Source organism: Cycloclasticus sp., from assembly GCA_040743155.1.
Classification (GTDB): Bacteria; Pseudomonadota; Gammaproteobacteria; order Methylococcales; family Cycloclasticaceae; genus Cycloclasticus.
In genome coordinates this window covers 633,133-863,818 of the sequence record JBFLJU010000001.1, presented here as the reverse complement: position 1 = coordinate 863,818, position 230,686 = coordinate 633,133, and the positions used below count along the sequence as shown (strand labels likewise).

Here is a 230,686-nt window from a genome sequence, read left to right as displayed (position 1 = left end):
CGATAAACCTGTACTTCTTGCACATTCGTTGCACCTTTAGGTGCAGGATAGGTTTTTCCTTCTTGGACAACAGAGTTCTTTGGGAGAGTAAATTCAGCCATTTATATATCCTCGTTAAGTCTAGTAGACACGCTTCTTAGGCGGAACAACGTCCACATCATCCGACAATGTATACATGTGCACAGGTCGGTACTTAATTTCTACTTTATTCTTCTCATCGAACCACATAATAGAATGCTTATGCCAATTATCATCGTCACGATCAGGGAAATCTTCGCGAGCATGACCACCACGACTTTCTTCTCTGTTTAACGCACCTTCAATAGTAACGGCTGCTTGAGACAGTAAATTATCTAGCTCGAGTGTTTCGATCAAATCCGTATTCCAAATGAGTGAACGGTCTGATACTGAGACGTCCTCAAATGAATCAATAACGTTCCTTAGCTTTTCGACGCCTTCGGTCATTGAGTCGCCGGTTCTAAATACCGCAGCGTGTGTTTGCATCGTTTTTTGCATCTCTAAACGAATTTCAGATGTCTTTTTAGAACCATCAGCATTTCTGAATTTGTCTAAACGAGTTAACGCTTTATCACAAGCTGTTTCCGCCAAGTCTGGGTGAGATGCGCCCGCCTCAACAACTTCAGCGGCCCTAATAGCAGCTGAACGCCCAAACACAACCAAATCAAGCAATGAGTTAGAACCCAATCTATTCGCACCGTGAACAGATACACAAGCAGCCTCGCCGATAGCCATTAAGCCTTCAACGATGGTGTCTGGGTCTTCACCTTTTAAGGTAACCACTTCACCTTTATAGTTAGTTGGAATACCACCCATATTGTAGTGAACTGTTGGTAAAACTGGGATTGGCTCTTTGCTAACATCAACGCCGGCAAAGATTTTTGCACTTTCCGCAATACCTGGTAAGCGCTCTTCAATCACTTCGGGGCCAAGATGTTCTAAATGAAGGTGAATGTGATCACCATCTGGACCCACACCGCGACCCTCATTGATTTCAATCGTCATTGAACGACTGACAACGTCACGCGATGCTAAATCTTTAGCATTCGGTGCATAACGTTCCATAAAGCGTTCACCTTTAGAGTTTGTTAGGTAACCACCCTCACCTCGTACGCCTTCAGTAATAAGGCAACCTGAACCGTAAATACCCGTTGGATGGAATTGAACAAACTCCATATCCTGAAGCGGCAAGCCAGCACGAAGTGCCATCGCGTTACCGTCACCTGTGCAAGTGTGTGCAGAGGTACAAGAGAAGAATGAACGACCATATCCACCTGTTGCCATCACAGCCATATGCGAACGGAACAAATGCAATGTACCGTCATCCATTTTAAGCGCAAGAACACCACGACAAACGCCGTCGTCATCCATAATTAGATCAAGCGCAAAATACTCAATAAAGAATTCCGCGTCATGCTTTAAAGATTGCTGGTAAAGCGTATGAAGAATCGCATGACCGGTTCTATCGGCAGCCGCACAAGTACGTTGCGCAGTACCTTCACCGTAATTAGTGGTCATACCACCGAATGGACGTTGGTAGATTTTACCTTCTTCAGTACGTGAAAATGGTACACCGTAGTGCTCAAGTTCAACAATCGCAGGAATCGCTTCACGACACATGTATTCAATCGCGTCTTGGTCACCCAACCAGTCTGAACCTTTGACAGTGTCATACATATGCCAACGCCAATCATCTTTACCCATATTTCCTAAGGCAGCACTAATACCACCCTGAGCAGCGACTGTATGGCTACGTGTTGGGAACACTTTAGTGATACAAGCTGTTTTCAAGCCTTTTTGCGCCATACCGAACGTTGCACGTAAGCCAGCACCACCTGCACCAACGACAACAACGTCGTATTTATGTTCTGTTATTTTATACCCTTCAATACTCATGAAACTCTAGCCTCCAACGGCAATACGCAGTACAGCGATAACACCCGCCGCACCCAATAAAAATAGCAACAGATTAGTACCCATAATTGCGCCAATGCGAACTGCTTTATGAGAAACATAATCTTCGTAAATAACTTGCATACCTAGAGCAGCATGGTAGAAAGCGGCAACGATAAGCGAAACGATTAAGGCAGCTGACCAAGGCGATCCTATGCACTCTAATACTGTTTGATAATCGCTCATGCTTAATACAGCAACTTTAAAAGCAAACCATATTGTTAATGGGATAAGCGCAACAGCTGTGACGCGTTGGGCCCACCAGTGATGCAAGCCTTCTTTTGCGGAACCAAGGCCCTTAGCCTGTCCCAGAGGTGATCTTAAACTCATTTTATGCTCCTCCACCAAATGAAAACGCAACAACCCAAATAAGAATTGTTAAAAATCCCGACGTAGCTAAAACGATAAATGAAGACTTCTCAACTTCGTCTTTTTCAAAAAAATAGCCCGCATCCCAAACTAAGTGCCTAATTCCGTTTGCCAAATGAAAAAACACGGCAAAAGACCAGCCAAACAAGATTAAGCGTCCGAAAAAGCTACCCATGAATTCTTGGGCCGCGTTAAATGCTTCCTCACCACCCGCTAAAGCCATTAACCACCATACTAGAACGAAAGTCCCAATCGTTAGGAAAGCACCTGTGCCACGGTGTACGATAGACAATAAAGCTGACAAAGGGAGCTTATAAACATCTAAATGCGGCGAAAGTGGCCTGTTACTACTACTCATAAAAAAACCTCTTGATGACGTAAAATAATATTAAAAATCAATGCATCGACCATTTTTTTCCCAATCACCATAACGTGTAGGTTCAGGGCCAGGGCGTCCATTAATTTCTTTTGTTGATTTAGGGGCTGTTTTGTTATCTTTTTTAACGTCATCTTTTTTAGAAACGTCAATTGGATCTACTTTTTTACTCATAAAAAAACCCCTAAAGATCGAAGCTCGTTAGATTAAAACATCAGCCATTGATATTCAAGGCTATCCCGATATTTTTTTGTGCCGCAACATACTACTTTTTAACGATACAATATACATCTACTCACTAGGCAAAAGCATATGAACACACCTACTTTGTTCGACCTTTCGGATAATAAAAAAATCCTCACCCTATCAGGAGCGGATGCAGGGGCCTTTCTACAAGGGCAAACAACCTGCGATGTTCTTAGCTTAAACGATACCGACAGTGCATTTGGTGCTCTTTGCAACCCTAAGGGCCGAGCCATCAGCCTCTTCCACCTTTTTAAACGTGAAGAAACTTATTACATGGTCCTACCGGCTGGCCTATTCCCATCCATTGTTAAGCGCTTAAAGATGTTTGTTTTTCGCTCTGACGTGCAGATTAATGATGTAACAGAGAATTTTATTGTTCTGGGGATAAATGAGCTTATTAGTAATTCAACACAATTATCATTAAAACCATTAACCCATATTAAACAAGGTTTTGTCGATAATTTAGCCTTACTGGTCGTTCCCGCTGATTCTTACCCTATCTTGAATAGTGACAACTCATTAGCAAGCATAAATACTCAGTTCAACGATTGGCAAGCACTTCTCATCGATGCCGGCATCCCCGAAATCACAGAAGACACTAGCGAGTTATTTATCCCGCAAATGCTAAATCTTGACTTATTAAGCGGCATTAGTTTTGAAAAAGGTTGCTATACCGGGCAGGAAGTAATTGCTCGCATGCATTACAAGGGGACGGTTAAAAGGCGCTTAGTCAGCTTTAATTCTAATAACCAATATTCTTCAGGTGAAAGCATATATTCCATTGATGACACTAATAGTATGGGTACGGTACTAAATTGCATCCCCTCAACGAATAATGAATATATTGGCTTAATTGTGCTAAAAACAGCCTCAATTAAAAACGCTGAACTATTGTTAAAAAATAACAGCAAATTAACCGTACGAACTCCAAAATACAATCTAGACTAAAGTTAATCATTATTCGAAAGGAATCAGATGAACATACCCAACAAAGAAGAGTTTTTACAATTACTTAAACATGATTTAGACAACGAAACTCTCGTCCTTCCAACTTTTCCGGATGTTGCCATTAAAGCACGTGAAGCCGCCGACAATGAAAACACTACCGCCGTAGAACTAGCAAAAATCATCAATACGGACACGGCCTTATCAGCACGCTTATTAAAAGTAGCCAACTCACCTCTATTTAGAGCTCGAAACAAAATTGAGAATATTCAAATTGCAATTACTCGAATGGGTAATCGAGTCGTGAGGAATTTGATTATGAGCATTACCGTTGAGCAAATGTTTAAAGCAAGATCACAGGTAATGGCAGAACGCTTCAAAAAAGCTTGGGAACACAGCATTCACGTTGCCGCATTTAGTAGAGTATTAGCCATATCCTCACCACACCTAGACCCTGAACAAGCCATGTTAGCAGGCTTAATTCACGACATAGGCGTACTCCCAATACTATTAGAAGCTGAAAAACATGACTATTTTATAGGCAACCCACGCGCTTTAGATAAGATCATCGATGAACTGCATACCGATGTTGGAAGATTAATTGTTGAACACTGGGACTTCCCTGAAAGTCTTACTGAAGTTGTATGGGAACATGAAAACTTGTTTAGGGACCCGCAAGCAGAAGCCGATTATTCTGACATTGTGCTCGTCGCGAATTTACAAACACCCTCTAGAGAAAACCATAAAAACAACCAAGACGACTGGTCTTTAATCCCTGCCTTTAAAAAACTCAGGCTTGATCACGATGTAGACGTTATTGAAATCGAAGGCGTGCCTGAAAAAATTGAAGAAGTTGAAGAGATTTTTATTACGGCATAGACGTGAATTTTATTGATTAACAAGCATTTCCATATCATAAAGCATGTCTTTAGCGCTGGAGGATTGCGTTGCCAATAAACGCGCCTCACCGTTAGTGTCAAAAATAAATACCGCTCCACTGTGTGAAACTTCGTAATTACCGCCATCATCAGCATCACCGTAACCGAATGTCACACGATACTTCTTGGTCATTTCTTTTATCGTAGCCTCATCACCTCGAAGCCCAATAAATGCAGGACCAAAAATAGCTGTATATTTTTTAAGCTTCTCTATCGAGTCACGCTTCGGGTCAACGGATACAAATAAAACCTTAACTAAGTCTCCTTCCGGGTCAATTTCTTTTAATATTCCTGATAACTGATGCATTGTTGTAGGACATACTGCAGGACAACTGGTAAAACCGAAGAAAAGGGCAACTGTATGGCCCAGATAGTCTTTTGCTGTTACAGAATTATTATTCTCATCGGTTAACTCAAAACTTAAATCTTGAACAAGCCCACTAACGTTGGTTAACCGTGTAGGTTCACTTTTAGTGCACGCAGTCAGTAGTAGTAATACAATAATTGAGAGGCCAAATTTAACTTTTTTCATCTTCTTTAATCTTTTGATAATTTAAACGTCGGCGGAGCACTAAAATCAACCCTAAAACGCTCATCATGCTGGCAGGTATCCAAGTAATAACACCGCCATAAATTTGATCTGCCATAGGGCTAATAGGCCATGCGCGGCCGCACACATCATACACATCGTAAATAACCGTATTGCTTAGCGTTAGGTAAGCGCCTAATAACTGCTGCGGAATAACGACAACTAGCATCATCATAATACGCGTCTTGAAACCTTTGCCCTCACCTTTCCAGTCTGGACCTAAGACCAACCACCAAAACAACAGACCATCAAGCAACATGGACCAATTCATTATGTAATACAGATTTTTACTCAACATCGCTGCAAAATGAATGTCAGGTATTAACCATAAATAAATTAAGCCAACAAATAAAACAGGTGCAACAACAGGGTGCTGAATAAAGCGATACAACCATTCGCTAGGCCACTTAATAAAAACCGGCACCTTGGACCATCGCGGCCAGCCATTAGGCACACCTTTACTAACAATTTCAACAGCACCTAACACTATTAATAATGGAGCAAGGTGGTGAAGAACAAGGTGTTGAAAACGGTGCACCCAGAACATATATTGTGAGAGGTAATCTACGTAAGTATGGGAAACAATATAAATAGAGATCAATCCAATATAAAAACTAGACGCTTGCCAATAGGTCTTACTGTCCCTATCCGCTTTTTTGATAGCCATAAGACCACGTGTATAAAACCAAGCAAGCAATAAGAATGACACCACAAAAAGTGGTGAAAACTCCCAAGGTTTAAGATAACTTTGCAAATGCATATACAGCGAGTTTATAAAAAGCAAAATTATAACAAACCAGCTAGCCGACACTGTTCAATCACAAATTAAATAATCCTAACAAATCAATTTAAAATAATGATATAGATCAAAAAAATGTTAATGTTCTAGTGAGATCCGCTCCAGTTAGTTCATAATTATTGTCGAACTACTAACCAATGATTTATTAAAACCGAAGGAATTCAGATGATACTTGAACACTTAACAGGCAATTTTATACGGTCAGATAAAGAATGGATTCAAATCCGTGATAAAAAAATTAGTGTCGCAGAATGCTTTTATAAATACATACTTACCTTAGCTGCAATTCCGGCAATATCTGCTTTCATTGGGGCTGCTGTTATCGGTTGGGACATTGGGGATAGGAGCTTCAAATTTACTATTGAAAGCACAATTCCATTGGTTATTGGTTTTTACTTAGCATGCATTATTGGTGTTGCAATTATTGGCAAAGCAATTCATTGGATGGCAGCCACGTATGGTACGAACAAAGACTTATCCACATGCATGTTGCTGGCTATCACTACTCTCTCTCCTTTATTCATTAGCGGAATTTTTGCAAGCACCCCCATTCCATGGGTTATTTTCCTAACGGGGCTTATTGCCCTTGCCTACGGCGTTTATCTTTTATACACCGGCCTACCAATTGTTATGGGTATCAACCAAGAGAAAGGGTTTCTATTCGCTAGCGCTGTACTCACTATTGGCTTAGTTACTATCGTTGGGGTTTTAGTGTCTACAGTCATTTTTTGGGCTATGGGCTTAGCCCCCATTCATGCTTAGCGAATGCTTACATATCAAAGAACCAGAAAGCAATTAGCTTTCTGGTCGCATATGCGGGAATAAAATCACGTCTTTAATAGAGGCACTATTTGTTAGAAACATCACTAAACGATCAATACCAATCCCTTCCCCAGCCGTTGGTGGCATGCCTATTTCTAAGGCGCGAATGTAGTCAGCATCGTAATGCATTGCTTCATCATCACCCGCATCTTTATCTTCGACCTGCTGCCTGAAGCGCTCTGCTTGGTCTTCTGAATCATTAAGCTCAGAAAACCCATTAGCCACTTCTCGACCACCCACGAAGAATTCAAAACGATCCGTAACAAAAGGATTATTATCGCTTCGACGAGCTAATGGCGACACTTCAGTTGGGTATTCAGTAATAAAGGTTGGCTCTTGTAATTTCTCTTCAACCGTTTTTTCAAATATTTCAATTTGGATCTTGCCCAAACCGTAACTGTCTTCTACTGGAATCCTTAAACGTTCAGTAATTTCTAAAGCGGCTTCTTTTGTTGCAAGATCCTCTTCGCTAATATCGCTGTTGTAGTGAAGAATGGATTCAATTATCGTCATACGCCTGAACGCTTTTCCTAAATCATAACGTTCACCTTGATATTCAACGATACTGCTTCCAAGCACACTCACGGCAAGTTTGCGCAACATGTCTTCGGTTAAATCCATAAGGTCTTTGTAATCAGCAAATGCTTGATAAAATTCAAGCATAGTGAATTCTGGGTTATGACGCGTTGATAAACCTTCGTTTCTGAAACTTCGGTTAATCTCAAATACCCTCTCAAAACCACCGACCACAAGCCGTTTCAAATACAATTCTGGTGCGATACGCAAAAACAATTCCATATCCAAAGCATTATGGTGTGTAGCAAATGGCTTTGCTGTTGCGCCACCAGGGATGACGTGCATCATCGGCGTTTCCACTTCCATAAAGTTATTATCGACAAGGTATTGACGAATATAACTAACCACTTTGCTACGCGTTTTAAAAACTTCGCGAGACGTCTCATTCATAATTAAATCAACGTAACGTTGGCGATAACGCTGTTCTTGATCGGTAAGACCGTGAAATTTTTCTGGTAACGGCTGTAAAGATTTCGTTAATAAGCGAATGGATGAAACACGTACTGATAACTCATCGGTCTTTGTTTTAAATAAAACCCCTTCAACCGCGATAATGTCACCAATATCCCAGCCTTTAAATGTTTGGTAGAGCCCTTCAGGTAGGCTGTCGCGTTGTACAAAAAGCTGCATACGGCCAGACATATCTTGTACGTGTGCAAAACTCGCTTTGCCCATAACGCGTTTAGCCATTAAGCGTCCAGCAATTGACACGCTGATGTCTTTTTCTGCCAGTGTCTCTTTATCGAACTGGTTAAATTCGGCGTGTAATGATTCCGCGTAGTGTTCCCGTCTAAAGTCATTTGGATAAGCGTTACCTGCTTTTTTAATTTCAGCTAATTTTTCACGGCGTACCGCAATTAATTTATTTTCATCCAACGCTTGTTGTTTTTGTTCACTCATAACTTAAATTCCACTTTTTAAACTGGCTTCTATAAATTGGTCCAATGCTCCATCAAGCACGGCCTGTGTATTACCGGTTTCAACCCCGGTGCGTAAATCTTTAATTCTTGATTGGTCTAAAACATAAGAGCGGATTTGGCTTCCCCAGCCAATATCAGATTTATTCTCTTCTTGTTTTTGTTGGTCTACCATCTTCTTTTGCATTTCTAATTCGTACAACTTAGCTTTCAACTGCTTCATCGCTGTGGCTTTGTTTTTGTGCTGCGACCGGTCATTTTGACACTGCACGACGGCATTTGTAGGCATGTGCGTAATACGAACGGCTGATTCAGTTTTATTTACGTGCTGGCCACCTGCTCCGCTGGCACGGTATACGTCAATACGCAAATCGGCTGGATTAATCTCTATGTCTATATCGTCTTCAACTTCGGGGGAAACAAAAACAGCTGCAAATGAGGTATGACGCCTATTGCCCGAATCAAACGGGGATTTGCGTACTAAACGATGCACACCAATTTCTGTTCTTAGCCAACCATAAACGTAATCACCTTGAATTGAGATAGTCGCACTTTTAATACCCGCCACATCACCCGAGGATAATTCAATAATTTCTGTTTTAAAATCGTGTTGTTCTGACCACCGAAGGTACATTCGCAAAATCATTTCCGCCCAATCTTGCGCTTCTGTTCCGCCTGAGCCAGATTGAATATCAAGGAAAGCACTATTGGCGTCCATTTGGCCTGAAAACATACGCTGAAATTCAAGCCACGCAACTTTCTGTTCAAAGCCCTCTAAATCATCCTCAATCGTACCAACAGTCTCGTCGTCATCTTCTTCAACGGCCATTTCTAACAAATCACCAGCATCATCTAAACCACTGCTTAATTCGATAATGGTGTCGACAACGAGCTCTAATTGCCCACGCTCTTTACCCAGTGCTTGCGCATGCGCAGGGTTATCCCAAGCGGCTGGATCTTCTAATTCACGTAAAACTTCTACTAAACGTTCGTGCTTTGTTTCAAAGTCAAAGATACCCCCGAAGCGATACTGTACGCTGCTTTAAATCTACAATTTTATTGGTGATCGGGTTTAACTCGCGCATGATAGACACTTGGGGCAACTGGTGGTGATTATTCGGTTGTTACAGAGTCTTCAGAGCCTTGTAACAGCGCATCTAAGGTATGCCATGGTAATGTGGCACATTTGACACGAGCGGGATATTCACACACCCCAGCTAAAACAGCTAATTTACCCAGGTCGTCCATTTCAACATCTTCACCAGTCGCCATTTTATGGAACAGGGTGAATAGTTTTTGTGCTTCTGCTTCCGTTTGACCTTTAACAATGTCCGTCATCAACGATGCAGATGCCGTTGAGATTGCACAGCCTTGTCCTTGAAAACTGGCATCCGCAATTTTGCCATCTGCAAATTTGATAAATAATGTTAAACGATCCCCACATAATGGATTAAAACCGTCTATCTGACGATCCGCATCTTCCATTTCACGGAAGTTCCTTGGGTTTCTATTGTGATCAAAAATAACCTCTTGATACAAGTCTCTTAAATCATCCAACATTAGCCAAACATCTCAATTAAGTTTTTAATTCCTGCCATTAAAGCATCCACTTCTTGGTGCGTATTATACATCGCGAAAGACGCTCTGGCAGTCGCTGGCACGCCAAAAAAGTCCATCACGGGCATTGCGCAGTGGTGCCCAGCTCGTACTGCAATTCCTTGGTGATCCATCATCGTGCCTATATCGTGCGGATGAATGCCATCTAAGACAAACGACATGATCGCGCCTTTATTTTTTGCAGTCCCAATAATTCTTAGCTTTTCAATTTGCTTAGACTGCTCTGTAGCATAATCCAACAAACTATTTTCGTGTGCCGCAATAGCATCAACGCCAATACTGTTTACATAATCGATGGCCGCTCCTAAGCCGATCGTTCCAGCAATATTAGGGGTGCCTGCTTCAAATTTATACGGCACTTTGTTGTAAACCGTTTTATCAAAGGTCACAACACTAATCATGTCACCACCACCTTGATAGGGCGCCATTTGTTGAAGCTGTTCCATTTTCCCATATAGCGCGCCGATGCCCGTTGGCGCATACAATTTATGGCCTGAAAAAACATAAAACTCGCAATCTAGCGCTTGAACATCCACGCTAATATGTGGAATCGCTTGCGCACCATCCACTAAAACAGGAACGTCATATTGATGCAGCAGATCAATCATTTGCTTAATAGGGTTAATCGTCCCCAAGGCGTTAGACATATGTGAAATAGCGGCGAACTTTGTCTTTTTGCTAATCAGCGCTTCGAATTGCTCAAGGATTAACTCGCCTTTATCATTAATGGGCGCTACTTTTAACTCAGCTCCCGTTTTTTTACACAACATTTGCCAAGGCACAATATTAGAATGGTGCTCCATAGCGGTAATGAGCACTTCGTCTCCAGCGGAAATTTTTTCTGCAAATGCATTAGCCACTAAATTAATAGCTTCTGTTGCGCCGCGTGTAAAGACGATCTCTTTTTCCGACTCCGCATTTAAAAATGCTTGCACTGTTTTACGCGCATTTTCGTACGATAAGGTCGCCCTTTCGCTAAGCGTATGCACACCACGGTGAATATTGGCGTTATCATTTTGATAATAGTCAACAATACTATTAATGACCGATGTAGGCTTTTGGCTAGTGGCGGCATTATCGAGGTAAACCAACTGCTTGCCACGAATCTGCTGATTTAGCACAGGGAAGTCTTGACGAATTTTCTCTACGTCATAAGCCGCTATATTTTCTACCATTTGGTTCATAGCCATTCTTTTTCCATACCTACTTGAGGGAAACGTTTAAGTAATTCATCCAGCACAACCATGCGTAGCGGCTCAAAACTAATTCGCTCAATCATTTCATTAGCAAAAGCAAAGGTCAGCATATTCTTCGCTGTTTGCTCATCGACACCACGTGAACGCAGGTAGAAAACGGCTGTATCATCAAGCTGGCCAACTGTTACACCGTGTGCACATTTAACGTCATCTGCATAAATTTCTAACTGTGGTTTCGTATCTGCCTCAGCCCGATCAGATAACAGTAAATTACGGTTACTCATTTTCGCATCGGTTTTTTGAGCATCCTGCGCCACGACAATTCGCCCTTGAAATACACCGCGTGAATGATCAGCTAAAACGCCTTTGTAGGACTCGTTACTGATAGCGTGCGGTTGTGCGTGGTTAACGCGCGTATGGTTATCCATATGTTGACGATTTTGCCCAACGTATAAACCATCTAGGGTGCAGTCAGACGCTTCACCCAGTGTCGCATGAATTTCAGAACGTGAAAGGCTCGCGCCAAAAGTATAGTTATACTGACTAAAAGTTGCGTTATTTTCTATTCGAGAATACACGCCGCCAATGTGATATGCATTTAAAGATTCCGCTTGTAAACGATTATGCGATAAATTCGCATTTCGCTCTACAACAACCTCAGTGATTGCATTTGTGTGATAACACGAATCGTCAGTTGCATGATAAGTTTCTATAATATTGGCCTTTGATGAGGCTTTTGCCAACACTAAATTCCGCGTATTACTTAGCTTTAGAGTCGCCTCTTTAGATGAAATAAAAGCCAGCTGAATAGGTTTTTCTACCACGGTATTTTCAGCTATTGAAATCACCGCACCATCGGTAAATAGTGCTGTATTAAAATGAACAAACCCAAGCGCCGTCGTTTCAACTGTCGAACCCAATAAAGACTTAACGAGTTCTTCGTGCTCTGGCAAACCCCCGCTTAACGCAGAAACAACCACACCTTCAGCCAAGTCACCTATTGATGATAATTCGGACTGATAAAAGCCATCGATAAATATCAGGTGATGACAACCTTCTAATAAGACACCGTTGATAAAGTCCGCATCGACCTCACCCGCTTTATCAGAGGGGGTAAATTGCTTATTTTCAATCGGGGAGATATTGGTATAACGCCACTCTTCTTCACGAAACGTTGGAAAACCGCTACCTGAGAATTCTTCTGATGCCGTCTTACGCAAGTTATTTAACCAGTCCAAATCTTGGCCGATCAAATGACTTTCTTGCGTTGATAGCAAACCCGTGTAATGTGTATTTGGTAGGTGCTTAACAGACATGTCTAACTCGCTAATTTTTCGTCAACCCAAGCATAGCCTTTCTCTTCCAGCTCAAGTGCTAATTCAGGGCCACCAGATTTAACCACTTGCCCATGCGCTAACACGTGAACATAGTCTGGCTTAATGTAGTCCAACAAACGTTGGTAATGCGTCACTAAAACAAATGAACGCTTAGGATCGCGCAGGCGATTCACCCCTTCTGCCACCACTTGAAGCGCGTCAATATCTAGGCCAGAATCTGTTTCATCCAGTAGACATAAAGAAGGTTCTAATACAGACATTTGTAAAATTTCGTTACGTTTCTTCTCGCCACCAGAGAAGCCTTCGTTGACTGCACGGTAAAGAAATTTTTCATCCATATCTAGGTCTTTCATTTTACCTTTCACCATGGAAATAAAATCCATCGCATCTAGTTCTGATAAACCATTAAATTTACGAATGCCATTAAGGGCCGCTTTGAGGAAATAAATATTGCTCACACCTGGCACTTCAACCGGGTATTGAAAAGCTAAGAAGACACCTGCCCAAGCACGTTCCTCAACGCTCATTTCAAACAAATCTTTGCCATTAAACAATACTCGCCCTTCGGTGATATCGTAACCCTCTCTACCAGCAAGAATATAAGACAAGGTGCTTTTACCTGAACCATTTGGGCCCATGATGGCGTGCACTTCACCCGCGCCAATTTCCAAGTTAATACCTTTAAGAATTTTTTTGCCGTCAACACTGACGTGTAAATTTTCAACCTTTAACATTGCTTCGTTCCTTAACTATTGATTTGTTAGCCGACACTGCCTTCAAGACTAATGCCAAGTAGCGCTTGCGCTTCAACCGCAAACTCCATGGGTAATTCTTTGAACACTTCCTTACAAAAGCCATTCACAATCATCGACACAGCATCTTCCGCGGAAATGCCACGTTGCATGCAATAAAACAATTGATCTTCGCTGATTTTAGACGTCGATGCTTCGTGTTCAATTGTCGCACTTGGGTTTTTCGCTTCTATATAGGGAAAAGTATGAGCACCACACTGATCACCCATTAACAAAGAATCACACTGTGTGTAATTACGCGCGTTTTCAGCATGACGTCCCACTTTAACGAGACCGCGGTAAGTATTTTGGCCATGCCCCGCTGAAATACCTTTAGAAATAATCGTGCTACTGGTGTTTTTACCGTAATGGATCATCTTGGTACCAGTATCTGCCTGCTGATAATTATTGGTCAGCGCCACAGAATAAAACTCACCTACTGAGTTATCGCCTTTCAACACAACACTCGGGTATTTCCACGTGATAGCTGAGCCAGTTTCCACCTGCGTCCAAGATACTTTGGCATTTTGTTCGCGACATTCTGCACGTTTAGTCACAAAGTTATAAATGCCACCAACACCGTTTTCATCACCTGGGTACCAGTTTTGTACCGTTGAGTATTTAATCTCGGCGTCTTTCAAAATAACCAATTCAACCACCGCTGCGTGCAATTGGTTTTCGTCACGCATTGGAGCAGTACAACCTTCTAAATAACTCACGTGACTGCCTTCATCGGCAATAATCAAGGTACGCTCAAACTGCCCCGTATTCGCCGCGTTAATTCTAAAATAAGTTGATAGCTCCATCGGGCAGCGTACGCCTTTAGGAATATAAACAAACGAACCATCACTAAACACAGCCGCATTAAGCGCCGCATAGAAATTATCGTATTGAGAAACGACAGTTCCTAAATACTGTTTAATTAACTCTGGGTGCTCTTTAACCGCTTCTGAAAATGAGCAGAAAATAACACCTGCTTCGTATAGTTTATCTTTAAATGTCGTCGCTACAGAAACACTGTCAAACACCGCGTCCACAGCTACACCCGCTAAACGCATTTGCTCTTCTAACGGGATACCTAATTTATTGTAGGTGCTGATCAATTCAGGATCGACCTCATCTAAACTCTTCGGGCCATCTTCCATACTTTTTGGCGCTGAGTAATAGCTTATTTCTTGAAAATCGATTTTAGGAAACTCAACAAACGCCCACTCAGGGTGCTCCATTGTCAACCAATGTCGATATGCCTCTAGTCGCCATTCGAGCAAAAACTCTGGTTCATCTTTTTTTGCAGATATCGCTCGAATAACGTCTTCATTCAAACCCGGCGGAAATGAATCACTTTCAATATCAGTGACAAAGCCGTCTTTGTACTGTTGACCGATCATGTCTTTTAAATTTTCATTAGATGCTGACATCTAGCTCTCCACTTTTAAATCGTTTAATTTTGCATTGCGAGGCAAACTAATCTTAACCGCCTGTTGTTTAACCGGCGTAATCATATCTGCTAAGCTAACCGCCTCTATCGCCGTATAGACTGCCCGATTAATCAAATGCCAATTACCCTTGATTTCACACGATGGCTCTTGCTCGCATATACCGCTACTCGTACTACACTCAGTCATACTGATAGGCCCTTCAATCGCAATAATGATCTCAGCTACGTTTGTTTCGCTAGGGTTTTTAGCTAATGCGTAGCCGCCCTTTGAACCACGATGTGAAATCAGAATATTGTTTTTTGCTAGGAGCTTTAACACCTTACTAACAGTCGGCAATGCAACACCTGTTTCACTCGTTATATCCGACGCAGTATGAAGCTCATCAGGTTGATGAGCGATGTGCGTTAAAATAACGGTCGCGTAATCTGTTAATTTACTGACTCTAAGCATAGTATCCTCGTATATAGGACTATTTTAGTACTATATAGTTTCTATGTATAGAGAAATTAAGCCCGATAGGGCTTTCTAGCTATCAGAGCAAGCGCAAATATGTATGATGTTAGAGCCGATTAATAAACGAAGCTTAGCTAATTGGTTGCGATTGATAAAAAGCGAGCACTCCTTTCGTGGCCCTTTAATACGCTATCAATCATAAGCTGTTTGCTAGCCGCTTAACGGTGTTTTGAGCTCCATTTATTGGGCCGAACACCCGTCATCACAAACTTTAAAATTATTCCGTAGGCGCTAACTTAACTCGCAACTGTTCACCTGAAAATTCAATCAAGTCCCCAGCAACAATTTTTTTACGCTTTCTTGTTTCTATTTCACCATTAACCATCACTAACCCTCGGCTAATAACTAGTTTTGCTTCTCCACCACTGGGCACCATGCCTTCAAACTTTAAAATTTTATAGAGTTCAACGGGTTCTTTAGGAATTTCAACATCAATCATATCTATTACTTACTTCTTCAAGGGCAAAATGTTTTTGCTTTTTCATCGGATAAATCATAATACTGGTACAGGCAGATCATTGCAGCCTCATTTGACGCTTCAACGTCCATGCTACGTAGCAACCCTTGCCACAAGCTCATTCGTTCTGAACTCCCTGTGTATCGGCTGTTTGCACCACGTTTAGCTAGCCATAAACCATCAACGTTAAAACTATAAACGGGTAGTAAATCTAATCTTTTTGACGCTGGCAAAATCGTTTTATTTAGATTATCGAGAACCAACGGTTCAACACCCGGCCGTGCAAAATAACTCACCACCATATGCGCTTTGTTTATTTTTAGGGCCTTAACGTAGGTGAGACGAAGTTTATTTTCCTCTAGGCCCATGGCCTTCAAAGTGAAATATTTTGCTATCGACAAATCTTCACAATCCCCTGCTTTGCTAACTAACGTTTGCAAAGGTGTGGCCCAATAATCTTGTTTTTTCCAATGGTAAATATCATCAACAAATTCAACCTCATTTACAAAGTCGTTGACCGAATTTAACTTCTGAATATCTGACCATTTTGTGCCATTCTCAATGAGCTGTTTCCATACTGCAACTCGCTGGCGTGTTTCCGTGTTGATGCCGTCTGATATCGGTTTTTCAACTTTTGGCGTACCGGCGCAAGCAACTAATAAGGTCAGCGCCATCATCATGCAGAGCCTTAACGGCCAATAACTTGACATTCTAAACAGCCAACTTATCCATTGTAGCGGCTAACTTAAAGTCTCTTGCAGAAATCCCACCTGCTTCGTGTGTAGTCAAGTGAACCTCTACGGTTTTATACACGTTAGACCATTCAGGATGATGGTTTTGCTTTTCTGCATGAATGGCCACCTTCGTCATAAACCCAAACGCTTCAACAAAATTAGAGAAGATAAATACCTTACTCAATTTTTGAGCTTTAATTTCCCAGGCAACAGCTGTTAATTCGTTTAGCGCTTTAAGCTCAGACTCAACTTCAACCTCTGAATATTTTTCTATCATACGGCCTCCGTAAACTATTTTTTAAGAATCTAATTCCACAATAACATGCAGTATTAATTGATAGTCGTCAGATTCACCACCCATGCCAAATGGCAACCCCATACCAAGCTCCCAATCATCCGCAGGCTCCCAAACCAATCCAGGCGTAACATAACGTTCTTCTTCTTCCCAATTATATTCAAGAGTAAAGGCAACATCATGAGTCAACTTGCTAATCAGGCCTACGTTAGCAAAGCGCTCTCTAGCTTCGTGTTCTGGGTATTCAACACCTAACTGCAAAAAAGTGTGCAGTTCCTTTGAAATATTTGTGCCTAAAACAACGTACGTTTCTAACGACTTCTCAGCCTCACCAAGCTCTTTCTGATCATCACCCAACGGAACGCCCAACTCAACACCTAAAGCAAGGTGAACGTTACTTCCGCCTATCTCCATCCAACTATACTGCAACCCTATTTTAACATCACCAACACCACTACTAGCACTTTCGTCATCAGGGTTGTTTTGCCCATAGCTAACCCACTCTAACTCTACTTGAAGGTTGTCGCTAATACCGTACTCTAGGGAAACAGGGAGGGCCCAACTCGTTTCTTCATCCGCTTCAGCATAATGCGGCGTAAATGAAAATTGAAATTCACCAGCTTCTTGTGAGAACACTAGATCAGACTTAAAGGCTTCTTGTATTGGCTCAACTATTTCATCGGACCAAGCGGATGTCGTTAAAAACAAAGTGACAAAGAACAGCGCATTTTTAGAAAACGACTTCAGCTTGTAGATGGTGAAGCTACGATATTTGCTCATACAGGGTTTTTCCATTGATAGTTGAACCGGCCATTATCGCTGATATGCAACGCAGTTCAACTACACGTGCCCAGGAAAAACAGTTACAACGATCAAATAACACAAAAGAAGACACGTTGTTTTACGCCTTCTTTTAAAAAAGCGCAGAGATAAGGGACTAGGCATAAAAAGCTGATGTGTTAGAGTTGGAGCGGAGAGTTTCTGTGCCCATGAAACCATATCAGCTTTGAGTTTAAATTTGCATTCAATGAATCAATAAACGCCTCAAGGGTGGCCGACAATCAGGCATAAATTATTGTTATGCGTTAAATTTTATTCTTAATTTCTATGTTAAACATTATTTGGCTCGGCTTTTTTTTCATTGCCTTTCTAACCGGACTTTATCGCTTGATTATCTTGGGCGAAAGCAGTGTATTTAATGAAATAACTCTGGCCACATTCACCCTGTCCAAAACAGCTTTTGAAATATCACTCGGACTCACAGGCATTTTGTGCTTTTGGATGGGCATCATGAAAATTGGAGAAAAAAGTGGCTTTATTGAGCACCTAACCCGATTTTTAAACCCGCTGTTAAAGCGTTTAATGCCTGACGTTCCTGATAACCACCCAGCCTTCGGCGCAATGGTGATGAACCTCTCTGCCAACATGCTCGGCCTTGATAATGCCGCCACGCCACTGGGCATCAAGACCATGCAACATTTGCAGACATTAAACCCGCTTAAAGATACCGCTAGTAACGCCCAAATTTTATTTTTAGTTATTAACACCTCAGCCGTCACCTTATTTCCGCTCACTATTTTTACCTATAGAGCTCAACTGGGTGCTGCTGACCCAACCGATGTTTTTATACCCATTCTCATTGCCACTTACGCATCCACTATTGCTGGGCTTATTGCCGTCGCCACCGTGCAACGTATAAAACTTTTTGACCCTATTGTGCTGAGCTATTTGATCGGGTTTAGCGCTTTAATCGCCTCCATCTTGTTGTACTTCTCTCAACTTGATCAAACAGCAATGCAACAACAATCCGCATTGGCCAGTAACTTCATTATTTTTAGTCTGATTATCTTATTTATGGCTGGCGCACTAAAAAAACGCATTGATGTGTACGAAACGTTTATCAACGGCGCTAAAGAAGGTTTTCAAACCGCCGTGATGATCATCCCCTACCTCGTCGCCATGCTCGTTGCCATTGGGGTTTTTAGAGCGAGCGGCGCACTAGAGTTAATGTTAGATCTTTTACGCTCTTTCTTAACCAGCATCGCCATTGATAACCGCTTTGTTGATGCGTTACCAACAGCATTCATGAAGCCACTCAGTGGCAGCGGTGCTCGCGCCATGATGATCGAGACCATGCAAATACATGGTGCCGATTCTTTTGCAGGCAGGTTAGCGTCCATCGTACAAGGCAGTACAGAAACCACCTTTTATGTTTTAGCAGTTTATTTTGGCGCTGTCGGCATTAAAAAAGCCCGTCACGCCGTGGCTTGTGGATTATTTGCAGACTTAATTGGCATCATCGTCGCTATTCTTATCGGCTACTTATTTTTTGCCTAATTTGGTCGATTGCTTTGATAGAATGTACAACTTATTTTAATTTCTAGTTAATCACGCTCAATATGGCCAAAAATAGGCAAGCTTTTATCTCAAGGTTGTACCCATTATTAGGAAAACTGCCTCTTTGCGTGCTCCACGCCCTCGCATACCCCGTTTATATTCTTGGTTATTATTTCGTTGAAAAAAAGCGCAATGTTATTTTTTCCAACTTACAAAATTCTTTCCCAAAGATGTCGAAAGAAGAGCTTCAACAACTGGCTAAATTGAATTTCAAACACCTAGCTTATGTAATAATCGAAGCAATCAAAACAGGCACACTGACGGAAAATCAAATTCGTCAGCGCGTCACGTTAAGAAACCCTGAGCTTCTTGAAAAGTTTGCTAGCAACAACCAATCCGTTCTGATGTTGGCCGCTCACCATTGCAACTGGGAATGGATGCTAGCCGGTTGCAGCTTACAACTCTCCTTTCCTATCGACGTTGTATACAAGCCCTTACACGACCGTGTTGTTGATGAACACATGAAAATCTCTCGTTCGCGTTTCAATGCTCGACCAATAGCGAATAAAAACGCCTTAATTGAAATTATGCAACGGCGAAAAGAAGTACGTGGCTTTGCTATGGTTGCCGATCAGTCACCGGTAAGGAAAGAAGAGAAGTACTGGACTCAATTTTTAAATCAAGACAGTGCTTTTGCGGTTGGCGCACAAAAAATTGCCCAACTGACTAAATACCCCGTTATTTTTGTTGGTATGAAACGTTTAAGCTTAGGTCACTATGAAGTTTATTTTGAAGAACTAGGTCAAGCCCCGTACGAAAAAGAGGGCTACGGTATCACCGAGAAATATGCCAGAGCAACTGAAAAGATGATACTTGACGCGCCTGAAGACTGGATGTGGTCTAACCGTAAATGGAAACGAAAACGCGGTATTTACGACTAACGGTTAATCAAGCGCTCAATCTTTTAGCAATAAAACCAGCTAATTCTTCAATGGTTGGATAGTCAAAAAAGTCGGTTAGCTCAACAACATCCGGATAAGCCTCGTCTATCTTTTCATGTATTTGCGCGAGCTTTAATGAGCTCGTTCCCATTTCAAAAATATTATCATTCAAATTGATTTTTTGATCAGCCACTACGGAATGACAAACTTCTAATAACGTTCTTTCTACCGAACTACCGGCAGCAACAAATTCTGTTGCGCTCGTTTCGGACAGCTCCGTTAACGCAGCAATAATTTCATTGAAATCACCTTGCATGAATTGTTCTGCCAACGCAAAACGCTGAACCTTTCCACTGGTGGTTTTAGGCACCTTTTTAATCGGTAAAACATGCGCAACGTCCAAGCCAGATTTTTCATTCAATTGCCGCCTAACGTCAATGGTTGTTTGATAAAAATCCTCTAATTCACCGCGGTATAAGACAAAAACAACTAACTCGTCAGTCCCCTCATCCTCATTGCGAAAACCGCAGACAATCACTTTACCCAGCTCAATTCCGGCCACATGTTCACAAACTGATTCGAGGTCCGGTGCGTAATAATTCTGACCATTAACGATAATCAAATCTTTGGTTCTGCCTGTGATAACCAGTTGCCCGTCATTTATTAAGCCTTGATCCCCCGTATTTAGCCAACCATCCGCAGAAATTAGCTCTTTATTCAAAGCAGTTTGATGGTAATAACCCTTCGTCACATTATCGCCTTTTATTAACACACGACCAATGACGTTCTCAGCGACAGGTTTGCCATTAGCATCCACAATCGTCATCTCCGTACCAGTGATAGCGTAGCCCAAACGAACCAATTCAACACTTTGATTAGTCGCTTGAGAAACAAGCTCACCTGGCTGCCCTTCAATCAACGAGTGCCTTAAAACATGTATCGTTGAAAGCGGTTGAGCCAGTGCTGGAAAACTAACGACAAGACAAGCTTCTGCCAAACCGTACACGGTAAACATAGCGGTCGGTGATAACCCAAACGGTTCCATAACGGCATTAAATTCTCTACATAAATCAGCTGAAATAGGCTCCGCACCATTAAACAACAAACGAACATGGCTTAGGTCAAGCGCTTGTTGACTTTCTGGTTTAAAGCGTTTTAAGACATGCTTATAACCAAAATTGGGTGACGAAAGAATCGTCGCTTTCTTTTCGCTTGCTTTCTCAAGCCAAAGACTTGGACGCCGAACAAATAATTCGGTTGGCATCATAAATTGATCGATATTGACAAACAGTGGTGTTAAGTGAAAACCAATAATACCCAAATCATGCGTCAACGGCATCCAACTAAAAAAGCTATCCTTCTCGTCAAATGCACTGCATTCAATAATGCCATACAAATTAGTTATAAGATTTTTATGGGTCAGTACAACGCCTTTTGGATCACCCGTTGAACCTGAGGAAAACTGTATAAAAGCGGTCTGTTCTGGCTCAATATTTGCGATTTCCCCCAACGTATCAAATTCTTCAATTCGATCAAGCATCACTGCTTTTTGTTGAATCTCATCGTAAATAGACTCTTTACCCTGTTCTTCAGCGAAGACTTTTAAGCGTTGTAGCGCCTTTCTTGACGTTGCAATGTAGGGCGTATCTAATTTCTCAAAAACATTGAAAACCTTCTGACGATGGCCATCACTCGTTCCAATCGCCAGTGGCACAGCAACGATACCACCGTACTGACAAGCCCAAAATGTATCGATAAATTGCTCATTTTCGGCTAAATGAATAATAAGCTCATCACCCTCAGACGCGCCCTTTTGCTGAATATGGTGCAGCAACCCTAACGCACGTTGCCTTAAATCTGGATAGCTGACCTGCCGTTCACTGTCTTTGCCATTGATATAGGTGATCTTTTTACTGGCATCTTTATTTCTATCCAGCGCGTCGACAAGGGTGTTAGGGAATTCATTCATGGTGTAGGAAAAATTTATTTAAATAATGTACAAACTTAATACTGGGGCGTAGTTTATCGCTATTAGATAATTGTGGGGAGATTTTCAGGCTCAAATGTATAGAGAGTTGGTTGACAATGTTGCGCTCTAATAACAAGGGATGCACTCACCCTCTCGCCTACATCTAACGATACACACGACCATTCAGATGGGTTACCGTATTCAACTGGGCATTCCAACAGATCGTTAGGCTTCAATAAACTAAACCCACAACGCGCCACTCCCATTCCAAGCCCCCTTCCTGTTGCTTTAATAAAGGCTTCTTTACGCGTCCAAAGATCAAAAAATGTCGCTTCTTGATCCTTATCAAGAACATCTAACCATTGTTGTTGCTCATTAGCGGAAAAATTTCGTCTTACCATGCCCGCTAAGTTAGCCATAGTCCGCCAATTTTCAATATCCACACCAAGTTCATCAGTCAAACTCACGGCCACTAACGCTTGCGAGCCTGAATCTGAGACATTGAATGACAAGCTAGCATCAGCAAGGTAAGGTTTTCCATACTCTCGATATGAAAACTTTATCTCGTTGGAGTTTAAGTCTAAATACCGCGATAGTAACTGCCTTAGCTGAACCCTCATCAATAGAGCGTGCGCTCTATGTTGTTGGTTTCTTAACCGGTTTATCTTGTCAATTTCATTACTACTTAATATAGCTTGCTGACCTTGTCCTATTGAACCGTTTAAAGCAAGCCGCCACACATGAACGTCACCCTTTTTTAAACCCGGTATTTGATGTGTAATTTTTTGAGTAAAACTCACCATAATGAACTACTATATTTTTAAACGCTTAGATTTTAATTAAAACACGAGCATGAGCAACGACTCAAAAAATAAAATCGAACCTGAGCAATATGAGATAAATCCAGACACCTACCACTGGACATATCACGCAATGAAAACCTTATTCAAGGTTTTCAGCCTTACCATACGGACACATGGAAACACATCATCTTGGTTAGAGGGCGATATCTTTCTATTCAATCACTTTGCTCGCTTTGAGGCATTCATTCCACAGTATCTCATCTACGAAAAAACCAACTTATATTCTAGATCGATAGCGTCAAAAGAATTATTTTCTGATAATATTTTCGGGCGTTATTTAATAGAACTAGGCGGCATACCTAACGATGCAGACGCCCTTATGTACCTTACGGCAAAAGGCGTTTTATCAAACCAAAAACTGGTCGCCTTTCCAGAGGGCGGCATAGTAAAAGACCGCCGAATCCTTGATGATAAAGGCCGTTATCGTATTTATTCACGATCAGGCGATGAACGCCGAAAATTACACACTGGGCCAGCCGTTATCGCGTTAGCCATTGCTATTTTCAAACAAGCGGTTCGTGATATTAGGCAACAAGAAAACAGCGATATATTATCTTTATGGGCCCAAGAGTTAGGTTTTGATAACGAGCAGAAGTTATTAGAAACCTGTGAGAAGCCCACCGTTATTATCCCATGCAACATTACCTTTTATCCCTTACGTATCGGTGATAACGCACTCAACAACAGCGTTCAATTCTTTGTTGATAACTTACATAAGCGCTTATCTGAAGAGCTATTAATAGAAGGTAATTTTTTATTTAAAGATACCGATATGGATATCCGGTTGGGCAAACCCATCATTGCAGAAAACTATTGGACGCGGCTTGAGTCCACTATTACAACCGCTTTTATCAAAAATTCAGATTTAACACTGAAGCAAATATTAAATAAAGCTGAAAATGACAATACATGGAGTAACTTATTGTTTCGGCTCAGCTATCAGCGCAATGCACATAAAATTCGCGATGATTATATGCATGCAATTTATAGCAATGTCACCATTAATATTGCTCATATTGCCGCTACATTTATTATGCATTTCATTGATAAGGGAAAAACTCACGTCAACAAAAAAAAGCTGCATGAACTGATTTACCACACCATTAAGGTATTACAAGGAGATCGCTCGTTAAGTTTCCATAAAACACTTAAAAACCCCTCTATTTATCGTAATTTGTTAATGACAAAAAGCGAAACATTTAATCAGTTTTTAAGAAGTGCCTATAAGGCGAACATACTTGAAGCATCCGGAGCCTACTATAACTTTACCGAGCAACTATCATCGGAACACGACTTTGACAGTATTCGTTATAAAAACCCAATGGTTGTTAATGCCAATGAAGTTTCGGCCATTCCTCAAATAAATCAATCCATCAAACGCAGCCTAACTTTTAATTTCAAGAAGCAATTAGATGAGTTTGCACAGATGCTCTTTGAAGACGAACTACTTGAATATCAATGGGATCTTGCACAATTTACCGACACAAAGCACCAAGAAATCAACCAACAACAGCACATTAACGAACAAGCCGCGCTCCCCTACCTATTAAAGCCAACAAAAAATAATGGCCAATGCATTGTACTCATCCACGGCCTGCTATCCACTCCGGCCGAGCTTAGAGAATTAGCTGAGAAGTTCTTCAAACTAGGCTACATCGTTGTTGGCTGCCGGCTCAAGGGACACGGTACATCGCCTTGGGATTTACACGAAAGAACGTGGCAAGACTGGCGTCAATCGGTCCGCCAAAGTATAAAAATAGCACACTGTTACAGCAAACAAGTGCACCTCATCGGTTTCTCTAGCGGTAGTTTATTAGCACTGATAACCGCAGCAAACAGTCGCCTTAATATCTCATCGGTAACGGCGTGCTCTACGCCTATTATGCTTAAAGACCCTTTGATTCAATTCGTGAAAGTGGCCGATACGGCAAATAAAATCATAAAAAAGATCAGTGGGTCTGAAGGCATTTTACCCTTTACAGAAAACTCACCCGAGCACCCGCATATTAATTATCACAGCACCCCTGTCGCAGCAATTAACCAACTATTGATATTAATTGATAAAACGACTGTCCGATTAAAGAAGCTACGTTGCCCAGTTTTTTTACTTCAGGGCGATAATGACCCTGTCGTTGATTCCATGAGCATGGCAACACTTATTAAGCGCATACCCAGCCAATTATTATCCTACCAATGGATCAGTTCCAGTCGACACGGGATCTTGCACGAGAATAGCGACGATTGCCAACAAAAAGTCCTCGACTTTATCTGTAAACAAGACAAATAGCGTAAAATACGCGCCTATTCAAATCATTCGAGCTTTTCAATGCGCGTTCACCTTAAAACATTAGGCTGTCGACTTAATGAAGCAGAAACAGAGTCATGGGCAAACGATTTTAGCGCCCACGGCCACACCCTTGTTGACGAAGATGAGACACCAGATATTTTAGTACTAAATACCTGTGCGGTCACCCAAGGTGCTGTTCGAAAATCTCGTCAACTAATACGTAAAACACATAAAAAAAACCCCAAAGCGAAACTTGTCGTGAGCGGCTGTTACGCCACATTAAATGAACAAGAAACCGTTGCGCTAGAAGGTGTTGATTTACTCATAAACAATCAACAAAAAGAGCAACTTGTTAAGTTAACCCTTGAACAGCTTAGCGAAGAAACAATGCCCAGTATTGCCACTGAGCCCAGCGAAGTCGCTTTATTTTCTAGGGGGCGTCAACGCGCTTTTATTAAAGTGCAGGATGGCTGTAGGTACCGTTGTAGCTTTTGCATAGTGACCATCGCTAGGGGCGATGAAAAAAGTAAACCTACCGAACAGATCGTCGCTGAAGTAAATAGCATTCACCAACAAGGCATTTCCGAAGTTGTCATTACCGGTGTACACCTCGGAGGGTATGGCAGCGATATTGATGGCGACTTGTACACATTAGTGAAATCATTGTTAGAACAAACAAAGATTCCAAGAATACGAATGGGCTCGTTAGAGCCTTGGGATTTACCTGACGGTTTTTTTGAACTCTTCAAAAACCCCCGGTTAATGCCCCATATGCACTTGCCAATACAAAGTGGTTCGGACACTGTGTTAAGAAGAATGGCAAGGCGCTGTAAAACAGACGAATTTCGCACACTGGTTGCTAAAGCACGTGATATTGTTCCGAATATCAATATTACTTCCGACATCATTGTTGGCTTCCCCGGCGAGACAGACGAAGAATGGCAACAAACTCTCGATTTTGTTAAAGAAATGAAGTTTGGCGACCTACATATTTTCACCTACTCAACGCGGGAAGGCACAAAAGCCGCCTCAATGCCTCAACAAGTAAACGGTGACATAAAGAAAGCTCGAAGTAAAACACTGCATGGGCTTGCTGAATTAGCAAAGCAATCACAAATGAACAGCTTAGTTGGCTCAACGGTTTCTGTGTTGTGGGAAGACAACCATCAACTCAATGTCGACGGCTCAACAACATTATTTGGTTATACGCCCAACTACCTCCGAGTAAAAATAACCAGCTTAGAACCCGAGAAACTGACTAACCACCTCGCCGCCTGCAAAATAACATCCATTGAAGGTAACGTTTTTAATGCTGAGCTAATCTAACTCACCCCGTTCATAAAGCATTTTTGTTGCACCGGCCACCGCGATAGCCGGTGCAAATAAATTAACAACTGGAATCACCGTTGCCAGTAAACTCATGCCACCAAAGCTCATTCCATTCACTTGTGATTGATTCAATATCCTTTTTTGTTCCTTAAAAAGGACTTTATGATTTTCAAATGAATACCCTGCATATTCAAACGTTAAAAACCACGCGCTAAATAACAGCCACAAAGGCAAGCTAATAACATTCACCCCAGGAATAACTGATAACACCAACAAAGGAAGCGCTCTCACTAAATAGTAACTGATCTTACGCAATTCCGAGCCCAACATCTGAAACACCTCTTTTAGGAAATGTTCACTCCTCATATCCACATAGGGCTCGCCTTTTAAATACGCCTCAACTCCTTTCGATAACTGCCCATAAAAAGGCGCTGCAATAATGTTCGCGACAAGTGTAAAGCAATAATAAACGATGGCTAAAACACTCGTCATGAAAATAGGAATAATGAGCCAAGCCAACCACGATAACCAGCTAGGCAACATTGAATCGACAGCCGTTGAGAGATAGTGCCATAACAACCAACTGGCCACACTAAACAACGCAATATTAACCAACAATGGAATGATGACAAAGCGCCTCAAACCAGGTAGGCGTATTAAATTAATTCCAGCGATAAAACTACGGATACCGTGTGTTAAAGATTGAGATTCGATATTCATTCTATTAGGTAAAATTATTCAACTTAAAAGAGGGGTATTTTGATAGAATTGATCCAACATTTTGTAGTTTTTTTAAGCTACTCTTTAGTGCTAAATCAAATGGAAGTGATGGATCAAATGGGGGATGAGTCTAATGGAATTAGCTTACAGTAACACAAGTATTAAAAAAATGAACAAACCGAAAGCAAAGGTCATTACCATTAGCAGTGGTAAAGGTGGCGTTGGTAAATCCAGCACCGCAACCAACTTGGCCCTTTCTCTTGCAGCATTAAATAAAAAAGTCTGCGTGTTTGATGCTGACGCTAGTTTAGCTAATATAAATATCCTCTTAGGTATTCAACCAAAATTTACGCTACAACACCTTTTAAAAGGTGAAAAAAGCTTAAAAGACATCATTATTGATGGCCCTCGCGGTTTAAAAATCGTGCCCGGTGCGACAGGAATCGCAGAGTATGCCCATCTATCAGACGAGCAAAAAACTATTTTGTTGGCGGCTTTAGATAAGCTGCAGCAAGAATTTGATTATCTGATTATTGATACCGCCGCCGGCATAGCTGATGACGTTTTAGATTTTATAAAAGCATCACAGTTTTCCATTATCATTATCACACCTGAACCTACGTCTCTGACTGATTCATTTTCACTACTCAAAGTTTTAAAGCGCTCAAATTACAATCGAACATCATATATCTTAGTTAACATGGCAATGGATTTCGACAATAGCCAATCCATTTATAAACGATTCGAATCTGCCGTCAAAAAATACATTGAAGTTGATATCTCATATTTAGGATATATCCAAGTAGATGAAGCCATGATTTCATCCGTTAGCCTCCAATGCCCCACTGTGCTTTTAAGTCCCGACTCCAAAGCCACTGCTTGTTTCAAAAAACTAGCTTTAGGTTTAGATGAGGAAACCAATGGCAGCCCCATCGATTCATTCAGTGACTTTTGGCGCCAACAAGGTGGCTTTGATAATGCTAGCATTGAAACCCCATCAGAAAGCCCAAGAAACACATTCATCCTTGAGCCTAAAAAAACAGACCATACTACTCAGACTCCTACGCCCCCGCTTGATTTTGCACAAGCCGCCGCCTTTTGCATTAAAGAATTATCCAGTGGTGGTTTATCAGAACAAGAAACCATCACTTTTTGTGACACTATCAAACAGTACCAGAGCCAGCAAGTAGAGGAGCAACCCGAGCCAAGCAGCCAAATTACACCCTCGTCTGTACGTGAGTTTTATAATTACTTAGAACAAAACTCTTTTCCTAAAGATGATATTCGTGAAGTCGTCGCAACTCTCGAACAGGTATATTTTGAAAAGTATGGACAAAGCTTAAGTAGCCTAGACTCAACCACGCTAAAGTTATTTTCACAGTTCAGCGGATCCGAAGAGGATTTACTTTTTGTGAATCAACGGTTATCGGATTGTTTCCAACGCCAATTCGATAAACCCCTTTATGACGTTATTGAGCACATTCAAGGGTTAGCGTCATCTGACGAGTTTGATCGGCAAGCATTCGAGAAAACACTCAACCAGTTACTTACTGCCTATCAGCAACGCTTTTCCGATTCATACAAAACCAAAGCAGACGAAGATTTAGAACTGGCAGAAAAAGAAATTACCGCATTACAAGAAAAGCTGAACGCTCTTAAAATAGAACTCAGCAATGCAAACAACACGCTAGTGGAAAAAAACGCCTTATTAAAAAAAATCCAACAGCTGTTACCAAATTCTTAAAAAGGCTAGCAAAAATTTGCCTCAACGATTGAACAGTGTATCGTAATTCTTAGAAGTGATATTAGCGACGCTAGCTAACGGTAGGCCTCTTAACTCGGCCATTCTCTCCGCCACATACTTAACATAATTAGGGTAATTCGGCTTTCCACGCTTAGGGACTGGAGCAAGATAAGGCGAATCAGTTTCTATCAAAAAACGGTCATTTGGGACTTTTTTTGCTACTTCGTGAACTTGCTTAGCATTTTTAAACGTCACAATACCTGAAAAAGAGATATAAAAATTCAGGTCTAAGGCTTTTTTCGCCATATCCCAATCTTCCGTAAAACAGTGCAAAACACCGCCTGTTTCGCCAGCACCTTCTTCCTGCATGATCCTAATCGTATCTTCTCTAGCATCACGCGTATGGATAATAATAGGCTTATTGGTTTGTTTTGCCGCTGTAATATGATTGCGAAAACGCTGTTGTTGACTTCCCACATCGGACTCATTTTCAAGTCGGTAATAATCTAAACCCGTTTCTCCAATAGCAACGGCATTATCAGCCAGCGCCACCTCAACTAACTCTTCAACACTTGGGTTATGACCATCTAGTTCATTTGGGTGAACCCCTACCGACAATGAAATTTTCGCATGATGAGCGACTAAGTCACGCATCGCTGGATAATCTTCCCAATTAATAGACACGCATAACATATGATCCAGTAAATCAGCTTTTGTCGCTTCTAAATAGTCAGCTACATTATTTGAATAGGGTTCTAGGTCAACCCGGTCTAGGTGGCAATGTGAATCTATAAACATTATTATTTTCCATTAAAATAAAAAACGGCCAATAAGGCCGCTTTACAATCAATAGCGCATTATGGCTACATAGTATGTGTGGGCCGGCCTGTTCCAGAAGTCCCTGCTAAATAGGTCTCTATCTTTGCACGAGCAGCGCCACCGTCTTGATCATTAAATTGTACGCCTACTCCATTAGAGCGTGAGCCTTCAGCGCCCATTGGCGTAATCCATATAATCTTTCCAGCAACTGGTATACGCTCTACCTCACCCATTAAACTCAACAGCATAAAAACCTCGTCACCGAGACTATATTTTTTATGCGTAGGAATAAACAAACCACCGCCGTCCACATAATCCATAAATGCGGCATATAAGGCATTTTTATCTTTAATCGTTAAAGATAAAATTCCTTGGCGCGATTCATTCCTATTAGTAGCCATTTCTATAACCTTTATTTAACCGTTAGTGAGTAACACTGTATCGCAAACTCTTCTAACATTAATTGTTGATTTACTTGGCTAGATTCTAACGCCGACAACCGAACTAATCCATCCAATAAATTATGTATGCTTTTTAAGTGTAGCTTCCCTACTAGAACTTTCAAGCCCGCCACCAGATCAGTGTTTATTAATTCTAAACCGCTAGAACTATGTGTATATTTAATCGCATCTGTTAACCATGACATCATCCATTTTAAAACAGGCATACCTTTTAAGCTAATACATTTTTCAGCGAACAATAACGGATCTAACCTTCCTGCTATTAACGCGAGAAAATCCTTAAATAAAGCAGCTCTAATATCTAGCGCTTCTTTTTTCCATAAATCATAAGCTAACAGAGGTAAACCACTGGCCAAATTAAGGTATTGTTCAGACGATGGGCAGCCTAGTTCACGGAGCCATGATTGCGCTTGTAATAAATCGATATTTTTCACCGTCACAAGCTGGCAGCGGCTACGTATCGTGACGGGTATCTTTGATGGTTTATGTGCTATTAAAATTAAGCAGGTGTTTTCACTAGGTTCTTCTAAGGTTTTCAGTAAGCTATTGGAGGCCTGATGTAGCATTGCGTCTGCTGGATCAATAATCACTACCCGTGTTTTTGTGTATTGAGCACTCAGTGCTAACGACGCGCTGAGCTGACGTATTGCATCTATTTTAATGCTCGTTTTACCTTCTTCTGGCTCTAGGTGAAAAAAGTCTGGGTAATTTCCAGCATTGAATAACACGCAAGACTCACATACACCACACGCTTGAGCAGCTTCGTTTGGCGAGATACAAAGACTACGGTTAGCAAAAGACTTAGCTAAATGCGATAAGCCTAAACCTTCACCACCAACCAACATTAGCGCACTGGGTAGTCTATCCTGCTGTAAGTAGCGAGATAACTGGTCCCAATAAAGCTGAAGCCATGGGTAAATGAGGTTTGGGCTACTATTCATTCATCAACATTTCATCTAGACAGGTGGTTATATTTTTCTGTACTTGTTCAATTGTTTGAGAGGCATCGACAACAAAAAACCTTTTGGGTTCGGCGTTTGCTCTATCTAAATACACCTCCCGCACGTTCTCAAAAAAAGACTGTTTCTCTGTCTCAAAACGATCTGGGGCACTTCTACTCGCCGCCCGCTTTAAACCAATTTCAACGGATAAATCTAACAGCACCGTTTTATCCGGTGATAAGCCCTTTTGAACGAAGTTTTCTATCCAGCTGATATCATCCATTTTAAAATGGCGACCACCGCCCTGATAGGCATACGTTGCGTCAGTAAAACGATCACAAACAACCCACTTTCCAGTATTTAAAGCCGGCTTAATTACTTTATTGATGTGTTGAGCGCGTGCCGCAAACATCAATAAAAGCTCTGACTCATTACATAATGTTTCCTCATTATGATCCAACAGTAGCCCCCTAATTTTTTCGGCTATACTCGTTCCACCCGGTTCTCTTGTGATAACGACCTCTTTACCTGCCGTTTCCAAATAATTCGCGATGAAATTAAGGTTAGTTGTTTTACCAACGCCCTCTACACCTTCAAGAGTTAAAAATTTTCCCATCACCATTGCTATTTTTTCCGCTGGTATTTATCGACTGCTGCATTATGCTGTTTGAGGTTTTCCGAAAAAGTATGTCGACCACCTCCACTCGCCACAAAATATAAACTCTTTGTTTTTTCCGAATGTAAAACAGCCTCAATAGCTGCTTTGCTAGGCATCGCAATGGGTGTTGGTGGTAAGCCAAAACGCGTATATGTATTGTAAGGCGTATCTTCGCGTAAATCCCGATACCTTATGTCACCTTTATAACGATTGCCCATGCCATAAATAACCGTTGGATCAGTTTGTAATTTCATGCCTATTTCAAGTCTGCGAATAAACAATCCGGCTATTTTCTTACGTTCAGACGCCACACCTGTTTCCTTCTCAACGATAGAGGCCAAAATAAGTGCGTCGTAAACATTGCCAATCACCTTTTTCTTATCCCTATTAGGCCACGCTGAATTAACGAAGACTTGCATCGAACGATACGCACGTGTAATCACCTCTGCATCAGTAGTATTTTTAATGAAAAAATACGTTTCAGGCAATAACATCCCCTCTAAATGGTGTTCCGGGATATTAAGTAATTCTAAATAACTAGCCATATCAGCGCCAACCGGCAGAGTCTTTTTAATCGCGCTGTGTTCTTGAATATCGCTCAATACTTCTTTAAAGGTCTGCCCTTCAATAATAGAAATTGCGTATTGATTGACCTTGCCGATAACTAAAAAGCCTAATATCTGCTTAGGTGTTAAGCCCGGAGAAAACTCGTATTCACCCGCCTGTATTTTATTTGCCGCACCTTCGAATCGAACAAGCCATTTAAACCAACGACCATCAACTACACCTTTTTTATTAAGTGTTGAAATAATTTGGTTTAGGTTTTGCCCTCTTTCGATACTAACAACGACCGAACCCATTTCGTCAGAAATATATGAGCCATTAATCGAATCTTCGTAAAGCATCCAAAACCATCCAGCTGTTAAGCTAAAAACAATAATAGCTATAGCAATTAAGCGCCTCATCATTTGTTATTCGAATGTTCCGCTATTTGGTTATGGGTTGCTACTAAAACACTGTTCAACGCCCACTGCGCATACGTTTCATCATCTTTCGAGAAATCAGTATCGTCAATGCTAAATTTTCTAACGGTACGCACCGGCATTAAGCTATTGGTCATAAATATTTCATCCGCATTTTTCATATCGTCAAGAGTTAATTCTACCACCCTACAATCTATTCCCTCTCTATCCGCTTGGTTAATCAGGTAATTACGAATAATACCCGACACACCTGCATTGTTTAACTTAGGTGTTAATAAAATACCCTTGCGAACAATGAATACATTACTCATCGTACCTTCAATCACAACGCCTTCAACGTCAAGCATCAAGCCTTCGCAAGGTGTCACCCTCTCTTTCAATTCACTACGCGCCAACACACGTTCTAATTGATTGAGGTGTTTAATACCCGCTAACAATGGCTGGCGGCTAAGTTGGGTATCACATAACACTAAGTCAAAACTAGTTAGCAATTTACTGATAGCAAGATCAGCAGCAGAAAATGAAATAAGCCGTGTTATTTCTGGGTTTTCTGGGGGCAAAAAGCCCCTGTCTCCAACCCCTCTTGAGAGTAAAATTTTTACAACACCACTCTGCCTCAAGTTTATTAGCTGTAAAATTTCTCTTTCAATAGTATCCTCATCGGCTGGAGGAAACCCAAGTACCTCACAACCTCTTTGTAGACGCTGAAGGTGCTCTTCTAAGAAACATGGACAACCCTGCTCAACCAAAATGGTTTCAAAAAGCCCATCACCATATTGAAAGCCTCTATCAAGCGGGTCGATGAATTGCCCAAATTCACCATTAATTAAAATCCTAGGCTTCATAAATATTTAACGCAGCTAATAATGCTTTTGCTTTATGTCGAGTTTCTTCTAATTCTCTTTCAGCTATTGAATCAGCCACAATTCCAGCTCCTGTGCGCAAGCTAAGCTCTTGGCCTTTAACCGTAAACGTTCGAATCAATATGTTTAGATCAAGGTCACCGTTGCGATTAATGTACCCCATCGATCCTGTATACGCACCTCGTGGAGAATCCTCCAGTTCATGAATAATCTCCATGCAACGAACTTTAGGACAACCCGTAATAGTACCACCAGGGAAAACCGCTTTAATAACGTCCGATGGCGTCGTATTATCGATCAACTTTCCCGATACGTTTGAAACAAGGTGGTGAACAGCGGCGTAAGATTCTATCGCCATTTTTTCATCAACCGTTACCGTACCTGTTTTACAAATTCGCCCTAAGTCATTACGAATAAGGTCAATCAACATAATATGTTCGGCATTTTCTTTAGAATTAAGCAATAATTCCTCAGCAGAACTTTTATCAACCGCAGCATCATCATCTCTAGGCCGCGTACCAGCAATTGGCCGCATTTCTACCGTATCTTCCGTACACTTCACTAACCGCTCAGGTGATGACGAACAGATGACACTATCGCCATAGCAAGCAAGGCCTGCAAACGGTGATGGGTTATGCATTCTTAAAGAGCGGTAAACGTCTAAATAACGGCTGTCATCTGTGATACTCCCTTTCCACTGTCTGGATAAATTTACTTGCAGAGTATCGCCTTCTAATAAGTAGGACTTAATCTTTTTTACCCCATCAAGAAACAGCTTAGGATTATCTTCCTCAAGAGTGACTAACGGCAAACTTATTTCGTGTTTAATAAGTCGTTGAATATCCGCCCAAGTTTGTTCAATTAAAGCCTCTTGCCCAGACTCGCAAACAATCCAACAGGTTTGATCTTTGTGGCTTTTTATAATTGCGGCAGGAATTCGAACCGCACTAGCAAGAGGTAAACTACCATCCTTACGAATACCTGAGAGTTTTTGCTCAATTAACCCAACCAGTTCATAACTTAAAAAGACAAACCAGCCACCCGTAAATGGCAATACATTAGTTTTGTTTTGCTGCTTATCTTGATTAAAAGCTTGATCAAACCTTGAAAAAAAACTAACATCTTTAGGATTGCTTAACTCTATTGTCTCGCCCGGAAAGGCGAATAGTATATCGAAGCTATCATTTGAACGGCTGACACCATGGCTTTCTAATAGAAAAGGATACCGCTTAGAATCAACTGCATGGCAGTCGAGAAGGTCAATACCGAACGGAACTTTTGCTTTTGCGAAATGCCCGCAATCCTCTATAACCAGTGTCACCAGAGGCTTTATTGACTAAAGTTTTTTGAATACAAGTGTGCCGTTTGTACCACCAAATCCAAATGAATTTGACACAACAACATCTATATCCATATTACGTGCTTCATTCGGCACATAATCCAAATCACATTCTGGATCAGGGGTAAATTGATTAATTGTCGGTGGGGCTACTTGATCGCATAGTGCCAACACAGAAAATACCGCTTCAGCTCCACCGGCCGCACCAAGCATATGACCTGTCATTGATTTAGTTGAACTCATAGGAACTTTATAAGCTTTATCACCTAACAATGTTTTTGCTGCATGCGTTTCAGCGAGATCACCAGCTGGCGTAGATGTCCCATGGGCATTGATATAACTCACTTGCTCAGGGTTTAAAGAGGCATCCTTTAGTGCGTTTCTCATGCAACGATAAGCACCGTCTCCATTTTTAGACGGCATCGTCATATGAAAAGCATCGGAACTCATCCCATAACCGGCTAGTTCAGCATAAATTTTTGCGCCACGTTTCTTAGCGTGTTCGTATTCTTCCAGTACCAACACACCTGCACCATCACTCAAGACAAAACCATCACGGTCTTTATCCCAAGGCCGACTCGCAGTTTCAGGAGAATCATTTCGACGAGAAAGGGCACGTGCTGAAGAAAAACCACCATATGAAGTAACCGATGTTGCCATTTCAGCACCACCAGCCACCATTACATCTGCATCACCGTATTGAATAATGCGCATTGCATCACCAATATTATGCGCGCCTGTTGTACAGGCCGTCACAATAGCAAAGTTTGGACCTTTTAACCCACGCAGTATAGACAGGTTGCCAGAGATCATATTGATGATATTTGATGGCACAAAGAAAGGAGAAATTTTTCTTGGGCCACCTTTCTGGAAACCTTCGAATCCTTGTTCTATACCTGAAATACCACCGATACCAGCGCCAATTGCGACACCAATTCGTTCAGCATTTTCATCCGTGACTTCAATTCCTGAATCATCTAATGCCTGCATCCCTGCAGCAACACCATAATGGATAAAAGGATCCATTTTTTTAGCATCTTTGCGGGACAAGTAATCATTGACGTCAAAATCTTTAACTGCTCCTGCAAATTTTGACGGGAAGTCACTCGTATCAAACCGAGTAATCGGGCCAATGCCACTTTTGCCTTTTAAGATATTTTCCCAAGAATCCGAAACATTACCACCAACGGGTGATAACAAACCTAACCCTGTTACTACTACTCTACGTTTAGACACGACATTGACTCTCTAAAATAAAACAAGCACGGCTAGCAAAAGCAGCCGTGCTTGAAAAAAGAAATTGAATTATTCTGCGTTATTAGTAACGTAGTCAATTGCTTGTTGAACAGTTGTAATACCTTCTGCTTGCTCATCTGGAATTTCGCAATCAAACTCTTCTTCAAGAGCCATGACTAATTCAACAGTGTCTAATGAATCTGCACCTAGGTCATCGATGAATGAAGCTTCGTTTGTTACTTCTTCTTCTTTAACACCAAGCTGTTCTGCAACGATCTTTTTGACGCGTTCTTCAATATTACTCATTTTTCTATGTCCTCTATATTTTTTGGAACCACAGGATCAATCTGTGGAAGTCGTATTATATTGGTAAATCGACAAAGTTTAAACATTTCTGTTTATGTAACTAATGTTCGTTTTGTAAATTCCAATAATAAATTTGATTTAATGTTTATATTTTATAGCATTAAAAATAAACTACTCATTTATTAAAGCTAGCACATGTACATGCCACCATTAACATGTAATGTCTCACCTGTTATATAAGCTGCCTTGTCTGAACATAAGAAAGACACAGCGTTTGCAATTTCTTCCGCATCACCAAGGCGCCCAAGAGGTACCCCTGATAATAAAGTGGTCCTTTGGTCTTCGCTCAAAGCTTTTGTCATATCAGTATCAATAAAGCCTGGCGCTACCGTATTGACTGTAATATTTCTTGAGCCTACTTCTTTTGCTAGGGACTTACTAAAACCAATAATACCGGCCTTAGCTGCTGCGTAGTTGGCTTGACCGGCATTACCTGTGACACCAACGACGGACGCTATGCTAACAATCCGTCCTTTTTTATTTTTCATCATGCCGCGTAAACAGCCTTTACTCACACGAAAGATTGAACTTAAATTGGTTGAAATAATATCATCCCATTCATCATCTTTCATTCTGAGCATGAGATTGTCTCGAGTAATACCCGCGTTGTTCACTAATACCGTTGGAGCGCCAACACTCACGCTAATATCCTTCAGCACCGATTGGATAGACTCTGCATTGGTTACATTTAACTCCATACCTTTACCCGAATCCGCCAAGTAGGCAGATATTGCAGCCGCGCCGCCTTCAGATGTTGCCGTCCCTATTACGTAAAAGCCATCTGCGACTAATTGCAGTGCAATCGCCTTACCAATTCCACGACTTGCGCCGGTAACCAGCGCTATTGTTTTATCATTCATAATAATCCCTCTACTATCTTATTAAAGGAGCGTTCGTCACCTGACGAATATAACTCTAATGATTTATCAATTCGTTTATTCAGCCCGCTAAGCACCTTTCCTGGACCACATTCAATCAATACATTGACACCAGCATTAGCCATTGTTTCAACAGTTTCGACCCAACGAACGGGTGTATGCAGTTGCTGTCCTAATGCCTGCTGAATATCAGCTACATTGCTGTGTTCAGCCACGTTGGTATTGTGTAACACTGGGACATTGGGAGAAACAAAGTCAACTCTAGACATCGCATCCAATAATTTTTCTGCTGCTGGAAGCATCAACGCACAATGTGATGGAACGCTAACTGGTAACGATAATGCGCGTTTTGCACCTTGTTCTTTAGCAAGGTCAATGGCTCGGTTAACGGCCGCAGTATTACCAGCAATAACAACCTGCCCTGGCGCATTAAAGTTAACCGCAGATACTATTTCACCCTCTGCCGCCTTATCACAAATAGCGATTAAATCCGCAACCTCAAGACCTAATATTGCAGCCATTGCACCTTCACCTTCTGGAACTGCCTGTTGCATAAACATTGCACGCTGCTCAACCAACTTGACCGCATCGACAAAGTTTAAACTGCCTGCACAAACGAGCGCCGTATATTCACCCAAGCTATGACCGGCCATCAAAACTGGCTTAATATCCAATTGAGACTGCAGTACACGCCACATCGCTACACTGGCTGTAAGAACCAGCGGTTGCGTATTCTGTGTTTGATTGAGTTTTTCAGCAGGACCATTTTGAGCTAGCGCCCATAAATCTCTACCTAATGACTCTGACGCCTCATCAAATGTTTCTTGAATCTGGCTATAATTAACTGCAAGATCACCCAGCATACCGACGGCTTGAGAACCTTGACCTGGAAATACTATTGCTATTTTATTTGCTGACATAATTATTATTAGTTCTAATTGTCTGTTAACACTTATATTATTACTAAGGCGGACCCCCAAACGAAGCCCCCACCAAACGCCTCCATCAATACCGTTTCACCTTTTTTAATTCTGCCATCTCTGACGGCTTTATCAAGTGCTAAAGGAACTGATGCTGCCGAGGTATTACCTTGCTCTTCGATTGTTAGGACAACCTTTTCCATCGGCATACCAAGCTTCTTAGCAACCGACGATATAATCCTGATGTTAGCTTGATGCGGTATTAGCCAATCAATATCTGATTTAAGCATATTATTGGCCGCAAGCGTTTCATCAACGATGCGACTTAAGGTTTTAACCGCCACTTTATACACGTCATTACCGTGCATTGTCATGTAGGCTTGATCACCATCTTGCTTTTGGTCTTTAATCGGATTATTTATGTATAGAAGGTCTTTATATTGACCGTCTGAATGCAGATGCGTTGATAATATGCCAAGCTCTTCAGTTGCTTCAACCACCACTGCACCAGCACCATCGCCAAAGATGACGCATGTACTGCGATCAGCATAATCTAGAATTCTTGAATTTGCTTCCGCACCAATAACTAGCGCTTTCCTAGCGCCGCCCGATTTTATAAACTGGTTTGCAATCCCCAATGCATAAATAAAGCCTGAGCAAGCTGCCTGAACATCAAAGGCGGCACAATCACCCACCCCTAACCTGTTTTGCAAAATACATGCTGTACTTGGAAAGACCCTATCGGGCGAACTTGTGCCAACTATAATCAAGTCAATTTCAGAAGCGTTAACACCTGCTGCCTCTAGCGCATTATTAGCTGCAATTTCCGCCATGCTAGAGGTAGACTCATCCTCAGCGATGACGTGTCGTTGCCTTATACCCGTTCGCGCATAAATCCATTCATCAGACGTATCTAGAATGGATTCAAAGTCTTTATTTGTAACTATTTTTTCAGGTAGGTAACTACCTGTACCCGTTATTTTCGCATTAAACATCACACAAGGTCCTGCTTATAAATACGGAATTTAATGGCCTTATAAACTAAGGCCAAAACGAGACTAGTCTTTATCAGCTACGACTTGTTCGCCACGGTAGAAACCGTCAGCACTTACGTGATGACGTAAGTGGACTTCGCCCGTTGTTGGCTCAACAGACAATGTTTCTGCTGTTAGCGCATCGTGTGAACGACGCATGCCGCGTTTTGAACGTGATTTTTTACTTTTTTGTACTGCCATCTCAAATTCTCCAGAGAATTAATATTTCCTCATGGTCTTCAACCACAAGTGTTCTTGAAGCAAAGCGCTTTACGCTTTACTGAATTTTGTTTTATACCCATAGGGAATAAGCGTCATTGAAACAGGTGTGATACCTTCTGAATCAATTCAACTTTAACTTTTCTAGCGCCTCAAACGGATTTTTCTTCTTTTCCGTTTCATGCACGAAATCTTTACTTGCACTACTTTTTGGTAGTTCTACCGGACAAACTTCGTGTCTGCCGATGCTTGGAAGTATTAAAACGACTTCAGCTTCAACAACATCACTCATCAGCAATCGATCCCCTTCATACAAATAGGGCTCATAACCATCCGGCACCAAAGTCATCAGCGCCTCATCATTAATAATCGCCAATTTAACGTCTATTTCTACTGAAAAATCCATTGATTCCAAGCAGGCGGCGCATTGTAACACGAGATTAGCTGAAATCCGACCCGTCAAAACAACAAATTTACCAGCTCTCGAAAACATTAAATCCACCTTTATGGGTAAACTAGATGACTCGATATCACCTTGAATCTGTTTCAATTCCTCGTAAGGTAGCGCACCTGTGATAACTCGCTCCTGACTTGCGCACAGTAACGGATCAACTTCTATCTGTAATGATTTGCTCATATTAGGTAAAATAGCATTAATTTAGATCGGTATATTATATGAAAAAAAATCCAAAATTAGTATTAGCTTCTAGCTCTCCTTTCCGAAAAGAGCTGCTGGAAAAAATTTACGCAACTTTTGACACCGCATCGCCGGATATAGATGAGTCAAGCAAACCAAACGAAACACCGCTAACACTGTCAAAACGACTTGCTACTGAAAAAGCGAGCGCTCTAGCCATAAATTTTCCAGACCACCTCATTATTGGTTCCGATCAAGTCGCCATGCTCGGCGACAGACAATTAACCAAACCCGGCTCATTCGAGAAATCCATTCAACAACTAACGCTTTCTTCTGGGAACACTATTACCTTCTACACCAGCCTATGTGTTCTAAATTCTAAAACTAACGAAACAATCATCGATACAGACATTTGTAGCGTTCACATGAAAAACCTATCTTTAGAAGAAATAACAAACTACGTCAAACGCGATAAACCATATGGTTGCGCTGCTGCTTTTAAGTCAGAGGGCTTAGGCATTGCCTTGTTTGAAAAAATTGAAGGTGACGACCCAAATGCCCTTGTCGGCCTACCATTAATTAAGTTGGCGAATATACTAAATACAATGGGCATCAAGGTTCTTTAAATGCTAATTCAATAGCTCTATCGAGTACCCATCAGGGTCTTTAACAAACGCTAAAATGCTGTCAGTACCCTTCATTGGACCGGCTTCTCGTGTTATTTCACCACCTTTTTGTCGTATCAATTCACAGGCTTCGTATACATCATCAACCTGTATAGCAATATGTCCAAACGCATTCCCTTGATCGTATTCTCCAACATCCCAATTATGCGTTAATTCAATAACCGCTTCTTCACTTTCTGCTTTAAACCCAACAAACGCCAGCGTGAACCGAGCCTCTTTGAAATCCCGCTTTCTCAGCAATGTCATTCCAAGCACCTCAGTATAAAACTGAATTGAACGATCTAAATCAGCTACACGTAACATCGTGTGTAATAAACGCATATTAACCTTCTATTAAATTTTCGTTACTAAAAGTCCTTATTCCCACTTAAATAATTTTGGTAATAAGCCACAACTTTTTTAACATAATTTTGCGTTTCTGGATATGGCGGCACCTTGTTCCCATACTTTGAAACAGCTGATTCACCCGCGTTGTATGCGGCCAACGCCAACCTAATATCAAATTTATACCTTTCTAACAAATGCCGCAAATAGCGAACACCACCAGTAACATTTTGCGCCGCATCGTTACGGTTACTAACCCCAAATCGCCGAGCAGTTGCTGGCATCAACTGCATCAAGCCCACTGCTCCAGCCATTGATAATGCATTTTTATCATAAGCGGACTCAGCATGAATTACTGCCATGACAAGCGCCGGATCCACTTTATGCTTTCTTGCTTTCTGTCGAATTAAGGGAGTTAATTTACGGCGGTTTTGCTGAAAATTTTTATATTTAATCGTGCCTTTTCTAGGCGTTTGCATAACCAGCCGATAGCCACCACCCACAGGCCTATCTGTAAAAAATACACGGCCATGCTCATCCGTTTTTTTATACAAATCCGCCTGTGCGCTAGGCAGCATTAAAAATGTAAATAATACAATACGATAAATAGAAAACATATAATTTATCAAGAACTATATAAAGGAAGACATTGTTATAACATAGGCAAACTTCGTGCTGACTCTGAATTGCTAGAATACAGCGTCCACATACAGCCACTAAATTATTGAACTACGTCACAACCGCGAGCAAAACTCAGGAATTCTTGCAAACCAACCCCATAAAGCGGCGCTTTATTGCAACAAACATACCGTTTTGTATTATTATTACCGACAGAAAAAGAATTTTATAATCCGCCATAACGCTAGGAAACTCAATGTTACAACAAGACGAACTCAGACAAGCCGCCGAGTACCTTAGACAAGTTATCCCTATGCTATCCCAGCATAAGCTAGCACCCACACCCATCAATTACTCTATATTTTATTGTTACCTATCAGGTTCCTCACAAGCTCTTAATGAAGTAGTCGATACCCTCATTAGCGAGAAAAAGCCCTTTAGCATTGTCATCATGCTTGAGCTGTATGAGAAATACATCAACGGTGGCGCTCCTCTAGAACAACAAGAGAAAATCCAGCAGTCTTTGGAAAAAGTCATGTTTGAGGCTTCAGAAGAGGTACAACACGTTAACAATGGGGCCGGCGAATACGACAACGTTATTAACAAACACGCAGCCACTTTATCGTCCACCAATGACCCACAAACGACTGCGCTTATCCTGCAACAAATAATGCAAGATACTCGCAAAATGGTTAAGGAAAATCAAACAACTCAAGCTCGCATGCAAGAAACGAGCGCTGAAATCAGCAAGATGAAAGCAGAGCTTGAGGCTGTAAGAGCTAGTGCAGAAAAAGACTCTTTAACAGGACTCAAAAATCGAGGCGCTTTTGACAAAGCCATGGACACTGCCGTTTACGGTCAGAAAAAAGCGAATACTACGTTAATCATGCTCGATATCGATCACTTTAAGCGCGTTAACGACAACTTTGGTCACCTTGTAGGCGATCGTATTATTCGTTATGTCTCAGCCCTTATAACCCAGATAATTGGCTCAGATCACCACATCGCTAGGTATGGCGGCGAAGAATTTGCAATCCTTTTAACCGGTTTAGCAATAGCTGACGTAAAACAATTAGCCGAAAAAATACGCACAGCTATGTGTAATAGCAAACTTCAACGCAAAGATAGGGGAGAAACCATCGGCAAAGTCACGGTTTCTGCTGGTATTGCAATTCTCATAAATGATGACAGCGTAGACTCTTTTATAGAACGTGCAGATAATGCTTTGTACGAAGCAAAAGAGACCGGACGAAATAAAATTATCGTATCGGAATAAACTATCTAGAGCTTTTTATATTGATAAAAAAGGCTCATTTTATGAGCCTTTTCCTTATCCGGAAAGAGGCTAACATCGCAGCAGTCGTTCCAAACGTCGCCAACACAAACACGTGTAAAAACACTGACGAAACCTCACCGCCAGTCATCAGCGGTCGCACCAAAGAAATCGCGTGATACAGAGGCAACACCTTGGCTAACCACTGCACCGTATCAGGTAATGTATCGATTGGAAAGAAAACGCCACTTAACAACACCATAGGTGTAATAAACAGTGTTGTGTAATACAGGAAAAAATCATAGCTTTTGGCGCTGGAGGTCACCAGTAACGCTAATGATGCAAAGCACAGCCCCGTTAAAAAAGCGACCGGCAAAATAAATATCGCCCAGCCATTTTCAACCAAGCCCAAGCCTGTCGCAACAATCAAAATAGCAACAACACTAATAAGGCTTTTAGTGGCCGCCCAAAGTATCTCGCCAAAAACCACTTCACCAACATTAATCGGCGTGGCCAACATTCCGATCCATGTTTGCTGTACATCCATTCGCGTATAAGCAGAGTACATTCCTTCAAAACTAGCTGAATTAACGGCACTCGTGCAAATAACACCGGAGGCCAAAAAGGCCATGTACGACAAGCCTTCAATTTCACCCACAAATTTACCTAGGCCATAACCTAACACCAGTAGATACAGTAGTGGCTCACCAAAATTACCCATTAGTGAAGGACCAGCAAGCTTGCCCCAAACACGAATATTTCTCGACCAGATTGATAGGCTTCTCGATAAAAAAAGCACCATATTAGCCAACTTATTCACGAAGATCTCGCCCGGTTAATTTGATAAAAACGTCCTCTAAGTTTGCCGGACGAAATAAATAATCATCATGCAAATCCTGCTCCAGCACCTCTAGTGCATAGGTCAATTTTTCACCGTAGAAAAAACAGATATCACCGGACTTTTCAAAACGCGCTATAGATTTATCTTGTTTTAGCTTGTCGACTAAATCATCTGGTGCCGCATGAACTTCAAGCACATGCGCCTCAATTTCACCTCTTATCAATTGTTTTGGTGGCGCATCAGCCATGACCTCGCCATGATCCATAACAATCACACGGTCACACAAGCGTTCTGCTTCTTCCATATAGTGGGTCGTTAAAATAAGCGTTAAACCTTGTTTCTTTAATTCGCGTAGCTTTTGCCAAATAGCCTGTCGAGCTTGTGGGTCTAAGCCTGTTGTTGGCTCATCCAAAATCAACATTTTAGGTTTATTAATTAACGCTCTCGCCAAGGTTAAACGACGCCGCATACCGCCTGATAATTCCGATATTTTACAATCCGCCTTTTCTTCTAACGAGGCAAATTCGAGTAATTCCTTAGTCCGTTCCTTTAACGTCACCGAATCAATGCCAAAAAACCGACCGTACACGTATAGGTTTTCTTTAACAGTAAAATCTGGATCCAAATTATCCATTTGAGGAACCACACCCACGGACTCCCTAATTAGGGATGCGTTTTGCGGCATGGCTAAACCAAAAATAGATAATTCACCACTATCCATAGGACAATGCCCAATCAACATTCTTAATGTCGTCGTTTTACCAGCTCCGTTCGGACCCAAAATTCCGCAAAAACAACCCGTATCAATAATGAGATCCAGCTCATTAACGACCTTTTTGCCGCCGTATAACTTAGTAAGCTTATTTGAGGTTACGATTTGCAATGGAGAATTAACAGCGTTCATTAGTGATATGATTTATGAATGGCAACCTTTTATTAGTCGCGCATTATAACTCGCCAACTATAAACATTAAGATTATTTACAACGTCATTAAGCTTAACGTTTAATGCCAAAACAGCTGAACTTTTAAACGCGTAAGTTGCCTAACGAGCCGACTACATCCATGTAGAGGACCACCAATGAATAATAAAAATGGGTTCACAATTGAATGTTTTAGATCCTTAGATGAGGATGGTGTTTTATTGCACCCTCTGCCCGATTCGCTCAATAAAAAAGAGCTACTGATCGACCTTTATCGGACTCTCGTCACCACAAGGCTTTTCGACGAAACCGCCATTAATTTACAAAGGACCGGCTCCATTGGCACCTACGCCTCAACTAGAGGACAAGAAGCCATCGGCACGGCCATTGGCAAAGCCGTGTTGGCAGACGATGTATTAATTCCTTATTACCGTGATATAGCCGCACAAATACAGCGCGGCGTGCTGCTAGAAGAAATCCTGCAATACTGGGGTGGCGATGAGCGGGGCAGCAACTTTTCACATCAAGCAAAAGACTTCCCACTGTGTGTTCCAATTGCGACCCAGCTATGTCACGCGATAGGTATCGCATTCGCCTTAAAGTATCAGAAAAAACAAAATGTTGCCGTTGTCACCTGTGGCGACGGCGCAACCTCCAAGGGCGATTTCTATGAATCATTAAACATTGCCGGCGCCATGTCGTTACCAACGCTATTCATTGTTAACAATAACCAATGGGCTATATCCGTTCCGTTACAGCATCAAACAGCTTCAGAAACTATCGCCCACAAGGCGACTTCTGCGGGCATAGATGCCATACGAGTAGACGGTAATGACGTCTTGGGCTTATTGTTAAGCATTCAAAATGCCCTCGAAAAAATTCGCCTAAACAATAAACCTTTTTTTATAGAGGCTGTTACCTATCGAATTTGTGACCATACCACAGCCGATGATTCATCTCGTTATATGAATCCAACAGAGCTAGATAATGCCCGTCAAAAGGAACCATTAATACGCTACAAACGTTTCTTAACTAATACCTTTTCTTGGAGTAAAACTGAAGATCAGGATTTATACGAACTGTGCCAACAACGGGTTGATGCTGCCGTTGAAACCTATAAAAACCTTCCTCCTCAACAACCCAGTGAATTCTTCGACTATATGTACCAGCAATTACCAGACAGCCTTGCCGAACAGAAGCAAGCGTTTCTAGAGGAACTCAAACATCATGAATGAATGGACAATGGTTGAAGCGATAAATAATGCACTCGCTAATCAAATGCGGGCAAACGAACATATCGTCGTGTTGGGTGAAGATGTCGGTACCAATGGTGGCGTTTTCCGCGCTACCGACAAATTACAACAAGAATTTGGAGAGCAACGTGTTGTTGATACACCGCTGGCTGAATCGGCTATCGTGGGTATGTCCATTGGGATGGCGAGTCAAGGCTTGATTCCTATCGTGGAAATTCAGTTTATGGGCTTTATCTACCCCGCCATTGATCAAATTTTAAACCACGCCGCTCGACTACGAAATCGGACACGCGGGCGTTTAAGTTGCCCTATGGTCATACGAGTACCGTTTGGCGGCGGCATTCACGCACCAGAGCACCATTCGGAAAGTACCGAAGCCATTTTCGCCCACATCCCCGGATTACGCGTCGTTATACCCTCATCACCCGCTCGCGCATACGGGCTTTTGATTGCAGCCATACAAGACCCAGACCCCGTTATTTTTCTTGAACCCAAGCGCATTTACCGTGATGGTAAACAAGCCATTGAAGACAATGCTCACCCCCTACCCTTAGATACTTGTTTTATACTTCGTGAAGGCATTGATTTAACACTCGTCAGTTGGGGCGCTATGCTTAAAGAAACATTGCAAGCCGCTAAACAATTGGCCCAACAGGGTATCGATGCAGAAGTGATAGATGTCGCAACGATAAAACCCCTCGACATCAACACTATTATCGACTCTGTTAATAAAACAGGACGCTGCGTCATCATTCACGAGGCCGCCAAAACGGGTGGTGTCGGTGCAGAAATAGCGGCGCAACTGGCTGAAAAAAATATTACCTCTCTACTCGCTCCCATTCTTCGCGTTACCGGATACGACACGGTCATGCCCATGTTTCAAAACGAGCACTTTTACATGCCAAGCACCGAGCGTATTATTGGCTCAGCTCTTAAAACAATGGAGTACCAATGAATATCTTTCATTTACCTGACTTAGGAGAAGGCCTGCCCGATGCTGAGATCGTCGAATGGCACGTCAACGTTGGCGACACCATATCAGCCAGCGATCCCTTAGTCTCAGTTGAGACCGCGAAAGCAATCATTGAGATCCCCTCGCCTGTTTCTGGCACCGTTACCCACTTGTACGGTGCCATCAACGACGTCATAAAAACGGGTGACCCACTAGTGGAATTTGAAGGTGACAACCAACAAGATGCGGGCACCGTCGTCGGTGAAGTGGAAACCAGTGACAGCATCATTATAGAAAATCCTTCAACAAAAACGGGCCAAACGTTTATCGCCAAAGCCACGCCCGCCGTCAGGGCACTCGCTCACCGCTTAGACGTTGACCTATCGGTCGTCACCCCTAGCGGTCATGATGGTTTAATTCAATCAGATGACGTTAGGCGTGTCGCTAAAATTTTAGCCAAGGTCGGCCCAATGGAACCGCTCAGAGGTGTACGCCGAGCAATGGCACGCAATATGAGTCAATCACACACACAGGTAGCGCCTGCTACCGTGGTCGATGATGCCGATATAAGCCTCATTCAACGCACGGCTGATATCACACCGAGGCTAATTCGAGCACTCATTGTTGCTTGTCAGGCAGAACCCGCTTTAAATGCTTGGTTTGACTCGCACGCTATAGGAAGGCGTGTTTTAAAAGCCATCCATCTCGGGCTCGCAATAGACGCACCCCAAGGCTTATTTGTTGCCGTTCTACGTGATATTGAACAGGAAGACCTCAGTAGCATTCAAGCCAAGCTAAGCGAATTAAAAACCAAAATTGAACAACGGAGCTTTTCAGCCGATGAGTTACGCGGCTACACCATTACCTTATCAAATTACGGCAGCATCGCAGGTCGTTACGCAATGCCCGTCGTATTACCGCCAACTGTTGCTATTGTTGGTGCGGGTAAGGCACGTGAAGAAGCCGTTGTGGTCGATGGGGAGATCGTTATAAAAAACATATTACCGTTATCAATCACCGTTGATCACCGAGTCGTTACCGGCGGCGAAGCCACACGTTTTTTAAAAGCGCTTATACTTGACCTCCAAAAACCAAATTAAACTGCAAATTGAATTACACTCTCGTTTTTGTTGCCGCTATTATTGTTTTAGTAATCCTTTATTTTGGACAGATTTATTTAAGCCAATTTAAACTGATCGGGAAAACAAACCCTCTCTTGGGTGATAGAGTCGGCGAATCAGACAGCTGGCAGATATATTATTTTTTCAGCCCTGAGTGTGATGCGTGTAAAAATATAACGCCTGTCGTTAGGCAGCATCAGCAAATTATCGCCTTTGATATATCGAGCGATTTAGAAACCGCACGGAAATTTAATATTAAAACCATACCGACAACTGTTTTTGTAGAAAACAATAAGGTGGTCAACGTAGAACTCGGCTCCGGCTCCCTTCAATTGATTGCTGATTTTATTAACAAACATGAGCCTTCATAAACATGAAGACAAAGCCCACATTAGTTGCCACCAGAGGCACTCCCTAACCGCAATTTTCTTTAATAGCCCACCAACGCTTTAGGTCATCGAAAGTATCAACGTCCCACAGTATGGGCAGTAAATGATGAGTTAACTTTGCCGACTCTAATGCAGCAAGTGTCTGCTCTAATACAGCTGAATCTCCCCAATTAACACCGTGAAACATATCCGCCTGTGCCTTCCGACACCCTACTAGCACGAAGCCCCCATCTTCAGCTGGGCCTAAAACAACATCTGAGCTCGTTAGCGCATCAAACGCTTTTGCCAAATAATTTACCGTAAAAACCGGGCAGTCAGACCCTATCAGTACAACCTTTTCAGCACTTTCAAGTCCCTCTTTAAGTGCACAGTGCATTCGTTCGCCCAAGCCAGAACCATATTGATCATGCAACTCAACAACATTGTTTTTTGCTTGATCTTGAAAATATTCATGTCGCTGATCTGGCGCACACCATAATTGGGTTTTATAGCTGGTTTGCGCGGCTAAACTCACGGTCCGTTCCAATAAATCAAGGTACACATCACAGGCCGCTTTCTCGCCAAGATCGGGTATTAAGCGCGTTTTAACTTGACCTTGTACCGGTGCTTTAGCAAAAATTTGTAGTCGCTTATCTGTCATCTGTTTACATATTATTGTTAGCTAGGCGATTTTATCCTAATCACTAATCGCCTATACTATCAGGTTACAAAACACACCCTTTCGCTATGAACTCTGATTTGGCACACCTCCAGCCTTACCCTTTTGAAAAGCTCGCTAAACTAAAACAGGGAATCACGCCCCCTGTCGATCTAGAGCACATCGCATTATCGGTAGGTGAACCCAAACACCCAACGCCTCAAATAATCACCGAGGCCTTGTTAGAACACCTACATACTTTGGGGCAATACCCCACAACAAGGGGACTCGATTCATTACGTCAAGGTATCGCCAACTGGCTTACTCAGCGCTTTGGCCTTAGCGATTATGCACTCGACCCTGAGACAAATATTTTACCCGTCAGTGGAACGCGTGAAGCACTGTTCTCATTTGCGCAGTGCGTTATTAAACGAAGCAATCACGCCATCGTGGCAATGCCTAACCCTTTTTATCAGATTTACGAAGGTGCCGCCCTACTGGCTGGCGCAACCCCTTACTTTATCAATTGCGATAAAGAGAATAATTACTTACCCGATTACGCTAGCGTTAGCGCCGACACTTGGGAAAACTGTCAGCTACTCTACCTTTGCAATCCAGGCAACCCCAGTGGTGCAACACACAATAAAGAGCAGCTCAAACAACTCATCGAATTGGCACATCAATATGACTTCATTATTGCCGCCGATGAATGCTATTCAGAAATTTACACCAGTGATCAGGCAAAACCCTTAGGCTTACTGGAGGTTAGTCAGGCAATGGGCAACACAGATTTTGCACGTTGCGTGGTTTTTCACAGCCTGTCTAAACGCTCGAATGCACCGGGCTTACGTTCTGGCTTTGTTGCTGGCGATGCAAGCATTCTAAAAAACTACTTCAACTATCGTACCTACCACGGTTGCACTATGCCAACGCCGACCCAACACGCCAGTATTGCCGCTTGGGCTGATGAAGAGCATGTTGTAAAAAACCGCCAGCTGTATACGCAAAAATTCCGTGATGTTTTGAACATACTTGGCAACAGCTTAGACGTTAAAGCACCCGATGCCGGCTTTTATTTATGGGCTAAAACACCTATTTCAGATATTGATTTTGCCCAGCAGCTATTCGCCCAGCAACATATTACGGTACTGCCTGGGCAATACCTCGCACGAGACACAGCAAGCGGCAACCCTGGCTTAAACCATGTACGCATGGCGCTTGTAGCACCGGTTGACGAATGCCTAGAAGCCGCACAAAGAATCAAACAGTTCATACAAACACTTTAAAAAACTTAAACATAACAGGATAAACACATGCAAAACCTAGAAAACATCATTAATGAGGCCTTCGAAAACCGCGCTGATTTCGACTCTAAAACCGTTTCAACTGAAATTCGTAACGCCGTTGAGCAATCTCTTGCCTTGCTAGACAGTGGTGAAGGACGTGTTGCTGAGAAGAAAGACGGCGATTGGGTGGTAAATCAATGGCTAAAGAAAGCTGTTCTACTGTCGTTTAAAATCAACGATAACCGCGTCATGGAAGGCGATGTAAACGGTTACTACGACAAAGTTGAAACTAAATTCGCAAACTATTCAGAAGATGACTTCAAAAAAGGTGGCATGCGCGCAGTGCCAGGTTCTGTCGTTCGCGCAGGTTCCTTCATTGCCCCTAACGTAGTTCTCATGCCTTCTTTTGTTAATATTGGCGCTTACGTCGACAGCGGCACAATGGTAGATGGTTGGGCAACCGTCGGCTCATGTGCTCAAATTGGTAAAAACGTTCACCTTTCAGGCGGTGTTGGCATCGGTGGCGTACTTGAACCGCTTCAAGCCGGCCCAACGATTATTGAAGACAACTGCTTCATCGGCGCGCGTTCAGAAATCGTAGAAGGCGTTATCGTCGAAGAAGGCTCTGTTATTTCAATGGGTGTCTACATTGGCCAAAGCACCAAGATTTACAACCGTATGACCGGTGAAACCACGTATGGCCGTGTACCCGCTTATTCTGTTGTTGTTCCCGGTAATTTACCGTCTAAAGATGGTACACACAGTTTATACGCGGCGATTATCATCAAAACAGTAGACGCAAAAACACGTAGCAAAACGGGTTTAAACGAATTACTAAGAGACTAATATGCCTGTTGTTATGTACGGTATTAAAAACTGCGACACCATTAAAAAAGCCAAAAAATGGCTTAATGATAATGGTGTCGAGTTTGTTTTCCACGACTATCGGCAAGACGGCCTAACCGAGTCACTATTAAATACACTTGAAAGTGCTCTCGGTTGGGAACAGATGGTTAACAAACGCGGCACTACTTGGCGCAAGCTTGATGACACAGTTAAAGAGTCTATTAACCAACAAAGTGCTGTTTCGCTTATGTTAGACAACCCCGCCATTATTAAGCGCCCTATCCTTGATACCGGAGAAGCCCTTAAACTTGGTTTTTCTGCTAACGACTATCAAGAGATATTTTCGGTATGACTGACACGCTAAAGCTTGCTATTGAACTGCTTAAAAAACCATCGTTAACGCCGGACGACGCATGTTGCATGGATTTAATGGCTGGTTATCTGCAGCAACGTGGGTTCAATATTGAATGGATGAACTTTGGCAAAACCCGCAACATGTGGGCAAGAAAAGGGACCGAAGCGCCATTATTTTGTTTTGCAGGTCACACCGATGTTGTTCCAACAGGGCCGTTAAGCGAGTGGAACACGCCGCCATTTGAACCAACCATTAAGGATGGCTTGTTATATGGGCGTGGTGCGGCAGATATGAAAGGCAGCCTTGCCGCAATGTTAACGGCATGCGACAGCTTCATTAATAGCCATGAAAATCATCAAGGCTCCATCTCATTTTTAATCACCAGCGATGAAGAAGGGCCGGCGCTAGATGGTACTGTAAAAGTGATCGACACGCTTAATCAGCGAAATGAAAAAATTGATTTTTGTATTGTCGGCGAGCCATCAAGTTACAAAGAACTTGGCGACATGGTACGCGTTGGCCGACGCGGTTCCATTAATGGCTACTTAACTTTATTCGGTAAACAAGGTCACGTTGCTTACCCTGAATTAGTTAACAACCCTATTCATGCCTTATCACCTATTTTGCCAAAGCTAACGGCAGAAAAGTGGGACGAAGGTAATGATTATTTCCCACCCACCAGTTTTCAAATATCCAATATCAATTCCGGTACAGGGGTAGAAAATGTCGTGCCCGGCCAGCTTGAACTCATCTTCAATTTACGTTTTTCAAGCGAACTCACTCCGGAAGAAATTAAGCGTCGTGTCACCTACATCGTCGACCAGCAATCAGACAATTATGAACTCACTTGGAAGGTATCTGGCCTGCCCTTTATTACAGAAAAAGGAACACTAACCAGCGCCGTTGAAAAAGCCATCCTCGACGTAACCGGTATCAAAACCATCTTATCTACCGCTGGCGGCACCTCTGATGGGCGCTTTATTGCACCCACTGGCGCGCAGTTGATCGAGCTTGGCCCAGTGAATGAAACCATTCATAAAATTAACGAATGCGTTAGTGTTGATGATCTAGAGTTACTTTCATCAACCTACAGCAAAATTTTAGAAAATATTTTACTTTAACTAACTAATGTAACCACTTGTATTTTATGAAATATGATTACGATTTAATTTCCATTGGCGGCGGTAGCGGTGGCATTGCTGGTGCAAACAGAGCGGCTTCTTATGGCGCCAAATGCGCCGTTATTGAACAAGCACGATTAGGCGGCACCTGCGTTAATGTAGGTTGCGTACCTAAAAAAGTTATGTGGTTTGCAGCGGAAACAGCCGACACAATTCGGGCCGCTAAAAATTATGGCTTTGATGTTTCGTTAAATGGTTTTAATTGGAGCGAACTTAAACAAAAAAGAGATGCTTACATCAAACGCCTTAATGGCATTTATGCCAAGAATTTAAACAACAATGGCGTTGATCATATTGAGGGCAGCGCTTCATTTATCGACGCGCATACTATTCAAGTTGGAAAGCAACAAATTACCGCAGAGCGGTTTCTTATCGCCACCGGCGGCAAACCCTCCATTCCAAATATTCCCGGCGCAGAGTACGGCATTAACTCCGACGATTTTTTTGAACTAGAGCAGCAACCAAAAAAAGTAGCCGTTATCGGCGCCGGTTTTATTGCTGTTGAACTGGCCGGGGTTTTTCAATCACTTGGCACACAAACCACGCTTGTTATTCGTAAACAACAAGCACTAAGGCAATTTGATAGTATGCTCGGCGAAGAACTCGCTAAAGCAATGGCGCACCAAGGCCTGCAACTGGAAACAAACAGCATACCAACCTCCATAGATAAAACCATCCATGGAAAACTGATTATCCAAACGGCCAATGGCGCATTAAAAGGTGAATTTGATGAAGTGCTTTGGGCCATAGGCCGCGACGCCAACACAAACGGTTTAAACCTACAAAACGCCGGCTTAGAAACCAATCAACGCGGCTTTATTCCAGCCGACGAATGGCAAAAAACAACGCAAGACCATATCTTTGCCGTTGGCGATGTAACCGGCGAAATAGCCCTAACACCGGTAGCAATCGCCGCTGCACGCCGTTTAAGTGACCGTTTATTCAACGCACAAACTGAGCGAAAATTAGACTACAACCTAGTACCCAGCGTTATTTTTTCACACCCTCCAATCGGTACTATTGGCATAACCGAACAGCAAGCTAAAGAGCAATACGGCGATAGTGTAAAAATATACACCTCCACTTTTAATCCGATGACTCAAGCCTTATCTACAGCAAAACAGCCCACCACCATGAAACTTGTTACTGTTGGAAGCGAAGAGAAAATAGTTGGCTGCCACCTGTTTGGTGAAAGTTCAGATGAAATCCTTCAAGGCTTTGCCGTAGCCATTAAGATGGGCGCAACCAAGAAAGACTTTGATGACACGGTGGCTATTCACCCGACCAATGCTGAAGAATTGGTGACAATGACGTAACGGTCTTCATTGCGTTCACGCTGAAAGTCTATTCACGCTTAAAAGTACAAACAATCTCACCACTTTGTTCAATCCAGCCATGTATCATTCGTTTGGTGGTAAAGCCACTGGCGCAACGGCCATCCTTGTCAATGACAATCATTCCGCCACGTCCTTCGACTTTATTTATTAGATATTCGATGGCTCTAATGACGGCTTGCTTGGCATCAAGTTGTTGCAATTCGATAGTATCGGCAATTCTTTTTGCTAATACCGTGCGCATAAAGTCTTCACCGTAACCGGTCATGGACACTGCGCAAGTTTCATTATCCGCGTAAACCCCAGCACCTATCAGAGGCGAATCACCAACACGGCCATGACGTTTGTTGACGATACCGCCGGTAGATGTTGCAGCAGCAAGGTTGCCGAACCTGTCTCTGGCAATGGCACCAACGGTACCGTATTTTTCTTCCTGCTGAGTACCTTCTTCATCATGATCTAGCATGATTTCACCTTTTTCTCGCGCTTCCTCAAACTGTTTTACGCGGTCTTTTGTTAAAAAATAACTGTCTTCCTTTTTCCCCATCCCACAATGCTCGGCAAATCTCATGGCGCCGTTACCGATGAGCATGACGTGCTCGCTACGTGCCAGCACCAGTCGTGCCAGTAGTATAGGATTAGCAATATTGTGAATTCCAGCAACTGCTCCTGCGGAAAGATCACGGCCATCCATCAGCGCCGCATCCATTTCGATTCTACCAAATTCATTGAGCACAGAGCCGCAACCGGCATTAAACAAAGGGTCATCTTCAAGGAGTGCACAGCACGATTCTGCCGCTTCAAGCGCGCTGCCACCATGGGACATTACCTCACGACCATACTCAAGTACGACTCGCATACTTTCTAAGTAGTGAACGGCCTGCTTACTGTTGGTTATATGATCGAGAGCACCAGCACCGCCGTGAATCATTAAAGAATACTTATCATGCAATGTTCTTCTCCATTAACCGCCATTTTTCATATTGATGGTATGTTTGTTCATTGGAGGATCTATCACAACCGGGTTAGCAATTCAGCTTCTAGACCCGCTTGTTGCCTTTGTGTGCCGGCAATTAGTACGCCAAGCTTACCGGCCAAAACAGTACCCCAATTAACGATAACTATACCGATTTTAGTCATCGAATCATATTCGATACCTTCGAGGTTAATGTCATCCAGTCGTTCATGCCGAGTGTGACATTCTTTTGCTAGCCATGACTTGAGCCCAAGTTTACAGGCGATACCTGATGGATAAGAGGCTCCGTTGTAGCGAGGGTTGCATTCAATTGGCATATATTCGGGCTCGTCTTGGGTCTCGATTATTGCTACATCGAAGGCGAAAATGCCTTTCATTCCTTTACTATGCAACCACTCTGCCATCGGTTCTACAACCCACCACGGTTGATGTCCAGACGGGTAACGATTTCCTTTGTGACTATAACCGTCCAGAACCTGTTCAGTCACCAACCATCGCATCAAACCCTTATCGTCTGAGTAATACTGCATGTTGAGGAAAACCTTCGCGTCTACCTCTGCCTGCACCTGAAGTGGTACACCTTCATTAAAATACGCCAATGCCTTGATGACTGATTGCGACGTTTCACAACGAAATATCCCCATACCAGCCACAGATATAGCCGCTTTGAGATAACAAGGATAAGGAAATAATTCGATACCAGCAAACCATTCTTTGCCACGAAAACAGAGGGTTTTCGGGATAGCTATTCGCAAATGAGAGGCAAGTGCGACAAAATTATTTTTTGAATTAATATAATCAACTACTTTCATCCATGCGTGATCTCGGCGCGCCTGATTCTCCTTCTCACCGAAATAAAAAAGGCTGGCATCCAAATCTTGGTATTTTTTGAGGACATCAAACGAAATATCCCAAATAATATTTTCACTATGGCTAAGGCCAATACGCCGGTAATGCTGAGAAATTGAAGACCATTCTTTTTTTAGGAAGGGATGAAGCTGAACGATATCCGCCGGACTGCTAAGCCCAAGCGCACGCCCTGAATACAGGTAATTACCCACTACATCGGGATGGGTACAGGACGCAATGTCATGATTAAAAATATGCCTAACATCAGCGCCGGGTAAATTCATCGTTTCAATCTGAATTTTCACTTGAATTTTGCTCGCTGTGATCGATTAAGATTACACCCTTATTAACGCCTGGTCACGAGAAATTACTTTCACTGTATAGAGCCATTTAACAAAACGGTCCATTTACAAACCCATTAACCTACACATGAGTCCCCCGCTGAGGCAGAATGATGAGCCCTCTCTTGAATTATTCATTTTGAGGTATAATTTGATGCATCATTCGCGAAAATAGTGAATAAGCGTGTATAAAATAATCAAGCTGCCTAGCCTAACCATTGCTCTATTGTTTTTAATGACGGGTTGCAATGGCATGCTTCTTAAAAACCCTCCATTTAATTCTCAGCGTACTAATGAATCTCTAGTTTGTCCCTCACCCAAAGTTATAGAAAAAATCATAGAAGTTCCCGTTCCTGCTAAAACGGGGGGAGAATTGAACCTCCCAATTATTGGTGAGGTGGAAAAAGTACAAATTAGCCCGACAGGAACTTGGTATGACGCACGTATTGATACTGGCGCAAATTCGTCATCCATTCATGCCGAGAACATTCAATTGGTTGAACGCGATGGGGAAAAGCGCATTACGTTCTTTTTGAGAAACCGAACAACTAACACACTAACCAAATTAGAACGAAAGCTCCATCGTAAAGTGTTAATAAAACAAAAACGGGGAAAGCCTGAGCGGCGTTATGTTGTTAAACTTTGGCTATCATTGGGAAATATTAAAGAACTTGTCGATGTTACGCTAACGGACCGAACTGACTTCAACTACCAATTGCTGGTCGGGCGTAACCTGTTAACCGACACCGCTATTGTTGATGTTAGTCGCAAGTACACTGTCAAGTAACATGCATACATGAACATCTCTCCACGATTACAAATTATTCTTGTAGCAGGAGTATTTATTACTCTTGGCCTTGGCCTAACGCTGTATAAAAGATTAGAGCTTGGCTTCCCTCTATCTCCTGGGCAACAGCAGGCCGTTTGGACTGTCGAGTCAAAAATAAGTTTCAAACCTATTGGCGGCCCGATTGAAATTTCACTGGCACTACCTACCCCACAAGCTGGCTGGAATATATTGGATGATCACTTTGCCTCATCTGGTTTTAATTTTATTATCGACCAAAACCAAGCTGAACGACAAGCAAAGTGGACCCGTGATTCATTGGATCGAAACACGACGCTTCATTACAAACTCGAAATTTATCGGACAAGTGCAGATGAGCTAGAAGATAGCCCAATACCTGTAATTATTCCTCCAGAACTCACCGCAGATCGGTTAGCCGCTATAGAATCCATAACGTCATCACTTAAACAACGTTCATCCGACTCTGTCAGCTTTACTAAAATACTGCTAGAACAGTTGTTACTCGACGATATAGGCCAAGATGCTGCCTTTTTATTGGCTAACCGAGAGGAAAATAAACTGGCTGTTATTATGGACATCTTGGCCTTTGCTAAGATCCCGCATCAGCCCGTTAAGGGTATATTTTTAGAAGATGGCCGACGGCGACAAACGTTAGATTCTCTAATAGAAATACATGATGCTGAACGCTGGCATGTATTCAACCCTTCTTCTGCGCAGCAAGGGTTACCCGAGAATTTCTTTGTTTGGCAACGCGGCGCAAAATCTGTTCTCGATATGATCGGTGGCGAACGTTCACAGCTAGAATTTGCTCTGGTTAGAAATACGCTGCCCATTAAAACCGTGTTATTTATGGAACAACACGTACAAGAGCAGCTCCTACTGGATTTTTCTATCTATTCCCTACCCGTAGAGCAACAGGGCGTTTTTAAAGGCTTATTGTTAATTCCTGTTGGCGCGCTCGTTGTCGTTTTACTTCGCGTATTGGTGGGTATTCGTACTTCAGGAACGTTTATGCCTATATTGATTGCACTGGCATTCATTCAAACGACCTTACTGACTGGGCTATTCATTTTTTTATTGGTCGTCGGCGTAGGCTTATGGATCCGCTACTACCTGAGTTACCTAAACTTACTCCTCGTCGCACGAATAACGGCAGTGGTGATTGTGGTTATTTTATTAATGGCGGCGCTCAGCATCGTCAGCTATAAATTTGGTTTTGACCAACTACTCACGGTTACTTTTTTCCCCACTATTATCCTTGCTTGGACTATTGAAAGAATGTCCATTCTGTGGGAGGAAGAAGGTGGCCATGAAGTGCTCATCCAAGGCAGTGGAAGCTTATTTGCCGCTACTCTTGCTTACTTATTAATGTCTGTCGAACTAGTTAAGCACCTTACATTTAACTTCCCTGAGCTAATGATTAGCTTGTTGGGTGTTGTGCTATTACTTGGCCGATACACAGGTTACCGCCTAGTAGAATTATACCGTTTTCGTGACTTAGGCAAACTTGACCAATGAAGTGGGCAACGCCTAGCCAATTACGCCGGCAAGGCATTCTTGGTATGAACAGTCGCAATATCGATTATATTGGCCGCGGCAATGATCGACGACTTTATCCGCTGGTTGATAATAAATTAAAAACCAAAAAGGCAGCAATACAGCTGGGCATGTCCGTTCCCAAGTTGATTGGCGTGGTAGAAATTCAACACGAAGTACAACTTCTTGAAGAGCTGCTTCATGGGAGTAAAAAGTTTGTTATTAAACCCGCTCAAGGCAGTGGCGGAAAAGGCATTTTGGTTATCATTGATCGACAAGGCGATAACTTTATAAAAACCACCGGGGCAACCTTAAGCTTTCAGGACGTTAGGCGACATACCTCTAACATCCTCAGCGGCCTATACAGCTTGGGTGGCCGCCCAGATGTGGCGATGATTGAAGATATGATCGATTTCGACCCCATACTCAGCAACTATAGTTATGAAGGCGTGCCCGATATTAGAGTTATTATTTACCACGGGTATCCAGTGATGGCGATGATGCGATGTTCGACCCATGCCTCCGATGGCAAAGCTAATTTACATCAGGGTGCTGTCGGCGTAGGTATTGATATCGCCAATGGACATAGTCTTTATGCGGTTCAAAACGACATTAAAGTTGAAACACACCCCGATACGGGCTGTCATTTTCATGAACTAAAACTACCCCGCTGGAATGAAGTACTTCAACTCGCTTCCGCTTGTTATGAAATGACAAAGCTCGGTTATTTTGGCGCCGATATTGTTTTAGATAAAAAAAACGGGCCCGTCATTCTAGAACTAAATGCCCGCCCAGGGCTCACCATTCAAATTGCTAACCAAGCCGGGCTACAAAAGCGTTTAAAACAAATTGACCGCATGAAGACCATCAAACAACCCATAAATGATCGAATCCGCTTAGCACAACAGCTGTTCGGCACGCAACAAACTTAGGTTAAGCTCCAGCAGAACCGAGAAAACACATTCCCTGGAACGCACAATAAGCAGCGCACCTATCCCAAAGGTCTACGCCGCCTTTGTTAGCACAGCAAGAAGCCGGGCCGACTATTATTGATTCCCCTTACGCCTCTTTTCTCCCTCTTCAAACTCCGCTAACTGTTCTGACGTTGCTGGTTTTTGGTATTGACTCTTCCATTCTGAAAAAGGCATGCCATAAACCACTTCTCGCGCGGCATCATAATCAATATCCACACCACGTTCTTTGGCTTCTGCCATATACCATTTTGAAAAGCAATTACGGCAAAAATCGGCTAAATTCATAAGATCGATATTTTGCACATCAGTATGAGTTTGAAAATGTTGCAGAATTCGCCTAAAGGAGGCCGCTTCTATTTCTAATTGTGTCTGTTTATCCATCGTTATTCTCCTGTTTTACGGTAAATGAGGTCTTTCTAAATAGTCATGAGACTGCATTTCTAGCAAGCGACTCACCGTACGCTCAAACTGAAATGCAAGTTTTTTGCCTTGATATAGCTTTTCTGCCGATACCTCAGCCGACATAACTAACTTAACATTATGATCATACATCTCATCCACTAGATTCACGAAACGACTCGCCAAATCATTGCTCATGTCATTCATCACCACAACGTTGGACACAAGTACTGTATGAAAGCATCGCGAAATTTCTATGTAATCGGCAGAACCTCGGGGGATATCACAAATCGCTTTGTAATCAAACCAAACCACACCTTCAGCACAATGTTTAACTTGAACGTTGCGCCCTTCTATCTCAAGGCTTGATTCGGGTTCCACATCATTTGCAGACAAATGGTCAAACAGCTCGGTTAAAACCTTATCGGCTTGCTTATCGAGCGGCCAATGGTAAATTTCAGCTTGCTCTAATTCACGTAGTCGATAATCCGTTCCACTATCCAGCTTTAACACGTCACAATGTGCTTTCAACGCGGCGATAGCGGGTAAAAACCGAGCGCGCTGCAAACCGCCTTTGTAGAGGCCATCTGGCTCAATGTTGGATGTGGCAACAAGGCATATTCCGCGTTTAAACAAGGCTTCAAATAAGCGCCCTAGAAGCATGGCATCTGTAATATCTGACACAAAAAACTCATCAAAGCAGAGCACACGGCATTCACGAGCAATTTTATCCGCAACAATCTGTAGTGGATCCTCTACATTTGTTATCTCAGCCAATTGATGATGTACCTTTTGCATGAACCGATGAAAATGAGTTCGCTGCTTTTCTTTAAAGGGCAAGGCATCGTAAAAGATGTCCATCAGATAGGTTTTGCCCTGACCAACGCCACCCCATAGATAAAGCCCTTTAGGCGCATTCATAGCTGGTTTAGGTTGGCTTTTGAATTTAGAGAAAAAACCTTTGCTTTCAACTGGCTGAGCGATCGGTTCTTGCAGTTTTATGTATAAGTCATTCAGTCGCTGAATAACCTGTTTTTGCGCATCATCCTTAATAAAACCGTTTTGCGCTTGATCCGCCAAATAGCGCTCTAATGGACTCATAGTGAAATATTAATAATTGTGTTAGATTGGTCATCCTATAGAAATAAAGACGTCACAAGTTAGGACATTCTTGTTGGTACATTGTAGCAATTATCACCCATGAACATTCAAGCAAATTTATCCAATGTTGGGTTAATAACCAATACAAAAAAAGCGGTTACTAAACAGCCTGTTTCTAATGAAGGCTTGGATCAAAAGCAGGCAACTGATAGTCAACAAAGCGCTCAGTTATCATTCAACGGGGTGGATCGTGCTGAACTATTTGAACAAATTGAATCTTTAGACAATAGTCAACAAACAAGTTTCCGCGCCAGTGACATAGAAAACAAGAACCAAAAATCAATTCAATATTATATCGATAACCAAGCCTTAGAAAACCAAGAAACCCGCGATGAACTTCGTGAGCAGCTTGGTATCGATTTTACCGTCTAAACACTTAATTTTTTGCCTCATGAAACTCCTAGCTGATTTTTTCCCTATTCTATTGTTTTTTATTGCTTACAAATTGCAAGGTATTTACGTAGCTACCGTTGTTGCTATGGCCGCGTCGGGCATACAAGTCGCTACTTATTGGCTCAAAAACAAACGCTTTGAATCGACCCATTTGATGACCTTCTTTATCATCCTTATTTTCGGCGGCGCTACACTTTACCTTCAAGATGAAATGTTCATAAAGTGGAAACCCACCGTTATAAATTGGCTTTTTGCGTTTGCATGCCTAATAACGCACTTTATTGGAAAAACCCCTCTAATTAAACGTATGATGAGTGGCGGGTTAACACTGCCTGATAATATTTGGACAAAACTAAATGGTATTTGGGCTCTTTTCTTTATTGTACAAGGGCTTTTAAACCTTTATGTTCTATACAATTTTGACACGGATACTTGGGTTGATTTCAAACTATTTGGAATGCTTGGATTGACGATTATTTTCATTGTCGCTCAAGGCTTTTATTTAATGAGGCACATCGAAGACCCCGTAAACATCACAGACGACAATAACTAGGGATATTTCCACTCAAAAAAATGACTAATCGTACAGAAATTATAAAAAACACCTTAACTGAAGCAATTCAGCCAGAGTTCATTCAAGTATTAGATGATAGCCAAGCTCATGCGGGTCATGAGGGTGCTAAATCGGGCGGCGGACATTTCTACCTGACCATTGTTTCTGATAAATTTGCTAATAAATCGAGAATCCAGCGTCACCAATTAGTCTATAGCGCCTTAGGTGACATGATGAAAAATGATATCCACGCATTAAGCATCAAAGCTTTTACACCAGAAGAACAACCTCAACCAAAGGAGATTTAAATGAAGGTTAGACTAGCAATTATTGCTTCACTTTTACTTGGAGCGATGAGCCCACAAGCATTCGCCAACGACGATTCGACCATCGCTATCGTTAACGGGCAAGAACTAAAACAATCAACACTTCAGTTTTACGCCTTAGAAAGACGTCAAATTGACCCAAAAAACGCCCCTCCTGCAGACCAACTTGTTAATGACATCATTAACATGCAGTTGCTCAAAGAAGAGGCTTTTAAAATGAAATTGGATAAATCAGCTGATTTCAAAGCGAGAATGAAATTCATCAATTTGAGCATGTTATCTCAAGTCGCAATGATTAACTTCCTAGATAACAACCCAATTTCCGAAGAACGTTTAAAAAAAGAATATGATTCTAAAATTGGTGAAATGGACGTGACCGAGCTAAAAGCGAGCCATATTTTAGTCAAAGAAGAAACCACCGCTAAAGAAGTAATTGAAAAGCTTAACAAAGGCGGCAATTTTGCAGCCTTAGCTAAGGAATACTCAACGGGACCAACTGCACCTAAAGGCGGTGATCTAGGATGGTTTTCACCTCAGCGAATGGTTCCAGAATTCTCACAAGCCGCACTTGCAATGAAAGATGGCGAATACACTAAACAGGCTGTACGCACTCAATTTGGCTGGCACATCATTTTACGTGCAGGAAAACGTGACGGCACACCGCCATCATTTGAAGACGTTAAACCAAGCATTAGTGCTGCGTTAGAGCAAGAGCATATTCAAAAACATATTAATGATTTAAGAAAAAGAGCTAAGATTGAGGTTCCTCAAAGTACCCCCCTCAAGTAACGTTTTTTCTAAAACCAAAAGAGGCCCTGTTATCAGGGCCTCTTTTTATTCAGTATTTTGTCCCGCATATTCAGCCACTTCCTTTCTTGCATTCAAAGCTGCGCCTCCCCTTCTCAACTATTTACGCCGACTTTATTGACATGGGCCATTTTGATTAAAGTAATGGAATTTACCTAGCGAAACAATACTCGCCGCTCGAGAGCATCGCCCATTCACTTAACTAAGGGGAACATGCGAGCTACTCATTATTTTCGGCTTGGGCAATAATACGCTTGCTTTGCACGATCTTGATGATCGCAGAGAGAAGCCTTTAAACGAAGCTTCGTGCAAAGAATTAAACATTAACACCCCTGTCTTTCTTGATATCGAAATGACCATTTAACAGTTCGTTCCATAACACCAGCTACCACCCTTACCCCTCTGTTACAACTAGATTAAACACTAATATTATGTTATTTTGCGCGATCTAAAATAATAACGAGCTTGAGGAAAAAAATGCGCATAATTCTATTAGGTGGCCCTGGTTCAGGTAAGGGCACACAATCTCAGTTTATTACCGCAAAGTACGGTATTCCGCAAATATCAACCGGAGACATGCTACGTGCTGCTGTTAAAGCTGGCACGCCTTTAGGTGTTGAAGCCAAAAAAATAATGGATGCTGGTGGTCTGGTATCTGATGAGATCATTCTAGGCCTAGTCCAAGAACGACTCGCTCAAGACGATTGCTCTAATGGCTTTTTGTTAGATGGCTTCCCGCGTACTGTTCCTCAAGCAACAGGTTTAGCCGATATGGGTGTCGATGTTGATCGCGTTGTCGAAATTGCCGTAGATGATGAAGAAATTGTACGCCGTATGGCGGGTAGACGGGTTCATTTAGATTCAGGCAGAACGTATCACCTTATCTATAACCCACCAAAACAAGAAGGCTTGGACGATGTAACAGGGGAAGCACTAATCCAACGTGATGATGATCATGAAAATATCGTTAGAGACCGCTTAGCGACTTATCATAGCCAGACCGCACCTCTTGTCGATTTTTATTCAAAAGCGTCTGAGTCAACACCCGTTAAATTCAGTACCATCCGAGGTGTTGGTAGCGTACAAGAAATTACGAGCAACATGTTTGCCGCTCTGGACAGTTAGATATTAACTGTCTTCGCCAAACGCTGATTTAGTAACAAACTAAACGTCACCTTATAGTCAATGAGGTGACGCTTTCACTTTAAAAATTAATCATTTTTAGTAGGAACACAGATAAATGAAAACTTATGATATTGCTGTTGTTGGTGCCACAGGTGCTGTTGGTGAAACCATGTTATCCATCCTTGAGCAACGAAATTTTCCTGTTGGGAATTTATACCCGTTAGCCAGTAGCCGCTCTGCCGGTGGTAGCATCCAATTTAATGGCAAAAATGTGAAAATTGGTGACCTTGCTGACTTCGATTTTAGTACTGTCCAAATCGGCCTGTTTTCTGCTGGTGGCTCAGTCTCAGCCGAGTACGCGCCTATAGCTGCCGCTGCTGGGTGTGTTGTCATCGATAACACATCACACTTTCGTTATGACGACGATATCCCTCTTGTTATTCCTGAAGTAAACCCAGACGCTATTGCACAACACACTAAAAGAGGCATTATCGCCAACCCTAACTGCTCAACCATCCAAATGTTGGTTGCTCTTAAGCCTATTTATGATGCCGTTGGTATTGAACGTATCAATGTGGCGACCTACCAAGCCGTTTCAGGTACAGGCAAAAGCGCCATTGAAGAGCTCGCTGGGCAAACGGCCAAATTATTAAATGGCAAGGATCCTGAAGCCAAGGTATACCCAAAACAAATTGCTTTTAACGTATTACCTCAAATTGATGTTTTTCAAGAAAATGGCTACACCAAAGAAGAAATGAAAATGGTTTGGGAAACCAACAAAATCTTTAACGATGATTCAATTAAGGTAAACCCAACGGCTGTTCGTGTTCCCGTTTTTTATGGTCATTCAGAAGCGTTACATATTGAAACTAAAGAAAAAATTAGCGTAGAAAAGGTTCGCGAATTAATGTTCAATTTTGAAGGCATTACGTTAATGGATGAACGTATTGATGGCGGATACGCAACGGCTGTTAGCGAGTCAGCTGGTCATGATGATGTATATGTTAGTCGTATCAGAGAAGACATTTCACACCCAAGAGGCCTCGATATGTGGGTCGTTGCAGATAACGTTCGTAAAGGTGCCGCGTTAAACAGTGTACAAATAGCCGAAGTGCTGGTAAAAAAATATCTTTAGTCTATAGTTGAGGTACTTAGATGTCTCACTATTATCGTTTTTAGGGAATAAGACTATCGTTAGTTTAGGAGCAATATAATGAACAAACCAACTAAAGCCGTTGCAGCATTCTGCTTACTTAACACAGCCAGCGCCTATGCGCTCGGTGTTGGGGAAATTGAAACCCATTCCGCGTTAAATCAGTTATTGAATGCCCAAATCCCTCTCGTTGGTTCTCAAAAAGAAGACCCTAGTAACATTCGCATAGGTATAGCGTCTCGGGAAACGTTCGAAAAAGCTGGAATTGATAGGCCTCATTACCTAACTCAACTTAAATTTACGCCAGTACTTGGGAAAAATGGCGAAATCACTGTTGACGTTCGCTCTAACACGACGATAAAAGAACCTTTCGTAAACTTTATACTTGAAGTTGAATGGCCTCAAGGTCGCACCCTAAAAGAATTCACTATTCTTTTAGACCCACCAATCACCATGTCCGACGTTAGAACTACGCCACTTGAATTACCCAAAAGCCCAGCGATCACCCCAACACCTCAAGCGGTTGTAACAACTACAACAAATACTCAGCTAACAAGTAATGTGCCCCCTGCTGCTCAACCAGTAGCAGTAGAATATGGCCCTACTAAAAATAGAGACACCGTTTGGGGCATTGCCAAAAAACTGATAGCTGATAATAGCACTGTGACACATCAACAAATGATGTTGGCTTTATACGACAACAACCCAAAAGCATTCTATAAAAAAAATATTAATGCGTTAAAAAAAGGCGCTATTCTTCAACTTCCTAGCAATGAGCAAGTTGACAGCAGAACGTCAGCTCAAGCTAACAATGAGTACGTCGAACAAAACGCCTTATGGTCGTCTTCAACTAAGTCCAAACAACCACCAACGGCTGTTGCAGCAGTAAATAGCATCGAACAACAATCCGCTACCGAATCAAGCGCTAAAAAAAAACTTAAAAGTAACCTAGAAGAGGCGAAGCTAACGCTTTTAACACCTAAGCAAGAGGCTGGGAAAGACATCCCCATCGAAGGTGGCACGACAGACACACCCGTTGGCGCAACAGACCCTAATGAACAGGCTAATATTGCCATTGAAATGGCGACCACCCTTGAAGAAGAAAACAAAGAAGTCAAATCACGACTTAGCGATTTAGAATCACAGTTAGAGAAGCTTCAACGCCTTCTCGTATTAAAGGATGAACAGCTGGCGCAACTGCAATCAAACAAACCTGTCGTTGATGCTTCTCCAGCCACGACACCTAAACAAGCATCGGCACCTATCATTGAGCAAAGCGATAATCTACCACTTTATGGTGGCGGACTTGCCATCGCCTTACTTGGGTTATTCTTAGCACGCCGTAAAAAACAAACCACAGACCCAAAAGGTGACGAATCATTTAGTGAAACACCCGCTTTTTCACCAACCATCACTGAAGATATGCTCGATGCTGATAGCAGCGAAACATCTTCGAGCATCGTTGAAGAGGAGCCTTTATTAAGTGAATTTACTCCAACTGAATTTGATTCAAACATACATACTCAAGAGGCGGATCCACTAACTGAGTGTGATGTTTATATTGCGTACGGTCGTTACCAACAAGCTGAAGACCTTATCAGCAAAGCTCTTGAAACCGATCCAGATAATTTGAGCTACAAACTAAAATTATTGGACATACACTTCTCATCGGATAACCCAGAGTCATTTGAAGAGCTTGCCAGTTCTTTATCCAACCTTCAAGAGTCCGACCCTGACACGTGGAACAGCATTGCTGAAATGGGAGCAGAACTTAACCCAGACTCATCACTCTTTCTTTCACCTTTGAATGAAGAAATTGAGATTAAGCAAGCAACAATAGAGTCAGAGTCAGAGTCGGAGCCCGATACGGAAGCTGACCACAGCATAGAAGAAGACAACTCAGCTGACAGTAATACAAATAGCGAATTTGAATTCGATTTCAACCTGATCAAAAATGAAACATCATTAGATAAACCAAGTATCGCGCCATCTGACGAAATGGACATCGCTTCAACCGACACTGTTGAAGATAATCTCGAAACAAAATTAGCACTCGCTCAAGCATCAATTGAAATGGAAGACATTGAGTCCGCTCGCAATACCTTGAATGAAGTATTAGCGTCTGGTAACGATGCTGAGAAACAAAAAGCTCAGGAAATGTTAGACAACCTATAAAAAAAAACTCTATATATAATATATTGCTATATAGATATGCTAATTTCTGTTATACAATTGTGTCACACTAAGTACCTGATAGAGAGATGGCGAACTCAAAAAAACCAGAGAGCTCTAAAGCATACCTTGCTGAATTAGCTAGCCAAGTCCCTTCCTCTTCACGAAGGGATTTCCTAAAAAAAGGTGTTAAATTTAGCACTGGCCTTGTCGCAGCATCTGTCACAGGCGGAGCCATCTCGGACAACCTACCGCCTAACACCCCAATCTGGAGTAAGACACTAGGCACGGGGGTTGTCTCAGCCCCATACGGGGCCCCATCAAAATTTGAAAAAAATGTTATTCGACGCACAGTACCTTGGCTAACCGCTGATAAAATTTCATCCATCAGCATGTCGCCCATTCATGAATTAAAAGGCATTATTACCCCAAATGGTCTTGTTTTTGAGCGCTATCATGCCGGCGCACCGATAATTAACCCTGAGGAACATCGCTTAATAATCCATGGCTTAGTTGACAACCCACTGATATTCACGATGGATGATCTAATGAGGTTTCCATCTGAATCCGTTATCAACTTTCTTGAATGCCCTGCTAACGGCGGCATGGAATGGCGTGGACCTCAAATGGAAGCCCTGCAGTTCACACACGGCATGATCAGCTGTTGCGAGTGGACAGGGGTACGTTTATCTACATTACTTGAGGAAGTGGGCGTTCAAAACACAGGCAAATGGGTTTTAGCAGAAGGCGCAGATGGAGCTAGCATGAGCCGTAGTATTCCTATAGGTAAAGCCTTAGATGATGCGCTTATCGTTTACGCTCAAAACGGTGAAAAGCTCCGTCCAGAACAAGGCTACCCCGTCCGCCTGTTTAACCCTGGCTGGGAAGGGAACACATCGGTTAAGTGGTTACGCCGTTTAGAAATTGGCGATAAACCATGGCACCACCGAGAAGAAACATCGAAATACACCGACCTCATGCCAGATGGCCGTGCTCGTCGTTTCTCGTACGAACAAGAAGCTAATTCCGTTATTACATCACCCTGCCCTGAAAACCCATGGAGTACAAAAGGCTCATACGAAATTGAAGGCTTAGCGTGGAGTGGACGAGGAAAAATCAAACAGGTCGATATTTCAATTAATGGTGGTGTTTCATGGCAGCCGGCTAGACTAAAAGGACTGGTCTTATCAAAGGCCCTTACGCGTTTTTCCTTGCCATTTAAGTGGGATGGCGCACCCGGTCTACTACAAAGCCGTGCGATCGATGAGACGGGTTATGTTCAACCAACACTAACTCAGCTCCGCAATGTCCGCGGCACAAACTCCATTTACCATAAGAACTCAATTCATACTTGGCAATTACAAAGCAATGGAAGTATCAAAAATGTGCAGCTTAAGTAAACTATTTATCGCCGTTGCTGTCGTCATCATTGCTATCATCTCAACAACATCTTTTGCTGCAGGAAGTTTTGGTATCGGTAAAAAAGCAACTTTAGAAGAAATTGCTGGATGGGATATTGACGTCCGGCCAGACGGTAAAGGACTGCCAAAAGGGCAAGGATCCGTCACCCTCGGCGAGGGCTTATATGAAGAAAAATGCGCCTCTTGTCATGGCATATTTGGTGAAGGTGAAGGTCGTTGGCCTCCCCTAGCTGGTGGTGAAGGTTCGCTCACAGAAGACCGTCCTGAAAAAACAGTTGGAAGCTATTGGCCTTATGCTTCAACCTTATGGGATTATATCAATAGGGCCATGCCGTTCGCTGCGCCTAAGACATTAAAACCTGATGAAGTATATGCCCTTACCGCCTACGTTCTTTTTTTAAACGATCTAGTAGAGGATGACTTTATATTAACCGTAAACAATTTCGCGGCCATCAAGATGCCAAATGAAGACAACTTCTATATAGATAACCGGCCTGATACAAAAAATATACGTTGCATGGAAAGCTGCAAAGACCCCGACAAAATCATTGTAGTGCAATCACTACGTGGCATCACGCCTGATCAAAAAAGAAGTTCAGGTGAAGAAAAAAAATCATCTCTAAGCAAATCCGCTAGTGCAGGTCAGGCTATTTACTCAACAAGTTGTTTAATTTGCCATGGAAGCGGCGTTGCTGGCGCACCTACATTAAACGATAAAGAAGCATGGACTAAACGACTCGAGCAAGGCATGGACACCCTTGTAAAACACGCAATTGATGGTTTTCTTGGAGATAAAGGCATAATGCCGGCAAAAGGCGGTAACCTATCATTAACAGACGAACAAATTGAAAATGCCGTTCATTATATGATTGAGGCTAAGTAGGTAATGACATTTAAAGTAATAAACATTAAAAATATTTTACGGCTTATCTTATTTAGCGTGCTATCCAATGTGGCATTTGCTGAAAGTATGGAGGGCAAAAAATTAGCCTTTGACCGATCAAAGGGCAACTGCCTAGCTTGTCACGCAATTGACGACGGGGAGATGCCAGGAAACATTGGGCCACCCCTTATCGCCATGAAAGCGAGGTTCCCAGAACGCGCCATTTTAAGAGCACAAATATGGGATGCTACCAGCAAAAACCCGATTACAATCATGCCACCTTTCGGCAGGCACCATATTCTAAGCAATGCCGAGGTTGACAAAATAATCGATTATTTATACACACTTTAACCCTATAGCAACCGGAGAAAAAATGGATATTTCACGTAGAAAGTTTCTAAACCTGTTAACAATCGGGTCAACTGCTTGCTTCGCACTGATGACCCCTCTTACCGCATGGGCCGCTTGGGCTAGCGATGCCTTTAACGCAACCAAACCAGAAGATGCATACAAAAATTTATTCGGTTCAACTGAGCTGGTTGAAAGCGATCAAGTTAAGCTAAAAGTGCCTAAAATCGCAGAAAATGGCGGCGCTGTTCCTGTATCGGTTAAAACCAGCATGAAAAATGTCGACTCCATCAATATTTTTGTGAAAGACAACCCTCAGCCCTTAACCGCTTCTTTTAAGATCCCTAGTGGCACAATCCCTGATATTTCAACGCGTATTCGTTTAGCACAAACCAGTACCGTAACGGCTGTTATCAAAGCAGATGGCAAGCTTTTCAGTAAAAGCCAAGAAGTAAAAGTAACTATTGGTGGTTGCGGCGGCTAAAGCATAGAACTCGGAGATTAATATGAAAGTTAAAGCAAAATTTAAGAACGACATTACCTCAGTACGTGTATTAGCGAAACACCCAATGGAAACTGGCCGTCGCGTTAACAAAGAAACCGGTGAAAAAATCCCTGCAAAATATATACAAGAACTAACCTGTGAATACGATGGAAAAGTAGTTTTTGTTGCTCAATTTGGCACCTCTGTCTCGCAAAACCCATACCTTGCCTTTGCGTTTGAAGGTGGTAAAAAAGGTGAGAGCATACAGCTTCGTTGGAATGACAATACGGGTGATATAGAAAAGACAGACGCTACGATCAAATAATAATGACCATGAGAACACGTCTAAGTCTAATAATCATTGCCTGTCTATTTGCATGCGCAGGCATAGTTAGTGCCACACCCGAAGAAGATAAAAAAGCTTTTCAAAAATTTTACATGCAAAAATTTCCAGGTATTGCATTAGAAGACTTTGCCAATGGTGTTTATTCGATTGACCAGGACGCCCGTGAGCAATGGGAAGCCATGAACGACTTCCCGCCCTACGAAGACGACCTTGAGATAGGCGAAGAACTTTTTAATACGCCCTTTAGCAATGGTAAAAACTACGCCAGCTGCTTTGAAAACGGTGGCATTAATATTCGTCAGAATTACCCACGATTTGATACCGAACGTAATACTGTCATTACATTGGAACTGGCTATTAATGAATGTCGGACAAGCAACGGAGAAGACCCGCTGCCGTATAAAAAAGGTGATTTAGCAAGGATATCCGCTTATATGGCATCAACCTCAGAGGGTTCATTAATTAATATTATCATTCCAAACAAAGGAGACGGACTAACAGCCTACCAAGCAGGCAAACAGTATTATTATTCTAAACGAGGGCAGTTAAATTTTTCATGTTCAAACTGCCATATACAAAATGTTGGTCGTAAAGCTCGTTCAGAAACATTAAGCCCTTCATTAGGCCACCCCACTCACTTCCCTGTTTATAGAATGAAATGGGCAAGCCTAGGCACTATGCACAGACGATTTGATATATGCAATAAGCAGGTGGGCGCGCAACCACTTGCCGCTCAAAGTGATGCCTATAAAAACTTGGAGTATTTTTTAACTTATATGAGCAATGGTCTACCTGTTAACGGTCCAGCATCTAGAAAGTAAGCGAGCAAATCAATGAACACTAAAACTCTGTTATTTGTCCTATTATTAAGCTTTGCCAGCTTTGCAACTATTTCACAATCCGCAACACAGTCTCATGCAAAAATAGCCATACAGCAAGCCAACGAATTATGGCAACAAAGCATCGCCGCTGGCCATGCATGGAACACGATACAGCCACTTGTTGCACAGGCAAAACAGGCACTTGCTAACAAGGATTTTGAAACCGCAATCGCCTTAGCAAATGAAGCATCTGCTCAATCAAAGCAGGCATTAATTCAGGCAGAATTCGAAAAAAACAATTGGATAAATAATCTGCCGAAATAATTTACCTTGGGGGGGAATAAATGAATCGTAGAGAATTCAATCGCCTGCTCTGCGCTGGCGCTATCGCGGGCATCTTACCTAAAACAAGCTTAGCCCTTTCAAGCAGTCTCCCCAACTACAACCTTCCCCAAAGCGGTGATGTTCGGCTACTCCATATAACCGACTGTCACGCACAACTTAAGCCTATTTATTTTAGAGAGCCTAATGTCAACATTGGGTTAAATGATGCATTAGGCCGCACACCACATATTGTTGGCGACGCCTTTTTAAGCAAAAACAAGCTAAATAAAAATTCTATTGAAGCACATGCATTTACTTATTTAAACTTCAATTCTGCAGCCAGAGAATACGGCAAAGTCGGTGGTTTCGCGCATTTAAGCACACTCATAAAGTCACTCAGAGCGTCTGCTGGTGGAAAAAACAACAGCCTATTATTGGACGGCGGTGACACATGGCAAGGCTCAGCAACGGCCTACTGGTCACGCGGCAAAGATATGGTTCAAGCAGCCAATTTATTAGGCATAGACGTGATGACCGGACACTGGGAATTCACCTATCAAGAAGAAGAAGTTTTGTCGAATGTCGATGACTTTAACGGCGAATTTTTAGCACAAAACATCACACTAACAGAAGAAGCTTTATTTGAAGGCAAGCAAGCTCATGACGAAGACACTGGGCACGTATTCAAACCTTACAGTATTAAAGAATTAAACGGCCATAGAATCGCCATTATCGGGCAGGCTTTCCCATACACACCCGTGGCCAACCCAAAACGTTTCATTCCTGATTGGAGCTTTGGCATCCAAAATCAGGCGTTACAAGAGCTTGTAGACGATATTAAAGAAAAAGAAAAACCAGCCGCCGTTATTCTTCTTTCTCATAATGGTATGGATGTTGACCTTAAACTCGCGTCCGTTGTTAGCGGTATAGATTTTATTTTGGGCGGACATACACATGATGGCGTCCCCATTCCTGTTACCGTAAAAAATAGTAGCGGCGTGACAGTTGTTACTAATGCCGGTTCAAACGGTAAATTCATTGCTGTACTTGATTTGAATTTAGATAACGGAACGCTAAAGGGTTATGAATATCGCCTACTCCCAGTGTTCTCAAACTTCATTAAAGCTGACAGCGAAATGAGCGCTTTAATTGACGAAATTCGAAAACCCTATCTGGCAACACTAACCGAAGAACTCGCCGTGAGCGAGTCCCTACTTTACCGCCGTGGTAACTTTAATGGTACGTTTGACCAATTGATCTGTGATGCACTTCGCCATGAATTAAATGCAGAAATATCCCTTTCACCCGGTTTTAGATGGGGCACCACCGTACTTCCTGGCCAAGCTATTACCTTTGAACATGTCATGGACCAAACCTGTATTACTTATCCTGAAACCTATGCACGCAACATGCTCGGCACTGAAATTAAGGCCATTTTAGAAGATGTAGCAGATAACCTCTTCCACCCCGACCCGTTCTATCAACAAGGTGGTGATATGGTCCGTGTTGGGGGTATGAATTACACCTGTGACCCCACTACAAACGCCGGCAAACGAATTAGCAATATGACCCTCGATAGTGGCAAGAAAATTGAGCCTAATAAATATTACAAAGTAGCTGGTTGGGCAACAGTTGGATCAAAGGCACCGGGTAAACCAATATGGGAGGTTGTTGCAAACTACTTACGCAACAAAAAAACGATCCGCATTAATAGCATCAATTCACCTAACTTAAAGAATGTCTTTAATAACCCGGGAATGACTCTATAAACCGCCGAGCTAAGTCATTACTTCTTTATCTATTAATTTAGCTTCCGCCATCACTTACAATCTCGAATTAACTGCTTATTTTTTGTCAGCACGGTTAAATCAAAAAAAGCTAAGCGCTTTGTTGTTTTTCTTTATTCTTTATTAAACGTAGCTAATGTTTTGCGGTACAATTTTGCTACAAAGAAACCTTGCATTTAATAGACGGAATAACAACGTTTAACGCTTATTTCTGATGCTGGAAAGACCCTCTTTAAATAAATCAATTAACGAGTCCTAAGGAAGACATTGATGAGTTCAAAAATTATCTATACGCAAACAGATGAAGCGCCCTTGCTAGCAACGAGTTCGCTCCTTCCAATAATTAAAACATTTGCCGCTGCTGCAGATATTGACGTGCAGTTGGCCGACATATCGTTATCAAGTCGAATCTTGGCAATATTTTCTGATATTTTACCCACTGAGCAGCAGAAAACAGACGCACTAGCGGAACTTGGAAAATTAACCCAAGATCCAAAAACTAATATTATCAAGTTACCCAATATTAGTGCCTCCATTCCTCAGCTTAAAGATGCTATTGCTGAGTTGCAGTCGAAGGGTTTTAATATTCCAAGTTACCCCGATGATCCTAAAACCGATGAAGAAAAAGCGCTTCAGTTAAGATATGGTAAAACGTTAGGCAGTGCTGTTAACCCTGTGTTACGCGAAGGCAATTCAGACCGTCGTGCGCCGAAAGCGGTAAAAGAATACGCAAAGAAAAACCCTCATTCAATGGGTAAGTGGAGCCAAGCTTCAAGAACTCATGTATCTCATATGCAGTCAGGAGATTTTTACTCCAGCGAGAAAAGTTTAACGTTAGATAAAGACTGCAATGTAAAGATTGAATTTATTGCCAAAAATGGTGATGTCACTGTATTGAAGGAAAACATAGCGCTTTTAAAGGGTGAAATCATAGACAGTATGTTTATGAGTAAGAAGCAACTGTGTGAGTACCTTGAAGCAGAGTTGAATGACGCTAAAGAAACTGGGGTTATTTTCTCATTCCATGTGAAAGCAACCATGATGAAAGTATCGCACCCTATTGTTTTTGGCCACGCGGTTAAAATATATTACAAAGATTTATTTGCAAAACACGGTAAGCTTTTTGATGAGTTAGGCGTTAACCCTAATGATGGCTTAAGCAGCGTATATGACCATATCGAGAAATTACCTGCATCCGTTAAAGATGAAATTCTAGCTGACATGCATGCGTGTTATGAAACGCGCCCTGAATTAGCCATGGTTGACTCTGCAAAAGGTATCTCAAATCTACATACACCTAACGAGGTGATTGTTGACGCTTCGATGCCGGCGATGATTCGTGCAGGCGGTAAGATGTGGGGTCCAGACGGCAAAATGAATGATACAAAAGCAGTCATGCCGGAAAGTACGTTCGCTAGGATATATCAAGAAATCATCAGTTTCTGTAAAACTCATGGCGCCTTTGACCCAACAACAATGGGTACAGTCCCTAATGTTGGCCTAATGGCACAAAAAGCAGAAGAGTACGGCTCTCATGACAAAACATTTGAAATGACGGCGGATGGTAGTACACGCATTGTCGATGACAAAGGAAACATCTTGCTTGAAATGGATGTTGAAGAAGGCGATATCTGGAGAATGTGTCAGGTAAAAGACGCACCTATTCAAGACTGGGTGAAATTAGCAGTAACGCGTGCACGCCTATCAAAAACACCGGCTGTTTTTTGGTTAGATGAATACCGCCCTCATGAAAATGAACTCATCAAAAAAGTTAATACATATCTTCAAGACCACGATTTAACCGGTGTTGATATTAGGATTATGTCGCAAACAAGAGCGATGCGTTACACCTTGGAGCGTATCTTACGTGGCAGTGATACGATTTCTGTTACCGGTAATATCCTGCGTGATTACCTCACTGATTTGTTTCCAATTTTAGAATTAGGCACCAGTGCCAAAATGTTATCCATTGTTCCGTTAATGGCAGGTGGCGGTTTATTTGAAACCGGCGCAGGTGGTTCCGCGCCAAAGCACGTTAAGCAGTTATTAGAAGAAAATCACCTGCGCTGGGATTCACTGGGTGAGTTTTTAGCACTTTGTGCATCGTTAGAACACACAGCAATAACAGATGGCAACGAAAAGGCCGGCATATTGGCAAAAACACTTGATGAAGCCACTGCTAAGTTATTAGACACAGGGAAATCCCCTTCACGTAAAACAGGTGAGCTTGACAACAGAGGCAGTCATTTTTATGTTGCACTATATTGGGCTCAAGCACTGGCTGAGCAGACTGACAATGAAGAGTTGCAAGCTTATTTCAAGCCATTAGCAAAAGCGTTATCAGATAACGAAGAAAAAATTGTTAGTGATTTAACTACCGCCCAATGGCATGCGGTTGATATTGGTGGTTATTACAAACCAAATCTTGAACAGACAGCAGCCATAATGAGACCTTCAGCGTTATTTAATGAGGCTCTTACCACATTAGCCTAGCTCATTAAGAAAATAGCTACGAAACTAAACCTGGTGCTTAGTTAAATAAGCACCAGCTTTTTTTATTATTAATTTCTTTGGTATGTTTTTTACTGTTTATAACGGCATAAAAAACGTTACTTTAGGGCATCCTTTTTTGCTATATCGAGGAGTTCCTTATAGGAATCCCCTTGTTGCGGAAACTCTGCAATACCGATCGCAGCATTTAGTTTAATTGAGGAACCGCCTTCTAACACAATCGGTTCAGCCAACTCATTTTTCAGTTTTTCGACCAGTATAGAAACGTGGTCTTCGCTGGTTTCAATCGTAAGATTCGCGAAATTCATATCATATAAATGCGCATAAACGTCTGAATCACGGGCCTTAGATAATAGACGATCGGCAATCGCTTTTAAGGCAAGATCACTTTGTTGCGTATTGATATCGCTAATGAGTAAATCAAACGTAATAAACAGCATAACTGCCTTTGCATTAGTACGTTTGCTAAATTCAAGTAAGTGTTTAGTTTGTTCTTCAAAAGTCGCTGCATCGGCTAAACCTGTTACAGACTGCTTACTCTCTTGTTGCTTGGAATTCATAGGTTTTATTTTATAAATATGAGTGTTTACAAATCATGGCAGGTTATTAATAATTTACTAGTCGTGATGCGCAAAATAATTAAAAAATCAAGCCTAGCTTGCGACAAATTGACGCAGGGGCTCGTTGTCATGATTGTATGCTGTTAAAGTAGCTTTAGCCTTATTAATAATGCATCGATGATAAACCTACTTCCTAAGACCACCTCTTCCGCACCCAGTGAAAATTTAAAGCATTTATTGTCGCTAAGGGCGCTCAACATCAGTGGGCAATTGATCGCTATTATTGTCAGTATTTATTATCTGGAAATGGCTTTACCCATTAAGCCGTTGGCGATCATATTAATCACTCTAATCACTTGGAGTTTGTTTACACTTTTTTTACTAAAAAAACCCTCAAATATCACCGACAATAGTTTCTTTATCCAGTTGATTGTTGACGTTGTCGCATTGACCGCTATTTTATATTTCACTGGCGGTGCAACCAACCCATTTGTTTGGTTTTTATTAGTGCCACACACTATTGTCTCCACCCTACTACCGCGCGTGCATGTTTGGTTAATGGCCTTACTCACCTCTTCATCATATACTTTGCTTGTGTTTTTTTATCGACCCTTAGTGCACCTTGATCACACAATGGAAATAAGCGCGGGAGGGCACTTTGCAGACCATATTATTGGCATGTGGATTGGTTTTGTATTGTCTACTTTTTTATTAGCCTATTTTGTAGCAGGTATGGCTGAATCGCTGCGCAAAAGAAATAAATTATTATCTGACATGAAGGAACGCATATTTATAGATGAGCGCCTTGTCGCTTTAGGCACATTAGCGACCGGAGCAGCACATGAATTAGGAACACCATTAGGAACGATGGATGTTCTAGCCCATGAGCTAAAAATCGAGCTTGAGCAAACGGATAATCAATCAGCCATTAGTAAATTATCTATCATTGGCGAGCAAATAAAACGCTGTAAAAATGTACTTTTTAGCATCACTGAAACAGCGACTTCTGAGAAGTATGATGCAGGGCAATTATTAGCCATTGATCAATACATTACCAACGTCCTTAATCAATGGCGAATTTCAAATTTAGATGTGAATCTAATTGAGCTGATCAATGGAAAAGGAGCTACCCCAAAGCTCATTTCCAACCTAACGCTGACACGTGCTCTTATTAACATTTTAGATAATGCGGCTCAAGCATCACCTTCATATGTAAAACTAACGATTAACTGGAATGAAGAATGCGTTAGCCTTGTCATTGAAGATGAAGGAAAAGGTATGGATGACGCACAGTTAGCTAGGTTGGGCACACATATGATGAGTTCTAAAGAAGAAGGATTAGGAATAGGGATCTACATCACTAAAGCTACCTTGGAGCAATTAGGTGGCGATATTAAATGGGCAAACCGCAAACCGAAGGGTATGCGCGTCAGCATTTCACTTCCCTTGAGAGCTTAAATTACTTTGGATTTCATGACTAATAACAACAAAAGAATGTTAATTATTGATGATGATGAAGTGTATTGTTCCGTATTGAGCGATGCATTTAAACGTCGTGGCTTTGATGTTCAGTCAGCGCATACAGAAGATCAAGCCATCCAAAAAATTGACGAATTTAAGCCCGAAATGGCCGTAGTGGATTTGCGGTTAGAGCAAGGATCAGGCCTGCATTTAATCAAACATCTCAAGAAAAAAAACCAGGATACTAAGGTCATCATGCTGACAGGCTATGCCAGCATTGCAACCGCAGTAGAGGCCGTTAAATTAGGCGCTATTCAATACATTACTAAACCAGCAAATGCTGATGAAATCTTGGCTGCGTTTGAGCAAACAGACGCCGATTCTGAAGTCCTCCCGTCGGATAAGCCTTTATCCGTTAAACGTTTGGAATGGGAGCATATGCAAAAAGTTTTATTGGAGTGCAATGGAAATATTTCAGAAGCTGCAAGACAGCTTAATATGCACCGCCGTACCTTACAAAGAAAATTAGCTAAAAGGCCTGTTAGACAATAACGACGGTTTTCTAAAAATCATTTCAGCTTTTTTTGTTTAATGTAATCAATTGACTCAGGATTGACCATTGATGATAAATCGCCCGGTTCTGCACCTACTAAAAGCGCCTTAACAACACGGCGCATAATTTTCATGGTCCGAGTTTTTGGTAAATCTTCAACAAAAACTACTTGTTTAGGCTTATAGGATTTCCCCATTTCATTGACCACTGCATCTATTAGTTCTTGTTGTAGCTCGTCTTCAACAAAACCTTCTTTAGGTACACAAACACAGACCACCGCAGAGCCACCAATTTCATCGGGCACCCCAATAACGGCTGCTTCTACAATTTTCCCCGTTGCTAATAATGGCCCTTCAATTTCTGCTGGGCCGGTGCGCTTTCCTGAAATCTTCAACGTGTCATCAGAACGTCCCAACACGTACCACATGCCATGAGCATCTTTTACCGCCCAGTCACCATGCACCCATAGCCCTGGAATAGTTCGCCAATAACTATCTAAGTAGCGTTCAGGGTTGTTCCACAAGCCACGTGTTAAACCTATAGACGCATGGCGAAGCACTAGCTCACCGACTTTTCCATCTTCTATAGAAAGACCTTGCTCATCAATAATATCTGCGCCCATAGCAGGCATTTGTGTATTAAAACAACACGGTTTTAATGGCCTAGCAATAGTGCAACCTAAAATCCCACAACCAATTTCTGTCCCTCCAGTTAAGTTCATTATCGGCACACGCTTGTTGCAGATTTTATCAAAAAACCATAACCAAGCATCTGGATTCCAAGGCTCACCCGTCGTTAGTACAACTTTTAGCGAAGAAAAATCATATTGGCTAATGCTTTCCTCCGGTTGACTCATAAATATACGCGCAATAGTCGGTGCAAAGCCTAGCCAGCTAACCTTATATTCTTCAAGTAGCCGCCAAATTCGGCCAGGTTCTGGGTAATTAGGCGCACCCTCCCCCATTATTAATGTCGCACCAACAAAACTTACCCCCATAATTTCAAGCGGGCCAACGACCCACCCCATATCGCTCATCCACAGTAAACGATCAGCTTCCGTCAACTCTGACATCACCTGCAAATCAAACATCGCTTTAACCATAAAGCCGCAATGGGTTTGCACCGTTCCTTTAGGCATTCCGGTCGTACCCGATGTATAAACAAGCATCATTGGATCTTCAGCGTCCATGACTTCTGTATCACTAATGGTTGGCATATTTTTTGTTAATGCCAACCAATCAACGTCGCCCTCTTCTGTACAGCTCTCCATGCCCACGTGTTGATAAACAACAACGTGTTTTAAACTTGGAATACTTTTGCGTGCTGTATCAATGGTCGATTTTAAATTGACCACATTGGACCGCCTTGTGGTGCCATCAACGGTTATAACCGCTTTAGCTTCACCATCATTTAAACGCACAATAATGGGTTCTGGACCGAAACCGGAAAAGAGAGGAATCACAACTCCACCCATTTTAATAATGGCCAAAAATGCAATAGCAACTTCTGGAATCATCGGCATATAAAGGCCGACAGCATCACCTTTTTTGAGCCCTAAAGAACGCAACCCTTCAGTTAATTGAGAAACTTTCGCATCAAGTTCGGCATACGTTAAAGAGTTTTTATACCCCGCTTCAGTCTCGTGATGAATAAAGGTTTTATCCCAAACATCTGTCCCTTTGTGCTTATCTAAACAATTTAATGCTACATTTGTTTTGCCGCCTACACACCATCGACTCCACTCAATACCACCCGATAGGTCTACCACTTTGTCGTAATCTTGATAAAACTTGATATCAAGAAACTTTATTGCTGCATTCCAAAACCACTCCGGGTCATTGTCAGATTTACTCAGTAATTCATCATAGTCCTTAACGCCCGCGGCATTAATGAACTTTTGTATTTGCGAATTAGCAAGTAACTCTTCTGTCGGCTGCCATACGATGTCTGGATAAGGCTCGAATTGCATTTTATAACTCCATAAACATATCTTGATTTGCTTTAAAACGTACTCATTTATAAAAAGATGCTTGTTTATCTAAAGCATACAAAAAAGCCGCTACCGTACAAAGTGTAAGATAGCGGCTTTTAAATTTTACCGATAATGCAAGATAAGGTATTCGTCTAACTCAACTCGCTTTTCTGGTGGAATGATAACTGTTGTCATCGGGTCACGGATAATTGAAGGACCATGAATAACATTTCCAGCCTTAAGTTCTGACATTTGCCAAACCTTAAAATCATAGAACTGGCCTTCATGGCTCACTTCTCTGCTTTCAACATACGCCGCTTTTGGTGGTATTACTCCCTCAAGTTCATGTTTAGTAATCTCAGGCATCGCCTTAGGAGCAACGGCTTGTACAAACACCTCCGTCACTGCGTAACCAGCATCTGGGAACCTTGCGCCATCCGGGTAAATATTGGTATACATTTCTTCGAACGCCGCAATGATTCTATCAATATCAGCCGCACTTTTCGCTTCACCTGACTCTAGTAATGTCTCAAAACTTTCCAACTGCCCCATGTAACGCCCATAAAAACCGTAGCGATATACTAGATCTTCTGAATCTATCCCTTCAGACTCCATTTCATCAACTGCTTTCTTCTCAAGTGTGCGCCATGCCGTATCAATCTCGTTAGCGACACCGACTTTCCCATCATCACCTAATCCATTTGGAATTGTAATGACCACACCCATATGATATCGATGTAGGTATTCAGCGCACGCTCCACCAAAAGCTGAAAAAGCAGCCGCGTAGGGGAAGGTAATAACATCAGCCAGATCAAAGTCTTGCGTGTAACCCCACATATGAACAGGGCCCGCTCCACCGTAACACATCATAGTAAAGTCACGCGTGTTGTAACCTTTTGAGACAAGAATAGCCTTTGCTGCATCACGCATTTGCGCATTAACAACCGCCAAAATACCTTTACCTGCTTCATAAATATCAAGCCCTAAAGGGTCAGCAATTGTTTCTTTCAATGCTTTCTTAGCTTTTTCAGCATCTAAGATTATTTTGCCACCCAAGAAATAATTAGGATCTACGTAGCCCATCGCCACATTCACATCGGTGACGGTTAACTTGTCATATTTATAGCAAAGACCGACCTCCGAGCCAGCACTTTCTGGCCCCACATGAAGACGCTTGTACTCATCTATCCATACCGCAGAGCCCGCGCCTGAACCCACAGAATCAATGGCAACCATTGGTAACGCCAAACGATGCCCAGCAAAATCAGGATCTTTACGAATCGTTAACATATTATTAACGATAAGACCTACATCAAAACTTGTCCCTCCCATGTCAGCAGTACAAACATTTTTTAAACCAAGTTTATGGCTCATTACCTGCGCACCCATCATGCCACCAATGGGGCCGGAAATAACTGTCTCATACAATCTAGGGTATTCAACATTAACCGCACCACCATACGATAATAGCGTTAACAATCGTGCATCATAGCCATCTGCTACAGCTGATTTTTCAACATCAACAATAGTTTCACGCGTATGTTCAGCAGCAAAACATTGTAATAATAAGCTCTTCAAGCGGTTATTTTCCTTGCTAACAGGCGCTATATCAGATGAGCAGACAACAGGGATACTAACACCCGCCGCTTCAACCATTTCCAATGCTATCTCTTTTGCACGGTGTTCATGGCTTTGTTCAATATAAGAGTTTATAAACAAAATCCCAATAACTTCAACATTGGATGCAATGAGTTTTTTGACGCCTTCCCTAACATGCTTCTCACTTAATGGTGCCAATACAGTGCCCGGCGCTATATGCTTTTCCATAAAATAACTGCCGCCACTTATTCGTTCACTAACGCCATGAATATTCTGGCGATCAACCATAGGTCTTGTATGTTTATGTAATTGATTATGTAAAATCTCAGATTGTGTTTGACCTAAATATGTCAAACCACCTTCCATAATAGACATATCTTCAAAGCCACGAGTGACGATCAAACCTACTTTTTTACCAGTACCGGTTAACAAGGTATTAAGCATACCCGTACCGGCATAGATACTGACAGAGGCACTTTCATGTGCTTCTTTCGAAGTAATACCAATACTTTGCGCCGCATCTTCAACAGACTCTAAATAACTTGAGGCTTCGTCTTTTTTATTTGTTAACGCCTTTCCTACAGTAAATGTGCCATCATCTTGGACCAAAATGGTGTCTGTCATTGTGCCGCCGGCATCGAGAGCTAATATATATTTTTTATTCTCACGTAATAAACCTTTCGTAACTGACATAAAGTTCTCCTAAAATTACTTTTAAAGTGCTGCTAAATATTCGACTGTTTTATCTTGGAACCAATCAGGCGACTCATCACTTAATGGTTTATTCAAAAACTCCCTATAAAACCGGTCTAAATCGGGTAATGCCTCAAAAATAAGCGGGTACCCTGGTGGAACAACTTCTATCGCCAATTGAGCTGTACAGCCAGGGCAGTAAAACTCGCGTATTTCCATCCATTCAGAATCGGGCGATGCAGCAGCTGGATAATAAACTTCTTCCATTTGCTCTTGGGTATCTCTTGTTCGTATATCTGTTTTTAATTTCCAGTTCACTCGATAATCGCCGTATTCATGGCCACAATCACATTTAACAATTCGCTCACTTTCACCTTTTTTTACAATATATAAATGATCATTCAACCTCATTAGAATTTGGTTATCCCATGAAACATTTTCTTTCAACACATCAAGATAAGTCCAAAATCTTTCTGGGTCCTTTTTTGCCATACGCCTCATTTCATCTACATCGTTATCCGATATATGGCCTTCGACCAGTTTTTTCATTAAACCTTTATCAACTTTTTCCATTTCTTTCTCCCAAAATACCTTAAATTTTTATATCGCTGAATTTAACTCTTGCGTTATATTTCAAATTTATCGTCTAACTGCCAAAAAGATCGGTAGTGTTTATCGTAGCCATCAAAACTGGTAGAGCTCCTATACATTTCTAGTAGTTCCTCTCTAATCGTATGTGACTCTACTTTGACTTTTTGATCCTTCCACCATTGTGAAGCAGGTATTGAGTTCGACCGACGAGCAGCAACCAATACCTCTCGTGCCGTGCTAGTAGATGATTCATCAAGCGTTACTTGTCCAACATCATTCTTACTTGCCACAACGCCATACATAACTTTTGCAAAGCTTTCAGGTAGTTGACCAATTCGAATATCCTCCACCACTGACGCAATTTCTCGTTCTAATGGGTCACCCCAACCTCCAGAGGCACCCGCAGAATTTGCCCAAATATCATCATCTCCCATTGCTTGCTCTGGTGGATCATATTTCCAGACCGTTACATCACCAGTTAATTTACCTTCATTAACGTAACTCAACACCTCGCCAGCTGTTGTTGGTGTATCACCACCTGTTTCAAATAACTCCTGCAGGTTTGTATCTAATGCAGTGACCGTAACGACACCTGGCGCAGGGTAACCCCCATTCATGCCTGAAGATACATAAGTCGTCATCGCTGTTGCAGAGCCACCTCGAGAAACACCCAAACGTTGACCTGTTTCTTGCATCCAATGAACAGAACTTTGACCAACACCTCCACGGTATTTACCGTGTCCGCAATAGCCGGGTTCTAACTTCCTACCTAAGTGATGTAAAGGTGGGATCAAATATTCAAACTCTTCAGAATTACCGACATTACACAATTGTGTATGCTGCGCCCAAGTACACGGAGTTCCATCTTTAAATGGGTACGCACCCATTGCACCACCACCAACCCATTCGAAATTGGTAAAACCATACGGTGTTCCATCCTCTAAAACACCACTACCTTGCACACCATCCCATGAGTCTTCAGGTGCGAAAGCCTCTTCTAAATAGCCGCGCATAAAGAAATTTCTGTGGATAGCACTTGCTGAAAGGCATTGCATTTGCATTGACTGAGCCCAAATATTTGCACAAGCGGCAAACTCGGTATCTGGGTTATAAATACTGCCTTCATGGTAAATACTTTTAACGTTCATATTCACACCGGCACTCGCTTTACAGCTATGTGCAAACGTCGTCGTAATGCCTAAATACAAGCTAACATCAGATCCGCCAGGGTAACCGTTAAATCCGTGATAACCCCAACGAGAAGAACCTTCTGTATCCCAAACAATGCCGCCTTTTTCATCTTGGCTAAACATAGTGTGTACGTGAATCATTTCATTCTTATCAGCGTGCTTCCAGATTTTTTGTTGATCTTTTAGCATAGAAATTCTGAAACAACTGCCTTCGTAACGACCAGGAATTAAGGTCGAACGCATATTATCGAGAATCATTTGGCGACTTTCTTCGATAACTTCTTTACATGCTTGTGTGTAATATTCAACACCGTATTCTTCGATAATTTCATGAATAGAGCTATGAATCATCGAACAACCAGCTAAACGCATTTTGTCATCTAAAATATTCATCGCACCCGCACGTGTACGGCGCATCCAAAGATTGTCCCACCATTTTGCTTGCCTGAGATTCTCCCCTGTCTTCATGGGAGGGAAAACAAAGCCATCCATAAAGGTATCAACAGTAAATACTGGCCAACTACCCGCCTGCGGCGCACCCGCTTCCATAATATGGTTAACCGAACATGCCCAGGCAACAACTTCGCCTTCAACAGCAATAGGTACTAATGTATACGTGTCGCCAGGGTGTGGAGCACCCGACGTTAATGGGTCATCAGCACCAAAAACATCGCCATCATTGATGCCAGGATTTTCTTCGAAATCATTATCAATCATGTGCTTTACAGAGACGGGAAACGCAGCACAATGTGAGATAAAGCCGAGTGACATCGCCAAGGTGTCCCCCTCAGCCGTGGTTAAAGCCCATACTGACTCACCCATCTCACGACCACCAGGGCTGGCCGCCACATACCTTGCTTTTTCTCGGGCGGCGAATACTGCTGATTGCAACCGCGAGAAGAACTGTTCAAACCTAATAGGGTCTTTATTCTTTAATGTTAATTCTTTCGTCCCCCAATAATGTCCAGACTCTTCATATAACTCATCTTTCTGTCTCAGCTTATAAGCCAGTGTTTTTTCAATCGGTAATCCTAAACCTTCTTTCATTACAGTAGCCATACATGTCCTCCTGAGGAACTCATTTTAATTATTCAAATAAAACATCTCTTTAAAACAAAAGCATTCTTCGTGCCAAACACAAAAATATAACAATATATTCTTATATATCAATATCTTAGTTAAATATATTTAACTAAGATGGAGGATAAATTAACATCAAAAATTGCATCAAAATCAAACAGATTGTCTAAAAAAAGGACACTCATAAAAGACAACCTTAATGACCCTCTGTTAGCTTATTCACATCCATTTCACGTTTTATTTTTGAACTTTTATTAAGTGGATAACCACCAATAGTTCCATTAACAATGGTGCCACGCTCTGCTTGAAGGTCAATTGCATTGGAACTTTGAAAAACGGGAATATTTAACCCATCAACATCAAAGCCTCGTTGTTTTGCATATTTTCTTGCTGGTGAGTCTTCACTCCATAGCTTTGATTGTTGCCAAACCTTCCATATCACTCCAGATCGGTCAAACGCATTACAGTAATAAGCATGATGATTATCACGGTCTGTCATAATGTATTTGATTGAATATGGATGATTTTTGCGTTTGGGAATTTGTGCAAAAACATCAACTTCCTTTAGCTGCCAATCATCGTTGGCGGTCCAGCCATCGGGACCATAATAAAATGCCGCAGCCCTTTTAGATTGAGCTACAGCAAGTATTCTCGCAACACCGTAATATTTCCACGTATGCTCATCAATCCTTCCTGAAAAACAATAGAAATCTTCAAGTGTATGATCTGTGCCCAATAAACTATCTGATTTAGAGTCAGCGGATACTCGCCGCACTCGCCGAGTAGATGGGATATAGGCCCATGCATCATCTGACTTTTCAGCATCAAGGTACCGAATAGTCAGGTAAGCTGTATCTTTAATATCAAACGGTGCATAGAAACTAATAACTTCACGGTACTCTTCATCTTGACCAAACCGACCTTTTATTTTGTAGTTGGTTTTAGAAAGATCAGCTCGTGAATTAAAGTAAACGCGTTTGTATTTGGCATTTAAAATACGCTCAAATTTTCCGCCTCCTAGGTACATCCCTTTGAATTCTTCATCCGTACTTTGAATGCTATGTTCTCCACCTTTCCTAACCCATATCCATTGCGAATTTTTGCCTTCTAAGCCTTGTCGTTGCCAACGATAATTGAAATTCCATACAGCCTTATACCCAGAAAACTTATCGTTAACATTCAGAGAGCTTGGATTAAATGGCTCCCCAGCTTGATAGTCTCTTAATAAACCCGACTCATCTAAAAAAGGTCGTCCAGAAAATAGGTTCGTCGCTTGTTGATATTCTATTGAGGGTGAAAATCTCTTTGATGGCTGGAGCATAAACTCCATTTTGTCGAAAAACAAAATATCAATATAGCCAGGTGGCACGAATGGCCGAAACTTTTCTTTGTCTGCATAATGAACAACATCTCCGGCAGAAAAGTTAGCGATAGAAGATTGGTTTAACGTTAACCAAGATAGGAAGTCCCCTTCAGAAAAAGAAACGGCAGAACAGTTTGTGTAGACAATAACAAAAAGAGCTGAAAAGAAAGCCTTTTGAATATAGTTAAGCATGTTAAATAAATTTGTACATAAACATGCTAATTTTCATTAACGTTAGGTCAAGGTGCTAAGTGCAACTTTATCGAAGGGTTTAATACTTTCTAAATCGCCTATTTTTACTTTGTTGACCCATTCTGAGTCTCCCATTACAGCACGCCCTAATGCCACCAAATCAAACTCACCATCATTTAACCTAGAGCACAGCTCATCTATGCCAGTTGTTCCTGCTTGTGGGTCCTCCGTACCTAAAAAATGCTCAAGAGTAAACTCCTTGTCTAAACCGACACTGCCGACGGTAATTGAAGGCTTGCCCGTAATTTTTTTTGCCCAGCCAGCCAAATTCAAACTTGACCCTTCGAACTCTGGTTCCCAAAAACGACGTGTACTTGCATGAAAGATATCAACACCTGCATCACTCAGAGGCATTAATATTTCTCTTAATTCTTCTGGTGAGTTAGCAATTTTTGCAGTGTAATCCAGCAACTTCCATTGCGAAAAACGAAATAAAATTGGAAAACTCTCTCCAACAGCCTCACGGACGGCTGATACTACTTCAGCACCAAAACGGACTCTTTTTTGTATATCTCCACCGTATTCATCCGTGCGTTTATTTGTTTGCTCCCAGAAAAATTGGTCAATTAAGTATTGATGTGCACCATGTATTTCAACTCCATCAAACCCAAGAGTTTTTGCGTCTCTCGCGGCCTGTGCATATGCCGCTATAATTTCAGTTATCTCGAGTTTATCAAGCCCTCTAGTAATAAGTTTACCATCCTCAAAAACATCAATTGGCCCAACGCCACATTCAGACGGCACTGGTTCTGTTCCCTCTTTTCTATGCATCCCAACATGCCATATTTGTGGAACCATTTTAGCGCCAGCTGCGTGTACGCCATCAAGTACCTTTTTCCAACCATCCAACGCGTCTTTTCCATAAAACCTAGGCACATCACTATAAGCATTTGAGGCACGATGGTTAATCGTTGTTCCTTCAGAAATAATGAGGCTAATACCTCCTTCAGCTCTTCGCTTGTAATAAGCGGCAACATCACTTCCAGGCACACCATTTGGAGAATGTGAACGTGTCAATGGTGCCATTACTGTTCTATTAGATAAATGTAGCTGACCCAGTTTGAATGGTGAAAATAACATATCAAATTTAGTATTCATTTCGACCTCATTTATTTAGAATAATAATTAGCTAACACGGATGCTTCAAATATGCCCAGCTAGCTATACTTCTAAAAGCAGCATTCTCACTCTCTAAAAAAGGTGTCAATAGCTCTCTTTCAGATAGCAAAGATCTACTTCCAATAGCAAAAAGTGTTTGCACCACAATATCTTCATTTTGGTGTGCAAGTCCCAAACGAAGAAACTCAATTGCCTTTCCTCCTTTTAAAACTGCTATTGATTCCATAACCCTTAGAAAAACTCTTGTATTTGTATTCTCAACTAATGATTTTTTTATAATATCCATCGCTAGGGGCGCTGGTAAACGTTTTAAACTCCCAGCAGCTATTTCACCACTAGAGATGTTTTTTGATTTAAGAATGGAGATCAATTCTTCTTTTTTTTCCCCATTCGTCACCTTCAAAAAACTTGCTAGTGCTGCAATGCCCACTCTTGGCTCATTGTCATTTATTAACGTTTTTAATCGGATAGCTGATTCCTTTATCATCAGCTCACCTAAAACTATTACAGCCATTTCTCTTACTAGAGGATCTGCGTCATTGGCAAAAACTAATGCCTCATCTTTTGCACCTTGAAACTCATTTCGCAACTTAACTATTGCATACAGGGCATATGCTTGAACTAACTTGTCCCTGTTATAAGTCTTATAGTTCTTTTTTAATTCATCTGCCAACGAGCTATTATTTGCTTTAGCAATCGCTTTCATGACCTTTATTTGATCAAACTTATTAGGGTGTTCTAGAAGATACCGACTAATAAAATTTTCTGCGCCAACCATGCCTTCGTGCTGCAAGGTATCTATCAGTAAATCTGATATTTCATCGTCAGCTGCTGCTTTGCTAATGAGTTGCTCCGTCATGCTGGCTTTATTCAATGCAGCAATTGTTGAAATGGCGGAACGGGTCAAAAATGGAGTTTGTGGGTCAATCGCCTGTAACAAAAAGTCCGTATCAAGCTGATGATCAGCCATATCCAACGCTTCAACTGCAAGAAACTTATCGTATTGGTTATCCGAAGCATAAGCCTTCTTCGCTGCGTTAATGGCTTTCGTACAATCAAAGCCCACCGCTAATGATATAGGTTGAAAACCTACAATCAAAAAGAGCGTCAAAAGTGTGTTATGAAATGTCTTTTTAGGTTGATATGTCATTTTATTCTAAAAAAGTGGGCTACTAGAGCCCACTAATAATTATTGATCCAACTACAACTAATCCCTTATTTACCTTCAGTCAGTTTATTAACATCCATAGTCCGCTTGATTTTGGAAAGCTTATCCATTGGGTAATAGGCATTCTGTGTTGGCACCAATGTGCCTCTACCATTCTGAAGATCAACCACATTAATAGATTGGAATATATTAACGTTTAAACCTGATGCGGTTTCTGACATCTTTTTACGACCAAGTCCTTGAGGATCCTCAGACCAAACTCGAGACTGTTGCCACACTTTCCAAAGTTCACCTGCTTGATCGAAAGCAACTGAAAAGTAGCTAGTATGGTTCTGCCTATCTGCAAAAATATATTTTATGGAATAAGGATGTGAAGCGCTGCGAGGCTTCTGAATAAACACATCTGTTGTTCGCAACTCCCAGTTATCATCAGGAGTCCAACCATTCGGACCTGCGAAGGTAGCATTGCGATTACGTGACCTTGCAACAGCAAGAATACGAGCCGTTCCAGCATACTCCCAATCATGATCAATTACTCGACCTGCAAAACCAAAGAAATCTTCAAGCGTATGATCGGTACCCAATAAGCTATCCGTTTTCGCCTCAACAGAAATTCTCCTAACTCGACGAGTACTTGGAACATAAGCCCATGAGTCATCCGCTTTGTTAGGCTTTAGATGCCTTAGAATCATAAAAGCTGTACCTGCAATATCAAACGGCTCATAGAAACTGGTTAGTTCTCTAAACTCCGTATCTCTCGCCATGCTCCCTTTTAACTTGTAATCTTGGTCTGCTAGATCGGCCCTATGATTAAAATAAACACGTTTATATGATGACCACAATGCTCTATTAAATGAGCCTCCACCACCAAAAAGTTCACCATAATCTTTGTTTTTTCTTAACTCATGCCCTTCGTGATCGCCCCCTTCACGTACCCAAACCCAATGAACAGGGTCCGAACTTAGGCCTTGTCGCTGCCATCTATAATTGAAGTTCCAAGCCGCTTTAATACCTGATGTTGCATCACCAACTTTTAAACTTGCAGGATCAAAAGGTTCGCCTGCTACGTAATCAACCAGTGAGCCATCTGCTGCTAAAGAAACTTTAGATTGAAACTTTGCCGTCGCATCATCATAAACCTGTGATGGACTAAGGTCTGTAGGGTCTTTGACGACTACTTTCATTCCTTCAAAGTTCATAATGCTTTCATAACCTGGTGGTATAAATGCTTTTATCTTGTCCTTGTCTTGATAAGTTATGACGTCCCCATCTTTAAAACTTACCGTAGCCGCATTATTTTCTTCAAGCCATTTTTTTACATCTGCTTGAGTATATGCGCCGACCATTAAAGGGCATGAAATACCTAATGCTATGACTAATAGCTTGATTTTCTTCATTTTCATTATTAATTCTCCCTAATAAAACTATTAAAATTGATACTGCAGTTGAAGGAATAGCTCGTCGTTGTCTCTTAAAGCACCAATACCTTCTTTAGCAAAACCAAACACAGCTTGCTGCTCATTCGCCGTTGGCGTCGTACCTGCTCCAGCAAATGCACTGAATGGGCCTACGTCAAACGTCTGGTTATCTTCCCCACCTGAAATAATATTGATTCCACCTTTAATTGAGAAGTGGTTATCGATTAAGTATTGAACCGAAGCACCAGCAACGTGAGTATCAGAACCATCCTCATACACATAGAAAGCATTTGGAATTAAACGATCTCTCATGTATTGAGTTTGTGCAAACAACGTCAAAATCAAATTATTTTCACTGGGTACAAAGCCTGTATGGCTATCACCCTCATAATCCAAATAATGCGTATTAAATAATTGCGCTGACAAGAAGAATGTTCTTAGCGGGTTTAGTGCCTTAATAAAGGTTGGTCTATCCACGCCCACTGAAAATCTAAATACATCACTGGTATCAACCCAATCCGCTTTATAGGTATTGTTTACCAGCTCATCAAATGTGTACGATGACTCGACCCTAAACACAATGCCTGTATTGTCGTCAAAGTAATCAAACGATAACCCTGTTGTGTGAACTTGATCAAACACAACCGATGTTAAACCACCTGCTGTCGTACCTTGGCTATAAAAGATGCTTGCCTTATCTTGATCAATTGCTGCTTGTGCCGCTATTTGAGCTGCTCCTGCCCCATTAGCCGCTACATAAGCAATACCAGCCTCTGGTGACATCACAGTAATTGGTGTTTCAATTGATGAGCCACCAGCACCGTCAGTTAAACCAAAAACTAGTGCATCGTTTGCAGAACCTAACGGAATACCATTCGCTAATGTATTTAAATTAATAGAGTTAAATTTAAATACTGGACCATCTCCCCAATGATAGTAATGCGATAAGGCAAAACGAACTTCACCCAACTTAAATTCAAAACGCCCACCTATTTCGGTATTTGAGAGCTTATAGTCTGGCACTTCAAATTCTGACAACCCCACTGGTATACCAAAGCCAGATGGTAAACGCCCATCACCTGCGACACATACTGTTGAACCTGGTGCACCTGCAGCGCCAGCTGTTGCGGCAGAAACGCAAGGATCCGGTGAAAAATACGAATTAAACACAGCAAACGTACCGATCTCTTTTGCAAATGGGTGCGCCCATGCTTGCGCATGGTTGCCTAAACCGACTGGTTTAAATTCATCAAAGTTCCATACAACAGTAATAGCCGATTCTTGTAATGGCCCAATATCCCCGGCTTTGTATTGGAGCGAGGCGGCCCATTCTGGCACTCGAATATCTTCAAACGGATCAAAAAAGAAATGCTGGCCAAAATCCATTGGGTTAACGATATCTTGCATTCTGAAGAAATCTGTTTTACCCCAAACAATTTGTTGTTTACCCAAGCGAAGCCACCAATCACCGACAATAGCATCAACGAAAAGCTCTCTTAATGGATAGAAGTCACCGGATGTATCATTACGATTCAATGCAACGTCTCTAGAGCTAGTATTAACGTTTGGGCAATGTTTACACGCTAGTTTATGGTCGCTTAAAGGTGCAACTAACGGGAAGTTTCCCGCGTGATTTGCAATCACTTCAAATTGATTTAATCTATTGGCAGACCATATACCTTCATTAACATTTTTTAACAAACCACCTGTAGATAGCGAACCACTGGGCAGCGCAAATGCAAAATCAAACCCACTATAAGCCAAAGGATCTGTCGCAAAATTTAAGCTTTCACCTAAATAAGAGACTTTGTCATCTCTAGAATTAAACAAAGTATCATATTCAGGGCGGATAACCGCATTGATACTAAACTCATCAAAAATACCAAACTCTTCGATTTTCCAAGCAGCTTCAATTTGCAATCTTACAATATTTTGTGTTGCTTCATGCTCACCTAAACCATACCTCGTTTCATTTCTAAGATAGCCAGAATACTCTAACTCCCCTCCGGCCAAATCTATCGACTGACGAGCCATACTCGAGCCAGTAAACAGCAGCAGCCCTATAAGCCCAATACAAATTAACCTTATTTTCATAGTTTTCCCCTTTACTTCATTATTTTTAATAACCTAGTTACATCTACCTCTACACCTACATCAATTAGTCTTACTTTTTTTGCCCCAGTTTTTTATCTAACCCCTTTGCTAAAAACTTAGGCTTCAATACTCTAATGAGCAAAGGCACGATAGTGATAGCACCAATCATATTACTGACCATTAACAAAATAAGGAGTATCGCCATTTCACTATTAAAGCGTAAGGCCGAGCCTGGTATCCAATACACAATGCCGCCAACGACCGTCACGGCAGTAAAAACAACTGCAGCACCAGTCGTTCTTAATGTGGTGATAATGGCTTCATTTAACTCTTTCGTTTTATCAATTATTTTGTCACCCACTTTAAGCATATTGATGTGATATTCTTCTTTGATTCTGTCGATAACATAAATGACATAATCAACCCCAATACCTATACCAACAGCTGTAACCGGCAACGTGTTGATGTTTAGACCTATTTCACGAAACCCCATATAGGCACGGTTAATCACAATGGCTAAAAACAACACAACAAACACAAATAACGCTGCAACAAATGACTGATAAGTGACAATTACCGATACCATTACAACCATTAATATCAATACTGTTTGCATCAATTCTGAATATTCCACCTCTTCATTGGAGGCGGCTGTAACACCAATGATTCCACCAGCTAAATAATATTTAACCCCTTCCAATGGGTGCGTCTCAATAAACTCCTTGGCCCGTTCTATTGCTGCATCAACAGTACTCCCAGTTGCATCCTTAAAATAAACAACAAAATTGGCGCGTCTTCCTTCAAGGTCCATATATTCTTGGATAACACCAGGTACAGCGGCACCCGCTTCATACATAAACAAGGTATTGCCTATGTTTTTTTGTGAATTAGGCAAGATATACCAGCGTGGGTCATCATAGTGATACAGTCTATTCACTGAACGAACCAGGGTTGGTAAGTCGCGTGTACCCCCGAATTTAGGCGCATCTTGCATATGTTCAATAAACGCTTCCATTGTCTTTGCTACATCTGGGCGCTTAACAACATGGGCTTCCTCGCCTTCAATGTAGATACTAAGCTGATTAGCGCCTGCAAATTTTTCTGAAATTCTTTGCGCCGCTTGGTTGTATTCTGAGTGTTCGAATAATAATGGTGAGCCAGGTTTATTTTCGCCAACCGTTACCTTCCCCCCATAAAAGAAACCGCCCATTAAAATAACTATGACTAAAACTGTAACCGGTATAGTCGACTTTCCAGATACTAAAAAACGCCCTAATGAACCCATAAAATTTGATGCGAAAGAATGTGTCACCTTCCCCGCTTTCTGTCTAATAGGCACTGGAAAAGAAAGTAATAGCAAGGGCACCAAAATTGACACTGTAACGATGTTGCTTAATGACCAAAAACTACAGTAAACGCCTAATTTAGAGATCATTGGAATTGAAGAAACTGACAACACAAGCAAGCCTGCAGCATCAGTAAAGATTGCAATAAAGGCAGGGATCATTAATTCACCCATTGAAGTTCGAACAGCCTCTTGAGGAGATGCACCATTCCTTCTTTCGTCTTGAAACCTCTCAATCAATTGAACGCAATGACTCGTTGTACGTGCAGAGATTAGAATCGGCACAACTAAAATTAACGGGTCTAGGTTATAGTCCATCCATCCGACTAGACCTAGCCCCCAAACAGCCGATAGCAACGTACAGAATACTGGAATAAACACACCAGAAATCGCACGAAAATGCATAAACAATAAAACGATAATAATAAGGAAAGTAATAAAAAATATTTGGTAAAGCTGCTCTGAATAGCTGTAAATCCACCCTTTGAGCATTGGCTCGCCAGCAATATGCAGCAAGGTTTCACCATCTTTTTCTATCTCATTTTTAAGCTCAGAGAGACGAGTATGTATCTGTTCATAATCCAGTCTCTTCTCATCAAACCCTGCTGTTATTAAGGCAGAACTTCCATCTTTTGACACGTAAGTTCCATAAACAATGGGGTTATTAAGTATTTCTTCTTTAAGTGTTTTTAGGCCAACTATATCCGAAGGAACCTCTCTAGGCAGAACCGCTCTTGAAATTACCATTCCTTCTTTATTAGTCTTAACCACTCTGATTTTAGCGTGGGCAATACTAGCAACTTGATAATGGTTAACGCCGCTGATCAAATCAACTTGTTCGGTTAAATACTTAACCTTGTCTAAGGTTTTTTTAGTGAATAAGTCACCCTTTTTGGACTCTAAGGACATCGTAATAACATTTGCCCCACCGAACACTTCTTTCATCCGATTGTAGTTCTTAACGTACTCGTGTTGCTGTGGCAATAAATCAGAAAAACGTGAAAAAATCTCTATTGACGGAATCGAATATGCCAACAGCAAACTCGGCAAAAGAACTAATATGTAGGCAGTTTTCCGGTGTTCAACTACCCAGTTCGCGATCCTAGCGGAAACTCGGCCCGCTTTACTATGTACCTCAGTCATTAGTTCACACTCCGTAAAACCAGTTTATGCCATGTATCATTTTTATATAGGACCAATGAGCCTCGGCCACCCGCCACTAAATGCGAACCATCACCCAGGCTAATGACAGCTTTGAGCCAAGCAATCAAATCCAAGCTTGATCGATCTGCTATGTCCCATTCACCACCCTTTAGTATCGCCACTGTACCAACTGCACCCGCTGCTATCGCCCCACCTTCGCCTGATAAAGCAACGTCAAAAATACCATTGTCATTCTTCATATTGTGCTGAACCCAAGTTTCACCGCCGTTATGAGTCATAGTTGCAACCCCACCAGCGCCAACCATCACAACATTTTGATCGCTAGCGCTACTTTCTATCCAGTAAGGCATAACCACTTCTTCTTGCCTAACATCTTCATATATACTCTTCCAGCTGCCATCCTCATCTAAGATAATGACCGTGCCAAACTCTCCAGCAATCAGCACTGTGCCCATGCCATAGCTAACTGTGTTAAGTGAAACATCTCCTGCTTGGAATTGAGGACCTGGCAGATAGCTAAATTCCAGTTTTAAATTACTGGATTCATCAAGCGGATTAACAATTTCAATATTCCCTGCATTAGCATCAAGGTAATAATCCTCATCTTCCTCCACCTTTTTTCCGTTTACCGTTGCACTAAAAACAAATGTTTCAGGGATGATATTTGACACACCCAAAAACCATGTCGTAGATGAGTTCGACGTTAGTGTCACAGATTTCTTAACTTCATCAATGATCAAGGTTTCCCAAGTTTTCCCTCTATCTTTAGATTTAGCAATTAGTCCCCTTGGCCCAACAGCCCAAACCTCATTACCCTTAACGGCCATATCAAGAATCGGGTCTTTATATTCAGATAGTGCTTTGACATGTTGTAACTTTCCATTAACAAGCCGATAAATATCACCTTTTGAAGTTCCAATAACTGCTTCTTCAGCTGAAAACGCCTTAATAACAAGGATATCGATAGACAAAGGTGCCATCAGCTCTTCGAATCTAGCACCTTCTTCTGAAAGCCTAACTTTTCCTAAAAACCCCCTATACCCACCAATAAAAAGCTCTTGGGTGTTGGGAATACGATCAATGGAAAGAATATCTGAGGTGATTAGCTTACTGACATAGGTTTCAGCTTTAGACGCCTGAGCCTGAGCCTCCACCAAAACCAATAAAACTAAAAACAAACTTCGTGAAAAAATACTTAACATAGCCAGAAACTCCATTAATTTATAAGAAGTTCTGCACTTTCTATTCCATGTTTATTTTTTCTTTTTAAAACAGAATGTTAAACAACATTATTTTAATAATACTGGCGTTTTAATATTTGTTTGTACTAATTTAATACACTTGTTAGGTTCATTAGTCTCATATTTATACAATCGAATAAACATCCAACGTCACTAGCGCAAATAAGACATACCAATAAGAAAAAATGGGATTCAACAACATGTTCAAACACAATGATTTGTGGATGTAATAGTTATTAACTAATGTGTAAGGTGATGACTGAGAGGAGACGACTTGAACGATTAAAACCAAGATTAGCTCACTGCCGCATGACCTAAGGTAGGCCTGTCACCCCATTTATGAGCAACTAGCATGTATCACTTGATGATATTTCAACGCTGGGGAAAATATTTTCCCCATAAATAAAAACAGCTTGCTGTACTAAAAGATAGGGTAACTCAGCTTCAGCTCTAAAAGCTGCAGCAGATAAGACGTTCTTGATAGAAGAAGGCTAAGTATGCTTTAGCCACGTTTCAAAAATAATTATGAGTAATCTGCCAACTGATATTTTTGCATTTTTTTATAAAAAGTGCTTCGCGCAATACCTAAATGACTCGCTGCCTTAGAAACATTCCCATCCTTTAGTTCAAGTGCTTGAATGATTGCTTCATGTTCAACTTTTTCGAGGGTGCTACCCGAAGAAGAGCTTATACTGGTTTGAGTTACAAGCATCCTTTTTGGAATACATTTAAACGTTAGCTCTTCATCTGCATTCATCAAGAAACAATTTTCAGCAAAGTTTCGTAACTCTCTTATATTCCCTGGCCAATGATGCTCTTGAATCGCCTTAGTAAAAGCGGCATTTGGCGTTGAGGGCTCGCCACAATTTTCCCTAGACACTTTGTCCATAAAATAACTGAATAAAATAGAAATATCTTCTTTATGCTCCCGCAAAGGCGGTAATTCAATGGTGGTAGCATTTACTCGATAATATAAGTCTTCCCTCAAACGACCCGCTGCCATTTCTTTTTCTAAGTTTTTATTGGTTGCCACTATGATTCGCGCGTTGACTTGGCGAACCTTCGATTCACCAATTCTAACCACTGCCCTCTCTTCCAACACTCTAAGCAAATAAACTTGTAGATCTAAAGGTAATTCACAAAACTCATCTAATAAAATCGTCCCATTTTGGGCAGCTTCAAACTTCCCAATCATCCCACCTCGTTTTGCTCCTGAAAAACTACCTTCTGCATACCCAAACAATTCACTTGCCAACAATTCTTTTTGAATGGCCCCACAATTCACAGCAACAAATGCACCCGTTTTACCACTCAAGGAGTGAATTTCCCTTGCCATGACATCTTTTCCTGTACCTGTCTCCCCAGTAATGGTCACGATTGCATTAAAACCTGACAGTTTTTTTGCTAATTTACGAAGCCCTACGACAGTATCACTAACACCGACTAACAAGGTTTCATTGTCGCCGTAATCATTCTTTTTCTTAAAAGCCTGTTGCTGTTTCTTTACTTTATTCGATGTAGGAATAACAACAATATGCCCCGCAATTTTTTCACCATCCATAACAGTTTCAATCCATTCACTGCTAACACCCTCTGGCAAGTTATCTATGTCGATCTGACCTACAGACATTTCATCTATTCTTGATCCAATAGAGATTTGTTGCAAGAAGCTTGGCAGTTCTTCAGGCAGAGAAGTGACTTCGTTACTCACCCAGACCAGAAAGCCTTCTTTGTCAAAAACCATGATTTTTTCTTTATGCCACCGCCGCATTATCTCCATACAATCTTCAATCAAACGGTATTTGGATCTATTTCGTTCCTCATTTAAACGGTACTCAATGCACGAAGCCATTGAATTAACCCAGCCGAAATTCATTGACAAAAACGAATGTTCAGGCCCCGTGGTATCCAAAACCCCAAGCACTCGCCCATCCCGTAAGTCCCTTATTGGTACCGCAGCGCAACCCCAAACCTGAGTCATATTACAGTAATGTTCTCGAGCAATGACTTGTACAGGGCGCTTCAATGAGATGGCTGTTCCTACTGCATTAGTTCCAACTTGCTCTTCAGACCAGTTACTTCCGATCACTAGGTGCTGTGTATCAGCCATCATAAGTGAACTTGTATTACCTTCTCGCTCAAGAATTAACCCTTCCGCTGTCGTCAGCAGCATAAAAAGCTGGTTATCGTCTAAAATATTTCTAGCATCTTTAATAATTGGCAAAGCCGCTTTCCGTAACTCCAAATAAATGTCACTCGCTACATTCAAGTCAGGAGTTTTCTCAATATCAGGGGCTTTGCTCTGTTTTTTATTTACTTGAAACTGCCGTGATCGATTCCATGACTCAAGGATATCTTTTGAAACATTAGGTTTATCAATCTTTATGTCACAATTGAAAAGTTCCCAAGCCTTTTCTACATTTCTCTGATAATCCCGACCACGACTAATATGTAAACTACCCATAACTATTCCCCCTTCTCGCCCCATCTTTAAAACGGTTCTTCTTATGTAAGAAGAATCAGCTAGACCACTTTTATTCAATGCATTTTTTTTCAATAACAGGTCAATTAAAAGAGTTTTTTGCAAAAAAAACAAACACTTTTCGTGACCCACTAGCATCTTTGTTTTCTAGATGCTACCCCAATGCCGAATAAAAGAAAAGGAAACTAATAGTTGAGCTGGCACTCTTCGCTTAATTACATTCTTCAAAATTACTGGCAAGCCCCTAGTTTTTTAGACAGCCTTTAACTTCTTAATATGTTGTTCTTCAAAGAACGACCGGAGGTAGCCCGCCATTGTGCCCATAGTTTCTTTTCTGGTTGTAGTAAAATTCTATGTAATCAAATATCTCTGAGCGTGCTTCAGCTCGCGTTTTGAATATACCCCGCTTAATTCGCTCTGCTTTTAGCAATGAGAAAAAGCTTTCGGCAACAGCACTATCGTGTCAATTTCCTCGGCTGCTCATGCTTAGTTCCAGGTTATGGTCATCTACAAATTTCTTCCAGTCGCTGCAGGTATATTGCACGCATTAATCAGAATGAATGAGGACTCGATCTTTGGCTTTCGCCGCCAAACGACCACCAACAATGCGTCGATCACTAAGTCAGTGATCTTTAGCTTTCCCTATTATGGACTAGGTCAGCGTTAATCATTGGGTTACTGGCTCGAATCCAGTCGACGGAGAAAAACGCCGAGAAATAACAGCTCTGGGAGATGGTCAAATCTGAAATCACACTCGCACATCTTCAATCAATTCTAGTGATTCTCTATTTTTATTAGTGAACGCTGTTTTAAATCAAAAAAAAACATTTAAAGACAACCTAAACATGACCGTTAACTTATACTCAAGACATTACACTTTTTTTTAAATAGCATGCATCATACTTTAGCTAGACGCCATCTCACCCGATGAATGACAATACCGTTCAAGTTGAAATAAAGCGGCGGGAATACAATCAATTTGTTGCAGAAGAAAGTATTGAGGATTACGCACTCCGCTATTCCCCATCAAGCTTTCGGAACTGGTCAGAATTTCTTGTTGCGAACACCGCCATTGGTAGCATCTCTTTTCTTGCCCTTGAAGCGATTGGCGCAAGCATAGCGATAAGTTATGGCTTTCAGAATGCTTTTTGGGGAATCCTAACGGCTTCGATAATAATCTTTCTGATGGGCTTGCCTATTTGCTATCAGGCCGCAAAAAATAATATTGATATTGACCTGTTAACCCGTGCAGCAGGGTTTGGTTATATGGGGTCAACAATCACCTCATTAATTTACGCTTCATTCTGTTTTATATTCTTTGCGTTAGAAGCAGCCATCATGGCTCAGGCACTCTTCCTATATACAGGCCTACCTCTTTCAATTGGGTATGCCCTTTGCTCGATAATTATAATTCCAATTGTTTTTTATGGCATGACAGCCATAAATCGGTTACAGCTTGTTACACAGCCGGTATGGTTAGCTTTAATGATTCTTCCATTCGGTATGGTGCTATTTAAAGAACCGGATCTACTAGACAATTTTTTTAATTTAGCAGGCACCAAAACTGGAAGTTCAGAGTTTTCTCTTTACCCTTTTGGTTTAGCAATAGGCATCTCTTTGTCACTCATTGCGCAGATTGGTGAGCAAGTTGATTACTTGCGTTTTATGCCCGATAAAACAAAAGATAATCGACTTAAATGGTGGACTGCCGTTATCTTAGCTGGGCCAGGCTGGGTCATTCTCGGTTTTCTAAAACAAATGGGGGGGATTCTTTTAGCGGCATTAGTGCTCTTAGGTGGCGCATCCATCATCGAAGCCAAAGAGCCCATTTATATGTATAACGCCGCTTATACTTATGTTTTTGAGCACCCTTCTCTGGCGTTGGGCGTTAGTTTTATTTTCGTTATGATCTCGCAAATCAAAATAAATGTAACGAATGCCTATGCGGGATCATTAGCATGGTCTAATTTTTTCTCAAGAACAACACACACTCACCCCGGACGGGTCGTTTGGGTTATTTTTAATATTTCAATTGCGCTACTTCTTATGGAGATAGGCGTGTTTGATGTATTGACTAAGATACTGGGGTTATATTCCAACATTGCCATCGCGTGGATTGCTGCCATCGTTGCCGACCTTGTTATTAATAAACCCCTAGGGTTAAGCCCTCCCGTTATTGAGTTTAAGCGAGCTCACTTGTTTAATATAAACCCCGTGGGCGTTTTTAGCACATTGATAGCCTCTATTATTTCTATTGTTGCCTTTTCAGGTTTATTAGGTGAAGGTCTCCAATCATTTTCATCCATTATCGCCCTTAGTACTGCATTTATACTCTCACCACTCATCGCCTTTGCCACCAAAGGAAAGTATTACATCGCACGTCAATCAGAAAACTTTGAAGACGGCCTACATACCTGCGGTATTTGCAATATCCAATATAATGCAAAGGACATGGCTTCCTGCTCAATGTATTCTTCTAACATTTGCTCCTTATGCTGTTCACTAGAAGCGCGTTGTCATGATTCATGTAAAGACGTAAAAGAATTTAGTTTAAAAGAAAAGCTTCTTAAGTTTGCAAATATAGCCACTGCCAATAAATTTCACCTTGAAAGCTTGTCCAGGTTAACCAGTTTTATACTGGTTCTTATAGCCTTGTTATCAATTATCGGTTTCATTCTTTGGACAACCTATACCATCAGAATATTAGATATAGATCCGGCAACCATTCAAAACATCCAAGCAACCTATATCAATATATTTTACATATTCGCCCTTATTTCGCTTATTGGAAGTTGGCTAATTGTTTTAATGCAGGAGAGTCGTACTTTTGTTGAAGATGAACTCACTAAAAAGAACGTCACCCTCGAAAATGAAATTTATGAAAGAAAAAGAATTGAAAATAAACTCGAATATATAGCAACCTACGACCAATTGACTAAACTGCCTAATCGTTTTCAATTAGATACAGAATTACGAATGAAAATTGATGAGGCCAAGCGGTTTAAAGGGAAGCTAGCGCTTTTGTTTTTTGATCTTGATCATTTCAAGTCGGTGAATGATTCGCTTGGCCATGAAAGAGGCGATGACTTATTGCAACAAGTTTCAACACGAGTCTCAACTATTTTAAGGGAGTATGATTTTATTGCCCGATTTGGTGGTGACGAGTTTGTTATTATTTTGCCCCACTCCGAAGATGAAAGAAATGCTTCTACCGTTGCAGACAAAATACTACAGGCCTTTATTGAGCCATTTTCTCTAAAAGAGCATCAAATTAATATCACACCAAGCATTGGTATCAGTCTATACCCAGACGACGCGGAAGATATGCATTCACTCCTTAAAAGCGCCGATATTGCGATGTATCGAGCAAAAGATGCGGGCCGTAATTGTTACCGCTTCTTTACCCTTGAAATGAATAATAAACTTCAAAGGGATCGATGGATTGAATCAGGGTTACGAAAGGCACTTGAAAACGAGGAGTTTCAACTTTATTACCAACCACAGGTTCAATTAGAAAATAACGAGGTGCTTGCTTGTGAAGCATTAATTCGTTGGTCAGTTGATGATGAATGGGTATCGCCAGCAGAGTTTATCCCCATCGCTGAAAAAACAGGACTCATTAATAGAATTACAGCATGGGTTATTACCACAGCCTGCCGACAACAACGGCAATGGCAAGATCAAGGCTTAATACCTGTTCGTGTTGATTTAAATATATCAGGGAGAGACTTTAGACATGGGCGAATTTTTTCATTAATTGAGCAGGCGTTAGAAGAAAACAAGCTCAGCCCTAAAGATATTGGCATTGAACTAACAGAAAATGTACTGATCGATTCAGACAATACCGTGCTTGAGAAACTGCTAGAGCTGAAGGAATCGGGGATGAATATATCAATTGATAATTTTGGAACAGGCTATTCATCATTAAGTTATTTAAAGCGATTCCCCGTCACAACGTTAAAGATTGATCAAGAATTTGTACGTGATGCCCCAGAGGACCCTGATGATAAAGCTATTATGGAAGCCATTACCGTTGTAGGTCACAGCCTTGGCTTAGAGGTTCTTGTTGAAGGTGTTGAGACAAAAGAGCAAGCCGATCTTTGCATGGAAATGAATTGTGACATTGTGCAAGGTTATTATTTCCACAGACCAATGCCCTCATTAGCAATGGAAAAATATTTAGCCAAATAACTACTTAGGAAGGCGTACAAAAAGTGAAACTCACGGCCAAAATTTCTGTATAAGTTCGAAATTCCTATATACGAATGGTTTTCATATCTGCTACTAATACTTATTAAGTAGCAAATCCCACTAATTCTCCAATGAGGTTTTAAAGATAAAATCCATCACCTTGAGATTATGTGGCACCTCAATAAAAACAAATTAACTCATTGATTTATAAGGGATAATGGCGGAGAGAGAGGGATTCGAACCCTCGATGGGCTTTAAAACCCATACTCCCTTAGCAGGGGAGCGCCTTCAGCCGCTCGGCCATCTCTCCGGAATTTACTACTGACTATCTATTGCCGCTGGAATTCTTTTCATCTTGGATTTTGTTATAAATCTCTTCACGATGAACAGAAACACTTTTAGGTGCGTCAACTCCAATTCTTACTTGATTTCCTTTAACCCCTAATACGATGATCGATACGTCATCACCAATAACGAGGGATTCACCAACTTTACGCGTTAAAATAAGCATAATATCTCCTTGTTGCTCCATATCATTGAAGCGTTGCCAACCAATTACATTTTTTCTTATTATTGAGTGTATTCTACCATAGCTATCTAAGCGCAAACAGCCATCAAACGTTGATTATTTTTCTGATAAGCCAAATGATTCGTGCAAAGTGCGTACAGCTAACTCCAAGTATTTCTCGTCGACCACAACGGAAATTTTAATTTCTGACGTTGATATCATCCGTATATTAATACCTTCATTCGCAAGCGCCTCAAACATTTGGCTAGCAATACCGGCGTGTGAACGCATTCCAACGCCCACAATAGATACTTTTACTATTTTATTGTCACCATCAACTTTTTCTGCACCCAACTCCGTACAAATACTTTGTAAAACCTGCATTGTTTTATCAAAATCATTTCTATGCACGGTAAAGGTAAAGTCTGTTGTTTTATCTTCTGCAACATTTTGCACGATCATATCAATTTCAATATTTGCTTCTGAAATTGGCTTTAAAATGGCTGATGCTACGCCAGGCATATCTGGCACACCCGCTAGGGTAACTTTTGCTTCATCACGGTTGAATGCAATACCTGAAATTAGTGCTTTTTCCATACCTTCATCCTCATATGTAATTAACGTGCCTTCACCATCGATAAACGTTGATAAAACACGCAATGGAACATTGTATTTGCCCGCAAATTCAACTGAACGAATTTGCAAAATCTTTGATCCTAAACTCGCCATTTCTAGCATTTCTTCAAAAGTGATTTTATCCAACCTTCTCGCTTTCGGTTCTACTCTAGGGTCGGTGGTATAAACGCCATCTACATCTGTATAGATTCGACATTCATCCGCATTTAGTGATGCCGCTAACGCGACCGCTGTCGTATCAGACCCCCCTCGCCCGAGTGTTGTAATAGCGCCTTCAGCAGTAACACCTTGGAAACCCGCAACAACAACAATTTTATTACTTTTTAAATCAGCTTCGATTCTATCGGTATGAATTTCTTCGATACGGGCTTTACTGTGAATGTCATCCGTGACAATTTTAACCTGACCACCCGTGTAGGATGCTGCCGGTTGCCCCAATTCTTCTAACGCCATACATAACAACGCAATAGTGACCTGCTCGCCGGTCGATAACAGCACATCCATTTGCTTCGTGGATGGCGTTTGCTGCATCTGCTTTGCTAACTCAGTCATCCGATTTGTTTCACCGCTCATTGCTGAAACGACAACAACAAGATCATGTCCTGTTGCATTTTTTTCATCGACTAATTTTTTAGCAACAGCCTGAATTTTTTCAGCAGTGCCTACGGATGTACCACCGTATTTGTGTACATGTAACGTCATAGTTCTATCGTGCTTAATTGTGTTATTTAATGCTTATACCATTGGGTATAAGAGCTATTTAAATTAGGCGGACTAACCGTTTGCTGCATTGAGTTGAGCTTCCACCCATTCAGGTACTGACCTGAGTGCTGCGTCTAAGGCTTCAGGATTATCGCCACCAGCTTGTGCCATATCCGGCCGACCACCACCTTTACCGCCGACTTGAAGTGCGACTGAATTAACCAAGTCTCCTGCTTTAATTCGGCTTGTTTGATCTTTAGACACGCCGGCTATCAGTGTTACTTTACCGCTTTGAACTGTTGATAAAACAATCGCCGCATTACCTAATTTGTCTTTTAATTGATCGACTAAGTCACGTAAGGTTTTACCATCACTGCCTTCGATATAAGCTGCTAGTACATTTAGTCCGTCAATGTTAACGGCTTGATTTACCAGATCACCACTGGCTGCTTTTGCTAACTGGCCTTTTAATTGCTCTAGTTCTTTTTCAAGCGCTTTGTTTTTATCTTGAATTTGCGTGATTTTATCAATCGAAGAGTCGCGATTGCCTTTGACCAATTTACCAATTTCTTGCAACAAGTCGTCACTTCGCTCAACCCACGATAAAGCACCTTCGCCAGCAATAGCCTCAATACGACGAACCCCCGAAGCAATACCTGTTTCAGATAGTATTTTCATTAAGCCAATATCACCGGCACGATTCACGTGTGTTCCACCACAAAGTTCTGTAGAGAAATCACCTATCTTCAACACCCGAACTTTATCGCCATACTTTTCGCCAAACAATGCCATCGCACCATTAGCAACCGCCGTTTCTTGGTCTGTTATTTGTGTTTCAACATCTGCATTGGAGCGTATTTGTAGGTTAACTAAGCGCTCAACTTCTTGAAGCTGAGTTCTTGTAATTGGTTCAAAATGACTAAAGTCAAAGCGCAATCTCGCCGCCTCTACTAATGAGCCTTTTTGCGTCACATGTTCACCCAACACTTGACGAAGAGCTGCGTGTAACAAATGAGTAGCCGAGTGGTTTGATGCCGTTGCTAAACGTTTGTCGCTATCAACCCTCGCCACCACTGCTTGTTGTAATAAAAATTCACCTTGTGTAACTCGGCCAACATGGAAATACGCATTACCTTGCTTTTGTACGTCTAACACCTCAAAAACTGCCGCTGGTGTCGTAATCTCGCCTCGGTCGCCCGCTTGCCCGCCGGATTCAGCGTAAAACGCTGTTTTATTTAACACCAAATAAGCGCTGTCTCCCTCACTGATTGACGATACTTCTTCTCCCTCTTTATAAATAGCCTGTAGTACTCCGTTGGACTCTAAGGTTTCATATCCAACAAACTCTGTCGTTAAATCTATTTGTGGCAATTCTGACTGACCAACGGCAAATGAACTTGATGACCTTGCACGCTCACGCTGTGCATCCATCGCTTCTTCGAAGCCTTTAATATCAACGGTTAAGCCATTTTCTCTTGCATAATCCGCCGTTAAATCAACAGGAAAGCCATATGTGTCGTACAGCTTGAAAGCCGTTTCACCCGTAATCAAATTATCTTTCAGCGCCTGTGTACCACCTTGCAACAGTTTCATACCTTGTTCTAGCGTTTCCGCAAAACGCTGCTCCTCTTTGAGCAAAATGTTACTCACCATCTCAGCTTTGGCTATCAATTCTGGATACGCTTCCCCCATGATTTCGGCTAACGGCTGTACTAATTTGTGAAAGAAAATACCCTTCATTTCCAGTTTGTAACCATGGCGTATTGCCCGACGAATAATTCGCCTCAGTACGTAACCTCTACCTTCATTAGACGGTTGAACACCGTCGACGATAAGAAACGCACAAGAACGGATATGGTCAACTAAAACCCGTAAAGAGGTATGACTTGTATCCTTTGTGTTTGTTAGTTTTGAGGCGCTTTTAATCAACCCCTTAAATAATTCAATATCATAGTTATTGTGAACGCCCTGCAAAACTGCCGCGACGCGTTCCAGCCCCATACCCGTATCAACAGAGGGCTTTGGTAAAGGCGTTAACTCTCCTTTATCATTACGATCGTATTGCATAAACACTAGGTTCCAGATTTCGACATACCGATCGCCGTCCTCTTCTGGTGTTCCTGGTGGGCCACCTGCAACCTCTTCGCCATGATCATAAAATATTTCCGAGCATGGGCCACAGGGACCGGTATCACCCATTGACCAAAAATTATCCTTCGCACCAATTCGCGATAGCCTATCAGGGCTAACGCCTACTTCATTCAGCCAAATATCGGCCGCTTCTGGGTCTTCATCAAACACCGTAACCCATAGTTTCTCAGCAGGAATACCAAGTTCTTTAACCAAAAACTCCCACGCATATTTAATCGCATCACGTTTAAAATATTCACCAAAACTAAAGTTCCCAAGCATTTCAAAAAAGGTGTGGTGACGGGCTGTGTAACCAACATTTTCAAGATCGTTGTGCTTGCCACCTGCCCTAACACAACGCTGTGACGATGTTGCTGTGGTATACGAACGTTTTTCTTGACCTAGGAAAACGTCTTTAAACTGAACCATACCCGCATTCGTAAACAATAAGGTCGGGTCATTCCCAGGTACTAACGAGCTAGAAGGTACAATTTTATGCCCCTGCTTTTCAAAATATGTCAAAAAGGCTGATCTAACCTCAGCACTACTTAAATTTTTCATTTCGTTAAAACCTGTATTAAGACAACTGATCAAATAACTGCTTGATCATGTCGTGTGTAAAACCCTTATGTTGAAAAAAACGTGTACGCTTTGCACGCTCTTTTATATCGACTGGCGACTGCTCGCCATATTTTTTTATGTGCAACTCGACTAGTAATGTCTGCCAATCAGGCTGCTCTTCAAACACATTATTAATACTTGTGTCCACGCCTCTTTCTTTCAATTCATACTGAATCCGAATCGGGCCAAAACCCTTATGCACCCTTGAGCGTCCATAGCTTTCAGCGAAACGTTGATCACTTTGCCAATTCAAGTCAACAAACTCTTCCAGCAAGCGGCTAATATCGTCCTCATCGTAACCTTTTGATGTTAGCTTTTGAAACAACTCACGTTGGCTATGTTCCCGTCTAGCTAACAGACCTAGGCAACTTGCTCGCAATCGTGATATTTCTCTTTTCTTTTCTTCGGTCAGACTTTCTCACCTTCTGCTTCAGGCTTTTCAGTTTTTTTAGGTAACAACGCCGCTCTAATATTAGCCTCAAGCTCAGCCGCCTTATCCGAGTTTTCTCTGAAGAAACTCTTCGCGTTATCTTTGCCTTGACCAATCTTAGTACCGCCATAGCTATACCAAGAACCCGCTTTTTCAACCAAATCTAAACTCACACCCAAGTCCACCAACTCACCCTCGCGTGAAATGCCTTCCCCATACAGTATTTCAAACAGTGCTTGCTTAAAAGGAGGAGCTACCTTGTTTTTTACGACCTTAACGCGCGTATCATTACCGAGTATTTCATCACCTTTTTTGATAGCGCCAATACGACGAATATCAAGACGTACTGAAGAGTAAAACTTCAACGCATTACCACCCGTTGTCGTTTCTGGATTACCAAACATCACGCCAATTTTCATACGAATTTGGTTAATGAAAACGACCAGTGTGTTTGAACGTTTGATGTTACCCGTCAGCTTTCGCAGCGCTTGCGACATTAATCGTGCTTGCAAGCCCACGTGATGGTCACCCATATCACCTTCTATTTCAGCTTTGGGTGTTAACGCAGCAACGGAGTCAATCACCACCATGTCGACTGCGCCTGAGCGTACTAGCATATCGACAATTTCTAAAGCTTGTTCACCGGTATCCGGCTGCGAAACTAATAGCTCCTCCATATTCACACCAATTTTGTCAGCATAAATCGGGTCTAACGCATGCTCGGCATCAACAAACGCGGCCGTACCACCTGCTTTTTGGCATTGCGCTATGGTTTCGAGTGTTAAGGTTGTTTTACCAGAAGATTCTGGACCATAAATTTCAACCACTCGCCCACGAGGTAGGCCACCAACACCTAAAGCGACATCTAGCGCAATCGACCCCGTTGAATACGTTTCAATACCTGGAATACTCGAGCCATCACCCATCCGCATGACTGAACCTTTGCCAAACTGCTTTTCAATTTGTAACAACGCAGCGCTTAGTGCTTTTTTCTTATTTTCGTCCATTTTTCATCCTCTTTAGTGCTTCTACTCCCTGTAAAAGCTAATTAGCGTAAGTAACTCGGAATTATCCCACATACTGGGATAAGCTCAAAATGAAAATCACGGTTTTATAATAGCTTATTCAGTCAACATATCGACCAATAACTGCAGCGCCATTAATACAGCCTGTTGCCTGACTTGTTCACGGTTACCAGTAAAGGTCTTACTACATGAACGCGCCTGAGTTAACGACTTCTTCACCCCAAACCAAACCAAGCCTACGGGTTTATCATTCGATCCACCAGATGGCCCTGCAATACCCGTAATGGATAATGATATAGATGATGAAAAGGCTTTATCCACTCCACCAACCATCTGCTCTGCCACCTGCTGACTCACTGCGCCAAATTCATCAAGACACTGCTCTTTCACTTTCAGAAAATCTTGCTTGGTTTGATTGCTATAACTGACTACTCCGCCCAAAAACCACTCACTGCTGCCCGATAAATCCGTCAGCACTTTTGAAAGCCAGCCCCCCGTGCAGGACTCCGCGACGGCCAGCGTTTTATTTTGATCCAGCAACAACCCAGCCAACTTTTTTGCCTGTAAACTTACTTCTTTAGCGATAGATTCAACCATCGATACCCTCTCGAAACTTCCTATTAAAATTCACCGAATATCGGCAAGATTGTTAAACTAGCCGGATGCCGAAAAACGTAAAAACAAAACCAACGATCACACCGATGATGCAGCAATATTTACGCATCAAAGAAGACCATCCTAATACTCTTATATTTTACCGCATGGGTGATTTTTACGAACTTTTTCTTGATGATGCCGTTAAGGCCTCTGCTCTACTTGGCATAACATTGACAAGTCGCGGTCAAATCAATGGTAAGCCTGTTCAAATGGCTGGGATCCCCCATCACGCTGCTGACGGTTACCTCGCTAAGTTATTAAAAGCCAGTGAATCTGTCGCCCTTTGTGAACAAATTGGCGACCCTGCGACGTCAAAAGGCCCAGTCGAACGCAAAGTTGTACGCGTTATTACACCAGGCACCTTGACCGAAGACTCGCTACTGGATTCGCACACTGACAGCTTGCTTTGCGCCGTTTTTGAACAAAAAAGCCAATACGGACTAGCCACTATTGATCTCGCAAGCGGTCGCTTCATACTGCAAGAAATAGGCAATGAACATACTTTAAAAACTGAACTTGCACGCATTAATCCAGCAGAAACATTGATCAGTGAGGACAGCCAGCTATCAAATCTACTCAGGATTCAAAAAGGACTTTGCCCATTAGCCGATTGGCACTTTGACTACCAAACGGCGACGCGATTGTTAAACAAACAGTTTGGCACAAAAGATTTACAAGGCTTTGGCTGTCAAGATATGTTGCTAGCCATCAGTGCTGCTGGTGCATTAATGCAGTACCTTAAAGACACTCATCAATCATCACTGCCTCATTTACAATCTATCAAGGTTGTCCAACAAACTGATTTTATCTCATTAGATGCGGCCACCAGACAGCACCTTGAGCTTGATTACCACCCGAGTGGTAACAACAACTTCACTTTATTCGGCTTGCTAAATCGCTGCAAAACAACCATGGGCACGCGCCTGCTGCGGCGTTGGATTCACCTACCGTTGCGCAAGCAAGAAACCATCAAACACCGCTATTTAGCAATTGAGCAGTTACTTCAAAATAATACCGTCGACGAGTTGCAAACATCACTCAAATTAACAGGGGATATCGAACGCATCAGCAGTCGCATTGCCTTACTCACGGCTCGACCTCGCGACCTTGTGGTTTTAAGAGAAACCCTAAAAATACTACCTACCATTCAAAACTGCTTAACTAATTTAGACGCACCCCGGTTAACAACTTTGCGCCTGCAAACAGGCAACCATCAAGCGTTAGCCGACCTATTAGAGAGCGCCATCATTGAAAACCCACCCGTTTTGATCCGCGATGGCGGGGTGATCGCCGAAGGCTACAACACAACACTAGATGAGCTTAAAAACATTAGCGCCAATGCAGACCAGTTTTTACTGGATATGGAACAAAAAGAGCGCGATGGCAGCCAAATAAGCACCTTAAAACTTAATTACAATCGCGTTCACGGCTATTACATTGAAGTGCCACGGTCTCAAGCAGACAAAGTGCCCGAGCACTTCATTCGAAAACAAACATTAAAAAATGTCGAACGCTATATAACACCCGAGCTAAAAGCGTTCGAAGACAAAGTATTACATGCTAAAGAGCAAGCGCTCGCCTGTGAAAAAAAATTATATAACGAATTACTTTTAAGTTTCGCACCGCAGCTCAGTCAACTACAAGCTTGTGCCGAAGCACTCGCTGAAATTGACCTATTAAGCAACTTTTCTGAACGCGCATTGGCACTTAATTTCAATCAACCCGTATTAACGGATAAAGTTGGCATTTCGATAAAGCAAGGTCGCCACCCTATTGTCGAAAGCGTGATAGATACTCAATTTATCCCTAACGACATTGAGCTTCATGCAGAGCGTAGAATGCTCATCATCACCGGCCCCAATATGGGTGGAAAATCAACTTATATGCGTCAAATAGCCTTACTAACACTAATGGCCCACATAGGTTGCTATGTCCCCGCTTCTGAAGCAATCATCGGCCCTATTGACCAAATATTTACTCGCATCGGCGCATCTGACGACCTAGCGAGTGGTCGCTCAACGTTTATGGTTGAAATGTCTGAAACCGCCAATATTTTGCACAATGCCAGCGATCAAAGCTTAGTCCTAATGGACGAAATTGGTCGCGGAACGAGCACTTTTGACGGCCTATCTTTAGCTTGGGCCAGCGCCGAATACCTCGCTAACAAAGCCCAGCCATTTACCTTATTCGCGACGCATTATTTTGAAATGACCTCATTGCCAGAACACGCCGAAACGGCTGCGAACGTTCACTTAGACGCCATTGAACATGGTGACAACATTGTCTTTTTGCATGCGGTAAGAGAAGGCGCGGCGAATCAAAGTTACGGCCTGCAAGTCGCTGCCCTAGCAGGCGTACCAAAAACCGTTATCAACAATGCCCGTAAAAAACTAGCCTCGTTGGAAGCACAAAAAAATACGGTCAGTCACAGCCCTCAAGCACATCCACAGCTCGATATCTTCAGCTCCGGCTTAAACCAAGAAGCATCTAACTTTATTGAGCAACTATCACCCGATGACTTAAGCCCAAAAGAAGCACTTGATACTTTATATCAGCTAAAGGCCTTAGTTACTTAACTACCAGCCTAAATGCTTGATGAGGTCCTTAGCTGGAACGAAACCCGGCACCATCGTGCCATCTTCAGCAATAATAGCTGGTGTACCAGTTACTCCAAATAGCTGAGCAATCCTCATATGCTCATCCACTGGGTTGTCACAGCTCTTATTAATAACTTTATCGTTAAGTTTCGCATCCGTTAATGCTTCATTCCTATCCTTTGCACACCAAACAGAAACAGCTTTATGGTAGGACTCAGTATTTGGGCCTGAACGCGGATAGAACAAGTATCTCACTGTCATGCCTGCATCGGTATACGTACTAATTTGAGAATGTAACTTTCTACAGTAACCACAATCAATGTCAGAAAAGATGGTGATTTTATGTTTCTCATTCTTAGCTGGAAAGATAACCATGGTTTTTTCGTCTATTTTTGCCAGCTCCGCTTTACGCGCCATTTTCAACGCATTGTCAGTCATGTTTTCACGATTGAGCAAATCCACCATCTCTCCTTGAATAATATATCGCCCATCCTCTGAAGCATAAATAACACGCGCACCAACCAGTACTTGGTATAAACCTTTAATGGGTGTTTTAGACACACTATCTTTTGTCACACTGGGAATAACTTTAGACAACCCTTTAGCAACAGACGACTCATCAGCAAAAGTTGCTGTAGAAAAACCTATCACCAATAACCAAGCAAGCAAGAATTTATTCATTTATTAACATTCCTTATCCATATTAATTTTATTAGACACGTTTAAAGCTAAAAAACATACATACTGTTTGAATTTTTTCACCCTCTTGGGTGAAACTTCTCGTGAATATCTTTTAAACGTTGTTTCGCAATATGTGTATAAATTTGCGTTGTTGACAAATCGCTGTGACCAAGTAGGAGCTGAACAACCCGTAAATCGGCACCATGATTCAACAAATGTGTCGCAAAGGCGTGCCGTAAACTGTGCGGCGAAATAGCTTTATTGATACCCGCTTTCGTCGCATAGCGCTTAATGATGTACCAAAAAGCCTGCCGCGTCATTCCTGTACCACGGTTTGTAGGGAAAACAAAATCCGTTTTCTTTTCAGCTAAAATTTCTAACCGCCACTGGTTAATAAAATCCTGAAGCCAAGTTAACGCTTCTTCACCAACGGGCACTAAACGGTCTTTATTGCCTTTCCCCGTCACCCTGACCAAGCCTTGGCGAAAGTTTATTTCAGCCAATGTCAGCCCGATCAATTCACTGACCCTAAGACCACTTGCATACAATAGTTCAAGCATGGCTCTATCTCTAAAACCTAACGCTGTTAATGTATCCGGCGCATTTAACAACGCTTCAACATCACTTTCAGATAAGGTAGACGGTAAACTACGCCCTAACCTAGGTGCTTCTATAATTGCAGCAGGGTCTTCTTTCACCTTCCCTTCTCGTACCGCGTAGATATAAAACCGTTTTAAGCTGGATAAAAAGCGAGCCGATGACCTTGCCGATATACCTCGCCCCAAGCGATCGGCTAGATATAAAGAAACGTCCGAAGATTCGCACGTTAATAACGTTTTATGTCGACTATTAATCCATTTTGAAAACAGTTGTATATCTGTTTTGTATGCCGCGAGGGTATTGTCGCTTAGCCCACACTCTACCCACAAACTATCAAGAAACAAAACGATGTCATCGTTATCACTCAATGATGTTACCTTTTCCCACTTTTATAATGATGCTATCTTAGCAATAAACAGGCGCCCTTTCGTCAGCAAATTCAAACATTAATAGGCACAAAAAAAGGCCGGATAAACCGACCTTTTTTGTACTCTACTTTCGAGTAACTTACACCCAGAGGCATAAGTTCCACTGAAGCAAAAAACAGCTTCAATTCAGCGTTATAGCTTCTCTTTAATACGAGCTGCTTTACCACGAAGTTCACGAAGATAGTAAAGTTTGGCACGTCTAACTGAACCACGTCTCTTTACTTCAACGCCAGCAATCAACTTACTGTATGTTTGGAAAACACGTTCAACGCCTTCGCCGTGTGAAATTTTACGAACTGTAAAAGCTGAGTTAAGGCCACGATTACGCTTCGCAATCACAACACCTTCAAAAGACTGAACACGCTCTGTTGTTCCTTCTTTAACTTTTACTTTTACGATAACCGTATCACCAGCACTAAATGCAGGCAATTCATTCGTCATCTGTTCTGCTTCTAATTGTGCAATTATATTACTCATTTTTTATTCCCTAGTTTTAACTCTGTAAATTATTCAGTTCTTGTATGAATTCATCAAGTAGCGATTGTTGATGTTTGCTTAATTCAATTTTTTCTAATAAATCAGGGCGCTTTTGCCATGTTTTACCTAATGCTTGTTTTTCTCGCCAACGCTCTATCTTTTTATGATTGCCACTCAATAGCACACCCGGCACTTCTAGCCCATCACACACATCTGGCCGTGTGTAATGCGGGTGATCCAACAAGCCATTAACAAACGAGTCTTCGACCGCTGAACATTCATGTCCTAAGACATCTGGTAACATTCTGGACACCGCATCAATTAATACTAATGCTGGCAATTCACCACCACTGAGTACAAAATCACCAATCGACCACTCTTCATCAACGTTCGCTTCTAATAGTCTCTCGTCAACACCTTCATATCGACCTGCCAATAATACTAAACGCGAAAACCCTGACAAATAGTTCACGCCCTGCTGATCTAACCTACGCCCTTGAGGGCTTAAGTAAATAACCTTAACAGGTTCATTTACAGCATCTACTGCCGATTGAATCGCTTTTTTAAGCGGCTCAACCTTCATCACCATTCCAGGACCTCCACCAAAAGGCCGATCATCCACGGTACGGTGTAGATCTTCCGTAAAATCTCTTGGATTCCACGTTTTCAACTGTATCGTATTAGACGCAATGGCTCTACCCACTACGCCCATCGAGGCGGTTTTTTCAAACAACTCTGGAAATAACGTTATAACATCAAAGCGCATAACCGTTAAAAATCCACATCCCAGTCAACGACCATTTTTTGTTCTTTCAGGTCAACAGACTTAACCACCTGACCTGTGACATAAGGAATCAATCGCTCCCTATCCCCTTTTACAACAATGACATCATTGGCTCCAGTTTCAAGCATATGGTCAATAACGCCATAGTCATCACCATCAACTGATACAACCTTTAAACCAATTAAGTCAGACCAGTAATACTCATCTTTCCTTAACGTTGGGAGCTGATCGGATGGCATATAAATATCACACCCAATCCACTTCTCAGCTTCATTTCTATCATCAATGCCCTCTATTAGCACAACGATAGTTTTACCATGAGGCTTTCCAGCTTTTAATTTAACAGCCTTACGAACTTTATTACGTTCAATATACCAAGGCTGATAAGACAGTATGTTTTCTTTTTTATCTGTGTTGGCATAGACTTTTAACCAGCCTTTAACACCAAATACCCCAGATATACTGCCCAGCTTTAACCAGGCATTTTCTTCCGCTATCTTTTCTGAGCGAGTTACTTCAGACACCGTTAAGCGGCAGCTTCAGCAGCCTCTTTTACAAGCTTTGCAACACGTTCTGTTGTTTGGGCACCTTGTGCAACCCAGTGATCAACACGAGCAGCGTCAAGTGTTAAACGAACTTCGCCACCTGTCGCTCTAGGGTTGTAATAACCAACTCTTTCGATGTAACGACCATCGCGACTTCTGCGACTATCTGCAACAACAACGTGATAGAAAGGACGCTTTTTTGCGCCTGTTCTTGAAAGACGTATCTTTACCATTTATTTTCCTTGAATTCTGTTTTTGTAAATCTTGATTGAGTTAACCAGTTAATTTTACGTGAATTATTTGATTTGGTGAAGTTTTTTTCACCTTTCACAGCATTATTACTTAAAAAACTACTCGAAACTAATTACTGAAAAGGGGACCCTTGCCCCTGACCTAACTGCCCTTTTAGGCCCCGCATCATTTTTGCCATGCCGCCTTTGGACATTTTTTTCATCATTTTTTGCGCTTGTTTATATTGCTTCATCAACTTATTGACGTCTTGAACTTGCAAGCCTGCACCAGCAGCAATACGCTTTCTTCTTGAACCGTTAATTAAATTAGGGAATATTTTTTCCTTTTTTGTCATTGAGTTAATCAATGCAATTTGCCTAGTGAAGTCTTTATCATTTACTTGGCTTTTAACGTTTTGCGGAACATTCGACATGCCAGGAATTTTATCCATCATCGCACTCATACCGCCCATATCCATCATTTGAGCTAATTGATCCCTGTAGTCATCTAAGTCAAACCCTTTTCCTTTTTGGATTTTTTTAGCTAACTTTTCGGCTTTTTCTTTGTCAACTTTACGCTCAATTTCTTCAACTAAGCTTAACGCGTCCCCCATACCCAACAATCGCGACGCAACGCGGTCTGGGTGAAACGGCTCTAACGCATCTGTTTTTTCACCAACACCTAAAAACTTAATCGGTTTACCAGTGATTTGGCGTATTGATAAAGCCGCACCACCTCGTGCATCACCGTCTGTTTTCGTTAGAACAATACCCGTCAGTTGCAACACATCGTTAAACGCTTTCGCCGTATTAGCCGCATCCTGCCCAGTCATACTATCAACAACAAATAAGGTTTCAGCTGGATTAGCAACCTTATGAACTTGACGGATTTCATCCATCATCGCATCGTCAACATGTAAACGACCCGCTGTATCAACAATTAACACATCACTAAATTGCTTGCTCGCTTCAGCTATCGCGTTTTTTACAATATCAACCGGCTTTTGTTCTACGCTACTTGGGAAGAAGTTAGCACCCACTTCAGTTGCTAATGTTTGCAGCTGATCTATCGCTGCTGGACGGTACACGTCGGCACTCACCACCATCACAGACTTTTTATGGCGCTCAATGAGTAACCGCGACAGCTTGGCTACTGTTGTTGTCTTACCAGAACCCTGTAAGCCGGCCATAAGAATAACAACTGGCGGCGCAGCAGATAGGTCTAAGGACTCATTTGCCTCACCCATCGTTTTAACGAGTTCGTCATTAACTATTTTGAGCATCGCTTGACCTGGTGAAAGGCTTTGCATCACTTCCTGGCCTAGCGCACGCTCTTTAACAACCTCGGTAAACGCTTTGACAACAGAAAGCGCAACATCTGCTTCCAACAAGGCCATTCTAACTTCACGCATGGTCTCTTTAATATTGTCTTCTGTTAATCGCCCTTGCCCTCTAATGTTTTTAAAGGTAGCGCTTAAACGGTCTGTTAAGTTGTTAAACATAGTTATATCCTAAAAAGTTATCTGTCGTATTTTCGCACGTCTTTCCAGCTGATGCAGTTGATTTTTATAGTTTAAAGGCAGCATAAGTAAACAATTTTAAAACCCAGCACTTCTACCGCACAGCGCTTTATGACACACTATGCTCATGCTTCTTTCCCTTACTATATTTAATGGCCTAACTATTGTTAGCGCGCTCATGTACATCATTGGCGCATCCCTTGTTGCGATACATATCAACAAAGGTGAGAAAATCAACAATCCTCGTCAATTCGTACTGTTAAGCGCAATGGCAGCCATCGTCACGCATGCACTACTTGTCACTCATAGCTATAACGTCAACCAGATTATTGCTAATGATTTCTTCAGCATGCTGTCTTTAGTCTTTCTCGTTATTAGCGTACTGTTTATTGCCAGCGCTTTTAAGCAACCCATTGAAACTCTTGCTATTATTGTATTTCCTTTATCCGCAATAGCTGTTTTGCTTAATATTAATAATTCTGCACCTGTTGCCACTTCAGTCGCATTTGATGGTGCCTTGCAGACTCATATTATTCTATCTATCTTGTCGTACTGCTTATTAACCGTTGCTGCGTTTCAAGCCATATTCCTGTCCTTTCAAGAAAAGCAACTACATAACCGACACCCAAGCCGCCTCATAAATTTCTTGCCACCGCTTCAGTTAATGGAAGCCTTACTGTTTCGTGTATTGTCCTTAGGTCTTTTCCTATTAACTTTTGCTCTTGCAACCGGCTTTATTTTTCTTGATGATGTTTTCGCTCAACACATTGCACATAAAACCGTCCTATCTATGATGGCTTGGATTTTATTTGCGACTCTACTGTGGGGAAGACACTTCTTAGGCTGGCGCGGACAAAAAGCGGTGAAATGGACGTATGGCGGTTACCTTGCGTTAATGCTCGCTTATTTCGGCAGTAAGTTTGTTTTACAGCTAGTACTTAATCAAAACTAACTGCTTAATTTTTTCTCTAACTCAATTAACAAGCCTTCGCAGGCATCTTCTAAAAGGTCGAATACTCGCTCAAACCCATTACCTTGCCCAAAATACGGGTCAGGTACTTCTTTGATCGTACTACGCGTTGCAAAGTCCAACATATACTTAATTTTATGTCGGTACTCTAAGGGACAGGCTTCTCTGGTTAAGTAATAGTTATCTTCATCCGCTACTAATAAATAATCAAACTCTTCAAAATCGTAATCATCAAGCTGGCGAGCCCTTAAGTCACTTAAATCAACCCCTCGTAATGTCGCCATCTGCATAGAGCGTTGATCCGGCTTTTTTCCAACGTGATAAGCATGCGTACCCGCAGAATCAACCTCTATAAGGTCTTGCAAACCTTTAGCAGCCAGCATCTGGCGGAAAATGCCGTGTGCCGTTGGTGATCTACAGATATTACCCATGCAGATAAATAACACCTTGATCATTGACTTAAAACCTTATTAACACGATCCAAGTCATCTTGAGTGTCTACTCCCGCCTCTGGAACTTGGTCGACAGATGGTACGTAGATCTTTTCACCCATAGCTAAAATGCGAAGTTGCTCCAACGATTCTATTACCTCAAGTTGGCTAGTCGGCCAAGTGATGTAGCGGCGCAAGAAACCGGCGGTATAACTGTAGATACCAATGTGCCTGAAATGGCTTGCTTGATGATTCGATGGGTTTACTGGGAAAGCCTCTCGATCCCAAGGAATCGGAGCACGACTAAAATAAAGCGCGTAATCTTGCGCATCCCGAACAACTTTAACGGCATTTGGATTAAGCACCTCGCCTAGATCATCAATCGGCGCGCACAAACTCGCGACTTGCGCAGCTTCCTGCCCCATTAATGCAGTAGCCGCTCTTTTAATCAGTTCCGGTGGGATCAATGGCTCATCGCCTTGGCAATTAACAATGACGGTATCGTCTTCCCATACTAACTTATTAGCCACTTCGGTCAGACGCTCGGTACCGCTGGTATGCGACTCCAACGTCATCACCGCATTAAAACCAGCCTGCTTTACACAGTCAAGAATTCGCTCATCATCGGTTGCCACAACGACTTCCTGTGCGCCTGCTTTCGCGGCCTTTGCGCACACATGCAAGATCATCTCTTTACCCGCAATTTTAAGCAGTGGTTTACCTGGCAACCTAGATGATGCATAGCGCGCAGGAATAACAACTTTAAATGTATTAGCCATACTTTTACCGCAGCTCTTCAGCCTCGTCAGCAGTCAACTGTCTTGCCTCATCGATTAGCATGATCGGAATATCATCTCGAACTGCATAAGCAAGCCGGCAAGGTACGCACACCAATTCTTGCTCTTCTTTTAAATATTTCAGTCCAGACTTGCAAGAAGGGCAAGCCAGTATATCTAGTAGTTTCTTATCCATTTATTTTCTCTTTCATCATTGATAATAATGTTAGTCCAAATTTTTCTGTCATTTTCGCCTTAATGGGCACGTACCAATGCTTTTCGTTCGCCATAAACGTACACTTAACGGCGTCTTTTTCGGTCATCAACACTGGATTATCGTCATTGAAATTTATATCCTTCTCGGCATACTTAAAGTGATCAGGGAAAATATGTGATTTAAAAGAAATATTAAATTTCTTTAAATGTGAAAAAAAACGAGCGGGATTCCCTAAACCTGCAACCGCATGGCAAGGCGTCGCGCTAAAACTTTCTAACCCACACCGCTGTGACTCATCCAGCAACTTAATCGCCTCGTTACCTTCAACTTTCAGTGGGTATTCATTGGCATTTGCCAAACCATTACAAATAATAAAATCAACGCCTTTCAACCTTTCAACGGGTTCACGCAATGGCCCTGCTGGCAGCAAATAACCATTACCAGAGCGGCGCTCTCCGTCCACTAGCGCAATTTCAATATCACGTTGTAACGCGTAATGTTGAAGGCCATCATCCGAAATAATAACATCACAATCGTGGTGATCAATCAATGCTTGCGCGCTGTCAGCACGAATAGGCCCAACCGCAACAGGGCAGCCTGTTCGCCGCGCTAAAATTTTGGCCTCATCACCCACAACTCTTGAATCACTGTCTTTTCGAACCTGTTGCGGCCAGCTTGAAGCAATGCCACCGTAACCACGACTAATAACCCCAGGGGTATAACCTGCCGATTTAAGAAGCTCAGCCACCCAAATAACAACGGGGGTTTTGCCTGTCCCTCCCACTGTAATATTTCCAACAATGATGACCGGGACATTTAATCGTGTAGAAGCAAGCCAACCTTTTTTAAACATAAACGAGCGTAACCAAACAATACGCCCAAACACCCAAGATAAGGGAGCAAATAGCAAGGCCACTGGGCGCTGCCCATACCACATGCTATCGAAAAATCGGCTCATTTTTTGACTCATTAAACTGTCGGCGCTGCCTTATTTTTCAGTCTTCGGCTGATTCGCCGCGAAGGTAATATTAACAAAACCTAATTGCCCAGCAGCATCCAACACTGTGATCACTGATTGGTGCGTCGCTTGGCCGTCTGCACTAATCAATAAAGGCGGGCTTTTTTGATCTCCTGCAGCTTGTTTCAACGCTTTTTTGATTGTTTCTAATCCAGAGTTAACCACTTCTTTTTGATTGATAAAAAATCGACTTTTTGAATCAATACTGACCTCTAACGACTTTTCTGCTTTTTTATGTTCACCTGACGCTTGCGGCAACTCTATTTTTAATTGCGTTTCGCGATCAAACGTTGTCGTGACCATGAAGAAAATTAGCAGCAAAAAAACCACGTCAATTAACGGTGTTAGATTCAAGTCGAATTCTTCATTGTTTTTACGTTTGAAATTCATCGAGATTACTCACGCTCTCCATGCATCATTTCAACCAATTTAAGCGCCTCACTTTCCATTCTTATCACCAGCTCGTCAACCTTGCCTCTAAAATATCGATAGAACATCAGTGATGGAATCGCGACAGACATACCTGACGCCGTTGTTATCAGCGCTTGCGAGATGCCGCCAGCCAACACGCTAGGGTCGCCTACACCATGCTCCATTATCGAAGCGAACACCGTGATCATGCCGATGACCGTACCGAGCAAACCCAACAAAGGCGTTATCGAAGCAATTGTACCCAAAGAATTCAAATACTTTTCGAGTTCATGCGCAACCTGACGCCCCACTTCTTCAATGCTCTCTTTCATAATCTCACGACCATGAGATTGATTCACAATACCGGCAGCAAGAATACGCCCAAGTGGTGAGCTAATCGATAGGCTTTGCACTTTGCCCCTACCTAATTGATCCGCTTTATGTAATTTCCATACTGAGGCAACTAAATCACTAGGGATGATTTTTTCACTATTTAACGACCAAAATCGCTCTCCTATAATCGCCAACGAAATAACTGAGCACGCGATAATAGGCACCATCAACCAACCACCTGATATTAAGATTTCCAGCACAACACCCTCTGCTTCAAATAATTAAATACAACGCCCATATTACTTTATTTTTAGGCGCTAAGCACCTCTGCACACCGTTAAAATCATATTTATGGTCGCCAATTCCAAAACTGAGAAGACTCCTCTCGAAGGCTTTTAAGGTCAGCAAATGAATCGCCAGAAAAGCGGACTGTTATTGCACCATGACGAGCCGTATCAAAACTATTAATACCTTGTTTTTTATAGCGATCGACAACCTTTTCTTTCGGAAATCCAAAACGATTTTTATAGCCCACTGGAAACAACACATAATCTGGGTTTACATCTCGAATAAACTCTTTCGTAGACGATGTTGAGCTCCCATGATGTGGGGCTATCAATACATCTGATTTAAGCTGATCCGGTTTATATTGACTCAAAGATTGTTCAGTATTTTTTTCAATATCGCCGGTCAATAAAACGCTACCATTCACTGAACTTACCTTTAACACGCACGATGCGTTATTGCCTTCAAATAAGCTATAACGGCTTGGGCTCAAAAACTCGAAGCTAACACCCTCTAAAGTCCAACTACTGCCCTCCTCGCAGCGTATCGGCTGATATTCAGAAAAAAGTGGTGGAACACTCGTCAATAGACTCTTCACCGGCATCTTACTTAACAATGTTTTTGCACCACCAGCATGATCATTATCACCGTGACTGATAACCAGCGTATCCACCTGCTGAATGCCCTCGCCTTGTAAATAAGGGATAATAACCGTCGTTGCTAGGTCACTTTTATCACTGTATTTAGCGCCCGTATCAAATACCAGCGTGTGCTCGGCCGTATGAATAACAGCAGATAAACCTTGCCCAACATCCAACAATACTAATTTAAACTCGGCATGTCCTAGCCCCTCATTTCTGACGGGGAACAACAGTGGTAAAAAAAGCAGACAAGCCACTGGCTTCGGTAGCAACCCCTTTGGTAACAGCAGTAATGCAACCCCCGCCATGGCTATTAAACAGGCCAATAATGAAACATTTGATAATGCTAAAGCAGAAAATTCTACTTCAGCTGTTGCCTCTAAAAACTGCCAAAGAAGGGCGACAAGAACATTCACTAGCTCAAGAACTTGAACACCCAAGCTTTCATCCAACACCGTTAGTAGCAGCGCGATCATTAACAAAGGAACAACAGCAAGACTGACAAACGGCACCGCTAAAATATTAGCCAAGGGGGCGACCAACGACACCTGCTGAAAGAAATACAGCACCATCGGCATAAGACCCACAGAAACCCAGCATTGGACATCGACGAGTTGCCTTAACCGTTTTTGTTTCTTTATTCGACCGACAGCGCCATACAAAATAACCGCGACCGCCCCAAACGATAGCCAAAAACCAACCGACATCGGCGCTAAAGGGTCAAACATCAATATGGCTAACAGGGCTACTAAAATAATATGGAATGGTTTATAGTGACGCTGCCAATAGACACCGCCCAATACCACTACTAACATGACCAATGCTCGCTGAGTAGGTATTGAAAAACCAGCCAACGCCGCATATAGCACGGCCGCCAACAAACTTGCTAATATCGCATACTGTGTTGCACCTCGGTTTAGAATCGTCAACCTAAGCCCTAAGTAACGAAAAACCGCAAAAACTAGCGCACTAACCAAACCAATATGTAAGCCAGAAATCGCAATAAGGTGCGACGTTCCTGTTTTACGAAACACCTCCCATTGAACTGCGCTAATATCGCTTCGATCGCCCAACACCAAAGCCTTGATCACACCAATATACTCACTACCTACAAGTGCCGACTCTAAATAGCCCTTTAGTGACTCTCGCCAGCGCCCAACATCCCATAACGATGCTTGGCTTAAACGCTGATTGTCACTACTTTTTCGTATATAGCCTGTGGCCCCAATGTTCTGTTGGAAAAGCCACTTTTCGTAATCAAACCCATGTGGGTTTAACAAGCCATGAGGGCGTTTTAATTTAACTAAAAGCTGCCACTTTTCACCGGACTTAAACTCTTTACCACGACCATACCAGCTAAGCCGAATACGACTTGGAAACGAGTGTTGAACCGCAGGCGCAACCACCGTCTCCACATCAAATAAAAACCTGATTGAATGTGACTCTTGCACAGGCAAGTCAACGACTTTGCCTCTGATAAGAATTTCCTGAGATTCTAACATCCTCGGTAATTGGTTATGCTGTATCGACACAGCATAAGAGGCCGCCCACACAAAACCCAACACACAAAGACTTAACCCCTTAGCCCACTTATAAAAGGCTAAAGCAAGTATTCCCAAAAAAATAAGATAATAAATTGGCGGTAGTGTTGGTAACAATTGAATGGATACAACGCCCACGCAGAACAACAACGCCTTTTGTTGAAAATTATTCATTTAGCCGCATCCATGCTCTGCTACACTTGTGGAGTATGTTACATAAAACAACAAATACTCAATTACTGCTGAGTGTCACGCTTTGGGTATAAATTTATGTCCAGCAACCGTACCTTATTAAAACGTTAATACGAGTTACATGCCAAGAAGAATCGTTAAAAAGTATTTCCCTGACAGTAAAACAATCAAGGAACACAAACATCTAAAAGTTTTTGGCACCCTATTACACAATCAAAACCTTTGGCATTTAAACCGCAGGTCCTTTGCTGGTGCCATTGCTGTGGGCTTATTTATCGCCTTTATCCCCCTTCCGACTCAAATGATCATCGCTGCTGCAACGGCTATTGTTTTACACGTTAACTTACCTGTTGCAGTCGCAACCGTTTGGATTACCAACCCTCTCACTATGACACCTATGTTTTATGCTGCCTACTGGGTTGGTGCAACACTGATGAATATTCCTCTGAATGCAGGAGACTTTGCATTTTCTGTCGACGCTCTTATCGACAGCCTAGGCGCAAGTTGGAAGCCCTTTTTATTAGGTTGCCTTGTTCTCGGTTCGGCCGCAGCAACCCTTGGCTATGTACTTGCTCGCGGCATTTGGAGGTGGATCGTTATTAGAAAATGGTTAGCCCGTCAAAAGACCATCATCAAGCGTTAACACCCTATCCATTTTGTTAGCTAAAGCGCTATCGTGCGTCACTAACAATAAACTAATATTTAAGCGTTGATTCAACTCCAACATTAATTCATAAATTTGTTCTGCCGTTTTTCTATCCAAGTTGCCTGTCGGCTCGTCGGCCAGCACACATTTTGGTCGGGTAACTAAGGCTCTTGCTATCGCAACTCGTTGCCTCTCGCCACCGGACAGTTCACCATAACGGTGTTCTATTCTCTTTTCCAAACCCACTTGTTGCAACATGTTAAAGGCTTGCTCTCTAGCCGACTCAACTGACTCGCCACCGATCAACAAGGGCATCGCCACGTTTTCCAATGCACTAAATTCACCCAACAAATGGTGGAATTGATAAACAAAACCTAAGCTTTTATTCCTTAATCGCGAACGCTCTGCTTCCTTCAACTCATTGATGTTTTTCCCGTTCATCATCACAGAGCCGGAAGTTGGTTGATCCAATCCGCCTAGTAAATGTAAGAGCGTACTTTTTCCTGAACCAGACGTGCCCATAATAGCCAATCGGTCACCTTGATTTAACGTTAAATCAATGCCCTTCAATACTGGCACCACCAGGTCTTTTTCGCCAAACGTTTTGGTCAGCCCCGAACAACTTAAAAAGGATGCATTATTCATAGCGTAACGCCTCCGCTGGGTTAACGCGCGATGCCTGCCAAGCAGGGTAAATCGTTGAAATAAATGATAACAAAAATGAGTAAGTCGCTATCGTGGTGACATCAGACCACACCAGTTTTGAAGGCAAATCACTGATATAGTAAATCTCCGCCGGTAAAAATTGCACTTGAAAAAACCGTTCTATGGCTGGCACAATCGTTTCAACATTAAGCGCCAACGCCACACCTGCTAAAACACCAAATACCGTTCCAATTAGGCCGATCAATGTGCCTTGCACCATAAAAACCCCCATCACGGAACGCGGCGTAAAACCCAACGTTCTCAAAATAGCAATTTCTGACCGCTTATCTGTTACCACCATCACCAATGTAGAGACGATATTAAACGCAGCAACAGCAACGATTAGCATCAAAATAATAAACATGACGCGCTTTTCCGTTTTAATCGCTTTGAAAAAATTACTGTGCTCCATTGTCCAATTGGAAATGCTGTAATTCGGCGTCAGTACTTTTGCAATCTCACGCGTCACATACGGCGCTCTGAACATATCCGCTAACTTAACCCGCACACCGGTAACGCCGTTGTTTAAACGCAATAATTTAGAGCCATCGTTAATGTGTATAAGCGCTAAATTACGGTCATATTCATACATACCCACTTCAAACAAACCTATTACAGTAAAGCGGCGAAGTCTTGGCAAAATACCTGCTGGCGTTGGCGTCACCTGAGGCGTTATAACCGTCACCCTATCGCCAACACCAACGCGTAAATAGCGCGCTAATTCTGAGCCTAAAATAATGCCAAACCCCTTAGACTCTAATAAGCCTAAATGGCCTCCAAGCATTTTATCGGCAATATCGGACACTGCCCCCTCTTGTTCGGGAAGAATGCCTCGTAACAAACTACCACTAACTTGTTGATTAGCACTCAACATCACTTCTGCCTTAACAAAAGGCGCCCAGCCGATAACATCTTCAGTCTTACTTAAGTTATCACCCAGCTCACGCCAGTCATGCAACGCATTGTGGTATTCAGTAATAGTAACGTGCGACGCCATGCCCAAAATCTTCTCGCGAAGTTGAGCTTCGAAGCCATTCATCACGGACAGCACGGTAATCAAGGCCATTACCCCCAAGGCAACGCCCAGCATTGAGGTCATGCTGATAAAGGATATGAAGCCCGAGCGCTGTTTAGTCCTCGTATAGCGCAGACCAATATAAATTTCGAGTGGTTTAAACATAGTCCGGAATTAGATCATAATTTAGTACGCTTAGCCGATTTACCGTACAGAGAATTATCAATAATTAACACAGAGGTGCTATATTGACTAGAGACAACATATATGGACATCAACATGAGAATTAATAGTATCATTTTAGCAAGCATGCTCTGCCTAGTATCGCTGACTGCCAATGCAGACATTTTACTTATAGACGTTATCAGTAAAGAACCGGCAAACAATGTCGCTGGGTTATTGAGACCAAAAAATGGTCAGTCAATGGATCAAGTCACGGCTCAGTTCGGTGACCCCAGCAAGATTTACCCTACCATCGGCGAACCACCTATTACACGTTGGAATTATGCCAAATTTTCTGTTTATTTTGAACATCAACTTGTTATTCATAGTGTCGTTAACAAGCCCAAAAAAGCTCCTTAATGTAAGATAAAATTTATAAAACACAAACGAATTAAGGCTAGCAATAAGCCTATAACGGATTACAATTTGAAGTTCTTCACCTAGCTTATGGAGAAACCAATGAAAACTATAAAGTTACTTTCTATTTTAAGTATTGCACTACTTAGCCTGATCAGTTTTAACGCAGCAGCCGAAAGAAAAGTTAAAATCACACCTGATATTGGTAGTATTGAGGTCCTTCATAACGGCAAAAAAGTAATCATTCAGCGTCATCAAGATAGCAATAACACCATCGACCCAAACTACGCTAAAACTTCACGTAATTGCCCTCCATTTTGTATTCGTCCAATGTCACTAGCACCCGGCGTGGAAACAATCGCTGAGTTAGAGCTACTGGAATACCTTAAAAAATTAGGTAGCGATGCCAACATTATGGTGATTGACTCACGTACGCCAGATTGGGTTGCTAGGGGAACCATTGCTGGCGCCGTTAATATCCCGTGGACAAATTTAGACGCGAAAAAAGGCGCAACGGAACTTGATATTGAATTAATCGTTGTTGATGAATTTGGCGCAACATACGAAGACGACAAATGGGACTTTTCTAACGCCAAAACGCTGGTTCTTTTCTGTAATGGCATGTGGTGTGGCCAATCACCCAGAAACATCTACTCGTTACTTAAATTAGGCTACCCTGCTGATAAGTTGAAATGGTATCGCGGTGGTATGCAAACTTGGCATGTTCTGGGTTTATCAACGGTTAAACCCAATTAAGTCACTTTGATATAAGCGTTAAAGGCCTGATTAGCATCCTAGTCAGGCCTTTTTTATTTCACCCAATTGAAACACACCCTGCGTTTCGTTTATGAGAAAATAAGCCTTCCATAATTTTTGATTTACAGCATGTCCCTGATCAAGCAAGAGCTTCCAAAAAACAAAAAACAATCACTCAATTGGGGGCAGTTTGATGGCTGTGCCGATGCGCTAACTATCTCGAATGCGGCGCTAAGTTCTGAGCAACTTCTTTTGGTCATTTGCACAGACACTCAATCCGCACTTCGATTAGAGCGTGAGGTCCCTTTCTTCCTAACAAAAGAAATTCCTGTTATTTACTTTCCTGATTGGGAAGTGCTTCCTTACGACAGCTTCTCTCCGTTAGGCGAAACCATTTCTGAAAGGCTCGCCACGCTATATAACCTGCAAAGCCTAAAGCACGGCATTCTCATCATAACAGCTGCTTGCTTACTCCAGCGCTTAGCGCCCCGTGAGCAACTTCTTAGTGCCTGCTTTTCATTATCTACTGGCGACACATTAAATATTGAGCAGACCCGTTTAAACCTCGATAAGTTGGGTTATCAGAACGTACATTCAGTCCAAGAATATGGTGAATATTCAGTGCGTGGCTCTATCTTAGATATGTTCCCAATGGGCAGCAAAAAACCGTACAGAATCGACCTCTTTGATGACGAGGTAGAATCTATTAGAACCTTTGATACCGAAAGCCAACGTTCTAGCGATAAGGTCGACTCCGTTCAATTATTCCCAGCGCGCGAATTCCCCATCAATGACAAAAGCATTCAATTGTTTCGTCAGCAGTTTAGAGAAACTTTTCCGTCTGTATCCGACAAAAACCCTTTATATCAGCAAGTTTCTAAAGGCAACATCCCTAATGGCATAGAGAACTATCTGCCATTATTTGTTGAACACACTGAATCATTTTTTGATTACATTCCAAATGCAACATTGATTTTACATGGTGACATCGATGACGCCGGCGAGGTATTTGCAACTCAAGTTATCGAGCGCTTTGAACATCGACAGCGCGATATAGACCGCCCTGCTTTACGGCCTGAATTATTGTTTCATGACATAGAAAGCTTTAAACAGCGCATTGCTGATTACCCATCCGTTTCATTACAAAGCAGCATTCATGAGATAGAAAAAAAAGCTTTAATCAGCCCCTCTAACGAAGATAAAGAACAGCCAATAATAGGCCTGTTAAAGCAAGACAAACACAAAACATTATTCGTTGCAGAATCTGCAGGACATCGCGAATCTATGCTTCAACAACTACAAAAATTAAATATCCGCCCAGCGGTGGTAGAAAGTTGGGCGCAATTTATTCAAAACGACGTTTCACCGTGCATCGTTGTCGCCCCGATCGATGAAGGCCTCAGTCTACCAAACGTCAGCCTTATCACCGAAAACAACCTGTTTGGCACACGCGTTCAACAACGAAGACGCCGGCGCTCCTCATCTAGCCAACGTCTCGAAAATGTATTCAACAGCCTAGCTGATCTTGAAATTGGCTCACCCGTGGTACACCAAGAACACGGGGTCGGCCGTTACATCGGTTTAAAGCACCTCGTTGTTGACAATATAGAGACAGAATTTCTAACCTTAGAATACGCCAATAACGACAAACTTTACGTTCCCGTTTCGTCGCTTAATTTAATTGGCCGCTACATGGGCACACAAGGCGATACCGCACCACTACACCGATTAGGCAGCGATCAGTGGGAAAAAGCGCGTAAAAAAGCACTCAAGCGAGCACGTGATGTAGCGGCTGAATTACTAGACATTCACGCCCGACGTGCCGCTAAACCGGGTAGGCCAATGGTCATTGATTCAACTGAATACGACACTTTTTCCCGCGCCTTTCCTTTCGAAGAAACTGAAGATCAGGCCACCACTATCGAACAGACTTTACACGACATGAGTTTGGCCAAGCCAATGGACCGTGTTGTCTGTGGTGACGTCGGTTTTGGTAAAACAGAAGTCGCCATGCGCGCCGCTTTTACCGCCGCTAGCAACCATTTCCAAACCGCTATTTTAGTGCCAACGACGCTTCTCGCTCAGCAACACTACCAAAACTTTTCGGATCGTTTTGCTGACTGGCCTATTCGAGTTGAAGTGTTATCTCGTTTCGTTAGTACAAAAAAGCAAAACCAAATTATTGCCGATACTGCCGCTGGCAAAGTCGATATTCTTATTGGGACACACAAACTTTTACAAAAATCGGTCGCCTATAAGGACCTTGGTTTAGTCATTATTGATGAAGAGCAACGTTTTGGCGTACGCCATAAAGAGCACTTTAAATCTATGCGCTCTGAGGTTGATATGCTCACCCTCACCGCCACCCCAATACCAAGAACACTCAACCAGGCTATGTCGGGGTTACGTGACATATCCATCATTGCCACACCACCACCTAACCGACACGCCATCGAAACGTTTGTATCGGAGTGGAACGGCGGCTTAATCCAAGAGGCTTGCCAACGTGAAATAAGGCGTGGTGGACAACTGTTTATTCTGCACAACGATATTGCAACAATGGACCGAGTTATTCGAGATATCGAGGAGTTGGTGCCGGACGCTCAAATACAAAAAGCACACGGACAAATGCGCGAAAGCGAACTCGAAAATATCATGTTGGACTTCTATCACGCGCGTTTCAACGTACTCGTATCGACAACCATTATTGAAAATGGCATTGATTTACCAAACGCCAACACCATTATCATTAACCGTGCGGACAAACTCGGTTTGTCACAACTACATCAGTTACGCGGTCGCGTAGGTCGCTCACACCACCGAGCATACGCCTACATGATCGTACCGCCTGACGGCATCATGACTAAAGACGCAAAAAAACGTATTGATGCGATTCAAAGTAGCGCTGACTTAGGCGCAGGTTTCAGCTTATCGACTCACGATATGGAAATACGCGGTGCTGGCGAACTACTCGGTGACAACCAAAGTGGTGAAATTCAAGAAATTGGCTTCACCCTGTACACAGAATTATTGGATAACGCTGTTGCCGCCATAAAATCGGGCAAGCAACCCGAGTTAGAACAACGTATTGATACCGGGCCAGAAATTGACCTACACGCCAGCGCGTTGATACCGGATGACTACCTACCCGACGTGCATACTCGCCTAGTCTTGTACAAGCGGATTGCCAGTGCCGATAACGCCGAGGAACTTCGCGATTTACAAATAGAAATGATTGACCGATTTGGTTTACTTCCCGATAGTACAAAATGTTTATTTGGCATCAGTGAAATAAAACAACAAGCAAGCGACGCCGGTATTGATAAAATCGATTTTGCTAAATCAAACGGTCGCGTGCAGTTCTCGAACGAACCCAATATTGATCCGGCAAAAATTATTGAGCTTATTCAAACACAGCCACAAATCTTTCAACTAGATGGCCCACAAAAATTACGCTTCACTCAAAAACTTGATAGCACCGAAGAGAAAGTAGAGTTTATACTCAGCCTAATTAACTCAATAGCATTGAACAAACACTAATCTATGATGCAAACACGATTGCTTAGTCATTTCACCGCTCTTTTTTTTCTGTTCAGTAGCACCGTTTCTTACGCTGAAAATAAAACCCAGCCCGAAGAAGCCGTTTGGTACAGCGTTGAATATATCCTCTTTGAAAACAAACCATTAAGTAATCAAGCGTTAGAGCCTTGGACTAAGCAGCCGTTTCAAATGCCTGTTGATGCGATTGCATTAGACGCTTTATCTGAGGCAAAAGCATTCAGCCCGTTAAACATCAATCAACAGCAGCTCCATGCGGTAAACGAACGCTTAGAAAGACTTTCATCGTACACCCCCATTGCGCACGGCGGATGGTTGCAACCACTAAAAGAAAAAGAAAAACGCCACGCCATTCAAATTATTCACCAGGCTGACAATATCCAAATAGAAGGCATTCTAACGTTTCATCGTGGGCGATATTTACACCTAGACGTTGACTTGCAATTAAGCGACATGATTCCTTCAGCGATTGAGGATGACTATCTTAGCAATTCGATCATCCAAACCAGCAACCTCTATCGACTAACAGAAACTCGACGAATCAGAACCAGTGAAACGAATTATTTTGACCATCCACGTTTTGGTGTATTAACGATCGTAGAGAAAATCGACTCGCCCGTCGCGACTGTTTCTAGCACAGAGCTCATCGAAGAAGACACCTTTGAAATTGACAGCCTAGAACGACAAAAACCCAATCTAGCGGTACCGCTTAACGACAATTAGGTTAAATAAGCCTTTTTTGTCGCATTGTAATCATCAACAATCTTATCAATCGCCGGCTGTTCATAAGGTCGTAAGCCGCTAACAACCATGTCTTTTGTGCCGTGCCCAATTTTTTGCCCATCGACAAGCAGATCAAATTCGAGTTTTACACTACCTTTTTTTCCATCCACCATCATCGACGCACCCGAAAACTCAAGGGCTGACAAACTGCCAGTAAACTGATCAATTTCTATCGCCATGTCTTTATAAATAATTAGCGGCCGCGCTGGGTTGATCATCACGTTATTCTTTTTCATTAAATCAATGAGAATTTCTGGAAATGTTCTACCGGAAAATTGAACATATTTTTCAATCAAACTAGAAATAAAAGTAGCATTGTCGCTTGCCTCACCTGAACTATGAATCGTCATCATTGACTTATCATTTTGATCTCGCAAACTGAATTCTGCAGTGAGCTGCTCCGGCAAGGTCACCATCGATTGCTCGGTCACCATGCTTTCAAAATCAAATCGCATCGACTGACTGACGCCTAGTTCAGTTAAAGCCACAGCAAACAATAAATCACCGGGTACGCAAAAACGCTTCGCATCAATGTCGTGTAACGGATTAAAGTCACCCGCGATAGATTTGGCAAACAAACTCGCCTGCTCACGATTAATACTGACCTGCTGATCTTTTACGCTGTAAAACTGTTTTAAATTCATCGTTTCGCTTATGTCCTTATTGAAGCTAAAATTATACGTTAGCTTGTTATTTTTTTCATATTATTGGATCATGCCTACTTAATGAGTGCTTTTAAAAGCTGATCCAGTTGTAGCATTCCTTTTTTAGCATGTACCTCAATATCCGCCATGCTGATTTCATTGCCGTTTAAACCGGCCGCCCAATTTACGACGGTAGCACAACAGGCATAATTTAATTTTAGCTCACGAGCCAGCGCCGCCTCAGGCATACCCGTCATTCCAACCAAATCACAACCATCACGACCGAGTTTGCGAATTTCGGCCGCTGTTTCAAGCCTCGGGCCTTGCGTACAACCATAAACGGCATTATCTAAAACGGGCAAACCCGCTGTCACCATCGCCATCCTCAACTCTGCCACAAGTTTGGGTGAATAAGGAAAGGTAAAATCGATATGTGTGACCTGCTCTAAATCGTCTTCAAAGTATGTCGATTCACGGCCCCACGTATAGTCTATCAACTGGTCCGGTAACACGATACTGCCCGGCTCCATCTCAATATTTAGGCTACCAACCGCCGCCACAGCAACAATATCGGTGGCACCTGCATCTTTGAGTGCCCACATATTTGCTCGATAATTAATGCGATGGGGTGGAATCGTATGTCCATAGCCGTGACGCGCCATAAAAACAAGGTCGATACCGTTTAGCTTGCCAAATGTTAACGGTGATGATGGTTCACCATACGGCGTTTTTATAACCCGTTTATAGACATCTTTTAAGTCGACTAATTTATTTAGTCCAGTGCCACCAATAACGGCTAATCTTGACATAACAGTTCCTCTAAATTCTTTGGGCAAGCGTATATGCCGTTCATATTTCGTAGGTAACCCTTGTAATCCATACCTAAGCCAAAAAGATAATGATCACCTGTCTGAAAACCGACAAAATCAGCAACGACTGGCTTTTCTTGATTCAGCATTTTATCCACCAGTACTGCGGTATAACAGCGTTTAGCGCCTTGCTCCTCACAATAATCTTTTAACTTGAGCATTGTAATCCCTTCATCAAGTACATCATCAACCAGAATCACCGTTCGATTTTTCAACGATATTGTCGGTAATTGTTTCCACACCAACTCGCTGCCAACAAGATTACCTTGGTAGCGTGTCGCATGAATATAATCAACCTCTAACGGAAATTGTAGTTTTGGTAGCAACATGCCAACCGCTACAACAGCACCCGTCATGACACAGAGGATAACAGGGTTTTGGTGCTGACATTCCTCGCTAATATCGTCGGCTAATTGATTAAACATAACTTGGACCGCTGACTCATCTAACAGACAACGACTATTATCAACTACGCAATCCAACTCAGCCTTAGAAATATCCACGTTAGAAAAGCCCATCAATCACCTTTTTGCAATCATTCCATTTAGTCTGTAGCTCGGTTTCTGGTAATACTAGCCCTTGCGTAGGACGCATATTTTTTAAACGTTGTATTGATTCTGGCTTTATTTCAACACCACTTAAGCCATCAATCACCTGCTCAGCGCCTAATCGATCATTACAAATTAAGGCCATATCACCACCTGCTTTTAGCGCCTGTTTAGCGCGTTGCACATAATCACCCACCACGCTTGCTCCTTGCATACTAAGATCATCACTAAAAATAGCCCCACCAAAACCTAGCTGTTGCCGTAATATGGTTTGTAGCCAGAACGTCGAAAAACCTGCAGGCATATCATCCATTTGTTTATAAATAACGTGCGCCGGCATAATACCTTTCATTCCAGCCTGAATCAGTTGCTTAAAGGGAAAAATATCCTGCTCCATAATCTCTTCCAATGGCCGTTCATCAACAGGTATCGCGATATGCGAATCCGGTGCCACCGCACCGTGTCCGGGAAAATGCTTACCAATACTGGCCATACCGGCATCGGCTAGGCCTCGCTGAAAAGCCTCGGCCACCTCAGCCACCGCCTGCCTATCATCTGAAAACGCTCGATCACCAATAATCTCACTGCAACCGTAGTCAAGGTCAAGCACCGGTGCGAAACTAAAATCCACACCCACTTTTCGTAACTCCATTGCCATTAACCAAGCAACGCTTTGCGCTTGCATTAAGCCTTGCTGTTGATCTTCAGCATAAACCTGCCCTAAAGATTGCATGCAAGGAATGCGCGTAAAACCGTCTCTAAACCGCTGAACTCGGCCACCTTCGTGATCAACCGCTATCAACAAGGGCTCTTCTCTTAAATGATGAACCTCGTTACATAAAACAGATACTTGTTCTGTCGACTCGTAATTTCTAGAAAAAAGAATCAACCCACCTACCAGCGGGTGTCTTAAAATATCTTGATCAACTTGTGAAAGTTCAACGCCTTCAATATCAATCATTAAAGGGCCAAGAGGCATAGGCGATTTCATTTTTTTAGTCTATCCTTATCCATAATATTTCTAATCAAACACACCGCTGCTGGAGAGTTGTTATGCGTTTAGTTGTTTTACTTTGTGGTCTATTCCTTCTTACACCCATGGCTTTCGCTGAAGAAGGCGAAGAAATAGAAGAAGCCGCTCCAGAGGTTATCTATATGCCGTTGACGCCACAATTCACCGTCAACCTACTGGGTGACAAGCATTATTTACGCACCACTATCCAGTTACAGCTGGCAGACGATGAAACGAAAGAAGCCATTGAAGCCAATGGCCCCGCTATTCGACACGCACTTATTGTATTGTTAAGTGATAATTATGTGGAAAATATTTCTACTGGAGCAGGAAAAATGGAGCTTCAAGATAAAGCTGTTGAAACACTGAACAAAACGCTAAAAAAATACGCCAAAAAAAGTGGTGTCGATGCCGTGTTCTTTACTGAGTTTGTTTCACAGTAAACTATTCGTTAATTAAAATTTTCGTACCAACGAGCACACGCGCAAAAAGGTCGATCACGTCTTCATTTAGCATTCTAATACAGCCATGCGATGAAGGTGTCTCCAGTACCAGTTGATCTGGAGCGCCATGAATGTAAATAAAGCGTCGCATGGTATCGACCTCCCCTAGCCTATTTTTACCTTTTTCCAGACCAGATAACCATAAAATACGCGTTAAGATCCAATCCCTATTCGGTTGTCGCTCTGCCTGTTCCGGTTGAAATATTTCACCCGTTAAACGGCGACCAGAAAACACGCTACCCAACTCAACGCCTTCGCCGATTTTTGCTCGAATAATGTGCTCGCCTCGTGGCGTACATTCACTACCGAATTGCTCACCTACCCCATTCTTTGCGCTGCAAATACGGTACGTTTTAGCCAATTTTTGGCCGTCGTATAAACTCAACAACTGTTTGCTAATGCTAACGGTTATGGTGAGTTTCAGCGCTTTCATTTATTTTTCAAACAAGGCAATCGATTCAACGTGAGAGGTGTGCGGAAACATATCCATCACCCCCGCTCGTTTCATTGTATAACCCAATTCATTGACTAAAATGGCTGCATCACGCGCCAAAGTCGATGGGTTGCATGAAATATATAACACCTGTTCTGCGCCCCATTTTGGCAAATGATGCAAAATTTCTTTTGCACCTAAGCGCGGCGGGTCAATCAGCACTTTATTGTATTTTTTCTTTGCCCAAGGTTCATTAATCACCTCGTCCATAAGGTTCGCGGTATAAAAGTCTACATTTTGTAATTTGTTTTTACTTGCATTCTCTTTAGCGCGCTGGATCAGCTCATCACTGCCTTCAACCCCGGTGACGTGGCCCGCTACTTTCGCCATTGGCAAGGTGAAATTTCCTAAGCCGCAAAACAGATCAAGCACATTATCATTTTCATTGAAGTCCAAGGTATCTAATGCGCGGTTAATCATTTTACGATTAATCTCCACATTCACTTGAACAAAGTCACTCGGGCCAAAATATAACGTAACATCGTTAGGTAATTGGTAACTTAACGCTGGCTTCTCACCGCTTAAAGGGGTGATGGTATCCGGGCCTTTTGATTGTGTATAAATATCCACATCAGCCGATACTTCGAAGACTTTTAAAATCTCTTCGTCTTGCGAGCTTAAGGGCTCTAACACCCTAAAAACCAAAGCAGTGCGGTTATCACAAATGGAGACTTCAATTTGTGGGATTTTATCCTTAATCGACAAGCCGCCAATCAGTGCCGATAAATCCATTAGGCGTTTACCCACCGATGGATGCAGCACTTCGCACAATTCAATTTCCGCTAGAAAAGGACTTGCCTTTTCCCTAAAACCAACTAAAACACGGCCTTTTTTAACAACATCCTTAACGCCTAAGCGCGCCCTATGTCTATAACCCCAAAAAGGGCCCGTTAACGCAGGCCATAGCTCAAAATCTTGTAATTTACCGATACTTTTAAACTGGTCAATCAAGATGCCTTGTTTGGCTAAGATTTGTTTTTCAGGGTCGAGGTGCTGAAAACTACAACCACCACAAATATCGTAATGCTGACAACCCGGCTCAACGCGATCCTCAGATGCTTTTAAAACTTCTGTGACCCGTCCCTCAGCAATATCTTTTTTCTTTTTAGTGTATTCAAACACCACCTCTTCACCGGGTAAAGCGCCAGCAATAAATACTGCTTTGCCCTCTATGTGCGCGACCCCTTTGCCGTCGTGCGCTAAGGACTCAATGCTAGCGTTTGCTGTTTCTGGTGGTAAATTTTTGCGTCTATTTCTACGTCTTGCCATGGTCTTTTATATATCGCCTATCAATCATTATTGGGCGATATTTTAAACGCTTACGCAAATTTAATCTGGAAAAATACCAGTTGAAATATATCGATCACCTCGGTCACAAATAACAACCACGATTGTTGCGTTTTTTAAACGCTTAGAAAGCTCCAAGGCAACATAGGTTGCACCGCCAGAAGACACTCCACAAAATATCCCTTCTTTTTCAGCCAGCAAACGGGTCATGTCTTCGGCTTGCTGTTGACTCACCTCTAGAATGTCATCAACCCGCGTACGGTCGTATATTTTTGGCAAGTATTCCTCAGGCCAACGTCGAATACCCGGGATTTTTGAGTCACCTTCTGGCTGAACACCAATAATCTGAATATCAGAATTTTTCTCCTTTAGGAACATCGAGGTACCCATTATGGTGCCCGTGGTACCCATCGAACTGACAAAGTGTGTAACTTCGCCTTCTGTGTCACGCCAAATTTCGGGCCCTGTTCCTTTGTAATGTGATAAAGGGTTATCGGCATTTGCGAATTGATCTAATATCTTTCCTTCGCCGTTAGCTTCCATTTTTCGCGCCATATCAATCGCCGCTTCCATACTGCCTGCTGCCGGCGTTAATATAATTTCCGCACCATAAGCTTTCATCGAGGCTCTGCGTTCGGCGCTCATATTGTCGGGCATAATTAGCAGCATTTTGTAACCTTTTATTGCCGCCGCCATCGCAAGGGCAATACCGGTATTACCGCTGGTCGCTTCTATTAAACAATCACCCGGCTTAATATCGCCACGTAATTCAGCTTGCTGAATCATGCTGATGGCAGGCCTGTCTTTAACCGAACCGGCTGGGTTATTCCCTTCAAGTTTTAATAAAATATTATTGCTTGAAGAATCTAAGCGTTGCAGTTTGACCAAGGGCGTGTTGCCAACAAAGTCTTCAATAGTAGGGTAATTCATTTTCTCTCACGCGAACTCAAATAAGTGCGCAAAGGTATCATAAATTCAACTCCTTCTTAATGGTTTTAGGTTATGTGCTTAGCCACAATCATTACATTCCTTTCTTTTTCTTATATTGTAAGTACTCAAATATGAAGCACAGCATATGCTAGTATTGAAGAAAAATATAAGGTTGCATCGTGGGGAGCAAACAAATTCTTTACTGTCAGGCTTTAGCCTTTTTCATGGGCAGCATCCTGTTTAGCATGCCTAACATCGCTCATGCCGATTACGAAGATGACAGCGTGGGTTTCTTTAACAATGAGATCCCCATCGTCTTATCAGCTACACGTTTAGCACAACCACAAACAGAGGCACCGGCGACCATTACCATTATCGATAGGCAGATGATTAAACTGTCTGGTGCCAAAGAAATCCCTGAAATTTTTAGACTCGTACCCGGCATGCACGTGAACTATTTTCGCGGCAATCGTGCGGTTGTTGGGTACCAGGGCATCAACAGCGAATACCCGCAAGGCGTACAAGTCCTTATTGATGGTCGATCCGTATACAACCCTTCATTTGGCGGTATTGATTGGGCAAACTTCCCACTCACCATTGAAGATATTGAACGTATCGAAGTTATCCGCGGTGCCAATAGTACCTCTTTCGGTTCAAATGCTTTCCAAAGTGTCATTAACATCACCACATCACACGCCAACCAATCTAATGGTTTTCAAGCCAAATCAACTCTCGGCGAGCGAGGCTACCAGCGCACATTTCTTAAAAGTGGGTATTCTTTTTCAGACTTAGATATCCGTGTTAGCGCTTCGCATACGGATAATAATGGCTATCAACATAAATTTGATGACCGTCGACAAGACCTCTTTAGTTCCCGACTTGATTATCGCATCAACACTCACAACACACTTCAGCTCAATGCTGCTGCCGTTAACACCTTACGAGAAACCGCCGACCCCAGTAATACATTAAACCCATTAGACCCCCGGCGACAGCAAGACGAAACGCACTTTTCTTTGCATGGAAAATGGGAACATAACTCTCATACTGATCAATTGTTTGTCACTCAACTTTCTTACACACGTTTTAATAGTAAAGATAATGTCACTTCTAACTTAATCCTTCCTCCACATGGCGCAGTTACTTACTCCGCGGACTATACGGCTACCTACGACCGCTGGGATTTTGAATTTGAACACCAACTAAAACTTTCAAATAGTATGCGCGGCACCTGGGGTATCGGACTACGGGCTGATCGCATCACCTTGCCCTTCTGGACTGGAACAGATAGCAAACACGACAATTCACTTCAACGTTTGTTTAGTAATCTTGAGTGGCGTCCAACGGATGCCCTTATTTTCAACATTGGCGGACTATGGGAACACAGCCAACTGGCGGGTGATGATTTTTCACCACGTGTCGCTCTCAACTACCTTCTCACCCCTCAGCAAAGTATTCGTTTTGTTGCCTCCCACGCTTTTAGGTCACCGGTCATTGTCGAAAATAACTTTGAAACAGATTTAGTATTCGAAACAGGCGGCGGTGAACTTCGCTCACCTTACTTTAGAAATATCTCAAACCTAGAGCCAGAAACTGTCGACTCGCTTGAACTGGGTTATCACGGATTATATTTTGATAACGCGCTAACGCTGGATCTCAAGCTATTTAGAAATGAATACAAACACATCATCGAAACCCTTGTCTGCACTGTCTGTGACGCCACAACGTTGAATGGTTTCCCTTCAGCTCAAATCCCTGCGCTACCTATCGTACAGACCCTTGATAATTTGTATAGCGCAGACATTAACGGTTATGAGGTAGAAATAAACTACAAGCCAACCCGTAAAAGCTTCCTCCATATCGGTTACGCTTACAATCACAGCAACAGCAATGCACTTATCAAACAATCGGTACCCCGAGAAACATTTAATCTACTGCTTGGACACAGCTTCATGAGCAATTACTGGGCTAGCTTTGCTTATTATCACACCGGCAGCATGGATAATTTGGGTTCGGGTGATGCGTTAGGCCCGATGAGGCGTTTTGATCTAAATGCTGGAAAAAGCTTCAACGTCGCTGACCAGCAGACTCTCGAGATCAACGTGAATTTACAACTCGCGCTTGATAAAAACGCAGACCTTATCAATGGCTTTAACCTAGATAACCGCTTCTTTGTCGAAGCCAATTATTCATTCAATTAGTTAATACAGTATTTCCTTAACATCATGCTAATATTGAAAAAATCCAAAAGAAGAGATTCGTAATGCATTACAGAAGTTATTCCTTCGCATCACTTTGCCTGATGGGTGTTGTCTTAAGCATTTCACTTCAAGCCTCAGCTAATGAGCTCTCCTTATTTAACGATGACATTCCCATCGTCTTATCAGCCACCCGTTTAGCACAACCACAAACGGAGGCCCCAGCTAGCATAACCATTATCGACAGGCAGATGATCAAACTGTCTGGCGCTAAAGAAATACCCGAGTTATTTCGACTGGTACCTGGTATGCATGTTGCGCATTTTCGAGGCAACAGAGCTGTTGTTGCTTATCAAGGACTCAGCAGCGAATTCCCACAAGGTGTGCAGGTACTAATAGATGGTCGCTCTGTCTATAGCCCGTTATTTGGTGGAGTTGATTGGTCTAGCATCCCCTTGGCCATTGAGGATATCGAAAGAATTGAAGTCATACGAGGCGCCAACGGGTCATCTTTCGGTTCCAATGCATTCCAAGCGGTCATCAACATCACAACCTCTCATTCAGTCCAACTCAACGGCTTTCAAATAAAATCTACTGTCGGTGAAAGGGGTTACCAACGCACCTTATTAAGAGGCGGCTACTCATTTGAGGACGTCGATTTTCGAATCACAGGGTCACATACTGATGATAACGGTTATGCCAAAAATGACGATGATACTCGGCAAGATTCATTCAATGGACGTTTAGACTATCAAGCAACAAGTCAAGATAACTTACAGTTTAATTTTGGTGCTGTTAATACCGTTAAAGAAACCCATACACCAGGCACACTGATGGACCCCTTCGACCCGCCTAGGTATGTGGATGAATCCAACTACTCCTTTCATGCGAAATGGGAACATTCAACAACCGATACTCAACTCTTTATTACACAAGCCTCTTACACTCGGCATTTAAGAAAAGACAGAGTCGCCACATTCTTTGATGCAACTGATCTTGGCTTAGATTTTCTAGGTAATGTCGTTACTAATATCGATTACACAAATTACTACGACCGGTATGACATTGAATTTGAACACCAACTACAACCTACCGATCAATTACGTATCTCTTGGGGGCTAGGAAGCCGGAATGATCGTGTTTATCAACCTTATTGGATGGACTCAAAGCAAAAGTTCGATAACTCCATACAACGAATATTCAGCAATTTCGAATGGCGCCCCAGTGACAAACTAATTATCAATGCTGGTGCTCTCTGGGAACACAGCCAACTGTCAGGTGATGACGTATCGCCAAGGTTGGCATTGAACTATCTACTCACGCCCACACAAAGTATTAGGGCATCCGTTTCCAGCGCCATTAGAGCACCCATATTGGCTGAAAATAAATTCAGCACTAATATTTCATTAGAATCCTTAGATACACCGGGTCTTGTCTTAACTCAAGCTTTACTGCGTAGTGAGTCAGGTCTTGATCCGGAAACTGTTGGTTCATTTGAATTAGGCTACCACGGTTTATTTTTCAATAATGCGTTAACGCTAGATATCAAGTTATTTCGCAATGAGTACGACAAGCTTATAGATGCCACAGATCAAGATACTGACGCAGACATTACTTTATTTGGACTCTTTCAGTCTTCTATTGATATTGGTAATGAGGTTAAAACGTTCAGCAACCTCCATCATGCTAACGTTAATGGCTATGAAGTTGAAATTAACTACCGCCCCGATGAAAACAGTTTAGTACACGTTGGATATGCTTATAACCACACCAACGTTGGAAGAGTCAGTAACAACGACATTAAAAACGTTCTTATTTCCATACCCAAAGATGTATTTAATATCTTAGCTGCTCACACTTTTAATAATGAAATATGGGCTAGTGCCGCTTTCTATTACACGGGTAACATGGAGTATTTAGATTCAGGTAACCCACAAGGGCCAATGAGACGTTTAGATTTTAATATGGGAAAAAGCATTGCAGTTGCGGCACGGCAAAGCATCGATATAAGTCTAACGTTACAACTTGCTTTGGATAAGAACAAAGATTTCCTTAATGAGTTTAACCTCGACAACCGTGCCTTTATAGAACTCAGCTATAATATCGATTAACAGGATGTTTCTATTATTTAGCAGTCATGGATAGCTCTAAAACAAAACTTTTAACCTTTATATTACTGAGCCTATCAGTAAGCATTTCGAGCGCTTTCTCTCCAGTGCAAGAAGGTATTCTTTTCGACAGCCAAATTATGCCTATTGTGTTATCGGCGTCTAAGTTACCCCAACTACAGGCAGAGGCACCAGCAAGCATTACCGTTATCGACCGCGCGTTAATTAAGGCTTCTGGCGCGACTCAAGTATCAGAAATATTCAGACTCGTACCTGGCATGCAGGTCGGCAATTCTCGTGGTAACTTTCCCGTTGTTGCTTACCAAGGGCTTACTTCTGAATTCCCACAGGGTGTGCAAGTTGTTATTGATGGGAGCTCTGTTTATTCACCGATATTTGGCGGTGTTATTTGGAGCGCCCTGCCCATATCACTTGACGATATTGAACGAATTGAAATTGTTAGAGGTCCCAATAACGCTTCATTTGGCGCCAATGCATTTCAAGGCGTTATCAACATAACAACGATCCATGCATCGCAAGCACCTAGTTTAACGACACGCTTTAGACTAAATAACAACCAATCTGAACAAGCTTTTTTTCGTTATGCAGGCTCACAACCCGATGGCAAATTATATTACCGGGTGAGTTTATCGACGGAGAAAAGCGAAGGCTATAAGAACCTTGCTGATGATTTTAGTAAAGATGCTCTGTACGCTCGCGTCGATTTACGTGTAGATTCACGCAACACCTTACAACTTAACTTTTCGGCACTGGACTCCATTCGCCAAACGCAAAACCCAGAGCCACTTTCACCCGCTCTAGCTTTCGACCCCAAACGTGACCGTAATGAATCAACTCATTTCGCCCAACTTTTTTGGGAGCATCAAACATATGATGAACAACTAATTAGCACCCGCCTTTCCTTTCATCATTTTGACGGAAAAGACAAATACAATACCGTTTTAGGAATACTTGACGCCACGAGCGAGTCTACAACTTGGAACCTTGACGTTGAACACCTTTTAACGTTAAACGATACACAGCGTTTAGTTTGGGGGGTTGCAGCTATACATGAATCTGTTTACGTGCCTTTTAGACTTAACTCAACTAGTACAAAGAGCAATACACGCATGCGTTTATTTGGTAATTTGGAAACACAACTAACCAACAAACTCATTCTCAACAGCGGTGCACTGATTGAAAGTGATCAATTATCAGGCACTCATTCTTCCCCGCGAATTTCATTTAATTATTTAACATCTCCTCACCATTCCTATCGATTAACCGCTACAAAAGCATTTAGGATCCCAGTAATTACTGAAGAGCACGATATCATCTTTTTTGACACAGCAATGCAGGTTTCTGCGGACAACTTAGGGCCCGAAACTGTCACCTCCATTGAAGCGGGTTATCATGGCGTGTATTGGCTAAACACGTTTAATACCGATGTAAAGCTATTCAGGAACCACTATAAACAATTAATCGATACTAATTCAGACAACACTATTGCCGTCTTAGATAATACAGATAGCGCCAAAACAGTCGGCGCAGAACTTGAGATAAACTACCGACCTCATCGCAATAACATTCTCCATTTAGGTTACGCCTTCACACACGTTCATCAAGCAACCAATCAGCGTTTAAAAAAGTCTATACCTGAGCACAACTTCAACCTGTTATTTTCACACCAATATAACAACGGTTGGTACAGTGGGTTTGAATATTACTACATGAGTGAAATGCAATATTTGGGCGGACAAAATGACCCGCAAACTTCATTCCAACGTATCGACCTTTCAGCGGGTAAACTGATTAAACTTGCTAACAAACAATCCATTGATATTAGCTTAGACTTCCAATTAGCACTCAATAGAAACAGCGACTTTCACCAACTTGCTACAGCCGATAACCTAATTTATTTCAAGGTGGAATACCGTGCTAATTAACTCATCCGTTAGAATAATAATACAAAACGTTTTATTGAGCGTTACGTTATTAGGTATGCCAGCACTTTCATTGGCACAAAACGTTGTGCTTATTTACGATAAGGATAGTAACTATCAAACTACTTTTGCCAATCTGCTCTCCAAGCAACTAGCCATTGATCCTGATCTTAGTTTAAGCAGAATAGCAGCAAGCTCCTTATCCATACCTACGCTTACTAAAAAACAGCCAGACCTTATCGTGAACCTAGACAATAGTACTGCTAGGACGATAATAGCATCTAACATACAGACAACAACTTTTCACACATTAACCACATTATCGCACTCTAGAAACTTTGCCCCGTGTCTACCACACTGCACGGAAAGCCTAGCTAAACACCGTTTCTTTGTCTTAGACCAACCGCCAACGAGACAGCTAAACTTAATAAAATTAATAAACCCTGCGTTTAAGAATATTGGCGTCATCATCACTAAGCAATCAGAAACGCACCTACAACCATTAAAGAACATCGCTAATGGCACGCAATTAATAATTAACGAGTTCATGACGAGCTCTGAAAATGTTCGCTATCAAATAGCTGACGTTTCAAAATCATCTGATATCATTTTAGCGATCGCTGACACCAAAATTTATAACGCGGCTTCTCTCCCGCAAATTCTGTTAACCAGCTACCGCTATGGAACGCCAATCCTCGGTTTTTCAAAGGGTTTTATAAAGGCTGGGGCTATCGCTGGCACAGTCAGCAGTTTAGAACAACTTTCTCGTCATCTAGCTGAAAGCATACTACACTTAGATAATGCTCATTCGCCCAACACTAACAACGTTATTTATCCAAAGTATTTTGATGTTATCAGCAACAGAAATGTTGCCAAAAGTTTAAACTTGCACTTTCCGCGTGACAACGAATTAAAAGAACAACTGATGACTTATGAGTCTACTCGATAGGTTCCAGTTAAAAAATAAATTACTACTTTTAGGGGTCATCCCCGCCGCCGCACTCGCTGTTATTCTCGCGACTTACCTGACCTCTACTCGTTTAACTGATATGTATGATTTATTACATAAAACAAATGAGAACTTAGCAAATTCAGTCGCTGAATCCAGTGTTAATGGTGTCTTCTCTGGTGATTTAGACGCTCTGAACAACATCATTAGCGCCGCTATTAATGAACCAGACCTCATATCCATTAGCATAACGAGTAAACGAGGCACTACTCTAGCGTACGCAACCAGCGAAATCGCTACACCAACGTTGATTTCAAAACCATCTAAAAAAATCGTCCAATCCATCCAGCTTAAACCCATAAGCCATGCTGATGAGTTCGATGATTTATTGGTTGGTCGGCTTACAGAAACAGACGAAACTATTGGTTATGTAACCCTCACTTTCTCATACAACGCCATCCAACAGCGCCAACTAGATATTTTATTAAACACCTGTTACATCACTTTGCTCCTACTAATTATTATCGGGTTTATAGCAAAATTCATCAGTACTACTATTGCCCGACCGATTCTTCAATTAACAACTGATGTTAATCATATTACCCACGGTAATTACACGCCTCCCAGAATCAGTACCATCAGCAGCAAAAAAGATGAGATTGCCATTCTTGCAAACGGTGTTCATAAAATGGCCCACCAAATCAAAGGGCACCAACAAATACAGGAGAAAAAAGTTCGAGAGGCTACCCACGAATTACGACTACAAAACGATAAACTCTTTTCTGCTCAAGCAGAGATTGTTAAATCAGTTGAGGCAAAGTCACGTTTTATTTCACATATCAGTCACGAAATACGCACTCCATTAAATGGGATCATCGGCTTTCTCGAAATTATTCAAAAAACTGAACTCGATAACGATCAAATTAAGTTAGTTAACGCCTCACATCTTTCATCAAAGAACCTGCACACTATCATCAATGAAGTACTTGATTTTGCCCAACTTGAAGCCGGTAAAATTATTATCAATAAAAGTAATTTCCAACTCAAAAAAACCATCGAAGATACCTTACTACTTTTATCTACTCAGGCTGATCAAAACGGGGTAACACTTGACTACCAACATGATAATAATGCACCTGATTTTATTAACCAAGATTGCGTAAAGTTTGGCCAAATACTCACCAACCTTATTGGCAATGCTATCAAATTCAGTCAGCATTCGACTGTCACTATCCTGTTGAAGATTAGCCCAATAAAAAACAATCAGCTAGAAATAAGTATTTGCGATCGTGGTATTGGAATCACTGAAGAGAATATCCAACAACTTTTCAAAGAGTATTCTCAACTCAGCAACCTCACCAGTGGGCAAGGCACAGGTTTAGGGCTCGTCATTACCAAACGAATTATTGATGCTCTTCATGGAACAATTGATGTCAAAAGTAAAATAGGCCAAGGATCTACCTTTACGTTTACCTTACCGTTCACTAATGTTAAAGACAGCTATAGCATAATGAGTCGGCCTAGCAGCTATATTGCACCCTTACCTGACTTAACAGCAAAGAAAATATTAGTTGCTGATGACAATGAAATAAACCGCTTGTTACTAAGTAATTTATTAGAACGTCAACATGCCAACGTTACTTGTGTAAATGATGGGCAACAAGCCCTTGATTTAGCTAACCAGCAGGACTTTGACTTAATGCTATTGGACTTAAGAATGCCCTTAAAAATGGGCAATGAAGTGTTGTTTGAGATTCGCAACAAACCGACAAAACCGAACTATAAAACGCCCGCCGTCGCTATCACTGCTCACATTACATCAGGGGAAGAAAAAGCACACCACATAAGCTCATTTGATGGCTATCTAATAAAGCCCATTGACCAAGTTCAATTTTTTACATTGATTGAGCAGCTTCTCAATGAACACGATCGCGAAACGCAACCCTTCGTATCCTCACAAAAAAATAGTCGCTCATGTCTGTCAAACAAACCTTTTGATTATGACATAGCTAAAGCTAGCATGAATGCAGACCCCGTATTCATGCTCCTAATGCTTGAGAAATTTTTCAGTGAATTGGCTAAACAAAACGATAGCGTTTCTAAATTGGTTAAACAAAGTAGCTATAAAGATGCTGCCGAGATTGTTCATAAAGTACATGGATCTGCCGCATATTGTGGAACACCGTTACTTAAATTATCGTCAAAACAACTTGAAATATCTCTCCGGATGGGTGATATGAAAGACATCCCTCTTGCACATAAGGAATTTTGTCTCAATATAGAAACACTATTGGGGCTAGCAGATAGTGTTCTCAATTCATTAAAAAAGCCCCTTGAAAAACAAGGGGCTTGATTAGTATTTACAGTTATTTTTTTACTCTATGGCCACCAATGTTTTAAATGGGATAGGTCTTTACCCCAGCCAATGTATGCCGTTAATAGACCAAAAAACATGTAAAATAAGATTTCACCCATATTTAAATTTAATAACTCTGTAGCAGGAGTCATTCCAGATAAACCATATGCAGCCAAAATCATGCAAAGTGGTCCAACCACTTGGTTTGCCAATCGTGCGAATGAACTATCAAACAATACAACTGAGCCGATTAGCACCATACCTGCCACTATATGACCTGCATTTTGTAAGGGTGTTAAGACAAACATGAGGAACTGTTCGCCAGCATAAGGTATACCGATTACACCCAAAGCAACCAGAGCAAACCCGGCATATTTGGCGAATTCAATATTCACCCTATGGTGATTCTCCCAAAAATGACTAACCCCTTCTTCAACATGTGGATGAGTATGACGCTCCACTGTGGTACCCATGAGACACCTCCTAAAGCTTGTTAATGTGCTCGTTCGGCAAGAAATCTAAATGTAAGTTCAACTTATTTAATAAGTTTATAGCAAAAAAAACCAAGTTTAAGGCAACGACAACCGCTCGACGGATTACAAAAAAACAAGACTCCGACTAAGCTTGATAGTCGGATTTAAAAAGTTTGCACGCTAGTAATAACCTATTGTGCGTTATATTGTTTCTCGTTTAAGTCGCTTACAATTATTCGTCTCTAACACAGGGAAATACCCAGTAAGCGTATTAGAAATACATTAAAGCTTTTACCCTATTTAACAGATTTCCAATCAAAAATCCCTTTCACTTGGTCAATCGCTTCTTTAGCTGTGGTTGTTTTAATGGTTTCTATTAATTCACCAAGCTTGAAACTACGGTGCTGCTCATATTGAACGCCTACCTGTTGCATATTGGCTAAACCCGTTTCCTTCGCATGTTCCTCGAAACCTTTATTTTTCCAAAAGAATGCACCAGGCATGGTGGTTGGAATTACCAATGCAAAAAACAATGAACGCCTGATAACCGCCGTTGCTAATAAGGATACCGTCAGCATACCCCAGCCAATGACTGACGATGGCGAGTCAATTAAGAAACAAGTCGCCACAATGGATACGCCCAGTAATACATTACTGATAATGTACGGCCATGCAAATCGCGTTGTTTGTAAATACCAAGAAGCACTGCCTTCGCCTTCGCCTCCTTGAAGGTCATTCGCGTGGGCGATGTGTCCAATAGCTTCGAGTGAAAGCCCCACTAATAGCAATACGACTAAGCTTGTATAAAATGAGTCCACAAGCGAGCCATCAACCAGCACCACTAATCCAATAACCAGAGCACCTAAACTAAAACAAGTGCCGACAAAAGAAGTTGCTGTTTGCCAGTGATCCCAAAAAGGTCGCGCTTTAATGCGGTAAAGTTTGTACATATAAAACAAACCTAATGGTCCACTGACCACACCTAATATAGCGAATAAAGCGATGAATATATCGACTTCAAAAAAGCTAAAAAAAACAAACCCTAGCAAACTGGTATAAAACAGGCTGACACCCGCAATCTCACGGCTTACTGGTGAATGACGTAAGTTGTAAAAGCCACGATAAAAACGATGCGGTTTACCTAAATGCATATTCAATTTATAAAGCCCAACCGTCAGCACTATAGTCATAACAACCAATAATGGCATATAGGCACTGGATGATTGAATTGCTAATACGGCGTCAGAACCTGTCATATGACCCAACACCAACATCAAAAATGCACCTAAAATAGCCTGCGTTGCGAGTGTAAAAATCACGTGGGAGCTTTCATGCGTCATCAACAAAGCTCGCCAGTTCCACTGCTTTTCAAGCCCGTGCTTTTCGTCAACTACCGGTTTGTATTTGCCCGCCTCTTCATCTTTGTGATACTTAAGTGGCATTGAATCCGTGCGTGTCATTTCACGCTTATTTTGGCGTGATTGCTGAAAACGAATGTTTGGGTGCGTGATGTCTGTCGTTGGAAATCCAGGGATTTCTGTTTTGCACTCGGCACGGTTTTCTGGCACATTTTCGATCACACCAAAGTCAAGTGCGTTACCCAAGCAGGCCGATACACAAGCGGGTTTGAGTCCTACTTCCAAACGATCTACACACATATTACATTTGCTGACCTCACCCTTAACAGGGTCAAGTTGCGGTGCGTTGTATGGACAAACCCATGTGCAATAACCACAACCAAAACAAATATCTGGGTCTTGCAGTACCGCGCCATACTCGGCATATTTTGTATACGCGCGCGTTGGGCAGCCTTTTAAGCAAACAGGGTCGTCACAATGGTTACACGCCATTGATATATTCAGACGCTGATACTCTGGATAGGTACCACCTTCTACATAACCTACGGAACGAAACGCAATATGCCCGGGGTTGTCATTTTTTTCACTACAGGCTGCTTCACAAGCGTGGCAACCAATGCAATTATCAGCATTTAGGTAAAAACCATGCTGCTTATAGCGATTTGGATTTTCACCTAAGGCTGCATCGCCATTGATATTTAAACTAACGCCATGCAAATCGTCCTCATCTGACGTTAACTCAATGGAGTCGCCATATAGGTTTTTTGCTTTCGTCTCTTTATCCCAAAGAAACGCATACTTTGGTTCATCACTTCTAACTTCAAACATAAGGGTATTGGTTTTTTACCTAGCTATTAAAAGCTGCGCATTTCCATATTAAGCTGCGCAGCTGCTTGTTGATCTTCTAATCTTTCAATCGTAATGGCAGATTGTTTATACGCTGGTTGGCGCGAATGTGGGTCTAACAGCCCAAGTGTTAAGCGATTGACACAGTCAAAATAATGGAATGGAATAAACACCATATTCCTGGGTACGCGCTGCGTTAACATAGCCATCACTACCGCGTCACCGCGCCGTGATATACAGCGAACATACTCCCCTTGCCTGATCCCAAGATCGCTCGCGGCATCAGGGTTTATTTCCATAAACGGAATGGGGCTGTACTTATTCGTATTACTTAATTTGCCTGTTTTAGTGCGCGTGTGGAAGTGCTCTACCAAACGGCCTGTATTTAGCCAAAAGGGGAACTTCTCATCCGGCACTTCGTTATTATTAATAAAGGGCAACGGTATCAGCTTTGCCATACCATCAGCATGACGGAATGTAGCGGGCTCTGTATATAAACGCTTCCCACCTTTGGGCGGCACCTCGCCTTTATTGGCTTGCTCTTCTGTGTAAGGCCACTGGATACCACGTTGCTTTTCAATTAGATCGTGATTCATACCTGAAATATCAACTAAGCGTCCTTTAGAAAGCGCTTTCATTTCTTCAAAAGCATCTGCCGGCTTATCTGGGAAATTCATCTTTTCGCTAGCTGCAAAGTGCTTCGCCAATAGGTTAAATATATCAAAATCTGATTTCGAATTACCGTACGTCTTCGTTGCTTTACGAACAATATTCACACGGCGCTCTGTATTAGTAAAAACACCCTCTTTTTCCGCCCACGTTGCCGCTGGAAGGTAAAGATGAGCATATTGCGTCGTTTCGACATCAGCGTAGCTGTCTTGAACCACTAAGAAGTCGAGCTTTTCAAGTATTTTACGAGTACGCTCGGTATTGGGCATTGATGTCATTGGGTTCGTCGCCACCAACCACATCCCTTTGATTTGACCGGTTTCTATCGCAGAAAATATATCGGTTTGAGCAAGGCCTCTTTTCGTCGGAAAAAAGTCCGGGTCTACATTCCAAAACTCACCTATTTCTTTGCGGTCTTCTTCTTTTTCAAGGGCACGGTAACCGGGCAAACCGGAACATGATGACCATTCACGCGTGCCCATGGCATTGCACTGTCCGGTAATAGACAAGCTTGTACCGCCTTTTTTACCCACATTGCCAGTAATCAAATTTAAATTATTAATACCGACAACGCCGTCTGAGCCGTGTGTACTTTGGTTAATACCCATCGTCCAAATACTCATCGCAGAACCGGCTTTTGCATAAATACGTGCAACGCTACGGATGGTATCTTCATCAATACCACAAATGGCCGCCGCAGTCGTTGGATCAAAATTCTGTACTTCTGCTTCTAGCTCTTCCAGCCCTACCGTATTTGCATCAATGTAATGACGGTCTTCTAGGCCTTCGGTCAAAATAACATACATTAAGGCATTCTGAAGCACCACGTCCGTACCCGGTGTGATCGCCAAGTGTATATCGGCTTTTTGTGCCAGCATGGTGACACGTGGATCAACAACAATTAACGGGAAATCACGTTTTTCGCGCGCTTCTTGTAAGCGCCAATAAATAATGGGATGTTGTTCAGGCAAGTTCGAACCCCAAGCCATCAGACACTCGGTGTATTCAAAATCTTCGTAACAGCCCGGTGGGCCATCTGAACCAAATGAGCGCTTATAACCTGATACAGCCGATGCCATACACAAGGTTGTGTTGCCATCGTAATTATTTGTGCCGATAACACCTCGGGTTAATTTACCTAAGGTATAAAATTCTTCTGTTAACAACTGGCCGGTTGATACAACTGCAAACGAGTCGCGACCATGTGTTTCTTGAATACGGTTGATATTGCTAGCCATCACAGTGGCAGCATTATCCCAATCAGTTTTACGGTAATCTTCTTGAATACTATCGCGAATGAGCGGTTCATCACCCCTGCCCGATGAGCCAAAAACCTCGTGTTCGAATATGCCTTTTACGCAAAGTTTGCCGCGATTAACATCTGCTCCACCAACTCCTCTTGAACCGACAACTTTACCGTCGGCATTTGTACCTATTTCAATTGAACAACCTACTGAGCAATAACCACATGTCGCATAGGTCCATTTGTCGACTTTTTTGTCGACCATCTTGATAGGGTTCTTTTTGTGACGTCCGAATAGCATATTTGAGTTCCACTTAACTCATTAATAATTCATTTTTGCTAACGAATACTGAATCACCACCAACCCTAAGTGTTATTGGTCGCCCTGTTCGTTTGTCCATCTCAATATGTAGAAGGCTTCTACGCGTTTCTAACGTACCTCGATCAATAGCAAAACTGTACGTACCTTCTCTCACGTGCTCGTGCGATGCTAAATAGCCAGTAAATGCAGGCATTACTGAGCCAATTGGAGGATCTTCATGGTCACCAACACTTGGGCCAAGTAAACGTCCATGGAAGTTACTATCACTTGAATCAGTTTTTGCACTGAAAACAAAAATTTCTTGTGCTGCCATAGCAGGTGCACTGGATTCACCCCATGCTTTAACATCAAAACGAGCTTTGCGAACGGCTTCTTGTGACTTTAGTGGGACAATTAAATAAGGCAAACCACTGGAAACTAAACGAGTATGGTACTGCGTATGGTCAATATCTCTTTCATCAATTGACAATAAATTAGCCAATTCGCTACCTGGCGGTGTAAAGCGGTCAACTACTGGCGTACTTTGAAGTGTGAACTGAACAAAACGTTTCCCTTCGTCATCCATTGAAATATTAGCTACAACATCTTGATTGTTTTGCTTTAGAAGCATGCTGGTATAAGCACCCTCTAGCGTAATTTGTCCGGTTTCTGCTAGTACATTTGCTATCGCTAAAATTGGGTGACCCGCAAAGTCCACTTCACCCATTGGTGAGAAAATCCGTACTTTAAATTCATTTTCGTTTTTGTCTAGTGGATAAATAAATACCGTCTCTGACAAATTTAGTTCATTGGCAATACGGCCTAATTTTTCTTCAGATAACCCCTCTGCATTTGGAAAAACCGCTATCTGTGCGCCTTGAAAAATGTCATCGGTAAAAACGTCAAGTGTGTAATACATTGGTGTCATTGTCTCAATCCTCGTTAACTTGCTAAGCCGATTATCACTCGGCCATTTACTATTTGTGCTTTATAAGCTGCAATGGAAACATCTTCATCTTCAATGCACTGTCCAGTTTCGAGCTTGAAGTGCTGTTTGTAGATTGGTGAAGCCACAACAAGGTCATCACCAACACTGCCTATGATGCCACGAGATATCACATTCGCTTCACTAAAAGGGTCATAGTTGTCTAAGGCAAACACTTGCTGTGTTCGTTTAACGTAAAACAAAGCGATTTGCACGTCATCCACAAGTGCCGCTGTACCTGCATTTTCGGTGAGGTCCGTTAACGCGCAGACATCAACTTCATTATTATTCAATTCATTAGCCATTTGAGTATTCATCCGTTTGTTATCGCTTAATTTAGTTGCGCTGTCATTTCTTCTTTACGCGCAGGACGTATTTGGTCACGCTCTGGAACAAATACGATTTGGCTATCGCCTTTATCAGAGTTTACAAAGGCGTTAAATGATTTAGATTTCTCTTCATTTTCAACCGTTGTTTTCCATTCGCATTGGTAGGTATCGATAACCGTTTGCATCTCATCTTCAAAGGTTTCAGCCAAGCCCAGTGAATCTTCGATTACCACTTCACGCAGATAATCTAAGCCACCTTCTAAATTCATCATCCAGGTAGATGTACGTTGTAAGCGGTCTGCCGTTTTAACGTAAAACATCAAGAAACGGTCGATATATTTGATCATCGTCTCGTAATCAAGCCCCGTTGCAAACAAGTCTGCGTGCCTTGGCTTCATGCCGCCGTTACCACATAAATATAAATTCCAGCCGTTTTCAGTAGCAATAATGCCCACGTCTTTACTTTGCGCTTCGGCACATTCACGCGTACAACCTGACACAGCAAATTTTAATTTATGTGGAGAGCGTAAACCCTTGTAACGATTTTCTAATTCAATGGCGGTAGTAACGCTATCAGCAACACCGTAACGACACCATGTACTACCAACGCATGACTTAACGGTACGCAGTGATTTACCATAAGCATGACCCGTTTCAAAACCTGCATCGACAAGTTCTTTCCAAATAAGCGGAAGCTCTTCTTGGCGAGCGCCAAATAAATCCACACGTTGACCGCCGGTAATTTTAGTGTACAAATTATATTTTTTGCCCACTTCACCCAAAACGATCAACTTGTCTGGCGTAATTTCACCACCGGCAATACGAGGAACAATGGAGTACGTGCCATTTTTTTGAATATTAGCAAGGTAACGATCATTCGTGTCTTGTAAACCAGCATGAGGCGTTTCTAACACATAATCATTCCAGCAAGACGCCAAAATGGACGCCGTTGTCGGCTTACAAATATCGCAGCCATGACCTTTGCCGTGTTTTTCAATCATTTCATCAAACGTTTTAATGCCACCAACACGTACAAGGTGATACATTTCCTGACGAGTGTAGGCAAAATGCTCACACAGGTCAGTGTTAACATCCATGCCTAGTTTTTCTAGTTCTTTGTTCAGAACTTGTCCGACTAGAGCAGTACAACCACCACAACCGGTTGTTGCGTTAGTACACTCTTTAAGAGCACCCATTGTCGTCGCACCGTCTGATACTGCCTGACACAAAGCGCCTTTTGATACATCAAAACACGAACAAATTTGTGCTGCATCAGGTAAGGCTTCCACACCTAAACCCGTTGCGCCAGAACCGTCGCGCTGCGGTAAAATAAGCGCGTCTGGATATTCCGGTAGCGGAATATCATTCAGCTTGAGTTGTAATAAATTACCATAATCGACGGTGTCGCCAATCAATACAGCACCTAGTAAACGAGTATTATCTTCACTAACAACGATTTTTTTATACACATCGTCAGCGCCGTTAACATAAGTATAAACCTTGGCTTTTTCGGTTGCTGCGTGTGCATCACCAATACTGGCCACATCCACACCCATCAATTTCAACTTGGTGCTCATATCTGCACCGGTAAAACTGTTCTCTTTCGAAGACAGCTGATCAGCTGTCACTTGAGCCATTTGATAGCCTGGCGCTACAAGACCAAAGATCTTACCCTCCCATAAGGCACACTCACCGATCGCATAGATATCTTCATCCGACGTACGGCAGTTATCATCAACAACGATACCGCCTCGCTCACCCAATGTTAAACCACAATCGCGGGCAATATCATCACGAGGGCGAATACCCGCTGAAAACAAAATAACGTCTGTTTCAATGTGCGTGCCATCTGCAAAGTTCATGCGATGAACGCATTCTTCACCATCAACAATGCCTTGGGTATTTTTTTGCGTATGAACGCTTACATCTAGCTCTTCAATCTTCTTGCGTAAAACTGCTCCAGCACCATCATCAATCTGCACAGCCATCAAGCGAGGTGCAAACTCAACAACATGAGTTTTCAAACCAAGGTCCTTTAGCGCTTTTGCTGCCTCCAGCCCTAACAAACCACCACCAATAACAACACCCACCTTGGATTGTTCACCGGCTTTAGTGATATCAATTAAGTCATCGATCGTACGGTAGACAAAACAATTATCTCTTTCATGGCCAGGAATCGGCGGTACAAAAGGAAAAGAACCCGTCGCTAAAACGATTTTGTCATAAGAAATACTGATACCGTTTTCAGATGTAACCGTTTTACTTTTGCGATCAATGGTCGAAGCACGGTCACCCATGTGGACTGTAATATTGTTGTCTTCAAAAAAACCAGGCTCAACAAGTGACAAATCATCTTCAGTCTTACCATTAAAATATGACGTTAGTTGAACACGGTCATAGGCAAGACGTGTCTCTTCACAAAAAGTCGTAATTTCATAATCTTGCATAGCCTCACTTTGCGTCATGGACTGTAGGAACTTATGACCCACCATGCCATTGCCAATAACAACCAATTGTTTTTTATCACTCATGCTTTATTTCTTCCAGTTTTTATTCATAGTTTCATTTGGTTCTAGCACGTTGTATGCCAACAGATACGTTGACCCATAACATACTGATATATATATTAATAACCCAAAACTTCTTATCCGCCCGCGCATCACAATCAATATCTCGCCTTATTGCGGTGCAGTATAAATTAACAGCGCAACATTTTGGTGCGTAATGAGGAATTTCGACCTAAATTATCGAATAAACTTCCGGAAAAACAAGCAGATAAGAATTTGGCACAGCTATTGCTTTACACTAAATATTCTATTCAACAGGGATTTATGGCAATGACGCAAAAATTAAAGTTATTATCTTTTAAAGGTAATATTCGCATTCTACACACGACTTGGTTCGCATTCTTTATTAGTTTTATGGTCTGGTTTAACCATGCGCCTTTAATGTCTGTTATTCGTGACGTATTCAACTTAACAAGCCAAGAAGTTTCCGTACTCCTTATATTAAACGTCGCTTTAACCATACCTGCACGCATCATCGTTGGCATGATGGTCGATAGTTTTGGGCCACGCCGGATGTTCTCAGGAATTTTAGTACTATCCAGCTTTTTATGCCTCTTCTTTGCATGGGCGCAAACATTTGAACAACTTGCCTTAGCACGTTTCTTACTCGGTTTTGTTGGCGCCGGCTTTGTGGTGGGTATTCGCATGATTGGTGAATGGTTCCCTGCAAGACAAACAGGTATAGCACAAGGTATTTACGGTGGCTGGGGTAACTTTGGTTCAGCCGCTTCAGCAATGGCTCTACCTGCGTTGGCGCTATGGTTGGGCGGTGAAGACGGTTGGCGCTATGCTTTAAGCATTACAGCCGTTATTGCTTTTGTGTATGGTATCTTTTACTACTTTAGCGTGACGGACACACCTAAAGGTTCTACTTACTTCAAACCTAAAAAGGTAGGTGGCATGGAAGTCACCAGCAAGGGCGACCTCGTTCTTTATATTCTTATGAGCATGCCAATATATGCTGCTCTTGCCCTATTAACTTGGAAGCTTTCACCTACTGGTATGGGTTGGCTGACTGAGCAAATGGAATTAATTGCATACGGTTCAATTGCCGCCGTGTACCTATACCAAGTCGTACAAATCATTCGCGTTAACAAAGATATATTCACTAAAGAAGTACCTGATTTATTTCGTTACCAGTTCAAACAAGTCGCTATTTTAGACTTGGCTTATATGGTGACATTTGGTTCTGAATTAGCATTGGTTTCAATGTTGCCTTTGTTTTATATCGATATGTTTGGTTTATCCCCTATTACAGCAGGACTTTTAGCGGCCATTTACCCCGTAATGAATTTAGTCGCCCGCCCAGGGGGCGGCATGTTGAGCGATAAGATCGGCCGAAAAAAATCTCTTGTTATTTTATTTTCAGGTATCACCCTCACCTTCTTATTATTAGGTCAAGTCAGTGAAACTTGGGCGGTTTCTCTAGTCGTCGCTTCTACCATTTTGTGCGGCTTGTTTTCAAAAGGTGGTTCAGGTGCCGTTTACGCAATGGTACCCTTAATTCAACGCCGTATGACAGGGCAAGTTGCCGGCATGGTTGGTGCCTACGGTAATGTCGGTGGTTTAACCTTCTTAACAGTCCTTTCGTTTGTTTCTCCACAAATTTTCTTTATGGTAATTGGCGGGACGGCTGGCGTCGTTTTGCTGTTCATGCTTATCTTCCTAGAAGAACCTAAGGGGCAAACGGCTGAAGTGCTTGAAGATGGTACAGTAGAACTAATTGACGTCACTTAATCACTTAGTAGCTCATACAATGGAATCAGAAGCGCTCATAGACCTTGGCCAATCGTCAGATAAAGGCCTGAAAGAAGAAAATCAAGACAGTTACGGCGTCTTACTTCCTGAGTCCCCAGTTTTAGAGCAAAAAGGGATTGCTGTTGTTATTGCTGACGGGGTTAGCGGTTGCGATGCTGGCAAGCTCGCCAGTGAATCGTGCGTGAAGAGCCTACTAGGTGATTACTACTGTACGCCCGATTCTTGGACCGTTAAAACGTCCGTACAAAAGGTCTTAATAGCGACCAATCGCTGGATGCTCGGTATGGCGCAACAAGGCGGTGTCAATCATAAAGGCTTAGCGACAACCATGAGCGCGTTGATCGTTAAGTCTTCTACCGTTCATTTGTTTCATATCGGTGACACCCGTATTTATCGAATACGTGATAACAAGCTTGAGCTTCTCACCGACGATCATCGTTTCTGGGTTTCTAAAGAAAAAAACTACCTAACTCGTGCCATGGGCATCGACCTACATTTAGAGATTGATTACAGCAATTTCTTATTGGAAGAAGGCGATGTATTTTTATTCTCGACCGATGGCGTTCACGAGTTTGTGAGTGATGCCGTTATGCTAGCTAAGTATGCTGACAACACCGACAACTTAGATCGCGCCGCACGAGAAATAACCTCTCTCGCCATGGAAAACGGCAGTGACGATAATGTGACTTGCCAAATTGTTAGGTTCAATCAGTTACCCCAAGTTAACGAACAAGAGATTTATCGTAAATTAACGGAACTCCCCTTTCCTCCTGACTTAAACGCGGGCATGCTGATGGACGGTTACCGTATCGAACGTGAGTTACACGCCAGCAATCGGACGCAGGTTTATCTTGCTACCGATGAAGAAACAGGCCAACAAGTCGTTATTAAAACGCCTTCCGTTAATTATGTCGACGACCCAACGTTTTTGGATATGTTCGTACAAGAAGAATGGGTCGGGCGTCGTATTGATAGCAACCATGTGCTGAAAATCATTGAACAAACAAGAACTCGCCGCTTTCTCTATTACGTGACCGAGTACATCGAAGGACAAACTCTTAGGCACTGGATGAGCGACAATCCGCAGCCTAGCTTGCACGATGTTAGAGGTATTGTGCGACAAATTGCCCGTGGATTAAGAGCATTTCACCGAAAGGAAATGATTCATCAAGATTTGAAGCCCGAAAATATCATTATTGATACGCAAGGCACGGTAAAAATTATTGATTTTGGCTCAACCAAAGTAGCTGGCGTAGAAGAAATATCAAGCCCAGTACACCGCTTAAGCTTATTGGGAACACAACATTATACTGCACCAGAATACCTATTAGGCCAACCAGCGAGTTACCGTTCAGATGCCTTTGCATTAGGCGTTATTAGCTACGAAATGATTACAAGCAAACTACCGTTCGGAGAAAAATACGGCGAAAAAGCACTGAGTAAACTACAGTATATTTCAATGTTAGACATCGACTCAGATATCCCACTTTGGGTGGACGGTGCCATCAGGAAAATCGTCAAAAGAAACCCAACAAAACGTTACGAAGAAATATCAGAATTCATTCACGATCTGTCATACCCCAATAAAGAATTTACTCAAATAGCACACACGCCTCTGATACAGCGTAATCCTTTGGCATTTTGGAAAGGCCTTGCAACGTTAAGCCTATTGGCGAATATTGCCATCTTATTACTAAAATAAGCCAGTAAAGCGAGCGCTAATAGCCTGAACACTAAGCCAGCCTCCTCGAATACACCACTTGATCAGTCACGCAAATATTTCTCCACTTTGTCACGCAGCAACACCGTTTTGCTGCAACAGACTGATAGTCTTCATCAGCCCATCGCATAATTTAATCATCTCGAAGTGATCATTAGCACGCTGAAAACCCAGTAAACGCCATATCATTCATTGACACCATAAATCAGATATCAGTAAATATTGGTATTGTTTAGCACCGAACCGCTTGCATTCAACAGCCTTTAGGCCCCTTACCTGCAATCAGTTCATATAGCTGCGTTCAGCCTTACTGGTTAGCGCCCCAAATATGGAGAGTACGTCGATGAATTCGCTAATCGCAGCTTGTCTTTTCTTTCTTGGAATGCACTGGGTTATATCAGGTAGCCCCTTACGTAGCTACATTGTCAATTTATTGGGCGAAACTTTATTTAAAGTATTATTCTCTCTCAGTATTTTTGCTGCCTTAACGTGGATGGCTATTGCCTTTTCAGCCGCCCCTTATTTACCGACTTGGGGCAATGCTGACAATCTTAAACCCATCAGCGTGATACTTATGTTGTTTGCTTTTTTGCTCCTTCCCATGAGTGTTTTTGATAAAAATCCAACCCTTATGGGATTAGTTCCACCTGACGAAGTAACGGCACGAGGCATGGTTCGCATCACCCGACATGCTGGGCTTATTGGCCTAGGTTTATGGGGACTCGCTCACTTTATCGTCAATGGAGATTGGGCATCACACCTACTGTATGGAACGATTGCTTTCGAGGGCCTTATTGCACCGATGAATTTAGACCGAAAATACCGTAGCCGTTATGCTGATTCTTGGGATAGGTTTACTGCCCAAACGTCATATATTCCCTTTATGGCCATAATATCTGGACGTAATAAACTTGTTTTACGTGAACTTAATATCTGGGGCGCACTGATTGGAGTTACCTTATTTATTGGCGTTCTTTATTTTCACCAAGGTTGGTTTGGCGGCTCCCCATTGCCTTGATGGTTAGCCTTTTTGAAATTTGCCTTAAGCTCGCATAGAACAATATCTCTTATTAACTACCTGAATAGCCCCATAGCTTAGAAAAATCCATTGGCTTTTCAAACGCTGGCGTTGCCATGCCTGTGATCTTGTACATATCTAGTTTCGAATCGCGCATCATGGGGTTTTGGTACATAGCACCACGAGGGCCAATAATACAGGCCACAACGGGGGCAGTCGCATTTCTATCTTTTTTAACTATCGCACGTTTTATGACAATCGCCGTGTCTCCATTAGCTAATTTCACAAAAGATCCCGGTGGGTAAACACCCACTTCCCTAATCAATAATTGTGTCAAGTGGTCATCGACTGATTTCCCCCTATCGACAAAAATTTCCTTCAGTGCTGTTTGTGCCAAAATAGGGTCACGATACGCCCGCGGCGTAATCATAGCCGCATAAATATCTGCCAGCGCAACCACCTTTGCGCCTTGATGAATCTTATCGCCCTTTAATTTAGCTGGATACCCTTCCCCATCAATACGTTCATGATGTTGTAAAATAATGCTTAAGGTATGTGTGTCCGTCAGGCCAGCTTTTTTGAGTATCGCAACACTCTTTTCAGGATGATCATGAATAGCAGCTCGCTGCATCTCAGTCAACGAATTAGCTTGTGCGAATAGCTCATCTTGCAGTTCATACATACCTACATTCATCATCAACGCTGCCGCCATAACCGTTTTTTCTTGTTCATCGGTAAAATTTAAACGACGCATTAGCAACTCACACAAGATCGCCGTATGCAATGGGTGTAGTACACTGTAAGAAAACTCACTAGACAGGTGCACTGCAGCCAGCGTGGCATTGGCATTGTTATAACAGTCTTCTTTAATTCTATTGGTTAGAAAATCAACCGTCTCTTGTACGTCAACGGACTCACCAGCGATAAGTTTTGTCACGAACTGTTCCAACTCTGTCGCACACAGCCGTTTCATTTGAAACGGGCTTTTGGTCTTTACTCTACGTTTCTTTTCCTGTTCCGCCTGCTCTTTCTCTTCAACAGCCTCTATATCTGACAAACCGCGATAAATGCCTTTTTCTAGAATAACCTTCAGCTGCTTTTCTGAGCTAACCACAGTGCCCTGTTTAAGTAACAGCGCTTTTTCAATATCATAAACAGGCCAAGGTAGTGACTCACCAACACTCACTTCACTTGGATTGATTCTTCTAATACCTGTCATTTATTTACAGCTCATCCAAGAATATTTTCATATGCTAACAATCTTTTAGTCTAGTATTAAAAAAATTAAAAACTAGGGCTACATCGCTGTTTAGTGCTTTATTTCTTTTTAGCCCAAGAATCTCGTAACGTGACAATTCGGTTAAACACAAGCTTTTCGGCTCTAGAATCAACGCTGTCTAGGCAAAAATAACCTTGCCTTTCAAATTGGTATGCAGCTGAACCGGCTGTTAGCAGTGAGGCTTCTAATTGACAGTCTTTAAGCACTTGCACAGAATCTTTATTGATAAATTCTTTATAGTCTTGCTCTTTTTCTGACACTGGCGCAGCGATGGTAAATAAGCGGTCATACTGCCTTACTTCCGCACTAATCGAATGTTTTACAGATACCCAATGAATCGTCCCTTTTACTTTGCGGCCATCTTCAGACTTCCCTCCGCGTGTAGCAGGATCGTAACTACAGTGCACTTCTGTTACTTCACCATTGTCATCTTTCACGACATGAGTACAGGTCACGTAGTAAGCAAAGCGCAACCGAACTTCACGCCCCTCAGTTAAACGGAAAAATTTCTTAGGGGCACCTTCCATGTAGTCGCTTCGTTCGATATAAAGCTCTTTAGAAAATGGAATATCACGTTTGCCTTCTTCTGGTTTTTTGGGGTGATTAATCCCTTGAAGTATTTCTTCTTGCTCTTCAGGGTAATTATCAATAATCAACTTTATTGGATCAAGAACCGCTAGCGCTCTGGGTGAACTTAAGTCTAAATCTTCGCGTAATGAGTTTTCAAGCACACTCATCTCAACGATATTGTCTTTTTTAGTCACGCCAATTCGCGAACAGAAATCACGAATCGCATTCGCCGTATAGCCACGACGACGCATGCCACTGAGTGTCGGCAAGCGAGGATCATCCCAGCCGCTTACATAGCCCCCTTCGACCAGTTCATGTAGCTTTCGTTTGCTCATCACTGTGTAATCAAGGTTTAACCGCGAAAACTCTATTTGTTGTGGGTGCGCCGGTGTGTTGAGTTCATCCAAAAACCAATCGTATAAAGGACGGTGATCTTCGAACTCAAGTGTGCAAAGCGAGTGGGTAATGCCTTCAATCGCATCTGACACGCAGTGCGCAAAATCGTACATTGGGTAAATATGCCATTTATCACCGGTCATCGGGTGCGACATGTTTTTAATACGATAAATAGCGGGATCACGCATATTGATATTTGGCGCAGCCATATCAATTTTGGCGCGCAACAGGTGTTCACCTTCGGCAAATTCACCATTTTTCATGCGCTCAAGCAGATCTATATTTTCTTCAATTGAGCGATCTCGATAAGGACTATTTTTACCTGGCTCAGTTAAATTACCGCGATAAAGTCTTATCTCTTCGGCAGACAAACTATCGACATACGCTTTGTCTTGCTTCACTAACTGAACAGCATAAGCATACAATTGACCGAAGTAGTCAGAAGTATGATGAAGGCTCTCACCCCAGTCAAAACCTAGCCAACGAACGTCTTCTTTAATGGCATCAATGTATTCAGATTTTTCCTTACCTGGGTTGGTATCGTCAAACCGTAGGTGGCAGATGGCATCAGGGTAATCTTGCGAAATACCAAAATTCAGACAAATGGATTTTGCGTGTCCGATGTGCAAATAGCCATTCGGTTCTGGCGGAAAACGCGTAACCACTTGCTTGTGTTTACCCGACTCTATATCCGCATCAATAATATTACGTATAAAATTACTCGGGCTTGCTTCGATACTCTTATCATTCATCAGCTGAAAACCTTAACTCTAAATTTAAGCGCCGAATTTTAAAGCATCTCACCAGTAAGGTCTTTAAAAAGTCGTTACTGTGTTTTATCAACAACAAGATCGCGTATGCTCATGCTGCCTAACGACTCTTCAATAGCGCGGTCAATACTATTAGCCACATCCAAGGTATCATTTGGCAGTAGCAGTACATTCGCCGCTAAAAAGTGCTCTTCTTCAGCAACTCGCACTGCCTTAATCACATCCGCTACCAACAAAACATCAAGTGACTTAGCGGGCAAGTAACCAACTGGACTCTCGTTACTTTCAACAATAAGGTGTTGTGCGATGAGTTTAATAAGCACATATCGGACAACCGTATGTGGCGCCGATATTCTGTCCGTTAATCCATCGAGTGTGGGGGGTGCATCACCGTTGTAATGCGTTTCGCCAATCAACTTCATTAGCAATAATGCCAAGCGTTCCTTAACACGAGAACTTATTTCAAAGCCGTCTCGGCTCACCTTTAATGACGAAGGGTTTTGTATATAAAAGGCAAGGTTTGAACCAAACAGTAAAATCAACCAACTAATATATAACCAAATCAGCAACATAATAACGACTGCAAAACTTGAGTAAATAGCCGTATATTTTGTTGAACTAACAACAAAGGTCGCAAATAAAACGCCTGAAGTTTCCCACAAAAAACCCGCAACGATAGCGCCTATCATTGCGGCTGATAAGCGTACGCGTGTATTTGGCATAAACATATAAATAAACGTGAACACCCCCATCACCATCGCATAAGGAAGTAACTTAGTCGTTAATATAATCAGGCTACCGAACGGCTCAATAGCGGCAAAATATGTAACAACCGACGAGCTCATCACCGTCGCCGTCATCCCAAGCGCTGAAACCATCATAACTGGGCCGATCAAAATAACACTCAGGTAACTACTGAAACGTTCACCGATACTGCGTGTCGACTCAACGTGCCAAATCATATTGAAGGCATTTTCGATTTTTTGAACCAATGACAAAACAGTATAAATTAATAAGCCTAAACCAACCGAGCCCAACACACCGACTTTTATGTTATCGATAAAACCAATAATATTTTTACCAATATCGGTGCCTTGCTCACCTAATGGCGCTAAAAATTGGAATAAAAAAGGCTCGATTTCATTATGTGCCCCCATCGCTTTTAATACAGAAAAGCTCAGCGCCAACAGCGGCACAATCGACAATAACGTGGTATACACCAGACTCATTGCTCGTAAACTGAGCTGGCCAGCCATTAAATCCACAATTGATGCATAGACAACGCGTAAGGTTTTCAATAGCAGCATTGCATGCGGTGACAAGCCAGCTTCGCTAGGCCACAGTAGCGCGTCGATTTTGGCTTGCAGGTTAAACTTCCTTTTTGACACCTGTTGCCCCTCTACTTACGTAATAAGTGTTCTTTTTTCATTGCAAACATCCTACAGGTTTAGCTTTTCTTAAACAAATTAAGGTAAAATTAACGTACTCAATATAGACACAATGAAACTTATGCCTGAACAAGAAAGTATCGCACTCGTCAGAGATGTCAACGCCATCGTTATTCCCGCTGGCGTACACGTCAAACTTAAAAAAGACGATGTCGTCACCATTATGCAGTCACTTGGCGGCTCTTATACCGTTTCAAGTGAAAGAGGTATTATTGCGCGCATTTCGGCTATAGATGCCGATGCGTTAGGTAAAGAAGTTGAAGTTATCCATGCTTATGAGACTGGCACCGACCCAGAGTCGATTCGTGAAGCCTGTTGGACCTTCATGAAAACGGTATACGACCCAGAAATACCTGTGAACGTAGTAGACCTCGGCTTAATTTACGACTGCACTGTACGTGCCTTAACAGATGGTCTTAATCATGTGCACGTTAAAATGACACTCACCGCGCCCGGTTGCGGTATGGGCCCTGTTATTCAAGGTGATATCGAGTCGGGTATTAAACGAATGGAAGGGGTTGAAACAGTTGAAGTAGAAGTAGTTCTTGACCCACCTTGGAATCAAAACATGATGTCTGAATCAGCTAAACTGCAATTGGGTATGCTTTAACACAAAAACGTTACTAAAAATTCATCTCTAACTGTCTTCATGTTGACAGAAAGCGCTTATTTTATTGCTTTTATTTTTGGTTTTTTGGGTTCCACTCACTGCGTCCCAATGTGCGGCGGCATTGTTGGTGTATTGAGTCAACAAACAAATGGCTCTACCCATCAAGCCATCAGTAAAACCTTGTCCTATAATGTAGGTCGAATCCTTAGCTACAGTTTTATTGGGCTGTTAGCGGGTGGTTTTAGTCAGGCTGCACTCTTACCGATAGAGCGTAATTCGCTGGTATTATTTTCGCAAATAATCACCTTTATTTTTATGCTGGCCTTTGGTTTTTATTTATTGGGTTGGCTAAATATTCTCAGTCACCTAGAACGACTGGGGCAACGTTTATGGAAGCATATTTCACCTCTCAGTCGCCACCTACTACCTATTCGACGTAAGCGTGACGCTTTTTACCTTGGCATCATCTGGGGCTGGCTTCCGTGCGGTCTCGTATACTCCGCCCTCGCATGGAGCTTGGCCAGCGCAAATTTCATTAGCGGTGGCCTTATTATGCTGAGTTTTGGCCTTGGGACATTACCCATGTTATTGACTATGGGTATAGCCTCAGAAAAACTACTTCAACTACGGAGCTCACCTTTCGTTCGTCGTACAGCAGGCTATCTAATTATTGCTTTTGCCGTGTTTAACTTAATGAATACAAACAGCTCTCATATCCACTAATTTATTCAAGTTCTTTATCTTTATCCTTTTCTTCTACCGCTTCATCGGCCTCCTCTAACACTTCTTCTTCATGCAAAATGCTATGTGCCGGCCCATCTAAATCATCAAATTGACCCGACCTAACGGCCCACAAAAAAATAGCCGCGATTAAACCGACCAAAATGACCGACACTGGAATTAAGAAGTAGAGACTATCCACTGTGTAACCCCGTTGAAGCACCAACTTTATTCACCGTTGGCAAGGCGAATCGCAACCTAAAAGAATTCAATACAACCACTAAAGAACTCACCGACATGCCCAGTGCCGCTTGCCAAGGTTCAACGTGACCAGCTATTGCTAATGGCAATGCACCAACGTTGTAGAGTAACGCCCAGCCCATGTTTTGTTTAATAGCAACCCCCATTTTCTTTGACAACTGGAACGTGTTTTGAAGGCTTTGCATGTCATTATTCATGAGTAATATATCTGATGATGCACGCGCTAACTGACTCGCCCCAGACACAGAAATGGACACGTCCGCTTTCGCTAAAATAGGCGCATCATTAACGCCATCACCCACCATCGCCACTTGATCACCGTTAAGTTGCAAACGATCTATTTCATTGAGTTTATCACTGGGCGAGGCTTCAAATTGAACGTCTTTAATACCTAGTTTTTTTGCCAACCATTTAACCGGCGTTTGTTTATCCCCACTTAATAGGCTCACTTTTTTACCCTGACCTTGCAACCAAGTCACTATTGATTGCGCACCGTTCCTTATATCATCGTGTATTTCATAAACAGCTAGAAGTCCGTCGCCACTCGCCAAATAAACCTGTGTCACGCTCAAATCAGCAATATCAGGCTTCAAGCCTAAAGATTCACTAATAAAACTTTCTGAACCCAAATAGTAAAATTTGCCTTGAATTTTCCCTTTCAAACCGGCTCCATTTGTCTGCTGCACATTAATAACTTGGTGCTTTAGCAACGCCTTTCTTTGCTTAAATGCCCGAGCTATAGGGTGGTCTGAAAAGCCCTCTAGGCTGATCGCAATATCGAGCATTGTTTGCTTATCTTGCCCCTGAAAAATTGTCTCATTAGAAACCGTCATCGCGCCTTGAGTCAGCGTTCCAGTTTTATCAAAAATAACCCGCTCAATGCCGGCTAATTTTTCTAGTGCAACACCGTTACTAATGATAATACCCCGATCAAATAGCGAACTCATTGCCGCGGTATACGCGGTGGGCGTCGCTAAAGACAGCGCACAAGGACAAGTCACTACCAGCACAGATAACGCGGTAGAAAACCAGTCTACATGACCTTGCAAATAACCAAACACAGCCGTACCAACTGTTACCAGAATGACCATCGAAATAAATACACTGGCAAACCGGTCTGCGACCACCACCCAATCCGGCTTTTCTGCATGCGCTCTATCAATCAAGCGTGAGATTGTAGATAAGGTGCTGTCTTTACCCACACAACTTACGCGGGCTATCAGCGTATTATCAAGATTGTGACTACCCCCCAATAATGCATCACCCACACGTTTATAAATCGGTTCATTTTCACCTGTCAAAATTGACTCATCTACCTGTGAGGAACCCATTAAAACAATAGCGTCAGCCGGAATAACTTCGCCAGGATTAATTTGTATTTTATCTTCTAAAATTAGAGATTTCGCAGAAATACTTTCTACGCTCTGATCGGCACACACGCGTTTAGCGATCACCGGTACCGCTTGAGTAAGGCGCTCGCTCGAACTCATCGCGTACCAACGCGTCAGAAACTCAACATAACGTGCTAATAAGAGAAATAAAACGAACATACACACCGATTCGTAATAGGTATCCCCCTGCCCTTTGTAGGTATTAAAAATGCTAGCGAGAAAGCCCAAGCTAATACCCAACGCAACGGGCACATCCATCCCCGGCATTTTATTTTTCACATCACGATAAGCTGCTTGTAAAAAAGGCCTGGCTGAAAACAAAACAACAGGCAAGGTCAATAATGCACTCACCCACTTTAAAAACTGCAACATATCCGCGTCTATTTCATTCGGGCCAGCGATATAAATACCCAGGGTGATCATCATCACCTGCATACCACAAAATACGGCAACACCCACCCTACTTAAAAAGTCTTTACGTTCTTTTTGTAAGTTAGAAAACTGTTTACTCGCATCAAAAGGTAAAGCTCGATAACCTATCGATGAAATAGCGAGTAACACATCATCAATGCGAGCAGTCCCTTTGAGGGTTTTCAGCAAGGCACGTCGAGTCGCATAATTAACCTTAAAAGACACAACCCCTTTTAAATGCTGAACATGTCGTTCAAGCAACCAAATACAAGCAGAACACGTTATACCTTCAATAATGAGCGATGTTTCTACCACCTCATCATTGGAACTCTCAACTTCTGGCTGGCTACTGGTAATATTTCCTAACACATCCATCGGCGATTTGGCCGACACTGAATAAGCGGTACGCTTTTGATAAAAGCTGGCTAAACCATTATTAATAATCGCTTGCGCAACGGCCTCACAACCTGGACAGCACATTGGCCGCCAGTGCTGATCAAAATCAACACCCCAAGCCTTTCCAATGGGCACAGAAAGGCCACAGTGAAAGCAAACCTCATCATTTTCTATTTTAGTGCGAGTTGTCATAACCTAAACAGTGGCTTTCAAGGATAAATGCGGTAATATAAACATTCTCTAGTTTGCTATCTTAGACTGTATGAGCTCATTGGCTAAAAATTTATTTCGTGATTTAACAGTTTCTTGTTCTGACTGCAGTTTGGGCGAGCTATGTATTCCTCATGGATTAGCGCAACAAGATATCGATAGACTTGACGACTCCGTAAGCCACACAAAGCTTTTACATACTGACGATATTCTGTACAAACAAAATACACCTTTCAAATCTCTTTATGCCTTGAAATCAGGCTCCGTTAAAATCATCACTAAAAATAATGAAACGGGTGAGGAAATAATGGGCCTCTACCTACCTGGCGAAATTATTGGCTTTGACGGCATTGCAACAGATAAATACCAATGCTCCATTCATGCACTCGAAACCAGTAAGGTTTGTGAGATAGACCTTGATAGCCTGCATGAAAATATTCCAAGCATTTTCAAACAATTGCTTAAACACGCAAGCAAATCCATAAACCAGAGAAATTCGGTTAGCAAGGCTAGCGCTGAAAAGCGGATTGTCGCTCTGCTTTTAGACTTATCAGACCGCTACCGGCTTCGAGGTTACTTTTATACCGAATTCAACCTTTACTTATCTCGTAGTGAAATCGGCAGCATGCTCAACCTCTCATCCGAAACCGTCAGTAGAGGGATTCGCAAGCTTGAGCGTGATGAGTTCATCACCTTACAAAACAAGCGTCGTATCAAAATTAATGACATTGATGGCCTAAGAATCTTAATGACGCAGGCTTAAGTTACCGTCAATTCTATGCATTAATAATGCATAACATCTAGCAATATTTTTCCTGGGCGATAGAAATTTGACATATGTCATTTTTCTATCAATCTACCTGTCTTTGTTGCGGCACAGCACCTATACTCCGGCACTTATAAATCAATACTAATAATAGAGATTTCCGTATGGGTGCAACTATCTACAACGACACTGTCGTTCGACAATTTTCAATTATGACCGTTGTTTGGGGCATCGTTGGCATGCTCGTCGGCGTTATTATCGCAGCTCAACTTGTTTGGCCTGCCCTGAACTTTGATATCCCTTGGCTAAGCTATGGTCGCTTAAGACCCCTGCATACTAATGCGGTAATTTTTGCATTTGGTGGCTCTGGCTTAATGGCAACATCCCTATATGTTGTACAAAGAACCTGCCAAGTACGGTTATTTGGTACTGCTTTAGCAAGTTTTGTATTTTGGGGTTGGATGCTAATAATAATACTGGCGGCAATTACCCTTCCTTTAGGCTTATCACAAGGTAGCGAATACGCTGAGTTAATTTGGCCTATCGACCTACTACTGGCTGTTGTATGGGTTGCCTATGGTATCGTTTTCTTCGGCACCATCGTAAAACGTAAAACCAAACACATCTATGTGGCTAACTGGTTCTTCGGTGCTTTCATTATCACCGTGGCCGTCCTCCACATCGTGCGCTCATTGGCTATTCCAGTAAGTCTCACTGAGTCCTATCCCATCTATGCTGGTGCCACGGATGCGATGGTTCAATGGTGGTATGGGCATAATGCGGTTGGTTTTTTCTTAACTGCTGGCTTTCTAGGGATGATGTATTATTTTGTACCTAAACAAGCAGAGCGCCCTATTTACTCTTATCGTTTGTCGATTGTGCATTTCTGGGCATTAATTTCGATTTATATGTGGGCAGGCCCTCACCACTTGCATTACACAGCCCTACCCGATTGGATTCAATCCGTAGGCGCTGCCTTCTCTATTGTTTTATTGGCACCCTCGTGGGGCGGCATGATCAATGGCATCATGACCCTATCTGGCGCATGGCAAAAACTACGCCACGACCCTATTCTTAAGTTCTTAATCGTTTCATTGTCTTTTTACGGCATGTCAACATTTGAAGGACCTATGATGGCCATAAAGTCAGTAAACGCACTATCTCATTACACTGAGTGGACCATCGGACACGTTCATTCAGGTGCGCTCGGTTGGGTTGCTATGATCACCATTGGCTCTTTGTACTTCTTGATTCCAAAGTTGTTTGGCAAAAAAGATATGTACAGTATGAAACTCGTTGAAACACACTTCTGGGTCGCCACAATTGGGATTGTTCTCTACGTTGCATCCATGTGGATAGCTGGTGTTATGCAAGGGCTTATGTGGGGTGCCATCAATGATGATGGAACGCTTACCTATAGTTTTGTAGAGTCTTTATTGCGCATGCAACCGTTCTACCTCATCCGCTTCTTAGGCGGCACAATGTTCTTATCTGGGATGTTTATCATGGCTTACAACGTCTACAGAACAACAAAAGGCTCTCAGCCTGCAAACGTTGTCGTCCCTCAAAGCATTTAACTGGAGCAGATTAAAATGAGTCACGAAAAAGTTGAAACTAATATCGGGTTAATGATGATTTTAATCGTCCTCGTTATCTCTGTGGGCGGATTGATTGAAATTGTTCCTCTGTTCTTTTTAAAGAAAACGACAGAGCCCGTATCAGGCCTAATGCCATACAACTCCCTACAGTTAGCAGGGCGCGATGTTTATGTCCATGAAGGTTGCTTTGGTTGCCATTCACAGATGATCCGCCCGTTTCGTGCCGAGACTGAACGTTATGGCCACTATTCATTGGCTGGTGAGTTCATTTACGATCGACCTTTCCAATGGGGTTCAAAAAGAACCGGACCTGACTTACAACGCGTCGGCGGACGCTACAGTGATGACTGGCATCGCTTGCATTTAACAAACCCTCGTCTAGTCGTACCAGAATCAAATATGCCGGGGTACCCATGGTTAAAAACAAACATGGTCGATGGTGAGCTGATTGCTGACAAAATGCGCGCTCTTCGTATACTCAACACGCCGTATACCGATGAAGATATCGCTAATGCAGTAATGTCAGTAAAAGGGAAAACCGAGATGGATGCGCTGATCGCCTACCTGCAAGTTCTCGGCACTCACGTAAGCACAAGGAGATAAAGCATGCTTGATCTAAATACGCTTCGCTCTATTTTTACATTACTATTATTTGTTCTTTTTGTTGCCATTTGGGTTTGGGCATGGAGCAAAGACAGAAAAAAAGAGTTTGAAGACGCCGCAAATATGCCTTTTCAAGGTGATGATATTAGTGCGGCATTACAAGGGGATAAGAAATGAGTGCTTTTTGGTCTATTGTTGTTTCCCTCGTTATTTTTTTAAATATTATTGGCTGTTACTTACTCATTAAATGGGTTGCTAAACCTAACAAAGGTGAAGTAAAGCAAGGCGAAGAAACCGGCCATGTTTGGGATGACGACTTAACGGAACTAAATAACCCAATGCCTCGCTGGTGGTTATACATGTTCTATATCAGTATCGTTTGGGGACTTTTATACCTAGTACTTTACCCTGGCTTTGCAAATTACCCAGGGTTATTAGAGTGGACGTCAGATAAAAAATATAGTGAAGAAGTTCGTGCAGCCGATGAACTCTACGGCCCTATTTTTAGTAAATACGCTGGAACACCTATCGTTGAGCTCAGTGAAGATAAGGATGCCAACGCTGTCGGGCAACGACTGTTTGTTAACTATTGCGCCCAATGCCACGGTTCTGATGCCGGTGGTTCTAGAGGTTACCCAAACTTAACTGATAACGATTGGATCTGGGGTGGCGCGCCAACTGATATCAAGCACTCTATATTAAACGGACGCAATGCCACCATGCCTGCATGGGAATCCATATTAACTCCCGTACAAATTGGTTATCTTGCAGACCACATACTTAGTTTTACCGGTAGAAAGCATAAAGCAACGGATGCTCAACGAGGTAAAGCAATTTTTGCAAATTACTGCGTCACTTGTCATCAAGCTGATGCGAGAGGTAACCCATTGATGGGTGCACCCGACCTTGCCGATAAAGTTTGGCTCTACGGCGCGTCACGTAACAAAATAATCGAGTCCATTAGCAAAGGTCGCACAGGGCAAATGCCACCGCATAAAAACTTCCTTGGAGAAGACAAAGTGCATATCTTAGCTGCCTACGTATACAGTTTATCTAGTGATTAGGTAACAATGGAGCTAGATAAAAAACGACTCATTATTGGAACATTATGGCCATCCTTTTGGATGGCTTGTGCTCTTAGCGGCATCGTTTTTAGTGCCATCGACCCAATAATCATTGCCTCTCAAATTGGTTTCAATCACATTTCTTATTTGGGCGCATATACCATTGGCTTTCTTTTTTTCTGGATTGTTTGCGCCTGGAGTGGTTTTTTCTCCATCATCTTTTCTCGCGCAACACCTAATAAGTAACAAACAGTGAATACTGATGATAAAAATGACTCAATAGAGTCTTCACTGTTTGAAAAGCGAAAAAAGCTATACCCTCGAGAAGTTCATGGTTTATTTGCCAACTTGCGAATTCTCGGCGTAGCTGTCCTACTGGGCGCCTACTACCTTTTACCTTGGATTAATTTAAATGGTCGTCAGATTGTGCTGTTCGATTTGCCCGAACGAAAATTCTACATTCTGAATTGGATATTCTGGCCACAAGATTTTATCTACCTTGCTTTACTTCTTATCTGCGCCGCCTTTGCTTTATTCTTATTTACAGCATTAGCAGGCAGACTTTGGTGTGGTTATGCATGCCCACAAACCGTTTGGACAGAAGTTTTTCTGTGGATCGAACGAAAAGTTGAGGGCACACGCTCTCAACAAATAAAATTAGACAAACAAGAAAACAATTCTGCAAAATTTGCAATAAAAGCAAAAAAACATGCCATTTGGGCCGTATTCTCACTCTTTACAGGCTTCACTTTCGTTGGTTTTTTCACTCCAATTAGAGAACTGGCGCCCAACATATTGTCCCTCCAGTTAGGGCCATGGGAAACCTTTTGGTTCCTTTTTTATAGCCTAGCCACCTATGGCAATGCTGGCTGGTTAAGAGAACAAGTTTGCATGTACATGTGTCCCTATGCACGCTTCCAGAGCGCCATGCTAGACAAAAACTCTCTCGTGATTTCATACGATGCCTTACGGGGTGAGCCAAGAGGCGGCAGAAAAAAAGGTGTCGACTTTGAAACAAGGCAACTCGGTAGCTGTATAGATTGCACTCTTTGTGTTCAGGTTTGCCCTACCGGCATTGATATACGTGATGGTCTGCAGTATGAATGTATAGGTTGCGCAGCCTGCATTGATGTTTGTGACGATGTGATGGATAAGATGAACTACCCACGTGGTTTAGTTAAATACACCACCGAAAATAGCATGGAAGGAAAACCAACCTCCTTCCTACGACCTAGAATTATCATCTATATAGCATTACTCGTCAGCATTTTGTCTGGCGTTGTCTATTCAATTGAAACGCGTGATTCCGTGGCACTCAATATTCTAAGAGACAGAAACGCGCTGTACCGTGAAAACTATGATGGAACAATCAGTAACAGCTATACCATCAAAGTACTGAATATGGACCTCGTTGACCATAAATACCAACTAAGCGTCAGCGGTATCGATGGTCTGCAATCATCCATTAAAGAACTCATCAGCGTAAAGGCCGGGCAAGTACTGGAAATACCATTATTGCTATCTGCTGAACCAGAATCTCTTCATCAAACATCCATAAGCATCGCATTAACTTTAAAAGCCAGCGATGATGTTAATGTAACCACTCAGTCCGAGGGTCGATTTATTGGCCCATTAGAGCCATAATTATGCATAATTTATCTGAAGACACCCTACCTTGGTATAAACAATTTTGGCCTTGGTTCTTGATACTACTTCCTTTAACCGTCGTTATTGCAAGCGTCATCACCTTCATCATCGCACAAAATAATAAACCGTCATTAGTATCGGGTAATTATTACAAGGAAGGCCTTGCTATAAACTCAAATAAGAAGCTAGAAGAAACCGCTAAAAAATTGGGGCTGACAGCCACTATTAGCACTAATAGCACGGCCATTACCCTTCAGCTTGCAAACTTAGAAAACCAGCCTGCTCAAATACTGGTTAAATTAAGACACGCAACCATTAGTCAACATGACCAGTCCCTTTCATTAGTCAAAATAGCGGACGGCATATACCAATCCCCTTTCATTTTACCCAAGCAAGGTAAGTGGTATATCAGCATAAATGACCCCACTCACACATGGGAAATTAAAAGCGTTTCTTATCTCAGCAACAAATAAAACCTTCTACCCTCTTGATCTATAGTTGTGCCAAAACAATCACGCCAATAAATCGTCAAATTAATGCCGAATTGAAATTTAAAACTAATTTTAATTCATAACTTGATGTTTTTAATAGATTAATATTTATTGGCATGCTTTTGGCTTTATGTTTACCGTATGCAAAATAACGGATTCAACATGGCAACCTCAACAGACCAGATCATTATGGAATTGAAAAGAACTAAAACTGGCATAACAAACGAAGCTTTCTCCTTAGAGCAGCCTGAGCAATCAATTAATTTAAGTCATCTTGTTGGCGCACTGCAAACAACCATCGACTTAGATCAATTGCTACCTATTTTTGGCAATGAATTATTGAAAACTGTTGACTATAGCGGGTTTGTTTTCGAGCACAGCGATCTCAACATACCCATTAAGAATGGTGTACGCACTAACCATAGCTGTGAATATAGCTTGGCGATTGAAAACATGCCGTTAGGAAAACTCACTTTTATGCGTCGTAAACGTTTCAATGAAGGTGAACTTGAGACCATTGAAAAATTTCTAAGTGTTCTACTGTATCCTTTAAAAAACACCCTTCTATACCGCCAAGCGATTCAGTCAGCACACACCGATCCGTTGACAGGTGTTTTAAATCGCTCAACCCTACAATCTGTTTTCCACAAAGAGGCGTCTCTAAGCAAACGTCAGAATTCTAACTTATCGTTAGTCATGCTAGACATTGATTTCTTTAAAGCCATTAATGATAAGTATGGCCATCTAGCCGGTGACGAAGCACTTAAAGAAGTCACTAAATGTATTAGTCAAACCGCACGTGAAAGCGACCATATCTTTAGATTTGGCGGCGAAGAGTTCGCCATATTGCTTAATGGAACTGACCTAAAAGGCGCCAAACTATTAGCCGAAAGACTCCGCAAAGCAATCCAATCAATCACCATCAACTATGAAGCTACCCAGTTTTGCCTAACCGTCAGTATGGGCGTCACCCTTTACCGTCAGAACGAACCATTAGAAAAAATGATGAAACGCGCCGACGAAGCACTCTACAAAGGAAAAGAAACAGGACGTAATAAGGTGGTTAGCGCTTAATTTTTAACAACCTTAAGGCATCATATACCCGTTAGCTTTTGACCTATCAGTTAGAAAGACCACAAAGAACGCGCTATAGGCAGCTGTTAAACGACACCTTAAATGCTGCTATCAAATTTCATTATCGACATCTCTTGCGCTACAAAACAGTAATATGTGCATTCAAAACTTCTATTCATTTCACTTTTAATGGTTACCGATAAACAGATACGAAATTTAATTTGCTGCCTTCTGACGGACAAGCTAATTAGCCCACACTCGGTCAAGTTATTGCTCACAAAAACTTGACCTAAATCAAGTTTGCAGCCTAGCGCACTTCCTAATAAAGATCAGCTATACTAAAATTTCCAATCGATCTAAAACCCCTCACACCCTTAGTGCTAATCAGCCATTTAAAATATAAGTTTTACGCCCTATTACTAACAATAGCCGTGGTAATAGTTGTCACCAGCTTGCAAATAGACCGAATTATCGTTGATCAGCACCTAGCCGACTCTCGCCAGCAGGTTGAGCGAGATTTAAATACCACCAAGAGTCATCTTGAGTTAAACCTCTATAACAACATCCAAATAACCAAAGGTTTGCTTGCCCTATTCATCGCTAACCCCTCTTTATCTCAACAAAAATTTGCTTTAGCTGCACGTGAAATAACTAATGAGCAGACCCAGTTAAAAAACATCAGCGTAGCACCTGACTTTGTTGTGCAATACACCCACCCACTAAAAGGCAACGAAAACCATATCGGTTTGGACCTTCATCCCACCTCCCTTCAATTAGACGCAGCTCTTAAAGCTAAAAAGCCACACCAATTAAAATTGGCAGGGCCCATTTCATTCGCCCATGGAAAAACAGACTTCACCTTAACGGCTCCAATTTTTTCTAGTGATATTAAGAGTAAAAAACGCTTTTGGGGGCTTGTCTCTTTAGTTATTGATAAGGCGCGCCTTTATCAGCAAAGCGGTCTGCTTGACGTTGATTCGCCCATAAAAATTGCTATTCGCCGCGACAGCCCCATAAGCGGCCAAAGATACGTTATCTTTGGCGACCCTGCTCTATTCAATCAAGAAAACATCACATCAAGCATCGTATTACCCGATGAAGAATGGCAAATAGTTGCTCAACCTACTACCGGCTGGCACGCACTACCTAAAGACATTTCATTCAAAAGGTTTACCCTTTTTGCGGTAGCGCTCACTCTATTTCTTTTAATATTCGCCTTTTTAAAAGCATCGACGAAAGTGTCTATTGCTACCTTAAAATTTAAAAATCTTATCGAAAGCTCTGCTGTTCCTTACTTGATAGCCAATAAGAAACAGCAAATCACCTTTGTTAATAAATCCCTGATTGCAATCTATGGTTACACACCTGAACAGACCCCAACGGTTGACGCTTGGCTTAAAAAATCTATTCCCAATATCGCTTATAGAGAACATATCACGTTATTGTGGACGCGCCATTTTAAACAAGCCCAAAAATCGAAAGTCACCCCTGATTCAGTAGAAATTAACTTTCGATGCAAAGACGGATCCACTCGCATTGCGCTAGCAAGTGTCGCAACAAGTGACAATATCAATAGCAGCGAATACCCTATTATTTTATATGACATCACTGAGCGAAAAGCGGCTGAAGACGCCCTTGCCAAAAGTGAAGAGCGTTGGCAATTTGCCTTAGAAGGAAATCGAGAAGGTGTTTGGGACTGGGACATTATAAAGGACGAAGTTTACCTCTCTCCTCAGTTCAACCATATGTTGGGCTATGAAGCAGGTGAACTTGGCAATGACCCTGAAGAGTGGAAAAAACGTATCCACCCTGATGATAAAGAAAAAGTCCACGTTGATTTAAGTAAGTGCCTCAATAAAGAGGCTCCTTACTTCACCAACGAGCACCGTGTACTGTGCAAAGACGGCGTTTATAGGTGGCGACTAGCTCGAGGTAAAGTTACTTCATGGTCTGATGAACTACGGCCTTTACGGATGATTGGCACCCATATGGATATTTCTGCTCAAAAGATAGCGGAACAAAAACTGCAACTCTCGGCCCGTGTCTTCAGCGAAGCCCACGAAGGCATTATGATTACAGATGCTAACTCTTTAATAGTCAATGTTAACCCCGCCTTTAGCAAAATAACCGGCTATCATCAAGAAGAGGTCATCGGTCAAAACCCTAGCATCTTAAGCTCTGGCAAGCAGAGCCGTGAATTTTATAATAACATGTGGAGAGTCATTCATGACTCTGGTCATTGGCAAGGCGAAGTTTGGAACCGTAAAAAAAATGGGGAGTTCTACGCTGAGATGCTGACTATTTCCACCTTGTTAGATAACAATGGTCAGATTATTAACTATGTCGGTGTGTTTACGGATATTACTGACAATAAAAAACAACAAGAAGAGCTGGCCCTAATGGCGCACTACGATGTACTAACAGGGCTACCTAACCGCGCCTTGTTCACAGATCGTTTCCACCAAGCCATTGCCCACAGTAAACGCAATAGATCTCAACTGGCTATTTGTTTCTTAGATTTAGATAATTTCAAACCGATTAATGACAACTACGGCCATGACGTCGGTGACCAGTTATTAATGGAAGTAGCTAAACGCATAGAGGCAAATATTAGGGAGGAAGACACCGTTTCTCGCTTTGGCGGTGACGAGTTCACCCTGCTATTGAATGATGTTGAATCATACGACCAATGTGAACTCACGTTAGGGCGGATACTTAATACACTAGCAACGCCTTTTTTAATTAAGACTCGCTTCCATAGCATCACTGCTTCAATCGGGGTCACTCTATACCCGGATGATGACGAAGATATTGATACATTAGTTCGCCATGCCGATAACGCCATGTATCTGGCTAAACAATCAGGCAAACACCGTTACCACTTCTTTGATAGCCGACATGATAAACAACTTGTACAAAAACACCTCCGCCTAACTGAGATTCAACAAGCACTCGCCAACAATGAGTTCAGCTTGTATTACCAGCCTAAAGTTGATATGGCTACTGGTGCAGTATTTGGTGCTGAAGCACTTATTCGTTGGCACCACCCAGAAGAAGGACTGATCCCACCACTCGATTTTCTACCGTTAATTGATGGCACTGATTTAGAAATTCAAATTGGCGAATGGGTTATCGCCCAAGCAATACAGCAGCTTGATAGCTGGGTTTCTCAAGGCATTAAGCTTCAAGTCAGCGTCAATATCGCGCCTCATCATTTGCAATCAGAGTTTTTCTTCAAAGCATTACAGAGCACTTTAGCCCGACACCCTGACATCGACCCCGAACAACTACAGCTAGAAATTTTAGAAAGCAGTGTGCTCAGCGATGTTAATATTATCGCCAGTATTATCAGAACTTGCCAAGAAGCTTTAGGCGTGACGGTAGCACTAGATGATTTTGGAACAGGATACTCATCACTCACTCACCTGCGCAGCTTAACGGCTAATACTATCAAAATAGACCAAAGTTTTGTTAGGTCCATGCTGGACGACCCGAGTGATTACACCATTATTGACGGTATCATTGGCTTAGCAAACAGCTTCGACCGTACAGTGATTGCTGAAGGTGTCGAAACAACTGAACACGGTTTAATGTTGCTTTCTATGGGCTGTCAGCAAGCTCAAGGCTATGGAATATCAAAACCGATGCCCGCAGACGAATTCCCCGATTGGCTTTCCAGCTATACGCCTAATCGTCAGTGGCTAGCTCACCAAAATGTTACAACCACCCTTAAGGAAAGCAAACTAATACAATTAAAGATAACAACTGATCAGTGGAAAAAATGCTTTATCTCAGCCATTAATTCCGAGCCAGAAGAAAACAAGCAGTGGCCAATATCAGATGGCATTCACTGCCATTGTCAAATATGGATAAATTCAGCTTTGAAGGAAAAATTATTCAAAAAAGAAGATATTTTGAGACTGAGTGAATTTCATAATGAATTTCATATGACTTCACAAGTTTTACAAGCCCAATACCAAGAAGGTCATATTATTGAAGCGCGTGAAGCTCTTGATAAATTCCACGCCTCTTTTAATAACATGTTTAATGCCATTAAAGCCTGTGGCTGATGATTGGCCGATTCATCAAATTGTTTAAGGTAATCACTCACTCGAAATGAGGTGATTAAATGAGCCTACATTATTTTAATCCTGCACGACCGATGCATAGCCTTGTGCCGACGCTAACGACTCGATATTTGCGTTAATTTTTACCCCTTATAAGATAACCCAGCGCCCCATAACAATACCTGTTACGATAAATCACATCGCCATATAATGGTCACGAAACAATAACGTAAAGTGAACGCAAGGGATTAACCGTTGCCTTTAAGTAGCCGAGTTGACATTGGATACAGCTAATAATAAAGCAATAACTTTAAATTCTCTTATCGACCTCACTTCTGCTCGTGATTGCCGATCACTTGAGCTCGCATTAATTCCGGCACTGCATGATTTTCTCAGCAATTATTCCCCCCGTATTGCGTTGCTGCGCGTCCCTCGGCACACAGATTGCGACTATTTGGAAGTCATTCATACTTCTCCCGCTTTAAAAATCCCTGAACGTTTCACTATCATTCCCAACAAATATGGAGATATACGGATAGAAAAAAACGGCGCTTTTCAGCAATGCATTCATGATGCTGGCATTACCAAGCATCGTGAAGAAAATACCAGCGGCGTTCTTATCCCTATCTTTACCAATAAGCTAGTATCGAGCATTTTAGATATTGACGACGATGGCTTAACGGCCGACACACTCGAATCTATCCGTAGCTTTATCGATGTTTATAGTAATTTCATGGCAATTGCCAATGACAATGAGCACGACACCCTAACCGGCTTACGCAACCGCAAAACATTCGACTACCACCTTACCGAATTACTCTCGGCAAATTCATCTGAGAAAAGCGCTATTACACGGCTCGAACACGAAAGACGAGAGCCACATAACAAAGAACGGCATTGGATTGGAATTCTTGATATCGACTTTTTTAAGTCTGTAAACGATAACTTTGGCCACGTTTATGGTGACGAGGTATTGTTGTTATTTTCAGAAATTATGATCAAAACACTCAGGAATAACGACATGCTGTTCCGCTATGGCGGAGAGGAATTCGTTGTTGTTCTTGCACCAACAAAAGCAGACGATGCTCTCGCTGTTCTCGAACGCTTCCGACTAGCCGTGGATGCCTATCACTTTCCAAAAGTAGGCAACGTAACTGTCAGTATCGGTTACGCTGCCATGCAGTTCAACGAGAACCCAACAACAACGCTGGAACTGTCAGATGAGGCACTCTATTATGCCAAAAAAAATGGCCGCAACCGAGTATGCCATTACCATGATTTAGTCAATCAAGGTCACCTCAAGGAGAAAACCATTAACGACGATATTGAGCTTTTTTAGCTCCCCATTATCGAAAGCCATGCCATCAACGTATTGATATTATTGATACAGCGATTTATTAATATCACCTTTTTCAAAGGAAGACATTTGAACAGCATATTCAAATCAAAAACTTCCGAAAAAGCGACTATGGGTCATCAAAAATCCTGCTAAAAACTCTAATAACATTAACTACAAATATAACTCCAATCACAAGCTAGAAAGCTAGTCCTGCTATAATCCGCGCTTTCGCAACTTCCTTAAATCTGCCCATTGAACTCTCATTCGTTAACGACTCCATTTAAGTCACCTGTTTTTAAGATGATGTGGATTGCCATGACCATTTCAAACATTGGCACATGGATGACGGAAATCGGTACGACTTGGCTCATGGCCTCCATGCAAACGTCCGATCTTTATATCGCATTGATTCAAACAGCGATCACTTTACCTTTCTTGTTTTTGGCATATCCTTCTGGAACATTAGCTGATTTAATTGATCGTCGACGTATGTTATTGGTTATTCATATCGCATTGTTTATTGCCGCCAGCGCCCTAGCGATCAGTACTTTTTATGGTGTTGTCACCCCGTTGAGCTTACTACTATTTACCTTTTCATTAGGCATTGGGAACGCGATGATGAGGCCAGCTTGGGCGGCGAGTGTGCCCGATTTTGCCCCTAGAAAAGTATTACCAAGTTCGATTACCCTTAACACGCTAAGCACCAATATTACGCGGGCAATTGGCCCGGCAATTGGCGGTTTTGTTATCTTTTATTCTGGAGCAACCGCTGTATTCGCCATTAATGCCATTTCATTCACTGCGTTAATTTATGCCTTAGCCGTTTGGAAACCAGAAACGTTAGACAAACCATCTGCCTTACCAGTCGAGCGATTTATGGGTGCATTTAGAGCAGGCTTACGCTACGCAAAAAATGTACGCTCATTACGTATTGTGTTATTCAGAAGCGCTCTATTTTTCTTTTTTGCTAGTGTCTCCTGGGCCTTGCTACCCATTATAGTTATTCGTGAAATGAATATGGGCGCACAAAGCTTTGGCGTGTCGATGGCTGTCGTTGGCTTAGGCACTATTTTAGGTGCTTTCTTATTACCTAAATGCCATCGTTTATTATCACGAAATCAGATTATTTCATTATCCACGGTTCTTTTATCCCTCCCGTTGCTTCTATTGGCATACAGTCCAAATCTATATACATTGGGCTTAACCTTGATCGTACTGGGCACCGCTTGGATTTTTAGTTTTTCATCATTTATGCTCACGGCACAAATGCTAGCTCCAAACTGGGTCCGCGCCCGCGCTATTTCTATCGTGATGGTAACATTTGGTGGCAGTATGGGCTTCGGCAGTCTACTGTGGGGGAGCTTGTCAGATCACTATGGCACGGGGGCTTCAATATCCATCGCCTCTGTTGGTTTATTATTGACATTGTGCTTTAGCCGACGCTTTGCTATCGCTGATGACAATTTAGATCAGTCAGCCACTATACAATGGCCTTTACCTATTGCTATAGATGCCGTCCCAGACGACAAAGGCCCCGTTATGGTGACCATTCAATATCATATTCATCAAGACAAAACAGATGATTTTCTCAACTTGATGAATCAATTACAGGTCATTCGAAAAAGAAACGGTGCCTACTTCTGGCAAATATTTCACGACGCCAACGACCATCATTTATTCTCCGAAGTTTATATGTCAGAGTCGTGGCTGGAGACATTACGCCAGCGTGACCGAATGACTTATCACGAAATGGCTATTCGCGACCAAGTAATGACCATGCACATTGGAGATAGCGCACCCACTATTTCTATTCAAATCGCCGGCAAAGCTTAAGTAATATGAGTGCTTTAATTCCTATGGTTTTAATCCTTGCCACCGGTGTACTTTGGCACAAAGTTGAGCCCGGTGGCGTTAGCACACAGCAACTGCGTAGCACCTTAAGCGCGCTAGTCGTTAACTTATTGGCACCTACACTAATCTTATACATCGTTCTGACGACGCCTCTTAAAGAAGAACTGTATCAAGTTCCCTTTACCGGCATTATTACCATCAGTATCTGCATGGGCATCAGTTTCATGCTATTTTCCTTACTCCTTCGCACTGGCTACATTAATCGTGCACAAGCGGGTGCGTTGGTTTTAGCCGCTAGTTTCGGTAATGGAATGGGTATTGCACTGCCCTCTATTGAAGCGTTATTTGGCCCCAACATGTCGAGCATTCCGCTGATTTATGACCTACTCGCCACCGTGCCTTTTGTTTGGGTTATTGCCGTATTAGTCGCCGCCCATTTTGGAACCCGCATAGCAGACGGACACCTCGGTCGCGAGTTATTATTGATGCCGCCTGTCTGGGCCATAGTCATCGCCCTTTTAATGCGTTATTTTCAATGGACTCCACACCAAAGCATTATCGAAGCCCTAAGAATGATGGGCTTAGCAACTGTCCCTATGCTGCTGCTAATGGTGGGCGTAAATTTCAAAATAAGTAGCTTGAAATATGTGTTGTTAACGATCCCTGCCATGCTGATCAAACTCATTATCAGCCCCGCAATTGCATTTGCTAGTGGCGTTCCTATTGGCTTAGAAAGTGAAGTGTTAATCATCACCAGTATTACCGCTGCGGCGCCACCGGTCATCGTTGGCATCGCCTTGGCAGACCGCTTTAAACTCGACTCTGCTCTTTTTTGTACCGCCTTAACCCTAGGGACGGTTGCTTACATTTTCCTAGCTCCTGCCCTCTCAACGTATTTAGCATTATTCACATGAACACCGTCAATAAAACACTTTGGGGTGGCATTTGGTTAAGCTTTATCACCGGCATTGCGGCCGCTATTACGGTTACCAAAGCCAGCCCCGCCTTACTCGATATACAAAAAGAGCTGCCACTTAGCGTTATTCAAATTGGCTGGATTATGTCATCCGCCGCTTTGGCCACCGTTTTTCTAGGCATCTTCGTCGGTTCTTTATCACGCAAGCATGGCCCAAAAATGCTTTTACAACTCGCATTAGGCCTGATTATTATCACTGCTGGCTTTAGCCTATTTATCAACTCGGCTAACGAGCTCATCATGAGCCGTGTGATTGAAGGGGTCGCTGTCATCTTAGTCTCTGTTGCCGCACCCACCCTTATTGCGCATTTATCTAAACCTTCTGACATGGGTTTAACGATGGGCGTTTGGGCGTTGTGGATGCCCGTGGGAAGCGTGCTAGCCTTTCTTCTTTCTCCATTCATTTTAGAACAATATGGCTGGCGTTGGCTTTGGGCCTCATCGGCCTTTATTGCTTTCCCTTTATTACTTTTATCAATAAAACTGCACGACCCCACGCGCCTCGTTACCGCAACGGCTAATGAGGGTCTATCTCGATCGGTTATTTACCGAGCCGTTATCATGGGTACAATTTTTACCTGCTTCACAGCTTGTTTTTTCAGCATGGTCACCTATTTACCAACCTACCTCATTGATACTTATCAACTTAGTTCAAGTAGAGCCCTGCTCATTACGACTCTTTTACCTGCCTTTATTATTCCTGGTAATTTACTAAGCGGCTTTCTTATTCATCGTGGAATTTCTTGTTTCCGGATAATGAGCTACCCAGCTGCTGTGCTTGCCTTTATCATTGCCATCTTGCTACACGCCCATTACTCCGTTGAACTCGGTTTATTGCTGTTGGCTTTAGTCGGCTTTTTCCTCGGCATGATACCAACCGCCATTTTTGCACTAAGTCCCCGCTTGGCAGATAAACCGATTGATACAGGGCGCATTATTGGGATCGTGATTACCGGTCAAGGGCCTGGCATTTTACTGGCACCACCTCTAGCGGGCTTCCTCATTGGTGAACAACACCAATGGCAAAACTTATACCCACTTTACCTGCTGTTGACCGTCGGTATTATCGTGTTAACTCAACGTTTAAAGGCACTTCAAGCCAATAGTTAATTACTCTTCATGCAATGCTTTAATGGGGTCTAAATTTGCCGCTTGTAGCGCAGGCACAACGCCTGCTATTAAACCAATGACTGCTGATATAAAAAGCGCCAATCCTAAGAAGAATAAATTAAACGTAAGCGGTAGGCTCGGCAAAAAAAGCTGGAATAGCCCTGTCAACGCTAGCAGCAATAATAACCCGAGCAAGCCACCTAAGAGTGCCAATACGATGGCCTCCCCCAAGAACAGGCGAAGGATAGTATTTTTCCCGGCTCCAATAGCACGCAGCAAACCCACTTCAGCCGTGCGTTCTCTAACAGTCGTTGTCATAATCGCCAAAATTCCAACAGAACCAACGAGTAACGAAATGGCACCCAACGCACCAACAGATAGTTTCAAAATCGACAATATTTTCCCCATTGATTCCAACATATCATTTTGAGACGTTAGCGTGACATCTTCACGACCATGGCGTTCAAACATCAGTTTTTTAACCCGTTTCTCAATTGTTTTTAAAGGTGTGTTCGCAGAAAAAACCACATCAATTTCCATCAACGATTCTCGGTTAAACAACTGTAAGCCATTCTGCGCCGAAATATAGACGGTATCATCCATATCAATACCCAACATTTGGCCCTTTTTTTCAATGCTACCAATCACCCTAAATCGTTGACCACCTACTCTGATATGTTGACCTAGTGGGTTGACTTCACCAAACAACTCTTTCCTCATGGTGTAGCCCAAGACAGCCGTAGAATGAGCATTCTCCAGACTGCCGGAGAAGAAACGTCCCTGCGCAATGCCAAACCCCCAAGCCTCGCTCATATCGGGCCCTACGCCCAAAATAACCCCACTACGCTGACGATTATAAAACTCCACAGCGCCTGAGCCTTGCACAACGGGCACGACCTTTTCCACCCCCGTTATTTGCTTGAGTGCTTGAGCGTCTCGTAATGTTAATGGCCGCACTGTTGAGAGCAGACCGCCAGCACCGTGGGTTTCCTTTAACCCCGGGTGTATTGCAATAATGCGTGCACCAAATTGTGAAAAGCTATCTAGCACATATTGTTGAACGCCTTCTCCTATCGCCGTTAGCAGGGTGACCGATGCAATACCAATTGCAATACCAATGGCCGTTAGCAAGCTTCTAAATCGATGGCTAAACACGGAAGCGAATATCCAGCGCCCACTATCCACTAAGTTCAAGGTATCTCCTTTTGTTGCTTACCTTGTAAGGCTTCAACGGGCGATAACATTGAGGCTCTTTGAGCCGGCAACCAAGAGAATAAAAGGGCAAAAACTACCGCCAACAAAACCGACCCAGCTTGCGCCCACCACGGTGAATGAAAATGAACCTCCTCAAAATAGCTATTCGCTAAAAAAATAACCAAATAGCTTAAAAGCAACCCCGATACAGACGCCACTATTGCTATTAGACCGGCTTCGCACAAAAACAGTACCCGCACCGTTGAAGACGTGGCGCCTAGCGCTTTCAACAAGCCAATCTCTTTAATACGCTGAGAAACGGTAATCATCATCATATTCATAACTAAAATACCGGCCACCAACATGCTAATTGAGGCGATGCCAGCGACGGCTATAGTTAATGTATCTAATATTTTTTGCACCGAAGACAGCATCGCATCTTGAGAAATTACCGTCACATCTTCCTCCCCTTCATGGCGTTCTTTCAGCAATTTAATAATTTTCTGTTTAACGTTTTCCAACTCTTGGTATACCCGTACTTCGGTAAATAATCGAAACAATCCATCCACGTTAAACAAGGCTTGGGCATTAGCAACTGGAATAATAATCACATCACCCATATCGAAACCAAAACTGGTACCACCCTGTCTTAACACCCCTATCACTCGAAAACGGGTATCACCCAACCGTATCCATTTACCCAAGGCTGGCTGATGCTTAAAGAGTTCTTTCCGTAATCGTTGACCGATAACGCATACAGCGTCGCCCTTACTAAAGTCTAATTCAGGTAATAGCTGGCCTTGAGCAACCTCTAGCTGGCGAATACTAAAAAAATCTCGGCTACTGCCAATCGTTAGCACCTCCCGTATTTTTCCCGCGTAGGAAGCCTCAAGATTGCCTATTACTAATGGTGCAACAGCCTTCACGCCCGATAAGCGAAAAACCGCTTTTGCATCTCTTAATGTTAACGGCCTCGGTGATTCACCGGTAATAGGCGGCATGCCACCGGTGGTTTCTTTTTTTCCTGGTAAGGTGATGAGCGTATTGCGCCCCAACAGATTAAACTCCGTTAGTACGAACGTTTTTGCACCTTCACCAAGCGCTGTCAATAGATTAACCGCCACCACACCAATGGCAATAGCAACCCATAAAACTATCGTACGAAAGCGGTGCCGGCTTAAAACATCCATGATAAAACCCATGATGTCTCCCCAAAGCATCGTTAGAGTACGCGCCCATCTAGCATATTTAATTGTCGTCGCGCTCGAGCGCCTAATGTTGGATCATGCGTGACCACAATCAAGGTGATCCCCTCCACATTTAATGATTCTAGTAACTGCGTCACCCCTGCCCCAGACGTCGAGTCTAAGTTGCCCGTGGGCTCATCGGCTAATAATATGCTTGGTTTCATTACAATGGCTCTACCTATCGCAACGCGTTGCCGCTGCCCACCTGATAACTGGTTGGGAATATGGTGCGCCCGATCCATTAGGCTCAGTTTATCAAGCACCTCATCCACTTTTTGTTTACGCTGTTTAACGGGTATGCCCGATAACACCAACGGTAATTCGATATTTTCTCGTGCCGTTAGTCTGGGTACTAAATGATACGATTGAAAGACGAAGCCAATTTTTTCGCTTCTAACGCGGGTTCTTTCAGCTTCATTCAACTTGGACACATTGATGCCATCGAGTAGATAGTCACCCGCGTTAGCTCGATCAAGTAAGCCTAAAATATTCATTAAGGTAGACTTCCCAGATCCCGATGGCCCCATCACTGCAATGTACTCACCTGCCTCGATCTTTAGTGATACATCATCCAAGGCATGCACCACTTGATCGCCTATTTGGAAACGTTTTTCTAAATGACTTAATTCAATCATTCTTCAATGGTCACAGCCGCTCCATCTACAGCACCCTCAACATCCAGTGACAACAGCACTTGATCCCCCTCAAGCAAGCCTGCTTCCACTTCCGTAAAGCGCCAATTACTGAGCCCTGGGGTAAATTCCTTTAATGATATCCGTTGGCTTGATCGCTCATAGAGAAAAACCTTATTGCCATCAATAATGCTTTCAGTCGGTAACCTAAGTGTATTTTTTTGCTGTTGAATGACCACATCCACATCGGCGCTATAACCTATCAACAAGCCTTTCTGGTCATTGGCATTCACCAACTTAACATCGATATCGACTGTCCGCGCCTGCTTTTCAAGCTCTTTCACGTAGGGTGCTATGCGCGTCACCACTCCATCAAATTGCTCACCACGAAAAGCATCCAAGGTGATATGAACCAACATGCCTTTTTGAACCTTAGCCGCATCCACCTCATCCACCGGTGCCCTTACATACAAACACCCATCAGCAATAAGGTCCACTGCTGGCGGTGTCGCAACACCTGAGGGTGATGGCGTTATATATTCACCCACCTCACCGTTAATTTCGGCAACCACACCGGTGAATGGTGCCGTTAGTTCTGTTTTTTCAAGAATAGCTTTTTGTAATTGCATCGTCGCAATAGCACTATCTTTGCTAGCTTTTGCCTTGCGACAACCCGCAGCCGAAATGCTCACCTTTGTGGCTGCGGCATCCAAACGTTCAACAGAGACCAGTTTTTTTTCTGCTAAGCCCGCTAGCCTTTTGTATTCTCGCTTATTCAGGTCCGCCAAACCGCAGCTTTCTAACACAGCCAACTTGGCAACCTCTAGCCGTGCTTTAGCTTCTTCAAAACGTGCCTGCTGATCCTTATTCCACAACCGAATAAGCACTTGGTCTTTCTGAACATGATCACCTTCGTGGACAAATAATTCAGCAATTTGCCCGCCTATCGGCAATGATAACCGCGACCGGCTACACGCTTTAATAGTCCCTGCCCGTGTATTTGAGACCGTCAAATCCACTTGGCCTTTATTAACTGAAACCAAGCGAACTTTTATCGGTTGCTCAGCGTCAAAATAAAACCATGCCGCCATAGCCAACAGCAATAATGAAAGACCGGTAATAACCTTAATACTCATCACTTGACACCCAACTTGTTTCCCTTTAAACCATACCATATAACGCTTAGTAAGCTAACTGTATAGATGATTCAAGAGACTTAAGTCACTCGTTCAAACGATGTAAACACCTTTTAATTTTGTTGATTTTGAGCGTATTTTCAGCAATGAAAATACTCTCATCCCTCAGACTCATATAACATCAAGTAAGTATTAAGCTTTAAATGATCTCACATGCAACTCCCATGTACACATACTTGAATTCCCAAAACATAACCTGCTTAACTCATCACTAAGATACGTGACATAAGCAATAAATAGATGAATAAAAATAATTACCAACAACTACAGGAACCCCGCCATGAGCCTCCACCTAATGAAAGTTATTTTAGATATGTTTTTAGTCAACAATACTGCCTAGTTATTATTTAAAATTATAGAATAATGGAGTAACATAACTTAAAAGCATAGGCCTACCCCCCGCCTCTAAAATAAAAATGCACATACATATGTACTGAGGTTGCGATGAATAAAAGGGGAAGTCTTGTGCTCGTTGATGTATTTAGTACAACCACAACTGTACTTCAAGAGGCGCAAAATAAATTGTTAGCTCAGGGTTATGACTTGAGATTTTATGATAATTTAAATACTTTTTCTGCCCCGTCTAACAAGCCCAATATTTGCATAGTTGACGTTTCTAAAATGGAGGAATGTCATCCTTATCTTGCATCCTTACCTCACCCGTATTTGGTATCAGGCGTAAATTTTCTTAACGACCAATCCTTACCCGAAGAAGTCATTAGCCAGTCTGTAGGCTGCATTAATGGAAAACCATCGATCTCTGATATATGTACCCATATTCAACTTGGCATACTTTGGCATAAAGAACGTGAACATATCTCTAGACGCGTGCAAGACATTGACGAAAAAATGAGAAACAACCGCATCACGGGCGTTGCTATTGGTATGTTAATGCAAAAAACAGAGCTCTCTGAACAAGACATATTGGACTGCCTTAAGTCCGAAAGTAGAAATAAACAACGTCGCATGGTGGATGCATCAATCGAGATTATCGTAAATCTTCAGAAGTCCCAAAATAGTTCCTTTGACTCATTAGATGTACTGAAAAGCTGGCTTAAGTCGGCGATACCTAAAAGGACATAAGAACCTTAGAAACTTTTTGAACTGATTTTTAACAAAGGAAGTTGAGATGAAATTATTAATAGCAGAAAACGATCAAGCGATGCGTTTACTGCTTACGGAAAACACACAAAGCTGGGGCTATGAGGTTGTACCTGTGGAAGACGGTGCATCAGCGTGGGCCATAATGCAGAAAGACGACGCGCCGAGCTTATTATTGCTCGGCTGGAAAATGCCGAAGCTGACAGGTATAGACCTCTGTGAGCGTATTCGTAAAAACAATAATGGTCATACGCCGTATATTCTAATGCTAACAACATACGGCAATGCTGATAATATTAATCCAAGCTTATCAAAAGCCGTTAATGACTTTATATTCACCCCATTAAACAAAGCAGAATTACGCATACGTTTAGGCATAGGTTCTCGTGTATTGCAGCAGCAGATGTCTGATGGCTGCATAAACGCCCCATTCAATGATGCGGTAGATTATAAGCTGCTATTTGAGTGTTCAGTAGGTCCAGCATTAATATATCAAGATGGTAAGTACATTGGTTGTAATCAAGCAGCGATCGATTTGCTTGCTTGTCAAAGTAAAGAAGAAGTACTGTCTGCTGCCGCTTTAGATTTTTCAGCGCCTAAACAGCTTTGTGGTACTAACTCTTTCGATAAATCTGTTGAAATAATATCCGAGGCTTTCGAGCGTGGCAACTTGCGTATTGAGTGGCTTCTCAAAAAGCAAAATGGCGAAACCGTTCCAGTAGAGGTGTTGCTAACAGCTGTACCAATTGGCGAAAATAAGGGGCTACTTATTTCATGGAAAGACCTAACCGACGATAAAAAGAAACAAGAAGAATTACATGCCTTAGCACATTACGATGTATTGACGAAGTTACCTAATAGAGCTCTATTTGCAGATCGCTTTACTCAGGCCATTGCGCACAGTAAGCGTACCAATACGATGCTTGCGATCTGCTTTATTGATTTGGATGACTTTAAGCCGATAAATGACAATCATGGTCACCAGGTCGGTGATAATATTTTAATTGAGGTGGCTGAACGGATAAAAAAGAAACTTCGTGAAGATGATACGGTGTCTCGACAAGGGGGGGATGAATTTACGGTCATCTTAGGTGGCTTAGAAAGCCGTGATCAGGCAGAACAGATATTAAATCGTATGCTTGCTTCCTTGTCTGAGCCATACATAATGGGAGGCGAAACCCATTATCTGACTGCATCTTGTGGCGCATCTATTAACTCTAATCATAAAACCGAATTAGACGTGTTAGTGAGGCAGGCTGATCAGGCGATGTACCGTGCCAAGCAGGCAGGTAAAAACAAATTTAGCTTTTATAATTACGAGGTTACGCTGGGTCACAACTAGCTGTAAAACAGCTTCACAAGTCTCGCAATAATGGCTTAACAACGCTCGAAATTCTAAATTCAATTTACACTAGCACGAATGCAACAGAATAAGCTAAACAGTGCCAGAATGAAACTTACTTCAAATTAATCAACATGTTATGTAAACAGTATAAATTATGTTGATTTGGTCGGGGCGAGAGGATTTGAACCTCCGACCACCAGTACCCCATACTGGTGCGCTACCAGGCTGCGCTACGCCCCGATCGAAGTTTTACTATTTTAGAATAGCTAAGATTTCTTCCAATTCAGCTTTAATTTGCTGAATCTCAATTTTTGTCTGTGAGGTGTCTTTTTGCGTGCCTTCGCCCGATAAATGCGAACGCGCACCGCCTATTGTGTAACCATCTTCATAAAGCAGACCACGTATTTGCCTTATTAAAACAACATCTTGGCGTTGGTAATAACGTCTATTACCTCGGCGCTTAACAGGCTCAAGTTGCGTAAACTCTTGCTCCCAATATCTCAAGACATGAGGTTTTACAGCACACAACTCACTTACTTCACCAATAGTGAAATAGCGTTTCGCCGGTATTGCCGGCAATTCATTGTTATGGCTGGGTTCCAGCATACGCTTCTACTCGATCCTTTAGTTTTTGTCCTGTTCTCAAAGTCACTACTCTTCTAGCAGAAATAGAAACATCTTCACCCGTTTTTGGGTTTCTACCAGGTCGTGCATCTTTATCTTTTAATTCAAAATTACCAAAACCAGAAATCTTAACGTGCTCACCTTTTTCTAAAGAGTCTTTTATTGCTTCAAACATTTGTTCAACAATCTCTTTGGCCTCACGCTTGTTGAGCCCCAATTCATCAAACAGTTGTTCAGTTAAATCAGCTTTTGTTAATGACATTTTTTTATTCTCTTAGCTGAGCATTAAATAAATTATTTAAATTCTTGAGCAACTCGTTGATAAGCTCATCAACGTCTTGGTCGACTAGTGTCTTAGATTTATCCTGTAAAATCAAGCCTAAAGCGATACTTTTTCTACCAGTTTCTATACCTTGACCTTGATATATATCGAACACAACAACTTCGTTCACAAGATCATATTGCTTATTAATATAGTCAACAATGTCATTTACGTGTAATTTTTCATCGACAATGAGAGCTAAGTCACGCCTAACTGATGGGTATTTCGACATAGCTTCATACACAGGTAGCTTTCTTGTCTGAATCAATACTTGCCTTAACTCGACTAGATAAACTGGTTTTTTAACATCAAACTCACTTTCCAATGCCGGATGAAGCAAACCAATGTAGCCTACTTGCTCCCCATCTTTATTAACCAACTCCGCTGTTTGTCCGGGGTGCAACGCATCATGCTTAGCTGATTTAAATTGGTAATCTGATAGTAAGCCATTTAGAGCCAAAATTGACTCGATATCATGTTTCACATCATAAAAATCTATTGCTCTAGAAGGTTCACCCCATTGCTCTGGCTGGGACTGCCCTGTGGCCAAAATAGACAACATTTGTTCTTGCTCTAACTGCCCATCTTTTAATGTAAATTTTAAGCCTGTTTCAAAAAACCGAACAGTTTCTTCGTGGCGATTGAGATTCGCCTGCATTGCTTTAAGTAAACCCGCCCATAAGGTGGTTCGCATAACGGACAAGTCTGAGGATATCGGGTTTTTTAAACGGTAGAGCTCATCTTTCGGTGTTAATAATTTAAGTGACGCCTCTTCTGTGAAGCTATACGTAATTGCTTCTTGATAACCTAAATCAACTAATAAATCTTTAATTCTATCCAGCGGTTGAATTTTTTCTTCTACGGCTATTAGTGACCCCGATACATTCAAGCTATTTTGTGGCAACTTATCGTAGCCATACAAGCGTGCAACCTCTTCGATTAAATCTGCTTCAATCGCAATATCAAAACGGTAGCTGGGCGCGGTTACGAGCCATTTAGCATCCGTTTTTTCAATTTCCATACCTAGGCTAAGGAAGTACGATTCCACAAGCTCTTCGCTTAATGCTATACCCAGCACGCGTTGAATTCTTTCAAATCGAAGTTCAACTGGATTGTTTTGAGGTAATGTCTTTTCAGATGACGCATCCGTTAAGGGGCCAACCTGACCACCAGCAATACTTGTTAATAGTCCTATTGCTCGGTTTAGCGCCCTATAACATAGCTCTGGATCAACACCCCTTTCAAAGCGGTGAGATGCATCCGTGTGTAAACCGTATTTTCTAGATTTTCCGGCTATTGTTAACGGCTTGAAAAATGCGCATTCTAAGAAAATATCCGTCGTTTCATCATCAACAGCGGATTCCTCACCACCCATTACACCCGCAAAGGCTAATGCTTTGTTCTGGTCAGCAATGACCAATACATCGTCGTCTAGCTCAATGGTTTGCTCATTTAACAACGCCAGTGACTCATCCGCCTGTGCGCGCCTAACAACGATATCACCTTCAATTTTATTCAAATCAAACGCATGAAGTGGCTGACCTAACTCCAGTAAAACATAGTTCGTGACATCCACTAGGGGACCTAGACTACGTTGCCCGCAACGTCGTAGCTTTTCCTGCATCCATACGGGGGTAGGAACAGTTCGATCTAACCCTTTTATTACTCGGCCTAAATAACGCGGACAATCTTCTGTGGCATCAACTCTAACATTCACCTGGTCATCAATCGTAGCATCAAGATTTACAGCTTCTTTTACTGAAAACGCTTCTCCAGTAAAACAAGATATTTCACGCGCCACACCCTCGATACTTAAGCAGTCTGCTCGGTTAGGCGTTAAATCCACCTCAATAATTGTATCGTTGAGTTGAAGGTACTCTCTGATATCAACACCAATGGGTGCATCGATAGGTAACTCCATCAAACCATCGGCTGAATCGTCCAAGCCTAATTCCTGTGCAGAGCACAACATACCGTTAGAAGGCTCGCCCCTTAATTTAGAGGGCTTGATTTTGAAATCACCGGGTAATACAGCGCCAACAATAGCCACGGGGATGCGTAAGGAAACCCTCACGTTACTTGCACCACAAACAATATCTAATGATTCCAATTCACCGATCGACACTTTACACAATCGTAATTTATCTGCATTTGGATGTGCTTCAACCGACAGAACCTCACCAACAAGCACACCTGAAAACTCAGCTGCCGCTGGTTCGACTGAGTCTACTTCTAGCCCAGCCATTGTTAATTTTTCTGTTAATTGCTCTGTTGGAATAGAATAGTCTACAAATTCCTTAAGCCATGCTTCGTTTACTAACATTATGATTCCCTACCTAGCTTAATTAAATTGCCTTAAGAACTTAAGGTCATTTTCAAAAAACATCCTTAAGTCATTGATTTTATAACGAAGCATTGTTAATCGTTCCACCCCCATACCAAAGGCAAAACCAGTAAACTGATCAGAGTCAATCTTGATGTGACGAAATACTTCTGGGTGAATCATGCCGCAGCCTAATACTTCTAACCAACCGGTATGGCCACATACACGACAACCATCACCTTCACACATCACACATTCGATATCAACTTCTGCAGATGGCTCTGTAAAAGGGAAATAAGAAGGCCTAAACCTTACTTTGACATCTTTCTCAAAAAAGGCCTTTAAGAACTCACTAATCACACCTTTAAGGTCTGAAAAATTAATATCTTTATCAACGACAAAACCTTCTACCTGATGAAACATCGGCGTATGCGTGATATCTGAATCACAACGATATACCCGCCCCGGCGCAATAACCTTAATCGGTGGTTGCTGATTTTCCATCACCCGTATTTGCACCGGTGACGTATGCGTTCTTAACAAGGTGTGCTCGTCAAAATAAAAGGTATCGTGCATTGCTCGTGCGGGGTGATGAGCAGGAATGTTCAACGCTTCGAAGTTATGGAAGTCATCTTCAACTTCAGGTCCAAAAGCCACATCAAAGCCAATTCGATTAAAAATCTGCTCAATACGGCGCATGGTGCGAGTCACTGGATGAACACCACCGACGGCTTGGCCTCTGCCGGGAAGCGTTACGTCAATCGTTTCTTCAGCTAACCGTTTTGCCAGCAATTCATTCTCAAGCTGAATTTTACGCTGTTCTAATAGCCCCTGAAATTGTTGTTTAGCGTGATTAATTGTCGCGCCAACTTTAGGCCGTTCTTCTGGCGCTAGGCTACCCAATGTTTTCATCTGGCGTGTAAACACACCTTTTTTACCAAGGTATGAAACACGAATTTCTTCAACAACAGAAAGTGACTTAGCGTCTAGTAATTCTTTTTCTGCCTGCTCAACAATATTTTGTAATGAATTTTCCACGTTGTGATCTTTTTACTTATTCCAAATAAATAAGGGAAAGGCCACTAGACCTTTCCCTCACGACTAACAATCAGTTTGTAGTAGTTGTTTACAAATTTGATTTCGCAGTCGCTACCAATTGCGAAAACGCATCTTTATCAAATACTGCAAGGTCTGCTAATACTTTTCTATCTAAACCGATAGATGCTTTCTTAAGGCCATTCATAAAGCGGCTGTATGACAGTCCACAACTACGTGCGCCAGCATTAATACGTGCAATCCACAATGCGCGGAATTGACGTTTTCTTTGGCGACGATCTCGGTATGCGTATTGACCGGCTTTAATAACGGCTTGCTTAGCAACACGATAAATACGGCTACGCGCTCCGTAGTAACCTTTCGCTTGCTTTAATACTTTCTTGTGTCTTGCTCTTGCAACAACACCACGTTTTACTCTAGGCATTTCTAATCCTCAATAAATCTAAATTAACTATAAGGCAGCATGCGTGCTGCGCTTTTCGTATCAGACGCGTGAAGCAGCGATGCTTTACGCAACTGACGTTTACGTTTGGTAGTTTTTTTGGTCAAAATATGACGTAAGTGAGCTTGCTTGCATTTAAAAGCGCCTGTTCCAGTTCTCTTGAAACGTTTGGCTGCTCCACTGTTTGACTTCATCTTCGGCATTACTATACTCCGTTAATTAATTTTCTTTGGTGCCATAACCATAACCATCTGGCGACCTTCAAACTTTGGCCGTTGTTCGACCACTGCTAATTCTTCTAAATCTTTTTCTACCCGCTTTAGTAGCTCCATACCTAACTCTCTATGGGCCATCTCTCTGCCGCGAAACCTTACTGTGATTTTGGTTTTATCGCCGTGTTCTAAAAACGACCTCAGATTACGTAATTTAACGTTGTAATCACCAATATCAGTTCCAGGTCGAAATTTAATTTCTTTTACCTGAATGTTTTTTTGTTTTTTCCTTGATGCCTGTAGTTTCTTACTGGCTTCAAACTTAAACTTGCCATAGTCCATTATTTTACAGACTGGCGGTTTAGCTGTTGGAGAGACTTCGACTAAATCTAAATCTACCTCAGCAGCCATACTCATGGCTTGTTCTAACGTAACAATACCTATTTTCTCACCTTCGTGATCGATAAGCCTAAGGCTCGGTATCGTTATATCTTCGTTTATTCTTACTTTTTTTGTTGCGATTTTACAATCTCCAAAATATACAGCTAAATTAAGTGGACATTTTGTTAGCCTGTTTTACGAAGCTAATGCCCTTTGGGTACAAAACTTTTAAGATTCTAACTTATTACGCTCGGCAATATTAGTTGTCAATAGCGCGATAAAATCTTCAGGAGTGAAATTACCCATGTTTTTTCCACTTAATGAACGTACTGCTAATTCGTTATTTTCGACTTCTTTATCTCCGGCAACAACAAGATATGGAATACGCTTTAAAGTGTGCTCGCGAATTTTAAAGCCGATCTTCTCATTTCTCAAGTCTATTTTGACTCTGATGCCTTGTTTTTGAAGGATTTTTGCAATTGAAGCGATATATTCGTCGTTTTTGTCGGTAATGGACATCAAAACGACTTGTGTCGGCGCTAACCATACTGGGAATTTACCCGCATATTCTTCAATTAAAATACCAATAAAACGTTCCAACGAACCTAAAATTGCGCGATGTAACATGACCGGCGATTGTCGCGAGCCGTCTTCAGCAATAAATTGTGCATCTAAACGATCAGGCATAGAGAAATCGACCTGAATCGTGCCACACTGCCAAACACGGTCTAAGCAATCCTTTAGCGAGAATTCAATCTTAGGCCCGTAAAACGCGCCCTCTCCCGGTTGCAAGTCCCAATCCAAGCCTTTCGCGTTCAGCGCTTCTTCTAACGCTTTTTCCGACTTATCCCACACCTCATCAGCACCGACCCGTTTTTCAGGTCGCGTTGATAGCTTTATAATAATGTCGGTAAAACCAAAGTCCGCATACACTTCGTACAACAGGTCTATGAAATCAGATACTTCTGATTGAATTTGGTCTTCTGTACAAAAAATATGCGCGTCATCTTGAATAAAGTTACGCAAACGCATTAAACCATGCAAGGTGCCCGACGGTTCATTACGGTGACATGAACCAAACTCTGCCATTCTTAATGGCAAGTCACGGTAACTTTTTAAACCTTGGTTATAAATCTGCACGTGGCACGGGCAATTCATCGGCTTAACAGCGTATTCATGATTATCCGAATCAACCGTAAACATATCGTCACGGAATTTTTCCCAATGACCCGATTTTTCCCACAACGATTTATCAACCAATTGCGGCGTACGAACCTCAACGTAATTGTTTTGTTGAAGCTTGCCACGAATATATTGCTCAATAGTACGGTAAATACTTAAGCCGGCATCGTGCCAGAAAATCATTCCTGGTGCTTCTTCTTGGATATGAAATAAATCTAATGATTTGGAGATTTTCCGATGATCGCGCTTCTCTGCTTCTTCAATTCTATGCAGGTATTTTTTTAGCGATTTCTTATCGCCCCAAGCAGTGCCATAAACACGCTGAAGCATTTCATTGTCAGAATCACCACGCCAGTACGCGCCGGCCAATTTCGTTAGCTTAAATGCCTTTAAACTACCGGTATGGGGAACGTGTGGCCCTCTGCACAAGTCAGTAAAGTCGCCTTGCTTATATAAGGACAACACTTCGTCTTGTGGAATGCTTTCAATAATTTGTGCTTTGTATTCTTCTTGTTTTTCTCTAAAAAACTCAACGGCATCGTCACGCGATAATTCAAATCGTTCAACCGCTATGCTTTGCTCTGCAAGCTCAGCCATTCGTTTCTCAATTTTCTCAAGATCGTCTGGTGTAAAAGAACGTTCAAAGGCAAAGTCATAAAAGAATCCATTATCAACAACTGGACCAATGGTGACTTGCGCTGTTGGATAAAGCTGCTTAACCGCTTGCGCCAATAAATGCGCTGTAGAATGACGAATAACGTCCACGCCCTCATCGTCCCTCGCAGTAACGATTGCAAGTGTTGAATCATTTTCAATAATAAATGACGCGTCGACTAATACATCATTAACTTTGCCGGCAAGTGTTGCCTTTGCAAGCCCCGCACCAATATCTGCTGCCACCGCAAGCACGCTAATGGCTTGTAAAAACTCACGCTGACTTCCATCGGGTAATGTAATGACTGGCACGTTGAAACCTTAAGTATATATTGAGGGGTAATAAAATCATGTATTTAGAAAATTGGTAGGCACGAGTGGATTCGAACCACCGACCTCACCCATGTCAAGGGTGCGCTCTAACCAACTGAGCTACGCGCCTGCAAAATCAATTTCATAAAGACCGCGCATTGTACTTTAAAGTGACCACGTTAGTGAAGTCATCAAGCTGTTTTTTTATACAATTACGCGCCTAAAATGGATATATCCTGTAATTCATGTATCTCATCGCGTACTTTCGCCGCTTCTTCAAATTCCAAGTCACGTGAATGTTGGTACATTTTTGCCTCCAACTGCTTGATACTTTTAGCCACTTGCGCCGGCGACATGGCTTGATATTTAGCCGCCTGTTCAGCCACTTTCTTCATTGCGCCGCGTTGGCTGCGCTTAGAACCTTCCATAATATCAGTTACTTTTTTAACGATACCCTTCGGTGTGACGCCATTTTTTGTATTATAAGCCTGCTGTGTTGCTCGACGACGACTCGTTTCGTCCATTGCTCGTCGCATGGAACCGGTGATTTTATCCGCATACAAAATGGCCATGCCTTTTACGTTACGCGCCGCGCGCCCCATTGTTTGAATCATAGACACTTCTGAGCGCAAAAAACCTTCCTTATCAGCATCTAGAATAGCCACCAACGACACTTCTGGAATATCCAAACCTTCACGTAATAAGTTAATACCAATCAACACATCAAACACACCTAAGCGCAGGTCGCGAATAATCTCTACTCGCTCAACCGTTTCAATATCCGAGTGCAAATAACGCACCTTAACGCCGTGCTCCATTAGATAATCCGTTAAGTCTTCAGACATTCGCTTGGTCAGCGTCGTCACCAACACACGTTCTTCAAGCTTCACCCGTTGGTTTATTTCCGACAGCAGATCATCCACTTGCGTGGTCGCGGGGCGAACTTCAATAACCGGATCAAGCAAACCCGTTGGCCTCACCACTTGCTCAACCACCGCACCTGAACGTTCAGTTTCATATTTTGCAGGCGTCGCTGAAATAAAGACCGTTTGCGGCGCTTTAGCCTCAAACTCTTCAAAACGCATTGGCCTATTATCTAACGCCGACGGCAACCTAAAACCATACTCAACCAGGGTTTCTTTTCTTGACCTATCGCCTTTATACATGGCACCCACTTGAGGCACAGTGACGTGCGATTCATCGATAAATAACAAGGCGTTGTCTGGCAGGTAATCAAATAAAGTCGGCGGCGCATCACCGGGATTTCGACCCGACAAATAGCGCGAATAATTTTCAATACCGGAGCAATAGCCAATTTCGCGCATCATTTCAATATCAAACTTTGTACGCTCTTCCAAGCGTTGCGCCTCCACTAACTTATTTAATGATCGCAGTTGTTCCAACCGAGTCGACAGCTCTAACTTTATTTTATCAATGGACTCTAAAATGGTTTCTCGTGGTGTCACGTAATGAGAAATAGGAAAAATGGTATAGCGTGGAATACGCCGAACAATTTCACCCGTCAGCGGGTCGAATAGCGACAAGCGCTCAATTTCATCATCAAACAACTCTACGCGTATCGCATCCTGATCCGATTCTGCAGGGAAAATATCAATCACATCCCCCCGCACACGGTATGTGGCGCGAAGCAATTCAAGGTCGTTTCGCTTGTACTGCATTTCGGTTAGTTGCCGAATAATGTCACGCTGACTGATGCTCTCGCCACGTGACAAATGTAAAATCATACTAAAATATAACTCGGGATCACCCAAGCCGTAGATACATGACACACTGGCGACAATAATCGCATCATCACGCTCCATCAGCGCTTTAGTCGCCGAGAGGCGCATTTGTTGGATATGCTCGTTCAGCGATGCATCCTTATCTATAAATGTATCCGATGCAGGCATATACGCCTCTGGCTGATAATAATCGTAATACGACACAAAATATTCAACCGCATTGTCTGGCAAAAACTCTTTCAATTCGCCGTACAACTGCGCCGCTAACGTCTTATTGTGAACCAGCACCAATGCAGGCCGCTGTAATTGTGCAATCGTATGCACCATCGTGAACGTTTTACCTGAACCTGTCACACCCAATAATGTTTGATGCGCCTCACCATTTTCTATCCCTTCAACTAGCGCTTTTATCGCCTTCGGTTGATCACCAGCAGGTTTAAAAGGCGAATGAATGTCAAATTTTTTATTCATAGGGATTCTGTGTGGACGAGGCATCTAGTAGAATGCTTAGTCTGAGTGCATGCAATCGTTAATTTTATTCTAAAACGTCGAGCAACACCCCTTTTAGCTGAACTTTATTGATAGAGAAAGATAAACCAATGAGTATTAAATTGTCACAACGCGTTCAACGCATTAAACCCTCCCCTACTTTGGCTGTTACAGCACGCGCTGCTTCATTACGCGCCGCAGGACAAGACATTATTGGCCTAGGTGCAGGCGAGCCAGATTTTGATACCCCTGAGCACATTAAACAAGCTGCTAGGGACGCCATTAACGCCGGTAAAACAAAATATACGGCTGTTGACGGCACGGTTGAACTTAAAAATGCCATTATTGAAAAACTTAAACGCGACAATGGACTTGACTATCAAGCCGATCAAGTTCTTGTTTCTTGCGGCGGCAAACAAAGCTTCTTCAACTTAGCCCAAGCTTTATTGGACGACGGTGACGAAGTCATCATCCCAGCTCCTTACTGGGTATCGTATCCTGACATGAGCTTACTAGCAGGCGGCGTACCCGTTATTGTTCAAGCTGGGCAGGATCAAGCCTTTAAAATCACACCTCAGCAACTGGAAGCGGCGATCACAGAAAAAACCAAGTTGGTTGTTATCAATAGCCCTTCTAACCCAAGCGGCAAAGCCTACAGCAACGATGAGTTAGCAGCCTTAGGTGCGGTGCTTTTAAAGCACCCTAATATTTTAGTGGCTACCGACGACATGTACGAGCATATCCTTTGGTGCGACGAACCCTTCAGCAATATCGTTATGGCTTGCCCAAAACTATACGATCAAAGCATCGTATTAAACGGCGTCTCTAAAGCATACTCCATGACAGGTTGGCGCATCGGCTACGCAGCAGGGCCAGCCGACTTGATTAAAGCGATGAAAAAGATTCAATCGCAAAGCACATCAAATCCAACTTCTATTTCACAGTACGCAGCGCAGGCGGCCTTAGAAGGCGACCAATCCTGCATAAGCGAAATGCTTGTCTCGTTTAAAGAACGCCACGACTACGTTGTAGAACAGCTAAACCTGATCGACGGCATCAGCTGTATTTCGTCAGACGGCACGTTCTACTGCTTTCCAGACTTTAACCCCATTCTTAATCGTATGGACAACATTAATAACGATGTTGATTTGGCCGAATATATATTAGAAAAAGCAGGCGTCGCCTTAGTCCCCGGCTCCGCATTTGGGCTCGACGGCCACATGAGAATATCCATCGCAACCAGCATGGATAACTTAGTTAATGCCATTAAAAGAATCGCCAATTTATTAAACCAAAATTAAATGCAATTGATAGCAGATTAGCTATTGACCAACACGGCCTTGTTTCGTAAGATACGCGGCCTGAACAATTCCTCTGTAGCTCAGTTGGTAGAGCAAATGACTGTTAATCATTGGGTCACTGGTTCGAGTCCAGTCGGAGGAGCCATATATATCAAAGCCTTAACGTTTTACGACGTTAGGGCTTTTTTATTGGGGCTACTCAGGGGCTACTTTTAAATCTCTCCAGCCTTTTTGATACATCAATCCCTATCACAGGGACAGTTCTCGACACTCCAACACACAAGACCGATTGAGTAAAAACTTGAATAAGCCCTAGATTACTTACAGGCTGGGGTTGTTCGTGTTGGAGTCATGCTTACCAATTGAGTTACCCCCCTTCCCTAGCTTGATTTGTTAGATTGTATTTGTTGCGCTTGAAAATCAATATTTAGGGCTGTTAAATAACCTTGATAATGCTGAATAAATGATTCCACATGGGGCTTCATCGAACCCCAGTATTTGGAATTAGCTCTATCGGCTTCTTTGACTGCTGATATGTATCCATCTTTCCCTTCTCTATCGATAGCTAAAAAAGCCCTCTCTTCATCAACACAAGTTACCTTTACCTCTCCGAAATTTTTTTCAACTACCTTTCGAGTTTCAATAACTGATGAAGTCATGTTGTTCGCGTACGCTAGTAACTCAGATTCTCGAGGCAAAAAGATAACTAGCCGTTGGTAACATTTTAATATCCCAGCCACAGAGCTATAAAATCGCGACTGGAATTCATACAAAGATTTTCCTTCATCAAAAGGCAAATCACCGAATCTAACTGCCATCAGTTCATATCTAAAAGTTGTGACTTCATCATAAAATAATAATAGTGCCTCTTTTCTATCTCCCATATAGTCCAGATGAGAATCTTTCTGAATTTCAACTGCTGATTTTACCGATTCGATCTTTGTAGTAATCTCTTCTATATCTTCCTTTGTGGCTAAATTCTCACCTTTCTTACTTAAATAGCTAGGAAGGTAGGACTTGACAATTAGCCCGATTAAAAAAGCAATTACTGAATACAAGACTATTGTTTCGTCCAAGCTATGTCTAATCCTTTGAAGCCTTACGCCTCACTTTGTGAAAAATCTGGAAAGTAACTGAAAATTTATCCGACAGCACCCCCTTACTATGTATCTTCTAAATCGACCCCAAATTTATTGACTCTTCTTTTATTTATTTCACTCTCCGATGCTATTTTTCGAAGCGCTTCAGTTGCTCTTTTGGCTATCTCTTTTTGTTGGTCACTTGCATTTCCGAGTTGCCCAAAAGTTAAACATGTAGTTACAAAAGATGACAAATGACGTCCTGTCTCAGATTTAAATAAATTGTAATACTCATCAACTGATGTGTTAGCTAAAACCACTTCATCACTTTGATTCCAGCCATTTTGGCCTGCAATTCGATCTAATACTTGCTTAGCTATTTCTGTGGTAACCGACTGGTTATATACATCATTAAACCTATCTATTATTTCCTGATCATTGATATCACCAAAGAAGCTATACTCTTTCATGTTGAATAATTCCGTTTCGTCCTTCCTACTCTCTATATAAATATCAATAATTTCAGAGGCTTTTTCATCTTTACCTAATTCTCTAAATAGAGACACGGTGCCATTTAAGTTCAAAGGTGTTATGTACTTACAGTTTTCCTTGAGGCTTTCATATAAACCATTAATAACCTCATCACCATTATCATCAAATGTGTCATGGTAAAGATGCCAAGCTTCGGAGAATGAGCCCTCTGATTTCGAGGCAACGATTTGCTCATTTTTAGCGCCAGCTTTATCTCGAAGCTCACCTTCAACAAAAAAACCAGTCTTTACAGACTCTGCCAGCAATAAATCTAGGTCGTCTGTGAGTTGATAATTGTATGCTTGAAGAGTAGTTTTCCACTTTTTCTCTTGCTCGCTAACCTTATCGTCACCGATGCCCAGCAATGAATAACCCTTGCTGGTTATAAAGTTTAAAGAAGGTATATCTTCACTAGAATTTGAACAGAAATGACTCCATGAATAGAGCACAAGAGAATGTATAACTTGCTCAGATATTTCTGGCTCGAAGTCTTCAACCAAAGGCAGAGCTAAATCTACTAAGCGTTCGATTTTCTTAAGTATTCGTATGTTACGAATCCCAAGACTGGTTGTCAGCTCTTTTAATCTGGCATGATGGCGAAGGGCATTGGAATAGGCTATTGAAGCACATTCCTCTGGATCTGGCGCAAAGGCCAACTCGATATCTACTACCTTTTCACGATACTTTTCGTAGTCCTGAAGGCCATCTTCGCCATCGTTTAAGAGCAAAACCACCTTGCATTTTTTTTGTTCTTTTAAAAATGAAACTAGGCCTAGCACATCTTTGATCTCCAACCCTTCCCCCTTTCTCTCTAGGTCATCGATACAAATAATGGTTCTATTTAAAGATAAAAAGGAAATACTCTCAATTGTAGGGCTGAATGATTTCACTATTGGAGCTCCCTTAAATAAATGTAGAGATTGTCTGCCCAAAGACTCAAATAGGCTTAATGAATTGTCTCTGAATGTATCGAGACTAGGCTCTGTACCAATAATTTCACGCTTTATCACATTTTCAAAAATAGTATATTTAAAAGCGCCTAACGAGTTGATGCCAAATAAGGAAACATAAGAATACCGCTCAAGTTTGATTTTTTTTGAAGCGCTTGCCTCATTGAGAAACTTCTTCCAGCTAAAGGTTTTTCCTACACCCCATTCACCTTTTATAGCAATTACTTCAGGCTTATCTGATGATAAAAAATGAAGTACCTGATTTTCAATAACTTCTAACGACATATATAATCCTTCAATAGTACATAACGCTTTAGCTAAGGTACGCGTTAGCGCGTCCGAGCAAGGAACCAGCGTTGTTGAACTTTTTGTTAAAATTGCTATTCAGCATCCCCATACCCTTTCATTTGGTCAAGCTGAGCAGCACTGGAGAAGTTCCATCATTAAACATCCCCTCTTTCACTAATCTCTAACACCCACCGGCTTCCCCTTTGTACATATGCTGGTATGGCTCATACAAGTGCTTTTGCTCTCGTGAATTACCACTCTTACGCGCACGCTCTTTCCAATACTTAGACTTTGCCTTGTTATAATTACAGTTCGCTTTTTTACTTTCGGCCGAGTGCTCAGCCTGTAGTTTTTCAGCTTTCATGTATGCGTCATGCGTTTCACGCGACCTACGCTCTGAAGCTTCACGGTCTCTTTCTAACTGCTCTCGCCTGCTTGCATCTTGCATCAATCTAAGCTGGCGAGCCGCATCAGACTCGCCTGTACCAGATGACGTATAAGCCCGCCTATCGCTATAACTTGGCTTCATTGGAGCATCAATAGCAACCAACCCGCCACTATCAGTACTTTTGCACTGTATATTAGAGAATTCAACCTTTCCCGAAGCATTCTTACATTTGTATATTTTGGCCGCATAAGCATAATTAGAAATAAAAAATGCCACGACGATTAAAACAATAACTCTCAGAACCCTCTCCTTAGGTTTTTATAATTTAAACAATAGAAGGGTAAAAACCACTATCCCTGCGCTATTTGTGATGCCACCAAACTCTAAGCTTCGTCACTACGTACCAAACGAGCCCTAGTGACACAAACAGAACTGGGTAATTCAGACCTTCCTCGGCAACCCTATTAGGGTTTCCAGCCTTTGAGAATATTGAAATTAAACCACCCCAAAACATAACGGCTGAAATAATAATATGCGTTTTAAACTTCTTGCTAGTTTCCTGAACGGTCGTCAACTCAACCCCAGCCGCCTTTGACTGTTTGGCCTCAGCTATTGGAGCGCCACACTGTGGGCAAGCTACAGCGCTAGTAGAAACCTGATTATTGCAATCAGGGCAGTTAATCAATGCCATTTGAATACCTCTCCTTTAAAACCCTAGACTTGAATATAAACCAACTGTTTAATAGCGTCAATTAGGGTAGCTTATTGTTTGTTTAATAAAACAAAATGGGGCAATCAGAAATTTATATTAGTCTGGTGCCTCCGAACTTCGGATATATCGCACTTTATCTAAAAGCGCATAAAGCAGAAAAACCGAGTAGATCATACCAATGCTCACCATATCCGAACGAAGGTCAATATTTGAATATATGCTCACTATAATTAAGGCATGAATTAAAGTTGTAATTCCTAATTGCCTCAACTTTTCCTTCCTTGAATTTAGAAGATACAAATAAGCGATGACTATAGTAGATAGTAGTATCAAAAAGTCCCCAGACAGCCCAATGAATCTAATTGCGTAGGTCACTAATTCTTCTTCAGTATTTAATAGGCTAATAAACCAAAGCCCAAAACCTATCCCAAAGAAAGCCCCCGCAACAATTGCTCCAGCAGACAAGCCAGCCCTTGCAAAGAGTAACCCCCCTTTAATTAAGCTAGAGCTCTTCACATACCTGTCACCCTTAAGCGCTTTTGCAATTGCAATAATAATGAATCCTGACAAACTGAGTATGGAGAATGTATGTATCGAATAAATTCCCTGTATAAAACCTACATATTTATCCGGCAGCTGATCTGCTAGATCATATACAACCCCACCATACAAAATAACTAGCACTCCAAAAATCGAAAATACGACAGCATTTTCGATCATTGCTTGAAGCCCAATTAGCTCTACAGGGCTCTTTTCACCATCCGTTGAATTAAACATTTAAAATATCGCCCTCCATTTGGCAAAATCATTATTTTTTAAGCACGCTACCTGCTAGTCTATAGCGCATTTATAGCTAGGAAGACCACTTTCTTCTAAAGTATTAATACTGAGCTTCTAATCTTGCTCACGCTTCAAACGTGACCAAGCCAAACCCTAACTGGTTTGCGGCTCACTGAGTAGCATCCATCACCTGCGCGTAAATACGCTGCTGTATGCTTTCACTGTCAGTAACTAATGTCTGAGTTGTTTGGCTAACCTGTGTCGACTTAGAGTGTCGCTCATTAACGCCAAGCGTAACACTAGCCTTGTCGATTAAGTCTTGTGCGTTTTTGTGGTCGAGCATACTCAGCTCTTCGTGATTTTTTAATTTCTCACCAACTCCGACTAAATTATTTTCAGTCATCGTGCGGATAGTCTGCTTATGCGCTGCCAGCTTATTCACCTCTTCTGTCACAAGTGCCTGTTCTGTGACAGGTAATGTGACAAAACTAGCCTTATCGCTTGCCATGCTTGAGATTAGTTGTGACACATCACCCTTTGAAACACCTCTCTTTTTCGCCTCACGATCTATCTTTCTATAGTTCACGCCTGTTTGCTTTGCACACTCACGAAGGCTTTCACCTGATCGGAATAATGCAATAGCTCTATCAAGGTCTGAATCTTTACTCATACCTAACACCCCGTTGACCGCCCTTCATACCTTTCTTGAAGAGACCTATAGAACTCCCTAGATGAACCCGAGTACCTAGATTTCTTTTTCCAGTATTTAGACTTGGCTTTATGGTAATTACAATCTGTTTAAAATCTACAAAGCGCAGCCACCAAAGCAGTGAGCCTAAAATTACCTACCTGTCCTTATTACGCCATCTTCTACTGGCATTTCATCTTCAAAGGTATGTATTGCATCTTCAAGGCGTTCAATTGCCTGATCAAGGTCAGGTGGTCTCGCCCAAAACGCTTCTTTGGCTGCAAAAAAAAGGTTCACCGCATAATCTGGCACAGTCGGCTTTAATTTAATGACGTTGCTCATATTTCTCTCCGTATAAATCCTGTAATTTATTAAGTTCTTTGCTAATGATTAATCACGCTAACTGAAGCTAAGCCTTCAAATATGTTGGCCTAAAATCAATGCTTTTTATTTGCAGCTTTCTTTTCCTCTGCTTCCTTTTCCTTCGCATCTTCGGCCTTAAGGCGTTCAGCTTCGCGCAGTAACCCAACAAGCCCTATGCCTTTCTCTGGACGTTTACCGTCAGGTGTAGTGGCTGCTAATTTAGTAGGCGCATTAAGACCAAGAATCTCACAACGCTTAGTTATACATTTAAGAACAAGGTCTAAGAACCGTGGGTTTCCATATTGCGATTGTGTTCGTGTTTGAGTCTTAACTTCTACATCAGACACAGTATCTATGCTTTCAGTTGTTTTATCTTTGCGTGATGCCTCCCATGCGACATGAGCAGTTGCTTCAAGTCTGTCTATCTTTGCCAGCTCTATAGCCCTAGATAAATTAAAGTCCTTATTAGCGCTTTCAATCCACTCCTTTTGTAATTCTTTTAAGTGCAAACTAACTGACTGCTGAGTTAACCCAACAACCTCTCCTATTTCTGCTTGAGTATTCTTCGATAGGTACAACCTTCCTATTTTGCTTCTTAGTGCTAATGTTTCTATTTTTTTACGTCTGCTCATACAAGCCTCTTGTTACAAGTAAATTAATAATATGAGTCCTCTATCCTCACACCCATGGTTATTTATTAAGGTTCTCTCTATGCGTGTTAATTAATCTCAGAAAAACAACCTGATTAACTCTCTATGCGTGTCAATTAATATGGTTTTCCATTTAATATTTGAGCAATTAACACTCTATACGTGTCAATCTGCTCTCTATGCGTGTCACCGATTCAATTTTTCATATTAGGCTTATCTGTCTTCCAATCACCAAGAGGTCTTATTGTTTCTTTTATATCCAACTTGCCTTTACATTCATCAACTGACTGCCATGTAAGGGCATAAAGTGTTGGCGCATGTTTCCCACCTTGCTTTGATTTAATGATTAGCCCGTAATACAAAAGCTCCTGTAACGCCTTGAATAATGTATTTCGTGACTTCCAGCCACGTTTTGCCATCATTGACCAAGTCGCGCACAAATCACCGTTATTAAAGCCCCCATACTGTCGACCTATATCATTTAATAACTTCACTGCCTGCGCGCTCAGTTGTAAATAATTTCGAGAGTCCATAACAGCATGAGGCAAGCCAAAGTACTTACCGGCATCCCTACGCCCTGTTACCTTTTCTCTCTTCATTAGCCGTCACGATTTTCATTAGCAGCACCAACTTAGCCGTTTAGCTGAAGCTGATTTTCTTCTATACGCTTAATTTCTTCTTCAGCAATCCAATATCTACAACACTTTGTAGGATTCCCCATATAGCCGCGTACCGTTTCATACTTTCTACTTATGGTTATTCGGTGCTTCTGCTCCAGCGTGGCTACCGTACTGTTAAGGCAGGAATCATGAAGCAGCGTAGAAGCCTCAAAGCGGTTAAAGCTTCCGCCTGACATTAGAGCTTTAAATACGCGCTCATTCTTTGTCATAGGCTTATTTGAAGATGGTTTTGAATCAGGCATTTCAATCACCCACACAATTATGAGAATGCTTAGACAGATAAGCATCAAGTTCAGACTGGCGGTAACGAACGCACTTTCCAATTTTTGAGTATGGAATGTTGGGGTGACCGATACTTCGCCATTTCGCAAGAGTGCGAACTGAAATACTCAAGTATTTCGCTGCTTGTTCAGGGGTAATAAAGTGCTGTGTATTGCTCATAACTAACTCTCTGCTTACCTAGGTAATCTCTAGGATTGACAGTCAGGTTAGAGCGAATTACTCAGAAAAAAAATTGCATTAATGGGGTGAAAGTACCTTTTATGGGATGACGATACCTTTATTTATCTTTTAGCGGAGCGCCTGATTTTAAATGATTGGGATAGACTCCTTTAAACCAACCCTTAATGGTTTTTTCCTTAACATGCTCCGATAAGGCCTTGAATTTATCAAGCTCCATCAATTTTGGCATATTATGAATACCTTTTATTTCATCGTAATTCTCGCTGAGCCATTCTTGAAATATCTCTTTCCTCACGGAGCTACCCCTGTTTAGGTATCCTAAAGAAACGTTGTAACCTGTTCCCACAAACTTTTCTTGTGGTCTAGCATGAGCGATAGAAGTGGCAATACCTACTTGAATACCTGCGTTAGCTATACGGTTTTTATCGCCTTTTCGGATAGCTTCAATAAGACTGTAAATACTCCTTAAAACATCGTCAGCATCCGTTGCTTCATCGTTTTCATCAGGGTTAATTGCTTGGGGGTGCCAAACTAGTTTTGACGGAGGAAAATAACTTACAAAGTGTTCGTAGCCGCTTTTTTTTAAAAAGCTAACAGCATAATCGCACCATCCTTCTAAAGAATCGATAAGCTCTTTTTGTTGCTCATAAGGCTCTAGCGCTTTCTCGTAATCTTCTTTAGATATTTTCTTTGTTCCGCCTTTGGAAAAAATAGATTTATCTTTTTTCATTTCGCTCAATCCTTCGCATCATTCAAAATAGAACCAAGCCAGCCAGTGAACGTGACCGGCTTTTCGGGAGCTACCCAAGACTTGGTTTAGTCATTTACTCTTACAGACCTGCTTTTTATCCTTTTTATCCGTCACTTCTTACGCCCCTTAGGTTACACCCCAACATTCCAAAATAAAGCCGTATCAATTAACAACATTTAACTTAATAACGTTGTCTTTGCGGGTGGCTTTGGCCTGAATGTAGCCAGCTATCTTGTTAATGGCAGCCCGTAGTGTTTCTTCTTCTGTAACGATATAACCGCCTGTAACATCATTTGTGGTGACATGGTTCATTAACCGTTTAGTCATCATTAGGGGCAAATGTACAGCCTCAGCAATCGTTGCAAAAGTACGCCTGCAATCGTGCGGGCTAAACTCAACACCACTGGCATCGATAACAGCTTTAATTTGTTTTTTAGGTAGGCTCATGGGCTTATCAGGAGTGTTTTTCTTACTGATCGGCTTACTCCAAAGAAACACCCATTTGCTACTCCCTGTAAGGCTAAATAAAGACTCCATGAATGGCATTAAGGCATTGGGTATGGGTAAGGTGTGGTTTGTTCCATTTTTAGTGTTATACAGCGTGATACTCTTTTCCAGTAGATCTACATGCTCCCATTCCAACGTTAATGCTTCGCTACTTCTAAACCCCATGTATAAAATCATCAACAAATAGACCTTCGCCTTTTCATTGTTTAAGGCTTCCACTGCTACATGCCAAGCTTTTAATTCTTTGCTATGAATCACGCGGTCTTTACGTTTCGGTTTGTGCCATAACCTTGCTCTACTTAAAATTGATGTGGGCGTTTCACCCACCAAGCCGATAGCATGGGCATAGTTCATCGTTAAGCGTAAAACTCTCATGGAAGTATTAGCCGTTGTTGCGCCAATTTTTGTTAATTCCTTATGGCGTTTTAAAACCATTTTTTCAGAGATACTATTGATGGGCTTATCCAGCCATGATTTGAAACTGTGCTGTAATTTGTAACGATAACCTTCCTTGGTTATTGGCTTTAGCTTGCGCTCTGTAAGGTACATTTCTAAAACATCACTTAACACTGTACTTTCAAGAGATTTTTTACGTTTCTCTTTAACAGGGTCAACACCTTGCCGTAAGTCATCAAGGATTTTAATAGCCTCCTCCCTAGCTTTTGCTATGGAAATTTCCGGCCACTTACCTACAGTCACCCTTTTGGGTTTTCCATGAACTTTCTTTACAACAGCAAAAGACTTAACTCCTGAAACTGAAACTCTAAGCCTAAGCTTCTGCTGCTTAGTATCAAAATATTCCACTCTACCCTGCTTAGGTATCGGTAATTTACTTAGCCTTTCATGTGTAAATAAGAACGTTTTATCCATAACGACCTCTTTAAAAACCTATTAAAAATTTACTTGGGGCTACCTTGGGGCTACCTTTAAAGAACATCTTAGGGTATTTATGGATATTTTGGTAGTTTTAAATAGACGCTAAATATACATATAAACCTAAGGTTTATAATGCTTTAGCCATACAAATAAAGGCGTATAAATAAAATGGTACTTATAACTGTTAATCATTGGGTCACTGGTTCGAGTCCAGTCGGAGGAGCCATTTACGAAGAAGCCAGCTTAATAGCTGGCTTTTTTGTGTCTGAGATTTATTGAAATTGCCTAGGCAGTAAATCAACAGCCGCTATATCTGCATACAGGCTTGTTTTCTCTCCAGATATATTCATGATAATTCCTCTACTGCGGATATAGGTATCCTTATTGACTGCTTATCAAGTCTTAACAAACTTTGCTTACGTTCATATTTTGCTTTAAGCGTCCTAACAGCCTTTTTGATGGCTCTATCAATGGCGGCATACATGTTGCCCTTAGTTTATTCAATAACAATATTAGCCATACCATCAACAATAAGCTGAACGTGGCAGCATTTGTCGTTTCCACCCCGTTCTCCATTAGCATCAGATAGCCTGACAATAACTGACCGGAAGCGTTCTTCAAAAGGAGAAAGTGCTAAGGTAGCATTCATCCTCACAAACGATTTAAGCGACCGGCTTAATCTAAATGAACTTGTTAATAGTTGAATCCGCACTTATTACTCCGCTGATGAATTAATGATGCCGATATTAAACATTCTAAATAGTTAGATAAAGACGAGTATTTCGACTACACTCATCGTAAATATCGAATGATTTAGGGTTATGATGGTTAACTATAAACATTTACATTATTTCTGGGTTGTCGCTAAAGAAGGCAGTATCGCAAAGGCTAGTGAACGACTCCATATCACCCCACAGACAATTAGTGGTCAATTAAGCCTATTGGAAGCCAATTTAGGTATAGAGCTGTTTGTTAAGTCGGGGCGTAATATAGAAATTACAGAAACAGGCCGCTTAGTTTTAAATTATACCGATGAAATTTTCTCTCTCGGCAGCGAGTTGGAGCAGATGCTTCAGAATGAACCAGAAGAGCGTCCCCAGCTATTTAGAGTAGGTATTGCAGACGTTGTTCCAAAATCTATTGCACAAGGCATTCTACTGCCGGTATTGCAGACAGAAGAGCCAACACGCTTGATATGCAAAGAAACAGGCCTTGATACCTTGCTCGCAGATTTAGCCGTACACCGCCTTGACCTAGTTATTGCTGACCGGCCAATCCCAAGCACGGTTAGTACACGTGGGTTCAATCACAAGCTTGGTGAGTGCACCATCAGTTTTTTTGCTAAAGAATCAATTATTAATCGATTTAACGGGTCTTTTCCACAATGTCTAAATGGTATACCTATTTTATTACCGACCAGAGGTACCCAACTACGATCCGATATTGACCAATGGATAAGTAAAACGCGTATTCACCCAAAGATAGTAGCCGAGTTCGACGATAGCGCACTGATGAAGTCTTTTGGTCAAAAAGGTGCGGGGGTGTTTCTTGCACCAACAGTACTTCGTAAAGAAGTTGAAGATCAATATAAAGTGAAAGCGATTGGTGAGGTAAGTGAAGTTAAACAGTCTTTTTATGCCATATCGGTTGAGCGGCGTATTACAAACTCTATTACCGCTACGGTTATTAAGGCTGCGAATAACATGTTATTTAACTAAGGAAAACAGGAGAAAAGAGTATGTTAGATGAATTTATAAAGAAAGAATCGGCCGGCGGCATATTGCTTATTTTTGCCACAATATTCGCCCTACTCTTTAGCAATACATTCCTGTCACCTGCCTATGAGTATTTCTTACACATTCCTGTTGAAATTAAAATTGGCCCTTTGGAATTAGACAAATCGCTTTATCATTGGGTTAATGATGGGTTAATGGCCATCTTCTTCTTACTGATTGGCTTAGAGGTTAAGCGTGAAATTCTAGAGGGGCACCTGTCATCTATACGGCAAGTAGCGCTGCCTGGTTTTGCTGCTATTGGAGGCATGGTTGTACCCGCCATGATTTATTATGCCTTTAACGGAAACAATGAGATCGCTGTAGATGGCTGGGCTATACCGACCGCGACAGATATTGCTTTTGCACTAGGCATTTTATCGTTGTTAGGCAATCGGGTGCCGCTTTCTCTTAAAGTGTTCTTAATGGCGCTGGCTATTATTGATGATTTAGGTGCGATCGTTATTATTGCTATTTTTTATACCTCGGATTTATCAACACTTTCAATTGCCGTTGCAGCGCTTTCATTGGCAACATTGGTCGCTCTTAATATATTCAACGTGTCTAAAAAGGCCGCTTATTTTATTGTTGGATGGATACTATGGGTTAGCGTTCTCAAGTCCGGCGTTCACGCCACATTAGCTGGGGTTGCTCTGGCATTTACCATACCAATGGAAGGTAAAAATGAAAATGGCGAATCATTCTCGCCGCTTAAAGAGATTGAACACGGCTTGCATTTTTGGGTTGCGTTTTTCATTTTGCCATTATTCGCGTTCGTTAATGCGGGCGTCAATATAACGGATATATCCTTAGACCAAATGTCTGGCCCTGTTCCCTTAGGCATCATGCTCGGACTATTTCTGGGCAAACAATTAGGTGTATTTGGCTTTAGTTGGTTAGCAATAAAATTAAAGCTTGCCACCTTGCCTGATGAGTGTAATTGGATTCAATTATATGGCGTATCTGTTTTAACCGGCATCGGCTTCACGATGAGCTTATTCATTGTTTCGCTGGCTTTTGTAGACGACAGCCTATTCCAGTACACCGATAAACTGGCCATACTCATCGCTTCGTTTGCTTCTGGGATTGTTGGCTACCTGATCCTCAAATTTTGCCAAAGAGATACGCCATCGTTATAAACTAAAAGACTATGACATCAGCCTACCTTACAGATTTAATTATTCTTCTATCGGCCGCTGTTGTCGTTGTACCTGCGTGCCAAGCCATTAAATTAGGCGCTGTACCAGGGTTCTTAATCGCTGGTTTAATTGTTGGGCCTGCAGGTTTAAGCTTGATTAACAGTATCGATGAAATAAGCAGCCTCGCTGAAGTGGGCATTGCTTTTCTCTTATTCGTGATAGGTATAGAGCTTAAACCCTCTCGGCTTTGGCAAATGAGAAAAATGGTCTTTGGGTTGGGCACGCTCCAAGTAATGATAACGGCTATTGCACTAACGGCTATCGCCTACTATGTATTTGACTTACCTCTTCGGTCCGTTGTCATCATTGGTCCAGCACTGGCTCTTTCATCTACAGCCTTTGTGTTGCAGTTACTTAGCGAGCAACATTTACTTAAATCAACCTATGGCCGAACAACATTCTCTATTTTGTTATTACAAGATTTAGCTGTCGTTCCTTTATTAGCGCTGGTTACATTTTTAGCAATGCCAGAACTGAGCGTTGGTGATGATATAGGGCTTGCACTGGGCGAAGCGCTAGTCATTCTTTTGTTAGTCATTTTATTAGGTCGCTACTTTTTACACCCGATCCTTCACCGCATTGCGCAAACAAAAATACCCGAGGTGTTTACAGCATCGGCCATTTTAATCGTTCTTGGTATTTCTTTGATTGCCGAGCACATCAACTTGTCTATGGCAATGGGTGCCTTTATGGCGGGCATGCTCATGTCAGACTCATCATATAAACATCAAGTCGTGTCAGAAATAAAACCATTTAGAGGGTTATTGTTAGGCCTTTTCTTCATGTCGATGGGGATGTCTTTAAACTTGGGATTACTACTCGAAAAGCCCCTCCTATCCATAGGCTTAGTTGCTCTTCTCATTGCCGTTAAGATAATAATCCTTTTCCCGCTGGTCTACTTGTTTGGGTTGAATAAAAGCAAAAGTCTTGCCGTTGCTGTCATCTTGGCGCAAAGCGGTGAGTTTGCTCTTGTTTTATTTTCCTTGTCCGTGCAATCAGGGGTTTTAGATACCGCTGCACATCAGCAACTATTACTCGTTATCTTACTCAGCTTGCTCGTTACGCCTGCATTAGCAAACAGGGCGCAACGTATTCTGAACAAGAATAAGCTAAAACGTGAAATTTACTTTGAACAACCTAAATTAGGCCCAACTGTTATCGCTGGATTTGGTCGAGTCGGACATAGAGTTGGGGAGATACTGACCCAAGCTGGGCAACCTTTCATAGCAATAGACATCAACCCTTCAATCGTTAACGAATCAAGAGCCGACGCCCCCCCTGTGTTCTATGGTGATGTATGCGACAAAGCATTATTAGATTCTGTTGGCGCAGAAGACACATCAACGATCATCATCACTATCAACGATATTAAAGCATCTAGGCTAATTGTTGCATCATTACGTGGGGCAAACCCAGACTTGTTGATCTATGTGAGGGCGCGCAATTCATCAGAGTGCATTGAACTGCAAAAGCTGGGCGCATCGGGGGTGGTTTCAGAAAATATAGAAGCGAGTATTGAATTAGCGCGCATGTCTTTAACTTTAGGAAATTCAGTTTCAAAATCGAATAAAACTCTTTTGGAAGATTATGCTAAGAAGTATTACGAGAAAATAAAAAAAAGTTAATAATCCCCTATTTTTTATTAAACCACCTTACCAAATTTTGCACTTTATCCACTTCAGCGATAACGCTGAAACCCTCCCCCGCATCCGTCTTTATGCGCAAAAATGGATATTTTATATGAATACCTACACACCTAAATTCCTCTAGGAATTCCTAACCTATAATCATTGGGTCACTCGTTCGAGTCCAGTTGGAGGAGCCATATATCAAAGCCTTAACGTTTTCGACGTTAGGGCTTTTTTATTGGGCTAATATCAAACACATCTAACCTTGTAATGGGGTGTAATTGAGTAGCATCGATAAAAACACTCTGGACTTTGCTTTAGCTCTCTTTCATTAAGCAATCATTTTTACCCCTCCACCCCTCCTGTCACGACTTCTCTTGCTCAAATTCGAGGCGCAACCGTCTTCTTATTTGGTGCTCGTATATTTGTTTTCTGTGACTGCTGCGCCGTTAGCGATTAACAGCCAACAATTAATACTACGAAAAGTGATCAATATATACGCGAGTTAGCATGAATTAAAAGGTGTCGCTTCTCTAAAATCAGGAGTATATTCTTAGCTAGGGTTTAGGTATGAAAAGAGTACTCTCCAGCTTAATTCCTCCATCAAGACTCTCAATACCCATTTACCCACATTATTAAAGAACCACCTCGTGCTTTTTTCAGCAATACGCACAGGGTCAGGTTAGTACCAAGCTTACTTTGTTTTGTCCGCAATTATATTTCTTAAGGAGATGACAATGAGTGACAAAAAGAAACTGGTAATGGTCGGTAACGGCATGGCGGGTGTGCGTGCCATTGAAGAAATCCTCAAAATCACCTCGGATATGTTCGATATCACCATTTTTGGCGCTGAAAAATATCCTAATTACAATCGCATCATGCTGTCTCCGGTGCTTGCTGGTGAAACCACTGTTGAGGATATCATCCTTAATGATGAACAGTGGTATGCCGATAACGACATTACCTTATATACGGAAAAGCGTATCGAAAAGATTCAGCGAGCTTACAAAAAAGTTATTGCTGACGATGGTACTGAGGCTGAGTACGACAAGCTGATTATCGCAACGGGTTCTAACCCCTTCATTATTCCGATTCCCGGGCATGATAAAGAAGGTGTGATGGCCTTTCGCGATATTGATGATTGCGACGCCATGATTGAGGCTGCCAAAAAATACAAAAAAGCGGCGGTGATTGGCGGTGGCCTACTTGGTCTGGAAGCGGCCAAAGGGCTGCTGAATTTAGGCATGGAAACCACCGTAATCCACGATCAAAGCACGCTGATGAATATGCAGCTCGACTCCACTGCTGGTGAAATGCTGCGCAGCGATCTTGAAGCGCAAGGCATGGTCTTTAAAACCTCGACCCTAACTGAAGAAATTCTTGGTGAAAACCGCGTCACCGGCCTGCAGTTTAAAGATGGCACATCGCTTGAATGTGACCTGCTGATAATGGCCGTGGGTATTCGCCCCAATATGGCGCTCGCCAAAGATTGCCGTCTATTGTGCAATAGAGGCATTGTTATTAATGATTATATGCAAACGGTCACCGACCCCTCTATTTATGCCGTGGGCGAATGCGTTGAGCACCGAGGGGCGGTGTATGGCTTGGTGGCACCTTTGTTTGAACAAGCCAAGACGCTGGCCCATATGATTACCGGTCAAGGGCTTAAATCATATGAAGGTTCCGTACTGTCCACCAAACTGAAAATTTCCGGTGTCGACGTGTTCTCAGCCGGCGACTTTATGGGCGCATCGGGTGCTGATGTTATTGAATTAATGGATCAAGTTGGCGGCGTATACAAAAAACTGATCATTGAAGATGACGAGATCAAAGGGGTCGTCATGTTTGGCGATACCGCTGACGGGCCAACCTTCTTCCAATGGATGCAGGACGGTAAAGACATATCCGACCTCCGTTCCACCCTACTCTTCTCTGCATCAGGCTTAGGTGATTCAGGACACTCAGGCATTGATCTGGCTGCAGAAATGACGGATGCAACCATTGTTTGCGGCTGCAACGGTGTGAGCAAAAAAGACATTGTCGATGCCATCGTCAATGATGGTTTGACCACCCGTAAAGAAATTACTGCCAACACCAAAGCAGCGGGTTCCTGTGGTGGCTGCGAAGGGCTGGTGTACCAACTTCTAACGTCTACATTGGGTACTGCATTTGTAGAATCAGAACACGACCCTATTTGCGCTTGCACCGAGTTGAACCACGAGCAGGTTAAAGAGCAGATCAAAGCTAGAAAGCTGACCACTGTACGTGACGTAATGCACACATTGGATTGGGAATGTGAAGGCTGCCAAGTCTGCCGCCCGGCCATTAACTATTACATCGGTATGATCTGGCCAGAGGATTCTGAAGATGATCGCAGTAGCCGTATTGCCAACGAGAGGATGCACGCAAACATTCAAAAAGACGGCACCTACTCGGTCATCCCGCGTATTTATGGCGGCGAAACCACCCCCGACGATCTGATCCGTATTGCCACCGTGGCCAAGAAATACGCTGTCCCCACCGTAAAAATCACCGGCGGACAACGCATCGACCTACTCGGCATAAAAAAAGAAGACTTAACATCTATTTGGAAAGACCTTGATATGCCCTCTGGTTACGCCTACGGGAAAGCACTGCGCACAGTAAAAACCTGCGTCGGTTCCGAGTGGTGTCGCTTCGGCACACAGAACTCCACGGGGTTGGGCATCCACCTTGAAAAAGAGCTGGAGCGTGTATGGTTCCCTGCCAAGGTGAAATTAGCGGTATCCGGTTGTCCAAGAAATTGCGCCGAATCAACCATTAAGGATGTCGGCATTATTGGTGTGGAAGGTGGCTGGGAGATCAGTACCGGTGGCAATGGTGGCGTGCACGTGGTTGCGACCGAAATGTTATGCCTCGTAGAAACGGCTGAAGAGGTTGAAGAGATCGTCAAAGCCTATCTACAACATTATCGTGAAACCGGCCGTCATAATGAACGCTGCGCCCCCTGGCAAAAACGTGTTGGTATGGAGAGCATTAAAATTGCGGTGGTAGACGATATTGATAACCGCAAAGCGTTGGTGGCACGTCTGAAAGTCTATATGGATACGCTAGACAGTGATCCATGGCAAGACCGCATTGATGATGAAGCTCGCACTGGCAGCAAAGAATTTAATGAATACAGAACCATCGAAATCAAGGAGGTCAACTCATGAGCTCTTCTAAAATAACATGGCATCCCATCTGTACAATTGATGAAATCCCCCCATCCGGCGGCAGAACAGTGATCGCAGGCAAAACCAGTATCGCACTGTTTCGCCTGACCGATGACAGCATCAAAGCCATCGAAAACCGCTGCCCGCATAAGGATGGGCCGCTAGTCGATGGCATTATCTCTAATGGCGATGTGCTCTGCCCCTTGCACAATTGGCGCGTTAATCTAGATTCCGGCCAAGTGGCAGCTCCCGACTCAGGTTGCGTGACCCGCTACCCAGTCAAAGTCGAAGGCCGACAAATCTTTCTAAGCCTAGGCTAATCTGCACAGGTTAGAGACGACATGAACCAGACTGTAAATAGCACCTGCTTCTATTGTGGAACGGGCTGCGGCATTCGCCTAGAAACCGATGGCCAGCGCATTGTCTCGTTGACGGGCAATAAAAAACACCCGACCAATCGAGGTAAACTCTGCTCAAAGGGCCGTGAATTGCACCATACCGTCTCGACGGACGACCGCTTGTTACGCCCTAAACTTCGCACCTCATTAAATGACCCATTTGCCCCCGTCGATTGGGACCATGCGTTGAATTTTGGCGCACAAAAATTTGCTGATATCATTCGTCAACACGGCCCCGATGCAGTGGCATTCTATGTCTCTGGCCAATTACTGACCGAAGACTATTACGTTTTCAATAAACTCATGAAGGGCTTTATAGGCAGTAATAATATCGATACCAATTCACGCCTTTGCATGTCCTCAGCCGTTGCTGGGTATAAACGTGCCTTCGGCGCAGATGGGCCGCCTACCTGTTATGACGATATAGAACTGGCGGAATGCTATTTTATCATTGGTGCTAATATGGCCTATGCACACCCGATCCTCTTTCGTCGTATGGAGGAAGCCAAGGACGCTAATTCTGATTTAAAAATCATCGTTGTTGACCCACGTCGCACCGATACCTGTTCGATAGCTGATCTTTATTTACCCATTAAACCCGGTACCGATGTTCCGCTGATGCAGGCCATGCTCAATGTATTAATTTGGGAAGACCTCATTGACCAAGACTATATTAATAACCACACACAGGGGTTCGATGTCGTACGTTCACAAGCACAGGCAATCACCCCAAGAAAGGCTGCCGATATCTGTGGCCTTGATGCCGCTGACATCGTCAAAGCGGCGTTGTGGTTTGCAGAAAACAAACCTCTCTCCTTTTGGACGATGGGTTTGAACCAATCTACTTCTGGCACAGACAAGAATAATGCACTTATAAATTTGCACCTGGCCACTGGACAAATTGGCAAACCAGGCTGCGGCCCGTTTTCATTGACGGGTCAACCGAACGCCATGGGCGGTCGCGAAGTCGGTGGTCTCGCTAACACACTCGCTGCGTATCGTGATTATACTAACTCTAACGATCGCAAAGAGGTTGCCGACTACTGGGGCGTGGATGCTGTCTCCGAAAAACCTGGGTTAACGGCGACCGAATTATTCACTGCGTTAGAGTCCGGTACGGTCAAAGCCGTGTGGATTGCCTGCACCAATCCAGTGATCTCCATGCCGAATGCCAAACAGGTGGAAGCCGCATTGAAAAAAGCCGAATTAGTAATTGTCTCTGACGCGTATCATCCCACCGATACAACACAATTCGCCCACCTCTTATTCCCTGCTGCCGGCTGGGCCGAGAAAGACGGAACGGCAACCAATTCTGAGCGCCGCATTACTCATTTACAACAAGCTTTACCGGCTGCCGGTCTGTCTAGACCAGACTGGAAAATTGCCGCCGATTTTGCGCTACGTTTGGGTCAAAAGCTTGGCAAGGACTGGAACCATGCTTTTGCTTATAAAAACACAGAGGATGTATTCAATGAACACCGAGGATTAACAGCGGGCAAAATTATCGACATTACAGGGCTTTCGTATACCTTGCTTGATGAAAAAGGCCCGCAGCAGTGGCCATTCCCATCTGGCACCGAGCCCGATGGCTCAACCCGCCTTTATAGCAACGGCGTGTTTGAAACCATCAATGGCAAGGCTAACTTTGTTGATGTGAGCTATCGCCCTGTGGCCGAACCAACAGATGCCGCGTACCCTATTTCATTAACCACCGGGCGTATTCGTGACCAATGGCATACTATGACCAAAACAGGCTCGGTGCCGCAATTGATGCAGCACGTGCCTCTTCCCGAGTTACAAATGCACCCGCTAGATGCGGATACTCGTGGCATTCAAGCCGATGATCTGGTGCGAGTAAGCTCACGCCGTGGCGAAGTGATTGTACCGGTTCAAATTAACCGCGACGTGCGCACCGGCTTGGTATTCCTACCCATGCATTGGGGAGAAATGACGGCACGAGGCGGACGCTCCAACAATCTAACCCAATCCGTCGTTGACCCCATTTCCAAAGAACCGGAATTCAAACATAGCGCTGTACAGGTTGAACGTTTTGAACCCGCTTGGCGCGGTGTGATGTTGATGGCCGGGCAAAAAACAGCACTGGGCCGTCAAATGATTGAAGGTTATACCTATGGCATTGTTGGCTGTTCAGGTAGCGATCACCCTGTCACATATGTCGAGCTTGCCTGTATAAAAGAATTAGAAGCCGAACAATACAAACGTTTAGACCAAATGCTTGAGCAAGGTAAAAGCTATGAAACTTTAGTCTACTCCGAGTACAAACATGGAATTAACCGAAAAGCATGGCTGAGCGATGGGCACCTGATTGCCGTTAGGTGGGTTGGTGGCAATATTAATGAGGCTCAGTGGTTACGTAAGCTGATGCTCGAAGGCCGCGATGTTGGCGAATTGCGGCCCTACCTACTATCCCCCGGCGGCCCAGTTAACAAGCGAGACACCAAGGGGAAAATTATCTGTGCCTGTAATAATGTCGGCGAGTTAGAACTACAAGCAGCCACTCGAGATGGTTGCAATAGCATCGAAATGCTTAAGGCACAAACGATGTCAGGCACCGGTTGCGGTTCGTGCATCCCAGAAATGAAACGCTTATTATCAAACAGCTAAGCCTAGCAACTAAACCCCTTCATTCTGACAAGCAAAATAATGCATCGAACCGTTCTGGCTGCCTAATTAACGCCGCCTACCCTTTGATCAATTCAAAAAAGGTTGCCGTGTGCAAACGCAGTCATTGATAACAACATGGGTATAGAGAGTAAAACATTGATTCTAGATGCCATTGATGCAACTACTTTTGCTTTAGCTACTTCATCTGGGGTCGCTTCAACGATGCCCAATATCTTTTTCTGGTTCGGCCAAATAAGCACCCACACATTAAACAGCATAATAGTGCCTAGCCAAGCACCCAAGCCAATAACTGGGCTTGCAAAGGTAAACGCATTCGCAATACCGACGCCTGTCGACTCTAATGCACTAACCCCGGTGAGCCAAGTAACGGCCGCCGACATACGAAACCAAAGTAAAGCACGCGGCGCAACATATTTGCCTATCGCTGCAGGGCCAGGGCCACCTTCATCAGCTAAGGCTTCTGCCATGGCAGGTACTTGAACAAAATTGAAATAATAAAGAAGGCCTATCCAAGTAATACCCACTAGCACGTGTAACCAAACAGTTACTTCCAGTAAGTTAAACCCGCCTCGGGACTCCCAGCCAAAAGCCGCAATTAAAACCGCGAGAATAAACCCAGTCGCAATTGTTGCTTTAATACTCGCCAAAATACGTTTAATAAAACCCATGACCCTCTCCTATATTAATTAAATAAAGAAACTTCATTACATTTTTGTAAACCGAGCACGTCTTTGCCAGCCAATAAATTGAAACCCAGCGCCCATGGCAACCAGTGCTAACTGGACACTTCAATCATAACGCTGAAAGCATCATAATAATACCAATATCATGCGGCTAAAACTCCTTATTTGGTCTTAAAAACAGAGAAAGCTGCCTAATTTATATTGTTGACGCCAACAAGCACTACACGACAATAATAACCTAGGCTTATCGTTACGTTTTAGATTAGAGGCACGTGAACTGAAACCGCCGTGCAGTGAGGGGCAAACTCTATTTAATTGATAAAGTGAACTAACAGCAGATTTGATTATTTATTGCTTAGAACGTCATCCATTCGACACATTAACAAATGTACCTTTCCTGAAAGTCCTTTTACTCTTTTGATAAATACCAATTGCTATCGTAAGAAAACACGAGCAACCAGATATTTATAATGAGGATATTAACCTTCTCAAACAACCCGAAAAATGGAGTATCGATTATTGGTTTCATTACAAACAACGCCAACAATACGATGAAAAAAATCAAGGTGACATAACCCACCATAAATGAAAAACTTTTCAAACGTCCCGCATCTAAGCTTGGTGTTAGCGCCAATACAGCCAATGGAAACAACAGAAAATGCGCACTGGCCCCAGCAATATGGGGCAACCGTGTCAGCATGTCGGCAGATGGCGGTTGCGTAGGGAATAAGGCGACAACAAAAACCCCAAGACCTGCCGCAAACAATAACAACGCCCCCCTGCTTGCCGCCGCTTGATTGAAAATCATAAAACTTGTCGCCAGCAATACCTGAGTAAACCCAATGCAATAAAAACCAACGGTGATGATTAAGCCATGCTCACCAAGCGCATATTGGCTCAAGGTGTGATTAATCCAATTCAACTCGGTCTTTAGCAGGTGGGTAATAACAACGCTCATGGTAAAAAGCAGCGCGTTAAAGAAAGCAATTAGATTTAATCGTTTTATCATAAAAGCAAACGTATCGATCTGCGGTTTTCAATTGTGTCCATTCAAAACTAGCCTTTAACAGTTTAGCAACGCCACACACGATTAACCAGCCAAAAAACAAGCGACAGCAAGGGAACCTTATGCCACCCATAGAATCGAAGATAGACAGTTAGTCAGCTCTGGAGGACGTCCTATGAAATGCGCCAAACACGGTTTTTCTATGGATATTGAAAGGACAGACCATGCTTTTTTTATTCACCTAAAAGCCACCGGTAAACTCACTCATAAAGACTACGAAAAAATCACCTCCATACTTGATTCTGAACTAGACAATGTAAAAAGCCCCGAGCTAAACGTTCTTTTTGATGGCAGTGCCTTTAAAGGTTGGGAATTACGAGCCACACTGGATGACCTTAAACTGGGTCTTGAGCACGCCGATGAACTTAATAAAATCGCCATTTACGGAAACACGCTCTGGCTAGAAATTTTCACGAAAGTTAGGGCGTGTTTTATACCGGCTAACGTAGAGTATTTCGACAATTTAGACGACGCGTCGACGTGGGTTAACGCGTCTTGAAGCCCTCATCAACTCACATCAAGCAACGTTTATAAGGCTATTTTGCAAACAACTCGCACCCTTCTCCCCTATACTCTATAGAGTAAACAGTGGTCAAGGAAACGGACATGGGCAAGCCACCAGACACAGCTAGCGAGCAGGCACTACGCGCAGCGATTGATGCGGCTTACCTAGCGGATGAAGCTGAATTACTAACCACCTTGTCGGCTTACTGTGACGGCTTGCAACACACAAAAAGCCAACAGCAAGCGCATCAACTACTGACGCACAGCCGAAAACTGAAAACCGCCCCACTGCTGACTAATTTCATGAATGAGTTTTCCTTATCATCCGATGAAGGAATTGTCCTGATGTGTTTGGCGGAAGCTCTATTACGCATCCCAGACAGCGCCACACAATCGCGTTTAATCCGCGACAAACTGAGTGCGCCTGACTGGGAAAGCCATATTGGGCACAGCCCATCGCTGCTGGTTAACGCCTCCGCTTGGGGCTTATTGCTCACCGGTCGCCTCGTAAAACCCAGTGACGAGGAACAACTAAGAAACGGTCATTTCTTAAAAGGAATACTCAATCAGTTGGGCGAACCGTTAATACGCAAAGCCATGCAACAAGCAATGCAAATACTGGGCAGCCAATTTGTCGCCGGCGAGACCCTCAACGAGGCCGTGCAAACCTGTACACAACTTAATACAGCTGACAACGCTTACTCCTATGATATGTTGGGCGAAGCGGCATTAACCGCCACCAACGCGGAGCATTATCTAACGCGCTATCGCTCAGCGTTATTGCAATTAGGCGAGCTCAAAACACAACATCCAAACGCGCCAACACACAGTATATCGATCAAGCTGTCCGCCTTGCACCCACGTTTTGAGTCCGCCCAACGTGTGCGCGTACAACAGGAATTAACCCCCAAACTCATTGAATTGGCGCAGCTAGCGAAACAATTTAATATCGGCCTCACTATAGATGCTGAAGAAGCCTCAAGGCTCGAATTATTACTGGATTGCTTCCAAACAGTCTTCAGCCAGCCCGCGTTAAAAAACTGGAACGGACTTGGCGTAGCGGTACAAGCCTATCAAAAACGCGCCTTGCCAGTGCTGCATTGGCTACAACAATTAGCCAGTTCACAAGCCAAGCTCATCCCTGTTAGGTTGGTAAAAGGTGCCTACTGGGATACCGAAATAAAACGAGCGCAAGCTCAAGGCCTATCTGGCTATCCCGTGTTTACGCGAAAACAGGCGACCGATGTTTCCTACCTCGCTTGCGCACGATATCTACTGGCTAATACACAAGCTTTCTTCCCTCAATTTGCCACGCATAACGCACTCACCATTGCCAGCATTCAACAACTGGCCAACGGTCACCAGCCTTATGAATTCCAGCGACTGTACGGCATGGGAGAGAGTATATATGCTGCATACCGCGCCTTGGCGAAGCAACCTAAAAGCTGCTGTGTCTATGTTCCAGTGGGCCGTCAGAGCGACTTACTGCCCTATCTGGTACGCCGAATGCTCGAAAACGGCGCTAACACGTCGTTTGTTTATCAAGCTGGTGACCCCAAAATAGCGATAGAAACACTCCTCGCTGACCCATTCGAAGCGATCAAACGCGTTAGCTTCTCCCCTCACCCCGCTATCCCTTTGCCGGCTCAGATTTACTCTGACCGAAAGAATTCCAACGGCATCAATGTTGACAGCCCAAGCGAATTAAACGACACACAGCGACAAGTATGTCATGCAGCGACAATCAACTATTTCGCAGAACCTGTCGTACACCGCCATCAACAAGCGCAAGAACAAGCGCATGACATAATTAGCCCTGCCGATCGCCACACGCTCATTGGCAAGGTATTCAACACCCCACCTGCAATAATTGGCGATGTTATTGAAGATGCGGTTCGTGCACAAACCGCTTGGTCGCAAACCGCTGTTGATAAGCGCGCACAGATTCTTGAATTGGCCGCAGAACTACTCGATACACATCAACACAGCTTGATACACCTTTGCATTCATGAAGCGGGTCGGTGCCTGCG

The 230,686-nt window shown here is 42.3% G+C and carries 211 protein-coding genes, 4 tRNA genes and 1 pseudogene (2 of these 216 running past the window's edge); 85 read left to right on the top strand and 131 right to left on the bottom strand.

The window, feature by feature from the left end; translation table 11 throughout:
- The 5 genes in view from AB1Y31_04190 to AB1Y31_04170 are tightly spaced (at most 30 nt apart) and all read right to left on the bottom strand, a layout consistent with a single transcriptional unit that may run on beyond the window.
- Window positions 1-101: the beginning of a succinate dehydrogenase iron-sulfur subunit gene (locus AB1Y31_04190; GenBank protein ID MEW4982366.1), read on the bottom strand. 685 nt of this gene lie to the left of the window's left edge; the window shows 101 of its 786 coding nt (coding positions 1-101); it begins with the start codon at window positions 99-101; its stop codon lies beyond the left edge, outside the window.
- A 19-nt stretch (window positions 102-120) separates the two neighbouring features.
- Entirely contained in the window at window positions 121-1,914 is a 1,794-nt protein-coding gene (gene sdhA, locus AB1Y31_04185) for a succinate dehydrogenase flavoprotein subunit (GenBank protein ID MEW4982365.1), read from the bottom strand.
- A gap of 6 nt (window positions 1,915-1,920) precedes the next feature.
- Entirely contained in the window at window positions 1,921-2,301 is a 381-nt protein-coding gene (gene sdhD, locus AB1Y31_04180; GenBank protein MEW4982364.1) for a succinate dehydrogenase, hydrophobic membrane anchor protein, read from the bottom strand.
- A gap of 1 nt (window position 2,302) precedes the next feature.
- Entirely contained in the window at window positions 2,303-2,698 is a 396-nt protein-coding gene (sdhC, locus tag AB1Y31_04175; GenBank protein ID MEW4982363.1) for a succinate dehydrogenase, cytochrome b556 subunit, read from the bottom strand.
- Between the two features lie 30 nt (window positions 2,699-2,728).
- Entirely contained in the window at window positions 2,729-2,890 is a 162-nt protein-coding gene (locus tag AB1Y31_04170) for a succinate dehydrogenase assembly factor 4 (protein ID MEW4982362.1), read from the bottom strand.
- A 138-nt stretch (window positions 2,891-3,028) separates the two neighbouring features.
- On the opposite strand from AB1Y31_04170, the gene AB1Y31_04165 reads away from it, so the two are divergent.
- Both AB1Y31_04165 and AB1Y31_04160 read left to right on the top strand, forming a co-directional pair.
- Entirely contained in the window at window positions 3,029-3,910 is an 882-nt protein-coding gene (locus tag AB1Y31_04165; protein MEW4982361.1) for a folate-binding protein, read from the top strand.
- Between the two features lie 27 nt (window positions 3,911-3,937).
- Window positions 3,938-4,786 (top strand): HDOD domain-containing protein, encoded by an 849-nt coding sequence (locus tag AB1Y31_04160; GenBank protein MEW4982360.1) that lies wholly within the window; start codon window positions 3,938-3,940, stop codon window positions 4,784-4,786.
- Window positions 4,787-4,795: 9 nt separating this feature from the next.
- On the opposite strand, the gene AB1Y31_04155 is transcribed toward AB1Y31_04160, so the two are convergent.
- Window positions 4,796-5,377: an SCO family protein gene (locus tag AB1Y31_04155; GenBank protein MEW4982359.1), complete on the bottom strand. Its 582-nt coding sequence runs from the start codon at window positions 5,375-5,377 to the stop codon at window positions 4,796-4,798.
- Window positions 5,364-6,194 carry a cytochrome c oxidase assembly protein gene (locus AB1Y31_04150; GenBank protein ID MEW4982358.1) on the bottom strand — a complete coding sequence of 277 codons (831 nt, stop codon included), beginning with the start codon at window positions 6,192-6,194 and terminating at the stop codon, window positions 5,364-5,366. Before AB1Y31_04150 ends, AB1Y31_04155 begins: the two co-directional genes overlap by 14 nt.
- A gap of 204 nt (window positions 6,195-6,398) precedes the next feature.
- Between AB1Y31_04150 and AB1Y31_04145 the strand changes: the two genes are divergently transcribed.
- Complete coding sequence (locus AB1Y31_04145; GenBank protein ID MEW4982357.1) at window positions 6,399-6,995, top strand: Yip1 family protein; 597 nt, start codon at window positions 6,399-6,401, stop codon at window positions 6,993-6,995.
- 33 nt (window positions 6,996-7,028) lie between these two features.
- On the opposite strand, the gene lysS is transcribed toward AB1Y31_04145, so the two are convergent.
- The 12 genes from lysS to AB1Y31_04085 all read right to left on the bottom strand — a co-directional run bounded on the left by lysS (window position 7,029) and on the right by AB1Y31_04085 (window position 17,707).
- Window positions 7,029-8,531 (bottom strand): lysine--tRNA ligase, encoded by a 1,503-nt coding sequence (lysS, locus tag AB1Y31_04140; GenBank protein ID MEW4982356.1) that lies wholly within the window; start codon window positions 8,529-8,531, stop codon window positions 7,029-7,031.
- A 3-nt stretch (window positions 8,532-8,534) separates the two neighbouring features.
- Window positions 8,535-9,633, bottom strand: a protein-coding gene (gene prfB / locus AB1Y31_04135; protein ID MEW4982355.1) for a peptide chain release factor 2 whose coding sequence is annotated in 2 segments (ribosomal slippage) — window positions 8,535-9,557 and window positions 9,559-9,633 — 1,098 coding nt in all. Because the reading frame shifts where the segments join, the coding sequence is not laid out codon by codon here.
- Window positions 9,634-9,661: 28 nt separating this feature from the next.
- On the bottom strand, window positions 9,662-10,108 hold the full coding sequence (gene sufU / locus AB1Y31_04130) for a Fe-S cluster assembly sulfur transfer protein SufU (protein MEW4982354.1): 447 nt from the start codon (window positions 10,106-10,108) through the stop codon (window positions 9,662-9,664).
- Window positions 10,108-11,349, bottom strand: a complete 1,242-nt coding sequence (locus AB1Y31_04125; protein MEW4982353.1) for a cysteine desulfurase — start codon at window positions 11,347-11,349, stop codon at window positions 10,108-10,110. Before AB1Y31_04125 ends, sufU begins: the two co-directional genes overlap by 1 nt.
- Window positions 11,346-12,677 (bottom strand): Fe-S cluster assembly protein SufD, encoded by a 1,332-nt coding sequence (sufD, locus tag AB1Y31_04120; protein MEW4982352.1) that lies wholly within the window; start codon window positions 12,675-12,677, stop codon window positions 11,346-11,348. The genes AB1Y31_04125 and sufD overlap by 4 nt, the downstream gene beginning before the upstream one ends.
- Before the next feature lie 2 nt (window positions 12,678-12,679).
- A complete protein-coding gene (sufC, locus tag AB1Y31_04115; protein ID MEW4982351.1) occupies window positions 12,680-13,432 on the bottom strand; it encodes a Fe-S cluster assembly ATPase SufC in 753 nt (250 codons plus the stop codon).
- Between the two features lie 26 nt (window positions 13,433-13,458).
- Window positions 13,459-14,907, bottom strand: coding sequence for a Fe-S cluster assembly protein SufB (gene sufB, locus AB1Y31_04110; protein ID MEW4982350.1), 1,449 nt, complete (start codon window positions 14,905-14,907; stop codon window positions 13,459-13,461).
- Window positions 14,908-15,378, bottom strand: a complete 471-nt coding sequence (locus AB1Y31_04105; GenBank protein ID MEW4982349.1) for an SUF system Fe-S cluster assembly regulator — start codon at window positions 15,376-15,378, stop codon at window positions 14,908-14,910.
- A 280-nt stretch (window positions 15,379-15,658) separates the two neighbouring features.
- Window positions 15,659-15,880, bottom strand: a complete 222-nt coding sequence (locus AB1Y31_04100) for an RNA-binding S4 domain-containing protein (protein MEW4982348.1) — start codon at window positions 15,878-15,880, stop codon at window positions 15,659-15,661.
- A 17-nt stretch (window positions 15,881-15,897) separates the two neighbouring features.
- On the bottom strand, window positions 15,898-16,608 hold the full coding sequence (locus AB1Y31_04095) for a transglutaminase-like cysteine peptidase (GenBank protein MEW4982347.1): 711 nt from the start codon (window positions 16,606-16,608) through the stop codon (window positions 15,898-15,900).
- Between the two features lies 1 nt (window position 16,609).
- Window positions 16,610-16,909 carry a 4a-hydroxytetrahydrobiopterin dehydratase gene (locus AB1Y31_04090; GenBank protein ID MEW4982346.1) on the bottom strand — a complete coding sequence of 100 codons (300 nt, stop codon included), beginning with the start codon at window positions 16,907-16,909 and terminating at the stop codon, window positions 16,610-16,612.
- A 21-nt stretch (window positions 16,910-16,930) separates the two neighbouring features.
- On the bottom strand, window positions 16,931-17,707 hold the full coding sequence (locus AB1Y31_04085) for a hypothetical protein (GenBank protein ID MEW4982345.1): 777 nt from the start codon (window positions 17,705-17,707) through the stop codon (window positions 16,931-16,933).
- A 327-nt stretch (window positions 17,708-18,034) separates the two neighbouring features.
- Between AB1Y31_04085 and AB1Y31_04080 the strand changes: the two genes are divergently transcribed.
- Together AB1Y31_04080 and AB1Y31_04075 are read left to right on the top strand one after the other, a co-directional pair.
- On the top strand, window positions 18,035-19,264 hold the full coding sequence (locus tag AB1Y31_04080) for a nucleoside recognition domain-containing protein (GenBank protein MEW4982344.1): 1,230 nt from the start codon (window positions 18,035-18,037) through the stop codon (window positions 19,262-19,264).
- Window positions 19,265-19,326: 62 nt separating this feature from the next.
- On the top strand, window positions 19,327-20,205 hold the full coding sequence (locus AB1Y31_04075; GenBank protein ID MEW4982343.1) for a lysophospholipid acyltransferase family protein: 879 nt from the start codon (window positions 19,327-19,329) through the stop codon (window positions 20,203-20,205).
- 7 nt (window positions 20,206-20,212) lie between these two features.
- Here the strand turns inward: AB1Y31_04075 and AB1Y31_04070 are convergent, their stop codons facing one another.
- A complete protein-coding gene (locus AB1Y31_04070; protein ID MEW4982342.1) occupies window positions 20,213-22,174 on the bottom strand; it encodes a non-ribosomal peptide synthetase in 1,962 nt (653 codons plus the stop codon).
- 62 nt (window positions 22,175-22,236) lie between these two features.
- Window positions 22,237-22,977 (bottom strand): 4'-phosphopantetheinyl transferase superfamily protein, encoded by a 741-nt coding sequence (locus tag AB1Y31_04065; GenBank protein MEW4982341.1) that lies wholly within the window; start codon window positions 22,975-22,977, stop codon window positions 22,237-22,239.
- A 49-nt stretch (window positions 22,978-23,026) separates the two neighbouring features.
- Between AB1Y31_04065 and AB1Y31_04060 the strand changes: the two genes are divergently transcribed.
- The gene (locus tag AB1Y31_04060; protein MEW4982340.1) at window positions 23,027-25,324 is read left to right on the top strand and encodes an alpha/beta fold hydrolase; all 2,298 of its coding nucleotides are present in this window, start codon (window positions 23,027-23,029) and stop codon (window positions 25,322-25,324) included.
- Between the two features lie 39 nt (window positions 25,325-25,363).
- Entirely contained in the window at window positions 25,364-26,650 is a 1,287-nt protein-coding gene (mtaB, locus tag AB1Y31_04055) for a tRNA (N(6)-L-threonylcarbamoyladenosine(37)-C(2))-methylthiotransferase MtaB (GenBank protein ID MEW4982339.1), read from the top strand.
- On the opposite strand, the gene cysZ is transcribed toward mtaB, so the two are convergent.
- The gene (gene cysZ / locus AB1Y31_04050; GenBank protein MEW4982338.1) at window positions 26,642-27,373 is read right to left on the bottom strand and encodes a sulfate transporter CysZ; all 732 of its coding nucleotides are present in this window, start codon (window positions 27,371-27,373) and stop codon (window positions 26,642-26,644) included. The genes mtaB and cysZ overlap by 9 nt on opposite strands.
- Window positions 27,374-27,542: 169 nt before the next feature.
- On the opposite strand from cysZ, the gene AB1Y31_04045 reads away from it, so the two are divergent.
- Entirely contained in the window at window positions 27,543-29,117 is a 1,575-nt protein-coding gene (locus tag AB1Y31_04045; protein ID MEW4982337.1) for a MinD/ParA family protein, read from the top strand.
- A gap of 21 nt (window positions 29,118-29,138) precedes the next feature.
- Here the strand turns inward: AB1Y31_04045 and AB1Y31_04040 are convergent, their stop codons facing one another.
- The 14 genes from AB1Y31_04040 to AB1Y31_03975 form a co-directional block, all read right to left on the bottom strand.
- Window positions 29,139-29,915, bottom strand: coding sequence for a TatD family hydrolase (locus tag AB1Y31_04040; GenBank protein ID MEW4982336.1), 777 nt, complete (start codon window positions 29,913-29,915; stop codon window positions 29,139-29,141).
- A 65-nt stretch (window positions 29,916-29,980) separates the two neighbouring features.
- Window positions 29,981-30,337, bottom strand: coding sequence for a PilZ domain-containing protein (locus AB1Y31_04035; protein ID MEW4982335.1), 357 nt, complete (start codon window positions 30,335-30,337; stop codon window positions 29,981-29,983).
- 11 nt (window positions 30,338-30,348) lie between these two features.
- On the bottom strand, window positions 30,349-31,338 hold the full coding sequence (holB, locus tag AB1Y31_04030; protein MEW4982334.1) for a DNA polymerase III subunit delta': 990 nt from the start codon (window positions 31,336-31,338) through the stop codon (window positions 30,349-30,351).
- A complete protein-coding gene (gene tmk / locus AB1Y31_04025; GenBank protein ID MEW4982333.1) occupies window positions 31,331-31,957 on the bottom strand; it encodes a dTMP kinase in 627 nt (208 codons plus the stop codon). Before tmk ends, holB begins: the two co-directional genes overlap by 8 nt.
- Before the next feature lie 5 nt (window positions 31,958-31,962).
- A complete protein-coding gene (gene mltG / locus AB1Y31_04020; GenBank protein MEW4982332.1) occupies window positions 31,963-32,964 on the bottom strand; it encodes an endolytic transglycosylase MltG in 1,002 nt (333 codons plus the stop codon).
- Window positions 32,961-33,824 carry an aminodeoxychorismate lyase gene (gene pabC / locus AB1Y31_04015; GenBank protein ID MEW4982331.1) on the bottom strand — a complete coding sequence of 288 codons (864 nt, stop codon included), beginning with the start codon at window positions 33,822-33,824 and terminating at the stop codon, window positions 32,961-32,963. Before pabC ends, mltG begins: the two co-directional genes overlap by 4 nt.
- Window positions 33,814-35,163 (bottom strand): aminodeoxychorismate synthase component I, encoded by a 1,350-nt coding sequence (locus AB1Y31_04010; GenBank protein MEW4982330.1) that lies wholly within the window; start codon window positions 35,161-35,163, stop codon window positions 33,814-33,816. The genes pabC and AB1Y31_04010 overlap by 11 nt, the downstream gene beginning before the upstream one ends.
- A gap of 15 nt (window positions 35,164-35,178) precedes the next feature.
- Window positions 35,179-36,417, bottom strand: a complete 1,239-nt coding sequence (gene fabF, locus AB1Y31_04005; protein MEW4982329.1) for a beta-ketoacyl-ACP synthase II — start codon at window positions 36,415-36,417, stop codon at window positions 35,179-35,181.
- A 69-nt stretch (window positions 36,418-36,486) separates the two neighbouring features.
- Window positions 36,487-36,723 carry an acyl carrier protein gene (gene acpP / locus AB1Y31_04000; protein ID MEW4982328.1) on the bottom strand — a complete coding sequence of 79 codons (237 nt, stop codon included), beginning with the start codon at window positions 36,721-36,723 and terminating at the stop codon, window positions 36,487-36,489.
- A 188-nt stretch (window positions 36,724-36,911) separates the two neighbouring features.
- The gene (fabG, locus tag AB1Y31_03995) at window positions 36,912-37,643 is read right to left on the bottom strand and encodes a 3-oxoacyl-ACP reductase FabG (GenBank protein MEW4982327.1); all 732 of its coding nucleotides are present in this window, start codon (window positions 37,641-37,643) and stop codon (window positions 36,912-36,914) included.
- A complete protein-coding gene (fabD, locus tag AB1Y31_03990) occupies window positions 37,640-38,581 on the bottom strand; it encodes an ACP S-malonyltransferase (GenBank protein ID MEW4982326.1) in 942 nt (313 codons plus the stop codon). The genes fabG and fabD overlap by 4 nt, the downstream gene beginning before the upstream one ends.
- A gap of 32 nt (window positions 38,582-38,613) precedes the next feature.
- Window positions 38,614-39,576: a beta-ketoacyl-ACP synthase III gene (locus tag AB1Y31_03985; protein ID MEW4982325.1), complete on the bottom strand. Its 963-nt coding sequence runs from the start codon at window positions 39,574-39,576 to the stop codon at window positions 38,614-38,616.
- 63 nt (window positions 39,577-39,639) lie between these two features.
- A complete protein-coding gene (gene rpmF / locus AB1Y31_03980; GenBank protein MEW4982324.1) occupies window positions 39,640-39,816 on the bottom strand; it encodes a 50S ribosomal protein L32 in 177 nt (58 codons plus the stop codon).
- A gap of 142 nt (window positions 39,817-39,958) precedes the next feature.
- Window positions 39,959-40,471, bottom strand: coding sequence for a DUF177 domain-containing protein (locus tag AB1Y31_03975; GenBank protein ID MEW4982323.1), 513 nt, complete (start codon window positions 40,469-40,471; stop codon window positions 39,959-39,961).
- A 38-nt stretch (window positions 40,472-40,509) separates the two neighbouring features.
- On the opposite strand from AB1Y31_03975, the gene AB1Y31_03970 reads away from it, so the two are divergent.
- The gene (locus AB1Y31_03970) at window positions 40,510-41,097 is read left to right on the top strand and encodes a Maf family nucleotide pyrophosphatase (GenBank protein ID MEW4982322.1); all 588 of its coding nucleotides are present in this window, start codon (window positions 40,510-40,512) and stop codon (window positions 41,095-41,097) included.
- 3 nt (window positions 41,098-41,100) lie between these two features.
- Here AB1Y31_03970 and gloA read toward each other — a convergent pair whose 3' ends face one another.
- Window positions 41,101-41,478, bottom strand: coding sequence for a lactoylglutathione lyase (gene gloA, locus AB1Y31_03965; protein ID MEW4982321.1), 378 nt, complete (start codon window positions 41,476-41,478; stop codon window positions 41,101-41,103).
- A gap of 26 nt (window positions 41,479-41,504) precedes the next feature.
- The gene (locus AB1Y31_03960) at window positions 41,505-42,098 is read right to left on the bottom strand and encodes a lytic transglycosylase domain-containing protein (protein MEW4982320.1); all 594 of its coding nucleotides are present in this window, start codon (window positions 42,096-42,098) and stop codon (window positions 41,505-41,507) included.
- A gap of 257 nt (window positions 42,099-42,355) precedes the next feature.
- Here AB1Y31_03960 and AB1Y31_03955 point away from each other — a divergent pair, with 257 nt between their 5' ends.
- Window positions 42,356-43,375, top strand: a complete 1,020-nt coding sequence (locus AB1Y31_03955; protein MEW4982319.1) for a GGDEF domain-containing protein — start codon at window positions 42,356-42,358, stop codon at window positions 43,373-43,375.
- A gap of 34 nt (window positions 43,376-43,409) precedes the next feature.
- Here AB1Y31_03955 and AB1Y31_03950 read toward each other — a convergent pair whose 3' ends face one another.
- Entirely contained in the window at window positions 43,410-44,192 is a 783-nt protein-coding gene (locus tag AB1Y31_03950; protein ID MEW4982318.1) for an ABC transporter permease, read from the bottom strand.
- Window positions 44,185-45,117, bottom strand: coding sequence for an ATP-binding cassette domain-containing protein (locus tag AB1Y31_03945; protein ID MEW4982317.1), 933 nt, complete (start codon window positions 45,115-45,117; stop codon window positions 44,185-44,187). Before AB1Y31_03945 ends, AB1Y31_03950 begins: the two co-directional genes overlap by 8 nt.
- 176 nt (window positions 45,118-45,293) lie before the next feature.
- Here AB1Y31_03945 and pdhA point away from each other — a divergent pair, with 176 nt between their 5' ends.
- The 4 genes from pdhA (at window position 45,294) to AB1Y31_03925 (ending at window position 48,832) form a co-directional block, all read left to right on the top strand.
- On the top strand, window positions 45,294-46,370 hold the full coding sequence (gene pdhA, locus AB1Y31_03940; GenBank protein MEW4982316.1) for a pyruvate dehydrogenase (acetyl-transferring) E1 component subunit alpha: 1,077 nt from the start codon (window positions 45,294-45,296) through the stop codon (window positions 46,368-46,370).
- Window positions 46,363-47,343: an alpha-ketoacid dehydrogenase subunit beta gene (locus AB1Y31_03935; protein ID MEW4982315.1), complete on the top strand. Its 981-nt coding sequence runs from the start codon at window positions 46,363-46,365 to the stop codon at window positions 47,341-47,343. The genes pdhA and AB1Y31_03935 overlap by 8 nt, the downstream gene beginning before the upstream one ends.
- Window positions 47,340-48,440: a dihydrolipoamide acetyltransferase family protein gene (locus AB1Y31_03930; GenBank protein MEW4982314.1), complete on the top strand. Its 1,101-nt coding sequence runs from the start codon at window positions 47,340-47,342 to the stop codon at window positions 48,438-48,440. Before AB1Y31_03935 ends, AB1Y31_03930 begins: the two co-directional genes overlap by 4 nt.
- 116 nt (window positions 48,441-48,556) lie before the next feature.
- Window positions 48,557-48,832 carry a thioredoxin family protein gene (locus AB1Y31_03925; protein MEW4982313.1) on the top strand — a complete coding sequence of 92 codons (276 nt, stop codon included), beginning with the start codon at window positions 48,557-48,559 and terminating at the stop codon, window positions 48,830-48,832.
- A 43-nt stretch (window positions 48,833-48,875) separates the two neighbouring features.
- On the opposite strand, the gene AB1Y31_03920 is transcribed toward AB1Y31_03925, so the two are convergent.
- A complete protein-coding gene (locus tag AB1Y31_03920) occupies window positions 48,876-49,490 on the bottom strand; it encodes a TIGR04282 family arsenosugar biosynthesis glycosyltransferase (protein MEW4982312.1) in 615 nt (204 codons plus the stop codon).
- 86 nt (window positions 49,491-49,576) lie between these two features.
- On the opposite strand from AB1Y31_03920, the gene dapC reads away from it, so the two are divergent.
- The 5 genes from dapC to gorA are packed head-to-tail and all read left to right on the top strand — an operon-like array spanning window position 49,577 to window position 54,471.
- Window positions 49,577-50,773 carry a succinyldiaminopimelate transaminase gene (gene dapC / locus AB1Y31_03915; protein ID MEW4982311.1) on the top strand — a complete coding sequence of 399 codons (1,197 nt, stop codon included), beginning with the start codon at window positions 49,577-49,579 and terminating at the stop codon, window positions 50,771-50,773.
- A 27-nt stretch (window positions 50,774-50,800) separates the two neighbouring features.
- A complete protein-coding gene (gene dapD / locus AB1Y31_03910) occupies window positions 50,801-51,619 on the top strand; it encodes a 2,3,4,5-tetrahydropyridine-2,6-dicarboxylate N-succinyltransferase (GenBank protein ID MEW4982310.1) in 819 nt (272 codons plus the stop codon).
- A gap of 1 nt (window position 51,620) precedes the next feature.
- Window positions 51,621-51,971, top strand: coding sequence for an ArsC family reductase (locus AB1Y31_03905; protein ID MEW4982309.1), 351 nt, complete (start codon window positions 51,621-51,623; stop codon window positions 51,969-51,971).
- The gene (dapE, locus tag AB1Y31_03900) at window positions 51,968-53,095 is read left to right on the top strand and encodes a succinyl-diaminopimelate desuccinylase (GenBank protein MEW4982308.1); all 1,128 of its coding nucleotides are present in this window, start codon (window positions 51,968-51,970) and stop codon (window positions 53,093-53,095) included. Before AB1Y31_03905 ends, dapE begins: the two co-directional genes overlap by 4 nt.
- 26 nt (window positions 53,096-53,121) lie before the next feature.
- The gene (gorA, locus tag AB1Y31_03895; protein MEW4982307.1) at window positions 53,122-54,471 is read left to right on the top strand and encodes a glutathione-disulfide reductase; all 1,350 of its coding nucleotides are present in this window, start codon (window positions 53,122-53,124) and stop codon (window positions 54,469-54,471) included.
- Between the two features lie 28 nt (window positions 54,472-54,499).
- Here gorA and AB1Y31_03890 read toward each other — a convergent pair whose 3' ends face one another.
- Complete coding sequence (locus AB1Y31_03890) at window positions 54,500-55,441, bottom strand: isoaspartyl peptidase/L-asparaginase family protein (GenBank protein MEW4982306.1); 942 nt, start codon at window positions 55,439-55,441, stop codon at window positions 54,500-54,502.
- 62 nt (window positions 55,442-55,503) lie between these two features.
- A complete protein-coding gene (locus tag AB1Y31_03885) occupies window positions 55,504-56,619 on the bottom strand; it encodes a hypothetical protein (GenBank protein ID MEW4982305.1) in 1,116 nt (371 codons plus the stop codon).
- Between the two features lie 220 nt (window positions 56,620-56,839).
- On the opposite strand from AB1Y31_03885, the gene AB1Y31_03880 reads away from it, so the two are divergent.
- Genes AB1Y31_03880 through AB1Y31_03870 form a run of 3 tightly spaced genes read left to right on the top strand, consistent with a single transcriptional unit; the run spans window position 56,840 to window position 59,931 of the window.
- Window positions 56,840-57,442 (top strand): RimK/LysX family protein, encoded by a 603-nt coding sequence (locus AB1Y31_03880; protein ID MEW4982304.1) that lies wholly within the window; start codon window positions 56,840-56,842, stop codon window positions 57,440-57,442.
- A gap of 9 nt (window positions 57,443-57,451) precedes the next feature.
- Window positions 57,452-58,981: an inactive transglutaminase family protein gene (locus tag AB1Y31_03875; protein ID MEW4982303.1), complete on the top strand. Its 1,530-nt coding sequence runs from the start codon at window positions 57,452-57,454 to the stop codon at window positions 58,979-58,981.
- Window positions 58,978-59,931 (top strand): alpha-L-glutamate ligase-like protein, encoded by a 954-nt coding sequence (locus AB1Y31_03870; protein MEW4982302.1) that lies wholly within the window; start codon window positions 58,978-58,980, stop codon window positions 59,929-59,931. Before AB1Y31_03875 ends, AB1Y31_03870 begins: the two co-directional genes overlap by 4 nt.
- A 114-nt stretch (window positions 59,932-60,045) precedes the next feature.
- Here AB1Y31_03870 and AB1Y31_03865 read toward each other — a convergent pair whose 3' ends face one another.
- Entirely contained in the window at window positions 60,046-60,354 is a 309-nt protein-coding gene (locus tag AB1Y31_03865) for a DUF1244 domain-containing protein (GenBank protein ID MEW4982301.1), read from the bottom strand.
- A gap of 15 nt (window positions 60,355-60,369) precedes the next feature.
- The gene (gene zapE, locus AB1Y31_03860; GenBank protein MEW4982300.1) at window positions 60,370-61,473 is read right to left on the bottom strand and encodes a cell division protein ZapE; all 1,104 of its coding nucleotides are present in this window, start codon (window positions 61,471-61,473) and stop codon (window positions 60,370-60,372) included.
- Between the two features lie 99 nt (window positions 61,474-61,572).
- Between zapE and AB1Y31_03855 the strand changes: the two genes are divergently transcribed.
- The 16 genes from AB1Y31_03855 (at window position 61,573) to AB1Y31_03780 (ending at window position 76,969) form a co-directional block, all read left to right on the top strand.
- Window positions 61,573-61,905: a hypothetical protein gene (locus AB1Y31_03855; GenBank protein ID MEW4982299.1), complete on the top strand. Its 333-nt coding sequence runs from the start codon at window positions 61,573-61,575 to the stop codon at window positions 61,903-61,905.
- Between the two features lie 19 nt (window positions 61,906-61,924).
- Window positions 61,925-62,479, top strand: a complete 555-nt coding sequence (locus AB1Y31_03850; GenBank protein ID MEW4982298.1) for a septation protein A — start codon at window positions 61,925-61,927, stop codon at window positions 62,477-62,479.
- 20 nt (window positions 62,480-62,499) lie between these two features.
- A complete protein-coding gene (locus tag AB1Y31_03845; GenBank protein ID MEW4982297.1) occupies window positions 62,500-62,787 on the top strand; it encodes a BolA family protein in 288 nt (95 codons plus the stop codon).
- Window positions 62,788-63,594 carry a peptidylprolyl isomerase gene (locus AB1Y31_03840; GenBank protein ID MEW4982296.1) on the top strand — a complete coding sequence of 269 codons (807 nt, stop codon included), beginning with the start codon at window positions 62,788-62,790 and terminating at the stop codon, window positions 63,592-63,594.
- 495 nt (window positions 63,595-64,089) lie between these two features.
- A complete protein-coding gene (adk, locus tag AB1Y31_03835; protein ID MEW4982295.1) occupies window positions 64,090-64,737 on the top strand; it encodes an adenylate kinase in 648 nt (215 codons plus the stop codon).
- Window positions 64,738-64,852: 115 nt separating this feature from the next.
- Entirely contained in the window at window positions 64,853-65,872 is a 1,020-nt protein-coding gene (locus AB1Y31_03830; GenBank protein MEW4982294.1) for an aspartate-semialdehyde dehydrogenase, read from the top strand.
- 78 nt (window positions 65,873-65,950) lie between these two features.
- Window positions 65,951-68,065 (top strand): FimV/HubP family polar landmark protein, encoded by a 2,115-nt coding sequence (locus AB1Y31_03825; protein ID MEW4982293.1) that lies wholly within the window; start codon window positions 65,951-65,953, stop codon window positions 68,063-68,065.
- Between the two features lie 86 nt (window positions 68,066-68,151).
- The gene (gene soxC / locus AB1Y31_03820; GenBank protein MEW4982292.1) at window positions 68,152-69,462 is read left to right on the top strand and encodes a sulfite dehydrogenase; all 1,311 of its coding nucleotides are present in this window, start codon (window positions 68,152-68,154) and stop codon (window positions 69,460-69,462) included.
- The gene (locus AB1Y31_03815; GenBank protein MEW4982291.1) at window positions 69,446-70,366 is read left to right on the top strand and encodes a c-type cytochrome; all 921 of its coding nucleotides are present in this window, start codon (window positions 69,446-69,448) and stop codon (window positions 70,364-70,366) included. Before soxC ends, AB1Y31_03815 begins: the two co-directional genes overlap by 17 nt.
- A 3-nt stretch (window positions 70,367-70,369) precedes the next feature.
- Window positions 70,370-70,717: a sulfur oxidation c-type cytochrome SoxX gene (gene soxX / locus AB1Y31_03810; GenBank protein MEW4982290.1), complete on the top strand. Its 348-nt coding sequence runs from the start codon at window positions 70,370-70,372 to the stop codon at window positions 70,715-70,717.
- A gap of 22 nt (window positions 70,718-70,739) precedes the next feature.
- Complete coding sequence (soxY, locus tag AB1Y31_03805) at window positions 70,740-71,198, top strand: thiosulfate oxidation carrier protein SoxY (protein MEW4982289.1); 459 nt, start codon at window positions 70,740-70,742, stop codon at window positions 71,196-71,198.
- A 22-nt stretch (window positions 71,199-71,220) separates the two neighbouring features.
- Window positions 71,221-71,523, top strand: coding sequence for a thiosulfate oxidation carrier complex protein SoxZ (soxZ, locus tag AB1Y31_03800; GenBank protein ID MEW4982288.1), 303 nt, complete (start codon window positions 71,221-71,223; stop codon window positions 71,521-71,523).
- A gap of 113 nt (window positions 71,524-71,636) precedes the next feature.
- A complete protein-coding gene (gene soxA, locus AB1Y31_03795; protein MEW4982287.1) occupies window positions 71,637-72,365 on the top strand; it encodes a sulfur oxidation c-type cytochrome SoxA in 729 nt (242 codons plus the stop codon).
- A 12-nt stretch (window positions 72,366-72,377) separates the two neighbouring features.
- Window positions 72,378-72,689: a hypothetical protein gene (locus tag AB1Y31_03790; GenBank protein ID MEW4982286.1), complete on the top strand. Its 312-nt coding sequence runs from the start codon at window positions 72,378-72,380 to the stop codon at window positions 72,687-72,689.
- Between the two features lie 20 nt (window positions 72,690-72,709).
- A complete protein-coding gene (soxB, locus tag AB1Y31_03785) occupies window positions 72,710-74,458 on the top strand; it encodes a thiosulfohydrolase SoxB (GenBank protein ID MEW4982285.1) in 1,749 nt (582 codons plus the stop codon).
- A 288-nt stretch (window positions 74,459-74,746) separates the two neighbouring features.
- Window positions 74,747-76,969: an NADP-dependent isocitrate dehydrogenase gene (locus tag AB1Y31_03780; protein MEW4982284.1), complete on the top strand. Its 2,223-nt coding sequence runs from the start codon at window positions 74,747-74,749 to the stop codon at window positions 76,967-76,969.
- Between the two features lie 116 nt (window positions 76,970-77,085).
- On the opposite strand, the gene AB1Y31_03775 is transcribed toward AB1Y31_03780, so the two are convergent.
- On the bottom strand, window positions 77,086-77,547 hold the full coding sequence (locus AB1Y31_03775; GenBank protein ID MEW4982283.1) for a diguanylate cyclase: 462 nt from the start codon (window positions 77,545-77,547) through the stop codon (window positions 77,086-77,088).
- Between the two features lie 177 nt (window positions 77,548-77,724).
- Here AB1Y31_03775 and AB1Y31_03770 point away from each other — a divergent pair, with 177 nt between their 5' ends.
- Both AB1Y31_03770 and AB1Y31_03765 read left to right on the top strand, forming a co-directional pair.
- Entirely contained in the window at window positions 77,725-79,005 is a 1,281-nt protein-coding gene (locus AB1Y31_03770; GenBank protein ID MEW4982282.1) for an ATP-binding protein, read from the top strand.
- Window positions 79,006-79,020: 15 nt separating this feature from the next.
- Window positions 79,021-79,560: a response regulator transcription factor gene (locus tag AB1Y31_03765; GenBank protein MEW4982281.1), complete on the top strand. Its 540-nt coding sequence runs from the start codon at window positions 79,021-79,023 to the stop codon at window positions 79,558-79,560.
- A 17-nt stretch (window positions 79,561-79,577) separates the two neighbouring features.
- Here the strand turns inward: AB1Y31_03765 and AB1Y31_03760 are convergent, their stop codons facing one another.
- The 13 genes and pseudogenes from AB1Y31_03760 to AB1Y31_03700 all read right to left on the bottom strand — a co-directional run bounded on the left by AB1Y31_03760 (window position 79,578) and on the right by AB1Y31_03700 (window position 100,956).
- Window positions 79,578-81,530 (bottom strand): AMP-binding protein, encoded by a 1,953-nt coding sequence (locus AB1Y31_03760; GenBank protein MEW4982280.1) that lies wholly within the window; start codon window positions 81,528-81,530, stop codon window positions 79,578-79,580.
- 126 nt (window positions 81,531-81,656) lie between these two features.
- Window positions 81,657-83,825 carry a hydantoinase/oxoprolinase family protein gene (locus AB1Y31_03755; GenBank protein MEW4982279.1) on the bottom strand — a complete coding sequence of 723 codons (2,169 nt, stop codon included), beginning with the start codon at window positions 83,823-83,825 and terminating at the stop codon, window positions 81,657-81,659.
- Between the two features lie 21 nt (window positions 83,826-83,846).
- A complete protein-coding gene (locus tag AB1Y31_03750; GenBank protein ID MEW4982278.1) occupies window positions 83,847-84,398 on the bottom strand; it encodes an acetone carboxylase subunit gamma in 552 nt (183 codons plus the stop codon).
- 53 nt (window positions 84,399-84,451) lie between these two features.
- The gene (locus AB1Y31_03745) at window positions 84,452-86,665 is read right to left on the bottom strand and encodes a hydantoinase B/oxoprolinase family protein (GenBank protein MEW4982277.1); all 2,214 of its coding nucleotides are present in this window, start codon (window positions 86,663-86,665) and stop codon (window positions 84,452-84,454) included.
- 217 nt (window positions 86,666-86,882) lie between these two features.
- On the bottom strand, window positions 86,883-88,241 hold the full coding sequence (locus AB1Y31_03740; GenBank protein MEW4982276.1) for a DUF1329 domain-containing protein: 1,359 nt from the start codon (window positions 88,239-88,241) through the stop codon (window positions 86,883-86,885).
- Window positions 88,242-88,283: 42 nt separating this feature from the next.
- Window positions 88,284-89,399, bottom strand: a complete 1,116-nt coding sequence (locus AB1Y31_03735) for an NADH:flavin oxidoreductase (protein MEW4982275.1) — start codon at window positions 89,397-89,399, stop codon at window positions 88,284-88,286.
- A 31-nt stretch (window positions 89,400-89,430) separates the two neighbouring features.
- Window positions 89,431-90,570 (bottom strand): hypothetical protein, encoded by a 1,140-nt coding sequence (locus tag AB1Y31_03730; protein ID MEW4982274.1) that lies wholly within the window; start codon window positions 90,568-90,570, stop codon window positions 89,431-89,433.
- A 65-nt stretch (window positions 90,571-90,635) separates the two neighbouring features.
- Complete coding sequence (locus AB1Y31_03725) at window positions 90,636-91,991, bottom strand: DUF1329 domain-containing protein (protein ID MEW4982273.1); 1,356 nt, start codon at window positions 91,989-91,991, stop codon at window positions 90,636-90,638.
- Window positions 91,992-92,015: 24 nt separating this feature from the next.
- Window positions 92,016-94,100 (bottom strand): DUF1302 family protein, encoded by a 2,085-nt coding sequence (locus tag AB1Y31_03720; protein MEW4982272.1) that lies wholly within the window; start codon window positions 94,098-94,100, stop codon window positions 92,016-92,018.
- Window positions 94,101-94,170: 70 nt separating this feature from the next.
- Window positions 94,171-96,588 (bottom strand): MMPL family transporter, encoded by a 2,418-nt coding sequence (locus AB1Y31_03715; protein MEW4982271.1) that lies wholly within the window; start codon window positions 96,586-96,588, stop codon window positions 94,171-94,173.
- Window positions 96,588-97,811 carry a hypothetical protein gene (locus AB1Y31_03710; protein MEW4982270.1) on the bottom strand — a complete coding sequence of 408 codons (1,224 nt, stop codon included), beginning with the start codon at window positions 97,809-97,811 and terminating at the stop codon, window positions 96,588-96,590. Before AB1Y31_03710 ends, AB1Y31_03715 begins: the two co-directional genes overlap by 1 nt.
- A gap of 562 nt (window positions 97,812-98,373) precedes the next feature.
- On the bottom strand, window positions 98,374-100,446 hold the full coding sequence (locus AB1Y31_03705; protein ID MEW4982269.1) for a sigma 54-interacting transcriptional regulator: 2,073 nt from the start codon (window positions 100,444-100,446) through the stop codon (window positions 98,374-98,376).
- A 138-nt stretch (window positions 100,447-100,584) separates the two neighbouring features.
- Window positions 100,585-100,956, bottom strand: a pseudogene (locus AB1Y31_03700) (IS3 family transposase).
- A 303-nt stretch (window positions 100,957-101,259) separates the two neighbouring features.
- On the opposite strand from AB1Y31_03700, the gene AB1Y31_03695 reads away from it, so the two are divergent.
- A complete protein-coding gene (locus tag AB1Y31_03695) occupies window positions 101,260-104,523 on the top strand; it encodes an EAL domain-containing protein (protein MEW4982268.1) in 3,264 nt (1,087 codons plus the stop codon).
- Window positions 104,524-104,741: 218 nt separating this feature from the next.
- Here the strand turns inward: AB1Y31_03695 and AB1Y31_03690 are convergent.
- From AB1Y31_03690 to AB1Y31_03660, 7 genes are all read right to left on the bottom strand, one after another.
- Window positions 104,742-104,833: transfer RNA gene (locus AB1Y31_03690), tRNA-Ser, on the bottom strand.
- 15 nt (window positions 104,834-104,848) lie between these two features.
- The gene (gene csrA, locus AB1Y31_03685; GenBank protein ID MEW4982267.1) at window positions 104,849-105,034 is read right to left on the bottom strand and encodes a carbon storage regulator CsrA; all 186 of its coding nucleotides are present in this window, start codon (window positions 105,032-105,034) and stop codon (window positions 104,849-104,851) included.
- 114 nt (window positions 105,035-105,148) lie between these two features.
- Entirely contained in the window at window positions 105,149-106,369 is a 1,221-nt protein-coding gene (locus AB1Y31_03680) for an aspartate kinase (protein ID MEW4982266.1), read from the bottom strand.
- Window positions 106,370-106,441: 72 nt separating this feature from the next.
- Entirely contained in the window at window positions 106,442-109,060 is a 2,619-nt protein-coding gene (gene alaS / locus AB1Y31_03675; protein ID MEW4982265.1) for an alanine--tRNA ligase, read from the bottom strand.
- Window positions 109,061-109,076: 16 nt separating this feature from the next.
- Window positions 109,077-109,499 (bottom strand): regulatory protein RecX, encoded by a 423-nt coding sequence (locus AB1Y31_03670; protein ID MEW4982264.1) that lies wholly within the window; start codon window positions 109,497-109,499, stop codon window positions 109,077-109,079.
- A 29-nt stretch (window positions 109,500-109,528) separates the two neighbouring features.
- Window positions 109,529-110,557 carry a recombinase RecA gene (gene recA, locus AB1Y31_03665; protein ID MEW4982263.1) on the bottom strand — a complete coding sequence of 343 codons (1,029 nt, stop codon included), beginning with the start codon at window positions 110,555-110,557 and terminating at the stop codon, window positions 109,529-109,531.
- Between the two features lie 114 nt (window positions 110,558-110,671).
- Window positions 110,672-111,172, bottom strand: coding sequence for a CinA family protein (locus AB1Y31_03660; GenBank protein ID MEW4982262.1), 501 nt, complete (start codon window positions 111,170-111,172; stop codon window positions 110,672-110,674).
- A 65-nt stretch (window positions 111,173-111,237) separates the two neighbouring features.
- Between AB1Y31_03660 and mutS the strand changes: the two genes are divergently transcribed.
- Window positions 111,238-113,808 carry a DNA mismatch repair protein MutS gene (gene mutS, locus AB1Y31_03655; protein MEW4982261.1) on the top strand — a complete coding sequence of 857 codons (2,571 nt, stop codon included), beginning with the start codon at window positions 111,238-111,240 and terminating at the stop codon, window positions 113,806-113,808.
- On the opposite strand, the gene AB1Y31_03650 is transcribed toward mutS, so the two are convergent.
- The 7 genes from AB1Y31_03650 to ffh all read right to left on the bottom strand — a co-directional run bounded on the left by AB1Y31_03650 (window position 113,809) and on the right by ffh (window position 119,076).
- Window positions 113,809-114,510 carry a DsbC family protein gene (locus tag AB1Y31_03650; GenBank protein ID MEW4982260.1) on the bottom strand — a complete coding sequence of 234 codons (702 nt, stop codon included), beginning with the start codon at window positions 114,508-114,510 and terminating at the stop codon, window positions 113,809-113,811.
- Between the two features lie 77 nt (window positions 114,511-114,587).
- A complete protein-coding gene (xerD, locus tag AB1Y31_03645; GenBank protein MEW4982259.1) occupies window positions 114,588-115,478 on the bottom strand; it encodes a site-specific tyrosine recombinase XerD in 891 nt (296 codons plus the stop codon).
- A gap of 192 nt (window positions 115,479-115,670) precedes the next feature.
- Entirely contained in the window at window positions 115,671-116,015 is a 345-nt protein-coding gene (gene rplS, locus AB1Y31_03640) for a 50S ribosomal protein L19 (protein ID MEW4982258.1), read from the bottom strand.
- A gap of 16 nt (window positions 116,016-116,031) precedes the next feature.
- Window positions 116,032-116,781, bottom strand: a complete 750-nt coding sequence (gene trmD, locus AB1Y31_03635) for a tRNA (guanosine(37)-N1)-methyltransferase TrmD (GenBank protein ID MEW4982257.1) — start codon at window positions 116,779-116,781, stop codon at window positions 116,032-116,034.
- Window positions 116,782-116,786: 5 nt separating this feature from the next.
- Entirely contained in the window at window positions 116,787-117,323 is a 537-nt protein-coding gene (gene rimM / locus AB1Y31_03630) for a ribosome maturation factor RimM (GenBank protein MEW4982256.1), read from the bottom strand.
- Window positions 117,324-117,325: 2 nt separating this feature from the next.
- Window positions 117,326-117,577, bottom strand: a complete 252-nt coding sequence (gene rpsP / locus AB1Y31_03625) for a 30S ribosomal protein S16 (GenBank protein ID MEW4982255.1) — start codon at window positions 117,575-117,577, stop codon at window positions 117,326-117,328.
- Window positions 117,578-117,708: 131 nt separating this feature from the next.
- A complete protein-coding gene (gene ffh, locus AB1Y31_03620; GenBank protein MEW4982254.1) occupies window positions 117,709-119,076 on the bottom strand; it encodes a signal recognition particle protein in 1,368 nt (455 codons plus the stop codon).
- A gap of 196 nt (window positions 119,077-119,272) precedes the next feature.
- On the opposite strand from ffh, the gene ccsA reads away from it, so the two are divergent.
- A complete protein-coding gene (ccsA, locus tag AB1Y31_03615; GenBank protein ID MEW4982253.1) occupies window positions 119,273-120,046 on the top strand; it encodes a cytochrome c biogenesis protein CcsA in 774 nt (257 codons plus the stop codon).
- Here the strand turns inward: ccsA and AB1Y31_03610 are convergent.
- The 7 genes from AB1Y31_03610 to AB1Y31_03580 all read right to left on the bottom strand — a co-directional run bounded on the left by AB1Y31_03610 (window position 120,043) and on the right by AB1Y31_03580 (window position 125,891).
- On the bottom strand, window positions 120,043-120,519 hold the full coding sequence (locus AB1Y31_03610; protein MEW4982252.1) for a low molecular weight protein-tyrosine-phosphatase: 477 nt from the start codon (window positions 120,517-120,519) through the stop codon (window positions 120,043-120,045). The two genes, ccsA and AB1Y31_03610, sit on opposite strands and share 4 nt — an antisense overlap.
- Complete coding sequence (gene kdsB / locus AB1Y31_03605) at window positions 120,516-121,274, bottom strand: 3-deoxy-manno-octulosonate cytidylyltransferase (GenBank protein MEW4982251.1); 759 nt, start codon at window positions 121,272-121,274, stop codon at window positions 120,516-120,518. The genes AB1Y31_03610 and kdsB overlap by 4 nt, the downstream gene beginning before the upstream one ends.
- Window positions 121,275-121,278: 4 nt before the next feature.
- Window positions 121,279-121,467: a Trm112 family protein gene (locus tag AB1Y31_03600; protein MEW4982250.1), complete on the bottom strand. Its 189-nt coding sequence runs from the start codon at window positions 121,465-121,467 to the stop codon at window positions 121,279-121,281.
- Window positions 121,460-122,458 carry a tetraacyldisaccharide 4'-kinase gene (lpxK, locus tag AB1Y31_03595; GenBank protein ID MEW4982249.1) on the bottom strand — a complete coding sequence of 333 codons (999 nt, stop codon included), beginning with the start codon at window positions 122,456-122,458 and terminating at the stop codon, window positions 121,460-121,462. Before lpxK ends, AB1Y31_03600 begins: the two co-directional genes overlap by 8 nt.
- Window positions 122,459-122,476: 18 nt before the next feature.
- Complete coding sequence (locus AB1Y31_03590) at window positions 122,477-122,896, bottom strand: biopolymer transporter ExbD (protein ID MEW4982248.1); 420 nt, start codon at window positions 122,894-122,896, stop codon at window positions 122,477-122,479.
- Between the two features lie 5 nt (window positions 122,897-122,901).
- A complete protein-coding gene (locus AB1Y31_03585) occupies window positions 122,902-123,510 on the bottom strand; it encodes a MotA/TolQ/ExbB proton channel family protein (protein ID MEW4982247.1) in 609 nt (202 codons plus the stop codon).
- A gap of 89 nt (window positions 123,511-123,599) precedes the next feature.
- Complete coding sequence (locus AB1Y31_03580; protein MEW4982246.1) at window positions 123,600-125,891, bottom strand: DNA internalization-related competence protein ComEC/Rec2; 2,292 nt, start codon at window positions 125,889-125,891, stop codon at window positions 123,600-123,602.
- A 139-nt stretch (window positions 125,892-126,030) separates the two neighbouring features.
- Between AB1Y31_03580 and AB1Y31_03575 the strand changes: the two genes are divergently transcribed.
- Entirely contained in the window at window positions 126,031-126,552 is a 522-nt protein-coding gene (locus tag AB1Y31_03575; GenBank protein MEW4982245.1) for a DUF2062 domain-containing protein, read from the top strand.
- Here the strand turns inward: AB1Y31_03575 and lolD are convergent.
- The gene (gene lolD / locus AB1Y31_03570; protein MEW4982244.1) at window positions 126,520-127,200 is read right to left on the bottom strand and encodes a lipoprotein-releasing ABC transporter ATP-binding protein LolD; all 681 of its coding nucleotides are present in this window, start codon (window positions 127,198-127,200) and stop codon (window positions 126,520-126,522) included. The two genes, AB1Y31_03575 and lolD, sit on opposite strands and share 33 nt — an antisense overlap.
- Window positions 127,193-128,440: a lipoprotein-releasing ABC transporter permease subunit gene (locus AB1Y31_03565; GenBank protein MEW4982243.1), complete on the bottom strand. Its 1,248-nt coding sequence runs from the start codon at window positions 128,438-128,440 to the stop codon at window positions 127,193-127,195. Before AB1Y31_03565 ends, lolD begins: the two co-directional genes overlap by 8 nt.
- Window positions 128,441-128,554: 114 nt before the next feature.
- Between AB1Y31_03565 and AB1Y31_03560 the strand changes: the two genes are divergently transcribed.
- The 4 genes from AB1Y31_03560 (at window position 128,555) to AB1Y31_03545 (ending at window position 133,891) form a co-directional block, all read left to right on the top strand.
- Window positions 128,555-128,857 (top strand): hypothetical protein, encoded by a 303-nt coding sequence (locus AB1Y31_03560; protein MEW4982242.1) that lies wholly within the window; start codon window positions 128,555-128,557, stop codon window positions 128,855-128,857.
- Between the two features lie 99 nt (window positions 128,858-128,956).
- Window positions 128,957-129,610 carry a rhodanese-like domain-containing protein gene (locus tag AB1Y31_03555; protein MEW4982241.1) on the top strand — a complete coding sequence of 218 codons (654 nt, stop codon included), beginning with the start codon at window positions 128,957-128,959 and terminating at the stop codon, window positions 129,608-129,610.
- Window positions 129,611-129,739: 129 nt separating this feature from the next.
- Window positions 129,740-133,150, top strand: coding sequence for a transcription-repair coupling factor (gene mfd, locus AB1Y31_03550; GenBank protein ID MEW4982240.1), 3,411 nt, complete (start codon window positions 129,740-129,742; stop codon window positions 133,148-133,150).
- A 3-nt stretch (window positions 133,151-133,153) separates the two neighbouring features.
- Window positions 133,154-133,891 carry a CsiV family protein gene (locus AB1Y31_03545; protein MEW4982239.1) on the top strand — a complete coding sequence of 246 codons (738 nt, stop codon included), beginning with the start codon at window positions 133,154-133,156 and terminating at the stop codon, window positions 133,889-133,891.
- On the opposite strand, the gene AB1Y31_03540 is transcribed toward AB1Y31_03545, so the two are convergent.
- The 4 genes from AB1Y31_03540 to nagZ form a co-directional block, all read right to left on the bottom strand.
- Window positions 133,888-134,595: a DUF3581 family protein gene (locus AB1Y31_03540; GenBank protein ID MEW4982238.1), complete on the bottom strand. Its 708-nt coding sequence runs from the start codon at window positions 134,593-134,595 to the stop codon at window positions 133,888-133,890. The two genes, AB1Y31_03545 and AB1Y31_03540, sit on opposite strands and share 4 nt — an antisense overlap.
- A 74-nt stretch (window positions 134,596-134,669) precedes the next feature.
- Window positions 134,670-135,404 (bottom strand): S-methyl-5'-thioinosine phosphorylase, encoded by a 735-nt coding sequence (locus AB1Y31_03535; protein ID MEW4982237.1) that lies wholly within the window; start codon window positions 135,402-135,404, stop codon window positions 134,670-134,672.
- Window positions 135,392-135,982, bottom strand: coding sequence for a hypoxanthine-guanine phosphoribosyltransferase (locus tag AB1Y31_03530; protein ID MEW4982236.1), 591 nt, complete (start codon window positions 135,980-135,982; stop codon window positions 135,392-135,394). Before AB1Y31_03530 ends, AB1Y31_03535 begins: the two co-directional genes overlap by 13 nt.
- Window positions 135,969-137,003 (bottom strand): beta-N-acetylhexosaminidase, encoded by a 1,035-nt coding sequence (gene nagZ / locus AB1Y31_03525; protein MEW4982235.1) that lies wholly within the window; start codon window positions 137,001-137,003, stop codon window positions 135,969-135,971. The genes AB1Y31_03530 and nagZ overlap by 14 nt, the downstream gene beginning before the upstream one ends.
- A gap of 62 nt (window positions 137,004-137,065) precedes the next feature.
- Here nagZ and AB1Y31_03520 point away from each other — a divergent pair, with 62 nt between their 5' ends.
- Window positions 137,066-137,467, top strand: a complete 402-nt coding sequence (locus tag AB1Y31_03520; protein MEW4982234.1) for a flagellar basal body-associated FliL family protein — start codon at window positions 137,066-137,068, stop codon at window positions 137,465-137,467.
- A 1-nt stretch (window position 137,468) separates the two neighbouring features.
- Here AB1Y31_03520 and AB1Y31_03515 read toward each other — a convergent pair whose 3' ends face one another.
- From AB1Y31_03515 to cysM, 3 genes are read right to left on the bottom strand one after another with little or no spacing between them, the layout of a single operon-like run.
- Complete coding sequence (locus AB1Y31_03515; GenBank protein ID MEW4982233.1) at window positions 137,469-137,960, bottom strand: L,D-transpeptidase; 492 nt, start codon at window positions 137,958-137,960, stop codon at window positions 137,469-137,471.
- Window positions 137,961-139,289, bottom strand: a complete 1,329-nt coding sequence (gene rlmD, locus AB1Y31_03510) for a 23S rRNA (uracil(1939)-C(5))-methyltransferase RlmD (GenBank protein ID MEW4982232.1) — start codon at window positions 139,287-139,289, stop codon at window positions 137,961-137,963. It lies immediately after the preceding gene.
- A 60-nt stretch (window positions 139,290-139,349) separates the two neighbouring features.
- Window positions 139,350-140,237, bottom strand: a complete 888-nt coding sequence (gene cysM, locus AB1Y31_03505) for a cysteine synthase CysM (protein ID MEW4982231.1) — start codon at window positions 140,235-140,237, stop codon at window positions 139,350-139,352.
- A gap of 245 nt (window positions 140,238-140,482) precedes the next feature.
- Between cysM and AB1Y31_03500 the strand changes: the two genes are divergently transcribed.
- The 5 genes from AB1Y31_03500 to AB1Y31_03480 all read left to right on the top strand — a co-directional run bounded on the left by AB1Y31_03500 (window position 140,483) and on the right by AB1Y31_03480 (window position 149,788).
- Window positions 140,483-142,438, top strand: coding sequence for a TonB-dependent receptor (locus tag AB1Y31_03500; protein ID MEW4982230.1), 1,956 nt, complete (start codon window positions 140,483-140,485; stop codon window positions 142,436-142,438).
- Window positions 142,439-142,500: 62 nt separating this feature from the next.
- Window positions 142,501-144,546: a TonB-dependent receptor gene (locus tag AB1Y31_03495; protein MEW4982229.1), complete on the top strand. Its 2,046-nt coding sequence runs from the start codon at window positions 142,501-142,503 to the stop codon at window positions 144,544-144,546.
- 26 nt (window positions 144,547-144,572) lie between these two features.
- Complete coding sequence (locus AB1Y31_03490) at window positions 144,573-146,489, top strand: TonB-dependent receptor (GenBank protein ID MEW4982228.1); 1,917 nt, start codon at window positions 144,573-144,575, stop codon at window positions 146,487-146,489.
- Window positions 146,490-146,544: 55 nt separating this feature from the next.
- Entirely contained in the window at window positions 146,545-147,435 is an 891-nt protein-coding gene (locus AB1Y31_03485; protein ID MEW4982227.1) for an ABC transporter substrate binding protein, read from the top strand.
- Window positions 147,419-149,788: an ATP-binding protein gene (locus AB1Y31_03480; protein ID MEW4982226.1), complete on the top strand. Its 2,370-nt coding sequence runs from the start codon at window positions 147,419-147,421 to the stop codon at window positions 149,786-149,788. Before AB1Y31_03485 ends, AB1Y31_03480 begins: the two co-directional genes overlap by 17 nt.
- Before the next feature lie 26 nt (window positions 149,789-149,814).
- Here the strand turns inward: AB1Y31_03480 and AB1Y31_03475 are convergent, their stop codons facing one another.
- The 6 genes from AB1Y31_03475 to nirB (AB1Y31_03450) form a co-directional block, all read right to left on the bottom strand.
- Window positions 149,815-150,264, bottom strand: coding sequence for a hypothetical protein (locus AB1Y31_03475; GenBank protein ID MEW4982225.1), 450 nt, complete (start codon window positions 150,262-150,264; stop codon window positions 149,815-149,817).
- Window positions 150,265-150,560: 296 nt separating this feature from the next.
- Window positions 150,561-152,450 carry a DmsC/YnfH family molybdoenzyme membrane anchor subunit gene (locus AB1Y31_03470; GenBank protein ID MEW4982224.1) on the bottom strand — a complete coding sequence of 630 codons (1,890 nt, stop codon included), beginning with the start codon at window positions 152,448-152,450 and terminating at the stop codon, window positions 150,561-150,563.
- Window positions 152,451-152,476: 26 nt separating this feature from the next.
- On the bottom strand, window positions 152,477-154,681 hold the full coding sequence (locus tag AB1Y31_03465; protein ID MEW4982223.1) for a nitrate reductase: 2,205 nt from the start codon (window positions 154,679-154,681) through the stop codon (window positions 152,477-152,479).
- A gap of 13 nt (window positions 154,682-154,694) precedes the next feature.
- Complete coding sequence (locus AB1Y31_03460) at window positions 154,695-155,609, bottom strand: PhzF family phenazine biosynthesis protein (protein MEW4982222.1); 915 nt, start codon at window positions 155,607-155,609, stop codon at window positions 154,695-154,697.
- A 14-nt stretch (window positions 155,610-155,623) separates the two neighbouring features.
- Window positions 155,624-155,983 carry a nitrite reductase small subunit NirD gene (gene nirD / locus AB1Y31_03455; GenBank protein ID MEW4982221.1) on the bottom strand — a complete coding sequence of 120 codons (360 nt, stop codon included), beginning with the start codon at window positions 155,981-155,983 and terminating at the stop codon, window positions 155,624-155,626.
- Window positions 155,984-155,997: 14 nt separating this feature from the next.
- Window positions 155,998-158,526 carry a nitrite reductase large subunit NirB gene (gene nirB, locus AB1Y31_03450; GenBank protein MEW4982220.1) on the bottom strand — a complete coding sequence of 843 codons (2,529 nt, stop codon included), beginning with the start codon at window positions 158,524-158,526 and terminating at the stop codon, window positions 155,998-156,000.
- A gap of 306 nt (window positions 158,527-158,832) precedes the next feature.
- Between nirB (AB1Y31_03450) and AB1Y31_03445 the strand changes: the two genes are divergently transcribed.
- The 3 genes from AB1Y31_03445 to AB1Y31_03435 all read left to right on the top strand — a co-directional run bounded on the left by AB1Y31_03445 (window position 158,833) and on the right by AB1Y31_03435 (window position 163,058).
- Window positions 158,833-160,299 carry a NarK family nitrate/nitrite MFS transporter gene (locus AB1Y31_03445; protein ID MEW4982219.1) on the top strand — a complete coding sequence of 489 codons (1,467 nt, stop codon included), beginning with the start codon at window positions 158,833-158,835 and terminating at the stop codon, window positions 160,297-160,299.
- 19 nt (window positions 160,300-160,318) lie between these two features.
- Window positions 160,319-162,022, top strand: a complete 1,704-nt coding sequence (locus tag AB1Y31_03440; protein ID MEW4982218.1) for a bifunctional protein-serine/threonine kinase/phosphatase — start codon at window positions 160,319-160,321, stop codon at window positions 162,020-162,022.
- A gap of 361 nt (window positions 162,023-162,383) precedes the next feature.
- The gene (locus AB1Y31_03435) at window positions 162,384-163,058 is read left to right on the top strand and encodes an NnrU family protein (GenBank protein ID MEW4982217.1); all 675 of its coding nucleotides are present in this window, start codon (window positions 162,384-162,386) and stop codon (window positions 163,056-163,058) included.
- Between the two features lie 52 nt (window positions 163,059-163,110).
- Here the strand turns inward: AB1Y31_03435 and AB1Y31_03430 are convergent, their stop codons facing one another.
- The 3 genes from AB1Y31_03430 to AB1Y31_03420 all read right to left on the bottom strand — a co-directional run bounded on the left by AB1Y31_03430 (window position 163,111) and on the right by AB1Y31_03420 (window position 167,461).
- Window positions 163,111-164,277, bottom strand: a complete 1,167-nt coding sequence (locus AB1Y31_03430; protein MEW4982216.1) for an HD domain-containing phosphohydrolase — start codon at window positions 164,275-164,277, stop codon at window positions 163,111-163,113.
- Window positions 164,278-164,375: 98 nt separating this feature from the next.
- A complete protein-coding gene (locus AB1Y31_03425; GenBank protein ID MEW4982215.1) occupies window positions 164,376-166,055 on the bottom strand; it encodes a glutamine--tRNA ligase/YqeY domain fusion protein in 1,680 nt (559 codons plus the stop codon).
- 74 nt (window positions 166,056-166,129) lie between these two features.
- A complete protein-coding gene (locus tag AB1Y31_03420) occupies window positions 166,130-167,461 on the bottom strand; it encodes a YihY/virulence factor BrkB family protein (protein MEW4982214.1) in 1,332 nt (443 codons plus the stop codon).
- A 121-nt stretch (window positions 167,462-167,582) separates the two neighbouring features.
- Between AB1Y31_03420 and sufT the strand changes: the two genes are divergently transcribed.
- Together sufT and AB1Y31_03410 are read left to right on the top strand one after the other, a co-directional pair.
- The gene (sufT, locus tag AB1Y31_03415; GenBank protein MEW4982213.1) at window positions 167,583-168,131 is read left to right on the top strand and encodes a putative Fe-S cluster assembly protein SufT; all 549 of its coding nucleotides are present in this window, start codon (window positions 167,583-167,585) and stop codon (window positions 168,129-168,131) included.
- A gap of 39 nt (window positions 168,132-168,170) precedes the next feature.
- The gene (locus AB1Y31_03410; GenBank protein MEW4982212.1) at window positions 168,171-168,854 is read left to right on the top strand and encodes a sulfite exporter TauE/SafE family protein; all 684 of its coding nucleotides are present in this window, start codon (window positions 168,171-168,173) and stop codon (window positions 168,852-168,854) included.
- A gap of 1 nt (window position 168,855) precedes the next feature.
- Here AB1Y31_03410 and ccoS read toward each other — a convergent pair whose 3' ends face one another.
- Window positions 168,856-169,053 carry a cbb3-type cytochrome oxidase assembly protein CcoS gene (gene ccoS / locus AB1Y31_03405; GenBank protein ID MEW4982211.1) on the bottom strand — a complete coding sequence of 66 codons (198 nt, stop codon included), beginning with the start codon at window positions 169,051-169,053 and terminating at the stop codon, window positions 168,856-168,858.
- Window positions 169,046-171,502 (bottom strand): heavy metal translocating P-type ATPase, encoded by a 2,457-nt coding sequence (locus tag AB1Y31_03400; GenBank protein ID MEW4982210.1) that lies wholly within the window; start codon window positions 171,500-171,502, stop codon window positions 169,046-169,048. Before AB1Y31_03400 ends, ccoS begins: the two co-directional genes overlap by 8 nt.
- A 70-nt stretch (window positions 171,503-171,572) precedes the next feature.
- Between AB1Y31_03400 and AB1Y31_03395 the strand changes: the two genes are divergently transcribed.
- The 14 genes from AB1Y31_03395 to AB1Y31_03330 all read left to right on the top strand — a co-directional run bounded on the left by AB1Y31_03395 (window position 171,573) and on the right by AB1Y31_03330 (window position 188,106).
- On the top strand, window positions 171,573-172,283 hold the full coding sequence (locus tag AB1Y31_03395; protein ID MEW4982209.1) for a helix-turn-helix domain-containing protein: 711 nt from the start codon (window positions 171,573-171,575) through the stop codon (window positions 172,281-172,283).
- A 167-nt stretch (window positions 172,284-172,450) separates the two neighbouring features.
- Entirely contained in the window at window positions 172,451-173,863 is a 1,413-nt protein-coding gene (ccoN, locus tag AB1Y31_03390) for a cytochrome-c oxidase, cbb3-type subunit I (GenBank protein ID MEW4982208.1), read from the top strand.
- Between the two features lie 15 nt (window positions 173,864-173,878).
- Window positions 173,879-174,487, top strand: a complete 609-nt coding sequence (ccoO, locus tag AB1Y31_03385) for a cytochrome-c oxidase, cbb3-type subunit II (protein ID MEW4982207.1) — start codon at window positions 173,879-173,881, stop codon at window positions 174,485-174,487.
- Between the two features lie 3 nt (window positions 174,488-174,490).
- Window positions 174,491-174,664 (top strand): cbb3-type cytochrome c oxidase subunit 3, encoded by a 174-nt coding sequence (locus AB1Y31_03380; protein ID MEW4982206.1) that lies wholly within the window; start codon window positions 174,491-174,493, stop codon window positions 174,662-174,664.
- A complete protein-coding gene (gene ccoP, locus AB1Y31_03375) occupies window positions 174,661-175,551 on the top strand; it encodes a cytochrome-c oxidase, cbb3-type subunit III (GenBank protein ID MEW4982205.1) in 891 nt (296 codons plus the stop codon). The genes AB1Y31_03380 and ccoP overlap by 4 nt, the downstream gene beginning before the upstream one ends.
- A gap of 6 nt (window positions 175,552-175,557) precedes the next feature.
- Entirely contained in the window at window positions 175,558-175,797 is a 240-nt protein-coding gene (locus AB1Y31_03370; GenBank protein ID MEW4982204.1) for a hypothetical protein, read from the top strand.
- Window positions 175,798-175,803: 6 nt separating this feature from the next.
- Window positions 175,804-177,195 (top strand): cytochrome c oxidase accessory protein CcoG, encoded by a 1,392-nt coding sequence (gene ccoG / locus AB1Y31_03365; protein MEW4982203.1) that lies wholly within the window; start codon window positions 175,804-175,806, stop codon window positions 177,193-177,195.
- 2 nt (window positions 177,196-177,197) lie between these two features.
- On the top strand, window positions 177,198-177,671 hold the full coding sequence (locus tag AB1Y31_03360) for a FixH family protein (GenBank protein MEW4982202.1): 474 nt from the start codon (window positions 177,198-177,200) through the stop codon (window positions 177,669-177,671).
- A 180-nt stretch (window positions 177,672-177,851) separates the two neighbouring features.
- Complete coding sequence (locus tag AB1Y31_03355; protein ID MEW4982201.1) at window positions 177,852-178,763, top strand: GGDEF domain-containing protein; 912 nt, start codon at window positions 177,852-177,854, stop codon at window positions 178,761-178,763.
- A 431-nt stretch (window positions 178,764-179,194) separates the two neighbouring features.
- Window positions 179,195-182,833 carry an EAL domain-containing protein gene (locus tag AB1Y31_03350; protein ID MEW4982200.1) on the top strand — a complete coding sequence of 1,213 codons (3,639 nt, stop codon included), beginning with the start codon at window positions 179,195-179,197 and terminating at the stop codon, window positions 182,831-182,833.
- Between the two features lie 271 nt (window positions 182,834-183,104).
- A complete protein-coding gene (locus tag AB1Y31_03345; GenBank protein ID MEW4982199.1) occupies window positions 183,105-184,169 on the top strand; it encodes a GGDEF domain-containing protein in 1,065 nt (354 codons plus the stop codon).
- Window positions 184,170-184,421: 252 nt separating this feature from the next.
- On the top strand, window positions 184,422-186,002 hold the full coding sequence (locus AB1Y31_03340) for an MFS transporter (GenBank protein ID MEW4982198.1): 1,581 nt from the start codon (window positions 184,422-184,424) through the stop codon (window positions 186,000-186,002).
- A 5-nt stretch (window positions 186,003-186,007) separates the two neighbouring features.
- A complete protein-coding gene (locus tag AB1Y31_03335) occupies window positions 186,008-186,934 on the top strand; it encodes an AEC family transporter (GenBank protein ID MEW4982197.1) in 927 nt (308 codons plus the stop codon).
- A complete protein-coding gene (locus tag AB1Y31_03330) occupies window positions 186,931-188,106 on the top strand; it encodes an MFS transporter (GenBank protein ID MEW4982196.1) in 1,176 nt (391 codons plus the stop codon). Before AB1Y31_03335 ends, AB1Y31_03330 begins: the two co-directional genes overlap by 4 nt.
- On the opposite strand, the gene AB1Y31_03325 is transcribed toward AB1Y31_03330, so the two are convergent.
- The 4 genes from AB1Y31_03325 to AB1Y31_03310 are packed head-to-tail and all read right to left on the bottom strand — an operon-like array spanning window position 188,107 to window position 192,315.
- Window positions 188,107-189,291 (bottom strand): ABC transporter permease, encoded by a 1,185-nt coding sequence (locus AB1Y31_03325; protein MEW4982195.1) that lies wholly within the window; start codon window positions 189,289-189,291, stop codon window positions 188,107-188,109.
- Window positions 189,292-189,296: 5 nt separating this feature from the next.
- On the bottom strand, window positions 189,297-190,502 hold the full coding sequence (locus AB1Y31_03320; GenBank protein MEW4982194.1) for an ABC transporter permease: 1,206 nt from the start codon (window positions 190,500-190,502) through the stop codon (window positions 189,297-189,299).
- Between the two features lie 20 nt (window positions 190,503-190,522).
- Window positions 190,523-191,182 (bottom strand): ABC transporter ATP-binding protein, encoded by a 660-nt coding sequence (locus AB1Y31_03315; GenBank protein MEW4982193.1) that lies wholly within the window; start codon window positions 191,180-191,182, stop codon window positions 190,523-190,525.
- Entirely contained in the window at window positions 191,179-192,315 is a 1,137-nt protein-coding gene (locus AB1Y31_03310) for an efflux RND transporter periplasmic adaptor subunit (GenBank protein MEW4982192.1), read from the bottom strand. Before AB1Y31_03310 ends, AB1Y31_03315 begins: the two co-directional genes overlap by 4 nt.
- A 681-nt stretch (window positions 192,316-192,996) precedes the next feature.
- On the opposite strand from AB1Y31_03310, the gene AB1Y31_03305 reads away from it, so the two are divergent.
- Together AB1Y31_03305 and AB1Y31_03300 are read left to right on the top strand one after the other, a co-directional pair.
- Window positions 192,997-193,458 (top strand): ANTAR domain-containing protein, encoded by a 462-nt coding sequence (locus AB1Y31_03305; GenBank protein ID MEW4982191.1) that lies wholly within the window; start codon window positions 192,997-192,999, stop codon window positions 193,456-193,458.
- A 46-nt stretch (window positions 193,459-193,504) separates the two neighbouring features.
- A complete protein-coding gene (locus AB1Y31_03300; GenBank protein ID MEW4982190.1) occupies window positions 193,505-194,818 on the top strand; it encodes a diguanylate cyclase in 1,314 nt (437 codons plus the stop codon).
- A gap of 166 nt (window positions 194,819-194,984) precedes the next feature.
- Here AB1Y31_03300 and AB1Y31_03295 read toward each other — a convergent pair.
- The 11 genes from AB1Y31_03295 to uvrB form a co-directional block, all read right to left on the bottom strand.
- Window positions 194,985-195,061, bottom strand: a tRNA-Pro gene (locus AB1Y31_03295).
- A 12-nt stretch (window positions 195,062-195,073) separates the two neighbouring features.
- Entirely contained in the window at window positions 195,074-195,427 is a 354-nt protein-coding gene (locus tag AB1Y31_03290) for a MerR family transcriptional regulator (GenBank protein ID MEW4982189.1), read from the bottom strand.
- Complete coding sequence (locus AB1Y31_03285) at window positions 195,408-195,707, bottom strand: integration host factor subunit alpha (GenBank protein ID MEW4982188.1); 300 nt, start codon at window positions 195,705-195,707, stop codon at window positions 195,408-195,410. The genes AB1Y31_03290 and AB1Y31_03285 overlap by 20 nt, the downstream gene beginning before the upstream one ends.
- A 4-nt stretch (window positions 195,708-195,711) precedes the next feature.
- The gene (gene pheT / locus AB1Y31_03280; protein ID MEW4982187.1) at window positions 195,712-198,090 is read right to left on the bottom strand and encodes a phenylalanine--tRNA ligase subunit beta; all 2,379 of its coding nucleotides are present in this window, start codon (window positions 198,088-198,090) and stop codon (window positions 195,712-195,714) included.
- An 18-nt stretch (window positions 198,091-198,108) separates the two neighbouring features.
- Window positions 198,109-199,107 (bottom strand): phenylalanine--tRNA ligase subunit alpha, encoded by a 999-nt coding sequence (gene pheS, locus AB1Y31_03275; GenBank protein ID MEW4982186.1) that lies wholly within the window; start codon window positions 199,105-199,107, stop codon window positions 198,109-198,111.
- Window positions 199,108-199,216: 109 nt separating this feature from the next.
- Window positions 199,217-199,570: a 50S ribosomal protein L20 gene (gene rplT / locus AB1Y31_03270; GenBank protein MEW4982185.1), complete on the bottom strand. Its 354-nt coding sequence runs from the start codon at window positions 199,568-199,570 to the stop codon at window positions 199,217-199,219.
- A gap of 23 nt (window positions 199,571-199,593) precedes the next feature.
- Complete coding sequence (gene rpmI / locus AB1Y31_03265; protein MEW4982184.1) at window positions 199,594-199,791, bottom strand: 50S ribosomal protein L35; 198 nt, start codon at window positions 199,789-199,791, stop codon at window positions 199,594-199,596.
- 12 nt (window positions 199,792-199,803) lie between these two features.
- Window positions 199,804-200,322: a translation initiation factor IF-3 gene (infC, locus tag AB1Y31_03260; GenBank protein MEW4982183.1), complete on the bottom strand. Its 519-nt coding sequence runs from the start codon at window positions 200,320-200,322 to the stop codon at window positions 199,804-199,806.
- Between the two features lie 87 nt (window positions 200,323-200,409).
- Window positions 200,410-202,329: a threonine--tRNA ligase gene (gene thrS / locus AB1Y31_03255; protein MEW4982182.1), complete on the bottom strand. Its 1,920-nt coding sequence runs from the start codon at window positions 202,327-202,329 to the stop codon at window positions 200,410-200,412.
- Between the two features lie 53 nt (window positions 202,330-202,382).
- Window positions 202,383-202,459 (bottom strand) — tRNA-Val (locus AB1Y31_03250).
- Window positions 202,460-202,541: 82 nt separating this feature from the next.
- Window positions 202,542-204,542, bottom strand: a complete 2,001-nt coding sequence (gene uvrB / locus AB1Y31_03245) for an excinuclease ABC subunit UvrB (protein ID MEW4982181.1) — start codon at window positions 204,540-204,542, stop codon at window positions 202,542-202,544.
- 128 nt (window positions 204,543-204,670) lie between these two features.
- Between uvrB and AB1Y31_03240 the strand changes: the two genes are divergently transcribed.
- Both AB1Y31_03240 and AB1Y31_03235 read left to right on the top strand, forming a co-directional pair.
- Window positions 204,671-205,861, top strand: a complete 1,191-nt coding sequence (locus AB1Y31_03240; protein MEW4982180.1) for a pyridoxal phosphate-dependent aminotransferase — start codon at window positions 204,671-204,673, stop codon at window positions 205,859-205,861.
- Window positions 205,862-205,930: 69 nt separating this feature from the next.
- Window positions 205,931-206,006, top strand: a tRNA-Asn gene (locus tag AB1Y31_03235).
- A gap of 235 nt (window positions 206,007-206,241) precedes the next feature.
- Here the strand turns inward: AB1Y31_03235 and AB1Y31_03230 are convergent.
- From AB1Y31_03230 to AB1Y31_03165, 14 genes are all read right to left on the bottom strand, one after another.
- On the bottom strand, window positions 206,242-206,937 hold the full coding sequence (locus AB1Y31_03230) for a hypothetical protein (GenBank protein ID MEW4982179.1): 696 nt from the start codon (window positions 206,935-206,937) through the stop codon (window positions 206,242-206,244).
- 86 nt (window positions 206,938-207,023) lie between these two features.
- Window positions 207,024-208,706, bottom strand: a complete 1,683-nt coding sequence (locus AB1Y31_03225) for a hypothetical protein (protein MEW4982178.1) — start codon at window positions 208,704-208,706, stop codon at window positions 207,024-207,026.
- Window positions 208,707-208,890: 184 nt separating this feature from the next.
- Window positions 208,891-209,238, bottom strand: coding sequence for a hypothetical protein (locus tag AB1Y31_03220; GenBank protein ID MEW4982177.1), 348 nt, complete (start codon window positions 209,236-209,238; stop codon window positions 208,891-208,893).
- Window positions 209,239-209,458: 220 nt separating this feature from the next.
- A complete protein-coding gene (locus tag AB1Y31_03215; GenBank protein MEW4982176.1) occupies window positions 209,459-209,788 on the bottom strand; it encodes a hypothetical protein in 330 nt (109 codons plus the stop codon).
- Between the two features lie 117 nt (window positions 209,789-209,905).
- Window positions 209,906-210,586 (bottom strand): hypothetical protein, encoded by a 681-nt coding sequence (locus tag AB1Y31_03210; protein MEW4982175.1) that lies wholly within the window; start codon window positions 210,584-210,586, stop codon window positions 209,906-209,908.
- Window positions 210,587-210,758: 172 nt separating this feature from the next.
- Complete coding sequence (locus AB1Y31_03205) at window positions 210,759-211,259, bottom strand: hypothetical protein (protein MEW4982174.1); 501 nt, start codon at window positions 211,257-211,259, stop codon at window positions 210,759-210,761.
- Between the two features lie 171 nt (window positions 211,260-211,430).
- On the bottom strand, window positions 211,431-211,619 hold the full coding sequence (locus tag AB1Y31_03200; protein ID MEW4982173.1) for a hypothetical protein: 189 nt from the start codon (window positions 211,617-211,619) through the stop codon (window positions 211,431-211,433).
- Window positions 211,620-211,714: 95 nt separating this feature from the next.
- Entirely contained in the window at window positions 211,715-212,272 is a 558-nt protein-coding gene (locus AB1Y31_03195) for a hypothetical protein (GenBank protein MEW4982172.1), read from the bottom strand.
- Between the two features lie 212 nt (window positions 212,273-212,484).
- Window positions 212,485-212,889 carry a hypothetical protein gene (locus AB1Y31_03190; GenBank protein MEW4982171.1) on the bottom strand — a complete coding sequence of 135 codons (405 nt, stop codon included), beginning with the start codon at window positions 212,887-212,889 and terminating at the stop codon, window positions 212,485-212,487.
- Window positions 212,890-212,921: 32 nt separating this feature from the next.
- Window positions 212,922-213,212 carry a hypothetical protein gene (locus AB1Y31_03185; protein ID MEW4982170.1) on the bottom strand — a complete coding sequence of 97 codons (291 nt, stop codon included), beginning with the start codon at window positions 213,210-213,212 and terminating at the stop codon, window positions 212,922-212,924.
- Between the two features lies 1 nt (window position 213,213).
- Window positions 213,214-213,411: a helix-turn-helix domain-containing protein gene (locus AB1Y31_03180; GenBank protein ID MEW4982169.1), complete on the bottom strand. Its 198-nt coding sequence runs from the start codon at window positions 213,409-213,411 to the stop codon at window positions 213,214-213,216.
- Window positions 213,412-213,529: 118 nt separating this feature from the next.
- Window positions 213,530-214,162 carry a hypothetical protein gene (locus AB1Y31_03175; protein ID MEW4982168.1) on the bottom strand — a complete coding sequence of 211 codons (633 nt, stop codon included), beginning with the start codon at window positions 214,160-214,162 and terminating at the stop codon, window positions 213,530-213,532.
- A gap of 183 nt (window positions 214,163-214,345) precedes the next feature.
- Window positions 214,346-215,560 carry an integrase family protein gene (locus AB1Y31_03170; protein MEW4982167.1) on the bottom strand — a complete coding sequence of 405 codons (1,215 nt, stop codon included), beginning with the start codon at window positions 215,558-215,560 and terminating at the stop codon, window positions 214,346-214,348.
- Window positions 215,561-216,062: 502 nt separating this feature from the next.
- Window positions 216,063-216,215 (bottom strand): hypothetical protein, encoded by a 153-nt coding sequence (locus tag AB1Y31_03165; GenBank protein ID MEW4982166.1) that lies wholly within the window; start codon window positions 216,213-216,215, stop codon window positions 216,063-216,065.
- 172 nt (window positions 216,216-216,387) lie between these two features.
- On the opposite strand from AB1Y31_03165, the gene nhaR reads away from it, so the two are divergent.
- From nhaR to AB1Y31_03135, 6 genes are all read left to right on the top strand, one after another.
- The gene (gene nhaR / locus AB1Y31_03160; GenBank protein ID MEW4982165.1) at window positions 216,388-217,284 is read left to right on the top strand and encodes a transcriptional activator NhaR; all 897 of its coding nucleotides are present in this window, start codon (window positions 216,388-216,390) and stop codon (window positions 217,282-217,284) included.
- 20 nt (window positions 217,285-217,304) lie between these two features.
- Complete coding sequence (gene nhaA, locus AB1Y31_03155) at window positions 217,305-218,477, top strand: Na+/H+ antiporter NhaA (GenBank protein ID MEW4982164.1); 1,173 nt, start codon at window positions 217,305-217,307, stop codon at window positions 218,475-218,477.
- 11 nt (window positions 218,478-218,488) lie between these two features.
- A complete protein-coding gene (locus AB1Y31_03150; protein MEW4982163.1) occupies window positions 218,489-220,162 on the top strand; it encodes a cation:proton antiporter in 1,674 nt (557 codons plus the stop codon).
- A gap of 734 nt (window positions 220,163-220,896) precedes the next feature.
- Window positions 220,897-223,359 (top strand): nitrite reductase large subunit NirB, encoded by a 2,463-nt coding sequence (nirB, locus tag AB1Y31_03145; GenBank protein MEW4982162.1) that lies wholly within the window; start codon window positions 220,897-220,899, stop codon window positions 223,357-223,359.
- Window positions 223,356-223,679, top strand: coding sequence for a nitrite reductase small subunit NirD (gene nirD, locus AB1Y31_03140; protein MEW4982161.1), 324 nt, complete (start codon window positions 223,356-223,358; stop codon window positions 223,677-223,679). The genes nirB (AB1Y31_03145) and nirD (AB1Y31_03140) overlap by 4 nt, the downstream gene beginning before the upstream one ends.
- 21 nt (window positions 223,680-223,700) lie before the next feature.
- On the top strand, window positions 223,701-226,382 hold the full coding sequence (locus tag AB1Y31_03135; protein MEW4982160.1) for a molybdopterin-dependent oxidoreductase: 2,682 nt from the start codon (window positions 223,701-223,703) through the stop codon (window positions 226,380-226,382).
- A gap of 92 nt (window positions 226,383-226,474) precedes the next feature.
- Here the strand turns inward: AB1Y31_03135 and AB1Y31_03130 are convergent, their stop codons facing one another.
- The gene (locus tag AB1Y31_03130) at window positions 226,475-227,071 is read right to left on the bottom strand and encodes a urate hydroxylase PuuD (protein ID MEW4982159.1); all 597 of its coding nucleotides are present in this window, start codon (window positions 227,069-227,071) and stop codon (window positions 226,475-226,477) included.
- 424 nt (window positions 227,072-227,495) lie between these two features.
- A complete protein-coding gene (locus tag AB1Y31_03125; protein ID MEW4982158.1) occupies window positions 227,496-228,095 on the bottom strand; it encodes a DUF998 domain-containing protein in 600 nt (199 codons plus the stop codon).
- 172 nt (window positions 228,096-228,267) lie between these two features.
- On the opposite strand from AB1Y31_03125, the gene AB1Y31_03120 reads away from it, so the two are divergent.
- A complete protein-coding gene (locus AB1Y31_03120; protein ID MEW4982157.1) occupies window positions 228,268-228,651 on the top strand; it encodes an STAS/SEC14 domain-containing protein in 384 nt (127 codons plus the stop codon).
- 107 nt (window positions 228,652-228,758) lie between these two features.
- Window positions 228,759-230,686, top strand: partial view of a bifunctional proline dehydrogenase/L-glutamate gamma-semialdehyde dehydrogenase PutA gene (putA, locus tag AB1Y31_03115; protein ID MEW4982156.1) — the 5' portion only. It continues 1,216 nt past the right edge of the window; only the first 1,928 of its 3,144 coding nucleotides appear in the window; the start codon lies at window positions 228,759-228,761; its stop codon lies off the right edge, out of view.

What these genes read in the sequence shown, in the direction of transcription:
- sdhA (MEW4982365.1), bottom strand. Translation starts at nt 1,914, where the DNA reads ATGAGTATTGAAGGGTATAAAATAACAGAACATAAATACGACGTTGTT.
- sdhD (MEW4982364.1), bottom strand. Translation starts at nt 2,301, where the DNA reads ATGAGTTTAAGATCACCTCTGGGACAGGCTAAGGGCCTTGGTTCCGCA.
- sdhC (MEW4982363.1), bottom strand. Translation starts at nt 2,698, where the DNA reads ATGAGTAGTAGTAACAGGCCACTTTCGCCGCATTTAGATGTTTATAAG.
- AB1Y31_04170 (MEW4982362.1), bottom strand. Translation starts at nt 2,890, where the DNA reads ATGAGTAAAAAAGTAGATCCAATTGACGTTTCTAAAAAAGATGACGTT.
- AB1Y31_04165 (MEW4982361.1), top strand. Translation starts at nt 3,029, where the DNA reads ATGAACACACCTACTTTGTTCGACCTTTCGGATAATAAAAAAATCCTC.
- AB1Y31_04160 (MEW4982360.1), top strand. Translation starts at nt 3,938, where the DNA reads ATGAACATACCCAACAAAGAAGAGTTTTTACAATTACTTAAACATGAT.
- AB1Y31_04155 (MEW4982359.1), bottom strand. Translation starts at nt 5,377, where the DNA reads ATGAAAAAAGTTAAATTTGGCCTCTCAATTATTGTATTACTACTACTG.
- AB1Y31_04150 (MEW4982358.1), bottom strand. Translation starts at nt 6,194, where the DNA reads ATGCATTTGCAAAGTTATCTTAAACCTTGGGAGTTTTCACCACTTTTT.
- AB1Y31_04145 (MEW4982357.1), top strand. Translation starts at nt 6,399, where the DNA reads ATGATACTTGAACACTTAACAGGCAATTTTATACGGTCAGATAAAGAA.
- lysS (MEW4982356.1), bottom strand. Translation starts at nt 8,531, where the DNA reads ATGAGTGAACAAAAACAACAAGCGTTGGATGAAAATAAATTAATTGCG.
- sufU (MEW4982354.1), bottom strand. Translation starts at nt 10,108, where the DNA reads ATGTTGGATGATTTAAGAGACTTGTATCAAGAGGTTATTTTTGATCAC.
- AB1Y31_04125 (MEW4982353.1), bottom strand. Translation starts at nt 11,349, where the DNA reads ATGAACCAAATGGTAGAAAATATAGCGGCTTATGACGTAGAGAAAATT.
- sufD (MEW4982352.1), bottom strand. Translation starts at nt 12,677, where the DNA reads ATGTCTGTTAAGCACCTACCAAATACACATTACACGGGTTTGCTATCA.
- sufC (MEW4982351.1), bottom strand. Translation starts at nt 13,432, where the DNA reads ATGTTAAAGGTTGAAAATTTACACGTCAGTGTTGACGGCAAAAAAATT.
- sufB (MEW4982350.1), bottom strand. Translation starts at nt 14,907, where the DNA reads ATGTCAGCATCTAATGAAAATTTAAAAGACATGATCGGTCAACAGTAC.
- AB1Y31_04105 (MEW4982349.1), bottom strand. Translation starts at nt 15,378, where the DNA reads ATGCTTAGAGTCAGTAAATTAACAGATTACGCGACCGTTATTTTAACG.
- AB1Y31_04100 (MEW4982348.1), bottom strand. Translation starts at nt 15,880, where the DNA reads ATGATTGATGTTGAAATTCCTAAAGAACCCGTTGAACTCTATAAAATT.
- AB1Y31_04095 (MEW4982347.1), bottom strand. Translation starts at nt 16,608, where the DNA reads ATGTCAAGTTATTGGCCGTTAAGGCTCTGCATGATGATGGCGCTGACC.
- AB1Y31_04090 (MEW4982346.1), bottom strand. Translation starts at nt 16,909, where the DNA reads ATGATAGAAAAATATTCAGAGGTTGAAGTTGAGTCTGAGCTTAAAGCG.
- AB1Y31_04085 (MEW4982345.1), bottom strand. Translation starts at nt 17,707, where the DNA reads ATGAGCAAATATCGTAGCTTCACCATCTACAAGCTGAAGTCGTTTTCT.
- AB1Y31_04080 (MEW4982344.1), top strand. Translation starts at nt 18,035, where the DNA reads ATGTTAAACATTATTTGGCTCGGCTTTTTTTTCATTGCCTTTCTAACC.
- AB1Y31_04075 (MEW4982343.1), top strand. Translation starts at nt 19,327, where the DNA reads ATGGCCAAAAATAGGCAAGCTTTTATCTCAAGGTTGTACCCATTATTA.
- AB1Y31_04070 (MEW4982342.1), bottom strand. Translation starts at nt 22,174, where the DNA reads ATGAATGAATTCCCTAACACCCTTGTCGACGCGCTGGATAGAAATAAA.
- AB1Y31_04065 (MEW4982341.1), bottom strand. Translation starts at nt 22,977, where the DNA reads ATGGTGAGTTTTACTCAAAAAATTACACATCAAATACCGGGTTTAAAA.
- AB1Y31_04060 (MEW4982340.1), top strand. Translation starts at nt 23,027, where the DNA reads ATGAGCAACGACTCAAAAAATAAAATCGAACCTGAGCAATATGAGATA.
- mtaB (MEW4982339.1), top strand. Translation starts at nt 25,364, where the DNA reads ATGCGCGTTCACCTTAAAACATTAGGCTGTCGACTTAATGAAGCAGAA.
- cysZ (MEW4982338.1), bottom strand. Translation starts at nt 27,373, where the DNA reads ATGAATATCGAATCTCAATCTTTAACACACGGTATCCGTAGTTTTATC.
- AB1Y31_04045 (MEW4982337.1), top strand. Translation starts at nt 27,543, where the DNA reads ATGAACAAACCGAAAGCAAAGGTCATTACCATTAGCAGTGGTAAAGGT.
- AB1Y31_04040 (MEW4982336.1), bottom strand. Translation starts at nt 29,915, where the DNA reads ATGTTTATAGATTCACATTGCCACCTAGACCGGGTTGACCTAGAACCC.
- AB1Y31_04035 (MEW4982335.1), bottom strand. Translation starts at nt 30,337, where the DNA reads ATGGCTACTAATAGGAATGAATCGCGCCAAGGAATTTTATCTTTAACG.
- holB (MEW4982334.1), bottom strand. Translation starts at nt 31,338, where the DNA reads ATGAATAGTAGCCCAAACCTCATTTACCCATGGCTTCAGCTTTATTGG.
- mltG (MEW4982332.1), bottom strand. Translation starts at nt 32,964, where the DNA reads ATGATGAGGCGCTTAATTGCTATAGCTATTATTGTTTTTAGCTTAACA.
- pabC (MEW4982331.1), bottom strand. Translation starts at nt 33,824, where the DNA reads ATGAAGCCTAGGATTTTAATTAATGGTGAATTTGGGCAATTCATCGAC.
- acpP (MEW4982328.1), bottom strand. Translation starts at nt 36,723, where the DNA reads ATGAGTAATATTGAAGAACGCGTCAAAAAGATCGTTGCAGAACAGCTT.
- fabG (MEW4982327.1), bottom strand. Translation starts at nt 37,643, where the DNA reads ATGAATGATAAAACAATAGCGCTGGTTACCGGCGCAAGTCGTGGAATT.
- fabD (MEW4982326.1), bottom strand. Translation starts at nt 38,581, where the DNA reads ATGTCAGCAAATAAAATAGCAATAGTATTTCCAGGTCAAGGTTCTCAA.
- AB1Y31_03985 (MEW4982325.1), bottom strand. Translation starts at nt 39,576, where the DNA reads ATGTTTAATGCGAAAATAACGGGTACAGGTAGTTACCTACCTGAAAAA.
- rpmF (MEW4982324.1), bottom strand. Translation starts at nt 39,816, where the DNA reads ATGGCAGTACAAAAAAGTAAAAAATCACGTTCAAAACGCGGCATGCGT.
- AB1Y31_03975 (MEW4982323.1), bottom strand. Translation starts at nt 40,471, where the DNA reads ATGAGCAAATCATTACAGATAGAAGTTGATCCGTTACTGTGCGCAAGT.
- AB1Y31_03970 (MEW4982322.1), top strand. Translation starts at nt 40,510, where the DNA reads ATGAAAAAAAATCCAAAATTAGTATTAGCTTCTAGCTCTCCTTTCCGA.
- gloA (MEW4982321.1), bottom strand. Translation starts at nt 41,478, where the DNA reads ATGCGTTTATTACACACGATGTTACGTGTAGCTGATTTAGATCGTTCA.
- AB1Y31_03960 (MEW4982320.1), bottom strand. Translation starts at nt 42,098, where the DNA reads ATGTTTTCTATTTATCGTATTGTATTATTTACATTTTTAATGCTGCCT.
- AB1Y31_03955 (MEW4982319.1), top strand. Translation starts at nt 42,356, where the DNA reads ATGTTACAACAAGACGAACTCAGACAAGCCGCCGAGTACCTTAGACAA.
- AB1Y31_03945 (MEW4982317.1), bottom strand. Translation starts at nt 45,117, where the DNA reads ATGAACGCTGTTAATTCTCCATTGCAAATCGTAACCTCAAATAAGCTT.
- pdhA (MEW4982316.1), top strand. Translation starts at nt 45,294, where the DNA reads ATGAATAATAAAAATGGGTTCACAATTGAATGTTTTAGATCCTTAGAT.
- AB1Y31_03935 (MEW4982315.1), top strand. Translation starts at nt 46,363, where the DNA reads ATGAATGAATGGACAATGGTTGAAGCGATAAATAATGCACTCGCTAAT.
- AB1Y31_03930 (MEW4982314.1), top strand. Translation starts at nt 47,340, where the DNA reads ATGAATATCTTTCATTTACCTGACTTAGGAGAAGGCCTGCCCGATGCT.
- AB1Y31_03920 (MEW4982312.1), bottom strand. Translation starts at nt 49,490, where the DNA reads ATGACAGATAAGCGACTACAAATTTTTGCTAAAGCACCGGTACAAGGT.
- dapC (MEW4982311.1), top strand. Translation starts at nt 49,577, where the DNA reads ATGAACTCTGATTTGGCACACCTCCAGCCTTACCCTTTTGAAAAGCTC.
- dapD (MEW4982310.1), top strand. Translation starts at nt 50,801, where the DNA reads ATGCAAAACCTAGAAAACATCATTAATGAGGCCTTCGAAAACCGCGCT.
- AB1Y31_03905 (MEW4982309.1), top strand. Translation starts at nt 51,621, where the DNA reads ATGCCTGTTGTTATGTACGGTATTAAAAACTGCGACACCATTAAAAAA.
- dapE (MEW4982308.1), top strand. Translation starts at nt 51,968, where the DNA reads ATGACTGACACGCTAAAGCTTGCTATTGAACTGCTTAAAAAACCATCG.
- gorA (MEW4982307.1), top strand. Translation starts at nt 53,122, where the DNA reads ATGAAATATGATTACGATTTAATTTCCATTGGCGGCGGTAGCGGTGGC.
- AB1Y31_03875 (MEW4982303.1), top strand. Translation starts at nt 57,452, where the DNA reads ATGAACATCTCTCCACGATTACAAATTATTCTTGTAGCAGGAGTATTT.
- AB1Y31_03870 (MEW4982302.1), top strand. Translation starts at nt 58,978, where the DNA reads ATGAAGTGGGCAACGCCTAGCCAATTACGCCGGCAAGGCATTCTTGGT.
- AB1Y31_03865 (MEW4982301.1), bottom strand. Translation starts at nt 60,354, where the DNA reads ATGGATAAACAGACACAATTAGAAATAGAAGCGGCCTCCTTTAGGCGA.
- zapE (MEW4982300.1), bottom strand. Translation starts at nt 61,473, where the DNA reads ATGAGTCCATTAGAGCGCTATTTGGCGGATCAAGCGCAAAACGGTTTT.
- AB1Y31_03855 (MEW4982299.1), top strand. Translation starts at nt 61,573, where the DNA reads ATGAACATTCAAGCAAATTTATCCAATGTTGGGTTAATAACCAATACA.
- AB1Y31_03850 (MEW4982298.1), top strand. Translation starts at nt 61,925, where the DNA reads ATGAAACTCCTAGCTGATTTTTTCCCTATTCTATTGTTTTTTATTGCT.
- AB1Y31_03845 (MEW4982297.1), top strand. Translation starts at nt 62,500, where the DNA reads ATGACTAATCGTACAGAAATTATAAAAAACACCTTAACTGAAGCAATT.
- AB1Y31_03840 (MEW4982296.1), top strand. Translation starts at nt 62,788, where the DNA reads ATGAAGGTTAGACTAGCAATTATTGCTTCACTTTTACTTGGAGCGATG.
- adk (MEW4982295.1), top strand. Translation starts at nt 64,090, where the DNA reads ATGCGCATAATTCTATTAGGTGGCCCTGGTTCAGGTAAGGGCACACAA.
- AB1Y31_03830 (MEW4982294.1), top strand. Translation starts at nt 64,853, where the DNA reads ATGAAAACTTATGATATTGCTGTTGTTGGTGCCACAGGTGCTGTTGGT.
- AB1Y31_03825 (MEW4982293.1), top strand. Translation starts at nt 65,951, where the DNA reads ATGAACAAACCAACTAAAGCCGTTGCAGCATTCTGCTTACTTAACACA.
- soxC (MEW4982292.1), top strand. Translation starts at nt 68,152, where the DNA reads ATGGCGAACTCAAAAAAACCAGAGAGCTCTAAAGCATACCTTGCTGAA.
- AB1Y31_03815 (MEW4982291.1), top strand. Translation starts at nt 69,446, where the DNA reads ATGTGCAGCTTAAGTAAACTATTTATCGCCGTTGCTGTCGTCATCATT.
- soxX (MEW4982290.1), top strand. Translation starts at nt 70,370, where the DNA reads ATGACATTTAAAGTAATAAACATTAAAAATATTTTACGGCTTATCTTA.
- soxY (MEW4982289.1), top strand. Translation starts at nt 70,740, where the DNA reads ATGGATATTTCACGTAGAAAGTTTCTAAACCTGTTAACAATCGGGTCA.
- soxZ (MEW4982288.1), top strand. Translation starts at nt 71,221, where the DNA reads ATGAAAGTTAAAGCAAAATTTAAGAACGACATTACCTCAGTACGTGTA.
- soxA (MEW4982287.1), top strand. Translation starts at nt 71,637, where the DNA reads ATGCAAAAATTTCCAGGTATTGCATTAGAAGACTTTGCCAATGGTGTT.
- AB1Y31_03790 (MEW4982286.1), top strand. Translation starts at nt 72,378, where the DNA reads ATGAACACTAAAACTCTGTTATTTGTCCTATTATTAAGCTTTGCCAGC.
- soxB (MEW4982285.1), top strand. Translation starts at nt 72,710, where the DNA reads ATGAATCGTAGAGAATTCAATCGCCTGCTCTGCGCTGGCGCTATCGCG.
- AB1Y31_03780 (MEW4982284.1), top strand. Translation starts at nt 74,747, where the DNA reads ATGAGTTCAAAAATTATCTATACGCAAACAGATGAAGCGCCCTTGCTA.
- AB1Y31_03775 (MEW4982283.1), bottom strand. Translation starts at nt 77,547, where the DNA reads ATGAATTCCAAGCAACAAGAGAGTAAGCAGTCTGTAACAGGTTTAGCC.
- AB1Y31_03770 (MEW4982282.1), top strand. Translation starts at nt 77,725, where the DNA reads ATGATAAACCTACTTCCTAAGACCACCTCTTCCGCACCCAGTGAAAAT.
- AB1Y31_03765 (MEW4982281.1), top strand. Translation starts at nt 79,021, where the DNA reads ATGACTAATAACAACAAAAGAATGTTAATTATTGATGATGATGAAGTG.
- AB1Y31_03760 (MEW4982280.1), bottom strand. Translation starts at nt 81,530, where the DNA reads ATGCAATTCGAGCCTTATCCAGACATCGTATGGCAGCCGACAGAAGAG.
- AB1Y31_03755 (MEW4982279.1), bottom strand. Translation starts at nt 83,825, where the DNA reads ATGTCAGTTACGAAAGGTTTATTACGTGAGAATAAAAAATATATATTA.
- AB1Y31_03750 (MEW4982278.1), bottom strand. Translation starts at nt 84,398, where the DNA reads ATGGAAAAAGTTGATAAAGGTTTAATGAAAAAACTGGTCGAAGGCCAT.
- AB1Y31_03745 (MEW4982277.1), bottom strand. Translation starts at nt 86,665, where the DNA reads ATGGCTACTGTAATGAAAGAAGGTTTAGGATTACCGATTGAAAAAACA.
- AB1Y31_03740 (MEW4982276.1), bottom strand. Translation starts at nt 88,241, where the DNA reads ATGCTTAACTATATTCAAAAGGCTTTCTTTTCAGCTCTTTTTGTTATT.
- AB1Y31_03735 (MEW4982275.1), bottom strand. Translation starts at nt 89,399, where the DNA reads ATGAATACTAAATTTGATATGTTATTTTCACCATTCAAACTGGGTCAG.
- AB1Y31_03730 (MEW4982274.1), bottom strand. Translation starts at nt 90,570, where the DNA reads ATGACATATCAACCTAAAAAGACATTTCATAACACACTTTTGACGCTC.
- AB1Y31_03725 (MEW4982273.1), bottom strand. Translation starts at nt 91,991, where the DNA reads ATGAAAATGAAGAAAATCAAGCTATTAGTCATAGCATTAGGTATTTCA.
- AB1Y31_03720 (MEW4982272.1), bottom strand. Translation starts at nt 94,100, where the DNA reads ATGAAAATAAGGTTAATTTGTATTGGGCTTATAGGGCTGCTGCTGTTT.
- AB1Y31_03715 (MEW4982271.1), bottom strand. Translation starts at nt 96,588, where the DNA reads ATGACTGAGGTACATAGTAAAGCGGGCCGAGTTTCCGCTAGGATCGCG.
- AB1Y31_03710 (MEW4982270.1), bottom strand. Translation starts at nt 97,811, where the DNA reads ATGTTAAGTATTTTTTCACGAAGTTTGTTTTTAGTTTTATTGGTTTTG.
- AB1Y31_03695 (MEW4982268.1), top strand. Translation starts at nt 101,260, where the DNA reads ATGAATGACAATACCGTTCAAGTTGAAATAAAGCGGCGGGAATACAAT.
- csrA (MEW4982267.1), bottom strand. Translation starts at nt 105,034, where the DNA reads ATGCTTATTTTAACGCGTAAAGTTGGTGAATCCCTCGTTATTGGTGAT.
- AB1Y31_03680 (MEW4982266.1), bottom strand. Translation starts at nt 106,369, where the DNA reads ATGACGTTACATGTACACAAATACGGTGGTACATCCGTAGGCACTGCT.
- alaS (MEW4982265.1), bottom strand. Translation starts at nt 109,060, where the DNA reads ATGAAAAATTTAAGTAGTGCTGAGGTTAGATCAGCCTTTTTGACATAT.
- recA (MEW4982263.1), bottom strand. Translation starts at nt 110,557, where the DNA reads ATGGACGAAAATAAGAAAAAAGCACTAAGCGCTGCGTTGTTACAAATT.
- AB1Y31_03660 (MEW4982262.1), bottom strand. Translation starts at nt 111,172, where the DNA reads ATGGTTGAATCTATCGCTAAAGAAGTAAGTTTACAGGCAAAAAAGTTG.
- mutS (MEW4982261.1), top strand. Translation starts at nt 111,238, where the DNA reads ATGCCGAAAAACGTAAAAACAAAACCAACGATCACACCGATGATGCAG.
- AB1Y31_03650 (MEW4982260.1), bottom strand. Translation starts at nt 114,510, where the DNA reads ATGAATAAATTCTTGCTTGCTTGGTTATTGGTGATAGGTTTTTCTACA.
- rplS (MEW4982258.1), bottom strand. Translation starts at nt 116,015, where the DNA reads ATGAGTAATATAATTGCACAATTAGAAGCAGAACAGATGACGAATGAA.
- trmD (MEW4982257.1), bottom strand. Translation starts at nt 116,781, where the DNA reads ATGCGCTTTGATGTTATAACGTTATTTCCAGAGTTGTTTGAAAAAACC.
- rpsP (MEW4982255.1), bottom strand. Translation starts at nt 117,577, where the DNA reads ATGGTAAAGATACGTCTTTCAAGAACAGGCGCAAAAAAGCGTCCTTTC.
- ffh (MEW4982254.1), bottom strand. Translation starts at nt 119,076, where the DNA reads ATGTTTAACAACTTAACAGACCGTTTAAGCGCTACCTTTAAAAACATT.
- ccsA (MEW4982253.1), top strand. Translation starts at nt 119,273, where the DNA reads ATGTACATCATTGGCGCATCCCTTGTTGCGATACATATCAACAAAGGT.
- AB1Y31_03610 (MEW4982252.1), bottom strand. Translation starts at nt 120,519, where the DNA reads ATGATCAAGGTGTTATTTATCTGCATGGGTAATATCTGTAGATCACCA.
- kdsB (MEW4982251.1), bottom strand. Translation starts at nt 121,274, where the DNA reads ATGGCTAATACATTTAAAGTTGTTATTCCTGCGCGCTATGCATCATCT.
- AB1Y31_03600 (MEW4982250.1), bottom strand. Translation starts at nt 121,467, where the DNA reads ATGGATAAGAAACTACTAGATATACTGGCTTGCCCTTCTTGCAAGTCT.
- lpxK (MEW4982249.1), bottom strand. Translation starts at nt 122,458, where the DNA reads ATGAGTCAAAAAATGAGCCGATTTTTCGATAGCATGTGGTATGGGCAG.
- AB1Y31_03590 (MEW4982248.1), bottom strand. Translation starts at nt 122,896, where the DNA reads ATGAATTTCAAACGTAAAAACAATGAAGAATTCGACTTGAATCTAACA.
- AB1Y31_03580 (MEW4982246.1), bottom strand. Translation starts at nt 125,891, where the DNA reads ATGAATAATTTTCAACAAAAGGCGTTGTTGTTCTGCGTGGGCGTTGTA.
- AB1Y31_03575 (MEW4982245.1), top strand. Translation starts at nt 126,031, where the DNA reads ATGCCAAGAAGAATCGTTAAAAAGTATTTCCCTGACAGTAAAACAATC.
- lolD (MEW4982244.1), bottom strand. Translation starts at nt 127,200, where the DNA reads ATGAATAATGCATCCTTTTTAAGTTGTTCGGGGCTGACCAAAACGTTT.
- AB1Y31_03565 (MEW4982243.1), bottom strand. Translation starts at nt 128,440, where the DNA reads ATGTTTAAACCACTCGAAATTTATATTGGTCTGCGCTATACGAGGACT.
- AB1Y31_03560 (MEW4982242.1), top strand. Translation starts at nt 128,555, where the DNA reads ATGAGAATTAATAGTATCATTTTAGCAAGCATGCTCTGCCTAGTATCG.
- AB1Y31_03555 (MEW4982241.1), top strand. Translation starts at nt 128,957, where the DNA reads ATGAAAACTATAAAGTTACTTTCTATTTTAAGTATTGCACTACTTAGC.
- mfd (MEW4982240.1), top strand. Translation starts at nt 129,740, where the DNA reads ATGTCCCTGATCAAGCAAGAGCTTCCAAAAAACAAAAAACAATCACTC.
- AB1Y31_03545 (MEW4982239.1), top strand. Translation starts at nt 133,154, where the DNA reads ATGATGCAAACACGATTGCTTAGTCATTTCACCGCTCTTTTTTTTCTG.
- AB1Y31_03540 (MEW4982238.1), bottom strand. Translation starts at nt 134,595, where the DNA reads ATGAATTTAAAACAGTTTTACAGCGTAAAAGATCAGCAGGTCAGTATT.
- AB1Y31_03535 (MEW4982237.1), bottom strand. Translation starts at nt 135,404, where the DNA reads ATGTCAAGATTAGCCGTTATTGGTGGCACTGGACTAAATAAATTAGTC.
- AB1Y31_03530 (MEW4982236.1), bottom strand. Translation starts at nt 135,982, where the DNA reads ATGGGCTTTTCTAACGTGGATATTTCTAAGGCTGAGTTGGATTGCGTA.
- nagZ (MEW4982235.1), bottom strand. Translation starts at nt 137,003, where the DNA reads ATGAAATCGCCTATGCCTCTTGGCCCTTTAATGATTGATATTGAAGGC.
- AB1Y31_03520 (MEW4982234.1), top strand. Translation starts at nt 137,066, where the DNA reads ATGCGTTTAGTTGTTTTACTTTGTGGTCTATTCCTTCTTACACCCATG.
- AB1Y31_03515 (MEW4982233.1), bottom strand. Translation starts at nt 137,960, where the DNA reads ATGAAAGCGCTGAAACTCACCATAACCGTTAGCATTAGCAAACAGTTG.
- rlmD (MEW4982232.1), bottom strand. Translation starts at nt 139,289, where the DNA reads ATGGCAAGACGTAGAAATAGACGCAAAAATTTACCACCAGAAACAGCA.
- cysM (MEW4982231.1), bottom strand. Translation starts at nt 140,237, where the DNA reads ATGAATTACCCTACTATTGAAGACTTTGTTGGCAACACGCCCTTGGTC.
- AB1Y31_03500 (MEW4982230.1), top strand. Translation starts at nt 140,483, where the DNA reads ATGCCTAACATCGCTCATGCCGATTACGAAGATGACAGCGTGGGTTTC.
- AB1Y31_03495 (MEW4982229.1), top strand. Translation starts at nt 142,501, where the DNA reads ATGCATTACAGAAGTTATTCCTTCGCATCACTTTGCCTGATGGGTGTT.
- AB1Y31_03490 (MEW4982228.1), top strand. Translation starts at nt 144,573, where the DNA reads ATGGATAGCTCTAAAACAAAACTTTTAACCTTTATATTACTGAGCCTA.
- AB1Y31_03485 (MEW4982227.1), top strand. Translation starts at nt 146,545, where the DNA reads ATGCCAGCACTTTCATTGGCACAAAACGTTGTGCTTATTTACGATAAG.
- AB1Y31_03480 (MEW4982226.1), top strand. Translation starts at nt 147,419, where the DNA reads ATGAGTCTACTCGATAGGTTCCAGTTAAAAAATAAATTACTACTTTTA.
- AB1Y31_03475 (MEW4982225.1), bottom strand. Translation starts at nt 150,264, where the DNA reads ATGGGTACCACAGTGGAGCGTCATACTCATCCACATGTTGAAGAAGGG.
- AB1Y31_03470 (MEW4982224.1), bottom strand. Translation starts at nt 152,450, where the DNA reads ATGTTTGAAGTTAGAAGTGATGAACCAAAGTATGCGTTTCTTTGGGAT.
- AB1Y31_03465 (MEW4982223.1), bottom strand. Translation starts at nt 154,681, where the DNA reads ATGCTATTCGGACGTCACAAAAAGAACCCTATCAAGATGGTCGACAAA.
- AB1Y31_03460 (MEW4982222.1), bottom strand. Translation starts at nt 155,609, where the DNA reads ATGACACCAATGTATTACACACTTGACGTTTTTACCGATGACATTTTT.
- nirD (MEW4982221.1), bottom strand. Translation starts at nt 155,983, where the DNA reads ATGAATACTCAAATGGCTAATGAATTGAATAATAATGAAGTTGATGTC.
- nirB (MEW4982220.1), bottom strand. Translation starts at nt 158,526, where the DNA reads ATGAGTGATAAAAAACAATTGGTTGTTATTGGCAATGGCATGGTGGGT.
- AB1Y31_03445 (MEW4982219.1), top strand. Translation starts at nt 158,833, where the DNA reads ATGACGCAAAAATTAAAGTTATTATCTTTTAAAGGTAATATTCGCATT.
- AB1Y31_03440 (MEW4982218.1), top strand. Translation starts at nt 160,319, where the DNA reads ATGGAATCAGAAGCGCTCATAGACCTTGGCCAATCGTCAGATAAAGGC.
- AB1Y31_03435 (MEW4982217.1), top strand. Translation starts at nt 162,384, where the DNA reads ATGAATTCGCTAATCGCAGCTTGTCTTTTCTTTCTTGGAATGCACTGG.
- AB1Y31_03430 (MEW4982216.1), bottom strand. Translation starts at nt 164,277, where the DNA reads ATGACAGGTATTAGAAGAATCAATCCAAGTGAAGTGAGTGTTGGTGAG.
- AB1Y31_03425 (MEW4982215.1), bottom strand. Translation starts at nt 166,055, where the DNA reads ATGAATGATAAGAGTATCGAAGCAAGCCCGAGTAATTTTATACGTAAT.
- sufT (MEW4982213.1), top strand. Translation starts at nt 167,583, where the DNA reads ATGCCTGAACAAGAAAGTATCGCACTCGTCAGAGATGTCAACGCCATC.
- AB1Y31_03410 (MEW4982212.1), top strand. Translation starts at nt 168,171, where the DNA reads ATGTTGACAGAAAGCGCTTATTTTATTGCTTTTATTTTTGGTTTTTTG.
- AB1Y31_03400 (MEW4982210.1), bottom strand. Translation starts at nt 171,502, where the DNA reads ATGACAACTCGCACTAAAATAGAAAATGATGAGGTTTGCTTTCACTGT.
- AB1Y31_03395 (MEW4982209.1), top strand. Translation starts at nt 171,573, where the DNA reads ATGAGCTCATTGGCTAAAAATTTATTTCGTGATTTAACAGTTTCTTGT.
- ccoN (MEW4982208.1), top strand. Translation starts at nt 172,451, where the DNA reads ATGGGTGCAACTATCTACAACGACACTGTCGTTCGACAATTTTCAATT.
- ccoO (MEW4982207.1), top strand. Translation starts at nt 173,879, where the DNA reads ATGAGTCACGAAAAAGTTGAAACTAATATCGGGTTAATGATGATTTTA.
- AB1Y31_03380 (MEW4982206.1), top strand. Translation starts at nt 174,491, where the DNA reads ATGCTTGATCTAAATACGCTTCGCTCTATTTTTACATTACTATTATTT.
- ccoP (MEW4982205.1), top strand. Translation starts at nt 174,661, where the DNA reads ATGAGTGCTTTTTGGTCTATTGTTGTTTCCCTCGTTATTTTTTTAAAT.
- AB1Y31_03370 (MEW4982204.1), top strand. Translation starts at nt 175,558, where the DNA reads ATGGAGCTAGATAAAAAACGACTCATTATTGGAACATTATGGCCATCC.
- AB1Y31_03360 (MEW4982202.1), top strand. Translation starts at nt 177,198, where the DNA reads ATGCATAATTTATCTGAAGACACCCTACCTTGGTATAAACAATTTTGG.
- AB1Y31_03355 (MEW4982201.1), top strand. Translation starts at nt 177,852, where the DNA reads ATGGCAACCTCAACAGACCAGATCATTATGGAATTGAAAAGAACTAAA.
- AB1Y31_03335 (MEW4982197.1), top strand. Translation starts at nt 186,008, where the DNA reads ATGAGTGCTTTAATTCCTATGGTTTTAATCCTTGCCACCGGTGTACTT.
- AB1Y31_03330 (MEW4982196.1), top strand. Translation starts at nt 186,931, where the DNA reads ATGAACACCGTCAATAAAACACTTTGGGGTGGCATTTGGTTAAGCTTT.
- AB1Y31_03320 (MEW4982194.1), bottom strand. Translation starts at nt 190,502, where the DNA reads ATGGGTTTTATCATGGATGTTTTAAGCCGGCACCGCTTTCGTACGATA.
- AB1Y31_03315 (MEW4982193.1), bottom strand. Translation starts at nt 191,182, where the DNA reads ATGATTGAATTAAGTCATTTAGAAAAACGTTTCCAAATAGGCGATCAA.
- AB1Y31_03310 (MEW4982192.1), bottom strand. Translation starts at nt 192,315, where the DNA reads ATGAGTATTAAGGTTATTACCGGTCTTTCATTATTGCTGTTGGCTATG.
- AB1Y31_03305 (MEW4982191.1), top strand. Translation starts at nt 192,997, where the DNA reads ATGGAGGAATGTCATCCTTATCTTGCATCCTTACCTCACCCGTATTTG.
- AB1Y31_03300 (MEW4982190.1), top strand. Translation starts at nt 193,505, where the DNA reads ATGAAATTATTAATAGCAGAAAACGATCAAGCGATGCGTTTACTGCTT.
- AB1Y31_03290 (MEW4982189.1), bottom strand. Translation starts at nt 195,427, where the DNA reads ATGCTGGAACCCAGCCATAACAATGAATTGCCGGCAATACCGGCGAAA.
- AB1Y31_03285 (MEW4982188.1), bottom strand. Translation starts at nt 195,707, where the DNA reads ATGTCATTAACAAAAGCTGATTTAACTGAACAACTGTTTGATGAATTG.
- pheT (MEW4982187.1), bottom strand. Translation starts at nt 198,090, where the DNA reads ATGTTAGTAAACGAAGCATGGCTTAAGGAATTTGTAGACTATTCTATT.
- rplT (MEW4982185.1), bottom strand. Translation starts at nt 199,570, where the DNA reads ATGCCTAGAGTAAAACGTGGTGTTGTTGCAAGAGCAAGACACAAGAAA.
- rpmI (MEW4982184.1), bottom strand. Translation starts at nt 199,791, where the DNA reads ATGCCGAAGATGAAGTCAAACAGTGGAGCAGCCAAACGTTTCAAGAGA.
- uvrB (MEW4982181.1), bottom strand. Translation starts at nt 204,542, where the DNA reads ATGAATAAAAAATTTGACATTCATTCGCCTTTTAAACCTGCTGGTGAT.
- AB1Y31_03240 (MEW4982180.1), top strand. Translation starts at nt 204,671, where the DNA reads ATGAGTATTAAATTGTCACAACGCGTTCAACGCATTAAACCCTCCCCT.
- AB1Y31_03225 (MEW4982178.1), bottom strand. Translation starts at nt 208,706, where the DNA reads ATGTCGTTAGAAGTTATTGAAAATCAGGTACTTCATTTTTTATCATCA.
- AB1Y31_03220 (MEW4982177.1), bottom strand. Translation starts at nt 209,238, where the DNA reads ATGAAGCCAAGTTATAGCGATAGGCGGGCTTATACGTCATCTGGTACA.
- AB1Y31_03215 (MEW4982176.1), bottom strand. Translation starts at nt 209,788, where the DNA reads ATGGCATTGATTAACTGCCCTGATTGCAATAATCAGGTTTCTACTAGC.
- AB1Y31_03210 (MEW4982175.1), bottom strand. Translation starts at nt 210,586, where the DNA reads ATGTTTAATTCAACGGATGGTGAAAAGAGCCCTGTAGAGCTAATTGGG.
- AB1Y31_03205 (MEW4982174.1), bottom strand. Translation starts at nt 211,259, where the DNA reads ATGAGTAAAGATTCAGACCTTGATAGAGCTATTGCATTATTCCGATCA.
- AB1Y31_03200 (MEW4982173.1), bottom strand. Translation starts at nt 211,619, where the DNA reads ATGAGCAACGTCATTAAATTAAAGCCGACTGTGCCAGATTATGCGGTG.
- AB1Y31_03195 (MEW4982172.1), bottom strand. Translation starts at nt 212,272, where the DNA reads ATGAGCAGACGTAAAAAAATAGAAACATTAGCACTAAGAAGCAAAATA.
- AB1Y31_03190 (MEW4982171.1), bottom strand. Translation starts at nt 212,889, where the DNA reads ATGAAGAGAGAAAAGGTAACAGGGCGTAGGGATGCCGGTAAGTACTTT.
- AB1Y31_03185 (MEW4982170.1), bottom strand. Translation starts at nt 213,212, where the DNA reads ATGCCTGATTCAAAACCATCTTCAAATAAGCCTATGACAAAGAATGAG.
- AB1Y31_03180 (MEW4982169.1), bottom strand. Translation starts at nt 213,411, where the DNA reads ATGAGCAATACACAGCACTTTATTACCCCTGAACAAGCAGCGAAATAC.
- AB1Y31_03175 (MEW4982168.1), bottom strand. Translation starts at nt 214,162, where the DNA reads ATGAAAAAAGATAAATCTATTTTTTCCAAAGGCGGAACAAAGAAAATA.
- AB1Y31_03170 (MEW4982167.1), bottom strand. Translation starts at nt 215,560, where the DNA reads ATGGATAAAACGTTCTTATTTACACATGAAAGGCTAAGTAAATTACCG.
- AB1Y31_03165 (MEW4982166.1), bottom strand. Translation starts at nt 216,215, where the DNA reads ATGAATGCTACCTTAGCACTTTCTCCTTTTGAAGAACGCTTCCGGTCA.
- nhaR (MEW4982165.1), top strand. Translation starts at nt 216,388, where the DNA reads ATGATGGTTAACTATAAACATTTACATTATTTCTGGGTTGTCGCTAAA.
- nhaA (MEW4982164.1), top strand. Translation starts at nt 217,305, where the DNA reads ATGTTAGATGAATTTATAAAGAAAGAATCGGCCGGCGGCATATTGCTT.
- AB1Y31_03150 (MEW4982163.1), top strand. Translation starts at nt 218,489, where the DNA reads ATGACATCAGCCTACCTTACAGATTTAATTATTCTTCTATCGGCCGCT.
- nirB (MEW4982162.1), top strand. Translation starts at nt 220,897, where the DNA reads ATGACAATGAGTGACAAAAAGAAACTGGTAATGGTCGGTAACGGCATG.
- nirD (MEW4982161.1), top strand. Translation starts at nt 223,356, where the DNA reads ATGAGCTCTTCTAAAATAACATGGCATCCCATCTGTACAATTGATGAA.
- AB1Y31_03135 (MEW4982160.1), top strand. Translation starts at nt 223,701, where the DNA reads ATGAACCAGACTGTAAATAGCACCTGCTTCTATTGTGGAACGGGCTGC.
- AB1Y31_03130 (MEW4982159.1), bottom strand. Translation starts at nt 227,071, where the DNA reads ATGGGTTTTATTAAACGTATTTTGGCGAGTATTAAAGCAACAATTGCG.
- AB1Y31_03125 (MEW4982158.1), bottom strand. Translation starts at nt 228,095, where the DNA reads ATGATAAAACGATTAAATCTAATTGCTTTCTTTAACGCGCTGCTTTTT.
- AB1Y31_03120 (MEW4982157.1), top strand. Translation starts at nt 228,268, where the DNA reads ATGAAATGCGCCAAACACGGTTTTTCTATGGATATTGAAAGGACAGAC.